The organism is Bradyrhizobium sp. USDA 336 (genome assembly GCF_044908355.1).
In the GTDB taxonomy this organism is placed as follows: Bacteria; Pseudomonadota; Alphaproteobacteria; order Rhizobiales; family Xanthobacteraceae; genus Bradyrhizobium; species Bradyrhizobium yuanmingense.
This window is the reverse complement of the sequence record NZ_JBIYDC010000002.1, coordinates 2700910-2928740: the sequence shown is the minus strand read 5'-3', so window position 1 is coordinate 2928740 and position 227831 is coordinate 2700910. Positions and strand designations below refer to the sequence as shown.

General features: G+C 64.8%; 207 protein-coding genes, 7 pseudogenes and 3 riboswitches (2 of these 217 only partly in view). Of the genes and pseudogenes, 127 read left to right on the top strand and 87 right to left on the bottom strand.

The window, feature by feature from the left end; genetic code table 11:
- From scpA to ABIA45_RS14635, 9 genes are all read right to left on the bottom strand, one after another.
- Positions 1-822, bottom strand: partial view of a methylmalonyl-CoA mutase gene (gene scpA, locus ABIA45_RS14675; RefSeq protein ID WP_157281465.1) — the beginning only. 1335 nt of this gene lie to the left of the window's left edge; the window shows 822 of its 2157 coding nt (coding positions 1-822); its start codon is at positions 820-822; the stop codon falls past the left edge of the window.
- Positions 819-1004, bottom strand: coding sequence for a hypothetical protein (locus tag ABIA45_RS14670; RefSeq protein WP_157281468.1), 186 nt, complete (start codon positions 1002-1004; stop codon positions 819-821). The genes scpA and ABIA45_RS14670 overlap by 4 nt, the downstream gene beginning before the upstream one ends.
- An 8-nt stretch (positions 1005-1012) precedes the next feature.
- Positions 1013-1477, bottom strand: coding sequence for a GFA family protein (locus tag ABIA45_RS14665; RefSeq protein ID WP_157281471.1), 465 nt, complete (start codon positions 1475-1477; stop codon positions 1013-1015).
- Positions 1474-3345 carry a methylmalonyl-CoA mutase family protein gene (locus ABIA45_RS14660; protein ID WP_404652543.1) on the bottom strand — a complete coding sequence of 624 codons (1872 nt, stop codon included), beginning with the start codon at positions 3343-3345 and terminating at the stop codon, positions 1474-1476. The genes ABIA45_RS14665 and ABIA45_RS14660 overlap by 4 nt, the downstream gene beginning before the upstream one ends.
- An 81-nt stretch (positions 3346-3426) precedes the next feature.
- Complete coding sequence (gene folK / locus ABIA45_RS14655) at positions 3427-3918, bottom strand: 2-amino-4-hydroxy-6-hydroxymethyldihydropteridine diphosphokinase (protein WP_271545243.1); 492 nt, start codon at positions 3916-3918, stop codon at positions 3427-3429.
- Position 3919: 1 nt separating this feature from the next.
- Positions 3920-4288 carry a dihydroneopterin aldolase gene (gene folB / locus ABIA45_RS14650; protein WP_271545242.1) on the bottom strand — a complete coding sequence of 123 codons (369 nt, stop codon included), beginning with the start codon at positions 4286-4288 and terminating at the stop codon, positions 3920-3922.
- Positions 4285-5145: a dihydropteroate synthase gene (folP, locus tag ABIA45_RS14645; protein ID WP_271545241.1), complete on the bottom strand. Its 861-nt coding sequence runs from the start codon at positions 5143-5145 to the stop codon at positions 4285-4287. Before folP ends, folB begins: the two co-directional genes overlap by 4 nt.
- A gap of 237 nt (positions 5146-5382) precedes the next feature.
- A complete protein-coding gene (locus tag ABIA45_RS14640) occupies positions 5383-5790 on the bottom strand; it encodes a DUF4332 domain-containing protein (RefSeq protein ID WP_036005985.1) in 408 nt (135 codons plus the stop codon).
- A gap of 24 nt (positions 5791-5814) precedes the next feature.
- Positions 5815-6180 (bottom strand): DUF2267 domain-containing protein, encoded by a 366-nt coding sequence (locus tag ABIA45_RS14635; protein WP_404652541.1) that lies wholly within the window; start codon positions 6178-6180, stop codon positions 5815-5817.
- 339 nt (positions 6181-6519) lie between these two features.
- Between ABIA45_RS14635 and ABIA45_RS14630 the strand changes: the two genes are divergently transcribed.
- Together ABIA45_RS14630 and ABIA45_RS14625 are read left to right on the top strand one after the other, a co-directional pair.
- Positions 6520-8148, top strand: a complete 1629-nt coding sequence (locus tag ABIA45_RS14630) for a helicase HerA-like domain-containing protein (RefSeq protein ID WP_271545240.1) — start codon at positions 6520-6522, stop codon at positions 8146-8148.
- 376 nt (positions 8149-8524) lie between these two features.
- Positions 8525-9919 (top strand): M20/M25/M40 family metallo-hydrolase, encoded by a 1395-nt coding sequence (locus ABIA45_RS14625; protein WP_157281489.1) that lies wholly within the window; start codon positions 8525-8527, stop codon positions 9917-9919.
- A 238-nt stretch (positions 9920-10157) separates the two neighbouring features.
- Here the strand turns inward: ABIA45_RS14625 and ABIA45_RS14620 are convergent, their stop codons facing one another.
- The gene (locus ABIA45_RS14620; protein ID WP_036005973.1) at positions 10158-10937 is read right to left on the bottom strand and encodes a class II aldolase/adducin family protein; all 780 of its coding nucleotides are present in this window, start codon (positions 10935-10937) and stop codon (positions 10158-10160) included.
- 208 nt (positions 10938-11145) lie between these two features.
- Entirely contained in the window at positions 11146-12795 is a 1650-nt protein-coding gene (locus tag ABIA45_RS14615; protein WP_271545237.1) for a glycosyltransferase family 39 protein, read from the bottom strand.
- 330 nt (positions 12796-13125) lie between these two features.
- Between ABIA45_RS14615 and ABIA45_RS14610 the strand changes: the two genes are divergently transcribed.
- Both ABIA45_RS14610 and ABIA45_RS14605 read left to right on the top strand, forming a co-directional pair.
- On the top strand, positions 13126-13986 hold the full coding sequence (locus ABIA45_RS14610) for a DUF308 domain-containing protein (protein ID WP_404652539.1): 861 nt from the start codon (positions 13126-13128) through the stop codon (positions 13984-13986).
- A gap of 144 nt (positions 13987-14130) precedes the next feature.
- Entirely contained in the window at positions 14131-14550 is a 420-nt protein-coding gene (locus ABIA45_RS14605) for a MucR family transcriptional regulator (RefSeq protein WP_157282430.1), read from the top strand.
- Between the two features lie 161 nt (positions 14551-14711).
- On the opposite strand, the gene ABIA45_RS14600 is transcribed toward ABIA45_RS14605, so the two are convergent.
- Both ABIA45_RS14600 and ABIA45_RS14595 read right to left on the bottom strand, forming a co-directional pair.
- Positions 14712-15140 (bottom strand): SufE family protein, encoded by a 429-nt coding sequence (locus ABIA45_RS14600; protein ID WP_157282431.1) that lies wholly within the window; start codon positions 15138-15140, stop codon positions 14712-14714.
- Positions 15141-15209: 69 nt separating this feature from the next.
- Positions 15210-15665, bottom strand: a complete 456-nt coding sequence (locus ABIA45_RS14595) for a DUF5330 domain-containing protein (RefSeq protein ID WP_271545235.1) — start codon at positions 15663-15665, stop codon at positions 15210-15212.
- A gap of 413 nt (positions 15666-16078) precedes the next feature.
- Here ABIA45_RS14595 and ABIA45_RS14590 point away from each other — a divergent pair, with 413 nt between their 5' ends.
- The 5 genes from ABIA45_RS14590 (at position 16079) to ABIA45_RS14570 (ending at position 19629) form a co-directional block, all read left to right on the top strand.
- Complete coding sequence (locus ABIA45_RS14590) at positions 16079-17929, top strand: sensor histidine kinase (RefSeq protein ID WP_404652536.1); 1851 nt, start codon at positions 16079-16081, stop codon at positions 17927-17929.
- Positions 17922-18638 carry a peptidoglycan-binding domain-containing protein gene (locus ABIA45_RS14585; RefSeq protein ID WP_338122598.1) on the top strand — a complete coding sequence of 239 codons (717 nt, stop codon included), beginning with the start codon at positions 17922-17924 and terminating at the stop codon, positions 18636-18638. The genes ABIA45_RS14590 and ABIA45_RS14585 overlap by 8 nt, the downstream gene beginning before the upstream one ends.
- Before the next feature lie 108 nt (positions 18639-18746).
- Complete coding sequence (locus ABIA45_RS14580; RefSeq protein WP_404652535.1) at positions 18747-19007, top strand: BrnT family toxin; 261 nt, start codon at positions 18747-18749, stop codon at positions 19005-19007.
- Complete coding sequence (locus tag ABIA45_RS14575) at positions 18988-19281, top strand: BrnA antitoxin family protein (RefSeq protein ID WP_271545231.1); 294 nt, start codon at positions 18988-18990, stop codon at positions 19279-19281. Before ABIA45_RS14580 ends, ABIA45_RS14575 begins: the two co-directional genes overlap by 20 nt.
- Before the next feature lie 3 nt (positions 19282-19284).
- The gene (locus ABIA45_RS14570; RefSeq protein WP_225149869.1) at positions 19285-19629 is read left to right on the top strand and encodes a DUF1491 family protein; all 345 of its coding nucleotides are present in this window, start codon (positions 19285-19287) and stop codon (positions 19627-19629) included.
- Between the two features lie 84 nt (positions 19630-19713).
- Here the strand turns inward: ABIA45_RS14570 and ABIA45_RS14565 are convergent, their stop codons facing one another.
- On the bottom strand, positions 19714-20688 hold the full coding sequence (locus ABIA45_RS14565; protein WP_275509084.1) for a DUF2336 domain-containing protein: 975 nt from the start codon (positions 20686-20688) through the stop codon (positions 19714-19716).
- A 253-nt stretch (positions 20689-20941) separates the two neighbouring features.
- Here ABIA45_RS14565 and ABIA45_RS14560 point away from each other — a divergent pair, with 253 nt between their 5' ends.
- The 6 genes from ABIA45_RS14560 (at position 20942) to ABIA45_RS14535 (ending at position 26977) form a co-directional block, all read left to right on the top strand.
- Positions 20942-21130, top strand: a complete 189-nt coding sequence (locus ABIA45_RS14560) for a hypothetical protein (protein WP_036005903.1) — start codon at positions 20942-20944, stop codon at positions 21128-21130.
- 16 nt (positions 21131-21146) lie between these two features.
- The gene (locus ABIA45_RS14555; protein ID WP_157282436.1) at positions 21147-21908 is read left to right on the top strand and encodes a hypothetical protein; all 762 of its coding nucleotides are present in this window, start codon (positions 21147-21149) and stop codon (positions 21906-21908) included.
- Positions 21909-22122: 214 nt separating this feature from the next.
- Positions 22123-25524, top strand: a complete 3402-nt coding sequence (locus ABIA45_RS14550) for a CHAT domain-containing protein (RefSeq protein ID WP_404652533.1) — start codon at positions 22123-22125, stop codon at positions 25522-25524.
- Positions 25525-25548: 24 nt separating this feature from the next.
- Positions 25549-25992, top strand: a complete 444-nt coding sequence (locus ABIA45_RS14545; protein ID WP_036042948.1) for a hypothetical protein — start codon at positions 25549-25551, stop codon at positions 25990-25992.
- On the top strand, positions 25989-26210 hold the full coding sequence (locus tag ABIA45_RS14540; protein ID WP_275496507.1) for a hypothetical protein: 222 nt from the start codon (positions 25989-25991) through the stop codon (positions 26208-26210). The genes ABIA45_RS14545 and ABIA45_RS14540 overlap by 4 nt, the downstream gene beginning before the upstream one ends.
- 2 nt (positions 26211-26212) lie before the next feature.
- The gene (locus ABIA45_RS14535; RefSeq protein WP_404652532.1) at positions 26213-26977 is read left to right on the top strand and encodes a hypothetical protein; all 765 of its coding nucleotides are present in this window, start codon (positions 26213-26215) and stop codon (positions 26975-26977) included.
- Between the two features lie 210 nt (positions 26978-27187).
- On the opposite strand, the gene arsC is transcribed toward ABIA45_RS14535, so the two are convergent.
- From arsC to ABIA45_RS14515, 4 genes are read right to left on the bottom strand one after another with little or no spacing between them, the layout of a single operon-like run.
- Positions 27188-27589 (bottom strand): arsenate reductase (glutaredoxin), encoded by a 402-nt coding sequence (gene arsC, locus ABIA45_RS14530; protein ID WP_157282441.1) that lies wholly within the window; start codon positions 27587-27589, stop codon positions 27188-27190.
- The gene (locus ABIA45_RS14525) at positions 27586-28287 is read right to left on the bottom strand and encodes an aquaporin (protein ID WP_404542389.1); all 702 of its coding nucleotides are present in this window, start codon (positions 28285-28287) and stop codon (positions 27586-27588) included. The genes arsC and ABIA45_RS14525 overlap by 4 nt, the downstream gene beginning before the upstream one ends.
- Positions 28287-28814 (bottom strand): arsenate reductase ArsC, encoded by a 528-nt coding sequence (locus ABIA45_RS14520; RefSeq protein ID WP_404652530.1) that lies wholly within the window; start codon positions 28812-28814, stop codon positions 28287-28289. Before ABIA45_RS14520 ends, ABIA45_RS14525 begins: the two co-directional genes overlap by 1 nt.
- A complete protein-coding gene (locus tag ABIA45_RS14515; RefSeq protein WP_404655677.1) occupies positions 28807-29169 on the bottom strand; it encodes an ArsR/SmtB family transcription factor in 363 nt (120 codons plus the stop codon). The genes ABIA45_RS14520 and ABIA45_RS14515 overlap by 8 nt, the downstream gene beginning before the upstream one ends.
- Before the next feature lie 129 nt (positions 29170-29298).
- Here ABIA45_RS14515 and ABIA45_RS14510 point away from each other — a divergent pair, with 129 nt between their 5' ends.
- The 9 genes from ABIA45_RS14510 (at position 29299) to ABIA45_RS14470 (ending at position 39680) form a co-directional block, all read left to right on the top strand.
- The gene (locus tag ABIA45_RS14510; protein ID WP_404652528.1) at positions 29299-29616 is read left to right on the top strand and encodes an ArsR/SmtB family transcription factor; all 318 of its coding nucleotides are present in this window, start codon (positions 29299-29301) and stop codon (positions 29614-29616) included.
- 48 nt (positions 29617-29664) lie between these two features.
- Entirely contained in the window at positions 29665-31026 is a 1362-nt protein-coding gene (locus ABIA45_RS14505) for an NAD(P)-binding domain-containing protein (protein WP_404652527.1), read from the top strand.
- The gene (locus ABIA45_RS14500; protein WP_404652525.1) at positions 31023-32198 is read left to right on the top strand and encodes an MFS transporter; all 1176 of its coding nucleotides are present in this window, start codon (positions 31023-31025) and stop codon (positions 32196-32198) included. Before ABIA45_RS14505 ends, ABIA45_RS14500 begins: the two co-directional genes overlap by 4 nt.
- Before the next feature lie 60 nt (positions 32199-32258).
- Positions 32259-33446 (top strand): MFS transporter, encoded by a 1188-nt coding sequence (locus ABIA45_RS14495; protein WP_275497288.1) that lies wholly within the window; start codon positions 32259-32261, stop codon positions 33444-33446.
- 152 nt (positions 33447-33598) lie between these two features.
- The gene (locus ABIA45_RS14490) at positions 33599-33961 is read left to right on the top strand and encodes a hypothetical protein (RefSeq protein WP_271545220.1); all 363 of its coding nucleotides are present in this window, start codon (positions 33599-33601) and stop codon (positions 33959-33961) included.
- A gap of 95 nt (positions 33962-34056) precedes the next feature.
- Positions 34057-34449, top strand: a complete 393-nt coding sequence (locus ABIA45_RS14485) for a FixH family protein (RefSeq protein WP_157282446.1) — start codon at positions 34057-34059, stop codon at positions 34447-34449.
- An 80-nt stretch (positions 34450-34529) separates the two neighbouring features.
- Positions 34530-35951 (top strand): efflux RND transporter periplasmic adaptor subunit, encoded by a 1422-nt coding sequence (locus ABIA45_RS14480; protein ID WP_404652524.1) that lies wholly within the window; start codon positions 34530-34532, stop codon positions 35949-35951.
- A complete protein-coding gene (locus ABIA45_RS14475; RefSeq protein ID WP_404652523.1) occupies positions 35948-39139 on the top strand; it encodes an efflux RND transporter permease subunit in 3192 nt (1063 codons plus the stop codon). The genes ABIA45_RS14480 and ABIA45_RS14475 overlap by 4 nt, the downstream gene beginning before the upstream one ends.
- Before the next feature lie 61 nt (positions 39140-39200).
- On the top strand, positions 39201-39680 hold the full coding sequence (locus ABIA45_RS14470) for a DUF411 domain-containing protein (protein WP_271545216.1): 480 nt from the start codon (positions 39201-39203) through the stop codon (positions 39678-39680).
- 247 nt (positions 39681-39927) lie between these two features.
- Here ABIA45_RS14470 and ABIA45_RS14465 read toward each other — a convergent pair whose 3' ends face one another.
- The 3 genes from ABIA45_RS14465 to ABIA45_RS14455 all read right to left on the bottom strand — a co-directional run bounded on the left by ABIA45_RS14465 (position 39928) and on the right by ABIA45_RS14455 (position 42559).
- Positions 39928-40335, bottom strand: coding sequence for a GFA family protein (locus tag ABIA45_RS14465; RefSeq protein WP_404652521.1), 408 nt, complete (start codon positions 40333-40335; stop codon positions 39928-39930).
- Positions 40336-40464: 129 nt separating this feature from the next.
- Positions 40465-41544, bottom strand: coding sequence for a Cj0069 family protein (locus tag ABIA45_RS14460; protein WP_404652520.1), 1080 nt, complete (start codon positions 41542-41544; stop codon positions 40465-40467).
- Between the two features lie 223 nt (positions 41545-41767).
- The gene (locus tag ABIA45_RS14455; RefSeq protein WP_404652519.1) at positions 41768-42559 is read right to left on the bottom strand and encodes an IclR family transcriptional regulator; all 792 of its coding nucleotides are present in this window, start codon (positions 42557-42559) and stop codon (positions 41768-41770) included.
- Between the two features lie 164 nt (positions 42560-42723).
- Here ABIA45_RS14455 and ABIA45_RS14450 point away from each other — a divergent pair, with 164 nt between their 5' ends.
- The 5 genes from ABIA45_RS14450 to ABIA45_RS14430 are packed head-to-tail and all read left to right on the top strand — an operon-like array spanning position 42724 to position 47140.
- Positions 42724-43884, top strand: coding sequence for an aminotransferase class V-fold PLP-dependent enzyme (locus tag ABIA45_RS14450; RefSeq protein WP_404542371.1), 1161 nt, complete (start codon positions 42724-42726; stop codon positions 43882-43884).
- A gap of 22 nt (positions 43885-43906) precedes the next feature.
- Complete coding sequence (locus ABIA45_RS14445) at positions 43907-44809, top strand: amino acid ABC transporter substrate-binding protein (RefSeq protein WP_404652518.1); 903 nt, start codon at positions 43907-43909, stop codon at positions 44807-44809.
- Between the two features lie 49 nt (positions 44810-44858).
- Complete coding sequence (locus ABIA45_RS14440) at positions 44859-45653, top strand: amino acid ABC transporter permease (RefSeq protein ID WP_404652517.1); 795 nt, start codon at positions 44859-44861, stop codon at positions 45651-45653.
- A complete protein-coding gene (locus ABIA45_RS14435; RefSeq protein WP_404652515.1) occupies positions 45650-46345 on the top strand; it encodes an amino acid ABC transporter permease in 696 nt (231 codons plus the stop codon). Before ABIA45_RS14440 ends, ABIA45_RS14435 begins: the two co-directional genes overlap by 4 nt.
- Before the next feature lie 36 nt (positions 46346-46381).
- On the top strand, positions 46382-47140 hold the full coding sequence (locus ABIA45_RS14430; RefSeq protein ID WP_404652514.1) for an amino acid ABC transporter ATP-binding protein: 759 nt from the start codon (positions 46382-46384) through the stop codon (positions 47138-47140).
- A gap of 50 nt (positions 47141-47190) precedes the next feature.
- Here ABIA45_RS14430 and ABIA45_RS14425 read toward each other — a convergent pair whose 3' ends face one another.
- From ABIA45_RS14425 to ABIA45_RS14410, 4 genes are all read right to left on the bottom strand, one after another.
- Positions 47191-47973, bottom strand: coding sequence for a sulfite exporter TauE/SafE family protein (locus ABIA45_RS14425; protein WP_404655676.1), 783 nt, complete (start codon positions 47971-47973; stop codon positions 47191-47193).
- A gap of 224 nt (positions 47974-48197) precedes the next feature.
- Positions 48198-48782, bottom strand: coding sequence for a DUF1254 domain-containing protein (locus ABIA45_RS14420; RefSeq protein WP_275496491.1), 585 nt, complete (start codon positions 48780-48782; stop codon positions 48198-48200).
- A complete protein-coding gene (locus ABIA45_RS14415; RefSeq protein ID WP_275509099.1) occupies positions 48779-49357 on the bottom strand; it encodes a DUF1214 domain-containing protein in 579 nt (192 codons plus the stop codon). The genes ABIA45_RS14420 and ABIA45_RS14415 overlap by 4 nt, the downstream gene beginning before the upstream one ends.
- A 10-nt stretch (positions 49358-49367) precedes the next feature.
- Positions 49368-51656, bottom strand: a complete 2289-nt coding sequence (locus tag ABIA45_RS14410) for a transglycosylase domain-containing protein (protein WP_404652512.1) — start codon at positions 51654-51656, stop codon at positions 49368-49370.
- Positions 51657-51948: 292 nt separating this feature from the next.
- On the opposite strand from ABIA45_RS14410, the gene ABIA45_RS14405 reads away from it, so the two are divergent.
- Together ABIA45_RS14405 and ABIA45_RS14400 are read left to right on the top strand one after the other, a co-directional pair.
- On the top strand, positions 51949-52464 hold the full coding sequence (locus tag ABIA45_RS14405) for a YcgN family cysteine cluster protein (RefSeq protein WP_157282462.1): 516 nt from the start codon (positions 51949-51951) through the stop codon (positions 52462-52464).
- A 156-nt stretch (positions 52465-52620) separates the two neighbouring features.
- Complete coding sequence (locus tag ABIA45_RS14400; protein WP_157282463.1) at positions 52621-54204, top strand: MDR family MFS transporter; 1584 nt, start codon at positions 52621-52623, stop codon at positions 54202-54204.
- Between the two features lies 1 nt (position 54205).
- On the opposite strand, the gene ABIA45_RS14395 is transcribed toward ABIA45_RS14400, so the two are convergent.
- The 7 genes from ABIA45_RS14395 to ABIA45_RS14365 all read right to left on the bottom strand — a co-directional run bounded on the left by ABIA45_RS14395 (position 54206) and on the right by ABIA45_RS14365 (position 63080).
- Positions 54206-55855: an alpha/beta hydrolase gene (locus ABIA45_RS14395; protein ID WP_404655675.1), complete on the bottom strand. Its 1650-nt coding sequence runs from the start codon at positions 55853-55855 to the stop codon at positions 54206-54208.
- Between the two features lie 83 nt (positions 55856-55938).
- The gene (locus ABIA45_RS14390; protein WP_404652509.1) at positions 55939-58431 is read right to left on the bottom strand and encodes a GAF domain-containing protein; all 2493 of its coding nucleotides are present in this window, start codon (positions 58429-58431) and stop codon (positions 55939-55941) included.
- Positions 58432-58535: 104 nt separating this feature from the next.
- Positions 58536-60224, bottom strand: a complete 1689-nt coding sequence (locus ABIA45_RS14385) for a thiamine pyrophosphate-requiring protein (protein WP_404655674.1) — start codon at positions 60222-60224, stop codon at positions 58536-58538.
- A 385-nt stretch (positions 60225-60609) separates the two neighbouring features.
- Entirely contained in the window at positions 60610-61011 is a 402-nt protein-coding gene (locus ABIA45_RS14380) for a hypothetical protein (RefSeq protein ID WP_157282466.1), read from the bottom strand.
- A gap of 350 nt (positions 61012-61361) precedes the next feature.
- Entirely contained in the window at positions 61362-61526 is a 165-nt protein-coding gene (locus tag ABIA45_RS14375) for a Flp family type IVb pilin (RefSeq protein WP_036005811.1), read from the bottom strand.
- 256 nt (positions 61527-61782) lie between these two features.
- A complete protein-coding gene (locus tag ABIA45_RS14370) occupies positions 61783-62019 on the bottom strand; it encodes a hypothetical protein (protein ID WP_404652507.1) in 237 nt (78 codons plus the stop codon).
- Between the two features lie 59 nt (positions 62020-62078).
- Complete coding sequence (locus ABIA45_RS14365; protein ID WP_404652505.1) at positions 62079-63080, bottom strand: Ku protein; 1002 nt, start codon at positions 63078-63080, stop codon at positions 62079-62081.
- Between the two features lie 229 nt (positions 63081-63309).
- On the opposite strand from ABIA45_RS14365, the gene ABIA45_RS14360 reads away from it, so the two are divergent.
- The 14 genes and pseudogenes from ABIA45_RS14360 to ABIA45_RS14295 all read left to right on the top strand — a co-directional run bounded on the left by ABIA45_RS14360 (position 63310) and on the right by ABIA45_RS14295 (position 80719).
- A complete protein-coding gene (locus ABIA45_RS14360; RefSeq protein WP_167361642.1) occupies positions 63310-63465 on the top strand; it encodes a hypothetical protein in 156 nt (51 codons plus the stop codon).
- A gap of 256 nt (positions 63466-63721) precedes the next feature.
- On the top strand, positions 63722-64396 hold the full coding sequence (locus ABIA45_RS14355) for a response regulator transcription factor (RefSeq protein ID WP_036005801.1): 675 nt from the start codon (positions 63722-63724) through the stop codon (positions 64394-64396).
- A gap of 109 nt (positions 64397-64505) precedes the next feature.
- A complete protein-coding gene (locus ABIA45_RS14350) occupies positions 64506-65882 on the top strand; it encodes an ATP-binding protein (RefSeq protein ID WP_404652503.1) in 1377 nt (458 codons plus the stop codon).
- A 161-nt stretch (positions 65883-66043) separates the two neighbouring features.
- Positions 66044-67445, top strand: a pseudogene (locus tag ABIA45_RS14345) (hypothetical protein).
- Positions 67446-67543: 98 nt separating this feature from the next.
- Positions 67544-67813 carry a hypothetical protein gene (locus ABIA45_RS14340; protein WP_157282472.1) on the top strand — a complete coding sequence of 90 codons (270 nt, stop codon included), beginning with the start codon at positions 67544-67546 and terminating at the stop codon, positions 67811-67813.
- A gap of 132 nt (positions 67814-67945) precedes the next feature.
- Complete coding sequence (gene ccmI, locus ABIA45_RS14335) at positions 67946-69052, top strand: c-type cytochrome biogenesis protein CcmI (protein WP_404652501.1); 1107 nt, start codon at positions 67946-67948, stop codon at positions 69050-69052.
- Between the two features lie 37 nt (positions 69053-69089).
- Positions 69090-69629: a cytochrome c maturation protein CcmE gene (ccmE, locus tag ABIA45_RS14330; RefSeq protein ID WP_404652499.1), complete on the top strand. Its 540-nt coding sequence runs from the start codon at positions 69090-69092 to the stop codon at positions 69627-69629.
- Positions 69626-71608 (top strand): heme lyase CcmF/NrfE family subunit, encoded by a 1983-nt coding sequence (locus tag ABIA45_RS14325; RefSeq protein WP_404652498.1) that lies wholly within the window; start codon positions 69626-69628, stop codon positions 71606-71608. The genes ccmE and ABIA45_RS14325 overlap by 4 nt, the downstream gene beginning before the upstream one ends.
- A gap of 4 nt (positions 71609-71612) precedes the next feature.
- Positions 71613-72095 carry a cytochrome c-type biogenesis protein gene (locus ABIA45_RS14320; RefSeq protein ID WP_271545196.1) on the top strand — a complete coding sequence of 161 codons (483 nt, stop codon included), beginning with the start codon at positions 71613-71615 and terminating at the stop codon, positions 72093-72095.
- A gap of 112 nt (positions 72096-72207) precedes the next feature.
- The gene (locus ABIA45_RS14315; RefSeq protein WP_404652497.1) at positions 72208-73551 is read left to right on the top strand and encodes a methyl-accepting chemotaxis protein; all 1344 of its coding nucleotides are present in this window, start codon (positions 72208-72210) and stop codon (positions 73549-73551) included.
- Positions 73552-73772: 221 nt separating this feature from the next.
- Positions 73773-75353, top strand: a complete 1581-nt coding sequence (locus ABIA45_RS14310) for a Do family serine endopeptidase (protein WP_271545194.1) — start codon at positions 73773-73775, stop codon at positions 75351-75353.
- Positions 75354-75628: 275 nt separating this feature from the next.
- The gene (locus ABIA45_RS14305; protein ID WP_036035209.1) at positions 75629-76309 is read left to right on the top strand and encodes a response regulator transcription factor; all 681 of its coding nucleotides are present in this window, start codon (positions 75629-75631) and stop codon (positions 76307-76309) included.
- Positions 76293-77753: an ATP-binding protein gene (locus ABIA45_RS14300; RefSeq protein ID WP_275509110.1), complete on the top strand. Its 1461-nt coding sequence runs from the start codon at positions 76293-76295 to the stop codon at positions 77751-77753. The genes ABIA45_RS14305 and ABIA45_RS14300 overlap by 17 nt, the downstream gene beginning before the upstream one ends.
- Entirely contained in the window at positions 77750-80719 is a 2970-nt protein-coding gene (locus tag ABIA45_RS14295) for a bifunctional [glutamine synthetase] adenylyltransferase/[glutamine synthetase]-adenylyl-L-tyrosine phosphorylase (RefSeq protein WP_404652495.1), read from the top strand. Before ABIA45_RS14300 ends, ABIA45_RS14295 begins: the two co-directional genes overlap by 4 nt.
- Here ABIA45_RS14295 and ABIA45_RS14290 read toward each other — a convergent pair.
- From ABIA45_RS14290 to ABIA45_RS14270, 5 genes and pseudogenes are all read right to left on the bottom strand, one after another.
- Positions 80694-80927, bottom strand: a complete 234-nt coding sequence (locus ABIA45_RS14290) for a formate dehydrogenase subunit delta (protein WP_271545188.1) — start codon at positions 80925-80927, stop codon at positions 80694-80696. The two genes, ABIA45_RS14295 and ABIA45_RS14290, sit on opposite strands and share 26 nt — an antisense overlap.
- The gene (gene fdhD / locus ABIA45_RS14285) at positions 80917-81744 is read right to left on the bottom strand and encodes a formate dehydrogenase accessory sulfurtransferase FdhD (RefSeq protein ID WP_157282480.1); all 828 of its coding nucleotides are present in this window, start codon (positions 81742-81744) and stop codon (positions 80917-80919) included. Before fdhD ends, ABIA45_RS14290 begins: the two co-directional genes overlap by 11 nt.
- A 3-nt stretch (positions 81745-81747) precedes the next feature.
- Complete coding sequence (fdhF, locus tag ABIA45_RS14280) at positions 81748-84621, bottom strand: formate dehydrogenase subunit alpha (RefSeq protein WP_404652493.1); 2874 nt, start codon at positions 84619-84621, stop codon at positions 81748-81750.
- A 10-nt stretch (positions 84622-84631) separates the two neighbouring features.
- Positions 84632-86190 (bottom strand): annotated as a pseudogene (locus ABIA45_RS14275) (formate dehydrogenase beta subunit).
- Entirely contained in the window at positions 86187-86663 is a 477-nt protein-coding gene (locus ABIA45_RS14270; protein WP_271545185.1) for a formate dehydrogenase subunit gamma, read from the bottom strand. Before ABIA45_RS14270 ends, ABIA45_RS14275 begins: the two are co-directional and overlap by 4 nt.
- A gap of 225 nt (positions 86664-86888) precedes the next feature.
- Between ABIA45_RS14270 and ABIA45_RS14265 the strand changes: the two genes are divergently transcribed.
- Positions 86889-87782: a LysR family transcriptional regulator gene (locus tag ABIA45_RS14265; RefSeq protein ID WP_404652492.1), complete on the top strand. Its 894-nt coding sequence runs from the start codon at positions 86889-86891 to the stop codon at positions 87780-87782.
- Positions 87783-87785: 3 nt separating this feature from the next.
- Here ABIA45_RS14265 and ABIA45_RS14260 read toward each other — a convergent pair whose 3' ends face one another.
- From ABIA45_RS14260 to ABIA45_RS14190, 15 genes and pseudogenes are all read right to left on the bottom strand, one after another.
- Positions 87786-90113, bottom strand: a complete 2328-nt coding sequence (locus tag ABIA45_RS14260; protein ID WP_404652490.1) for a PAS domain-containing sensor histidine kinase — start codon at positions 90111-90113, stop codon at positions 87786-87788.
- A gap of 226 nt (positions 90114-90339) precedes the next feature.
- The gene (locus ABIA45_RS14255) at positions 90340-91713 is read right to left on the bottom strand and encodes a cation-efflux pump (RefSeq protein WP_404652489.1); all 1374 of its coding nucleotides are present in this window, start codon (positions 91711-91713) and stop codon (positions 90340-90342) included.
- 220 nt (positions 91714-91933) lie between these two features.
- Positions 91934-92902, bottom strand: a complete 969-nt coding sequence (locus ABIA45_RS14250) for a zinc-binding dehydrogenase (RefSeq protein WP_404652487.1) — start codon at positions 92900-92902, stop codon at positions 91934-91936.
- Positions 92903-92927: 25 nt separating this feature from the next.
- The gene (locus ABIA45_RS14245) at positions 92928-93923 is read right to left on the bottom strand and encodes a nitronate monooxygenase family protein (protein ID WP_157282488.1); all 996 of its coding nucleotides are present in this window, start codon (positions 93921-93923) and stop codon (positions 92928-92930) included.
- A gap of 314 nt (positions 93924-94237) precedes the next feature.
- On the bottom strand, positions 94238-94900 hold the full coding sequence (locus ABIA45_RS14240; protein ID WP_225144020.1) for a hypothetical protein: 663 nt from the start codon (positions 94898-94900) through the stop codon (positions 94238-94240).
- A 52-nt stretch (positions 94901-94952) separates the two neighbouring features.
- Complete coding sequence (locus tag ABIA45_RS14235; RefSeq protein ID WP_198399686.1) at positions 94953-95150, bottom strand: hypothetical protein; 198 nt, start codon at positions 95148-95150, stop codon at positions 94953-94955.
- 564 nt (positions 95151-95714) lie between these two features.
- On the bottom strand, positions 95715-96497 hold the full coding sequence (locus ABIA45_RS14230; RefSeq protein ID WP_404652485.1) for a fumarylacetoacetate hydrolase family protein: 783 nt from the start codon (positions 96495-96497) through the stop codon (positions 95715-95717).
- Positions 96497-97516, bottom strand: coding sequence for a 2-dehydropantoate 2-reductase (locus tag ABIA45_RS14225; protein WP_275509121.1), 1020 nt, complete (start codon positions 97514-97516; stop codon positions 96497-96499). Before ABIA45_RS14225 ends, ABIA45_RS14230 begins: the two co-directional genes overlap by 1 nt.
- Positions 97517-97698: 182 nt before the next feature.
- Positions 97699-98127, bottom strand: a complete 429-nt coding sequence (locus ABIA45_RS14220; RefSeq protein ID WP_036005729.1) for a CBS domain-containing protein — start codon at positions 98125-98127, stop codon at positions 97699-97701.
- Between the two features lie 172 nt (positions 98128-98299).
- Positions 98300-99623: pseudogene (gene oxlT, locus ABIA45_RS14215) on the bottom strand (oxalate/formate MFS antiporter).
- Between the two features lie 245 nt (positions 99624-99868).
- A complete protein-coding gene (gene oxlT, locus ABIA45_RS14210; protein WP_271545177.1) occupies positions 99869-101161 on the bottom strand; it encodes an oxalate/formate MFS antiporter in 1293 nt (430 codons plus the stop codon).
- 409 nt (positions 101162-101570) lie between these two features.
- On the bottom strand, positions 101571-103070 hold the full coding sequence (locus tag ABIA45_RS14205) for a tripartite tricarboxylate transporter permease (protein ID WP_157282492.1): 1500 nt from the start codon (positions 103068-103070) through the stop codon (positions 101571-101573).
- A gap of 43 nt (positions 103071-103113) precedes the next feature.
- Positions 103114-103611 (bottom strand): tripartite tricarboxylate transporter TctB family protein, encoded by a 498-nt coding sequence (locus tag ABIA45_RS14200; protein ID WP_157282493.1) that lies wholly within the window; start codon positions 103609-103611, stop codon positions 103114-103116.
- Complete coding sequence (locus tag ABIA45_RS14195) at positions 103608-104666, bottom strand: Bug family tripartite tricarboxylate transporter substrate binding protein (RefSeq protein WP_404655672.1); 1059 nt, start codon at positions 104664-104666, stop codon at positions 103608-103610. The genes ABIA45_RS14200 and ABIA45_RS14195 overlap by 4 nt, the downstream gene beginning before the upstream one ends.
- A gap of 507 nt (positions 104667-105173) precedes the next feature.
- Entirely contained in the window at positions 105174-105311 is a 138-nt protein-coding gene (locus tag ABIA45_RS14190) for a hypothetical protein (RefSeq protein ID WP_167361641.1), read from the bottom strand.
- Positions 105312-105573: 262 nt separating this feature from the next.
- Here ABIA45_RS14190 and zigA point away from each other — a divergent pair, with 262 nt between their 5' ends.
- Positions 105574-106779: a zinc metallochaperone GTPase ZigA gene (gene zigA, locus ABIA45_RS14185; protein WP_271545174.1), complete on the top strand. Its 1206-nt coding sequence runs from the start codon at positions 105574-105576 to the stop codon at positions 106777-106779.
- 123 nt (positions 106780-106902) lie between these two features.
- Positions 106903-108261, top strand: coding sequence for an Hsp70 family protein (locus tag ABIA45_RS14180; protein ID WP_404652482.1), 1359 nt, complete (start codon positions 106903-106905; stop codon positions 108259-108261).
- A gap of 111 nt (positions 108262-108372) precedes the next feature.
- Here ABIA45_RS14180 and ABIA45_RS14175 read toward each other — a convergent pair whose 3' ends face one another.
- Positions 108373-108816: an SRPBCC family protein gene (locus ABIA45_RS14175; protein WP_157282497.1), complete on the bottom strand. Its 444-nt coding sequence runs from the start codon at positions 108814-108816 to the stop codon at positions 108373-108375.
- Between the two features lie 456 nt (positions 108817-109272).
- On the opposite strand from ABIA45_RS14175, the gene ABIA45_RS14170 reads away from it, so the two are divergent.
- Complete coding sequence (locus ABIA45_RS14170) at positions 109273-109518, top strand: hypothetical protein (protein ID WP_271545172.1); 246 nt, start codon at positions 109273-109275, stop codon at positions 109516-109518.
- A gap of 111 nt (positions 109519-109629) precedes the next feature.
- Here the strand turns inward: ABIA45_RS14170 and ABIA45_RS14165 are convergent, their stop codons facing one another.
- Positions 109630-110316 (bottom strand): hypothetical protein, encoded by a 687-nt coding sequence (locus ABIA45_RS14165; RefSeq protein ID WP_271545171.1) that lies wholly within the window; start codon positions 110314-110316, stop codon positions 109630-109632.
- Positions 110317-110599: 283 nt separating this feature from the next.
- Positions 110600-111577, bottom strand: a complete 978-nt coding sequence (locus tag ABIA45_RS14160; RefSeq protein WP_404652481.1) for an AraC family transcriptional regulator — start codon at positions 111575-111577, stop codon at positions 110600-110602.
- A 383-nt stretch (positions 111578-111960) separates the two neighbouring features.
- Between ABIA45_RS14160 and ABIA45_RS14155 the strand changes: the two genes are divergently transcribed.
- From ABIA45_RS14155 to ABIA45_RS14125, 7 genes are all read left to right on the top strand, one after another.
- The gene (locus tag ABIA45_RS14155; RefSeq protein ID WP_404652479.1) at positions 111961-115260 is read left to right on the top strand and encodes an outer membrane protein; all 3300 of its coding nucleotides are present in this window, start codon (positions 111961-111963) and stop codon (positions 115258-115260) included.
- A gap of 124 nt (positions 115261-115384) precedes the next feature.
- The gene (locus ABIA45_RS14150) at positions 115385-116215 is read left to right on the top strand and encodes an outer membrane protein (protein WP_404652477.1); all 831 of its coding nucleotides are present in this window, start codon (positions 115385-115387) and stop codon (positions 116213-116215) included.
- 223 nt (positions 116216-116438) lie between these two features.
- The gene (locus tag ABIA45_RS14145; protein WP_271545167.1) at positions 116439-117161 is read left to right on the top strand and encodes a GrlR family regulatory protein; all 723 of its coding nucleotides are present in this window, start codon (positions 116439-116441) and stop codon (positions 117159-117161) included.
- 395 nt (positions 117162-117556) lie between these two features.
- Entirely contained in the window at positions 117557-117721 is a 165-nt protein-coding gene (locus ABIA45_RS14140) for a hypothetical protein (RefSeq protein ID WP_271545166.1), read from the top strand.
- Positions 117722-118078: 357 nt separating this feature from the next.
- Positions 118079-118261, top strand: a complete 183-nt coding sequence (locus ABIA45_RS14135) for a hypothetical protein (protein WP_404652475.1) — start codon at positions 118079-118081, stop codon at positions 118259-118261.
- Positions 118262-118721: 460 nt separating this feature from the next.
- On the top strand, positions 118722-119741 hold the full coding sequence (trpS, locus tag ABIA45_RS14130; protein ID WP_275509131.1) for a tryptophan--tRNA ligase: 1020 nt from the start codon (positions 118722-118724) through the stop codon (positions 119739-119741).
- Between the two features lie 265 nt (positions 119742-120006).
- Positions 120007-120570 carry a group 1 truncated hemoglobin gene (locus ABIA45_RS14125; protein WP_246732181.1) on the top strand — a complete coding sequence of 188 codons (564 nt, stop codon included), beginning with the start codon at positions 120007-120009 and terminating at the stop codon, positions 120568-120570.
- Between the two features lie 409 nt (positions 120571-120979).
- Here the strand turns inward: ABIA45_RS14125 and frc are convergent, their stop codons facing one another.
- From frc to ABIA45_RS14110, 3 genes are all read right to left on the bottom strand, one after another.
- Positions 120980-122257 (bottom strand): formyl-CoA transferase, encoded by a 1278-nt coding sequence (gene frc, locus ABIA45_RS14120; RefSeq protein ID WP_271545162.1) that lies wholly within the window; start codon positions 122255-122257, stop codon positions 120980-120982.
- Between the two features lie 65 nt (positions 122258-122322).
- Positions 122323-124056, bottom strand: a complete 1734-nt coding sequence (gene oxc, locus ABIA45_RS14115) for an oxalyl-CoA decarboxylase (protein WP_404652473.1) — start codon at positions 124054-124056, stop codon at positions 122323-122325.
- Positions 124057-124132: 76 nt separating this feature from the next.
- A complete protein-coding gene (locus ABIA45_RS14110; protein ID WP_157282741.1) occupies positions 124133-124828 on the bottom strand; it encodes a GntR family transcriptional regulator in 696 nt (231 codons plus the stop codon).
- A gap of 351 nt (positions 124829-125179) precedes the next feature.
- Between ABIA45_RS14110 and ABIA45_RS14105 the strand changes: the two genes are divergently transcribed.
- The 11 genes from ABIA45_RS14105 to ABIA45_RS14055 all read left to right on the top strand — a co-directional run bounded on the left by ABIA45_RS14105 (position 125180) and on the right by ABIA45_RS14055 (position 138463).
- Entirely contained in the window at positions 125180-127309 is a 2130-nt protein-coding gene (locus ABIA45_RS14105) for an acetate--CoA ligase family protein (RefSeq protein ID WP_128262560.1), read from the top strand.
- A 160-nt stretch (positions 127310-127469) separates the two neighbouring features.
- Entirely contained in the window at positions 127470-128312 is an 843-nt protein-coding gene (locus tag ABIA45_RS14100) for an IclR family transcriptional regulator (protein ID WP_404652470.1), read from the top strand.
- Positions 128313-128414: 102 nt separating this feature from the next.
- Positions 128415-129383, top strand: a complete 969-nt coding sequence (locus ABIA45_RS14095) for a Bug family tripartite tricarboxylate transporter substrate binding protein (protein ID WP_404652469.1) — start codon at positions 128415-128417, stop codon at positions 129381-129383.
- Entirely contained in the window at positions 129380-129865 is a 486-nt protein-coding gene (locus ABIA45_RS14090; protein ID WP_271545158.1) for a tripartite tricarboxylate transporter TctB family protein, read from the top strand. The genes ABIA45_RS14095 and ABIA45_RS14090 overlap by 4 nt, the downstream gene beginning before the upstream one ends.
- Complete coding sequence (locus tag ABIA45_RS14085; RefSeq protein ID WP_271545157.1) at positions 129865-131364, top strand: tripartite tricarboxylate transporter permease; 1500 nt, start codon at positions 129865-129867, stop codon at positions 131362-131364. The genes ABIA45_RS14090 and ABIA45_RS14085 overlap by 1 nt, the downstream gene beginning before the upstream one ends.
- Before the next feature lie 51 nt (positions 131365-131415).
- Complete coding sequence (locus ABIA45_RS14080) at positions 131416-132210, top strand: NYN domain-containing protein (protein ID WP_271545156.1); 795 nt, start codon at positions 131416-131418, stop codon at positions 132208-132210.
- 84 nt (positions 132211-132294) lie between these two features.
- Positions 132295-134097, top strand: coding sequence for an adenine deaminase C-terminal domain-containing protein (locus tag ABIA45_RS14075; RefSeq protein WP_404652467.1), 1803 nt, complete (start codon positions 132295-132297; stop codon positions 134095-134097).
- A gap of 152 nt (positions 134098-134249) precedes the next feature.
- Positions 134250-136034 (top strand): glyoxylate carboligase, encoded by a 1785-nt coding sequence (gcl, locus tag ABIA45_RS14070; protein ID WP_275500919.1) that lies wholly within the window; start codon positions 134250-134252, stop codon positions 136032-136034.
- A 12-nt stretch (positions 136035-136046) separates the two neighbouring features.
- Positions 136047-136832 carry a hydroxypyruvate isomerase gene (gene hyi / locus ABIA45_RS14065; RefSeq protein WP_404652465.1) on the top strand — a complete coding sequence of 262 codons (786 nt, stop codon included), beginning with the start codon at positions 136047-136049 and terminating at the stop codon, positions 136830-136832.
- 247 nt (positions 136833-137079) lie between these two features.
- On the top strand, positions 137080-137967 hold the full coding sequence (locus ABIA45_RS14060; RefSeq protein ID WP_157282519.1) for a 2-hydroxy-3-oxopropionate reductase: 888 nt from the start codon (positions 137080-137082) through the stop codon (positions 137965-137967).
- Between the two features lie 112 nt (positions 137968-138079).
- Positions 138080-138463 carry a DUF1236 domain-containing protein gene (locus tag ABIA45_RS14055; protein WP_198399671.1) on the top strand — a complete coding sequence of 128 codons (384 nt, stop codon included), beginning with the start codon at positions 138080-138082 and terminating at the stop codon, positions 138461-138463.
- Between the two features lie 40 nt (positions 138464-138503).
- Here ABIA45_RS14055 and ABIA45_RS14050 read toward each other — a convergent pair whose 3' ends face one another.
- The 3 genes from ABIA45_RS14050 to ABIA45_RS14040 form a co-directional block, all read right to left on the bottom strand.
- Positions 138504-138875 (bottom strand): antibiotic resistance protein VanZ, encoded by a 372-nt coding sequence (locus ABIA45_RS14050; RefSeq protein WP_036005619.1) that lies wholly within the window; start codon positions 138873-138875, stop codon positions 138504-138506.
- A gap of 76 nt (positions 138876-138951) precedes the next feature.
- Positions 138952-139560: a thiamine pyrophosphate-dependent enzyme gene (locus tag ABIA45_RS14045; protein ID WP_404652463.1), complete on the bottom strand. Its 609-nt coding sequence runs from the start codon at positions 139558-139560 to the stop codon at positions 138952-138954.
- A 10-nt stretch (positions 139561-139570) separates the two neighbouring features.
- Complete coding sequence (locus ABIA45_RS14040) at positions 139571-140122, bottom strand: thiamine pyrophosphate-binding protein (RefSeq protein ID WP_404652462.1); 552 nt, start codon at positions 140120-140122, stop codon at positions 139571-139573.
- A gap of 241 nt (positions 140123-140363) precedes the next feature.
- Between ABIA45_RS14040 and ABIA45_RS14035 the strand changes: the two genes are divergently transcribed.
- Positions 140364-141413, top strand: coding sequence for a hydroxyacid dehydrogenase (locus ABIA45_RS14035; protein WP_275509144.1), 1050 nt, complete (start codon positions 140364-140366; stop codon positions 141411-141413).
- 116 nt (positions 141414-141529) lie between these two features.
- On the top strand, positions 141530-141970 hold the full coding sequence (locus tag ABIA45_RS14030) for a flagellar basal body rod protein FlgC (RefSeq protein WP_404542266.1): 441 nt from the start codon (positions 141530-141532) through the stop codon (positions 141968-141970).
- 37 nt (positions 141971-142007) lie between these two features.
- On the opposite strand, the gene ABIA45_RS14025 is transcribed toward ABIA45_RS14030, so the two are convergent.
- A complete protein-coding gene (locus ABIA45_RS14025) occupies positions 142008-142949 on the bottom strand; it encodes an ornithine cyclodeaminase family protein (RefSeq protein WP_404652460.1) in 942 nt (313 codons plus the stop codon).
- A gap of 164 nt (positions 142950-143113) precedes the next feature.
- Between ABIA45_RS14025 and ABIA45_RS14020 the strand changes: the two genes are divergently transcribed.
- Positions 143114-143326, top strand: a complete 213-nt coding sequence (locus ABIA45_RS14020) for a hypothetical protein (RefSeq protein WP_198399673.1) — start codon at positions 143114-143116, stop codon at positions 143324-143326.
- Positions 143327-143329: 3 nt separating this feature from the next.
- On the opposite strand, the gene ABIA45_RS14015 is transcribed toward ABIA45_RS14020, so the two are convergent.
- The 6 genes and pseudogenes from ABIA45_RS14015 to ABIA45_RS13990 form a co-directional block, all read right to left on the bottom strand.
- Positions 143330-143905, bottom strand: coding sequence for a GNAT family N-acetyltransferase (locus ABIA45_RS14015; RefSeq protein ID WP_271545147.1), 576 nt, complete (start codon positions 143903-143905; stop codon positions 143330-143332).
- Positions 143906-143911: 6 nt separating this feature from the next.
- On the bottom strand, positions 143912-146269 hold the full coding sequence (locus ABIA45_RS14010) for an Orn/Lys/Arg decarboxylase N-terminal domain-containing protein (RefSeq protein WP_271545146.1): 2358 nt from the start codon (positions 146267-146269) through the stop codon (positions 143912-143914).
- Between the two features lie 96 nt (positions 146270-146365).
- Positions 146366-148571 (bottom strand): annotated as a pseudogene (locus ABIA45_RS14005) (xanthine dehydrogenase family protein molybdopterin-binding subunit).
- A gap of 7 nt (positions 148572-148578) precedes the next feature.
- Positions 148579-149595: a xanthine dehydrogenase family protein subunit M gene (locus ABIA45_RS14000; RefSeq protein ID WP_271545144.1), complete on the bottom strand. Its 1017-nt coding sequence runs from the start codon at positions 149593-149595 to the stop codon at positions 148579-148581.
- Positions 149592-150077 (bottom strand): (2Fe-2S)-binding protein, encoded by a 486-nt coding sequence (locus tag ABIA45_RS13995; protein WP_157282531.1) that lies wholly within the window; start codon positions 150075-150077, stop codon positions 149592-149594. Before ABIA45_RS13995 ends, ABIA45_RS14000 begins: the two co-directional genes overlap by 4 nt.
- A gap of 140 nt (positions 150078-150217) precedes the next feature.
- Positions 150218-150697: an Lrp/AsnC family transcriptional regulator gene (locus ABIA45_RS13990; protein ID WP_198399674.1), complete on the bottom strand. Its 480-nt coding sequence runs from the start codon at positions 150695-150697 to the stop codon at positions 150218-150220.
- Positions 150698-150840: 143 nt separating this feature from the next.
- Here ABIA45_RS13990 and ald point away from each other — a divergent pair, with 143 nt between their 5' ends.
- The 3 genes from ald to ABIA45_RS13975 all read left to right on the top strand — a co-directional run bounded on the left by ald (position 150841) and on the right by ABIA45_RS13975 (position 153613).
- Complete coding sequence (ald, locus tag ABIA45_RS13985; RefSeq protein WP_157282532.1) at positions 150841-151956, top strand: alanine dehydrogenase; 1116 nt, start codon at positions 150841-150843, stop codon at positions 151954-151956.
- Between the two features lie 268 nt (positions 151957-152224).
- Positions 152225-152443: a hypothetical protein gene (locus ABIA45_RS13980; protein WP_157282533.1), complete on the top strand. Its 219-nt coding sequence runs from the start codon at positions 152225-152227 to the stop codon at positions 152441-152443.
- A gap of 111 nt (positions 152444-152554) precedes the next feature.
- Entirely contained in the window at positions 152555-153613 is a 1059-nt protein-coding gene (locus ABIA45_RS13975) for a YeiH family protein (RefSeq protein WP_404652459.1), read from the top strand.
- Between the two features lie 57 nt (positions 153614-153670).
- Here the strand turns inward: ABIA45_RS13975 and ABIA45_RS13970 are convergent, their stop codons facing one another.
- From ABIA45_RS13970 to ABIA45_RS13945, 6 genes are all read right to left on the bottom strand, one after another.
- Positions 153671-155659, bottom strand: coding sequence for a phospholipase D-like domain-containing protein (locus tag ABIA45_RS13970; protein WP_404652457.1), 1989 nt, complete (start codon positions 155657-155659; stop codon positions 153671-153673).
- Positions 155660-155893: 234 nt separating this feature from the next.
- On the bottom strand, positions 155894-156766 hold the full coding sequence (locus ABIA45_RS13965) for an ABC transporter ATP-binding protein (RefSeq protein ID WP_271545141.1): 873 nt from the start codon (positions 156764-156766) through the stop codon (positions 155894-155896).
- Positions 156763-157674 (bottom strand): ABC transporter permease, encoded by a 912-nt coding sequence (locus ABIA45_RS13960; protein WP_036005583.1) that lies wholly within the window; start codon positions 157672-157674, stop codon positions 156763-156765. The genes ABIA45_RS13965 and ABIA45_RS13960 overlap by 4 nt, the downstream gene beginning before the upstream one ends.
- Complete coding sequence (locus ABIA45_RS13955; protein ID WP_271545140.1) at positions 157671-159086, bottom strand: ABC transporter substrate-binding protein; 1416 nt, start codon at positions 159084-159086, stop codon at positions 157671-157673. Before ABIA45_RS13955 ends, ABIA45_RS13960 begins: the two co-directional genes overlap by 4 nt.
- Positions 159087-159268: 182 nt before the next feature.
- The gene (locus ABIA45_RS13950; RefSeq protein WP_271545139.1) at positions 159269-160042 is read right to left on the bottom strand and encodes a Crp/Fnr family transcriptional regulator; all 774 of its coding nucleotides are present in this window, start codon (positions 160040-160042) and stop codon (positions 159269-159271) included.
- A 100-nt stretch (positions 160043-160142) separates the two neighbouring features.
- Positions 160143-160439, bottom strand: a complete 297-nt coding sequence (locus ABIA45_RS13945) for a gamma-butyrobetaine hydroxylase-like domain-containing protein (protein ID WP_271545651.1) — start codon at positions 160437-160439, stop codon at positions 160143-160145.
- Between the two features lie 206 nt (positions 160440-160645).
- Between ABIA45_RS13945 and ABIA45_RS13940 the strand changes: the two genes are divergently transcribed.
- From ABIA45_RS13940 to ABIA45_RS13830, 23 genes and pseudogenes are all read left to right on the top strand, one after another.
- Positions 160646-161473 carry a ferredoxin--NADP reductase gene (locus tag ABIA45_RS13940; RefSeq protein ID WP_404652455.1) on the top strand — a complete coding sequence of 276 codons (828 nt, stop codon included), beginning with the start codon at positions 160646-160648 and terminating at the stop codon, positions 161471-161473.
- Between the two features lie 48 nt (positions 161474-161521).
- Positions 161522-163264 (top strand): fumarate reductase/succinate dehydrogenase flavoprotein subunit, encoded by a 1743-nt coding sequence (locus ABIA45_RS13935; protein WP_271545137.1) that lies wholly within the window; start codon positions 161522-161524, stop codon positions 163262-163264.
- A 32-nt stretch (positions 163265-163296) separates the two neighbouring features.
- The gene (locus ABIA45_RS13930; protein WP_007593252.1) at positions 163297-163530 is read left to right on the top strand and encodes a ferredoxin family protein; all 234 of its coding nucleotides are present in this window, start codon (positions 163297-163299) and stop codon (positions 163528-163530) included.
- A gap of 2 nt (positions 163531-163532) precedes the next feature.
- The gene (locus ABIA45_RS13925; protein ID WP_404652453.1) at positions 163533-164510 is read left to right on the top strand and encodes a HEAT repeat domain-containing protein; all 978 of its coding nucleotides are present in this window, start codon (positions 163533-163535) and stop codon (positions 164508-164510) included.
- Positions 164511-164622: 112 nt separating this feature from the next.
- Positions 164623-165795, top strand: a complete 1173-nt coding sequence (locus ABIA45_RS13920) for a fumarylacetoacetate hydrolase family protein (RefSeq protein ID WP_404652452.1) — start codon at positions 164623-164625, stop codon at positions 165793-165795.
- Between the two features lie 489 nt (positions 165796-166284).
- Positions 166285-166425 (top strand): annotated as a pseudogene (locus tag ABIA45_RS13915) (sugar ABC transporter substrate-binding protein); the annotation flags it as partial.
- Positions 166426-166427: 2 nt separating this feature from the next.
- Complete coding sequence (locus ABIA45_RS13910; protein ID WP_404652451.1) at positions 166428-166577, top strand: hypothetical protein; 150 nt, start codon at positions 166428-166430, stop codon at positions 166575-166577.
- Positions 166577-167353 (top strand): FadR/GntR family transcriptional regulator, encoded by a 777-nt coding sequence (locus ABIA45_RS13905; RefSeq protein WP_404652450.1) that lies wholly within the window; start codon positions 166577-166579, stop codon positions 167351-167353. Before ABIA45_RS13910 ends, ABIA45_RS13905 begins: the two co-directional genes overlap by 1 nt.
- Positions 167350-168276 (top strand): Gfo/Idh/MocA family protein, encoded by a 927-nt coding sequence (locus tag ABIA45_RS13900; protein WP_271545133.1) that lies wholly within the window; start codon positions 167350-167352, stop codon positions 168274-168276. Before ABIA45_RS13905 ends, ABIA45_RS13900 begins: the two co-directional genes overlap by 4 nt.
- A 2-nt stretch (positions 168277-168278) precedes the next feature.
- The gene (locus tag ABIA45_RS13895; protein ID WP_404652449.1) at positions 168279-169355 is read left to right on the top strand and encodes an aldose epimerase family protein; all 1077 of its coding nucleotides are present in this window, start codon (positions 168279-168281) and stop codon (positions 169353-169355) included.
- Entirely contained in the window at positions 169355-170233 is an 879-nt protein-coding gene (locus ABIA45_RS13890) for an SMP-30/gluconolactonase/LRE family protein (protein ID WP_404655671.1), read from the top strand. The genes ABIA45_RS13895 and ABIA45_RS13890 overlap by 1 nt, the downstream gene beginning before the upstream one ends.
- Before the next feature lie 72 nt (positions 170234-170305).
- Positions 170306-171376, top strand: coding sequence for a multiple monosaccharide ABC transporter substrate-binding protein (chvE, locus tag ABIA45_RS13885; protein ID WP_275500948.1), 1071 nt, complete (start codon positions 170306-170308; stop codon positions 171374-171376).
- Positions 171377-171621: 245 nt separating this feature from the next.
- Positions 171622-173199: a multiple monosaccharide ABC transporter ATP-binding protein gene (gene mmsA / locus ABIA45_RS13880; protein WP_157282545.1), complete on the top strand. Its 1578-nt coding sequence runs from the start codon at positions 171622-171624 to the stop codon at positions 173197-173199.
- On the top strand, positions 173196-174386 hold the full coding sequence (mmsB, locus tag ABIA45_RS13875; RefSeq protein ID WP_157282546.1) for a multiple monosaccharide ABC transporter permease: 1191 nt from the start codon (positions 173196-173198) through the stop codon (positions 174384-174386). Before mmsA ends, mmsB begins: the two co-directional genes overlap by 4 nt.
- A gap of 160 nt (positions 174387-174546) precedes the next feature.
- Positions 174547-175209, top strand: a complete 663-nt coding sequence (locus tag ABIA45_RS13870; RefSeq protein WP_404542225.1) for an HAD family hydrolase — start codon at positions 174547-174549, stop codon at positions 175207-175209.
- Between the two features lie 6 nt (positions 175210-175215).
- A complete protein-coding gene (locus ABIA45_RS13865) occupies positions 175216-176166 on the top strand; it encodes a sugar-binding transcriptional regulator (RefSeq protein ID WP_157282548.1) in 951 nt (316 codons plus the stop codon).
- 214 nt (positions 176167-176380) lie between these two features.
- Positions 176381-177694, top strand: coding sequence for an ABC transporter substrate-binding protein (locus tag ABIA45_RS13860; protein ID WP_404652446.1), 1314 nt, complete (start codon positions 176381-176383; stop codon positions 177692-177694).
- An 84-nt stretch (positions 177695-177778) separates the two neighbouring features.
- Complete coding sequence (locus ABIA45_RS13855; protein WP_157282549.1) at positions 177779-178651, top strand: carbohydrate ABC transporter permease; 873 nt, start codon at positions 177779-177781, stop codon at positions 178649-178651.
- Between the two features lies 1 nt (position 178652).
- The gene (locus ABIA45_RS13850; protein ID WP_404652444.1) at positions 178653-179483 is read left to right on the top strand and encodes a carbohydrate ABC transporter permease; all 831 of its coding nucleotides are present in this window, start codon (positions 178653-178655) and stop codon (positions 179481-179483) included.
- 14 nt (positions 179484-179497) lie between these two features.
- Complete coding sequence (locus ABIA45_RS13845) at positions 179498-180505, top strand: ABC transporter ATP-binding protein (RefSeq protein ID WP_404652442.1); 1008 nt, start codon at positions 179498-179500, stop codon at positions 180503-180505.
- A 31-nt stretch (positions 180506-180536) separates the two neighbouring features.
- Positions 180537-181310 (top strand): SDR family NAD(P)-dependent oxidoreductase, encoded by a 774-nt coding sequence (locus tag ABIA45_RS13840; protein ID WP_404652441.1) that lies wholly within the window; start codon positions 180537-180539, stop codon positions 181308-181310.
- 40 nt (positions 181311-181350) lie between these two features.
- Positions 181351-182997: an FGGY-family carbohydrate kinase gene (locus ABIA45_RS13835; RefSeq protein WP_404652439.1), complete on the top strand. Its 1647-nt coding sequence runs from the start codon at positions 181351-181353 to the stop codon at positions 182995-182997.
- Between the two features lie 5 nt (positions 182998-183002).
- Positions 183003-183938 (top strand): carbohydrate kinase, encoded by a 936-nt coding sequence (locus ABIA45_RS13830; RefSeq protein WP_404652438.1) that lies wholly within the window; start codon positions 183003-183005, stop codon positions 183936-183938.
- Between the two features lie 6 nt (positions 183939-183944).
- Here the strand turns inward: ABIA45_RS13830 and ABIA45_RS13825 are convergent, their stop codons facing one another.
- Positions 183945-184832 carry a LysR family transcriptional regulator gene (locus ABIA45_RS13825; protein ID WP_404652436.1) on the bottom strand — a complete coding sequence of 296 codons (888 nt, stop codon included), beginning with the start codon at positions 184830-184832 and terminating at the stop codon, positions 183945-183947.
- A 125-nt stretch (positions 184833-184957) separates the two neighbouring features.
- Between ABIA45_RS13825 and ABIA45_RS13820 the strand changes: the two genes are divergently transcribed.
- The 9 genes from ABIA45_RS13820 (at position 184958) to ABIA45_RS13780 (ending at position 194343) form a co-directional block, all read left to right on the top strand.
- A complete protein-coding gene (locus ABIA45_RS13820; RefSeq protein WP_404655669.1) occupies positions 184958-186379 on the top strand; it encodes an amidase in 1422 nt (473 codons plus the stop codon).
- Positions 186380-186463: 84 nt separating this feature from the next.
- On the top strand, positions 186464-187414 hold the full coding sequence (locus ABIA45_RS13815) for an ABC transporter permease (RefSeq protein ID WP_271545123.1): 951 nt from the start codon (positions 186464-186466) through the stop codon (positions 187412-187414).
- A complete protein-coding gene (locus ABIA45_RS13810; RefSeq protein ID WP_404652433.1) occupies positions 187411-188298 on the top strand; it encodes an ABC transporter permease in 888 nt (295 codons plus the stop codon). Before ABIA45_RS13815 ends, ABIA45_RS13810 begins: the two co-directional genes overlap by 4 nt.
- Positions 188299-188300: 2 nt before the next feature.
- Positions 188301-189314: an ABC transporter ATP-binding protein gene (locus ABIA45_RS13805; protein WP_404652431.1), complete on the top strand. Its 1014-nt coding sequence runs from the start codon at positions 188301-188303 to the stop codon at positions 189312-189314.
- Entirely contained in the window at positions 189311-190315 is a 1005-nt protein-coding gene (locus ABIA45_RS13800; protein WP_404652429.1) for an ABC transporter ATP-binding protein, read from the top strand. Before ABIA45_RS13805 ends, ABIA45_RS13800 begins: the two co-directional genes overlap by 4 nt.
- A gap of 56 nt (positions 190316-190371) precedes the next feature.
- Positions 190372-191865, top strand: a complete 1494-nt coding sequence (locus ABIA45_RS13795) for an ABC transporter substrate-binding protein (protein WP_271545119.1) — start codon at positions 190372-190374, stop codon at positions 191863-191865.
- Positions 191866-192090: 225 nt separating this feature from the next.
- Complete coding sequence (locus tag ABIA45_RS13790) at positions 192091-193317, top strand: amidase family protein (RefSeq protein WP_404652428.1); 1227 nt, start codon at positions 192091-192093, stop codon at positions 193315-193317.
- Entirely contained in the window at positions 193314-193745 is a 432-nt protein-coding gene (locus tag ABIA45_RS13785; protein WP_404652427.1) for a hypothetical protein, read from the top strand. Before ABIA45_RS13790 ends, ABIA45_RS13785 begins: the two co-directional genes overlap by 4 nt.
- 211 nt (positions 193746-193956) lie before the next feature.
- On the top strand, positions 193957-194343 hold the full coding sequence (locus ABIA45_RS13780) for a nuclear transport factor 2 family protein (RefSeq protein WP_404652426.1): 387 nt from the start codon (positions 193957-193959) through the stop codon (positions 194341-194343).
- Positions 194344-194858: 515 nt separating this feature from the next.
- Here the strand turns inward: ABIA45_RS13780 and ABIA45_RS13775 are convergent.
- Together ABIA45_RS13775 and ABIA45_RS13770 are read right to left on the bottom strand one after the other, a co-directional pair.
- On the bottom strand, positions 194859-195176 hold the full coding sequence (locus tag ABIA45_RS13775; RefSeq protein ID WP_404652424.1) for a hypothetical protein: 318 nt from the start codon (positions 195174-195176) through the stop codon (positions 194859-194861).
- A gap of 844 nt (positions 195177-196020) precedes the next feature.
- On the bottom strand, positions 196021-196977 hold the full coding sequence (locus ABIA45_RS13770; protein ID WP_404652423.1) for a LysR family transcriptional regulator: 957 nt from the start codon (positions 196975-196977) through the stop codon (positions 196021-196023).
- Positions 196978-197070: 93 nt separating this feature from the next.
- On the opposite strand from ABIA45_RS13770, the gene styA reads away from it, so the two are divergent.
- The 3 genes and pseudogenes from styA to ABIA45_RS13755 all read left to right on the top strand — a co-directional run.
- Positions 197071-198321, top strand: coding sequence for a styrene monooxygenase subunit StyA (gene styA, locus ABIA45_RS13765; RefSeq protein ID WP_404652422.1), 1251 nt, complete (start codon positions 197071-197073; stop codon positions 198319-198321).
- 70 nt (positions 198322-198391) lie between these two features.
- On the top strand, positions 198392-198694 hold the full coding sequence (locus ABIA45_RS13760; RefSeq protein WP_404652421.1) for an EthD family reductase: 303 nt from the start codon (positions 198392-198394) through the stop codon (positions 198692-198694).
- Positions 198694-199143, top strand: a pseudogene (locus ABIA45_RS13755) (flavin reductase family protein); the annotation flags it as partial. The gene ABIA45_RS13760 and the pseudogene ABIA45_RS13755, both read left to right, overlap by 1 nt.
- Before the next feature lie 107 nt (positions 199144-199250).
- On the opposite strand, the gene ABIA45_RS13750 reads toward ABIA45_RS13755, so the two are convergent.
- The 3 genes from ABIA45_RS13750 to ABIA45_RS13740 form a co-directional block, all read right to left on the bottom strand.
- A complete protein-coding gene (locus ABIA45_RS13750) occupies positions 199251-200162 on the bottom strand; it encodes an arginase family protein (RefSeq protein WP_404652419.1) in 912 nt (303 codons plus the stop codon).
- A gap of 180 nt (positions 200163-200342) precedes the next feature.
- A complete protein-coding gene (locus tag ABIA45_RS13745) occupies positions 200343-200981 on the bottom strand; it encodes an alpha/beta hydrolase (protein WP_404652417.1) in 639 nt (212 codons plus the stop codon).
- Entirely contained in the window at positions 200978-201916 is a 939-nt protein-coding gene (locus tag ABIA45_RS13740; protein ID WP_275509260.1) for a ring-cleaving dioxygenase, read from the bottom strand. The genes ABIA45_RS13745 and ABIA45_RS13740 overlap by 4 nt, the downstream gene beginning before the upstream one ends.
- 128 nt (positions 201917-202044) lie before the next feature.
- Between ABIA45_RS13740 and ABIA45_RS13735 the strand changes: the two genes are divergently transcribed.
- Positions 202045-202944 (top strand): LysR family transcriptional regulator, encoded by a 900-nt coding sequence (locus ABIA45_RS13735; RefSeq protein ID WP_404652416.1) that lies wholly within the window; start codon positions 202045-202047, stop codon positions 202942-202944.
- Here the strand turns inward: ABIA45_RS13735 and bluB are convergent.
- The 3 genes from bluB to cobU are packed head-to-tail and all read right to left on the bottom strand — an operon-like array spanning position 202941 to position 204860.
- Entirely contained in the window at positions 202941-203573 is a 633-nt protein-coding gene (gene bluB / locus ABIA45_RS13730) for a 5,6-dimethylbenzimidazole synthase (protein WP_404652414.1), read from the bottom strand. The genes ABIA45_RS13735 and bluB overlap by 4 nt on opposite strands.
- A gap of 4 nt (positions 203574-203577) precedes the next feature.
- Positions 203578-204360 carry an adenosylcobinamide-GDP ribazoletransferase gene (cobS, locus tag ABIA45_RS13725; protein ID WP_404652412.1) on the bottom strand — a complete coding sequence of 261 codons (783 nt, stop codon included), beginning with the start codon at positions 204358-204360 and terminating at the stop codon, positions 203578-203580.
- Positions 204357-204860, bottom strand: a complete 504-nt coding sequence (gene cobU, locus ABIA45_RS13720; protein ID WP_404652410.1) for a bifunctional adenosylcobinamide kinase/adenosylcobinamide-phosphate guanylyltransferase — start codon at positions 204858-204860, stop codon at positions 204357-204359. Before cobU ends, cobS begins: the two co-directional genes overlap by 4 nt.
- Before the next feature lie 120 nt (positions 204861-204980).
- Here cobU and cbiB point away from each other — a divergent pair, with 120 nt between their 5' ends.
- Both cbiB and cobD read left to right on the top strand, forming a co-directional pair.
- A complete protein-coding gene (gene cbiB, locus ABIA45_RS13715) occupies positions 204981-205922 on the top strand; it encodes an adenosylcobinamide-phosphate synthase CbiB (protein WP_404652408.1) in 942 nt (313 codons plus the stop codon).
- Between the two features lie 11 nt (positions 205923-205933).
- Positions 205934-206899 (top strand): threonine-phosphate decarboxylase CobD, encoded by a 966-nt coding sequence (gene cobD, locus ABIA45_RS13710; protein WP_404655667.1) that lies wholly within the window; start codon positions 205934-205936, stop codon positions 206897-206899.
- Here the strand turns inward: cobD and ABIA45_RS13705 are convergent.
- Both ABIA45_RS13705 and cobO read right to left on the bottom strand, forming a co-directional pair.
- The gene (locus ABIA45_RS13705; RefSeq protein WP_404652407.1) at positions 206888-208336 is read right to left on the bottom strand and encodes a cobyric acid synthase; all 1449 of its coding nucleotides are present in this window, start codon (positions 208334-208336) and stop codon (positions 206888-206890) included. The two genes, cobD and ABIA45_RS13705, sit on opposite strands and share 12 nt — an antisense overlap.
- 221 nt (positions 208337-208557) lie before the next feature.
- Complete coding sequence (gene cobO, locus ABIA45_RS13700; RefSeq protein ID WP_404652406.1) at positions 208558-209193, bottom strand: cob(I)yrinic acid a,c-diamide adenosyltransferase; 636 nt, start codon at positions 209191-209193, stop codon at positions 208558-208560.
- 40 nt (positions 209194-209233) lie between these two features.
- Positions 209234-209455, top strand: a riboswitch (cobalamin riboswitch).
- Positions 209456-209549: 94 nt separating this feature from the next.
- Between cobO and ABIA45_RS13695 the strand changes: the two genes are divergently transcribed.
- From ABIA45_RS13695 to cobJ, 7 genes are read left to right on the top strand one after another with little or no spacing between them, the layout of a single operon-like run.
- The gene (locus ABIA45_RS13695; RefSeq protein WP_275501001.1) at positions 209550-209924 is read left to right on the top strand and encodes a DUF1636 domain-containing protein; all 375 of its coding nucleotides are present in this window, start codon (positions 209550-209552) and stop codon (positions 209922-209924) included.
- Entirely contained in the window at positions 209921-210955 is a 1035-nt protein-coding gene (cobW, locus tag ABIA45_RS13690; RefSeq protein ID WP_404652404.1) for a cobalamin biosynthesis protein CobW, read from the top strand. The genes ABIA45_RS13695 and cobW overlap by 4 nt, the downstream gene beginning before the upstream one ends.
- Positions 210955-214203, top strand: coding sequence for a cobaltochelatase subunit CobN (gene cobN / locus ABIA45_RS13685; protein WP_404652403.1), 3249 nt, complete (start codon positions 210955-210957; stop codon positions 214201-214203). The genes cobW and cobN overlap by 1 nt, the downstream gene beginning before the upstream one ends.
- A complete protein-coding gene (cobG, locus tag ABIA45_RS13680; RefSeq protein WP_271541203.1) occupies positions 214200-215363 on the top strand; it encodes a precorrin-3B synthase in 1164 nt (387 codons plus the stop codon). Before cobN ends, cobG begins: the two co-directional genes overlap by 4 nt.
- Positions 215363-215992, top strand: a complete 630-nt coding sequence (locus ABIA45_RS13675) for a precorrin-8X methylmutase (RefSeq protein ID WP_271541201.1) — start codon at positions 215363-215365, stop codon at positions 215990-215992. Before cobG ends, ABIA45_RS13675 begins: the two co-directional genes overlap by 1 nt.
- A 2-nt stretch (positions 215993-215994) precedes the next feature.
- Positions 215995-216726 (top strand): precorrin-2 C(20)-methyltransferase, encoded by a 732-nt coding sequence (locus tag ABIA45_RS13670; RefSeq protein WP_271541199.1) that lies wholly within the window; start codon positions 215995-215997, stop codon positions 216724-216726.
- Positions 216723-217457 carry a precorrin-3B C(17)-methyltransferase gene (gene cobJ / locus ABIA45_RS13665; RefSeq protein WP_271541197.1) on the top strand — a complete coding sequence of 245 codons (735 nt, stop codon included), beginning with the start codon at positions 216723-216725 and terminating at the stop codon, positions 217455-217457. Before ABIA45_RS13670 ends, cobJ begins: the two co-directional genes overlap by 4 nt.
- On the opposite strand, the gene ABIA45_RS13660 is transcribed toward cobJ, so the two are convergent.
- On the bottom strand, positions 217433-218179 hold the full coding sequence (locus ABIA45_RS13660; protein ID WP_271541195.1) for a cobalt-precorrin-6A reductase: 747 nt from the start codon (positions 218177-218179) through the stop codon (positions 217433-217435). The two genes, cobJ and ABIA45_RS13660, sit on opposite strands and share 25 nt — an antisense overlap.
- On the opposite strand from ABIA45_RS13660, the gene cbiE reads away from it, so the two are divergent.
- From cbiE to cobT, 8 genes and pseudogenes are all read left to right on the top strand, one after another.
- Positions 218178-219359 (top strand): precorrin-6y C5,15-methyltransferase (decarboxylating) subunit CbiE, encoded by a 1182-nt coding sequence (gene cbiE, locus ABIA45_RS13655; protein ID WP_271541193.1) that lies wholly within the window; start codon positions 218178-218180, stop codon positions 219357-219359. The genes ABIA45_RS13660 and cbiE overlap by 2 nt on opposite strands.
- Positions 219356-219724 (top strand): cobalamin biosynthesis protein, encoded by a 369-nt coding sequence (locus tag ABIA45_RS13650; protein ID WP_157282585.1) that lies wholly within the window; start codon positions 219356-219358, stop codon positions 219722-219724. Before cbiE ends, ABIA45_RS13650 begins: the two co-directional genes overlap by 4 nt.
- A pseudogene (cobM, locus tag ABIA45_RS13645) lies at positions 219721-220504 on the top strand (precorrin-4 C(11)-methyltransferase). The gene ABIA45_RS13650 and the pseudogene cobM overlap by 4 nt, the downstream one beginning before the upstream one ends.
- Positions 220504-221814, top strand: a complete 1311-nt coding sequence (locus ABIA45_RS13640; protein ID WP_404652400.1) for a cobyrinate a,c-diamide synthase — start codon at positions 220504-220506, stop codon at positions 221812-221814. The pseudogene cobM and the gene ABIA45_RS13640 overlap by 1 nt, the downstream one beginning before the upstream one ends.
- A complete protein-coding gene (cobA, locus tag ABIA45_RS13635) occupies positions 221811-222542 on the top strand; it encodes a uroporphyrinogen-III C-methyltransferase (protein WP_404652398.1) in 732 nt (243 codons plus the stop codon). The genes ABIA45_RS13640 and cobA overlap by 4 nt, the downstream gene beginning before the upstream one ends.
- A gap of 45 nt (positions 222543-222587) precedes the next feature.
- Positions 222588-222808, top strand: a riboswitch (cobalamin riboswitch).
- A 36-nt stretch (positions 222809-222844) separates the two neighbouring features.
- Complete coding sequence (locus ABIA45_RS13630; RefSeq protein WP_404542144.1) at positions 222845-223522, top strand: energy-coupling factor ABC transporter permease; 678 nt, start codon at positions 222845-222847, stop codon at positions 223520-223522.
- Positions 223523-223568: 46 nt separating this feature from the next.
- A complete protein-coding gene (gene cobF / locus ABIA45_RS13625; protein WP_275509282.1) occupies positions 223569-224318 on the top strand; it encodes a precorrin-6A synthase (deacetylating) in 750 nt (249 codons plus the stop codon).
- Between the two features lie 5 nt (positions 224319-224323).
- Positions 224324-225376 carry a nicotinate-nucleotide--dimethylbenzimidazole phosphoribosyltransferase gene (gene cobT / locus ABIA45_RS13620; protein WP_404652396.1) on the top strand — a complete coding sequence of 351 codons (1053 nt, stop codon included), beginning with the start codon at positions 224324-224326 and terminating at the stop codon, positions 225374-225376.
- Here the strand turns inward: cobT and ABIA45_RS13615 are convergent.
- On the bottom strand, positions 225369-225941 hold the full coding sequence (locus ABIA45_RS13615; RefSeq protein WP_404652394.1) for a histidine phosphatase family protein: 573 nt from the start codon (positions 225939-225941) through the stop codon (positions 225369-225371). The genes cobT and ABIA45_RS13615 overlap by 8 nt on opposite strands.
- Before the next feature lie 72 nt (positions 225942-226013).
- A riboswitch (cobalamin riboswitch) is annotated at positions 226014-226217 on the top strand.
- Between the two features lie 114 nt (positions 226218-226331).
- On the opposite strand from ABIA45_RS13615, the gene ABIA45_RS13610 reads away from it, so the two are divergent.
- Positions 226332-227831, top strand: the 5' portion of a protein-coding gene (locus tag ABIA45_RS13610) for a TonB-dependent receptor (protein ID WP_404652392.1). The gene runs 858 nt beyond the window's last position; only the first 1500 of its 2358 coding nucleotides appear in the window; the start codon lies at positions 226332-226334; its stop codon lies beyond the right edge, outside the window.

Sequence of the window (227831 nt, the reverse complement as noted above, 5' to 3'; positions counted from 1 at the left end):
CGACAGGCGCGGCGCGAAGCGGTCGACGTCGAGGCCTGCGGCAAGGCCGGCGCGCAAATATTCCACGCCGTCGGCCAGCGTATAGGCGAGCTCGAGATCCTGCGTCGCGCCGGCCTCCTGCATGTGATAGCCGGAGATCGAGATCGAATTGTATTTCGGCATCCTCGTGGAGGTATAGGCGAAGATATCAGAGATGATCCGCATCGAGGGCGCGGGTGGATAGATGTAGGTGTTGCGCACCATGAACTCTTTTAGAATGTCATTCTGAATGGTGCCCGACAGCTTCTCCGGCGGCACGCCCTGTTCCTCGGCAGCGGCGACATAGAGCGCGAGGATCGGCAGCACCGCGCCGTTCATGGTCATGGACACGCTCATCTGGTCGAGCGGAATCCCTGCAAACAGCGTGCGCATGTCGTAGATGGAATCGATGGCAACGCCGGCCATGCCGACATCGCCGCCGACGCGCGGATGATCCGAGTCATAGCCGCGGTGAGTGGCAAGGTCGAAGGCGACAGAGAGGCCCTTTTGCCCCGCCGCGAGATTGCGGCGATAGAACGCGTTGGAATCCTCCGCCGTGGAGAAGCCGGCATATTGCCTGACCGTCCAGGGCTGGTTGACGTACATGGTCGGGTAGGGGCCGCGCAGGTACGGCGCGATGCCCGGATAGGTCTCGAGAAAATCGAGCCCGGCCAGATCAGCCTCGCCATAAGCGGGCTTCACCAGAATGCCCTCCGGCGTCAGCCACGGTTCGGCGCTGCCGGCAGGGGTGGCAGTTGCAGCTCGCTCGAAAGCGACCTCGGCGAAATTGGGAATGCGGGTCATTCCTTGGAATCCTCAAACCTGCGATTGCGCTCGATCAGCTTTTGCACATTCTTCTTGTAAACGGGATCGTCCAGGCGGCTCTGAGTCACTCGGCCGGTCCCGTCCCAGAGCAGCCATGCGAGCAGCTTTTCAGTCTTCCATTCTGCCAGACCGAGCAACGCTTGTCCGAGCAGTTGAAACATGGACCGCCTCAATCATGATCCGGATGCTGATGGCTGACGATGGTCGCCATCTTCTCCGGTCCGTAATTCTGCTGCGTGGTCTGGCTCGGTAGATTGGCGATGCCGACCACCCAGCCGAGGCGGGATTCGATGCCGAACTGCCGCGTCGGCACCACCCGGTCAGGGCGATCGAAGGTGCCGGTCATGATCTCGATCCGGTCGCCGTCGATGCGGCCGAAGCTCAGCGGCGTGCCGCAGGCCGCGCAATAGCCGCGATCGGCGATGGAGGAGGAGCGGAAGAACGACGGCGTGCCCTTGGTCCAGGCGAAATCGGTCTTGTTGATGTCGGCCAAAGAGGCGAACGGCGCGCCGCTCGCCTTCTGGCACATCCGGCAGTGGCAGATCGAAATCCTGGTCGGCGCCGTCATGACCGCAAATCGCACGGCGCCGCATTGGCAGCCGCCGGTGAGAACGGGTTTGCTGGTGTCGGTCATCGCTGTTCCATCCGTCGGTAGGCGTCCTGCAGTGCCGCAAGCGCATCGCCTCCGGCGAAGACAAAGCCCGTGACGCCGGCTGCTCGCAGCGCCGCCTCGGCCTCGGCCGGCCGGCCCGCCAGGTAGATATGTCGCCCGCCGGCCAATTGCAGGGCCTTTGCCGCGGCTTCGGCGTGTTCCGCATAGACCCTGTCGCTGGAACACAGACAGGCCAGCTCGGCGCCGGAGGCCTTGAAGGCCGCGGCCAGCTTGGCCGGATCGGCAAAGCCCTCGCTGCCTGTGGCCTCAATGCCGCCCGCCTCGAAGAAGCTCTTCGCGAACGTCGCGCGCGCGGTGAAATCGGCGGGCGTGCCGAGATTGGCCAGGAACACCTTTGGCCGTGCGCCCCGCGCCTTCAAACTCGCGTCGGATTTGTCGCGCAGCGCCTCGAACGGTTCCGCGAGACGGATCGGAGGCAGCGCCTCGAACTTGTAGGTCTGTTCGCCGTAGGGCGGAAGCGCGATCGGCGCTGCCTTCAGGACAGTGGCTTCGCTCTCGTGCAGGTTCGGAAACTCGCTGGCGCCGGTCAGTATGTCCCTGCGCTTCGCGATATTGGCCTCGCGCGCCTTGCGCGTGGCCGCGACCTTGCTTTGGAACACACCCTGCTGAAGCGCCGCGAACGCGCCACCGGCGCTCTCGCTCTCCTGGAACAGTGCCCACGCGGCATCGCACAGCTGCGCCGTCAGCGTCTCGATGCCGCCAGCCCCCGCCGCGGGATCGCTGACCTTGGCGAGGTTGCATTCTTCCAGCAGCAGAAGCTGCGTGTTACGCGCCACGCGCCGCGCGAACGGATCGGGCAGGCCGAGCGCCAGCGTATGCGGCAGCACGGTGATGGCATTGGCACCGGCCAGTCCCGCGGCGAACGCCGCCATGGTCGCGCGCAGCATGTTCACGTAGGGATCGCGTTGCGTCAGCATGCGCCAGGCGGTATCGGCCGCGATGAACAGCGGTTTCGGCGCCAGCCCGCAAGCGGTCTCGATGCGCGCCCATAGCAGCCGCACGGCGCGGAACTTGGCCATGGTCAGGAATTGGTCGGCATCGGCGGCGAGCCGCGCATAGACCATGTCCTGCGCGGCTTCCAGCGGAATGCCCGCGCCTTCGATCGCGCGCAGGTAAGCGAGGCCGCAGGCGAGCACGAATGCGAGCTCCTGCACCTCCGAGCCGCCGGCATCATGGATCACGCGGCCGTCGGCGGAGGCGAACGGCCCCTTGAAGCCGAGCCCGGCGAGGCCCTTGATGGCGCCCGTAATCGCAGGGGCAACTTCGTCCCAGGTATAGGGGCTGTGGCCCCACACCGCGCCCGCCGCGAGCGGGTCGAGCCCGAAGCGGATGTTGCAGGCGCCGGGATCGAGGCCGTTGCTCTTCACATATTCCGCGACATGGATCGCGGCCATCCGCGATTGCGGTCCCATCTCGAGCTCGATGCCGATGCCGGCGTCGAGGTGAATGTCTTTCAGGATCTTTGCCACCGCCTCGGCCGACGGTTCCAGGCCGAACCCGCGCGCGCCATTGGCGCCGGCAAACACCAGCGCAAGCCCGCTCGCACCGTTCTCCAGATCCTGCAGCGCCTGCGCGTTCGCGAGCGCCGCATCGGGATGGTCGATCCGCTGCACGATCTGCCACGGCGCAGCCGGCGGTCGGCCCATCACCGGCACAACGCCCTTCGCGCGCGGATAGAGCGGCTCGATCTTGATGCCGTCATAGGTCTTGCCGACCAGCTTCTCGAACGGCGCGCCCTTCAGCACGCCGTCGACCAGCTTGCGCCAGTCCTCAGGCGTGGCCTTGGGAAAATCCGCCGCCAGCGGCAGGTCGTCAGTCACGGAGGTCATGCGGCGCGGGGCTCCCGAACGTCTTGTTATTCGCAGGCGAAATTGCCATGGCGGACCGTTCCTGCAAACGGTTGTTTTTGGTTAACCGGTATCCGGAAGCCGCTCAATCCCTTGCGTCGAGACGCTGGCGAGCCCGTCACGCACACGAATGGCTGAGATCACGCGGTCAGGTGCGATTTCGGCCAGCGGCACCAGCACGAAGGCGCGTTCGAACAGGCGCGGATGCGGCAGCGTCAAATCGGGCTTCTGCAAGGAGACATCGTCGTAGGCGATCATGTCGAGATCGAGCGTGCGCGGGCCCCAGCGCCGGTCTTTCTCGCGCGTGCGGCCGAATTTCTGCTCGACTTTCTGCAGCACGAACAATAGCGCATGCGGATCGAGGCTGGTCTCGATCTCGATGCAGGCATTGATGAAGGGATCCTGGTCCTCGTCGCCCCAGGGCGGGGTGGCATAGTCGGACGAGCGCGCGATCAGCGCCGCCTGTGCCATGCCGCAGATATGCGCGATCGCCTTCTTGAACGTCGTGCGGACGTCGCCGACATTGCCGCCAAGTGCGATCAGCACGCTCGCCATGCTAGGGATGCCGCGAGCGCGTCAGCACGATGCCGACATCGTCGAAGATCGCGGCGATCGGCGCGTGCGGCTTGTGCACGGTGACCTTCACGGCGCGGATGCGCGGAAAGTGCGACAGGATGGCATCGGCCACCGCGCCGGCCGCGCGCTCCAGGAGCTTGTAATTGGTATTCTTGAACGCCGCCGTCGTCGTCGTCACGACATCGGCGTAGGACACCGTGTCCGCGAGCCGGTCGCTGCGCGCAGGCTCGGACAGGTCGGTATAGAGCTCGAGATCGATGACGAAACGCTGGCCGACCTCGGTTTCGTGATCCATCACGCCGTGGCGGGCATGGATCGACAGGCCGGTGACGAAGATCGTGTCGGTCATTGCTTGCTCTCGATGGCCTGCGCCACCCGCAGGGCCTGCAGGGTTTCGGCGACGTCATGGGTCCGGATGATCTTGGCGCCGCGCTGCGCGGCGACCAGATGCGCCGCGATCGAGCCGGCGAGCCGCTCCGATGGCTCGGACGGCGACACCGAGGCGATGAAGCGTTTGCGAGAGGCGCCGACCAGGATCGGCAGGCCGAACATGTCGAGCTCGCGCAAGCGCGCCAGCGCGGTCATGCTCTGCTCGGCGGTCTTGCCGAAGCCGATCCCGGGATCGAGCACGATTTTTTCGCGCGCGATGCCTGTCTTCGCGGCAATATCGAGCGAGCGCAGGAAGAATGTCTTGATATCAGCGACGATGTCGATGGCGGGATCGACGCTGTCGCGGTTGTGCATGACGATGACCGGAACGCCCCTGGCGGCGATCAGCGGTGCCATGCCGGCGTCGCGCTGCAGGCCCCAAACGTCGTTGGCGATCGCCGCGCCCTGGTCGAGCGCGAAGGCCACCACCTCCGCCTTCATGCTGTCGATCGAGACGGGCACACCGAGCGCCACGACGTCCGATAGCACCGGCTTCAGCCGCGCGAGCTCTTCCGCCGCCGTGACCGGCCGGGCGCCCTTGTAGGGCCGGGTGGATTCGGCGCCGATATCGATGATGTCGACGCCGGCGGCGATCATCGCCCGCGCCCGCTCCAGCGCCCGCGCCGGCGCGGTGAACTCGCCGCCGTCGGAGAAGGAATCCGGGGTGATGTTGAGCACGCCCATCACCGCAGGAAGCGGCCCGCCCACGAGCGTCCGCAGTGCGCCGATCCCGGCCGAGCCGGCCGGCGGGACGGAAGGGGAGGGCGAGGCATTCATGCGGCCCGCTTTGCGCGGTCGCGAAGGGGGTGTCAAGCCGGGATTGAGGGCGATTCGCGGCCATTCCGATGCGCACAGACGGCCGAAAGGATGCGATGTTTTTGCCCACACGCCGTCATTGCGAGCGCAGCGAAGCAACCCAGAGTGTCACCGCGGAAAGATTCTGGATTGCTTCGCTGCGCTCGCAATGACGATGCGGGAGCAGTGGTACCCCACCTCTCCGGCTTGATCCGCAGCTTAGTACGTAATCTTCGGCGGCAGCTTCTTGGCCTTGGCGATGATGTCGCCGACCGACTTCTCGGAAGGCAGGACGCGGACCAGCTTCTTCTTCTCGTTGGCCTCGCGCATGCTCTGCGCCAACCTCGCCGGATTTCGATAGGCGAGCTCGCGCACGGTGGTGACGCCGGCGGCGCGGACGAGCCCGACCTTGGCCCTGCCCATGCCGGGGATGCGCATGTAGTCGGAGACGTTGGCCCATTCCAGCAATTGCTGCTCGCTGATGCCGGTCTTGGCCGAAAGCGCCTTGCGGCCCTTCACGGTGGACGCCGCCTCGAGCAGCGCGTCGGTGGTGCGGATTCCTTGCGCCTTCAACTTGTTGGCGGCAAAGGCCGGCAGGCCCTCAATCTCGGAAATCGGATATGTCATGATACTCGATATGAAAAGCGTCGCTCAGGCGAACTGGCTGAGGCCCGGCGTCCCCGCGATGATCTTGCCCATCTGATCCGCTCCGATTTTGTCTCGCCCGTAGCGGAAAAGTTCACGGGTGACGTTTTGAATCTCGGACATGCCGAGCCCCAGGCCCATCAGGCGGGTGCCGACGGCCATCAAGCCGCCGCCCATCAGCCGCGACAGACCGCCACCGCTCTTGGAGGCTTCGATCGCAGCTTCCGCTCCGGGGATCTGGTCGATCAGGGCCTGCACACTGTCGGAAGGGCCCTCGTTGCGAAGGAAGGCCAGGATAATGCCGACGGTCTTTTCAGCGACAGCACCATCTATGCTGGCGTTTGTCGCCAGCCGTCCGATCAGCTCGTCCATAAGACCCCGCCCCTCAGCCGGTTTGCATGCCGGAATATTGCTTTCGAAAATGATCTTGAGCCGGTGTGACGTGAAATACAAGCGATGAACGCAGGCGCCGTCGCGAACGCGCGAAAAGTGTTGCCGCCGTGCAAGAGCCTAGAACGAATCGGCGAAAAATTGCCGCTATGCGAAACGCCTCGTTGCTACTTTGGGCTGACCGTGTCCGTCCGGTCGGACAATGTCGCATGCGCAGGAGCCGCTGAACCGATTTAATCGGCGCACGAGATGCGTTAAACTACGGAATTGGTGCATTCGGGTTTCGAGACGCGAAACTCGGCAGAGAGATCAGAGAGAATAATGACCGCACAGGACAGCAAGCTCGGCGATACCGACGACAAGATCTTCGTCGGCAAGGGAGACGAGCAGGCTTGGCTGACGCTTGCGCTGGCCAATCGCCACGGCCTCGTCACGGGTGCAACCGGAACCGGCAAGACGGTGTCGCTGCAAGTGATGGCGGAAGGATTTGCGCGCGCCGGTGTTCCGGTCTTCGCGGCCGACATCAAGGGCGACCTCTCCGGAATCTCGGAAGTCGGCGAGGCCAAAGACTTCATTCTCAAGCGCGCCGGCGAAATGGGTCTCAAGTTTCAGCCGGACCAGTTCTCGACCGTGTTCTGGGACGTGTTCGGCGAGCAGGGACATCCGGTCCGCGCCACCGTCACCGAAATGGGGCCGCTATTGCTGGCGCGGATGCTCGACCTGAACGAGGTGCAGGAAGGGGTTCTCAACGTCGCATTCCGCGTCGCGGACGAGAACGGCCTGCCATTGTTGGACATGAAGGATCTGCGATCGCTGTTGGATGCGATCGTGCCCGCCAGCGGCAAGAAGGGACCGGATGCTGAGGAAGATCCGTTAGCCGAGATCCGGAAGGCCGCGCAGAGCTTCGGCAATGTGAGCAAGGCGACGGTTGGAACCATTCAACGCCAGCTGCTGGTGCTGGAAAACCAGGGCGGAACGAAATTCTTCGGTGAGCCTGCACTGGAGCTGAAGGATTTCATGAAGACCGATAGCGACGGTCGCGGCATCGTCAACATCCTGGTTGCCGACAAGCTGATGGAGAGCCCCAGGCTCTACGCTACCTTTCTGTTGTGGTTGCTGTCGGAGTTGTTTGAGGAATTGCCGGAAGCCGGCGACCTGCCGAAGCCAAAACTGGTGTTCTTTTTCGACGAGGCGCATCTGCTGTTCAACGATGCGCCGAAGGCGTTGATGGACAAGATCGAGCAGGTGGTTCGTCTGATCCGTTCCAAGGGCGTCGGCGTCTATTTCGTCACCCAAAATCCGATCGACGTGCCGGACAAGGTGTTGGCCCAATTGGGCGGTCGCGTGCAGCATGCGCTGCGCGCCTTCACGCCGCGCGACCAGAAGGCGGTCGCCGCTGCGGCGCAGACCTTCCGGCCCAACCCGAAGCTCGACACCGCCAAGGTGATCACGGAGCTCGGCAAGGGCGAGGCGCTGGTGTCCTTCCTCGAGGGCAACGGCACGCCTTCGATGGTGGAGCGGGTGATGATCCGGCCGCCGACGGCGCGGATCGGGCCGATCATGCCCGAGGAGCGCAAGGCGATCATGAGCAGGAGCCCGGTGAGGGGCAAATACGATACCGCGGTGGATCGTGAGTCCGCCAATGAGATGCTGCAGAAGCGCGTAGCCGGCACGGCTGCGCCTGCCGACGCACAAAATGGTGGAGCCGGCGCAGGCGGCGGAATCCTTGGCCAGATCGGCTCGATCGTCGGCACCGTCTTCGGCACCAACGTCAAGCGAGGTCGTCTGTCGACCGGCCAGGTCATTGCCCGCGACGTGACGCGATCGGTCACCAACCAGGTGATCGGCGGGATGGCCGCCAATATCGGCAAGTCGCTCGGCGGCCAGCTCGGCGGCTCGATCGGCCGTACGCTGGTCCGCGGCGCGCTCGGCGGATTGCTACGGCGTTAGGCAGAGCGCCCGGCGGGCAAGCATGCATCGACCCCATTCGCGATCTGCAAGGGGCCGAACGTCACACATCCTAGTGAGGCGACTCCCTAAGCCCCTGCCGGTCTGCTAGGTCCTGGACGATCCCAACAAGCCGCCGCGTCCCATGCATGTGATCGACCTCGACTACAATACGGCGAACTGGCCATCCTCATGCTGCTGTCGCTGCCGTGGTTTCCGCTCGCCTTCCAGGCTTGGGGCAACAACCTCGCTGCGACCGCCATCCTCGCAGGGTGTCTCGCCTGGCACATCCGGCATCCGCCGCTTGCGGCTGGCCCCGAGGCCGCACCGGCGCTAAAACCCGGGACCTCTTGAGACTCAAACAACCAGGATAGCAATCATGGCCAACGCGCAGCTCCAATCCGTGCTCGACCACATCGACAAGGATTTCGACAACAGCCTGCAGCGCCTGTTCTCGTTGCTGCGGATCAAGTCGATCTCGGCCGATCCCGCCTTCGCCGATGATTGCAAGGCTGCCGCCGAGCATCTCGCCAGGGACATCGCCAGCCTCGGTGTCGCCACCGAGGTGAGGCCGACCGCGGGTCATCCCGCCGTCGTCGGCAAGACCGGCGCGGGCGGGCGGCCGCACGTGCTGTTCTACGGCCATTACGATGTGCAGCCGGTCGACCCGCTCGATCTCTGGCATCGTCCGCCGTTCGAGCCCGTCGTCACCGATCATGCCGACGGCCGCAAGATCATCGTCGCGCGCGGCGCCGAGGACGATAAAGGGCAGGTGATGACGTTCGTCGAGGCCTGCCGCGCCTGGAAGAAGGTGACGGGCTCGCTGCCGGTCGACGTCACCTTCCTGATCGAAGGCGAGGAGGAGGTCGGCTCGAAGAACTTCGTGCCCTTCATCGAGGCCAACAAGGACGAGTTCAAGGCCGATTACGTGCTGGTGTGCGACACCAGCATGTGGGACCGCAACACGCCGGCGATCACGACCTCGCTGCGCGGCCTGCTCTATGAAGAGCTCAAGATCACCGCCGCCAATCGCGATCTGCATTCCGGCGTGTTCGGCGGCACCGCGATGAACCCGATCCGCCTGCTCACGAAGATCCTGGGTGGCCTGTTCGACGACGACAACCGCATCACCATCCCCGGCTTCTATGACGGCGTGAAGGACACGCCGCCCGATATCCTGGAGCAGTGGAAGAAGCTCGATTTCACGCCCGAGACCTTTCTCAAGCCGGTCGGGCTGTCGCTCCCGGCTGGCGAGAAGGGCAGGCTGCTGGTCGAGCAGGCCTCGACGCGCCCGACCTGCGACGTCAACGGCATCTGGGGCGGCTATATCGGCGAGGGCTCCAAGACCGTGATCCCCTCGCATGCTTCGGCCAAGGTCTCGTTCCGCCTGGTTCAGGGCCAGGACCCGCAAAAGATCCGCAAGGCCTTCCGTGATTACGTGACGGCGCGCATTCCCGGCGATTGCAAGGTCGAGTTCGGCGACCATTCTGCCGCGCCCGCAGTCGCGCTCGACTGGACCATGAAGCCGCTCGCCGCCGCCAGCAAGGCGCTCGCGGAGGAATGGGGCAAGGAGACCGTGCTGATGGGCTCGGGCGCCTCGATCCCGATCGTCGCCGACTTCAAGCGCACGCTCGGCCTCGACTCGCTGCTGGTGGGGTTTGGCCTTGACGACGACAACATCCACTCGCCGAACGAGAAATACGACCTGCAGAGCTTCCAGAAGGGCATCCGCTCCTGGGCAAGGATCCTCGCCGCGCTGGCGGAGGTGAAATAACGCACGGTGCCGTAGGGCGGGCAAAGCGCAGCGTGCCCACTACTTCGCGCGCAAGCCGCAAGATGGTGGGCACGGCGCGATGCGCCTTTGCCCACCCTACGAGACCTCACCCCGTCATTGCTTCGCTGCGCTCGCAATGACGACTCAAATAAAAACGCCGCCCGGAATTGGGCGGCGTTTCATTCCGATACGTGCAGAGGTAGTTCGACGCAAACACTACCTCAATTTCGTGAAAATCTCAAGACCTGTAGCCGGGATTGACGCGGTCGAGCTTGCGCAGCAAGGGCGGCCACACGAGGTTGTTTGCGCGCAGCTCGGCGCGGTCGCGGTTGGCGAGCAGCTCCGTGTTCTTCTCGATCGCGATCTCCTCGACCGGATAGACCGGCGTGCCGAGCGCGCGCGTGCGCACCTGCATCGAGCAGGCGCGCTCGAGATGGTACATGCGCTCGAACGCGGAGGCGACCGAGCGGCCGACCGTCAGCGTGCCGTGATTGCGCAGGAGCATGTGGTTGTGGTCGCCGAGATCCTTCTGCAGCCGCGGCCGCTCCTCGTGGTCGAGCGCGATGCCTTCATAGTCGTGATAGGCGAGGTCGTGGGTGACGAGCTGGGCGGTCTGGTTCAGGGGCAAGAGGCCTTCCGCGCTGCTCGACACCGCGGTTCCGTCGAGAGTGTGGAGGTGCAGCACGCAGATCGCGTCCTCGCGCACCTCGTGGATCGCCGAATGGATGGTGAAGCCGGCAGGGTTGATGCTGTACTCGCTCTCGGAGAGCTGATTGCCGTGCAGGTCGACCTTGACGAGGCTGGAGGCCGTGATTTCCTCAAACATCAGCCCGTAGGGATTGATCAGGAAGTGATGGTCGGGACCGGGCACGCGCGCGGAGATGTGGGTGTCGACCAGATCGTCCCAGCCGTAGAGGGCGACCAGGCGATAGCAGGCGGCGAGATTGACCCGTTGCTGCCACTCCGCCTCCGTCATGTTGGAGGGGACTTCCCTCAGGCGAGCTTCTGCTGGCGACATGGCTGATCTCTCCGAACCTCGTTGTTGCGGAACGGGAGCGTAGTCGCGGGAGAGGCTTGCGGCAAGGCGCGAGGAGCGTGGCTGTCAAGCGTGGCCCGCATGGAGCGCGTAGCCCGCATGGAGCGAAGCGGAATGCGGGGCAGCTCGCACGATGCCACAGGTCCCGGATTACGCTTCGCTCCATCCGGGCTACGGATACGGAGAAATCCTACGGCGCCGGGATCGACAGCAGGCTGGAAATGCCGCGGCCGCGGATGTCGTAGACGCGCGCGAACACCACGTCGTCGCGCTTGATCTCGACCATGACCGGGGCGGTGAGGCCCTTGCAGTAGAACTCGCCGAGCGTCATGGCGAAATCGGCCGCGTTGGAATCCCAGCCGATGGTGAAGTCGGGCCCGAGCGCCACCTGGGCCGGGCGCTGCGGACCACACACCGCCACCTTCCATTTGCGGTTGCCGGGCGGCACTTCCTGGCGCTCGACGAGCTGCTCGCGCAATCCGTCGGAGGCCTGCTTCAGGGCGAGACCCCAATAGTCCAGCATGAAGCGGTCGTCGGCGCCGCGCACGGTGCCGGCGATGTGGTTGAAGTGCGTGTATTGATAGGGGTGCAGCCGGATCATCTCGGCGAGCGACAGCGCAAGGCCGAAGCAGAAGGTGGCGAGCACGACCGGCTGCCAAGTGCGGTGATTGGCCCGCAGGCGCTCCATGGTCCGGGCGAAGGCGACGCCGCCGAGCACCGCCATCGGCGGGATCACGAAGACGAAATGGCGGATGCCGTTGTAGAGCGCCGGGCGCTTCACCATCGCGATCGCGAGCGGCAGGGTCGCAGCCAGCGTCAGCATCAGGAGGATGGTCTTGCGGCGCGCCGGAACCTCACGCCGCGGCAGCATGGCGAAGGTGCTGACGATCGCACCGCCCATCAGAACCAGCATCACCTCGGGCAGCTGCAGGGCGAACAGCGTCGGCAGATACGACCAGGGCATGTCGGGCACCGACACGATCGCACCGTCGAACATCTCCTTCCACGGCTTCTCGAAGAAATGCGAGAAGTAGGTCAGCGCCGCCAAGGGATTGCCTGGCTCCATGATCGACCACGGCCAGATCAGACCCATCACGAGGTAGCCGAGCACGAGGCCTGGCAGCAGCACATAGACGACATGGACGAAGCGGCGAACGGATTCGCGCGGACCTTCGGTGCGCAATTCCTCCAGCAACAGCGGCACGAAGCCGACCACGGCGTAGACGAGCGCGAGTCCGCCGAGAACACGGCAGCCGAGCGAAAGGCCGGCCCCCAAGCCGACGATCAGGATCGTGCGCGGCGATGGCTGCGGATATTCCTCGGCGAGCCGGACGAGGCCGAGCATCAGGACGACCATGGCGACCGCGAAGGGTGCATCCTTCGGGTTCATGAACATGTGGCCGTAAAAGGTCGGGCAGAGCGCAAGCAGGAGGAGGGAGGCCAGACCGGCAAGGGGTCCGCCGATGCGGCGGCCGAGCCGCCATGTCACGGCAAGCCCGATTACGCCGACGATGGCGCCGACCAGACGGCGGGTCTCGAACAGCTCGAGCGGAATGACCTTGTGCAGCAGGGCCGCGACCATGTCGAAGCCGCCGCCATACATGTAGAGATTGGCGAAGGAGAGTGCTGCGGTGTCCTTGAAGCCGGAACCGAACATGCGCAGCAGCAGGTCGGCATATTCGGCGTGGGTGTAGTCATCCCAGCCGAGCCCGTAGTCGCGGAAGGTCAAGCCCGCAATGACGGCGACCGCGGCCAGCACCAGCATGGCGAGATCGTCGCAAGTCCGTTCGATCGAGCGCCGCTGAGGCGTGTCGATCGCCGAAGTCGTGATGGATGTCATGGCTATCGGTGCCCCGGAATCCCCTTTTGGCCCTGCTGGCGCGCGCGGGCCTCAACCCCGGACTCCCTATAGCGCAGTTCCATTACCAAGTAATTGGGCATTATGGCTAAATTCCTGATGCGACGCAGCAATTCCGGTTGGCACCCATTCAGATGACTTTGCGAGCAGCTTTAGCAGTAGCGAGCCTCGGCTGAAGGGAATGTGAATAAGTCCCTGATTTCCTTCCCTTTAGGAACACTGCCCAGAATTGGCCGTTGGCGTGGAACAGCGTATGACGGTATCGTGGCGTAGCGGTTCTCGCGCGTGGATGCGCGGCCGGGGGTGAGTTCGATGAATTTGGCATTGCTGATCGTGGGGATTTGCGCCGTGCTGGCGGGTCTCCTCGCGGTGATTTTCGGCATGACGATCAGGGAATTCAGCCTCGGCGGGACTCTCATAGTCTCCGGCACCATTGGCGTCTGCTCCGGAATGTTACTGGTCGGCCTGCATCTGGTGCTGCTCGAGCTCAGGGGCATCGCACGCCGGCTGGCCGGTGCGGTCGCGCCATCCGAGGTTCGGGTCAGGCCCGCGCTGCCGGGCCTCGCTGTGCCTGGCGTAGTCGCGCCCGAGCCGGTGCCCGCTGCGGCGGTGAGAGCCGAGCCGGCGCCGCCGCCACCGCCCGCAAGTCCGCCGCCATGGCAGAGCGAAGCTGCCGCGCGCGAGCGGCCGCATGCCGAGGCACCGCAGCAGGAGCCGGAAGCCCCGACACCGCCTCCGGCTCCGGAAGCGTCGCGCCGGCGCAACCTGCTGTTCGCCTCGACCTCACGCAAGGAGCGCGAGCGCGCGGAGGCGAAATCCGGTGAAGTTGCGCCGCCGCCTGCGGAGGCGGGCGAGGCCCCCAACCTTCCGCCGCCTGCGAGCTTTGACGTGGCCTGGCCGAAGCCGGACCGTACGCGCGCGTCGGAGCCGCAGGCCGCCCCGCGCCGTCCGCCGCCGCGCTCGCCGTCGCCCCCCGCAGAGACCGCCCCACCGTCGCCACCCGAGCCGCCGCCCGTGGAGCCCCCGCCGGTGACGGTGCTCAAGTCCGGCGTCGTCGATGGCATGGCCTATTCGCTCTATTCCGATGGCTCCATCGAGGCGCAGATGCCGGAGGGCATGATGCGCTTTGCCTCGATCGACGAGCTCCGCGCCCATCTCGACCAGCGCGGTTGAGGCGGTCCGCTGTAGTAAAGCGGCGCCTTTCACCAGTAATCAGCGCATCGTCGTCAGTTGTCGTGTTCCAGCCGAATGTATTCTTGACAGGGAATACTTCGGTGGCGTCAATCCCGTAACCACAAGCGGACAAGGGAGGGGCGCATGTCGGATGCGGGGGCGAAGAATTTCATCGAGCTGACCGCGAGCATCGTGTCGGCCTATCTCCGCAACAATCCGACGCCGGCGGCCGAGATTCCGAACCTGATCAGTCAGGTGCATGGCGCCTTGGTGCGGGTCTCGTCAGGCCGCACCGAGACCGCGCCGCTGGAGCCGGCCAAGCCCGCCGTCTCGCTCAAGAAGTCGATCGCGCCCGATTATCTCGTGTGCCTCGAAGACGGCAAGCGCTTCAAGTCGCTGAAGCGCCATCTGCGCACGCAGTACAACATGACGCCGGAGCAGTACCGCGAGAAGTGGGGCTTGCCGGCCGACTATCCCATGGTCGCCCCGAACTATGCGGTGGCGCGCTCGCAACTGGCCAAGCAGATGGGCCTCGGGCAGCAGCAGCGGAAGAAGGGGAAGTAGTTCAGGCCCGAGATCCCGTAGGGTGGGCAAAGGCGCTCTTGCGCCGTGCCGACGAATTCTCACCAATCACACGCAAATGGTGGGCACGCTCCGCTTTGCCCACCCTACGGCAGTTTGCTGTGTGGTTCGGTACGTGCGCTCCTCACTCGAGCGGGCGTTGCTCACGTCGCTTCCGCGAGCGCCTCTCTCGCATCGGTCTTGATGCGCTCGACCATCGAGCGCAGGCCGTTGGAGCGCTGCGGCGTCAGATGATCGCGAAAGCCGAACTCGTTGAACACGGCGATCGCGTCGGTATCGAGGATCTCCCGCGGCGTGCGGCCCGAATACAGCGCGAGCACGATCGCGACCAGCCCGCGCACGATATGGGCGTCACTGTCGCCGCGATATTTCAGGACCGGCTCGCCATTGCTGCGATCGACCGTCTTCTGCAGCCAGACCTGGCTGACGCAGCCCTGGACCTTGTTCTGGGCCGAGTGTTCCGCCTCCGGCATCGGTTCCAGAGTGCGGCCGAGCTCGATGACGTACCGGTAGCGGTCGTCCCACTCGTCCAGAAGCTCGAAATTGTCCCTGATGTCGTCGATCGTCGTCATATCGGCCCGCAGTTCCCGCTTACCGCCAATATAGAGACGCGAAGCCCTGAAATCGATAGGGCTTGGACGCTAATTCGCCGGCCCCGGTCCGCGCCATTCGAGCGCAAGGTCATCCTGGGTCAGGGTATCGCGCGGCGCCTCGCTCGCTGCAAGATCGCCTTCGCCGGCCTGCGCGATCGAGCCGGTATGGTCGGGCGCCTTCTTGCTGTCGGTCTTGCCGTCGTTCCTGCCGCCGTCGTTCTTGTCGTTGGTGATCTGCTCTTTCTTGTCGTTGATGATCTGATAGAGCTTCTTCGCGCCGTCCTGGGCGCGCTGGCCGATGATGGTCGCGGCCTGGCCGCCGACCTCGCAGGCCGCCGGCTGGCGCTTACAGAACTGGGTCACGTCGGAAACGGCCGCGGTCGCGGCCTGCACCGCATCGGCGGCGCCGATCTGCGGCAGCTTGTCCGATTCGGGCGTCTTGTCCCGCGGCAGGAGCACCAGCACCAGCCCGAGCCAGAATGTGATGCGGAGCAGAAAGCGCATCTTATCGACCTGTCCGTTAGACTCCGCCCGCGGCGATCTCCCGCGGATGTCGGACCTAGCGATCCTCGATAAATCGCAAGTGATTGCCTTGAGCTTAATTCGCAGAAAATTGACGCAAAATTCTTCCGCAACGACGTTCCGGTAAATTTTCGATTGACGCCACCGCCCGTGCTTCTGCCGGCCACCCCGCATCCACCAATTCGAAACCATGCGGAGCAGGGTGAAACCCTGCGTTCACCATTCGCAGCGAAGACGTCGCCAAATCGTCTAAAAAGCTCCGCGATAACGCGGTGTCCGGCCCCACGCTGTGCCGCCTTAGCACTCGTTTAAGGTCGCTCTGACACGGTAGCTCAACGACAAGGAGGCGTTCCGGCGCGTCTTCCAAGAGACGATTGAGCCGAAGCGCGAGACCCGTGACAGTTTTGAGTATCATCCGCGATTGTCTCGATGCACTGCTGCATCCCTCCGCGCGCTACGATGCGCTGATGCGCGCACGCCATCGCGCCTTCATGGCACCGCGGCTGCTCGGCAGCCTAGCCGCCTTCGCTGCATTTCCGGTCTATCTCGCCATGCGCGGCGCGCCGAGCGCGATCGAGGTCGCGGCCTTTGCCTGGCTGATCGCGCCGATCATGTTGTCCTGGTTCCTGTCGCGCACCGGCCGTTACGAGGGCGCGCACGTGCTGTCGTCGCTGGCGCTCGCCGGCCTGATCATGGCCGTCGCGATCACGACGGGCGGCATCGAATCGTTCGCCGCGGTCTGGCTGATCGTGGTTCCGCTCGAAGCTGCGCTGTCGGCCTCGCGCCGCGTCGCGGCGTTCGCCTCGCTGCTCGCGCTGTCCTGCGCCGGAATGCTGATCCTGGTGAGCCAGCTCGGCTGGTTGCCGGTGGTTGAGCCGAGTGCCGCCGAGCGCGGCGTGCTGATGGCTTTCGGCGTCACGTCTGCCACTCTTTATGCCGCCGGTCTCGCCTTCGGCGCGGAATCGCTCGCGCGCACCAGCGTTGCGCTGTTGTCGCGCGAGGAGGAGCGTTACCGCCTGCTGGCGCGCAACATGAGCGATGTCATCTCGCGGCATCAGCGCAACGGTGCGGTGCAATTCATCTCGCCGGCGGTGGAAGCCATGCTCGGCATGCAGGTGGCCCAACTGCTCGGTCACGGCCTGTTCGACCGCGTCCATGTCGCTGATCGGCCGGCCTATCTCACGGCACTGTCCGACGCGGCGCGCGGCGAGGTGCGCAGCGTCGAGTTCAGGCTGCGGCGCGAGCTCGCCGCCGAGCGCGGTCAGGTCGATTTCATCTGGGTCGAGATGCGCTGCCGCCCGCTCGATCAGGACAGCGCGCGTGACGTCACGTGCGAAGCCGAAGTCGTTGCCGTGATGCGCGACGTCACCGACCGCAAGCTTTTCGAGCAGGCGCTGGACCAGGCGCGCAGCGCCGCCGAGGCGGCCGATGCCGCCAAGACGCGCTTCCTCGCCACCATGAGCCACGAGCTGCGCACGCCGCTCAACGCCATCATCGGCTTCTCCGAGATGATCGCGCAGGAGCAGGCCTTGATGCTGGGTGCTGCGCAGCGCAAGGAATACGCCCAGCTGATCAACGATTCCGGCCAGCACCTGCTCTCGGTCGTCAACGGCATCCTGGACATGTCGAAGATGGAATCAGGCAATTTCGAGATTGCGTCCGAGCCGTTCGCGCCGCGCGCTTCGCTCTTGCATTGCTGCAATCTGCTGGCGCTGAAGGCGCGAGAGAACGGCATCGACCTGATCACCGACGCGCCGCAGGACCTGCCCGTCATGACCGGCGATCCCAGGGCCTTCAAGCAGATCGTGCTCAACCTCGTCGCCAACGCCATCAAGTTCACCGAGCGCGGCGGTCAGGTCTGCGTATCGGCCGCCGTGTCCGGTTCGCAGCTGACGCTGCGCATCAGCGACACCGGCGTCGGCATCGCGCCCGACGATCTCAAGCGCATTGGCGCACCGTTCTTCCAGGCCGGCACAACCTATCAGCGCCGTCACGAGGGCACCGGCCTTGGACTTTCGATCGTGAAGAGCCTCGTGGCGTTGCATCTCGGCGAATTGACGGTACAAAGCAGGTTGGGCGAGGGCACGGCGGTCACCGTCAAGCTGCCGCTCGTCTACATGCCGCCGCAAGCCAAGCCGGCCGAGCGCAAGATTGCGACGCTGACGCCGGCGCTGCGCCAGGATATTCAGGACCAAGCTCACGACCAGTCTCAGGACCAACCCGCTCTGGTGAAGAAAAGTGCCTAAGAAGTCTGCCAAGGACGAAGCCGCTCCGCGCCGCCGTGGCGCCAAGGCTGCGGTCATCGATGTCGAGACCGAGCGCAACCTCGTGATGCGCGTGCTGCTGCACAGCCCCAAGGACACGCTGGCCGGCCTCGTCGCCGTCGCCGCGATCGCTGCGATCGTTGCCAATGCGCTGTTCCTCCAGACCGGCCGGCACCCCGCGCCGATGTTCGGCACGGTGATCAATCTTCCCGCGCCGTCGTCCGTGCCGCTGTCGAATCCCATGCCGCGTCCGCGCCCCGTCGGCGCCGATACCTCGCCGCTCGAGCCGCGCGCGACCGAGTTCCGCGTCGAGCCCAAGCCTGTCGAGCCCAAACCCGCCGAGCGTGCCGCCGAGAAGCCGCCCGAGAAGCCGGTCGAGGCGACCGCCTCGACGCGCTCGAACGATCCGATGACCAATCTGGTCAAGGCGACCACCTCGACGCCGCCCGCGGCCCTGCGTCCGCCGGCGCCGATCCCGGCGCAAAGCCCGGCCGCACGCCGCATTGCCGGCGTGCAGCGCGCGCTGTCGGAATACGGCTACGGCAATCTGAAGATCACGGGCAGCATGACCGGCGAGACCCAGGCCGCGATCCAGAAGTTCGAGCGCGAGCACAAGATGCAGGTCACCGGTCAGGTCTCCGACCGTCTGCTGCGCGAGCTCGCCGCCGCGATCGGCCGTCCGGTCGAATAAGCACCAGGCCCGGCGCAGAGTCACAGTCCCATGTGCGCTCGGTGCCTCCGCGGGGAGGGATGTCGCCACAATTGACTTCAGATTATTTTGTAGTTACAAAATAATCTTGTGAAGATCGTTTGGGATGAGCCAAAGCGCCGAGCCAATCTCGACAAGCACGGGATGGATTTCGCAGATATCAACGAGACCTTCTTCGACAATGCTTTGGTTTTGGCCACTTATGGCAACCGCTGGCGCGCGATCGGTATCAACATTCGTGGCGTCATCTCGGTGATCTTCGCGTCCCTCGGAGCCGAGGGCGTCAGCATCGTCAGCATGCGTCCTGCCAGCAGGAAGGAAAGGAGGCTCTATGAAGAAAGCCGTCGCTAAGAAGGGCTACACCGCACGGGACATGCGAGCTGTGAGCGACAATCCGGAATGGACCAAGGATGACTTTGCTAAGGCCAAGACTTTCGACGAGGTTTTCCCCGGCATGCGGAAGGGCCGCGGTCCCAATAGAGCCCCGACGAAACAACAGGTGACCTTGCGCCTGAGTCCGGCCGTGCTCGATCACTTTAAGGCGGAAGGTCCGGGTTGGCAGAGCAGGATCGACGAAGAGCTGATCAAGGTGGTGAAGCGCAAGCGCACCTCCGCCGCGGGTTAGCTCATGCGTTTGAAATCCAACATTTGGGTGGCGGCTTACCTCCGTCGCTGCCAGACCGAGGGCGTATTCGGCGCCGTGCGGCGTCGCGGTGCCGAGGAGGCGGGCGCGGTGTTCGTGAAGGTGTCGCTGCTCGACGGCAATGCGATGCTGTATGCGCCGGCGCCGCAGACCGTCTATGACGACGGTCGGCCGGTCGATCGCTTCTTCGTCCCTGTCGCGCCGCAGCCTCTGCCGGATCACACGATCGAGGAGCGGCTGATCAAGGAAATCCGCTTCGATCCGGATGCCTGGATCGTCGAGACCGAGGATCGCGCGGGCCGGCATTTTCTGGAATTGGCGAAGGCGTAGCCTCAACCGTCATTGCTCGCAATGACAGGGTTGGAGTTCGTTGCGTGCCTCACCGCTGCCGCTCGCTGAGGCGGCGTAAGCAAATCAGCGATCCGACGAATTAGTCCCCGTCCGCACCGCCGGGCTCGAGCCGGGCTGCACGCCCGGCCGCGTCTGGCTCGCGCCGGCGCGTGCGCGCTGGCGCTCCCCGTCATGCAGCGAGGACTGATACTTCGCGCGGGTGACCGCGAGCGTCGAGCCGCGCCAGGCCGCCAGCATCACCAGCGCCGATCGCTCGGCGAGGCGGTCGTAGAGCCGCGACAGACGGTACACGGCGGTCACGGACGTGCCGATCTCCGGCTTGAAGAACAAGAGGATGCGCTGGAACACCGGGCTCGGCATGTCGAGCGCGCGCGCGGCGACGGCAAGCGCCTCGCCGCCGGCATCATCGACGATCTGGGCTGCAACGCGCGAGGGCAGGATCAGGCTGTCGCCGAGCTCGAAGGTGAAGCTTTCGATATCGCCCGCGATCGCCGCCATCTCCAGGATCTGGATCGCGCGCTTGGCGCGCACGGTCGGAATACGGGGGGCGGCTTTCAGCGGGGTCTGCGCCAGATTGTGCAGGATCAGCGCGCGCTCGGAGGCGCCGGCGCGGAAGAACATGTCGTGGATCTCGGCCGCCTCTTTCGGCTGCATCGCCAAGTTGGCGGCCATGCGTTGCTCGGCCTCGGTCGGCACGCGCGCCGAAGCAGACGCGCGCGGCGGGGCGGGGATCTCCCGGGCCAGTGGAACCCTGCGGCCTTCCTGGGTGGCGACCAGGCCTAGCTTCTGCAGGATCGGGACGGGCGTCTGCGGATAGACCGCGAGGCGGGCCTTGACGGCCGCGCGCGTCGCATCGTCGACCTGGTCGATCAGCCGCGTGGCGAGCTCGACGAATTGCCGCTGCTCGTCGTCGCTGTGGGTGCTCGTCTGGACATAGAGGTCGGTCAGCACGCGCAGCAGCGTCGGACGGACATCGACACCTTCGCGACGGGACAGGGTCATCAGCCCGTCGAATCCGGGAAACAGCGACTTGGTCATGGAGGCGTACGCAACTCGGGAAAGACTTGGTGGCGAGCCTAGCGCAGCTTCGTTTAAAGCCTCGTTAAGGAAAACGAGGCGTGAAGCCGGCCCTGCAATTTGAGGCGTTGTCGTGCCGCAACGGGACGGCGCGGCGCGGTCCGTGCGGCTACGGTTGAAGCGGCCCGTTTACACCCCGTTAACCATGAGCTGATCTTAATGAATGCATGTTGCAGGGGCGCGTTCGGTCGCGCGGCAATTGAAGAGAGCTGACATGGGGACCATCATCGAATTTCCGGCCGGTCGCCGGGTGGGCTCGTCGGGGGATGTCGCTCCGCGCGCGGACATGGGAACGGTTCTGATCCTTCCCGTGATTCGAATCGAGCGCGAGGCGGACGAAACCAGCGGCGATCGCGGGCCGGAGCAGGGCACAGCGCCGGGGCGCCGTCGTCGCCGCCGCTGACATCCGGCTTCATGCAATGCCGGACGTCATCCGCCAGATCCGGCCTGTCCTATCGGCCGTCCTGTTCACGCTGCTCGGCGCCTCGCTCGCAGCGTGTAGCGGCGGCGACTTCGGCCGTACCCGCGAGAGCATGCGCAGCGACGACATGCATCGCTGGCTCGGTGCGGAGGTTACCTCCAGCGTCGGCCTGAGGCCCTCGCAATTCCAGCTCACCGACGAAGAGCGCCAGCTTCGCGACCTCGCCTATCCCATGATCGAGCCGCCGCTGTCGCGCCCCGCATGGAAGAGCGTGTTCGGCGACTACAAGGCGCTGCCCTCGCCGTGGCGGCAGAAGGTCGTGTTCGACCGCACCATGTACGGGCGCACGCTGATCGACGAGCCGCACCGCTCGCATTCCTCGCGCTACGCGCAGCTGATCGAGGACGTGCGCAACGACATCACCCGCTTCGAGCCGTTCTTCGCATCCGCGATCCGCGTCATCGATCTCGACAGGAAGCGCGATGCCAGCATGGCGCGTGTCTCCGCGCTGTCGCCGAGGGAGAGGGACGACGCGGTCGCGCGCATGCAGGAGAACTCGCTGATCATCCAGTGGGTGCAGCAATGCCTTGAGCAGCGCATCTCGTCCTACCGCTGGGCGCTGGAGCGCCTGGTGATCCAGGCTCCCGACGGCATGGCCGCCGATGCCGACCGCCTGATCGGCGAGCTCGCCGCCCAAACCGCCAATCCGCCGGTCCAGGGGCAACCGCCCTATGGTCGCGCGGTGGTCTCGAAGGGCTAAGCACGCGTCCTCAGCCCTTTGAGCTCGGCCGCGCCCCGCGGCCGATCGGCCCGATTCCCCGGGTCGCCTGACCGGTTCCACGTGACCGTGCCGCCTGTAGCTGCCCGACCCGTCGAGGACTCCGGGAACCGCATTGATGGCCCTTGTCCTTCCGCGCAGGCCGGATAGGATCGCCTCGTTTCTTCGAATTCATTTTATCCAAAGGTCCTTCGAGATGAGCTTAAACGCCGCGCATCCGCGCAAGAGCCGTCTGGACATTTCCTCGCGCCACCTGTTGGCAGTTGCCATTCTGCTCGGATCGACCTGCTCCGCGACCGCGCTGACCAAGGAAGCAGCGCTCGAGAATTGCCGGATGAGCGTCGGCAAGCCGATCGTGCAGGCCTGCATGCGCGCCGGCGGCGCCAATCTCGAAGCTTGCCGCGCCAAGGCCTCGCCCCAGGTCAGGGCCTGCACAATGGCGGCGCTGAACGCCGCCAATGGCCGCGCCAATGTCGCCGTCGAGCTTCCCAAGGAAACGGCGCCCAAGCTTGAAGCCGGCACGGCACTGCCGAAGGATTTCGTCGCCCCGCCGCGCAGCATCTCCGACATCACGGCGATCCTCGACGGCGATAAGCCCAACGAGAAGATGATCGCGGAATTGAAGTCGGAGGCCGACTCCGTGCCCACGGGCAAGGAATCCCGCCAAGACCTCGCGCAGCTCTATTTCGATCGCGCCAATGCACGCGCGCAGCTCGGCCGGCTCGCCGAAGCGATGGCTGACGCCGACAAGGCCGTGGAGGTCGGGCGCGGCGCCGTCGGCCCGAATTTGCTGGGGCGCATGTTGCAGCTCCAGTCCCTGCAACACTCGCTCGCGGGCGATCCGAAGCGCGCGCTCGAGATCATGCAGAGACTTTTGCGCGAATCGGCCAGCATGCCGGGCGCCAAGGGATTTCAGTTCGTGACGAACCGCGGGATCGCGGTCGTTCTCATCCAGATGGGCGACCTCGCACAGGCCGAAGCCTATCTCCGCCGCAGCCAGACCGCGATCCAGGAGGCCCGCACCAGCGGCCATCCCAATTGGCGTGCGGCCTATGCGAAGTTCGGCCAGAGCTGGGAAGGCGAGCTGGAGCTCACTCGCGCCGCGATCTTCGAGGCGCGCGGACAGTTCGCAGACGCCGAGGCCGCCTATCGCACCGCCGAGCTGCGCAAGCGCGCAAGCACGAAGGCGATCATGGCGTCGGACAGTGCGCCGGCCGAGACCCTTCTGCTGCAGGCGATCGATGGCACCGTGTTGAGCCAGGCGCGCATGAAGGCGAAGCAGGGCAAGTTGGCCGAGGCCGAGGTGGACGCGCGCCGCGCGCTGCTGTCGCGCCTGAAGGATACCGGCAAGTACAATCCGGTTACGCCGCGCTTCGTCATGGGCATGGCGGGCATTTTGGTCGATCAGGGCCGCTACGAAGAGGCCGAGAAGCTCGGCCGTGTCGCCCTCGATATCAACAAGACCGTGGGTGTGCCCGAGGATTCGCAGGCGACGGTGCAATTGCTGTCGCAGCTCGCGGGCATCCTGACGCTTCGCCGCCAGAACGCCGAAGCGGGCGAAATGTTTGCGAGGATAGAAAAGGCCGTCGCCGGCTGGGACCCGCAGCGCCGCCAGGTGTTCGAGCTCAATCCCTCTCGCATCCTGTCCCTCTATGATTCCGGACAGCTGGACGCCGGCATTGCCGCCGCGGAGCAGCTCGTGAAGAGGCAGATCGCCCGGGTGGGGGAGAATCATTTCGACGCCGCCTCGGCACGCGGCACGCTGGCGGTCGGATTGATGCGCGCCCGCCGCGATGCCGACGCAATCCGCGAGTTTAGGGCCGCCATTCCGGTGATGATGGCGAGCGCCAACGATAACGCCGACGACGAGAACACGACGGTGGTGGCCGCGCGCAGCCAGCGGCTGCAGACCATCGTCGAGAGCTATCTGCTGCTGCTCGGCAGGGCCGAAGGAGGCAGCAGCAACGTCGGCGAAGAGACGTTCAGCCTGGCCGATGCCGTCCGCGGCCGCTCGGTGCAGCAGGCGCTGGCTGCCTCGAGTGCGCGTGCGGCGGCAAAGGATCCCGCGCTCGCCGAGCTCGTGCGCAAGGAGCAGGATCTGAGCAAGCAGGTCAACGCCCAGCTCGGTACGCTTAACAACGTGCTCGCGCTTCCCGCAGCGGAACGCGACGAGAAAGGCGTGCAGCAGATACAGGCCTCGATTGCAGCGTTGCGCGGCCAGCGCGACAAGGCGCGCCAGGAGATCAAGCAGAAATTCCCGATCTATGCCGATCTCGTCTCGCCCAGGCCGCCGAGCGTCGCCGAGATCCGCGCGACGCTGACCGACGGCGAGGCCATGCTGTCGTTCTATTTCGGCCAGAACGGCAGCTTCGTCTGGGCCGTGCCGAAGTCGGGGCCGGTGGCATTCGCCGCCGTCCAGGCCAGGATCGGCGACATCGAGAGCAAGATACGCAAGCTGCGTGAAGCGCTCGAGCCACAGGCTGCGATGATCTCGGACATTCCACCGTTCGATCTCAAGCTCGGCCATGAGTTGTACGAGCTGCTGCTCAAGCCGGTCGAGAGCGGCTGGAAGCCGGCCAAGAACCTGATCGTCGTCACCAACGGTGCGCTGGGCCTGCTGCCGCTCGCCTTGTTGCCGACGGCACCGGCGGAGGTGGCCGCCGACGAAGACCCGCTCTTCGTCGGTTATCGCAACGTGCCGTGGCTGGCGCGAACCCATGCCGTGTCCACGGTGCCGTCGGCGGCGGCGCTGCGCACGCTGCGGCAGTTGCCGCCCGGCAAGCCCGGCCGCGGCGACCTCGTCGCGTTCGGCGATCCCTATTTCAACAGCGATCAGCACGCCGAGGCGGAAGGCACGGGTGAGAGGATTCAGCTCGCCGATGCCGGCGGCAACATCACGCGCGGCGGGCCGCTGAAGCGGCGCAACAGTCCCAAGCTCGACGGCGTCGATAGCGCCGAACTCGGTCTGCTGCCTCGGCTTCCCGATACCGCCGATGAGTTGAAGTCGATCGCGCTGGCCTTGCAGGCGGATCCCTCGAAGGTGCTGTTTCTCGGCAAGAGCGCGACCGAGAGCGCGGTGAAGACCATGAATCTCTCCGGCTTCAGGATCCTGGCCTTTGCGACCCACGGTCTGGTCCCGGGCGAACTCAACGGACTGACGCAGCCGGCACTCGCTCTGTCGTCGCCGGTGGTGACGGGCGAGGGTGGCGACGGACTGCTGACGATGGAAGAGATTCTCGGTCTCAAGCTCGATGCGGACTGGGTCGTGCTGTCGGCCTGCAATACCGGCGCCGGCGCAGGCGCAGGGGCCGAGGCGGCCTCCGGGCTGGGCCGCGCGTTCTTCTACGCCGGCACGCGCGCCCTGCTGGTGACGAACTGGTCGGTGCACTCCCAGTCGGCGCGGCAATTGGTGACGGACCTGTTCAAGCGGCAAGCCGACGATCCCAAGCTGTCGCGCAGCGAAGCGCTGCGCCAGGCGACGATGGCTCTTGTCGATGGTCCCGGCTATCTCAACAGCGAGGGCAAGACAGAGTTTGCCTATGCGCATCCGCTGTTCTGGGCGCCTTACACGATTATCGGCGATGGCGGCTTGCGTTGACGAATGGGAAGGGGGGCAAGGAAAATGAAGCGGAATGCTCTACTGGCTCTGGTGGTTGCGGGTCTGTTGGCCGCGGGATCCTCGCGCGCCGCGCCATTGATCACGGAAGAGGAGGCCAAGCTGCCGCCTCCCAAGGGCGCGGTCGCCGTCGATCAGCGCGGCATCATGCGCGGCCCGAAAATCGAGTTCGTCTCGCCGGGCGCTCCCGCGAATTCTCCTCTGCGGCTGGTGCTGAAATTCCAGTCCTATGGCGGGGCCAAGATCGATCCGGAATCGGTCAAGGTGATCTTCCTCCGAACCCCGAACGTCGACCTGACGCCTCGGGTCAAGCCCTTCGTGCAGCCAGATGGCATCAACATGCAGGATGCGGAGTTGCCGCCGGGCGAGTACACGATGCGTGTCGACATCAAGGACAGCGATGGCCGGCCGGGCACGACCGTCTTCACCCTGAAGGTTGCGCCCAAGTGAGCTCGCAGGTGAACTCGCAAGTGACGTGCCCCTACTGTCGGTCCGAAGGTGCCGAGGGTGCGCTGGTCTGCGCCTCGTGCGGGCGCGACATCGCCGTTCCGGCCACGCTGCTTGCCGAGCGCGACGATCTCTTGCGCAAGCGGGAGGATCTGCGCGATGAACTGAAGCGGGCCAGAGGCGAGATCGAAGCCATTATGAGGCGAGGGAAGTCGCGCTAGCGATGGAATGTCCGTTCTGCGCCGAGACGATCAAGGACGAAGCCATCGCGTGCAAGCATTGTTCGCGCGACTTGCGTGTCGTGCGTCCGACGCTCCTCGAGATCGACGAGATCGTTGCCGAGCTGGACAAGCTCAGACGCGATCTCGACCGCGTCAACGTCCGTCTGGAGCGCTACAACAATCCGTTGCGCTATTACGGAACGCATGCGGTGCTTTATGTCGCGATCCCATCCCTGCTGCTGGTGATCGCGCATGTGCTCGTGACCATCACCTTCAACGTGTCCCCGATCCCGCTCCGGATTGCATCGATCGCCATACCGCTGCTGTTCGGCTTCGTGGCCTATCCGTTGCACCGGGTGTCCGCCCTGACGGCGTTCGTGCTGGCGTTTCTGGCAGCGGCCGTCAGCGTCCTGTCGATGCTGACGGTTACGGGGATCCATGACCATGTTCCGATCCTTCCGACGATCTGGATCGAATGGCGTGAAGTGTTCGAGTATGGCGCGAGCATCCTGCTCGCCTTCGTCTCGGGCAACATCCTCAGCGTCGTGATCTTCCAGATCGTGCCGCGCGTGCTGACGCAGGGCGGCAAGCCGAACGCTTTCGCATTCAGGGTGGCGCGGCTGCTCGGGCAGCATGTCGGCGAGGAACAGCTGCGCCGTCGTGCCCGCTTGATCCAGGACCTCATGCAGACCGCGGGGCCGCTCGCCGGCGTTGCCGCGACCGGCGTCGGCTCGATCTATGCGGGCTTGAAGGGCTTGCTGGGCTAGCTCGACTGCACGTCCTCAGGCGCGCAGGGCTATCGCATATGAGATGTCGGCTATGGGCGCCGACTCTCTCCACGGCGTCATGGCCGGGCTTGTCCGGCCATCCACGCCTCTCCACGCGGCGCAAAGAACGTGGATGCCCGGGACAAGCCCGGGCATGACGGCTCTGCAAAATCCAAATGCGATAGCCCTGCTCACGCCGCGCCTGCAGGCCTAGCGCGCTTCCACCACTTCACCGTCTTCCTTCACGAAGCGGCCGACCGGATTGTCCAGGAGATCAACCACGGCTTCCGACGGCCGGCACAAGCGCGTGCCCTTTGGCGTCACCACGATCGGCCGGTTGATGAGGATAGGGTGGGCGATCATGACCTCGAGGAGCTGCTCATCGCTCCATTTGGGATCGTCCAGGCCGAGCTCCTTGTAAGGTGTTCCCTTCTCGCGCAGCAGCGCGCGAACCGGAATGCCCATGCTCGCGATCAGTTCCTTGAGCTTGTCCCGCGAGGGCGGAGTCTTCAGATATTCGATGACATCAGGCTCGACGCCGCTCTGCCGGATCATCGCCAGCGTGTTGCGCGAGGTGCCGCAGGCCGGATTGTGATAGATCGTGACGGTCATCGAGCTGTCTCCGTGATTGCGACCGAGGCGGACGCGCGTGAGCGGCCGAGCAACCAGTTCATCAGCAGCATGCCGGCGAAGGCGCCGCAGAGTTCCGCGAGGATGAATCCGGGCAGGTCAAGGGGGCGGATGCCGGCGAACGTGTTCGTCAGCGACCTTGCGATGGCCACCGCAGGGTTGGCAAACGACGTGGAAGCCGTGAACCAATAGGCGGCCGTGATGTAAAGGCCCACCAGCCAGGGGATGGCCGTCCGCTGAAACCGGATGCCGGCCAGGATCGTCGCGACCAGCCCGAACGCAGCGATCGCTTCGGCGAACCATTGCGGCCCTCCGGTTCGGACCTTCGTCGAGAGGTCGAGCAGCGGCAGGCCGAACATCAGATGCGCCGCCAGCGTTCCCGCGATGCCGCCGGCGATCTGCGCGACTATGTACAACGCAGCCTCGTATCCCGGCAGCTCGCGCTGGCCTGTGAAGACGAGCGTCACTGCGGGATTGAAATGTGCGCCGGAGATCGGACCGAGCACCGTGATGAGAACGACCAGGATGGCGCCGGTCGGCAAGGTGTTGCAGAGCAGCGCAAGTGCGACGTCCTTGGTCAGCGTTTCCGCCATGATGCCGGAGCCGACCACGGTGGCGACGAGAATGCCCGTGCCGAGCGCTTCGGCCGCAAGGCGCCGCGGGAGATCGAAATTGTCCATCAGCCGGCCTTCGGCGCCAAATCGGTTGCACCTTCGGAGCGGCCGATTTCGCGCAGCTTGGTGCCGAGCGAAAGCTTGTCGATGCTCCTCAGCGGGAGGTTCACGAATGTAGCGATGCGGTTTCTCAGATAACGAAACGCGGTGACGAATGCCGCCTGTTTCTCCAGTTCTGACCCCTCTGTCGCGGCAGGATCCTCGATGCCCCAATGTGCCGTCATCGGCTGGCCCGGCCAGATCGGACAGGACTCGCCCGCCGCGTTGTCGCAGACCGTGAAGACGAAATTTATCACCGGTGCATCCGCAGCGGCAAATTCCAGCCAGCTTTTCGAGCGCATTCCGTCCGTGGGATAGCCCATCTGTTCCAGCGTGCGCAACGCCAGCGGATGGACTGCGCCTTTCGGGGCGCTGCCGGCGGAGAAGGACTGAAAACGGCCGCCGCCGTCCTTGCGCAGGATCGACTCAGCCAGGATCGATCGCGCCGAGTTGCCGGTGCATAGGAACAAGACGTTAAACCTGTGATCAGACACGGCTTCGCTCCTTTCGTTTTGGCGAGCAGCACGATCGCAAGGTCTCGACGACGGGGTCGCAAACTTCCGGCCGTCCGCCGCAGCAATCGCGCAGCAGGAAGACCGCGACGTCGCGAAATTCGTCGAGATTGGCGCGGTAGACGATCGAGCGGCTGTGCCGCTCGGAAGTCACGAGGCCGGCGCGGCTCAATATCGACAGATGCGCCGACAGCGTGTTTTGCGGGACTTCCAACAGGCGGGCGAGGTCGCCGGCCGCAAGACCCTCAGGCTCGTGCCTGACCAGCATCCGGAACGCCTCCAGACGGGTCGGTTGAGACAGCGCGGCGAGCGCCAGGACAGCTTTCTCTGTTTCCATATATCCAGATTTATGGAATTGGAGGGGCCAAGTCAATCTGGAAACCTCCGGCCACGGAGTGAGTGGTAATTTCCAATATTCTAGAAATATGGTTTGACGTTTGATGCGCACGGGCGCATCGTGTTGCGCATGAAGATCGACGACGCAGCAGCACGCCTGGAGGCCCTTGGGAATCGGACCCGGCTGCAGATTTATCGCGCGCTGGTCCGGGCCGGGCACGCGGGCATGCCGGTCGGCCGCTTGCAAGACAAGCTGAAGATTCCGGCGTCGACGTTGTCGCACCACATCAAGACACTGGTCTCGGTCGGCTTGGTCAGTCAGATCAGGGAATCGACGACCTTGATCTGCCGCGCCAATTTTGACGCCATGCGCGGGCTGGTCGATTTCCTGGCCGCGGAGTGCTGTGCGGAAGATGCGGGTTGCAAGGAGGCGCAGACCGCAGCCTGACTGATTTGGCCAGTTATTCCATAATTCTAGAAGGATGGAGAGTTCGGAATGGACAAGACGGTTGCCATCATCGGGGCGGGGCCGGTTGGCCTCGCGGCCGCCGCTCATGTGTGCGAACGCGGCATGTCCCCGGTCGTGCTCGAAGCCGGACCCGAGGCCGGGCATGCGGTGCGGCAATGGCAGCACGTCCAGCTCTTCTCGCCCTGGGAATACAACGTCGACAAGGCCGCATCGCGCCTGCTTGCGTCGACGGGATGGAATTCGCCGGACCCGAGCTCCTATCCGACCGGCGGCGAACTGATCGAGCGCTATCTCGCGCCGCTGGCAACGCGAACGCCGCTGCGCGAGACGATCCGCACCTCGAGCCGCGTCACGGCGATCAGCCGCCTCGGCTTCGACAAGGCGAAGACGAAGGGGCGGGGCCAAGCGCCGTTCGAAATCCGCTACCGGAACGGCAAAGGCGACGAAGTGCTGCGCGCCGATGCCGTCATCGACGTCTCCGGCACGTGGTTCTCGCCCAATCCCGCCGGCAGCAACGGTCTGCCGGCGTTCGGCGAACGCGAATGCGCCGGCCGCATCGCCTATGGAATGCCGGCCGTGCGCGGCTTCGCTCGCGAAAGATATGCGGGCAAAACGGTGGCCGTGCTCGGTGCCGGCCATTCCGCGCTGGGCACGCTGATTGATCTCGCACAGCTCGCCGAGGAGGCGCCCGGCACCAGGCCCGTTTGGCTGTTGCGCGGCGACGATCCGGCGACGGCCTTCGGCGGCGGCCGCAACGACAAGCTTGCCGCGCGCGGCGAGTTGGGGTCAGCCTTTGCCGCGCTCGTGACCGCCGGAAAGATCGCCGTCGAGACCGGCTTCGCTGTCACCCACATTTCGGAGCTCGAAGGCCGCCTCAGGATTTCGGCAGGCGCCGGCTCTGCTGCGCCGAGTGTGGTTGCCGATGAGCTGGTGGTGTCGACCGGCTTCCGACCCGATCTCTCGTTCCTGTCCGAGCTGCGGCTGCGGCTCGATCCGGCGATCGAGGCGCCCCTCGCGCTCGCGCCGCTCATCGACCCGAACGAGCATAGCTGCGGAACGGTGCGGCCTCACGGCGCGCGCGAGCTGGCGCATGATGAGCCCGGCTTTTATCTCGCCGGCATGAAATCCTACGGCCGTGCGCCGACCTTCCTGATGATGACCGGATACGAGCAGGTTCGCTCGATCGCCGCCGACATCGCCGGCGACAAGGAGGCCGCAGCACGGGTCGAGCTCGTGCTGCCTGAGACCGGCGTCTGCACACGCTCCAGCGTCGAGTCCGCCGCTGCGGCGGGATGCTGTGGCGGCCCGGCCAAGGCCGAACCTTCGGCCTGCTGTGCCGCCGATGAATCCGCGAAGAAGGCAGGCAGCGCGGGGTGCGGTTGCTCATGAGCCGAGGCACTGCGGGCCCGCTCACCGTCGTCATCGCGCTCGGCACCGCGCAGACCATCGCGTGGGCGTCGAGCTACTATCTTCCTGCGATCCTCGCCGCGCCGATCGCAAGCGATCTCGGTCTTGCGCCCACTTACGTATTCGGCGCGTTGTCGGGAGCGCTCGTCATCTCCGGCCTGCTTGGTCCGAGAGTGGGGCATGCCATCGATACGTTCGGTGGGCGCAGCATGCTTGCCGTCTCGAACCTCGTTTTTGCGGCGGGCTTGCTGCTGCTGTCCGCGGCCTATGGCGTAGCGGTGCTGATCGCAGCCTGGATCCTGCTCGGCATCGGCATGGGCATGGGCCTCTATGAAGCCGCGTTCGCGACGCTGGCGCGCATTTACGGCGCCAATGCGCGACGAACGATCACCGGCATCACCCTGATCGCCGGCTTCGCCAGCACACTCGGCTGGCCGCTCACGACGTGGCTCGCCACGGAGTACGGCTGGCGCGCGGCCTGCCAGCTATGGGCGGTGATCCACATCGGCCTTGCCTTGCCGCTCAACCTTGCGCTGCCCCGTGCCGCTCCCTTGCATCAGGAGGCCGGACCGAGCACGGGCGCGAGCCAGCAATCCGGCCGCCAGAGCGAAACTTTCGCAATGATACTGCTGGCGTACATGTTTGCGGCCGCGAGTTTTGTCAGCTCCGGAGTCTCGGCCATCCTGCCCACCATGCTGGTTGCGTTCGGCGCCACGCCAGCACAGGCCTTGCTGGCAGGAGCATTGGTCGGACCCGCGCAAGTCGGTGCCCGCCTTCTGGAAGCCGGATGGCTTGGCCGGTTTCATCCGCTGCTGTCGGCGAGGCTCGCCATGCTCATGAATCCGATCGGCGTGTTGGCGCTGGTCGCGGGCGGCCCCTTGCTCGCACCGGTCTTCACGGTGCTGTATGGCGCCGGTAACGGCATCATCACCATTGCCCGCGGTACGCTGCCATTGGCGCTGTTTGGGCCGGTCGGGTTCGGCAGGCGTGTCGGGATGATTTCGCTGCCTTCCAGGGCAACGGGCGCTTTCGCGCCCCTTGCGCTGGGACTGATGGTGGAGCATCTCGGCAGCAGCGCGCTCTGGATCGGCGCGCTGGCCTCGGTCTCTGCGTTCCTCGCGCTTCTGCTGCTTCGTGGGGGTCAGACGGAATGAGTCCCTGTCCGATGGGAGGAGAACATTCGTAGCTTGCGCGGCTGGCCGCTGATTGCGGTGATGTGTATCGGCCAGCTCGGCAATCTGCTGCCGCACGTGACGTTATCCGCTAATCTGGCCCAGCATCTGATGCCGGCATGGGGATTGTCGGCCGCCGAGGGCGGGATGATGGCGAGCGGCTACGCGTTTGGCTACATGCTGGCGGTGCCCGTGCTGACGACGCTGACCGATCGCATCGACGCACGGCTCGTGCTCCTCGGCGGCTCTGTCGTCAGCGGACTTGCGACCGTCGCCTTTGGCATCTTCGCGCAAGGCTTCTGGTCGGGGACCATCATCTGGTCGCTCGCCGGCCTTGGCTTTGCCGGTGCCTACATGCCCGGGCTCAAGGCACTGACGGACCGGCTGCCCGCCGGCGACACCTCGCGGGCGGTCACGCTCTACACGTCGAGCTTCTCGGTGGGCGTCGGCCTGTCGTTCCTGATCGCCCAAGTCCTCGCCGACGGCTGGGGATGGCGGACCGCGTTCTACGTGACCGGCATCGGTCCCATCGCGATGGTGGTCGCGTGTCTCTTGATCGATAGCCGCAGTCCCGCTCCAAGAGCGGGGCGCCTTTTGAACTTTGCGCCCGTCTTCGCCAACCGCGAGGCGCTCGGTTACATCTTCGGCTACGGCGCGCACTGCTTCGAGCTCTACGGCATTCGCACCTGGCTGGTCGGCTTCTGGACCTACGTCGTCGCGCATCAGGGCGCGCCCTCATGGCTAAGCCCGGTCCTGATGAGCTTCTGCTTTGCAGTGATCTCCATGCCGGCCAGCATCCTCGGCAACGAGGCCGCACTGAAATTCGGGCGACATCGGGCGATCACTGTGGTGATGATCGCCTCGGCTTGCGTTGCCCTCGTCATCGGCCTGAATGCGACGGCTCCGGCATGGCTGCTGGCGCTGCTGCTGATGATGTATGGCCTGACGGTACCGGCGGATTCCGGTGCATTGACAGCCGGGACGTCGGCCGCGGCTGTCTCGGAGCATCGCGGGGCGACTCTCGCCCTGCATTCGACCGTCGGGTTCGGCTTATCGGCAATCGGAGCCTGGGGAACCGGGGTTGCCCTTGATGCCGCTGGTGGTCCCCAGCGTGCAGAGGGCTGGCTGCTGGCCTTCATCGTGCTCGCGGCCGGGATCGCACTCGGCCCGCTCGCCTTGCTATGGTCGCGGACGGCTCGGTCCGACGAGCTGGTATCGAGGTCGCAATAGGCGAGGCAGGATGCGGGCGATCGGCCTGACGGGCCTCGGAGCCTTGGTCACGAATGCTTGACCTTGATCAAAGAATGCTTTCGGCCGCAGACTATGGTACTCAGGCCAGCGTTGCGGCTCCAAAGGTATCCAAAAGGTTAAAAGCACGTTTCATGCGGATCGTTCGGACCATCCTGGCACTCGCCATCGCCATATCCCTGGCGATGCTGCCGGCTGGCGCGTCCGCATCCGGCTTCGCGATGTCGTCGGGTGACATGCAGGCGGCCATGCAGGCCGGCGGCGACGGCGACATGTCGATGGACGATTGTTGTCCCGACATGAAGGGTACGGGTTCCGACACCGGCTACAAGTGCGGGATGGGCTTCTGCTGTGTCGGCGGCACCGTCGCACTGGCGGACATTCGTCCGCTGGCTTTCGAATTCCTTGCCGTCGCGGCAGCGGAAACGGCCATTCCTGCCGATCAGGTCGTCGACTCTCGCGGCGGCAGTCCTCCCTTCCGGCCTCCTCGAATCTGATCTCTCCAAAGACGCGCGCGGGCACGCCCCGCGCGGCGATGACTGATGTGCGCGTTCCTGCGTCGCGGTCGAGATCAATTCATGAGGACAGGACAATGCTTTCCAAGTTCAGCACTGCGGCTGTTGCCGCCACCCTTTCGCTCGCCGCTTCAGTCGCTCTGGCGGGTGCCGGCGATTACGCCTTCGAGCCGGTCAATGCCGAGATGAAGAAGGGCGACGACGTCACGCTCGCCGTTCGCTTGACCAACAAGCAGACCGGCAAGCCGGTGCTTGATGCCGTCATCTTCAAGACGCGCGTCGACATGGCTCCGGACGGCATGGCCGAGATGGAATCGGCGGTCGCGCCGCTGCCCTCCAAGGAGCCGGGCGTCTACGCCTTTAAGACGGACCTGCCGATGGCCGGCCGCTATCAGGTCACGCTCTCGGCGAAGGTGCAAGGCGAGCCTGAGACGGTCACCGGCAAGGTCATCGTCAAGGCGACCAAGTGAGCTTTCGGGCGCCGTTGGACGGCGCCCGAACTTCTCTTTCCCATTCAGATGGACGCGCGCTCCGAGCGCGCGAAACAACCATGAAGACGTTGCGTCTGTTGACGACTCTCGCTCTCGGCAGTGGCCTCGCCCTTGGCGCGTACTGGTTCTCGAACGAGGGGCGCTGGTCGGTCCATGCCGAGGTGACCCCGGCTGCGGCGCCAGCGGACCGGACTCCGCTCTACTATCGCGATCCGAGCGGCGCGCCGCTTTGGTCCGCCGGGCCAAAGAAGGACGACCGCGGGCGGGACTATCTGCCGGTCTACGATGACGACAAGGCCGCCCAGGCAGAGCCGAAGCCACCGCAGGCGGCTTCATCGCGAAAAATCCTCTACTACCGCAATCCCATGGGCCTGCCCGACACCTCGCCGGTGCCGAAGAAGGACCCGATGGGGATGAACTATATCCCCGTCTACGAAGGCGACGACGCCGATGACGGCACGGTGAAACTGTCGCCCGGCAAGATCCAGCGCAGCGGCGTGAAGTCCGAGCCGGTGGCGCGGCGACCGGTCCAGGTCCTGGTCAAGGCGCCCGGTACGATCCAATTGGACGAGCGCCGCGTCTCGGTGATCGCGATGCGCGCCGAGAGCTTCGTGCAGAAGATCGCGGACGTCACCACCGGCTCCCGCGTGAAGGCGGGCCAGCCGCTGATGGAGATCTACAGCTCGGCGGTCGCCTCCGCGGCGGCCGACTATCTCGCGACCATCACCTCCAAGACGGTCGGCGGGGTCGAGATCTACGGCCGCGGCTCGCGGCAACGGCTGATCAATCTCGACGTCCCCGAGCGGGTGATCGCCGAGATGGAGAAAACGCGCCTCGCGCCCGTCACCATCCACTGGTCGGCGCCGCGCGACGGGATCGTGCTCGAGCGCAATGCGATCGAAGGCATGCGCGCCAATCCCGGCGACGTGCTGTTCCGCATCGCCGACACCTCGCTGGTCTGGGCTCTGGTCGACGTCGCCGAGCGCGATCTCGGCAACATCGCGGTCGGGCAGGCCGTTACGGTGCGCGCGCGCAGCTTTCCCGACCGAAGCTTCACCGGCAAGATCGCGGTGATCTATCCGCAGGTGAACCGCGAAACCCGGACGGTTCGCGTCCGCATCGAGCTTGCCAATCTAGATGCGATGCTGCTGCCGGACATGTATGTCGATGCCGACGTCGATACGGGAGATGGCGCGCCCGTCCTTGCGATCCAGGACAGCGCGGTGCTCGACACCGGCACGCGGCAGGCCGTCCTCGTCGATAAGGGGGACGGGCGCTTCGAGCCGCGGGAGGTGAAGCTCGGCCGGCGCGGTGGTGGCTTTATCGAGGTGCGGGACGGCCTTGCCGAAGGCGAAGCGGTGGTCACATCCGCCAACTTCCTGATCGATGCCGAAAGCAATTTGAAGGCCGCGCTGAAAGGCTTTGCCGAGGCTGCGCCTCAGGCCGCCGACGCCGGCCATGCGACGGGAGAGCACAAATGATCGCCCGCATTATCGCCTGGTCGGCACGCAACCTGCTGCTGGTGCTGTTCGGCACCGGCTTTGCGGCGGCCGCCGGTGTCTACGCGCTGCTTCATCTGCCGCTGGATGCGATCCCCGACCTCTCGGACACCCAGGTCATCGTCTACACCGAATATCCCGGCCAGGCGCCGCAGGTGATCGAGGACCAGGTCACCTATCCCTTGACGACGGCGATGCTGACCGTGCCGAAATCGAAGGTGGTGCGCGGCTTCTCCTTCTTCGGCGTGTCGTTCGTCTACGTGATCTTCGAGGACGGCACCGACATCTATTGGGCGCGCTCGCGCGTGATGGAGTTCCTGAACGGCGCAACGTCGCGGCTTCCCGTCGGCGTCACCCCGACCATCGGGCCCGATGCGACCGGCGTCGGCTGGGTCTATCAATACGCCGTGATGTCGAAAGAATTGAACCTCGCCGACACGCGCACGATCCAGGACTGGAATCTGAAATTCGCTCTGGCCAAGGCCGAAGGCGTCGCCGAGGTCGCCAGCATCGGCGGCTTCGTCAAGCAGTACAACGTGGTGCTCGACCCGCAGCGCATGCGCGATCGCGGCATCAGCATGCAGAAGATCCGGGAGGCGATCCGTGCCAGCAATGCCGACGTCGGCGGCCGCACGGTCGAGCTGTCGGAGTTCGAATACGTCATCCGCGGCAAGGGCTACATCAAGAGCATCAACGATCTCGGCAAAATCGTCCTGAAGACCAGCAACGGCACGCCGGTGCTGCTGCGGGACGTCGCCAATGTCGAGCTTGGGCCCGACGAGCGGCGCGGCATTGCGGAGCTGAACGGCGAGGGCGAGGTCGCGAGCGGCATCGTGCTGCAGCGCTTCGGCGTCAACGCGCTCGACGTCATCGAAAACGTCAGGAAGCGCTTCAAGGAGATCGCGAGCAGCTTGCCGAAGTCGGTCGAGATCGTTCCGGTCTACGACCGCTCCGGCCTGATTTATTCGGCGATCGACACGCTCAAGCACACGCTGTTCGAGGAGAGCATCGTCGTCGCGCTCGTCTGCATCGTGTTCCTGCTCCATGTCCGCAGCGCGCTGGTCGCGATCCTGATGCTGCCGGTCGGCGTGCTGATGGCGTTCGGTGCCATGAAGCTGCTGGGCCTGGGATCCAACATCATGAGCCTCGGCGGCATCGCGATCGCGATCGGCGCCATGGTGGATGCGGCGATCGTCATGATCGAGAACGCGCACAAGCACCTCGAGCGCGCCGAGCCCGGTCAGTCGCGCGTTCAGATCCTGATCGACGCGGCATCCGAGGTCGGTCCGGCGCTGTTCTTCAGCCTGCTCATCATCACCGTCTCGTTCATGCCGATCTTCACGCTGGAATCGCAGGAGGGGCGGCTGTTCAGCCCACTGGCGTTCACGAAGACCTTCGCGATGGCAGCCGCGGCCCTGTTGTCCGTCACGCTGGTGCCGGCGCTGATGGTGATCTTCGTCCGCGGCAGGATCGTGCCGGAGAGGAAAAACGTCATCAACCGCTTCCTGATCTGGATCTACCGCCCGGTCATCAAGGGTGTGCTGCGCGCCAAGACGCCGGTGATCCTGGCTTCGCTGGTCGTGCTCGCCGTTACGATCTGGCCGGCACGGCAGCTCGGCACCGAGTTCATGCCGACGCTGAACGAGGGCACGCTGCTGTACATGCCGACGACGCTGCCCGGCATCTCCGTGACCAAGGCGGCCGAGCTGATGCAGACGCAGGACCGCATCATCAAGTCGTTCCCGGAGGTCGAATCGGTCTACGGCAAGGCGGGGCGGGCGGCGACCGCGACCGATCCGGCGCCGACCGAGATGTTCGAGACCTTGGTCAGCCTGAAGCCGAAGGAGCTTTGGCGTCCCGGCGTCACGGTCGACAGCCTGATCGCGGAGATGGACAAGGCGCTGCAGTTTCCGGGCGTCTCCAACGCCTGGACCATGCCGATCAAGGCGCGCATCGACATGCTGTCCACCGGCATCCGCACCCCCGTCGGCGTCAAGGTGATGGGCACCGACCTCGTCGAGATCGACCGGCTGGCGAAGCAGGTCGAACGGGTGATCAAGACGGTGCCGGGCACCTCATCGGCCTATGCCGAGCGCGGCATCGGCGGCTACTATCTCGAGATCGTCCCGGATCGCGAGGCGCTCGCCCGCTATGGCATCCTGATCCAGGATGTTCAGGACACCATCGCGGCGGCGCTCGGCGGCCAGACCGTCACGACGACGGTGGAGGGGCGGCAGCGGTTCACGGTGAACATGCGCTATCCGCGCGACCTGCGCGACAATCCCAAGGCGATCGCCAGCGATATCCTGGTGCCGATGCCCGCAGGCGGCGCGGTGCCGCTCGGCGAGGTCGCGAAGGTCGAGCCGGCGCGGGGGCCGACCTCGATCCGGACCGAGAACGGCCAGCTCGCGACCTACGTCTACGTCGACATCCGCGATCGCGACATCGGCAGCTACGTCGCCGATGCGCAACGCGCCGTGACTGACAGCATCCAGTTCCCGCCAGGATATTACGTGGTCTGGAGCGGTCAGTACGAATATCTCCAGCGTGCCGCGGCGCGCCTGAAGATCGTGGTGCCGGTGACGCTGACGATCATCTTCCTGCTGCTGTACCTGAATTTCAGGGCCATGACCGAAACCCTCATCGTCATGCTGTCGCTGCCCTTCGCGCTGGTCGGCGGCATCTGGATGATGTGGTGGCTCGGCTTCAACATGTCGGTCGCCGTCGCCGTCGGCTTCATCGCGCTCGCGGGCGTCGCCGCCGAGACCGGCGTCGTGATGCTGATCTATCTCGAGCATGCCCTGGCCGAGATGAAGGCGACCTGCAGCGCCCAGGGCAGGAGCTTCACCCGGCAGGATCTCCACGATGCCATCATGGTGGGTGCGGTCGAGCGCGTCCGTCCCAAGATGATGACGGTCGTCGCTATCATGGCGGGCCTGCTCCCGATCATGTGGAGCACCGGAACCGGGTCGGAGATCATGCAACGAATCGCGGTGCCGATGATCGGCGGCATGATATCGTCGACGCTGCTGACGCTGATCGTGATCCCGGCGATCTTCGGATTGGTGAAGGGCTTCCGCCTGCCGCCCAAGCGCGAGGACAGAGGACAACCGGCTGAGATGCCCAAGCCGATCGGCGCCAGATTGCGCGTCGTGGAGCCGGCCGGATGAGGCGAGCCGTGACGCACGATCATATGTCGAGGCGCCGGAGTGACAGAAGAGGAAGCCGAAGATGAAGCAACGCGCATATCTGATGACCCGCCGGTCCCTTGTCGGGCTGATGGCCGCGGCAGCTTTTGCAAGGCGTGCCGCGGCAGCGCCAGACGCAGCCACGCTCACGGTGCACCGGGATCCAAGCTGCGGCTGCTGCGCCGGCTGGGTGCAGCATCTGCGGGACGCAGGGTTTACCGTCCAGGTGGAGGAGACTCCCGACCTCGAGCCGATCCGGGCGCGTCTCGGCGTCCCCTCGAACCTGATCGCGTGTCACACGGCAGAGGTCGCGGGTTATGTCGTCGAGGGGCACGTGCCGGCTGCGGCCGTGCGGCGCCTCCTCGCGGAGCGTCCAAACGCGAAGGGACTAGCCGTCCCGGGCATGCCGGTCGGATCGCCCGGGATGGAAGGCGGCACGCCGCAGCGCTACGAGGTGGTGCTGTTCGGTGCCGACGGCCAGAAGCCGTTCATGCGCTTCATCGGCGCGGAGGCGATTGATTGATGAAGGAGCGGACGGTGCTGCGCGATGCCTAAAGCGGAATGGCTTTAGCTCGAATCTATAGCCGCGGGCTCGGTGCGACCTCTCCCGCTTGCGGGAGAGGTCGCGCCGAAGGCGCGGGTGAGGGCTTTCTCCTCTTGGGGGCTATCCCACTGTGGAAACACCCTCTCCCCAGCCCTCTCCCGCAAGCGGGAGAGGGAGCGCACTTACGTTGTAGCAATCAAACTGACTCATCCCGCTTTAGCCACCACTACGGCTGCGGCGGATAGCGCTCGAATCCCGGCAGTTCGTGCGCATGCTCCATCCAGCGCAGGCGCTCGGCGACCTGGATCTGTATCGTGGCAGGCACCGCCTCGGGATCGTCGTAGGTCGCGCTCTGGATGTCGATCATCCCCGGGAGTATGTCGGCATTGACGTAGAACAGTCCGGTTCCGCACGCGCCGCAAAACTGCCGCCGCCCGTGTTCCGAGGAGCGGTAAAGCTTCGGCTCGCCCTTGGTCACCTTCACCGCGCCCTCCGGGTACATCGTCCAGCCGACGACCGGAGCCCCGGCGTGAAGCCGGCAATCGCGGCAGTGGCAAAGCGCGTGCACGATCGCCTCGCCCTCGACTTCGTAGCGGATTGCGCCACAGTGACAGCCGCCGGTGATGGTGCTCATGCGTTTCCTCCGATCGAAGATGACGTTCCAGATCGATAGCTCTCGAGCCCGGTGGCTTCAACAACGCAGCCAAGTCGGGATTGCGTCGTACTGTCGCCTGACAGCTGCTGCCATTCCCGACGAGCGCCGCTAAGTTCGCGCCCGTGTGCTCTCGATCCGCAGCAGCCGTTGCTTCACCGTCCGCGCGATCGCAGCCGGCGCCTCCTCGGGGATCGCAAAGCACGAGCTCGCGTTGATCTCGCACAGCACGTAGGTGTCCGCGCCGGCCGCATCTTTCGGCCCGTACAGGAAGTCCGCGTCCCAGATCACCGGCAATGACGGCTCATCGATGCCGAGCGTTGCCATCATCTGCGGCGTCCATTCGTCCTCCATCGCTCCTCGCAGCGCCTGGAATGGCGCAGCATCAGGCCCGTGCATGATCCGCGGCCCGGGCTGCGCCTCAGGCGCCTCCGGTCCCTCCGGCGGCGGCGAGATCAGCGCCTTGATCTTCTGGTGTCCGAAGCCTGCGACTTTGGCGCCGCTCATGTAGCAGCGGATCATGCCGTCGGGCAGGCGCGGTTGAAACGCCTGGTCGATGATGCAGCCGCCCCAACCGAAATAGGGCTCGCACCGTGCGAGCAGCGCATCGATCGGCATGTCCTCAGGCGTGCTGCCGCGCTGTGCATGCAGCACGCGAACCATGCTTTCCGTGCCGGGCAGGGCCTCGACCTTCCAGACCCCCTGGCCGCCATTGCCGCGGTTCTGCTTCAGCACGCGCGGGCCGCCGGCACGAAGGCGCGCCGGAAACTGGCTGCGGAAGCTTGCCGCGGTGTCATAGCGATGCGTGTCGGCGCCCCAGCCCAGATGACGCGTCCGGTAGAGCACCTCCTTGACGCCCATCTTCAGGATGATGTCCGGATGCGCGCTCACCCATGGCCCTTGCGCCGCGACGTCGCGCAGCAGGGCGTCGAGCTCGGCGCGGGTCTTGCCCTGGTGGATCGGATCGACCCAGACCAGCACGCCGTCGGCTGCGAGCAATTGGTCGCGGACCGCGCCCGCAAAGCTCTCGTCGTAAATCGCTGGGAAGGCGTCGATGCCTGCGGCGGCGAGCGCCTCGAAGACGCGGACGAAGCGGCTGTTCTGCGCCGTCGCCTCGCGCCGCGCGGCAGCGTCGCCGCGGGAGAGGATGGCTATTGTCTGGCGGGAGGAGGGGTGACGTTCGGTGTCCATGCGCAAGCTCCACGTATGTGCGTGCTGCGCAGAGCTTGGACCTGGGTCTCACGGGGAGTCTGCATCGTCCCCACGCGGACAATGTATGTGAAACCGCCTCGTCGTTTCAAGATGGTTGGCGGGTTCCTGACGAAGGGAGCTCGCCTCCATCGATCTCGACGCCGGAAAGCTTGATCAAATCATTGATGTCGAGATCGAATTGGACTCGATCGAACGAGACCGATCAGGATGGGTCGCTTACGCCATCCTCGTTGTCCCCGAGGATTGTCTCCGATAGCAGTGCAGCGGCCTTCTGCAGGGGAGCTATGAACCGATCCAGCTCAGTGAAGCTCACCCGCGCCACGGGAACGGACACACCCAGGCACGCGATCAGCTCGCGATCCGGTGAGAGGATGGGAACGGCACAGCCGACCACGCCTCGCACATATTCTTCATTGGTCTTGGCCCAGCCGCGCTTGCGGGTCGCATCGAGCACCTCCATGAGGCGCTCGACATCGACGATCGTGGTTTCGGTGTATCGCGTCAGCGTGAGCGCGCGGCACAGCTTCTCGCGCATGCGCTCCGGCAGTCGGCTCATATAGATCTTGCCAGTCGACGTGCAGTGGAGCGGGGCCGCTTCGCCGGGATTGAACTGGAGGCCTTGCGGTTGCGAGACGCGGACACTGTCGACGTAGGCAACGACATTGTCCCGCACGACCCCGATCTCGCATTGCTCGCCGATTTCGGTGGCGACGGCGCGAAGCACCGCGTGCCGCCGCGCGGTGCGGAAGGCTGCGCCGATGACACCGGCCGACAGCAAGACCAGTTGATTGCCGACCACGTAGCGCTTCGTCCCCACGGCTTTCTGAAGAAGCCCGCGCTGCTCCAGATTTCCGATGAGCCGATGGGCCGTCGGCAGCGGTAGGGACAGCGCAGCGGCGATCTCCGCAACCGAGGCTGCTCTGGTCTGGCTGGCGACATAGCCAATGATCGCGAACGCGCGGTCCAGTGGGCCGTCGGTACTAAGCTGCTGCATTTCACCAGTCTCCACCCATCTCAGAAAATTATCATTTTTCGGAATAAAAACTACTGAAATATGAAAATCGTTCTAGCCGCTTTTGTGCTGTGCCCATATCGTTGGCGTTGTCCGGTGGTGAACAGGATTTGTGCAGTGCGAGCCACCGTGCTCAGGAGATCGGGATGTCAGGTCTTTACGACGTCGATGCCGTGAGGAAGGAGTTTCCGGCTGCCGAGCGGATCACCTATCTCGACTCCGGCTTCCAGACGCCGCTCGCGCGTCCCGTCAAGGCGGCGATCGATCGTTTTCTGAGCGAAGGTCTCGAGACTGCCGGCCCGAAGAGCCTCTGGCTCGATCGCGTCGAGCAGACGCGCGAAAAGCTGGCGCGGTTTCTCGGCGCATCGGCCGACGAGATCGCCTTCACCAAGAACACTTCGGAAAGCATGAACATCGCCGCGAATGCGCTGCCGCTGCGCGCCGGCGACAAGGTCCTGATGATCCACGGCGATCATCCGAACAACGCCTACGCATTCCTCAATCTGCGGCGCAAGGGCGTGACCGTCGCATTCGTGCCGATGACGGAGATCGTGAACGCCGACAGCCTTCGTCCCTACATCGATGCGAGCACGAGGGCGATCTCGATCTCGCAGGTGACATTCCATGCCGGTCATCGTTTCGACATCGAAAGCATCGGCGCCCTCTGCGCGGAGAAGGGGCTCTATTTCGTCGTCGACGTGATGCAGGCGATCGGCGTCGTGCCGATCGATGCGAAAGCGATGCGCGCGACCTTCATCGGTTCGGGCAGCCATAAGGGGCTGCTCGTGCCACAAGGGCTGGGCCTGCTTTATTGGGACAAGTCGAGGGCTGAGCTCGAGCCTGCCTATCTTGCGGCCGCGAGCCTCGCTGAAGTTCCGGCCGATCTGATCGCCCGGCCTGACAGGCTCGATCCGGCCCCGAGCGCGCGCCGCTTCGAGCTCGGCAATTTCAATCTTCCGGCCATCCATGCGCTCGATGCCTCGCTCGACATGATCGAAGCGCTGGGCGTCGAGAACATCCAGAACCATTGCTTCGATCTCGGCGATCACCTCATCGCCCGGCTCGATACGCTCAGCGTCCGCCTGGTCGGCCCTCGCGCGCGGCAACATCGCGCGCCGCACATCTACGTCATTGCGCTGCCCGCAGCCGAATGGCTCGGCCATTTCGAGGAGAATAACGTCCGCGTGTCGCCGGAGCGGGACGGCATTCGCGTGTCGTTCGGGATGTTCAACACGGTTGGTGACGTCGACCGCCTGATCGAGGTCATCCAGCGGCGCGGCGTGAAGCCATCATCGAGAGCCGCATAGGCTGTCCAGCAAGGAGACGTACATGACGAAGTTTGCACGTGTCTTGAGCATTCTGTCAGGTCTCGCGGTCATTGGCGGCCTCGGCAGCGCCGCGACTGCCGCCGACAGCCCCACGCTCGCCAGGATCAAGTCGAACGGCGCTATTACCATCGGCCACCGCGAGGCCTCGATCCCGTTCTCCTATCTCGGTCCGGACCAGAAGCCGATCGGGTTCTCGCTCGATCTCTGCGCGGCCATCGTCGAGCGCATCAAGGCGGAGACCGGCCTGCCAAATCTGAAGGTCAATTACGTTCCGGTGAACTCGTCCAACCGCATTCCGCTGATCCAGAGTGGCACCGTCGACATCGAGTGCGGCGGCACGGCGAATGACAGGAAGCGGCAGGAACAGGTCTCGTTTTCCGTCGCCACCTTCGTCAGCCAGCCGCGCTGGCTGGTCAAAGCGGACAGCGGCCTGAAGACGGCCGGTGATCTCAAGGGTAAGACCATCGTCGTGACCCAGGGCTCCAATGCTGTCGGCTTCGCGCAAGGCGTGAATGCGAAGGAGCAGCTCGGCTTCAACATCGTCCAGGCAAAGGACCATGCCGAATCCTTCCTGATGTTGAACACCGGCCGCGCGGCCGCCTTCATGGAGGACGATATTCTGCTCGCCGGCCTCAAGGCGACGGCTCCAAATCCGGATGCGCTGATATTTCTCCCCGAGGGGTACGCCAAGATCTACTATGGCCTGATGTTCACGAAGGGTGATAGCGGCTTCAAGGCGCTGGTTGACGACGTTCTGTCGAAGCAGATGGCGTCGGGCCAGTTCGAAAAGACCTACGCCAAATGGTTCACGAGGCCAATTCCGCCCAAGAACGAGAACCTGGCGTTTCCGCTGACAGTCGAGCTCACGGAACGGATCGCGCGTCCCAGCGACGCGGTGGACTAATCGCGACTTCGGCGGAGACTGTCCCGCAAACCGAGCCCCGAGGTTCGCCATGTTTGCAGTGCTTCTTGAACAGACCGCGGATGGCCAGCGCTATATCGACTGGCTCGTGTCGGGCCTCGGCTGGACCTTGGCGCTGGCGTTCTTCGGCTGGTGGATCGCCTTCGCGGTCGGGGTCGTCGTCGGCATCGGCCGCACCGTGCAGAATCGGCCCGTCGCGGCGCTTGCCCGCCTCTATGTGGAGATCTTCCGCAATATCCCTGTGCTGGTGCAGATGTTTCTCTGGTACTTCGTCCTGCCGGAGATTCTTCCCGTCTCGCTCGGGAACGCCATCAAGCAGATTCCGCCGCCCTGGGGATCGTTCTTTCCGGCGCTGGTGTGCCTCGGTCTCTACACCGCCGCCCGGATCGCCGAACAGGTGCGGGCCGGGATCGAGGCCCTGCCGAAAGGTCAGGTCGAAGCGGCAAGCGCGCTCGGGCTCGGCGGATATCCGACCTATCGCTATATCGTCGTGCCGCAGGCGCTGCGCTTGATCATCCCGAGCCTGACCAGCGAGGTGATGGGCATCTACAAGAACACCTCGGTCGCGCTCACCATCGGGCTGATGGAGCTAACGGCGCAGGCCCGCCAGATCAGCGAAGCGACATTCCAGACCTTCACCGCTTTCGGCGCCGCGACGCTTGTCTACCTCGCGCTGGCGCTCATCGCCTATCAGGGGATGGCGCTGATCGACAGGGCCGTGCGCATTCCGGGCACGGGCCCTGCGGACGATGCAGTCAGGCCGGGCGCGACGCACGCGATCGAACCGATTGATTCCTTGCCTGACGCGATGGAGGTCGTGAAGTGAACAACCTCGATTTCTCCGTTGTCATTCAGGCGTGGCCTTACCTCTGGTCGGGCCTGCTGTTTTCGCTGGCGCTGACCGCCGTTGCTTTCGTGGTCGGCCTGGTCCTCGGCACTTGTCTCGCCCTGGTGCAGCACTTCGAAGTGCCCGTGCTTGGCAAGCTCGTGCGCGGCTATGTCGCCCTGATGCGCTCGATTCCGCTGATCCTGGTTCTGTTCTGGTTCTTCTTCCTGGTGCCGATCGTGCTTGGCCATCTCGGCGGCAACGGGCGGCCGGTCCCGATCGGCGCCACCTGGACCGCGTTCATTACCTTCGGCCTGTTCGAAGCGGCCTACTATTCGGAAATCATCCGCGTCGGATTGCGGGCCGTGAACCGGGGACAGTTCGAGGCCTGTCAGGCGCTCGCACTCTCCACCTTCGATACCTATCGCTCCGTGATCCTGCCGCAGGTGCTCCGCGTGGCCAGCCCGATCATCCTGAGCCAGACCATCATCCTGTTCCAGGACACCTCGCTGGTCTACGTGCTCTCGCTCACCGATCTGCTTGGCGCAGCCTCGAAACTCGCGCAGCTGAACGGCCGTCTGGTCGAGATGTATCTGGTCATTGCGATGGTCTACCTCGCCATCAGCTCGGCGGCATCGCAATGCGTGGCCTCCTTACGCAAGCGATATGCGATCGTGGGACTACGCCGCTAGCGCTGCGCACGGTCATCCCAATCTTTGGAGAGGAAAATGCTTGAGCTCGCTGCGAGGAATCGGGCGTCCATCGTCACCGTGGAAAATCTGGTGAAGCGGTTCGGCCATTTCACGGCCCTGAACGACGTCAATCTCACTGTTGCCGTCGGCGAGAAAATCGTGCTGTGCGGCCCCTCCGGCTCGGGCAAGTCGACGCTGATCCGCTGCATCAACCACATCGAGAAGCACGATGCGGGGCGCATCGTCGTCGACGGGATCGAGCTGTCGGACCGCATGACCGACGTCAACGGCGTTCGTCGCGAGGTCGGCATGGTGTTCCAGAGCTTCAACCTGTTTCCGCACCTCTCGGTCGTCGAGAATTGCATGCTGGCGCCGATGAAGGTGCGGGGCCTGTCCCGCACTGATGCGCATGAGCGAGCGATCGGTCTGTTGCGCAAGGTGCGCATTCACGACCAGGCGAACAAATATCCGGGGCAGCTCTCCGGCGGCCAGCAGCAGCGCGTCGCCATCGCGCGGGCGCTGTGCATGCAGCCGAAGGTCATGCTGTTCGACGAGCCGACCTCCGCGCTCGACCCGGAGATGGTCAAGGAAGTGCTCGACACCATGGTGGAGCTCGCGAAGGACGGTATGACCATGGTCTGCGTCACGCACGAAATGGGCTTTGCCCGCGAGATCGCTGATAGGGTGGTGTTCATGGATCGCGGCTGCATCGTCGAGGAAGCCGACCCCGAAACCTTCTTCCGCGCACCGAGCACGGAGCGGGCGAGGGATTTCCTCTGCCAGATCATCCATTAGCGATCCGTCTCGATCTGCGAACCGATCGAGGGCACGTCGCGGGAACCAGCCTACTCATGCCGCCAGATTCTCACGGCCGAAATGACCAGGATCACAGCCAATCCCGGCAGAAGAATCGAATTCGGGACGACGCCGAGAAGCAGGCCGCCGATGAATGTGCCGGTGATGGACCCGATGGCCATCGCAAGCATGAACTGCCAATTTGCGCGGAGCACCGAAAAGCTCTGGTCGCGACTATAGCGTGCAAATCCCACCAGCATGGTCGGCAGGCTCACCGCGAGTGAGAGGCTGCCCGCCAGCTTCACGTCCGCGCCGAACAACAGGATCAGGGTGGGGATCAGGAATTCCCCTCCGGCGACGCCGAGCAACGATGCCACGATCCCGATCGCAAAGCCCGCTGCTATGCCCGCGACGATCAGGCTCACGCCTGTCAGCGCCGGTGGGGTTGCCGCCTCGTTGCCATGTGCGAACAAAAGCATGCCGGCGATCAGGAGCAGCAGGACGGCAATGATCTTGTAGAGCGCCCCGGACTTTAGGCGCGTCGCCCAGGATGCTCCGGCATAGGCGCCGAAAAGGCTGCCCGCCAGCAGGTTCAGGATGATCGGCCAATGGGCATGTATCTCCGCGAACGGAACGGCGTGTGCACGAAACGGCAGTGCGCTCGCCACCACGATCAGGCTCGTCGCCTTGTTCAGAATCACGGCCTCGAGGCCGCGAAATCCGAACAGGCCGATGAGCAGGGGCAGCCGGAATTCTGCACCACCGAGACCGATCAAGCCGCCCAGAGTGCCGATGATTGCGCCGGAGCCGAACGCGGCAGGATTGTTTCGCATGGACACGACGCAAAGATGCGCGAAAGATAACACCCGCGACGGACGGCTCCGTGCGGGTGTGACGAACTCTCGATGATGCCAGTATGCCCCTGTTTTGCCCGACGAGTCAAAGGTAAGCACGGGTCCCCGGCGGTATCGTTGCGGTCGGCGGAAGAGCGTAACGATTTCAACGCCCCGCTACTGTGCATGGGGTTGTTTTCGCACTTTTTGTTTGGCGGCCGCGCTCACCGCCGGCCGCGCGGCGCCTCGGCCTTGGCCGGCGGCTCGGTTTGCGGGGCGCAGGTCGCGGCCTGAAGCGAGGCTTGCGCCTGCTGCATCAGGCCGGGCTCGGGGGCGAGCGCCTTCATCAGGATCAGACCGGTCGTGGTCGGGGAATCGATGATCAGGCGGTCAGCCGCGGTGACCTCCTCGTCCTCCGGCAGCTCGCTATGCTGCGCTTCCGTCATCAGATCGAGCTCGATCACCTTGCGGCCCGCGGAGCGGTCGTTGATGGCGTAATAGGCGATCTCGTTGCGGGTGTAGAACGACACCGAGGTGTAGGCTTGGCTCACCGGCACGGTGAGCTTGATCGGCCCGCCAGAGAGATCATAACGACAGATCGCCAGCGCGAAGGCCGGATCCATGAACGGCATCGGCGAATTGTTGGGATCGGCGAGGGGAAGCTGGGTGACGGCGTTCACCCTGGTCATCGGCGTCAGCCGCGAATAGGCATCCTGCGTGGCAATCCGCGGCAGCGCCAGCACGCTGACGAGATGGACCACGAGGCCCAGCACCACGCCGGCGACGACGGTGAAAACGAGCCGGATCATGAGCAGCCCACCGTGGTAATGCTCGGCATCGGCGCATCGCGCTGGGTGCGCGTCCCAACGCCGACCGGCGTGTCGTAGAGACGCAGCATCAAGGCGTAGCGCTCGATGCCGCCGGTCGGCAGCCAATTGCCGGCGCGCGAGCGCGAGGCGATCCGGATCTCGAACGAGCCGTCGGATGCGCGCACGATCTCCTGGCTGGTGAAGCCGTAGCGCTGCAGCGAATTGGCGACGAGATGGCCCTTGCGGTCGTAGAGCGTCAGCGTCCAGAACCGCGCCGGCGGCGTCACGCCGGAGATGACCACGTCGCAGCGGCCGTCGAGCGCCTTCTTCCTGTCGTCGGTGGTTGCGGTGAAGGCGACCCCGTCGCCGGTGCCGATCGGCAGCTCGCCGTTGCGGACGATGGTGGCGCGCGAATAGGGATCGACGTCGGCGGTGCCGGTGCGCGGCCGTGCCGTCCAGGGGCCGATGGTCAGCGCGCCGATCTCGGTGCCGCGCGTCGTGGTCATCCACGTCGCGCCGACGCCGACGACCGTCGCGAGAAGAAGCGCCGTCAATGTGGTCAGGATCAGCCGCACTTGCTTTCGATCAGTACTTGCGCGGGGCGGAGGCGTTGGCGTTGTCTTCCGCATAATTCTGCGGGAAGGCGAGCGCGCTCGCCGACGAGGACGGCCTCGCCGGATTGCTGTCATTCGCCGTCGATTTGTTCGCGGCCTTGGCCGCATCATCCAGCAGCTTCTCGACCCGCACCAGGATGTCGGCGCCGCGCTTGGTCAGCACCGGCGGCGGACCGGGCTTGGTCTCGAGCACTTTCGGCGCCGCGTTGGCCTGCGCGTTGCTCACATGCTGCGGCGGCAGCTTCTGGGCCATGCCGATGCCGGGGATCTCCCGGACCTCGACGCCCTGATGCGCCACGAGCATGATGTCGTGCCAGGTCTGCGCCGGCAGCGAGCCGCCGGTCATGCGGTTAGTCGGCGAGTAATCGTCGTTGCCGTACCACACCGCGCAGGTGAAATTGCCGGTGAAGCCGACGAACCAGGCGTCGCGATAGGCATTGGTCGTGCCGGTCTTGCCCGCGGTCGGAATGCCGTCCAGCGCGGCGCGGCGCGCGGTGCCTTCGCTGACGACGTGGCTCATCATGCCGGACATGTCGGCGGCGACGGAGGCGGGGATCGCCTGCCGCGGCTTCGGTCCGTCGCGGTCCCAGCGCCAGACCAGGTCGCCGGCGCCGGTGCGCACCTCCAGCACCGCATGCGGCGTCACCGCCTTGCCGCGGTTCGGGAAAGTCGCGTAGGCGACCGCGTGCTCGAGCACTGTGACTTCGTCCGAGCCGATCGGCATCGACGGCGTGTCGGGCAGCGGCGCCTTGAGACCGAAGCGGCGCGCGACCTCGACGATCTTCGCGCGGCCGACCTTGGCGGGGTTCTGCGTCTTGGGCTCGTTCTTCCGGCCGATCTCGATCGACAGCTTCACCGGCACGACGTTGATCGAGCGGGTGATCGCCTGCGTCAGCGTCACCGAGCCGGAATAGGAATGGCCATAGTTCTGCGGGCACCAATTGCCGATGCAGACCGGACCGTCGACCACGACCGAGTTCGGCGTGTAGCCGTTCAAGAGGGCCGTGGCGTAGACGTAGGGTTTGAACGAGGAACCCGGCTGGCGATAGGCGTCGGTAGCGCGGTTGAACTGGCTGGCGCCGTAGTCGCGCCCGCCGACCATGGCGCGGACGCCGCCGTCGAGGTCGGCAACGACGGTCGCCGCCTGCGTTGCGTGGTAGTCGCGGCCGAACTGGCGAAGCTGGTTCTCGACAGCGGCCTCCGCCGCCTTCTGCAAGTTGGCGTCCATCGCGGTGCGGACCACGAAGACGCGCTCGGTGTAGGACTTCGGGAAGGTGTCGACCAGCTTGCGCATCTCGTCGAAGGCGTAGTCGAGATAATAGTTCGGCGAGGCCTCGTCGCGGCGGTCGACCGCGAAGGCGGGGTTGCGGCGGGCACCGAACACCTGGCCTTCGGTCATGAAGCCGGCATCGACGAGGTTGTCCAGCACGACGTTGGCGCGGGCGCGGGCGGCGGGCAGGTTGATGTGCGGGGCGTACTTGGTCGGCGCCTTGAACAGGCCGGCGAGCATCGCCGCTTCCGCCAGCGTCACGTCGCGCGCCGACTTGTTGAAGTAGAAATGCGCCGCGCCGTCGACGCCGAAGGTGCCGCCGCCCATATAGGCGCGGTCGAGATAGAGCTTGAGGATCTCGTTCTTGGTCAGGCGCCATTCCAGCCAGATCGCGAGGAAGGCCTCGTTGACCTTGCGCTCGATGGTGCGCTCGTTGCTCAGGAACAGGTTCTTGGCGAGCTGCTGGGTGATCGAGGAGCCGCCCTGGCGGACGCCGCCGGCTTGCGCGTTGGTGACGAGCGCGCGCGCGGTGCCGGCGATGTCGATGCCGAAATGCTCGTAGAAGCGGCGGTCCTCGGTCGCCAGCGTCGCCTTGATCAGCACGTCTGGAAAGTCTTCCAGCGGAATGGAATCGTTGTGCTTGATGCCGCGGCTGCCGATCGGGTTGCCGTAGCGGTCGAGGAAGCTCACCGCGAGGTCGGACTTCTTCAGCCAGTCCTCGTCCGCGGTCTCGCGGAAGGCGGGAATGGCGAGGGCGAGCATCACGACGAGGCCGCCGAGCCCGAGGGTTGCGGCCTCCGAGAACGGCTCGATGAACACCCAGCGCTTCCACCGCCCGACATAGAAGCGGTCCATGAAGGTCGAGTAGCGCTCGTAGAGCTCGCGGATGCCCTTGGCCGACGAGAACAGCGAGGAGTCGATGCGCGCATCGAGATCCAGGAAGAAATTCCGGATCCTCTGCTTCCAATGCGGTGGTATGATCTGGCGCACCTAGAACCCTTGCGGCTTGCTTCGAAAGCGTTCAAGCACCCGGCCGGGGCGGCATCGAGACGTCTTGCGGGTATGTTGCGGCAAACCCAAGGCGCCCGGCCAGCATCCGAGGGACTTGCTGTTCCTTCTAGCCGAGCGGGGCTCATAAACCAATGGCCACGCTCGCTATTTTGAACAACAGGCCTAATTGACCCCGGATCATTACGGGCCTCAAAGGGGCCTCGCTTGCACCATTGCCGCCGCGCGCCCTAGATGGCGTTGCCGTAGCTCTTTCGAACTGTTGTTGAGGCGCATGACCGCAGCTCCCAAACGATCTCAAGGCCAGGAAGGATTCTTCTGGAAAACCAAGACGTTGGAACAGATGTCGGAGCGCGAGTGGGAAAGCCTGTGCGACGGCTGCGGCCGCTGCTGCCTGAACAAGCTCGAGGACGAGGACACCGGGCAGATCTACTTCACCCATATCGGCTGCAAGCTGCTCGACGGGACGAGCTGTGCCTGCAAGGACTATCCGAATCGTTCCGACAAGGTTCCGGACTGCGTCCGCCTGACCCCGGCCAATGTCCGCACCCTGAACTGGCTGCCGCCGAGCTGCGGCTACAAGCTCGTCGCCGAAGGGCGTGACCTCTATTGGTGGCATCCGCTGGTTTCGGGTGACCCCAACACCGTGCACGAAGCCGGCGTCTCCGTGCGCGGCCGCGTGGAGGGCAGCGAGGAGGAGGTCCCGGACGAGGAGCTCGAGGACCACATCGTGCAATGGCCGGCGACCTTGCCGAAGCGAGCGCGCTTGAAACGACGTCCGAAGGACTGATCCGCCGCCGCGCCGAGGTCACGTCTTTGCGATGACCTCAAGGCGGGATGCACCCATGCGTCGCGGTGCCTGCCTGGGAAGAAATTTCCCCTCTACATTGGGCTGCATAGTACGAATCCTTCGCGGTGTTGCACCGCGTCACGACGCCCGATCGAGATGAACAAGTTCGACCGGCAGAGCGATTCTGCCGACATCCAGGCCTTGCCCGACGACATTGCCGAAGAGCTGTCCCGCCTGCCGAGCGAGGTCATCAGCGTCGACGACGCGCCCTCGATCGCCCCGCCGGTACCGCTGAGCTCCGACGAGGTCCGCACCATCGTCATCAGCCTGATGGTGACGATGTTCCTGGCCGCGCTCGACCAGACCATCGTGGCGACGGCGCTGCCGACCATCGGACGCCAGTTCCAGGACGTCTCCAATCTGTCCTGGGTGATCACCGCCTATCTGCTCGCCTCGACTGCGGTCGCGCCGGTGTTCGGCACGCTCAGCGACATCTACGGCCGCCGCGTCATGATCATCATCTCGCTCAGCCTGTTCGTCGCGGGCTCGGTGCTGTGCGCGATCGCGCCGAACATGCCGATGCTGATCCTGGCACGCGGGCTTCAGGGCCTCGGCGGCGGCGGCATCATGCCGGTGGTGCAGACCGTGATCTCCGACGTGGTGAGCCCGCGCGAGCGCGGGCAGTACCAGGCCTATTTCTCCAGCGTCTGGATGGTCGGCGGCATCCTCGGCCCGGTCATCGGCGGCGTGTTCGCCGAGCATCTGCACTGGTCGATGATCTTCTGGATCAACCTGCCGCTTGCGGCCGCAGCGCTCGCATTGCTGCTGCCGAAGATGAAGAAGATCCCGGTGTTCCACCGCAAGCGCAAGGTCGACTGGCTCGGCGGCGTCTTGCTGATGGCGTCCGCCGTGGTCTTCATGCTGGTGCTGACCTGGGGCGGCACGCGCTATCCCTGGCTGTCGCCGACCGTGCTGGCGATGGTGGGCGGTGCCGTTGCGCTCGCGGTGACCTTCGTATGGCATGCCCGGCGGGCCGACGAGCCGTTCTTGCCGCTGCCCTTGCTGACGGGATCGGTGGCGCCGTTCGCACTGACCGCGGGCGGCTGCGGCCTCGGGGCGATCACCGGCCTCACCGTGCAGCTGCCGCTCTATTACGAGCAGGTCTATCATCTCACCGCCAGCGAGGCGGGGCTTGCGCTGATCCCGCTCGCGGCGGTCTCGACCGTCGGCGCGGCCGTCGCCGGCCGCACCATGGCTCGCGCAAAACACTACAAGCGCGTCGCCATCATCGGCACGTCATGGGCCGCGTTGTGCGGTCTCGCCCTCACGGTCACCACCTTGCCGCTCTGGGGTCTGCTGCTGCTGATGGCCGCGTTCGCGCTGGGACTCGGCACGACTTTTCCGGTATGCGTGGTCTCGCTGCAGAATTCGGTGGCGCGTCCGCAAGTCGGCACCATCACCGGCGCGATGAACTTCTTCCGCTCGCTGATGTCCTCGTTCACGGTCGCAGCCTTCGCCGCGATCCTGCTCATCGCGCTCGGCACCGACATCCCGCTCGCCGGCGAGCATCACGCCGCGGGCGCCGTCGCGATCCCGGCCGACGACATGCGGCACGCCTTCCGCTACGTGTTCGGCGCCGCCACCGCGCTGATGACGATCGCTGCGCTGTGCCTGATCGCGATGGAGGAGCGGCCGCTGGCCGGACCCTCGGCCAAGCAGCCCGTGGAGATGGCCGAGTAGGCTAGCCGCCTCGATCGGCGTAAGGCTCGTTTGCGACATTGCCCTCGGCGGCCTTTCGCGCCGCCGCTGCAAGATGGGTCTTGAGCTGCGCCAGCGCGTCGGCGGACCAATCATGGACATCGGTGACGGCGACCCAGGCATCGACGTAATGTTCGGGCGCGTAGACATGGCCAAAGCCCATCGGGGTATTGGTCGCGACTGCCATGTCGAGGGCGAGCTGCAGCATCGTCACGACTGGATACCATCGCAGCTCCGGTGACACATCCGGCCCGCGCGGCGCCGTCATCCAGTCAGGGGCCCGATAGGCGTCGCGATAGGCGAAGAAGGTGATCGCGTCGCTCGCATATTGCAGATAGACGATGCGCATCGGACCCCAGGGCGCATCTGCCGGCACCGTCGGTCCATTCTGGTTCATGAAGCGCACGAAGCGGCCGTCGCGGAATTCCGGCAGCCAGGCCGGCGTGCCCGGATTGCGGTTTGCCGTGATCGAGCGCCAGATGCGACTTTCGAACGGCGCGCCGCTCAAAAGTGCGCCCGCAATCGGATCGCCGATCATCTCAAACAGCTCTGCGGATTTTTCCGAGTTCATCGCGCCGAGGCTCAGTCCGTGCAGGTACAGCTTCGGCCGCCGGTTCTTCGGCAGCGTCGTCCAGTAGCCGTAAATTTCCGAAAACAGGGCGCGCGCCGCTTCTGCACCGGATTCGGGCTGAAACAGCAGCGTCAGCGGACTGTTGAGATAGGAATACTGCATCGCGACACTGGCGACGTCGCCATGGTGGAGATATTCGACGGTGTCCATCGCGGCAGGGTCGATCCAGCCGGTTCCGGTCGGCGTAACGACGATGAGTGTGTCGCGATCAAACCCGTGCTGCCGCTTGAGCTCGTCGAGCGCAAGCCTGGCGCGCGCTTGCGCCGTCTCGGCGCCGCCAAGGCCGACATAGACCCGCACGGGCTCCCGCGCGGGTCTTCCTGTAACGGCGCTGATCTCAGTTGCGGTCGGCCCCGAGGCGATAAATCTGCGCCCCATGCGTCCAAGCTGCGTCCACTTCACCAGCGAGGCGGCACTTCCCGTTCGTTCGGGCGCGGTCGGCTGCGGCCGCTCGGGCTCAAGCAAGGCGTCGACTTCGCGAAAGGACAAATCGAGCGCGTTGAACGCCGTGCGGATCAGGACATTGCTGGCGATCGACCAGAACAACAGGCCCGCGGCGAGCACGCCGATGACGTTCGCGATCCTCCGCGGAACGACGCGCCTCGCACGCGCGGCGATGAGGCGCACGGCAAGCGCGAACAGCCGCGCCAGCACCAGCAGCACGACGAACGTCATCACGGCGATGGCGCAGACCTTGAGCGGATGGGCGGTCTCGACTGGCGCCATCTTCATCACGGTGCGGATCGAGTTCTGCCATCCGGCTGCCCGCCACAGAAAAACAATGACGACGAGCAGGCAGGCGGCCGCCACCAGCGCGTTTGCGGTCGATCTCAGGCGCGCCGGCGGCTCGGGCAATTCCAGATAGTGCCACAGCCAGCGCCAGACGTTGCCGGCGAGATAGCCGATCCCGAAGCAGGCGCCGGCGATGGCGCCCTGCGTGAGATAGCTCCGCGGGATCAGCGTCGGCGTCAGCGCGGCTGCGAAGAACAGGGCACCGAGCATGAGGCCGACGCCGGAGAACGACAGCAATTGCCGCCGAATGAGCCACGTCAGTTTGCCGAAAGCACCCACCGCGCCATTCAACCTCAGCTATTGTCTGACAGACCACTCTTGCGCGGCAGCACGATCGTGAATTCAGTAAACTTGCCCGGCTCGGTCGCGACGTCGATCCTGCCGCCGTGCTGCTTCACGACGATGTCGTGGGTCATCGACAGCCCGAGGCCGGTGCCTTCGCCGGCTGGCTTGGTGGTGAAGAACGGATTGAACATCTTCTCCTTCACGTCGTCGGCAATGCCGGTGCCGTTGTCGCGGATCGCAATCTCGACGTTATCGCCGCGATCGCGCGTCGCCGCGATCACCGTCGGCTCGTAACCGGCGGCACCGTCGGCCTTGCGCCTGATGACCGCGTGGAAGCCGTTCGAGATCAGGTTCAGGAGCACGCGGGTGATTTCCTGCGGAAACACTTCGGCCTGTCCGGCCGCTGGATCGAGCGCGCGCTTCAGCGTCACGTGGAATCCGGGCTTCTCGGCGCGTGCGCCGTGATAGGCGAGATTCAGGCTCTCCTCGACCAATGCATTGATGTCGCTCAGCCCATGCTCGCCGCCGCCTTCGCGCGAATGCAGCAGCATGTTCTTGACGATGGAATCGGCGCGGCGGCCATGCTGCACGATCTTGCCGAGGTTGTCCTGCAGAAGCCCGGTCAGCTCGTCGACCTCGCTGCGGACGTTCTCGGGGAGGGGGACCGGCACGAGCACCTCGTTCAGCTCCTCGGTCAGTTCGGCAGACAACGAGGCGAAATTGTTGACGAAGTTGAGCGGGTTCTTGATCTCGTGCGCGATGCCGGCCGTGAGCTGGCCGAGTGACGCCAGCTTCTCGGTCTGGATCAGGCGGTCCTGCGCGGCGCGGAGATCATCGAGCGATTTGGCGAGCTCGCTGGTGCGGGTCGCAACTTCGTTGAACAGGCGCGTGTTCTCGACCGCGATCACGGCCTGGTCGGCAAAGGTCTTGAGCAGGTTGATCGCCTTGTCCGGGAAATGACCGGGCTCCCGCCGCGTGACGGCGATGGTGCCAATCGCAAGGCCATCGCGCAGCATCGGCACCACGAGGATGCTGCGGTAACCGCGCGTTCGCGCCAGCTCCTTCATGGCTTCGGTAAGATCAGGCTCATTCTGCATGTCGCTGCGGAAGGCATACTCGCCGCTGCTCGCCACTCGGCTGTGAATGCCCGACGAGGACAGCGGCGTCGGAAACGAGCTCAGCAGATCCGCATTGCCGGCCTCATGGTCGGTCGTAAAGGCGGCCAGATGCAGCATGCCGTCGACGACGCGGGTGACAGTGGAGGAATGCGCTCCGATCAGCGCCTTGGCGCTGTCGGAAATGGCCTGGAACACCGGCGTGACATCGGACGGTGAAGCCGCGATCACCTTGAGAATGTCGGCAGTCGCAGTCTGACGTTCCAGCGCTTCCTTGGTCGCGTTGAACAGGCTGACATTCTTGATCGCGATCACGGCCTGGTCGGCGAAGGTCTGCAGCAGGCGCACATGATGCTCGGCGAAGTTGCCGGTCACGCGGCGCGTCGCGATGATGATGCCGATGGCTTCGCCCTCGCTCATCAGCGGCGCGAACAGCATGCTGCGATAGCCGCGGGCCCGCGCGATGTCGCGCGCGGCCGGTTCGACCTCGGTGTCCGGCAATTGCGCCGCGGTACCATTGGCCACCAGCTGGTAGGGCGGAAACTGCGCGAACGGCACCGGGAACGAGGCCTGGAGCACGCGATCGCCCGCGGGATCCGTCGGCGTGAATGCCGCAAGGTGCGCGGCGCCGTCGACATAACGCAGCACCGCGGTGGAGAAGCCGCCGATCAGCCGGTTGGCGTTGGTGGCGATGGCCTCGAATACCGGCTGCACGTCGGACGGAGAGGCCGCCATCACCTTCAGGATATCGGCCGTCGCGGTCTGGCGTTCCAGCGCCTCTTTGGTCTCGTTGAACAGGCGTGCATTCTCGATGGCGATCACGGCCTGGTCGGCGAAGGTCTGCAGCAGCTCTACGAGGTCGGGCGCGAATGCACCCGTTACCGTGCGTGTGACGCTGATCATGCCGACCGGCACGCCCCGGTTCATCAGCGGCATGAACAGCACGCTGCGGAAGCCGCGCAGCCGGGCCAGCTCCCGGTTCAGTTCAGGGACGTCGGCCGCCTCGCTGTCGGGAAACTGGATCGTCTGGCCGTCGCGCACGAGGCTAAAAGTCGGGAAGTCCGCGATCTTGCGCGGGAACGACGCCTTGAGCCCTGCGTCCGCCTCCGGGTTGGTCGGCGTGAACGCCACGAGGTGAAGCTCGTCGCCGATGAACTGGAGCACGGTGGCGGAGAAGCCGGCGAGCAGGCGCTTTGCGCTGGCGGCGACCGCCGTAAAGACCGGCCGCGCATCGGACGGCGAGGCCGCGATGGTACGCAAGATCTCGGCGCTGGCGCTCTGGCGATCCCGAGCCGTCGCAAGCTCGGCCCGCAGCTGCGCAATCTCGGCGGCGGCCGACCGCAATCGGCGCTCGAGTTCCTCGATTTCCTGCAAAACGGTCGTCATTCCCGGTCCAGCTTGATGCCGCGGCCTGCGCGGCACAGGGCCGGATTATCACAACTTCTGCGGCCGGAGCCAGCGGCTCGCAGCCGTGCCCGCACCGGCTCCGCTCACGTGCCGGGCCGCGACACCTCGGTCTCCTTGGCTGTGATGAACTCCAGCAGCACCGGCACGCCTTCCCTCGTCTTCGCGATGCCGCGCTTGATCGCGGGGACGATGTCTTCCGGCCGCGTCACCCGCTCGCCGTAGCCGCCGAAGGCGCGGGCCATCGCGGCGTAGTCGCCGGAAATGTCGGTCGAGCGATATTTTTCGGTCGAGATCGGCATCACCTTCAGCTCGATCGCCATCGAGAAATTGTTGAGCAGGATCGACATGATCGGGATGCGCTCGCGCACCGCGGTCTCGAAATCCATGCCGGTGAAGCCGATCGCAGCATCGCCCCAGACGTTGATGCAGAGCTTGTCGGGCTTTGCCAGCTTGGCGCCCATCGCAAGACCGAGGCCGTAGCCAAGCTGCGTGGTTTTGCCCCAGCCGAGATAGGTGAGGGGCTCGACCGATCGCCAGAACGGCGAGAGCTGGTCGCGCGGGCTGCCCGCATCGTGGGTGATGATCGTATTCTCGATGTCCACGGTGTGCTGGAGATCCCACAGCACGCGGTAGGGGCTGAGCGGCGCGTCGTTGCTGGTCAGCTTCGGCATCCATTTCGCCAGCCATTCCTTGTGTGAGGCTGCGATCTCGGCCGCGACGGCGGATGCATCGCGATCCGCGGTGACGGTCTTGCCGATCTCTTCCAGCAGCGCGTCGAGCACGAGGCCGGCATCGCCGACCAGCCCGATGTTCGCTTCCACATCCTTGTTAAGATGATTGGGATCGAGCGTCGAATGAATGATGGTCTTGCCCTTCGGCATTGCAATGCCGAAATTGGTCTCGGTGAAGGAGCAGCCGATGCCGAAGATGACGTCGGCCTCGGCCAGAAACTTCGGCACCGCGCGCGGCACTGCGAGGCCGCCGGAGCCGAGCGACAGCGGATGCGTCTCCGGAAACGATGATTTGCCGCCCAAGCTTGTGGTGACGGGGATCGCCAATCGCTCGGCGAGCCGTTTCAGCTGCGGCCAGGCCTGCGCATAGTGTACGCCCTGGCCGGCATAGATCACCGGCCGTTTTGCGTTCACCAGCAGGCTGGCGGCTTCCTTGACGTGAACGGGGTCGGCGCCGTAGCGGGTGCGCAGGACCGGCGTGTAGTTCAGCGGCTCCGGCACTTCCTCGTTCCACATGTCCGAGGGGATCTCGACGATGACGGGCCCGCCGCGGCCGTTCTTCAGCCTGGTGAAGGCGCGGCGGAAGATGTTGACGACTTCGGTCGCGAGGATGATCGGCTCGGACGATTTCGCGAACGGCTTCATCGCCTCGGTGGAATTGAAGTTCGGCTCGATATGCGCCAGCCTGCGCTGATAGCCCATCGGCAGCACCAGCACGGGAACGGATTCGCCGAAGCACTGCGCCACGCCGCCCATCGCATTCTCCGCGCCCGGCCCGTGCTGCATGCAGAAGGCGCCGATGCTGCGCCCCGACGTCACCCGCGAGATCGCATCCGCCATGTGGATGCCGACGCGCTCCTGCCGCACCATCACCGGGCGGATCTCGGCCTTGGCCGCGTGCTCGATCAGATGGTTGACCGGATAGCCGCAGAGGATCTCGATCCCCTCGCGCCTCATGATTTCCGCAATGGCGGTGCCGAGCTTCATGGCGTCTCTCTCCCTGGCAAGGCCGGTTGATCCGGCTTGTTGGGAGGAGAGGATCAGGAATTTCCGGAAGCGTAAAGCGCGGCTCCTTGGCTACGCAGGTAGGTCTGCCATGCAGGACCGCTTCGGCTCATCTCGTCGAGGCAGTCCATTCCTCGCCGATGGCAGCTCGAAAGACGCCCGGAGGAATCTTTCCAACGTCTGCCGGCGCGAGCTTGCTGAGAGGAGGACCGCATCTGTCGACGAAAAAGTCGAAAGTGTCGCTGCGCGTCCCAACGCCCGCCGTTTGCGCTATGGATGAATACGCACGCACGCAAGTCTTGAAATCGGAAATCACCTGCTGCAGTTTCTCGTTCTGTTCGGCGGGCGCGGACGTCGGCCAAGCTGCGGTCGCAAGCAGAAGAATGGTCGGGGTTGTTAACTTGATAGGCGTTCAGATGTCCTATTTGCAGTTCTGACAGATCGTCAGCTTTCGCTTCAAAGCCTCGTCTTCCTGATCGAAAGAAGAGCCAGCATCCTGGTTGGATCTGACTTCCTTTGCCGCGCGCGACCTCGCAGGCGGTGTCACCTCGCCGGGTGCGGCATTGTCCTCGGTGACGCTGAAGCCGTCATAATCGCCACCCGGGTTGGGCGCCTGCGGAAGCCCGCCGACCACAGGTGGCGAAACTTCTCTGGCGGAGGTGGCGGGTGGAACTCTGGAACGTGTGGCGCTCGTGCGCGGCGGCGATGCCTCGGGCGCGGCAAGCGACACCGGCGGCGCCATCGAGCTCTGCCCGTTCGCGCCGTCGTGCGGCCAGATGCCGGCCAGCGTGAGGCTGAGCGCCAGGAGCGTCGAGCGTCTCATTGTCATCCCTTCAAATAGATCTGCTTCAATGATTGAAGGTACGGCACTTCGCGCCGCGCCGAGAAAATATTAACCCTCACATGGCGTGCAAAATTGACGGAAATGCGGTGCGAGTGGCCGAGTGCCACGACCCCTTGATTTGCCCGCCGGGCGAAACACGCCAGCGCTGGGTCAGTCGCGCGCGGCCAAAATATTCGTATTTACAGAATTTCTGTTTTACCGTACAGCGCTGGCGGCGCCACCGCATCCCGGTCCGCGTCTCGTGACGGTCGCGAAACGCCCCTTGTGGCGAGCCGGGATGTTTCGTCGGCGGGCCAGGTTGGCTGCAGGGCGAGGCCGTCGGCCGGCGGTTACTTCATCGCGGTGCTGACCGAGTTGAACTTGTTGTTGAGCAGCGCAGCGCCCGTGCTGTTGACGATGGTCACGATTGCCAGAGCGATCCCAGCAGCGATCAGGCCGTACTCGATTGCGGTTGCGCCATTCTCATCGGCAAGGAAGGACCTAAGCAGACGCATTGCCAACTCCTGTTCATCCGATCCGATGGATGGTCGCGTCGTTATCGGACTTGCAAATCGATCGAACAAATCTTCGAGCGCCAAAACGCGGCGATCGCACCTTAGCTCGTACGACGGCATTCATTAAATTAGGGTTCCGTCGATCCGTTCAAATGAAGTCAAACCGACAGCCCGGTGCACTGCCCCATTGGCTTGGCCGCTTAACCGATTGTTGAGCCTGTTCGTCAACGAATAGGCAAGGATGTCTCGATCGCGCTCATCCGCGCCCGCCGTCCGCATTCAGCGCCCGCAACATCGCGATGCGGGCGAACATCACCCAGCCGCCGCCGGTCTCGGCCGCATTGATCAAGGTCTCGATCGCCGTCTGCCAATGCGCTTCGTGCTGGGCGTCCTCGGGCAGCTCCATGATGTAGTCGGCGGCTTCTTGAAGCGTGAGCAGCTTGCGCTTGTTGCTCACGCGGACGGGATCGTCGAAGGTCGTCGACCAGGGCATGTCAGGCCGGCCGGTCGGCGAGGGAAGACATCACGGCGTGATCGCGGGGTGTGGTGCTGTTAGCCGGCCTTCTTTGCCCGCGCCGGCGCGCGCACCGGCTTGTCGGCGGCCTTCTTCGGCGTGGTCGCAGCCCTCGCCGCAGCTTCCTTGCCGCCCTTGCCCGATATCGGCAGCAGCATCTCGCGCTGGCCCTCGACGCGCTTCTTCGGCTTCTTGGCCTTGGTGTCCTTGGCGGCCTCCTTGGCCGTATCCCTGGCGACCTTCGCCGCGGGCGCCGCGTCCTTCTCGTTCGCGATGCTCTTCTTCAGCGCGTCCATCAAGCTGATGACGTTGCCGCCGGTCTTCGGTGCGGCCTTGGCGGTGATCGGCATGCCGCTGCGCTTCTTGTTGATGAGATCGATCAGAGCGGTCTCGTAATGATCCTCGAACAGCTCGGGCTCGAACGCGCCGGACTTCTTCTCGACGATGTGCTTGGCGAGGTCGAGCATGTCCCTCGTCAGCTTCACGTCCTGGATGTCGTCGAAATATTCCTTCTCGCTGCGGACCTCGTAGGGGTAGCGCAGCAGCGTGCCCATCAGCCCGTTCTCGAGCGGCTCCAGCGCGATGATGTGCTCGCGGTTGGTCAGCACCACGCGGCCGATCGCGACCTTGTCCATGCTGCGGATGGTCTCGCGGATCACCGCATAGGCGTCGTGGCCGACCTTGCCGTCCGGCACGAGGTAGTACGGGCGGATCAGATAGCGGTTGTCGATGTCGGCCTTGGGCACGAACTCGTCGATCTCGATCGTGTGGGTGGAATCGAGCGCGATGTCGTCCAGCTCGTCCTTGGTGACCTCGATATAAGTGTCGGTGTCGACCTTGTAGCCCTTGACGATGTCCTCGGAGGTCACCTCGTCGCCGGTCTCGGCATCGACCTTGAGATACTTGATGCGGTGGCCGGTCTTGCGGTTGATCTGGTTGAACGAAACCTTCTCCGTATCCGAAGTGGCCGGATAGAGCGCGACCGGGCAGGTCACGAGCGACAGACGCAGAAAACCCTTCCAATTGGCGCGGGGGGCCATGGGCTACTCCAGACGCAACAGCGGACAAGCTTTGAGGATACCATCGCCCAGTTGCGAATCATAGCAACCGCCGGCGCGGAATCTTGCAACGGCGTTAATCGCCGCCTGCGCCGTGTTTGCCGGGCGGGCCCATGGACCGGAACATCGCCCGAGATGACGCGTTGCCCCGGCAATTCATCGCCGAGGAGGTCGCGGCCATCCGACGCGACAGCCACAGATCGAGGTCACCATGGCAACCAGGCGAGAGCAGAACCGGATCGTTGAAACTCCGACCGAGGCGCGCCAGGGCGAGCCCGGACCTTCGGTGGCGGCGCTGCTCGCCATCTCGACCGGGCTTGCGATCCTGATCCTCGCCGTCGTCTGGTTCGTGTTCTTCCGGACCTGACGGCCGGATCAGCACGCCGGCACCTTCCGGCTCGCCGCGCGATGCGGCACGTTGCGCCCACCATGCCGCCGGCTCCTCCGGCGGCATGGTGGGCGCAGTCGCATTTGCGCGCGCCAAGTCGTATATGACCAAGCCGTATATGACCAAAAAGTAACGTAGCCCGGTTCCCTGCGTTCATATTCAGTTCACGCCGGAATTGCTCATCTGTGGCGGTGTTCATGTCGCCTGTTCTTGCAGCCTATCCTTGGAGAGAAGCGTGCGCCTGCTCGTTGTTGAGGACGACCCCGATCTCAATCGCCAGCTCACCAAGGCGCTGACCGACGCCGGCTATGTCGTCGATCGGGCTTTCGACGGGGAGGAGGGGCACTATCTCGGCGACAACGAGCCGTATGACGCCGTGGTGCTCGATATCGGCCTGCCGAAGAAGGACGGCATCTCGGTGCTGGAAGCCTGGCGCCGCAACGGCCGCACCATGCCGGTCCTGATCCTCACCGCACGCGACCGCTGGAGCGACAAGGTGCAGGGCTTCGATGCCGGCGCCGACGACTACGTCGCAAAGCCGTTCCACCTCGAGGAGGTGCTGGCGCGCATCCGCGCCCTGCTGCGCCGCTCCACCGGCCATGCCCAGAGCGAATTGACCTGCGGCCCGGTGACGCTCGACACCCGAACCGGCCGGGTCAGCGTGTCGGGCAATCCCATCAAGATGACCTCGCACGAATATCGGCTTCTGGCCTACTTGATGCACCATTCCGGGCGGGTGGTCTCGCGCACCGAGCTGGTCGAGCATCTTTACGACCAGGATTTCGACCGCGACTCCAACACCATCGAGGTCTTCGTCGGCCGCATCCGCAAGAAGCTCGACGTCGACATCATCCAGACCGTCCGCGGTCTGGGCTATCTCCTGACCCCGCCGCCGGCCCCGGGCGCCTGAGGCGTTCCGGCCTTTGAAGTATCTTGGCTTGACGGGAGGCCGAACAGGGCCCTTGGTCCGGTCATGACGTCCGACCACCTGCCATCCAGCGCCGCCCGGGATCATTCCGATGGCCGCTAGCTCGCTTGCGAACCGACTGTTCCTGTCGGCGACCGCCTGGCTCGTGGTGATCCTGGCCATCACAGGCGTGGTGCTGTCGTCGGTCTACAAGAACGCCACCGAGCGAGCCTTCGACCGCCGGCTCAATCTCTATTTGCGCACCCTCATCGCCGAGGTCGCAACGCCCGACGAGCCGCCGGACCGCCAGTTCCAGTCGCTTGGCGAGCCCCTGTTCGACCTGCCGCTGTCCGGCTGGTACTGGCAGATCACGCGGACCGACACCGAAAAGCCGGAAGTGCGCTCCTCGCGCTCGCTTTGGGACAAGAAGCTACCGAAGCTCGAAGAGCAGGGTGCCGAGCTCACCGCCGCCGGCATCCGCCTCGCCTATGTCGACGGGCCGGAAGGGCAGAATCTGCGCATGGTGGAACGGCCGGTCGATCTCGGTGCCGACGGCAAATTTCTGGTCAGCGTCGCCGGGGATGATACCGAGATTTTCGACGAGACACGCAGCTTCGACTACTATCTCGGCGGCACCTTCACGGCGCTCGGCATCGTGCTGCTGCTGACGACCGTGTTCCAGGTCCGTTTCGGCCTTGCACCGCTCAAGCGCATCTCGGACGCGATCGCCGACATCCGCTCCGGGCGGGCGGAACGGCTCGAGGGTGAATTCCCGGTCGAGATCGCGCCGCTGGCGCGCGAGACCAACGCGCTGATCGACGCCAATCGCGAGATCGTCGAGCGAGCGCGCACCCATGTCGGCAATCTCGCTCATGCGATCAAGACGCCGCTTTCGGTCATCGTCAACGAAGCCAGCGCGCATGCCGCCGATCCGTTCGCGGAGAAGGTGATGGAGCAGGCGGATGTGATGCGCGACCAGGTCGCCCATCATCTGGAGCGCGCCCGCATCGCGGCACGGGTCTCGGTGGTCGCGACCGTGACGGAGGTGGCGCCTGCCATCGAGGGACTGCGGCGGACCATGGAGAAGATCCATCGCGACCGCGGCATCGCGGTCGAGGCCAAGGCCGATCCATCCGCCAAGTTCCGGGGCGAGCGGCAGGATCTTGAGGAGATGGTCGGCAATCTCGTCGACAATGCCTGCAAATGGGCGGCCTCGCGCGTCCTCATTGATATCCTCGTCGAGCCGCCACAGCGGGCCGGCGCCGGCCCGCGTTTGCGGGTCATCGTCGACGACGACGGCCGCGGCCTGTCGGAAGCCGAGCGCGCCCAGGTCGCCCGGCGCGGCCAGCGCCTCGACGAGTCCAAGCCCGGGTCGGGACTGGGGCTGTCGATCGTGACCGACCTCGCGGCCCTCTATGGCGGCAGCCTTTCGCTCGGCAGCGCCCCGACTGGGGGTCTGCGCGCCGAGCTGGTTCTTCCCGGAATATAATCCCTTGTTTCGACGACAATTTCCGGCGCGGCTGAGGCTCCTCGAGCGAAGCATGGGAGGCATTCGAGGCAGCTTCCTAAACGGCTTCTTAAGTGGGGACCCCCTATGATCGCGCCGGACCCATCCCATGTCCGCCATTTTACCGTGCATTACCCGGGCGCATGAGCCAGACATCGATCGAGCGGCTGAGGGAATATCTCGCGCAGCTCCCGCCGCAGTCGCAGGCACTGCTGATGCGGGAGTTCGAGCGTGCGCTGGAGCGCGGCCAGGACACGGCCGTGGCCACCCTCGTGCTCGAGCAGCTGCGCAAGATCGTCCGCAAGAGCGAGGCGCGACGAGGCTTTGCCGCCGCGCACGGACGATCTGTCGCGGCTCCTATTCCAGGTGTTGGAACCGTTCCTCGTCGAAGCGGGCACTCCTGTCAGGTCCGGCCAGATTCGCCGCTCCTCGCTGCAGCCGATCTGGCAGTGGCTTGGCCGTGACGGCGCACCGGACAAGGTGAACGAATTCGAGGCGGCGCTGGCGCGCATGCCGGCGGACAGTGCTGGTCAGGTCGAAGCCCTGGCGCAGAAGCTTCAGGCCGTGGCCGCGGATGCGATCTTCGAGCTGACGGGGCCGGGCGGCGGCGACAAGTCCCGGGCGCTGGCCCGGGTCGGACCGCCCAACGTGATCGAGGATCTCTATTCGATCGGTGCGGTGCTCCAGGTCCGGGACGCCATTGCGACATTGAACGAGAAACTGCCGCGCACCTTGCGGGCCTTCGGGGATTCCCAGATCGCCTCGGTGACGTCGGCGCTCAACATTCCGGCGCTTCAGACGCCGCAAATGCTGCCTTTCGCCTTGTCGATCGTCGTGCAGCGGATGACCGCGCCCTGGCAGATCATCCGCCTTGCGGTCAAGATAGCGGCGTCCGATGACGAGATCCGCGTCGCGGCGACGCCCTACGGTGTGGCCGTCACGATGGCCCTGCATGATCTGTCCTGCGTCGCCGCGGTCCTGCGCATGGACATCAAGCGCGGCCATTTCGACAATGTCGCCGGCAACCTCAAGACACTGCACGACGGCGTGCGCGGACTGCGCACCGAGCTCGACCTGCGCAACGATTCGGCCTGGGGCAAGCAACTGACCTCGATCCGGGCCGACATCTCCAATGCGCTGCAGTCCGAGATCGACAGCGTTCCCGGCCGCGTCCGCCGCATCCTGCGCCAGCGCCCCGAAAAGGACATTCCGCCGGGCGCGCGGATCGACAGCACCGAAGTCGAGGAAACGGTGGCACTGATCGACTTCGTCGCGACGTGCCGCAACTATGCGAGCGAGCTTGCGATCAACGAGGTGACGCTGCGTACCTTTTCCGATCTCCAGCAATATGTGGAACGGTCGACCGAGCAGCTGGTGCAGTCGCTGCGCGCCGCCGATCACAAGGTCCGCACCTATCGGCAGCAGCAGGTGCAGGCCGCGATCCGCTTCTGCCAGGTGCTGTTCGGCGACGATTACGCCTCATTGATGAGCCGGGCCGCCGAAAATGCACTCACGGGCGAGCGCAAATCGTCGCGCGCAGGCTGATCGGCGCGCATTTTTCTTGATCACAATTTTAAGTTGACGATGCCGATGGCGCACCGTACTTTCGCGGTGCAAGTCTGGAAATTTCCATCTGTAGGCGCATGAAACCGGTCATCAGCTCGATTGAAATTGAGAACCGCGTCCTCGTTGCCAAGTATCAACGGCTGATGGTTGGAGCCAAGGTGGTGCTGGTCGAGAAGGCCAGCGATCGGCAGCTGCCTGAGACCGCCACCAGGGTTGCATCTCGGGTTCCGGTCGGAGCGCTGCGCATCAGATTGCCGGATGCAATCAAGCCCGGAACATACTTCCTGAAGGCCTTCGACGGGCACGGCGAGCAGGCCGCGCAAAGTATCGACTTCGAGATCGGCTAAGCCGTTGGATTTTCACCTTTTCGGGACGACCCGCGGGTAGCGCCGCCTTGACAATTGTCAATTGCCGCATCCTCCGGCCGTGGTGTAAAGGCACCTACAGGCGCGGTACGGGCGCCGCCGGAAGCTTGCCAGATGACGCTATGGTTCGTGTTCGCGCTGATGACGGTCGCGGCGATTTTCGCCGTGCTCTGGCCGCTTGGTCGCACCAGCCGCGCGCAGGATCAGGGCAGCGAGGTCGCGGTCTATAAGGACCAACTGGCCGAGATCGAGCGTGATCTCGCCGCAGGATTGATCTTGGCGCCGGAGGCCGAGGCTGCGCGCGTCGAGGTCAGCCGCAGGCTGCTCGCGGCGGCGGCCAGCGAGCCGGCAACGGCGCCGAAGTCGAACCTCAAATGGCGCCGTGCGGCGGCCGTGCTGGCGCTTGCCGGACTGCCGCTCATCGCGGCCGGCGTCTACATGCCGCTCGGCTCGCCCCGGCTGCAGGACTTTCCGCTTGCGCAGCGGGAGCGCGGGGGTGGCATGGCGCAGTCGCTCGAGAACCTCGTCGTGCAGGTCGAGCAGCATCTGGAGAAGAATCCGACGGACGGGCGCGGCTGGCACGTGCTCGCGCCGGTTCTGGAGCGGCTCGGCCGCTTCGACGACGCGGTGCGCGCCTATCGCAACTCGCTCACCTACAATGGCGAAAGCGCGGAGCGCAGGTCCGATCTCGGCGAAGCGATCTCGGCTGCCGCCGGCGGCGTGGTGACCGCCGAGGCCAAGGCCGAATTCGAGCGCGCGCACGCCTTGAACGCCGACGATCCCAAGGCGAATTACTTTCTGGGCCTTGCCGCCGAGCAGGACGGCCGCAAGGACGACGCGACCAACATCTGGCGTGCGCTGCTTGCGAAAGCGCCGGCGGATGCTCCGTGGCGTGCCCTGGTGCAGTCCTCGCTGGCGCGGGTCGGTGGGGGCGGCACGCTGCCGGCGCTGTCCGACGAGACGATTGCTGCCTCCAAGGACATGGCCGAAACCGATCGCAACGCGATGGTGCGCGGCATGGTCGACCGTCTGGCGACGCGGCTGAAGCAGAACGGCGACGATGTCGAGGGCTGGCTGCGTCTGGTGCGCGCCTATCTGGTGATGGGCGAGCGGGACAAGGCAATGGGCGCTTCGGCCGATGCCCGGCAGGCGGTTGCCAGCAACGCCGAGCGGCTGCGCCAGCTCAACGAAGGCCTGAAGACTCTCGGGATCGGCGGATGATGATTTCGGGACGAGAGATGCGGAGAACGGATACGCCATGACGCGCAAGCAGCGACGTATGACCATCATCGGCGGATCGCTCGCCGTGCTCGCGCTCGCGGCCGCGCTGGTGCTCAACGCGCTGCGCGACTCCATCGTGTTCTTCTCGACCCCGACCATGGTCGCCGAGAAGCAGGTCGAGCCCGGCAAGCGGTTTCGCCTCGGCGGCCTGGTGCAGCCCGGCTCGCTCCAGCGCGGCGACAATCTCGCGGTGACGTTCGAGGTCGCCGACGGCAACGCCAAGCTGCCGGTCGCCTTCAAAGGCATTCTGCCCGACCTATTTCGCGAAGGGCAGGGCGTCGTCGCGGAAGGCGCACTCGATGCCAACGGCGTGTTCAAGGCCGATACCGTCCTTGCCAAGCACGACGAGACCTACATGCCCAAGGACGTCGCCGATGCCCTGAAGAAGCAGGGGCACTGGAAGGACGATTACGGTGCCCAAGGCTCCGGCGCCCAAGGCTCCGGTACCCAAGCCTCCGGTGCCGCCAAACCCGCGGCGACGACCGCGCAAGGCAATCCGCAGGGAGCGGTGCGGTGATCGCGGAATCAGGACATTACGCGCTGGTGCTGGCGCTCGCCCTCGCACTGATCCAGTCCGCGGTGCCGCTGATCGGCGCGCGCCTTGGCGACGCCGCCCTGATGAACGTGGCGCGCTCGACCGCACTGGCTCAGTTGCTGTTCGTCGGCGCCTCATTCACGGCGCTGGTGATGCTGCACGTGAACTCGGATTTCTCCGTCGCTAACGTCTACGAGAATTCCCACTCGATGAAGCCGCTGCTCTACAAGATCACGGGCGTCTGGGGAAACCATGAAGGCTCGATGCTGCTGTGGGTGTTGATCCTCGCGCTGTTCGGCGGCTTGGTCGCAAGCTTCGGCAACAATCTGCCGCTCTCGCTGCGCGCGCATGTGCTGGCTGTGCAGGCCTGGGTCGCCAGCGCGTTCTACCTCTTCATCCTGATGACATCGAACCCGTTCCTGCGCATCGCGAGCCCCCCGATCGAGGGACGCGATCTCAATCCCGTGCTTCAGGACATCGGTCTCGCCGTGCATCCGCCGATGCTCTATCTCGGCTATGTCGGCTTTTCGATCTCGTTCTCATTCGCGATCGCGGCCCTGATGGAGGGACGGATCGATGCGGCCTGGGCGCGCTGGGTGCGGCCCTGGACGCTAGTAGCCTGGATCTTCCTGACCCTCGGCATCGCCATGGGCTCGTATTGGGCCTATTACGAGCTCGGCTGGGGCGGCTGGTGGTTCTGGGATCCGGTGGAGAACGCTTCGCTGATGCCCTGGCTCGCCGGCACCGCGCTCCTGCATTCGGCGCTGGTGATGGAGAAGCGCAACGCGCTGAAGGTCTGGACTATCCTGCTCTCGATCCTGACCTTCTCGCTGTCGCTGCTCGGTACCTTCCTGGTTCGCTCGGGCGTCATCACCTCGGTGCACGCCTTCGCCACCGATCCGACCCGCGGCGTGTTCATTTTGCTGATCCTCTGCCTGTTCATCGGCGGCAGCCTGGCGCTGTTCGCGGGCCGCGCCACCTCGCTGAAGCAGGGCGGCCTGTTCGCACCGATCTCGCGCGAGGGCGCGCTGGTGCTTAACAATCTGCTGCTCACGGTGGCCTGCGCCGTGGTGCTGTTCGGCACGCTCTATCCGCTCGCGATGGAGATGCTCGCCGATTTCAAGATGTCGGTCGGCGCCCCCTTCTACAATCTGAGCTTCGCGCCGCTGTTCGCGCTGTTGCTGCTCGCGGTGCCGTTCGGGCCGATGCTGGCGTGGAAGCGCGGCGACCTGCTCGGCGTGATGCAGCGTCTGCTCGCCGCCGGCGTCGCCGGGCTGGTCGTGGTCGCCATCGTCTGGGCCTGGGTGCGGGGCGGCAGCGCGCTGGCGCCGCTCGCGATCGGGCTCGGCGTCTTCGTCATCGCCGGCGCGGTCACCGATCTGGTCGAACGGACGGGCCTGGTGCGCCTGCCGTTCGCAACGGTGCTGCACCGGGCGCGCGGCCTGCCGCGCTCGGCGTGGGGCACCGCGTTCGCGCATGCCGGCCTCGGCGTTGCGCTGATCGGGATCGTCTGCGAGACCACCTGGAACAGCGAATACATCGCGACTATGAAACCGAACGAGACTGCCCATGTCGCCGGCTACGATCTGAAGCTCGACGGGCTGTTTCAACGCCAGGGCCCGAACTACCGCGAGATGATTGCCGAGTTCAAGATCAGCCGCGATGGCGAGGCGGTCACGGTGATGACGCCGTCCAAGCGCAGCTTCACCACGCGCGGCTCGTCGACCACCGAAGCGGCGCTGCTGACGCGCGGGGCGAGCCAGCTCTACGTCTCGCTCGGCGACGCCACCGCCGAAGGCGCCATCGCCGTGCGCATCTATCACAAGCCGCTGGTTCTCCTGATCTGGTGGGGGCCGGTGCTGATGGCGCTCGGCGGCGTGCTCTCGCTCTCCGACCGCCGCCTGCGGGTCGGCGCGCCGAAGCCGGCGCGGGCCAAGCAGCGCCTCCAGCCCGCGGAATGATCCGATGCGCCGGATGATGGCCGCCTTCGTCGCCTTGCTGCTGCTGGCATTGCCGGCGGCCCACGCTGTCCAGCCCGACGAGATCATGCCGGATCCGGTGAAGGAATCGCGCGCGCGCGAATTGTCGCGCGAGCTTCGCTGCATGGTTTGCCAGAATCAGTCGATCGACGATTCCGATGCGCCGCTGGCACGCGATCTCAGGCTGCTGGTGCGCGAGCGCATCGCGGCCGGCGACAGCAATTCGCAGGTGCTCGATTTCCTGGTGGCGCGCTACGGCGAGTTCGTGTTGCTCAAGCCGCGCTTCGAGCTGCAGACCCTGCTGCTGTGGCTGCTCGGGCCGGTGCTGCTGATCGGCGGCGGCCTGGCGCTGTGGCTACAGATCCGCCGCCGCTCGGGAAGGGGTGCCGACGTACCGCCTCCGCCGCTCACGGCGGAGGAGAAGGCGCGGCTTGCGGCCTTGATGTCGGACGAACCCAAATCGCCCTGAAGCCGTCTACGTCGCGCCACGCAGTGCGCGGCAACGGCTGCGTGGTTCATGCTAAATTGACCTTTGTCTGGAAGCTTGTCGCGAGATTTGATTCCAGCTCCTGAGTCCCCCGATGTTCGCGAACAGCAATCTGACGATCCGCTTCCTGGTCGGCGCCGTCGTCGCTGCGTTATTGTTCCTGCTTGGCATCGGCGGCAGCACCGGCTTCATCGCGGTGCTCTATCTCAACAACGAGATCACCAGCCTGTCCTCGAACTTCGCCGCGCTGAGCGGCCCGGCGCGCGACCATGCCATGCAGATCTACCAGCAGGCGCAGACCGCGTTTTCTTATTTCCTGCTCGCCTGCGGCGTGATCGCCGTCGTCGCTTTCGCGATCTGCTTCACGACCTGGTTCGCCGTGCGCAACGGCATCCTCAATCCCCTCGCGGCCATCGTGCATGCCATGCGCGAGGTCGCCGACCAGAAGTTCGAGACATCAGTTCCGGGGCTCGGTCGCACCAACGAGATCGGCCTGCTCGCCGGTGCGCTGGAGGTGTTCAAGACCAACGGCATCGAGCGGCGCCGCCTCTCCGAGCAGCAGCTGCATGAAGCGCAGCATCAGGCCGAGCGTTCGAAATTCCTCGATAACAGGATCAAGCGCTTCAACGATCTCGTCGCCAGTGTCGTCGCCAGCGTGGCGTCATCGGCCGTGCATCTGAAGACCAACGCGGAGACGTTGTCGCGGACCGCCAACGACACCAGCACCAAGGCCAATGCGGTCGCGAGCGCGGCGAGCCAGGCCAGCGCCAGCGTGCAGACGGTTGCAGGGTCCGCCGAGGCGATGACGAACTCGATCGGCACGATCAGCCGCCGCGTCACGGACGCGACCCAGCGCGCCGAAGGCGCTGCAAGCCAGGCGGAGAAGAGCCGCGATACCATTCACACGCTGTCGGATGCCGCCGAAAAGATCGGCGAGGTCGTCCAGCTCGTCCAGGCGATCGCATCGCAGACCAATCTCCTGGCGCTCAACGCCACCATCGAGGCGGCACGGGCCGGCGAAGCGGGCAAGGGGTTTGCGGTGGTCGCCTCGGAAGTGAAGAACCTGGCGCATCAGACCAGCAAGGCGACGGAGGAGATCACCTCGCACGTCGCCAGCATTCAAGGCATCACCGCGGAGACCCGCGGCGCGATCGACGGCATTTCCAGGACGCTGTCGGAGATCTCGTCGATCATGTCGGGCATCGAGGTCGACACCGCCCAGCAGCGCAACGCCACACAGGAGATCACGCGCAGCGCCCAGGATGCCGCGCGCGGAACCCTCGACGTCTCCAACCATATCGTCCAGATTACCTCCACCTCGGCCGAGACCGGCCGCATGGCGGCCGAAGCCAGGGATTCGGCCGTCGATCTGTCGCGGCAGGCCGAGACCTTGAAGCGCGAAGTCGACGAGTTCATCGTCAGTGTCAGGGCGAGCTGAGGGGCCAGAATTCGCGCTTGCAGCCTTGTCGGGGGAACTCGATTAAGTTCCTGTAAGGTCACGATTTTTGGCCTGTGCTGAACTGCCGCATCCGCCTCGACGCATCATTACAAAAGTTTAACCCCGCCGCCAGCGCGCGGTAAGGCGGGAGTCCCCATCTTCAGGTTCGCAAGGTGCTGCATCCGGCACCAACAGGAATTCAGGGCTCTGGAGATTTCCGCATGAACGATCGTATCGACCTTTCGAACCTCCCGTCCTACCGGCAGCCGCGCCGGTCGGTGTTTTCCGCGCGCAAGCTCGCGCTGATGGCTTCGGTCGTCGCCGGTCTCGGCGCGGCCGTCTATGGCTTCAGCCCGTCGACCTCGCCGGCCGACCTGTTCTCCAGCCCGGCGCATGCGCAGGTCAACAACGAGGTTCGCAAGGTCGAGCGTCCGGTCGGATTCGCCGACGTCGTCGAGCGCGTGAAGCCTTCGGTGATCTCGGTCAAGGTCAACATGAAGGAGAAGACCGCGAGCAATGACGACGGCGACGATTCCTCCTCGCCGTTCCAGCCGGGCTCGCCGATGGAGCGCTTCTTCCGCCGCTTCGGTGGTCCGGATGGTTTGCCCCCCGGCCTGAAGGGCGGCCGTGGCCGCGTCGTGCAGGGGCAGGGCTCCGGCTTCTTCATCTCGGCTGACGGCTATGCCGTGACCAACAACCACGTGGTCGATGGTGCCGACAAGGTCGAGGTCACCACCGACGACGGCAAGACCTACACCGCCAAGGTGATCGGCACCGACCAGCGCACCGACCTCGCGCTGATCAAGGTCGAAGGCAGCACAAACTTCCCGTTCGCCAAGCTCGCCGACAGCAAACCGCGGATCGGCGACTGGGTGCTCGCGGTCGGCAATCCCTTCGGTCTCGGCGGCACCGTGACCGCGGGCATCGTCTCGGCGAGCGGCCGCGACATCGGCAACGGCCCATATGACGATTTCATCCAGATCGACGCGCCCGTGAACAAGGGTAATTCCGGCGGTCCGGCCTTCGACACAAACGGCGAGGTGATGGGCGTCAACACCGCGATCTACTCGCCCTCCGGCGGTAGCGTCGGCATCGCGTTCTCGATCCCGGCCAACACCGTCAAGAGCGTGGTTGCGCAGCTCAAGGACAAGGGCTCGGTCAGCCGCGGCTGGATCGGCGTACAGATCCAGCCCGTAACCTCCGACATCGCCGACAGCCTCGGCATGAAGAAGGCCGAAGGCGCGCTGGTGGCGGAGCCGCAGGCGAACGGTCCGGCGGCGAAGGCCGGCATCGAGTCCGGTGACGTGATCACCGCGGTGAACGGTGAACCCGTCAAGGATGCCCGCGAGCTCGCCCGCACCATCGGCGGTATGGCACCCGGCGCGTCCGTGAAGCTCAACGTGCTGCACAAGGGCCAGGACAAGGTCGTCAACCTCACCCTCGGCCAGTTGCCGAATACGGTCGAGGCCAAGGCCGACTTGGACAAGGACAGCGGCAAGGGCGCCAGCAAGGGGACGGACGTACCGAAGCTCGGCATGACCGTTGCGCCCGCCAATTCCGTGGCCGGTGCCGGCAAGGAAGGCGTCGTGGTCACCGAGGTCGATCCGAAGAGCGCGGCGGCCGAACGCGGCTTCAAGGAAGGCGACGTGATCCTCGAGGTCGGCGGCAAGAGCGTGGCGACCGCCGGCGAAGTCCGCGACGCGATCAACGCGGCGCGGACCGACAACAAGAACAGCGTCCTGATGCGCGTGAAGAGCGGCGGCCAGTCGCGCTTCGTCGCGGTGCCCATCGCCAAGGGCTGAGGCCTTCAGGAGGCCTACGAGATGAAGGGTACCGCCGGCATCAGTCGCCCCCGCCGCCGGTGCCCTTCGGGGAAGCAGCGCAACGCTGGCTTCCCTCATCTACCTTCCGGTGGAATTACGCCCCCCTCCGTCGGAAGGCCTAGGGCGGTGAGGTCCCCCCAGCTTCACCGCCCGCCTTTTTCCCGCGTCGAGCCTCTCCTGCTCGGCTTGCATGCGGTTGCCGCTCGCGCCATGTTTAGAGAAGGTTGACCTCCTTGACCGCCGCCGAACGCACGATGCGCCTCCTCATCATCGAAGACGACCGCGAATCCGCCGACTACCTGGCCAAGGCGTTTCGCGAAGTCGGACACATCGCCGACCACGCCGCCGACGGCGAGGAAGGCCTCGCCATGGCCGAGAACGGCGAATACGACGTGCTGGTGGTCGACCGCATGCTGCCCAAGCGCGACGGCCTGTCGCTGATCGGCGCATTGCGCGACAAGGGCAATACGACGCCGGTGCTGATTCTCTCCGCGCTCGGGCAGGTCGATGACCGCATCAAGGGTCTGCGCGCGGGCGGCGACGACTATCTGCCGAAGCCCTATTCCTTCGCCGAGCTGCTGGCCCGCGTCGAAGTGCTGTCGCGCCGCCGCGGCGGTCCCGCCGAGGAGACGCTTTATCGCGTCGGCGATCTCGAGCTCGACCGGCTCTCGCATCGCGTCGCCCGCGGCAAGGACGAGCTGACGCTGCAGCCGCGCGAATTCCGCTTGCTCGAATACCTCATGAAGCACGCCGGCCAGGTGGTGACGCGAACCATGCTGCTGGAGAATGTCTGGGACTATCATTTCGATCCGCAGACCAACGTCATCGACGTGCACATCTCGCGGCTGCGCTCCAAGATCGACAAGGGCTTCGAGCGCCCGCTGCTGCACACGATCCGCGGCGCCGGATACATGATCCGTGACGGCATTCGGTAAACTCATCCGCACCACGGCGTTCCGGCTGACGCTGGTCTATCTCTTGCTGTTCGCGATGTTCGCGGCCTCGCTGCTGGCCTATTTCGCCTGGAATACGCGGCGGCTGATCACCGAGGAGATTACGCAGACCGTCAATGCCGAGACCTCGGAGATCAACGAGATCTACGACCGCGGCGGCATGGTTCGCCTGGTGCGCACGATCGAGTATCGGGCGCTGCGGCCAGGCGCCAATCTCTATCTCGTGACCACGCCGACGGGCCAGGCGATCGCCGGCAATGTCGGCTCGCTGGCGCCGGGCGTGATGGCGACGCGCGGCTGGTCGGAGACGGCCTACCGGCGGATCGAGGACAGCGATGACCGCGATCATCGCGCGCTCGTTCGCGTCACCGAATTGGAGAACGGCTTCCGGCTTCTGATCGGCCGCGACTTGGCCGAGCGGCGGCGCCTGTTCGGCATCGTCGCGAAGGCGGCGCAATTTTCGGTCCTGATCGTCGTCGTGCTGGGCCTCGGCGGCGGCATCTTCGTCGCGCGACGGGTGCTGAGGCGCATCGACGCGATGACCGGCACGGCGCAGCGGATCATGACCGGTGATCTCAGCGAGCGCCTGCCCGTAGGGCGCAGCGGCGACGAGATCGATCGTCTCGCCGAGAACCTTAACGCCATGCTGGAGCGGATCGAGGCGCTGATGGCGGGGCTGAAGGAGGTTTCCGACAACATCGCCCACGACCTCAAGACGCCGCTGACACGGCTGCGCAATCGCGCCGAGGAGGCGCTGGCGAGATCGGGCTGCGAGGCGGATTATCGCGCCGCGCTGGAGCGGACCATCGAGGAGTCCGACGGGCTGATCCGGACCTTCAACGCGCTTCTGATGATCGCGCGCGCGGAATCCGGACAGGCGCGCGGTAACATGGACGACTTCGATGCCGCGGAGGTCGCGGAGGGCATCCACGAGCTCTACGAGCCGCTCGCCGAGGACGACGGCATGACCCTGAAGGTCAAGTGCGAGCCGACGCCGGTTCATGCCAATCGCGAGCTGATCAGCCAGGCGCTCGCCAATCTTGTCGAGAACGCGATCAAATACGGCCAGCCCGCGGCACAGCCGGCGGGAACCGTGGTCAGCATGGACGCGCGGCAAATCACGATCGAGGCGAGGCGCGACGGCGACCTGGTGCTGCTCAGCGTCACCGATCGCGGCCCCGGCATCCCCGAAGCCGACCGCAAGCACGTCATCGAGCGATTCGTGCGGCTGGAGGCCAGCCGCACGCTGCCGGGCTCGGGCCTCGGCCTCAGCCTCGCCTCGGCGGTGGCGACGTTGCACGGCGGCGAATTGCGCTTGGGCGATGCCCATCCCGGCCTCGTCGCCACGCTGGTGCTGCCGGCGCGCGCGGGTGCCGGCGACAGGGTTGCTCCGCCAATACCGGATGTGCCACAGAAGGTGGCATGAACCACTCCGCGCCGGGAAACGCGGACAAGCATGGTGAGAGGCTGGCCGCACGCTTCGCGGAGGCTCCCCATATTGCCGCTTCCGCAACCGACGAACCCCGTTTCGAAACCTGGCTGGCCGAGCTCGAGCCGGCACAATCGGCCCGTCTCGAAACGCATCTCGGCCATCCCTTCGCCCGCGAGATCCTGACCGGGATTGCGGAATTCTCGCCCTATCTGTTCGACCTGGTGCGCGCCGATGCCTTGCGCCTGATCCGGCTGCTCGAATGCGATCCGGATGCGCATCTGACGGCGCTGATCGCGGAGGCGCGCAGCGCGGTGCTCGCGGCTTCGGAGGAGGCCGAGGTGATGCGGCTGCTCCGCCGCATGAAGGCTGAGGCTGCGCTCCTGATCGCGCTGTGCGATATCGGCGGTGTCTGGCCGGTGATGCGGGTGACGGCGGCGCTGACCGATGTCGCGGTGTCCTCGGTGCAGGCGGCACTGCAATATCTGCTGCGGCAGGAAGCCGCACGCGGCAAGCTCTCACCGCCCAATCCCGAGGCACCCGAAGAGGGCTGCGGGCTGATCGTGCTCGCGATGGGCAAGATGGGTGCGGGCGAGCTGAACTATTCCAGCGATATCGATCTCATCGTGTTCTTCGATCCCGATGCGACGACCCTCGCGCCCGATATCGAGCCGCAGCCGTTCTTCGTCCGCGTGACGCAAGGCATGGCGCGCATCCTGCAGCAGCGCACCTATGATGGTTACGTCTTCCGCGTCGATTTGCGGCTGCGGCCCGATCCGTCCTCGACGCAGGTGGCGATCTCGCGGGACGCCGCGCTGAACTATTACGAGCGGGAAGGGCGCACGTGGGAGCGCGCCGCGATGATCAAGGCGCGGACCTGTGGCGGCGATTCAAAAGCGGGCGAGGCATTGCTCGCCGAAATCGCGCCGTTCGTCTGGCGCAAGCATCTCGACTTTGCCGCACTTGCCGACGTGCACGACATGAAGCGGCAGATGCAGACCTATCGCGGCCAGAGCGAGGTTGCGGTCGAGGGCCACAACGTCAAGGTCGGGCGCGGCGGCATTCGCGAGATCGAATTCTTCGCGCAGACCCAGCAATTGATCGCCGGCGGCCGCCATCCGGAATTGCGGGTGCGGCCGACGCTGAAGGCACTCGACATCCTCGCCGCCAGCAACTGGATCACCGTTGCGGCGCGTGACGAGCTGACGACGGCTTACGAATTCCTGCGCCGTGTCGAGCATCGCCTTCAGATGATCGCCGACGAGCAAACCCACACGCTGCCCGAGGACAAGCAGGCGGTCGAGCGCTTCGCGTGGTTCTTCGGCTATCGGAATCGCGAGGCGTTTGCGCGCGACCTCTTGCACCAGCTCCAGATCGTGCAGGGCCATTACGAAAAACTGTTCGAGGGCGACGACCCGACCGGCACGGCCAAGCTGCCGGCGCTCGACTACGGTGCGGGCCCCGACGATCCGCGCCTGCTGCAGCACCTCGCGGCGCTCGGCTTCAAGAAGCCCGCCGCTGTCGCGCAGACGGTGCGCGACTGGATCACCGGCGACTACCGGGTCTTCCGCGTTGAGGCGACGCGAAGCGCCTTCGTCGAGTTCGTGCCGGCCTTGATCGACGGTCTTGCCCACGCCGAAGAGCCGGATCGCGCTGTCGTCTCGTTCGATCATTTCCTCGCCGCGCTTCAGCGCGGCGGCCGGCTGATCACGCTGCTCGGCCAGAACCGCGATCTCGTCGCGCTGGTGGCGCTGGTGCTCGGAGCAGCGCCCCGGCTCGGCGACATGCTGGCGCGGCAGCCCCAGCTGATGGATGGCCTGATCGATCCACGCTTCTTCGGGGCCATGCCCGACAGACAGGAATTGTCGGGGCGGTTAGCTGCCACCGTGCAGGACGCCGGTTCATACGAGGAGTTCCTCGATCGCTTGCGCCTGTTCGGGCAGGAGAGCCTGTTCCTGATTGGCACGCGCATCCTCTCCGGCACCGTCTCCGCGCAGCAGGCGAGCACGGCCTTCGCCGACGTCGCCGAGGGTATCGTCCACACCGTGCACGGCCTGGTTGCCGATCGCTTCGCCGCCCAGCACGGCCGCATCAAGGGGCAGCAGACCGCCATCATCGCGATGGGCCGGCTCGGCAGCCGCGAGATGACGGCCTCGTCCGATCTCGACCTGATCCTGCTCTACGATTTCGACGGCGAGCATCCGGACTCCGATGGAGTGAAATCGCTTCACGGCGCGCACTATTTCGCCCGCTTCACCCAGCGCCTGATCAGCGCCTTCACGACGCGCACCAATTACGGCGTGCTCTATGAGATCGACATGCGGCTGCGTCCCTCGGGACGCGCGGGTCCGGTGGCGTCGAGTCTCGTCTCGTTCGCGGACTACCAGGCCACCGAGGCTTGGACCTGGGAGCACATGGCGCTGACGCGTGCGCGCGTGGTCTCGGCTTCGCCCGAATTCCGGGAGCGGATCGAGCGCGTCATCCGCGATGTCCTGACCCGCCGCCGCGATCCTGCCATCACCGCCAACGACGTCGCCGACATGCGGCGCGCGATCGCGCAGGAGAAGGGCGAGGCGGATTGCTGGGATCTCAAGCATGCCGCCGGCGGCATGGTCGATATCGACTTCATCGCGCAATATCTCCAGCTCGTGCACGCGCATGACAAGCCCGAGATTCTCGACGTCAGCACCATGCAGGTGCTGGAGAATGCCTGCAGGATCGGCGTGCTCGCGCAATCGGAGACGGAGATCCTGCGCGCCGCGGCGCGGCTCTATCACGACTTGACGCAGATTCTGCGGCTCTGCGTCAGCGAGCGCTTCAAGCCTGATACCGCCGGCACCGACCTGCAGCGCGTCATGGCGCGCGCCGGCGACGCGCCGGATTTCTCCTCACTGGAGGCGCGGGTGAAGGAGACGCAGAGCGAGGTGCGGCGCGTGTTCAGGGCGCTGCTGGAAGGGTCATAGCCTGCTTCAGCGCGGTGATGGCCTCGCGCACGTCGGGCTCCAGGCCCGCACCGCCCGCATCGAGATGGGCGAAGATCGCGCGCTTCATGCGGGGATCCCAGAACTTCTTGATGTGCTCGGCAATACCAGGCACGGCCTTGTCACGGCCCTGACTACCAAAGAACTTGCCGATCTGGTTGGCCATGTAAATCAGGCGGTCAGGCGACATCGGCGACCTCCGTGGCATGGCGCGCGACGATCCGGCTACCATGTGAAAATATCTCGAACCCGTCCTGCCGCGCGATGGCGATCAGCGTGATGCCGGCGGCTTCCGCCGTGCGGACCGCGAGGGCGGTGGGCGCGGACACCGCGACCATCACCGGCGCGCCCATCGCGGCGGTCTTCTGTACCATCTCGACCGAGACGCGGCTCGTCAGCAGCACCATGCCGTTGCGCGGCTCGTTGCGGCTGCGCGCCAGGGCGCCAGCGAGCTTGTCGAGCGCATTGTGGCGGCCGACATCCTCGCGCAGCGCGACGATGTTGCCTGTGGGGGACCAGAACGCAGCGGCATGAACGGCGCGGGTCTGCAGATTGATCGATTGCAGCGGCGCGATGGCCTGCATCGCCGCCATGACCTGCTCGGGGGTGAAGGTCTGCCCGTCCGGGACGATCGCCGCGGGCCGCACCGCTTCGGCGATGGACTCGACGCCGCAGATGCCGCAGCCTGTGGGACCTGCGATGTGGCGACGGCGCTGGTTGATGCGCGCGGCATCTTCCGATGCCAGCCACATGCGCAGCTCGATGCCGTCGTCGAGGCGGACCATTTCGAGCGACTTGATGTCGTCGACCGATTTGACGATGCCTTCGCTCACGCTGAAGCCGACCGCAAAATCTTCCAGGTTCTGCGGCGTCCCCATCATGACGGCATAGGTGCCGCCATTATAGGTCAGCGCCAGCGGCGTCTCCTCGGGGACGAACCGCGTTCCTTCGGACGCCGCATTGTTGCGCCAGACGTCTCGATCGATGGCCTGGACCGATACGTGCATGCGCTACTCCGCGGCTTCGGCCGGCACGATGCGGCGGGATTGGCGCGCCTGCGCATCATAGGCCTTCTGCCACTCGGACGGGCCGTTCGAGGGCGAGACCTGCACCGCCGTGACCTTGTATTCGGGGCAGTTGGTCGCCCAGTCCGAATAATCGGTCGTGATGACGTTGGCCTGCGTGTCCGGATGGTGGAAGGTGGTGTAGACGACGCCGGGCGCAACGCGATCGGTGATCTCCGCACGCAGCGTGGTCTCGCCGGCGCGGCTCTTCAGCCGCACCCAGTCGCCGTCGCGCACGCCGCGCTGCTCGGCATCATGCGGGTGGATCTCGAGCCGGTCCTCGGCATGCCAGACCACGTTTTCTGTGCGCCGCGTCTGCGCGCCGACATTGTACTGGCTGAGGATGCGGCCCGTGGTCAGCAACAGGGGATAGCGCGGGCCGGTGCGCTCGTCGGTCGCGACATATTCGGTCACGACGAACTTGCCCTTGCCGCGAACGAAGCCATCGATATGCATCACCGGCGTGCCCTCCGGCGCCTTGTCGTTGCAGGGCCACTGCACCGAGCCGAGCTCATCGAGCTTGGCATAGGAGACGCCGGCGAAGGACGGCGTCAGTGCCGCGATCTCGTCCATGATCTCGGAAGGGTGGCCGTACTTCATGTCGAAGCCCATCGCCTTGGCAAGGCCGATGGTAACCTCCCAGTCGGCCAGGCCGTTCTTCGGCGTCATCACCTTGCGGACGCGCTGGATGCGGCGCTCGGCGTTGGTGAAGGTGCCGTCCTTCTCGAGGAAGCTCGAGCCGGGCAGGAAGACGTGGGCGTAGTTCGCGGTCTCGTTCAGGAACAGGTCGTGGACGATGACGCATTCCATCGCCGACAGCGCCGCGACCACGTGGCTGGTATTGGGGTCGGACTGCAGGATGTCCTCGCCCTGCACGTAGATGCCCATGAAGGTGCCTTCGACCGCGGCGTCGAACATGTTGGGGATGCGAAGGCCCGGCTCGGGGTTGAGCTTGACATTCCAGAGCGCCTCGAACTGGTCGCGCACGGCATCGCCGGAGATGTGGCGGTAGCCGGGCAGCTCGTGCGGGAACGAGCCCATGTCGCAGGAGCCTTGAACGTTATTTTGGCCGCGCAGCGGGTTCACGCCGACGCCGGGACGGCCGATATTGCCTGTGACCATCGCAAGGTTGGCGATCGCGATCACGGTGGTCGAGCCCTGGCTGTGCTCGGTGACGCCGAGGCCGTAATAGATCGCGCCGTTGCCGCCCGTGGCATAGATGCGGGCCGCTTCGCGCAGCACCTTGGGATCGACGCCGGTGAGAATGGCGGTTGCTTCCGGGCTGTTGTTCGGCCGGGCGACGAAGGCGGCCCATTCCTCGAACTCGCTCCAGTCGCAGCGCTCGCGCACGAAGGCTTCGTTGACGAGGCCCTCGGTGACGATGACATGCGCGATCGCCGTCATGACCGCGACGTTGGTGCCGGGCATCAGCGGCAAGTGCAGCGCCTTCACATGCGGCGATTCCACCATCTCGGTGCGGCGCGGGTCGATCACGATCAGCTTGGCGCCCTGGCGCAGCCGCTTCTTCAGCCGCGATGCGAACACCGGGTGGGCGGAGGCCGGATTGGCGCCGATGATCACGACGACGTCGGTGTCCTCGACCGAGTCGAAATCCTGCGTGCCGGCGGAGGTGCCGAAGGTGGTGGCAAGGCCATAGCCGGTGGGGGAGTGGCAGACGCGGGCGCAGGTATCGACATTGTTGTTGCCGAAGCCGGCGCGGATCAGCTTCTGCACCAGATAGGTCTCCTCATTGGTGCAGCGCGACGAGGTGATGCCGCCGATGGCATCGCGGCCGTATTTTTTCTGGATGCCGCGCAACCTGGCGGCGGCAAACGTGAACGCTTCGTCCCACGACACCTCGCGCCAGGGATCCTCGATCCGCTCGCGGATCATGGGCTTGAGGATGCGCTCCTTGTGGTTGGTGTAGCCCCAGGCGAAGCGGCCCTTGACGCAGGAATGGCCGCGATTGGCCTTGCCGTCCTTGTAGGGCACCATGCGCACCACTTCCTCGCCGCGCATCTCCGCCTTGAAGGCACAGCCGACGCCGCAATAGGCGCAGGTGGTGACCACCGAGTGCTCGGGCTGGCCGATCTCGATCACAGACTTTTCCGTCAGCGTTGCAGTCGGGCAGGCCTGCACGCAGGCGCCGCAGGAGACGCATTCGGAGCCCAGAAAACTCTCGCTCATGCCCGGCGAGACGCGGCTGTCGAAGCCGCGTCCGGAGATGGTCAGCGCGAAGGTGCCTTGCACCTCCTCGCAGGCGCGGACGCAACGCGAGCAGACGATGCACTTGGAGGGATCATAGGTGAAGTACGGATTGGACTCGTCTTTGGGCATCCAATGGTCGTTGTCGCAGCCGTGGCTCTTGGCGAAGACGTGGTTCTCGCCTTCATAACCATAGCGCACGTCGCGCAAGCCCACCGCGCCCGCCATGTCCTGCAGCTCGCAGTCGCCATTGGCGCCGCACGTGAGGCAGTCGAGCGGATGATCGGAGATGTAGAGCTCCATCACGCCCTTGCGCAGCTTTTTCAGCCGCTCGGTCTGGGTGTACACGACGAGGCCGTTCATCACTGGCGTGGTGCAGGAGGCCGGCGTGCCGGCGCGGCCCTCGATCTCGACGAGGCAGAGACGGCAGGAGCCGAACGCGTCGACCATGTCGGTTGCGCAGAGCTTCGGGATCTGGTGGCCCGCGTCCATCGCGGCGCGCATGATCGAGGTGCCCTCGGGCACCTTGACCTCTCTGCCGTCGATTGTGAGCGTCACCATCGTCGTGGATTTGGAGCGCGGCGTGCCGTAGTCGACTTCTTCGATCAGAGACATCGTCCTTCTCCTATTCCGCGGCCTGCAGCGTGGTCGGGATGGGTGCGAAATCCTCCCGGAAGTGCTTCAACGCGCTGAGCACGGGGTAGGGCGTGAAGCCGCCGAGCGCGCAGAGCGAGCCGAATTTCATGGTGTTGCAGAGGTCCTCGACCAGCGCGATGTGTTCATTGACGCGCTCGCCGCGCATGATCTTCTCGATGGTCTCGACGCCGCGGGTCGAGCCGATGCGGCACGGCGTGCACTTGCCGCAGGATTCGACGGCGCAGAACTCGATGGCGAAGCGCGCCTGCCTGCGCATGTCGACGCTGTCGTCGAACACGACGATGCCGCCATGGCCGATCAGGCCGTCGCGCGCGGCAAAGGCCTCGTAGTCGAACGGCGTGTCGAACAGGGCACGGGGGAAATAGGCCCCTAACGGCCCGCCGACCTGCACGGCGCGGACCGGGCGGCCGGTGAACGTGCCGCCGCCGATGTCGTCGACGAGCTCGCCGAGCGTCACACCGAAGGCGGTCTCGAACAGGCCACCGTAGCGGATGTTGCCCGCGAGCTGGATCGGCATCGTGCCGCGCGAGCGGCCCATGCCGAAATCCGCATAGGCCTTGGCCCCCTCGGCAAGGATGAAGGGGATGGCCGCGAACGACAGCACGTTGTTGATGATGGTGGGCTTGCCGAACAGGCCGTGATGGGCCGGCAGCGGCGGCTTGGCGCGCACGATGCCGCGGCGGCCTTCGAGGCTCTCCAGCAGCGAGGTATCTCCTCGCCGCAGACATAGGCGCCAGCGCCGACGCGGACTTCGAGATCGAAGGTTTGCTTGGAGCCGCCGATCTTGTCGCCGAGATAGCCGCCGCGCTTCGCGGCCTGGATCGCGACATTCATGGCTTCCACAGCGTGCGGATATTCGCTGCGGATGTAGATGTAACCCTTGGTCGCGCCGACGGTGAGGCCGGCGATGGTCATGCCTTCGATCACCAGGAAGGGATCGCCTTCCATGATCATGCGGTCGGCAAAGGTGCCGCTGTCGCCCTCGTCGGCGTTGCAGACGATGAACTTGCGGTCGGCCTTCGCCTGCGCGACGGTCTTCCACTTGATCCCGGTCGGGAAGCCGGCACCGCCGCGGCCGCGCAGGCCCGATGCGGTGACTTCGGTGAGGATCGCATCCGAGCCAAGCGACAGAGCCCGTGCGAGGCCCTGGTAGCCGCCATGGCCGCGGTAGTCGTCGAGTGAGCGCGGATCGATCACGCCGCAACGGGCGAAGGTGAGGCGGGTCTGGCGCTTCAGCCAGGGGATCTCGTCGGTGGCCCCTAACCGCAAGAGATGCGGCGTGTTGTTTGCGAGTGCGTCGAGCAGGGAGGGCACATCTGCTTCCGCCACCGGGCCGAAGGCGATGCGTCCCTGCGGCGTTGCGACCTCGACCAGCGGCTCCAGCCAGTACATTCCGCGCGAGCCGGTCCTGACGATCTCGATGGCAACGCCGCGCCTGGCGGCGGCCTGCTCCAGCGCCAGGGCGACCTCGTCGGCACCGACGGCGACCGCGCCGGCGTCACGTGAGACGTAAAAACGCATGCTCATCGCTGCGCCTCCGCAACCAGCGCATCGAGGCGTTTCTGGTCGAGCCGGCCGATCAGGCGGCCGTCGAGCATGGCGGATGGCGCGGTCGCGCACAGGCCGAGGCAGTAGATCGGCTCCAGCGTGACGCGCTCGTCGGGCGTCGTGTTGCCGAACGACACGCCGAGCTTCGCCTCGGCCCGCGCAGCCAGCGTATCGCCGCCGGCAGCCTGGCAGGCCTCGGCGCGGCACAGCTTCAGCACATGGCGGCCGGCGGGCTTGTGGCGGAAATCATGGTAGAAGGTGAAAACGCCGTGCACTTCGGCGCGCGACAAATTGAGCGCCTGCGCCACCATGGGAATCGCCGCCTCCGGCACGTAGCCGAACGCCTCTTGAAGCGCATGCAGGATGACGAGCGTCGCGCCTTCCTGCCCGGCATGTTCGGCGATGATCTCGGCGCCGCGCGTCTCGTTCCAAGGCTCATAAACCGCTGTCATTCTTCGTTCTCAACCAGAGCGTTTCCTTCGCCGCAAACTAGTTGGAATCATTCGCAGATCAATAAAGCTGTCCCGTGCTGCGATTGCGGATTCTGATCGATTTGCAACCGCGATTGATCGATATGGATTGGTAATGAAAGTTGGACCGGCTGCGGGTTTTTACGTGTTGGTGCAGGTCCGGCGTGCTAACTTGCATGCCAAGATGGAATCCGAGGGGACGACCGGTTGATCGACAAGCTTGAACTATTGCTGGCGCTGGCGAAGGAGCGGCATTTCGGCCGCGCGGCCGAGGCCTGCGGCGTGACGCAACCGACGATGTCGACCGGGCTCAAGCAGCTCGAGGAAATTCTCGGCGTGATGCTGGTCCAACGCGGCTCGCGCTTTCAGGGTTTTACGCCGGAAGGCGAGCGGGCGCTCGACTGGGCGCGGCGGATCGTGGGCGATGCCCGCGCGATGCGCGACGAGATCAACGGGCTGAAGCATCAGCTCTCCGGCGAGATCCGCATCGCGGCGGTCCCGACCGTGCTCGGCATGGTCGCCGCGCTGACCACGCCGTTCCGTGCGAAGCATCCGGAGGTGCGCTTCCGCATCCAGTCCACCACCTCGTCCGAGGTGCTGGGGCTGCTCGAAAATCTCGAGGTCGATGCGGGGCTGACCTATATCGAGAACGAGCCGATCGGCAAGGTGCGCACCATCCCGCTCTACAACGAGAGCTATCGCCTGCTCACCGCGCCGGACGCGATGTTCGGCGACCGCGAGACGGTGACCTGGACCGAGGTCGGGCAGGTGCCGCTGTGCCTCTTGACCCCCGACATGCAGAACCGCCGCATCATCGACCGCGCATTGCGATCGGTCGGCGCGGAGGCGACGCCGACGTTGACGTCGAACTCGCTGCTGGTGCTGTTCACGCACGTCAAGACCGGGCGCTGGGCCAGCGTGATGCCGGCCAAGCTCGCCGAGACGCTCGGCCTGTCCGACACCGTCCGCTCGATCCCGATCGTCGCCCCCGAAGTCAATTACAGCATCGGCCTGGTGATCCCGCAGCGCGATCCCATGACGCCGCTGATCGCAGCTTTGGTCAACGTCGCGCGCGAAGTCGCGCCCTCGCTGCAATTGTAGGATTCAAGCTGCAGCCGATATCCCCGACGCCTTCACCGCGTCGCGCGGCAGGGTCACGCGCACCACGGTGCCGACGTCGATCTTCGAGCGCAGGCGCATCGAGCCGCCGTGGAGCTGCGCGAGCGAGCGGGCGATGGCAAGGCCGAGGCCCGAGCCGTGATAGGTCTTGGTGAGCTGGCTCTCGACCTGCTCGAAGGGACGCCCGAGCCGCGCCAGCGAATGCGGTGCGATGCCGATGCCGGTGTCGGCGATCATCAGCACGATCCTGTCGTCGAGCTGGCGGCTGCGCACCACGACGCGTCCGCCGTCCGGCGTGAACTTCACCGCGTTGGAGAGCAGGTTGACGATGATCTGCTTGGTGGCGCGGCGGTCGGCGACGACCGAGATGGATTTTGCGATGTCGGCATCGAGCGTCAGGTGCTTGTCCTGCGCACGGCCGGTGACGACCCGCAAGGATTCGGCGAGCGTCTGCGAGAGGTCGAGCTGTTCCATGTCGAGCTTCATGCGGCCGGCCTCGATCTTGGACATGTCGAGGATGTCGTTGATGACCTCGAGCAGATAATGGCCGCTGGTCAGGATGTCCTGGCAGTATTCCTGGTACTTCTCGCTGCCGAGCTCGCCGAACATGCCCGAGCCCATGATCTCGGAGAAGCCGATGATGGCATTGAGCGGCGTGCGCAGCTCGTGGCTCATATTGGCGAGGAATTTCGACTTGGTCTGGTTGGCTTCCTCGGCGCGGGTCTTCTCGCGCTGGTACTTCTCGGCGAGGTCGGCGAGCTCGACCGCCTGGCGCTCCAGCGCGGCCTGCGAGCGCTTGAGGTCGATGACGGTGGCGCGCAGGCGCAGATCGTTGTCGACCAGCTTCTGCTCGTGCTCCTTGATACGGGTGATGTCGGTGCCGACCGAGACGTAGCCGCCGTCCTTGGTGCGGCGCTCGCTGATGTGCAGCCAGCTGCCGTCGTCGAGCTGCGCCTCGAAGGTGCGCGCGCCCGGGCCCTGGGCCGCGGTCTCGTTGTGGCGGGTGCGCACCTCCGGCATGCGGCCGACTTCGAGCACGGTCTCGTAGGAGGTGCCGGGGATGACGGCGCTGTCGGGCAGCTTGTGCAGGCGCTGGAAGTGCGAGTTGCAGAGCACCAGACGGTCGCTCGCATCCCACAGCACGAAGGCCTCCGGAATGGTCTCGATCGCGTCGCGCAGGCGGAGGTCGGCTTCCACGGTCTTTTCGGCGAGGCTCTTCTGCTCGGTGATGTCGACGGCGATCCCGATCAGGTGGACGCTGGAATCGGTCGCCCCGCGGGTCTTCTCGCAGCGGACGCGGAGCCAGATCCAGTGGCCATCGACATGCTGCATGCGGAAGGTCTGGTCGATGTGGTCGATCTTCTCGGAGATGAGCTGGTCGGCGATCGCGAACAGGTCGATGTCGTCGGACTTCACGAGCGCGTTGACCTCGCCGAAGGTGAGGAGTTCGTGACGGCCGTCGAGGCCGAGCATCGAGAACATCGACTGCGACCAGAAGATCCGGCCGCGCGACAGGTCCCAGTCCCACAGCCCGCAGCGGCCGCGGTTGAGCGCGGTGTCGATGCGGCCGCGCACCGCGTCGTTGATGAGATCGCCTTCGCGGGCGCGGGTCGACTGCCAGTGGAAGGCGAAGCCGAGGATCAGGACGACGAAGCCTGTCGTCGCCGACAGCGTCACCGAAAGCGCGGCGTCCGAGCCCCAGATCGGCTCGTTGCGCTCCTGGATCACGGTGACGAAGCCGGGCAACGACTTGATCTGCCGCGAGGTCGCCATCGCCGCGTTGCCGCTCGGCAGCGTCATGTCGGCGACGTTGGCGTCGCGCGGCGGTGCCGCGACCAGCTGCGCGGTCGTGATCGCATCGAGCAGGCGGTCGTTGCCGATCGGGTCGCTGTCGACCGGAATGCGAGCGAGGATGCGGCGGTCGATGCCGGCGGAGGTGACGATGACGTGGCGGCCCGAGGCCGTGGCCCAGGACGGAATGAGATCGGGCAGCAGCGTCGGCAGGCTCTCGATGTTCTTGAGCCGCTCCTGCCGAACCGAGGTGAGGCGATCGATGCGCTCGGCGAGCAGGTCGGCGAGGGCCGATATGTCGTGGCGGATCACCAGCCGCTTCTGGCGCGTCTGATCGACCACCTGCACGAAGGCACCAAGGCAGATCGTGATCAGGAAGGCGATGATGAGCGTCGGCACGGCGCGACGAAGCGCTGGCTCCGCGATCAGGAGCCGGTGATAGGCAGGTTTCGCGATCGATTGCGCCAATCCCTTGATCGAATCGGATTGGACGCACGCGCTCGCGGCGTCTGCACGCGACATGCCTTCGGCCCCCTGAAAACCAGCTTGCAACTGAAGTCCGGAAGCAGCCCCACGTCACTTCCGAATCACACCGATTTGAATCCAGTTTTCGCGGGCTGTCGAGAGTCAACGAATCGTTAACGCGAAATTATTCTTATCCAACACGCAGTGTGTGCATCGCGCGTCCGCAAACGCACGGGTGCAACGAGTCCGAAACGAGAACGTGTGACTCGCCGCGCATTCTTCGTCACGCCCGCGGCGGCTCGGCGTGGCTGATGACGCGCTTCACGCTCGGGAACGCGCGCCGCAACGCACGCTCGATCGCGTCGACATGCTCGTGCACCTTGATTACGCTCATCGACGGTGTTGCGCGGCAGTGGAAGTTGACGATCTCGCCGGCGTCGGTGTTGCGGACCCGCACATTGTGGATGTCGTGGATCTCGCTGCCGGCGGCATATTCCGTCAGCGCGGCGGCGATGGTCCGCACCCGGTCCGGCGTGGCATCGACCCCGAACGGAAGTTCCGGTTCCAGCGGCTCGATGTGAACGTCGACCTCGACGTCCTCGCCGAACTCCTCCTGGATGTTGCGCTCCAGCGTGTTGGCGATGTCGTGCGCGGCCTCGAGCTGCATGTTGGCATCGACCTCGAGGTCGATGCTGACGATCAGCTTGACGCCGAGATCGTGCACCGTGACGTGGTGGACGGCGAGGGCGGAATTGCGCGCGATCACCATGATGCGGTCGCGCACGGTCTCGTTGTCGCGCGCGACGGGCACTGCGGCGAAGGTAAGGTCGGCATCACCGAAAGCCTTGGCGACGGCGGCCTGCGCGTTGCGCTTGATGTCCTCGACCCGGTCGATCGGATAGGTCCGCGGCACCTTCGCGATGGTGTCGATGAACGTGGTCGCACCGACCATGCGCACGCGCAAGCGTTCGACGTCGATTACGCCCGGGACGCTGCGGATCGCCGCTTTGGCCTTCTCCTGCGCGCCTTCGGGAGCGCGATCGACCAGCGTCTGCACGGTCGAGCCGGCCATGCGCAGGCCGAGCGCTGCGATCATCACGGCAACCGCTGCGGCCGCCGCGGTGTCACCCCACCAGAAGCCGAGCCCAGCCAGGATCAGGCCCACGATCACGGCGCAGGAGCCCATCACGTCCGAGGCGAAATGCAGCGCGTCGGCCGCCAAGGCCTGGCTTCTGGTCTCCCGCGCGGCACGGTGCAGGGCGCGGGCGCGCCAGAGATTGACGGCGATATCGATCACCAGCACCACGAACGGCACGGCCGAGATGGTCGGCGGCGGGGTTCCTTCGCGCAGCCGGCTATAGGCCTCGACCAGGATGCCGCCGGCCAGCACGTAGAGCAGGGCGGTGACGCCGAGCGCGGAGATGCTTTCCAGCTTGCCGTGGCCGTAATGGTGCTCCTCGTCCGCGGGCCTGTCGGACACCCGCACCACCGCCCAGGTGATGATGGTCGCAACCAGGTCGATCAGGGAATGCAGGGCTTCCGAGATCAGCGCCAGCGAGCCGATCGCGATCCCGACCGCGAACTTGGCCGCCGCCATGCCGCCGCTGGCGAAAATCGAGATGGCCGCGACCGAGGTTTTGTCATGCTGGGTGGTCATGGGCGGGGATTTAGCAGCCCCGTGTGGGACATCAAGCGATGATCCACAGAACTAGTCGCGAGTGAGTTGCAGGAGCGGGACCATCAGCGCCGTCATGCCCGGGCTTGTCCCGGGCATCCACGTTCTTCGTTGCGAGCGGAAAAGACGTGGATGGCCGGGACAAGCCCGGCCATGACGGGTGGAGCAGGAGCTCCGTCACTCTTCGCGGGGTCGCCGTCCCCTACACCGTCACCACGATCTTCCCCAGATGCTTGTTCGCTTCCATGTGCTCGAACGCCTGGTCGATGTCGTCGAACGCGAACACCTTGTCGATCGGCAGTTGCAGCTTGCGCGATTCCACCGCGCCCCAGATGTCCCTGCGGACCTCGGCAAAGATCTCGCGGACCTCCTCGATGGTACGGGTACGGAAGGTGACGCCGACATAGTCGATGCGGCGGGCCGCGTGCAGGTCGAAATTGAAGTCGGCATGGGTGCCGCCGAGGCGGCCGACATTGACGATGCGGCCCTTGATCTTCGTCGCGGCTAGGTTCTGATTGGCGACCTTGCCCGAGACCTGGTCGACGACGAGGTCGACGCCTTCGCCGTTGGTCGCCTTCAGCACCTCGTCCACCCATGTCGGATCGGAGCTGTCGACGGCGAGGTCGGCGCCATACTCCTTCAGCCGGCCGCGGCGATACGCGTCGGTGGACGAGCCGATCACCAGCTTCGCGCCCTTGAGCCGGGCGATCTGCATCGCCATCAGCCCGACGCCGGAGCTCGCGCCCTGCACCAGCACGCTCTGGCCAGCCTGCACCCCGCCGATCGTGACGACGGCGTTGTGCATGGTCGCGAGCGCGACGGGGAGGGTGGCAGCCTCCTCGAAATTCATGTTCGAGGGCGTGTGGAGCAGCCGGCCGTGATCGGCCAGCGTATACTCGGCGAACGCCGCGCCGCCCGATCCCATGATGCGGTCGCCGATCTTCACGCCCTTCGCATCGGGCCCGAGCTCGGCGATCTCGCCGGCCCATTCCATGCCCAGCACGGTGCCGACGCCGCCGGCCGCGCCATGGGCGTGGCCCTTGCGCATGCCGGTGTCGGCCCGGTTGAGGCCGCAGGCGCGAACGCGAACGAGCACCTGCGTGCCTTTGGGCTTTGGTTGAGCGACGTCGGAAATCCTCGCGCCTTCAGGGCCGTAGACGTAGGCTTTCATGCAATACTCTCACGTCTTGCAGTGATTATTCCGCCGCTTCGCGTTGTGGCTGAACGATCATCCCCTCGAGCCGGCTGCGAATGATCGCCTCCGCCTCGCGCACGATGCGGGAGACGAGCTCGGCACAGCTCGGGATGTCCTGGATCAGGCCCTGCACCTGGCCGGCCGACCAGATGCCTTCGTCGGAATTGCCGGTGGCATAGACCATCTTGCCGCGGGCACCGGCGACGAGCTCGCGGATGTCCTCGAACTTGGCGCCTTCCTTCTCCATCGCGACGACCTTGGTCGAGACGGCATTCTTGGCCACGCGCGAGGTGTTGCGCATGGTGCGGAAGATCAGCTCGGTCTCGCGCTCGTCATTGGCGACGATCTTCTCCTTGATGAGCTGATGGATCGGGCTCTCCTTGGTGGCCATGAAACGGGTGCCCATGTTGATGCCCTCGGCTCCCAGCGCCAGCGCTGCGACGAGGCCGCGGCCATCGGCAAAGCCGCCCGAGGCGATCATCGGGATCTTGATCTTGTTGGCGGCGGCGGGAATCAGGATCAGGCCGGGCGTGTCGTCCTCGCCGGGGTGGCCGGCGCATTCGAAGCCGTCGATCGAGATGGCGTCGACGCCCATGCGTTCGGCCGAGAGCGCGTGACGGACGCTGGTGCATTTGTGCACGACCTTGACGCCGTGCTTCCTGAACTCGTCGACATGCTCCTGCGGCTTGTTGCCGGCGGTCTCGACCACCTTGATGCCGCTCTCGATGATCGCGGCGCGGTACTCGGCATAGGGCGGCGGCTTGATCGCCGGCAGGATGGTGAGGTTGACGCCGAACGGCTTGTCCGTGAGGTCGCGGCAGCGCGCGATCTCCTTGGTCAGGTCCTCCGGCGTCGGCTGGGTCAGCGCGGTGATGAAGCCGAGCGCGCCGGCATTGGCGACGGCTGCGACCAGCTCGGCGCGTCCGACCCATTGCATGCCGCCCTGAACGATCGGGTGCTGGACGCCGACGAGCTTGGTGAACCGTGTCTGCAACATGATCTGTTTCCCCCGCGCCCCGCGTGGCGCTCTGTTATCCATTGGCTGGCGGGAGGATGCCGCTGGGGGTGGGAAAAGTCTATTGCGCGGCGGGGCGGGGCGACCATGCAGGAGGCGAGGAGATTCCGCGGGGCGGACAATTGGGGTGCGCTGCTGCCTGACGAGGGCAAGCTCTTTCCTCAAACTCCGCCCGTCATACCCCGCGAAGGCGGGGTATCCAGTACGCCGCGACCTCTCGGCTCTACCCTCGCAGTCTCTGGAATACTGGATTGCCCGCCTCCGCGGGCAATAGACACCGAGTATGGGGCGAAGAGCTACTTCGCCGACAACCGCACCATCTGGCGCCCGCCGTTCATTTCCTTGAGGCTGTTGACGAAGTTTTCCGGGCGCTGCCAGCGATGGGGGACCTTCAATCCCATGAACTCCGCGATGTCGCCGATGAAGCCGGTACAGTTTATGGTCTCGGCATTCCAGACCGGAGAGCTGGCCTGCAACTCCTTGATGTAGGCGAACACGCGCTTGGCGTCGGCTTCGTTGAGGTAGACCCGATAGCTCGCGGTCAGATATTCCGGATCGAGATCGCCATAGCTGGCACCGGTCTCGGATGGCACAAAGGTGATGTGACCGAGCACGTAAGCGAGCGTGTCGCCGGCCGGTGTCAGGCCCGCAACCTCGACGGCCTTCTCGCTGGTCTTGCCGTACCAGACGAAGGCATGGCCCCAGCTCGCGGCCGTGCGGGCGCGGAAGTCGACGTAATAGGGGCCTTTCTCCGCACGCGCGACCGAGCGCCGCGTCGATTGCGGCTGAGGCCGCGAGGCGGTATCGGTCGTAGCAAGCGCGTTCGCATCGGCAACGCGCCTGTCGGTCTGCTTGTCGGTCTCATGGGCCGAGGCCGAGGGCGTCGTGCATGAGAGCATAGCCGCAAGAGCGAAGCCCGCGAGGATGCAGGATCCCGATCGACCAGCTTTGTTCGTCACGCTATTCCCCCTCGACCATAGGCCACGAATGTGGCGCGTCCTTTGCCGCGCGTCAGTAGCGCGCGGCGACCGGGCCCGGCGCCTTGCCGATCGGGGCCTTTCCAATCGGGCTCTTGCCGATCGGCATCTTGCCGATCGGCGCCTGCTCGCCCGGATAGGCTGGCACGGGCTGCCGGCGCGGCAGATCCGCAGCGTTTGCAGCCGTCGCAAAAGCAAGCGTGGCACCCAGAGCAAATACAATCTTCTTCACAGCGATACCCCTAGAAGGTTTGGTCCAAACACGGTCATGCCGTGCCCCCAGACACGCCTTCCAAAAGGGCGGCCGAATACGTCCAAGTTGCGGCGCGCACGGGACATGTTGGCGGCATTGCTCGGGCGCGCGAAGATGTGATGTGACTGGATGTTTCGGAGCGCGACCAACCTTGGTGCTGACAGGGGTCCGCTGGGCTTGCCGGGAGCGCGCAGCACCGGGATTCCGTCAACGCCAGGCGCTGCGGAAAGATGCGAGGTGGCGCGCACGTCCTGTGCCGGCCCTTGCATCCGGGCCGGCCAGCCAGTGCCAGGACGAACCAACCTGCCCGGGGTTATTTCTTCCCGAGCAAGTTCGACCGGATCCTGTCGGCGAACCAGACCACGAAGATCGCGGCGAACGAGAGAGCGAAGTACAGCACGGTCCACAGCAGTGCGTTGCCGGCATTCGTCATTGCGTCCTCCCTTGCATCAGAAATCAATCTTTTGCCGGGGAGGGTAGCCTTGGCCGCGACGGCGCGATTTGCGCCAGATCAATTTTGCTGCTCTGCGGCGGCGAAAAAGTCTACAGCCGAAACTCGTTGGTGAGTTCGCCGATGCCGTCGATCGCGACGGTCACCGTGTTGACGGGCTCCTTCATCACGCCGACGCCGACCGAGGTGCCGACCGCGATGAGGTCGCCGGGCAAGAGGGTCATGTCGTGGGAGATCCTGCTCACCAGCTCCTGTGCACTGAAGATCATGTCCGAGATCGGGTAGCTCTGCCGCTCAGCGCCGTTGAGGATGGTGCGCACGGTGAGTTTTGCCGGATCGAGACCGGTCCCGATCACAGGGCCGAACGGACCGTAATCGTCAATGCCCTTGGCGCGGGCCCATTGGGCGAAGGTGGGGTCGCGCGTCAGGATGTCGTTGGCGGTAATGTCGTTGACGCAGGTGTAGCCGAAGATGCAGCCGTCGGCCTCATCTGGCGAGACACGGGCGCAGGTCCTGCCGATGACAATGCCGAGCTCGCCCTCATAGGTGGTCTTGCCGTCGTAATAGGACGGGCGGCGGATCACGGCGCCGGGTGTGGCGATGCTGGTGGTGGCCTTGAGCAGGTACAGCGGCTCCGGCGGTTCGGGCTGGTTCAGCTTGGCCGCGAGCGCGTGGAAATTATTCCAGAGCGCGACGATCTTGCTGGGCACGCAGGGCGCAAGCAGCTCGACCTCCGAGAGCGCCAAAATCTTGCCCGTTGCGGCGTTGCGACCGAACATGTCGCCCTCGTGCACGGTGATGCCGGAGGACGTCAGCGTGCCGAAGCCCGTCGTTCCGGCATGGCGGAAGCGCAGCCATTTGGTCACGCTCGTCATCACGCCACCGCCAGTGCGCGCGGATCAGCCGGTGTCGAGACGCCGTCATAGAGGCCGGCGATGCGGGCGCGCTGCGTCACCATGGCCAGCACCGAATCGAGCGCGGGCGTGGCAATGCCGGTGAGCCGGCCCATCTCCTGCACCACGGTGACGAGCGGATCGATCTCCATCGGGCGACCGCGCTCGAGATCCTGCAGCATCGAGGTCTTGTGCGCGCCGACCTTGCGCGCCCCCTCGATGCGGCGCTCGACGTCGACGCGGAACTTGACGCCGAAGCTCTCGGCGATGGCTTGCGTCTCCACCATGATCGCGCGCGACAGCGCGCGCGTGGCGGGATCGGTGCAGATCACGTCGAGCGTGGCGTGGGTCAGCGCGCTGATCGGGTTGAAGCAGACATTGCCCCAGAGCTTCAGCCAGATCTCGTCGCGGATGCGGTCGAGCACGGGAGCTTTCAGGCCGGCGGCGACGAAGAGATCGGCGAGGCGCTGCACGTCGGAGGTGATCTCGCCCGAGGGCTCGCCGAGCGGAAAGTTGTTGCCGTAGACGTGACGGATCACGCCGGGCGCCTCGATCTCGGTGGCGGGATAGACGATGCAGCCGATGGCGCGCTCGGCCCCCAGCTCACCCCACTGCCGGCCGCCGGGATCGATGCTCTCCAGCGTCGAGTTCTCATATTGGCCGCCGTGCTTGTAGAAGTACCAGTAGGGAATGCCGTTGACGGCGGTGACGATGCGGGTGTGAGGCCCGAGCAGCGGCTGCATCTTTTCGATTACGCCGGTGATCGAATGGGCCTTCAGCGTGATGATGATGAAGTCCTGCACGCCGAGTTCAGTGGGGTCATCGGTGCAGCGCGGATGAACGGTGTGCTTTTCCTCGCCCGCGAGCAGTGTCAGGCCGCGCTCGCGCATGGCGGCAAGGTGCGCGCCGCGTGCGATCAGGCTGACGTCAGCGCCCGCGCGCGCGAGCTGAACCCCGAGGTATCCGCCGATCGCGCCGGCGCCGTAGATGCAGATCTTCATGAAATCCTCGCGAGCAGAGACGGATTTTGGGACGAAAGATCCGGTCCGGCTCGGAAGGATCCGAGCCGGGGCCGGCAGTCGCAGGGGGAAGTTTTGCCGCTCTAAAGCGCGCTGCGCTTTAGTCTATTGTTTGAGCATTGATCTTGTCGGAAAACCGCTGCGCACTTTTCCGGATCATGCTTTTAAGCCGCCGCTTGCGGCGTGCCGTTGAGCGCCTCGTCCATCGCCGCGGCGATGTCGCGCATGCTGATGACGGAGACGAGGCTGTAATCGTCGATCACGGGCAGATGGCGGATATGATGACGGTTCATCAGATGCCGGACGTGCTCGATCGTGTCGGTGGAGGTGCAGGACACCAGCTGCTGCACCGAGACCAGCTGGGAGACCTTGACGTTGACGGCGCCCGCACCGTGCTCGGCGACGGCGCGCACCACGTCGCGCTCGGTGAACATGCCAACCGCGGTGTTGCCCTCGGAGCGGACCACATCCTTGACCACCAGCGCGCTGATATTGTTGGCGCGCATCAGCTTGGCCGCGATCCCCACCGTTTCGTTCATACGCACCGTGACGACGCGCGGCGTCTTCTTGCGCAGAATGTCTCCGACCAGCATTGCAACCTCCTGGGTGAGTGGTGAGGAAGTGTGGTATACATAATGCCAATCGTCAAGCGCTGGATTTGGCGGATCCGAAAAATCTTGCGACAGGCGTACTGACATTATCGCCGTGCCAAAAAGAAAGGGCCGCATCGCTGCGCCCCTTCGCAAGCCGGCAAGGTTCAGCCGCTCACGCCGTCTTGGTCTTGGCAGTGCCGGTCGCCTTGTCCGTGCGCTCGGCTTCCTGGCCGTGGATGAAGGCGCGGCGCATCGGCTTGATCACGAGCAGCGCCATCAGCGCCGCCATGGCGTTCAGTCCCACCGCCAGCACGAACACGGCCTTCCAGCCATAGGCGGTCGAGATCACGCTCGCGAGCGGGACGAGCAGGGAAGCCGTGCCCTTCGCAGTGTAGAGCATGCCGTTGTTGGTGGTTGCGAACTTCGCACCGAAGGTGTCGCCGCAGGTTGCGGGGAACAGCGAATAGATCTCGCCGAACACGCCGAAATACACCGCGGTCGCCAGCACGAAAACGACAGGCACCCGGCCATAGGCCGAGAGCGTCAGCAGCATCAAGGCGGCGGTGCCGAAGGCGATGAACATGGTGGGCTCGCGGCCGATCGTGTCGGAGACCCAGCCGAAGAAGGGTCGCCCGAATCCGTCGAAGATGCGGTCGAGCGAGATCGCGAAGGTCAGCGCCGCCATCTGAAAGCCGGCGAGCGTCACCGGTGTGTCGGCAATCCCGTAGTCGTGCGCGATCGGGGCGATCTGCGCCGCCGTCATCAGCCCGCCGGAAGCGACCATGACGAAGACGAGATACATCGCCCAGAAAACTGGGCTGCGCAGCACTTGCGGCGGGGTGAAATCGATCCTGGTCTGCGGCAGGTTGAGCTGCTTCTTCTTCGGCGGAATGGAGAGGCGCGGCGGCTGGATGAAGAAGGCGAGCACGAACACGACGAGGCCCTGGGCGATGCCGAAGGTGAGGAAGGCGTGCTGATAGCCGCTCGAGGCGATCATGCTCGCGATCGGCACGATGGTGATCGCGGCCCCTGCGCCGAAGCCGGCGGCGGTCGCGCCCGCCGCGAGGCCGCGGCGGTCGGGAAACCAGTTTCAGCGCGTTGCCGACGCAGGTGCCGTACACGGCACCCGCGCCCATGCCGCCGACGATCGCCGCCGCATAGAGCACGGTGAGGCTGTCGGCGGAGGCGTTGAGGATCCAGGACAGTGCGATCATCACGCCGCCGAACATGATGACGATGCGCGGGCCGTATTTGTCGACGAACCAGGCCTCGACCGGCACCAGCCAGGTCTCGGTGACGACGAAATTGGTGAAGGCGAGCTGGATCGCGGTGCGCCCCCAGTGGTGGGCGGCATCGATCGGATCGACGAACAGCGTCCAGCCATATTGCAGATTGGCGATCATCGCCATGCAGACGATGCCCATGCCGAGCTGGAGCCAGCGGAAACCGGAGCGAAGCGGCGCGGCGGTGGCGGCGCCGCCCGGGCTGGAAATCATCGAGAACCTCCCAAACCGCCTGATTGTCTGTGACACAGGATCGCAAGACGACCTGATGTCGCGAGTATTGTGGCTTATCGTCGCAGGCGTGGCGCGAAGATTGGTATACGATATTCCAGATTGCAAGCCCTAACTTGTCACTTCTTGGTGGCTCGCCCGCGCCCCGGCGAGACGATGCGGCGATCGCCAAAGAAAAACGCCCGGCCGTGAGGCCGGGCGTCGTGCTTGCTGAATTGTGCCGCCGGTCAGATCGTCGATTTCGCGACCACGATCTTGCGCCAGGGCTTGAGCACCGCGATCGCCAGCACCGAAGCCAGGATGTTGGCGCCGGCCGCGATGATGAACACGCTGTCCCAGGTCCCCGATGTCTGCTGCATGTAGTTGGCGATCGGCACCAACAGCGCGGCGGTGCCCTTCGCGGTGTAGAGCAGGCCGGCATTGGTGGTCGCGAACTTGGTGCCGAACGTGTCGGTGCAGGTCGAGGGGAATAGCGAGTAGATCTCACCCCAGGCGAAGAACACGAAGCCCGAGAGCAGCACGAACCAGACCGGATCGTGGCCCCAGAGGTAGAGCATCCAGATGCCGAACCCTTCCATGCCGAAGGCGATGAACATCGTGTTCTCGCGGCCGATCATGTCGGAGATCCAGCCGAAGAACGGACGCGTCAGGCCGTTGAGCACGCGGTCGATCGTGGCCGCGAAGGTCACCGCCGTCATCGTCACCGCCATCAGCGTCACCGGGACGCTGTCGACCTTCCAGTCAACCGCGATCGGCTTCAGGTTCGCGGTGACCATCAGTCCACCCGCGCCAACGATCACGAACATGAAGTACATCAGCCAGAAGATCGGCTGGCGCAGCACTTCGGTCGGCTGATAGTTGCGCCGGGTCTGGATGATATTGGCATTCGCCACCACGTTCGGCACCTGGCCCGCTTTCGGCGCGAGCAGGAAGAAGGCGAGGAGGCAGATGATGATGCCTTGTCCGAGGCCGAAATAGAGGAAGGTGGTCTGGAATCCGCTGTCCTTGATCATGGCCTGGATCGGCGCCACGGTCAGCGCGGAGCCTGCCCCGAAGCCGGCCGCCGTGATGCCGGCCGCAAGACCGCGCTTGTCCGGAAACCATTTCAGCGCGTTGCCGACGCAGGTGCCGTAGACGCCCCCGGCGCCGATGCCTGCGATGATCATGCCGAGATAGTAGCCGTTCAGCGAGGTCGCCTGCGCGTTGATCGCCCAGCCGATGGCGCAGAGCACGCCGCCGACCAGCACTACGATGCGCGGGCCGTATTTGTCGACGAACCATCCTTCAACCGGCACCAGCCAGGTCTCGAACAACACGAAGAGCGTGAAGGCCCATTGGATCGAGGCGCGATCCCAGCCGAACGTCTTCTGGATGTCGGGGACGAAGAACGTCCAGCCATATTGGTAGTTGGCGATCATCACCATCGCCGCCACACCGATCGCCAATTGCGCCCAGCGATAGGCATCGCTTACGCGCGCGGCACTCGGGGCCGCTGCTGCCGACTGCACCATGTCCGTCATCAAAAACCCTCCCAAACGCGCCCATCATTGTTATGCATGCGCTGGCGCGCACTCTGGTATGCAATATGCCAAGATTCAAGCGATCGAGGGGAGAGTGCGGCGAAATAGCGCAGGCTTGTTCACATGCGCCATGGTCGCGGGCTTGTAAAGCCCGAATTGTTGCCAGTGCCGGCGCCAGCTCGAGCTTTGCCCATGCAATGTATTGATTTTACGATATTTATTCTGTCAGGGCGTGTGGCCGAGATCTCTGCTGGCAGTTGCGCTCTCGGAGGTTTCTCTACCTGCGCGCTGGCTCGCGGGCAAAGGCGCGGGGCGTCTACCGACGCGCCACTCCCTGGAATTCTATATTCCAGAAGTCTGAGTGCGGCAATTTGGCGTCGGTAGCGATGCGGATTGCGCAGATCCCGCCTCACGCCATCGACGTGCGCAGCCGGCTGTAGCCTTCCTGGATCGCGGACCAGAACAGGGCGACCAAGCCGAGCGCCATGATGGTGCTGACGAGGCCGTTGGAGAAGAACACCCCGAGCGAGCCTTGCGAGCCCAGCAGCGATTGCCGGAAGGCTTCCTCGGCCTTGTCGCCGAGCACGATGGCGAGCACCAGGGGCGCGAGCGGGTAATTGCACTTCTTCAAGAGATAGCCGAGCACCCCGAACACCAGCATCAGCATCACGTCGAAGGTGCTGTTGTGCACCGAGTAGGCGCCGATTGCGCAGAGCACCAGGATCAGCGGCGCGATGATGCCGAACGGCACGCGCAGGATCGCGGCGAAGATCGGCACGCAGGTGAGCACGACGATGAGGCCGGCGAGATTGCCGAGATACATCGAGGCGATCAGGCCCCAGACGAATTCCTTCTGCTCGACGAACAACATGGGCCCGGGCTGCAGGCCCCAGATCAGCAATCCGCCGAGCAGCACGGCGGCGGTCGGCGAGCCGGGCACGCCGAGCGACAGCATCGGCAGCAGCGCCGAGGTGCCGGCGGCGTGTGCGGCCGTCTCCGGCGCGATCACGCCCTCGATCTCGCCCTTGCCGAAATTGTTGCCGCGCCGCGCTAGGCGCTTGGCGATGCCGTAGCTCATGAAGGAGGCCGGCGTCGCGCCGGCCGGCGTGACGCCCATCCAGCAGCCGATCAGGCAGGATCGCAGCGAGGTCATCCAATAGGCGGGCAGCTCGCGCCAGGTCTGGAGCACGACACGAAGGTTGATGCTGGCCTTGCCGCCGCGGAAGGCGAGCCCTTCCTCCATGGTCAGCAGGATCTCGCCGATGCCGAACAGGCCGATCACGGCAATCAGGAAGTCGAATCCGTTGAGCAATTCGGTGACACCGAAGGTCAGCCGCAATTGCCCGGTGATCGAGTCGAGGCCGACCGCCGCGAGCGCAAAGCCTATCATCATCGCGGCGATGGTCTTGAACGGCGGCTCCTTGCTGAGGCCGACGAAGGAGCAGAAGGCGAGGAAATACACCGCGAACTTCTCCGCCGGACCAAATCGCAGCGCAAAGCCCGCGACGAGCGGCGCGACCAGCGTGATCATGATGACGGCAAACAGCGCGCCGATGAAGGAGGAGGTGAAGGCCGCCGTCAGGGCTTCGCCGGGCTTGCCCTGTTGCGCCATCGGATAGCCGTCGAAGGTGGTCGCTACCGACCATGGCTCGCCGGGAATGTTGAACAGGATCGAGGTGATGGCGCCGCCGAACAATGCGCCCCAATAGATGCAGGACAGCATGATGATCGCCGATGTCGGCGGCATGCTGAAGGTCAGCGGAAGCAGGATCGCGACGCCGTTGGCCCCCCCTAACCCCGGCAGCACGCCGATGATGACGCCGAGCGTGATGCCGATCACCATCAGCATGATGTTGTAGGGCTGCAGGGCGACCGCGAAGCCGTGAAACAGATTGGCTAACTCTTCCATGTCGATATGTCCTGCAGCAATAACGGGGATGACGGCGCAGCTCTCACAGACCGAGCCATTCCTCGATCGGTCCCTTGGGAAGCGGCACCAGGAACCAGCGCTCGAAAACCAGATAGGTCACGACCGGCATGCCGATAGCAATCGCGGCAATCGTCAGCCAGCGATAGCCGCCGAGCCAGCGCATGAACCAGGCAATGAACACCATGGAGCCGACATAGAGGCCGACGAACGGCATCGAGCCGACGTAGATTGCCGTGGGAATGACGACGCTCATGACCTGACGAAGCTGACCCCATTCCGCGAAAAGCCGGCCGTCATCGTCGCGTTGCGCGTTCCACAGATTGATGGCGCTCGAGGCGACGATGGCGGCGCCGATATAGAAGGGGAAGAAGCCCGCACGCGGGCCTTCTGCACCCCAGTTGATGCCAGCCTTCAGGCTGCCGAAGATCACGATGAGGCCGAACACGCCGATCAGCAGCGCCATGCCGATTTCCAGCGTCTTGTGTGCGGGGCCGGATTCGGATCGGGATCGTTCAGTCATGAAGCCTCCAGGCGGAAATGCAGTCTTTCGCAGTCGCTGCCGGCGCGAGGACGCGCAGCATCCTCGGCCGTCATCGATGCCAGGCTCAATTCGATGCGAGGAAGGCCGGCTTCCTTCATCAGGCTTTCGTGCCGCTTCTCCTCCGCCTCGATCCACTTGGCGTAATCGGCGCCGGTCAGGAAGGTCGTGTTGAAGGCGCCGCTCTTCATGAACTCCTGCCATTCCGGCGTGGCGCGCACCTTCTTGAACAGCTCGATGTAATATTCGACCTGGTCCTTCGTGGCCTTGGGCGACATGAAGATGCCGCGCAGCATGAGATATTCCATCGCAAGGCCCTGCGACTTGCAGGTCGGAATGTCCTTCCAGGCCTTGCCGTCGGCGATCGGCTCGTCATAGGCCATCGGCTGGGCGTCGAACACGCAGAGCGGACGGAGCTTGCCGCCGCGCCATTGCGCGACCGCCTCGATCGGGTTGTTGACGGTCGAATCGACGTGGTTGCCGACGAGCTGCACCGCGACTTCGCCGCCGCCCTTGTAGGGAATGTAGGTGAACTTGGCGTCGATCGCCTTCTCGATGCCGACCGTGATGATCTGGTCTTCCTGCTTGGATCCAGTGCCGCCCATCTTGAACGTGCCGCTCGGCGCCTTCTTCGCGGCCTCGACATAGTCCTTGACGGAATTGTACGGCTTCTCGGCATTGACCCAGAGCACGAACTCGTCGAGCGCCAGCATCGCGACCGGAGTCAAATCCTTCCAGTTGAAGGGGATGCCCGTCGCCAGCGGCGTCGTGAACAGGTTCGACAGCGTGATGATGATCTTGTGCGGATTGTTCGCCGACGTCTTCACATCGAGGAAGCCTTCACCGCCTGCGCCGCCGGCCTTGTTGATGACGACCAGCGGCTGCTTCATCAGATTGTGCTTGGTGACGATGCCCTGGATGGTGCGCGCCATCTGGTCGGCGCCGCCGCCGGTGCCCGCGGGCACGATGAACTCGACCGGACGGACCGGCTCCCAGGCGGCACGGCTTGCGGTGCTGCTCGCGCACGACATCACCATTGCCGCCAACGCGACATTCAGAACGAATGGCTTCATCTTGTTCACTCCCTGTCGAACCCTCAACGCAGCCGCTCTTTGTCGGCTTGCGTCAGCCCATCCCGAGTCACATGCCCCGGGATTACCCTTGCGGTCTAGCACCCATGGCCGTCCCGATAGAAACTGTATGAGCAGGGATAACGCGCGGCATCCGCATCTTTCGGCTTAGGCTTCGCCAAGGGCGCGGCAAACTTGCCACTCGGCCTTCCGTCCTGCGTTACGCTTCCCCGTCCTTACACTTTTGAATCGTGCAACCATTCTTGTTTGAATGGATGGTATGCGAAATGCCAGTAGACAAACAACCGGAATCGTCGGTTGGCCTCGGCGGACTAATCGTCGCAGTTGCGCTCGCGCGTGAGGGGACGGCGCTGCAAAATAGAATGGCCCCGACAGGCGGGGCCATTTGGTCAAACAATGCGTCTTTGGCTGTCTGCCATCACCCCCCTTGGGGTGAAGGCAGCGACGATCTGCTTACAGGCCGAAACGCGGCAAGTCCCCGTTGCGATTGGAGATTTCGGCACTCGCCAGCAGCAGGCCGTCGATCGCGGCCATCAGGCGGGCGAACAGCGAGGAGGAGGGCGCGAGAGCGACGGAAGCGGTCTTGGACATCGGAAATCCCTTTCTTGAGAACAGTCAGTCTTGCTGCCTCATTTCTGGGAACACACTATGTATGCCAGATGCCAGCGTCCATGGTCTTGTTTGCATAGCAGCATTCTTTCTTCCGCATTGCGGCATAGGCGGTGAACCCTGGGCGGGCCGAGCGCCTTGACACGGTCAGTCGAATAAAGAATGTAATGTTATAACATTACATAGTGAGATGCCGTGTCTCGTCGTCCTCGACCCATTCCCCTCAAGAGGCTGTTCGATCTCCATGCCCAAACTCCCCGTCACCGTCTTGTCCGGCTTCCTCGGGGCTGGAAAGACCACTTTGCTGAATCACGTCCTGAACAATCGGCACGGCTTGAAAGTGGCGGTAATCGTGAACGACATGAGCGAGGTGAACATCGATGCGGATCTGGTCCGCGATGGTGGTGCCAACCTCTCGCGGACTGATGAGAAACTGGTGGAGATGACCAACGGTTGCATCTGCTGCACCCTGCGCGACGATCTCCTGAGGGAAGTACGTGCGCTCGCCGAAAGCGGGCGCTTCGATTATCTGCTGATCGAATCGACGGGCATTTCGGAGCCGCTCCCGGTCGCAGCGACGTTCGATTTCCGCTCGGAAGAGGGCGAAAGCCTCTCCGACATCGCCCACCTGGACACGATGGTGACGGTGGTCGACGCCGCCAACCTGCTGAAGGACTATTCCTCGACCGAGTTCCTCGGCGAGCGCGGCGAGGCGCTGGACGGCGACAAGCGGACGCTAGTCGATCTCCTCGTGGAGCAGATCGAGTTCGCCGACGTGATCGTCCTCAACAAGGTGGACGATGCCTCGCCGCAACAGCGCGAGGCGGCACGGCAGATCATCCGCTCGTTGAATCCCGAAGCCGACATCATCGAGGCCAATCACAGCCGCGTGCCGTTCGACCGCGTGCTCAACACCGGCCGGTTCGACTTCGAGAAGGCCCAGCAGCATCCGCTCTGGTACAAGGAGCTCTATGGTTTCGCCGACCACGTGCCTGAAACGCAGGAATATGGCGTGAAGAACTTCGTCTACCGCGCCCGCCGGCCGTTCGATCCGGCGAAGTTCGACAAGTTCGTCAAGGCATCCTGGCCAGGCGTGATCCGGGCGAAGGGTCACTTCTGGCTGGCGACGAGGCCGCAATGGCTCGGCGAGATCAGCCAGGCGGGAGCGATCGTGAGGACCGAAGCGCTGGGGTTCTGGTGGGCGAGCGTTCCAAAGGAGCGGTGGCCGAACGATGAGGCCTGGCGCAAGCGGCTCCGCCAGTATTGGGACAAGCTGTACGGCGATCGTCGCCAGGAGATCGTGTTCATCGGCACCGGCATGGACGAAGCCGAGATCCGTGGCAGGCTGGACGCATGCCTTGTCCCTGATACGTCCACCATGGACATCGCCGCATGGTCCGCTCTCGCCGATCCGTTTCCGGCCTGGCGTCGAGGCGATCAGTCCAACTGATCGACGTGCCTGCCAGCCACCCGGCGTGAGGTCCGGGCTCGACCATCTCGGACCAGGTCTTGCAAGGGGACGGCAAAGCCGTTAGTGCTCTGCCCCCTTTCCAAGCATCATTCAGAGTGGTTCATGTCGAGCGCCTCGCCCGCCGTCTCGATCGGCATCGATTTTGGCACCAGCAACACGGTCGTTGCGCTGGCGGCGGACGACCGTCGGGTCGAAGCCATTCGCTTCGACCATAGCGGGCAGCGCCACAGCGTCTACGTGTCGGCCCTGTGCTTCTGGGAGGACCGGCCGGGCGCCGGTGCCCAGGCCGAGGGCGGGCCATGGGCGATCGAGCAGTTTCTCGAAGGACGCCACGTCTACCGCTTCCTGCAATCGTTCAAGACCTTCGCAGCGAGCTCCAGCTTCAGCACCACGCAAGTCTTCCGGCAGCGCTACAAATTCGAGGACATCCTGGCGGCATTCCTGCGCACGCTGGCGCGCCACGGCGGGGACAAGTTCGGCTTCGAGGCGGCGAACATCACGGTCGGCCGCCCGGTCCGCTTTGCCGGCGGCAATCCCGACGAGGCGTTGGCGATGCAGCGCTACCGCGCCGCGTTCGAGCGCTTGGGCGCCGGCCACGCGCGCTATGTCTACGAGCCGGTGGGCGCGGCATTCTCGTTTGCCCGCAGGCTGGAGCGCGATGCCACCGTGCTGGTGGCCGACTTCGGCGGCGGCACCAGCGACTTTTCCGTGATGCGTTTCTCGCGTGCGGGCGGCGTTCTTCGCGCCGAGCCGCTCGGCCACGCTGGTATCGGCGTTGCCGGCGACACCTTCGACTATCGCATCGTCGACCACATCGTCTCGCCGCGGCTCGGCAAGGGCTCCAGCTTCCGCTCGTTCGACAAGGTGCTGCCGGTCCCGACCGGGCACTACACGAACCTGGCGCGCTGGCATCAGCTCGCGATGATGAAGAGCAACGGCGATCTGCGCGAGCTCCGCGAGCTCCAGCGCACCGCGCTGAAGCCCGAGCTGCTCGAGGACTTCATCACTATCGTCGATCTCGACCTCGGCTTTGCGCTTTACCGCGCGGTGTCCGACGCCAAGGTGGCGCTCTCGGCGCAGGACGAGGTGGACTTCCGCTTTAGGGGCGGCGGCGTCGAGATCGGCGCGGCCATCACGCGGAAGAAATTCGAAGCCTGGATTGCCGACGACATCGCCCGGTTAGGTGCTACCGTCGACAAGGTGTTGGCCGAGGCCCGCATCGCCTCGCGCGAGGTGGAGAAGGTGTTTCTGACCGGCGGCACCTCGTTTGTGCCTGCGGTCCGAAAATTGTTCGCCGACCGCTTCGGCAACGAGCGGCTGATGTCCGGCGACCAGTTCGAGTCGATCGCCTATGGCCTGGCGCTGATCGGGCACAGTCCGGATCCCGACCGCTGGACGGCAGGCGGGGGGCCTGCTCCTCGCAATGGCGACGTGGGGAGATCTGTCAATCGAATCGAATAGTGCCGTAGGGTGGGCAAAGGCGCGGAGCGCCGTGCCCCACCATCCTGCAAGCTCGAGAGAGCATCGGTGGGCACGCTGCGCTTTGCCCACCCTACGATAGTGATGTTGTCGCTACTGGTTGATCTCCGGCTCGACGAGCTTGGCCAGATTGCGCAGCGATTCCTGCCAGCCGAGATAGCACGCCTCCGGTGGAATGACGTCGGGGATACCGGCCTGCGTGATGTCGATCTCGGTACCAACAGAGACCTTCTTCAGGTTCACCGTCACCTCGATCAGGCCCGGCAGGTTGGGGTCGTCGAACCTGTCGGTGTAGCGGAGACGTTCGCCCGGCACGAGCTCGAGATATTCGCCGCCGAACGAATGGCTGTTGCCCGTGGTGAAGTTCCGGAACGACATCTTGAACGTGCCGCCGACCTTGGGCTCGAAATGATGAACGGTGCAGGTAAAGCCGTTCGGCGGAAGCCATTTCGCCATCGCGTCGGCTTCCAGGAAGGCGCGATAGACCTTCTCCGGGCTGGTGGCGAGAACGCGGTGCAGGCGGACAGTATTGGGCATGGTTGTTATCCTTCGATGATTGATGGGCCCGAGCTGGCCTCTATGGCCCATTCATGTCACGAGGACGACGGGCAAGCCGCCGATCCGACAGGGGTCTTGCAGATTATTTGTCGCAGGGGCGGTCAACCTCGCGAGCCCGCCGCCAATCGGGCCGGATGCACATCCCTCCGCGCAAAGGGCTATCGCATTTGCAGATTCACTAGAGGTCGTCATGCCCGGGCTTGTCCCGGGCATCCACGTTCTTTGTGCTGCGTGGCAAGGCGTGGATGGCCGGGACAAGCCCGGCCATGACGATGTGGAGACTATCGTGCCCAAAGCTGTACTGCTCATACGCGAGAACCCTGCCCCTGCGCAGAGGCCGCCGAGCGCAGAAGCTCCGTCCAGGTTTAACCACTGCAGGTGAGGAACACGGAGCGTTGCGACGTGTTGTTCGCGATCAGAACAGGAGACAGTCAGATGATCAAGAAGCTCATGCTGGGCGCAGTGATCGCCTCGATCATGGGATCCACCGCAATGGCGCAACCCAGTCAGCAACAGGGAGGCGCGCAATCCGGGGTGGGCGGAACAAGCGACACCACGAAGAACAATGACAAAACCAAAGGCGGCATGACGACCGGGACCTCGTCGACCGGCACCACGGACGGCTCAGGCAGCAGCACCCCTGGCGGACAATCTACCAAGAAGAGCTCGACGCCCAAATGAATTCAGGAGGCGCTCATTGTTCGGTCTACGACCAAACGATGGGCGCAAACTTCAAGCCGCGGCAAAGAAGTTCTTCGCGAAGCAGCGGCGCGCTCCTTGATCGGCTCCGGCCTATGCCGCAACGTCATTCGGTGTCATTGAGAACGCCAACTTGTAACGACCGAGCGTCGGACCATCCTGCGCGCCCGCTCTTTGAAGCGATGGCGGCGAGAGCTGTCCGGCGATGACAGCGTCAACCGCATCGCTATCGTAACCTGACACCAGAATGATCCAGTCGGCGGCACCATCATTGCCGCGGATCTGCTGTTCAGTCGTGGGCGAACTCGTCTTGGGCGTATCGGTCAGCAGGAGGTGGGCTCCCGTCAGCCCCGGCTTCGAGGCAAGGGTGCCGAGCGTATCGAGAAGGTGGGCCTGCAGCTCGGCGGCGCGTCCGACGTGGGGCGACAGCCTGATGGTGGCGAGCGCGCCTGCGATGCCGCCGCCAAAGCTCGCGGCAATCCGGCACTGGCTGCGCACCATGCCGAGATGATGTGGCATCATCTTCGTCGACCACGGCGTCGGCGCATTGAGCCGGTCGAGATAGCCCTTCGACGTGAGGACGTCGTAGTGCTCGAGTTCGTAGAGCACGAAGAAGCCCTCGGCGTCCGTCGTGCTGGTCCAGCGTGACCCCCGCCGAAAGCCGGGAATGCTCATCCGCTCGGGAAAGTGCTCGTGCGAATGCCAGTCGCCGAACTCGCTGCGCTGCTCCGGGCGGACGCTCCACCACATCGCAACGGCGGCCTTGCCGAGCAGTGACATGTTGACCTCCCTGCCTTGCGCGGGGCTATCGCATTTGAAAGCTTCTCCTTGCGGCCATCCTTCGAGACGCCCCGCTTTAGGCGGGCTCTCAGGATGAGGGCGGAGTGCGCGCAGGCCGCCACTAGTCATATGCGATAGCCCTGACTTTCTTGCGGACACTTTGCCTCAACACCAACAGCGGCGGCAAGGTGTCTCCGCCTGGCAAGCCGCAGCCACGACGCGATCGAAGGCTATCATGGTGCAGGTAAACGCGAGCCAGCGGATCGCCTGACTGCGCGTCCGATCACATCGGCTCGCCGACATCGCTGCGATAATGCCTCGGCGAAGTTCCGAAGCGGCGGCGGAAACAGCGGTTGAAGTACGACACCTCGTTGAATCCGCAGGCATAGGCGATATCGGTGATCTTCGATCGGTTGTAGCGCGAGTCGAGCAGCATCTTCCGTGCCTTCTGCAGCCGCAGCTCAGTGACACGTTCGGTAAAGCTCGATCCGGTCTCCTGGAGCAGTTCCTGAACGTAACGCGGCGAAAGCCCTAAATGGCGCGCAAGCTCGCTCGGCGAAAACGACGGATCAGCGAAACGCCCCCTGATATCTGCGATCACGTCCTGCAGCCGCGCGGCACGCAACCCGCGGCGCGTCGCAAGTTCGGCTGAATCGCCGCGGGCGCCGAGGACCAGCGCGACCAGATCGATGAGATGCGTACTGATGTTCTCCTTCAGCACAAGGTCGGCATCGATATCGGAGTCGATGACGATGGCGAGATAGCGCTCCAGGTGACGCAAGGCCGGCGATGCAGCCAACGGCTTCACGGCAAGGTCCTCGAAATTCGGCAGCCGCTCGGCCAGCAGCGCGCGCGGCACCGTGACGCAGCGAATAGCGACCGGCCCGTCGTGCTGCGCCGCGATCGGCGCTGCGTTGGTATAGAGCATCGCCTGCCCGACGCCGCGAATGGCTTCGCGGCCCTCCTGCCTGATCAGCGAACTCGTACCGTTGAGCATGGTGCCGATGATGTAGTCGCCGCGGCTGTCAGCTTCGACGTGACGCTGGGTACGCACTGCCGTCTGAATATTGGAGTCGAGCTGGCTGACCGCGATATCGCCGAATTTCAGGAATTCGGACCGCGAATAAAACGGCGCATCGGGAAAGAACGAAATGTCCGCCGCGCACAAATGATCGGTGAACAGGTCGAGCCACAGCCGTTGGCGCGAACGTTCGTCAAGATGCGCGGGAAGCTGATCCGAAGCGAATACGACCTTGGACATCGTTGCACGGCAAAGCTGTGGATGTAGCGCGATACCGCGGCAGAGTTGGTCGCGGCGCAAGCGTTACAGATGCGGTAAAGCGCCGCACGCTCTGCCGGAACTGATTGGCTGTTCGCCCCAGTCCTAGTCAGGCGCCGTTGTCCAACTTCGTCATGCGCTGAGCCCCGCAAATGTGTCCGCCGAGCAACATGGGCGTCCGAAAAGACGAGACGATGCGGGATCGTCCAACTCGGGTGCAGGCCAGGACAAGAAGCCTATGCTATTTCGTGTCAGTAACTTAGCCGTGAAACGAAGGCGGCAAAGGCGTGGTGCACTACGCCTTGCGACCGGAGGCGCTCCTGTAGTTTGGAGCAGCTTCCTTGGAATTGGAATTGGGGGTTGGAGTGAAAAAGCTGACACTGACGGGCGCTTCATTGGCTGGCGCCTCGATCATGGTTTCTGCAGGAGCTCTGGCCGCCGACCTGCCGATCAAGGCGCCGCCCCGACCGGCTTGGATCGATAGCTGGGCAGGGCCGTATATCGGCGCTTATTTCGGCGCGGGTGCCGGACGTGTGACGGAATCCTCGACCGGCAGTTTCGGTAGCAGTTCTGTCTCGACCAACGCCGGCGTGGTGACGTCGAGCTCGACCTTGGTCGGAACGACTGCGAGCAATCTTTCGGGCGACGTGACCGGTTCGATGGTCGACCTGTTCGCGGGATATAATTGGCAGGCCGGGAATATCGTGGCGGGCGGGCAGGTCGAAGGCACGGTCTTTTCCGATGTCGCGATGAAGCCGTTCGGCAACCAGACGCTCAACAGCGTCAGCACCAACGTGCTGCTCGGGGCGGTGACCTCGACGACTGCCGGCACGGCAATCGTGCAGAGCAACCAGCAGCTGCGCTCGCGGGTCGGGCTGATCGGCCGGGTCGGTTTTCTCGCTCGTCCGGATCTGCTGCTGTATGGCCTCGGCGGCCTCGAGTTCGGTCACTTTACCTTTGCCGACGGCGCCGATCCTTTCGGCGGTGACAACAACAAATGGGTGGCCGGCTACACGGTCGGCGCCGGCGGCGAGTTGAAGCTGACCGGCAATTGGTCGCTGCGCGGCGAGTATCGGTATCTGAACTTTGGCTTCAACCGGAGCGCAGCCAGCAGCGCAACATCCAGCTCGGCGACGGGCGCAACCACTTTTGTGTCGACCAGCAGCGAAGCCTCTTCGTCACGTACAGATGCCGATTTCCACCTGGCCAAGATCGGTCTGGTCTACCAATTCGGTGATCCCGGACCGCTGTCCGCAATGGCGGCGATACCGCCGGCAGCACGCGGGTCTTCATTCGCAAGCGCCTGGGGTGACAGCTGGGCCGGCCCCTATATCGGTGCTTACTTCGGCGCCGGCGTCGGGCGCGCAAGGCAGACCTCCACGAGAATCGACGACGAAGGCAGTGTCAGCACTCTCGGGGGGACGTCTGCGTTCACGCAATCAGGATTCGGCAATCTCGCCGGCGACATGACCGGTTCGATGGTCGATCTGTTCGCGGGCTACAATTGGCGAACCGGCAATGTCGTGGTCGGCGGGCAGATCGAAGGCACCCTGTTCAGCGACGTCACCACGAAGACGGTCGGTAACGAGGCATACAGCTCGGTTTCGAGCGACAACGGCGTCGTCACCTCGACAAGATCGGGGACGAACAGCATCGAGGACCGGCAGCAATTGCGCTCGAACGTCGGCGTGATCGGCCGGGCCGGTTATCTGGTGACACCGAATGTGCTGCTGTATGGCCTCGGCGGCCTGGCGCTGGGGCACCTGACCTATCCCGACAGTTTTCCCGATTCGGAAGCGCAGGTCGGCGGCAAGAACGGCAAATGGGTGGCCGGTTATGTCGCGGGCGCCGGCGGCGAGGTCAAGCTGACGGACAGCTGGTCGCTGCGCGGCGAATACCGCTACATGCATTTCGGATATGACCGCAACGAACCGTGGGGCAACTCGCAGACGTCCGTATCGGGTGGCGGCACCACCACGTCCACCAACAGCACTGTCAACCGGCGGCATATCGATGCCGATTTCCACGTCGGCAAGGTTGGACTGGTTTACCAATTCGGCGCGTCAGGAGCGCGGTCGGCGGTGGCGGCACTGCCGGGCCCGGCCTGGAGCGACGGCTGGGCGGGACCCTATATCGGTGCCTATTTCGGTGCCGGTGCCGGACGTGCCGCGGAAACCATCGCGGGCACCAGCAGCAGCACGAGCACTTCCACCTTCGTCGGGACCACGACGTCCACCGGCACCCAATCGACGGCCGGCCGTCCCGTCGGCGACGTGACCGGCTCGATGGTCGATCTTTTCGCGGGCTACAATTGGCGCGCCGGCAATGTCGTGGCCGGAGGTCAGATCGAAGGCTCGGTCTTTTCCGACGTTACGTTCAAGACCATCGGCCCTCACTCATTCTCCTCCGTCGATACCACGAATGGCGTCGTCACCACGACAACCACAGGTTCGCAAACCGCCGGCAACCAAATCCAGCAGCAGTTGCGTTCGAACGTCGGCCTGATCGGCCGGGCCGGTTATCTGGTGACGCCGGACGTGCTGCTCTACGGCCTCGGTGGCCTGGCGCTGGGCCATTTCACCTACCCTGATGGCGACTTCAGCCGCAGCGACGCCAACGGCAAGTGGGTGGCCGGCTATACGTTAGGCGCCGGCGGTGAGGTGAAGCTCGCAGGCAACTGGTCGCTGCGCGGCGAATATCGCTATACGCATTACGGCTTCAGCCGTAACGAGACCAGCAGCTTCTCATCGAGCTCGCAATCGACGGGATCCTCCAGCGCCTCTTCGTCCGTCGACAGCACCAACCGTCAGATCAATGCCGACTTCCACACCGGAAGGATCGGTATGGTCTACCGGTTCGGTGAAGGAGGACCTCGCTCGGCCATGGCGGCGCTGCCCGGCGCCCCCAGCGATCACTGGGCTGGCCCTTATCTCGGCGCCTATTTTGCCGCCGGCGCAGGCCGCGCGCGGCAAATTCTCGCTTCGACTGCTGACTCTGCCCAGCAGAACTTCAACGGCGCGGTGCTGACGACGGATTTTGTCAGCAACACGACGAGCCGTGGCAGTGCCGTCGGTGACACGACGGGCTCGATGGTCGATCTGTTCGCAGGCTACAATTGGCGGGCCGGCAATATCGTGGCCGGCGGTCAGATCGAAGGCACGCTGTTCTCGGATGTTGCCTTCAAGATGACCGGCGAGCAAACGAGCAACACCCGTCAAGTTCTCAACGGTGTCGTGACCACAAGGGTCAATCCGAGCACGATGCAAGCCAGTGAGCAGCTGCGTTCGAACGTCGGGGTGATCGGCCGGGCCGGCTATCTCGTGACCCCGAAGCTGATGCTCTACGGTCTCGGCGGCCTGGCGCTGGGTCATTTCACCTTTCCCGACCCCGGCGGCGTCAACGGGCCGAACGGCAAGTGGGTGGCGGGCTATACAGCTGGCGCGGGCGGCGAATTCAAGCTCACTCAACGATGGTCACTGCGCGGCGAATATCGCTACATGCATTTCGACATCGACCGCAACGAGACACGGACCAGCTCGAGCACGCAGATCCAGGGCGCCACGACCATTCTCAGGTCGAACGCAGACACCACGTCGCGAAAGACCAGTGCAGATATTCACATTGCGAAGATCGGCGCGGTTTATGGCTTCTGCTATTGCGACTAGGTGCACGGTGGCAAACGCGCATGCAGACGGTGGTTGCGATCACCTCTATGAAATAGGCCGGCGAAAAGCCGCTACTGAGTCGTTCCATGGGTGCGCCGCCTCTCGGCGCGATTTGAGGGAAGTCATGAAATCCATCGTCTCCGGTACTCTCCTGGTCTCGGCTCTCTGTCTCTCCCACGCCGCCTTCGCGGCCGATCTCGGCAGGGCCTACACCAAGGCGCCGCCCGCGCCGGTCGCATTCAGCTGGACCGGTTTTTATGCCGGCGTGCATGGTGGTTATGGCTGGAGCGATCCGACCGCGACCTTCGATCCCGGCGCGCTCGCAACCGGGACGGTGCCCGGCTATGTCGTCACGGGCGGGACTGGGCCGTTCACCCTGGATGTGAGCCCCAAGGGCGGATTCGGCGGCGGCCAAATCGGCTATAACTGGCAGTCCGGCGCGTTCGTGTACGGTCTGGAAGCGGATGTCAGCGGCGCTGCCATCAGGGAAACGGCGAGCCGCCCCTTCAGCGTCACCGGAACGATCGGCGGCGACAATGGCGCCTTCACCGGCGTATTCAATCTCAAGCAGGAAATCGATGTGTTCGGCACGGTCCGCGGACGTCTCGGATACGCGGCGAACAATGTGCTGATCTACGGTACCGGTGGCTTCGCCTGGGGCCACGTCAAGAACAGCATCTTCACCTCCAATCTCGCCACGCCGAACATCGCCAATTTCAACGGCTTCTTCCCGGCCCTGACGCGAAGTGCATCCTCGTCGGAGGTCCAGGTGGGCTTCTCCGCGGGTGGCGGCCTTGAATGGGCTTTCGATCCGCGCTGGACGTTCAAGGCCGAGTACATCTACATCAATCTCGGAAAGTCGAACGGCAATGCTCTTGCATTCCCCGGCGCGTCGTTCACGGACACCGAGGTTCAGCTTCATACGGCCAAGGGCGGCATCAACTATCGGTTTTGACTGAATGGATTTGGTGGTGCTAGTGGTGGTAACGCAGGCGCGCCTAGTAGCGAACCACGGGCAGGGCAGAGCAAGTCTGCTCTGCCCTGAACTCAGACGTCAACTTGTTCGGCTATCGCGAGAGCGTCATCGAATCCGATGTCGAAATAATCGAACGGTACTCTCGGTCTTCCGAGTCTAGCCGCTGAGCAAAAGAGGAGTCCGAGTCAATCGGTGGTGCCGGATGAACGAGTTATCAAGCACTTTCGACGGCCTCTTCAAAAGCGAATTTTCGATCAATCAAGCGGTTGGACGGAGCGTCACGTATGTGCGCCGGGGCAAGTTGCTGGGCGGTAATTCCGGGTTTGCTCATATTGGGAATTACCATGTCGAAGGGGACTCAATCCGTGTCGAAGTGACCAGCCGACGACACAATTTTGGTGCCGATCATCAGTCTCTACTCGGTTCCGACGTCTCGTCAATTTCAGTCGTTGGAAGAGCCGTTGGTAAGGCGTTTCACTTCGAGGGCAGTTCCCCGCAGGTGCCCGGCGCCGTCTTTCGATCCATCATGACACCCCTGGATGAAAGCGATCTTCCGGCGCCCGGGATGATTGGTGAAGGTGGCATTTCCAACGGATTGTACTCCATCCATTTGAAAATCTTGGACGGCGTCCCCGGCGGCCTGACTGGGGTGATGCTATTGAACAACGGCCGCATCTTGGGTGGCGATGCTTTCTTCTACTATCTGGGGTCATATTCCTCCTCCAGCGGTCGATGGAGAGGGCAGATGGTCAATCAAGAGCATACGCCAGCGCGAGGGGAAGACCCGGTATTCGGCGGACACGAGATTGGAATTGGTTTTTCCGGGACGTGCGATGCCAAGGGCGGTTTCCTCGAGGGCACGGCGCTTGCGGGCAAGCGCAGCATCAGGTTCGAAGCTGATCTGAAATTGATCTGCGCTGCTTAAGGGGCGCGAAAGCTGATGCGCGCAGCTGCCGGGCGACGCTAGAAGATCGATTTCGCTCGGAGTTGGTCCGTCGGCGTCAATATGCTTAGCACTGAGCGTTGCAAGGGAGGCGAGAAGTGCTCTCGAAGGAAAAAACGAGCACTACTCTATTGAAGGTGATCTTAGGGCTCATCTCAGTCTGGGGGGGGCGGCTGGATTGAGGAGAAGCTGTTCGGCCACTGGACCAACCTAGGCATCTTTATCGGGTGGATTGTCGGAGTGATGATCGCCTATGGCATAGATCACTTCCGAAATTCGAAACGGGACGCCATTGAGGGGGAGCGCCGCGGAGCCGGAGAGCAGTGAACGTCAGCCTGAAGGCAATGCATCAGCTCCCTCGAGAGGAGTGACGGCGAGTGAAAGTTGCGTATTGGCTCGTCGCTGACGTCCTTGCGCCTCGCGAGCCTGCGATGCCGCCGCCAAAGCTCGCGGCGATCCGGCACTGGCTGCGCACCATGCCGAGACGATGCGGCATCATCTTTGTCGACCACGGTGTCGGCGCATTGAGCTGGTCGAGATAGCCAACGAGCACTGACGCCGATGAGCCTCATCCTGAGGAGGCGCGTGAGCGCCGTCTCGAAGGACGAGGCGTGCGCGCGGGCCGGCACCAGTCAATGCGATAGCGCTTATCTTCGTGCGGACACTTTGCTTCAACACCGACAGTGGCGGCAAGGTGTCCCTGCTCGACAAGGCCGATACGGGATGTGCGCATTCGCGCCGCTGTCATCGTTGATCCTGCACCGGCGACCCTGACGCGGGAGAATCTCGCTCTCGTCAAAGTGCCTTTCCAGTTCTGACGCTCGCAGTTCGGCGGGCCTGGAGTTGGCGATGGCTCGGGCAACGCACGCGTCGCCGAGGGCTTGCCGGGCAAGCCTGACATGCACGTCGTGCCGGCCGGCCACTATGCGTTCCTCGCTCCATGCTCGGCCGCTCTCGCCGCAGCCGTCCCGCGCATCTGCACCGACGTGCCCGCAGGGTTCGACCGGGCAGGGTTTCATCGCGAGCTCAACGCGGCGGTGGTGAAGTATTTTCGCGAACAATTGGCGGTGGGAGATCGCTGAGGGTCTTCGAAGTACGGTGTGACAGTGTTGGACTGCACCCCTGAAGTGAGACACGATATTTTATAGTGACAGTGCGGTTGCCATGATGCGTTATCGTGCCCTGTTTTGCGAACGCGGTTTCGAACTCAAGAGGCGATTGGTAGCCGAGCGCCGAATGCAAGCGCTCCTTGTTGTAGACCTCGATAGCAGCCCTTAGCGGAGTCCAGCGGCTGTCGAGCGGGCCACCCTAAAGGTCCACTTCTGGCCCATGAGACATCAGGACGACTTGCTTTCCTTGGTAGTTTCGTCAATATCGTACTCATGACTGTCGTCGTGATCACTTTCGCGAACTTGTGGTGGCGCTCCACTTAGGAGCGGCACGGCTTTGTCATTACCCAACCGTCGCCGCCGTTCATCGGCTTGCGAGGTTACTTTCATCAAAAGTCCGATTGACCGGCGGCTCCTAATTTGGAGAACCGCGATGCAAGATTCGTCAGCTACCCTCCCTGTTATCTTGACTGGCGACAGAACAACCGGACCGTTGCACCTAGGGCACTATGTCGGTTCGTTGAAGAACCGCGTCGCCTTACAGACAACGCACCGGCAGTACCTGCTGCTGGCGGATACCCAGGCACTCACCGACAACGCGCGCAATCCCAGTCGGGTGCGTGACAATGTCCTTGAGATCGCGACAGACTACCTCGCTGTCGGCATCGACCCGGACCAGAGCACGATCTGTCTTCAATCACATCTTCCGGCATTGGCCGATTTGACCCTGCTGTACATGAACTTTGTCACGGTGGCGCGGCTTGAGCGCAACCCAACCATCAAGGACGAAATTCAGGCGCGAGGTTTCGGCAGAGATATTCCTGCAGGCTTTCTCTGCTATCCCGTCGCCCAGGCCGCAGACATCACCGGTTTCAAAGCGACGATTGTCCCGGTTGGACAAGATCAAGCGCCATTGGTTGAGCTAACGAATGAGGTTGTTCGCCGCATCAATCGCCAAGCTGGTGTTGACGTGTTGCCAGAAGCTCACGCCCTTATTCCTCGCGTCGCACGTCTTCCTGGCATCGACGGCAAAGCCAAGATGAGCAAGTCGCAGGGAAATACGGTTCAGCTATCAGCAACGGCTGATGAGATACGTGAGGCCGTACGGCGTATGTTCACTGATCCAAACCATCTAAAGGCGTCCGATCCCGGTTGCGTCCAAGGCAACGTGGTGTTTACGTACTTGGATGCGTTCGACGAAGATCACCTCACGGTTGAGGATTTGAAGGCACGCTATATCCGCGGCGGTTTGGGCGACAGCGTTGTCAAGAGACGTCTGGAGGACGTGCTGCAGGCTCTTCTCGCGCCAATCCGAGACCGTCGCTGCGCACTGGCTCGTGATCCTGGCTATGTGCTGCAAGTCGTCAAGCGCGGCACCGCGCGAGCGCGTGAGATAACAGAAACCACTTTGCGCGATGTTCGCGCTGCGCTTGGTCTATTCGCCCTGAATTAATCGGATTGGAGGACAAGCCAAGCCATGTCCGGATTCAGCCCTTGCAGACCAAGCTGCCGGGGCTCTCGACGGTCAGTTCATGACCCACCGCAGGACGTCCCGAGCGGCCACACACGCCATTGCGGTGGATCATTCTTAGCGTGTAACCCCGACGTTTCCATCTTAATCCATCGACCTAACAATTAATGCCGGGACAAAGTGACGAATTCTGACCGGCGGCGTGCTCCCCACGGATTATCCTGTTGCCTCACCAGAGGAGGTGACCATGGTACGATTTATTCCGACTTCCATCACACGACGAAGCATGGTCGCAGGAATGGCGCTGACCGCCGCCCCGACGACTGTATTGCAGGGAGCGAGTAAGGCATACGCGCAGGCCCAGCAAACCTCGCCTGAGAAGAGTCTGTATGAGCGGCTGGGCGGCGTTTTTGCTATTGCGGCCGTCGTGGATCACTTCAGCGACGCTGTCGTGAAGAATCCCGTCGTGGGCCAGAAGTCCAAGAATCCGCAACTACGAGAATGGCACACCAAGAACCTGACAAGGTTGCCGGGCCTCAAGTTCATGCGGACGCTGTGGGTCTGCGACGTTTCGGGCGGGCCCCTTAAGTTCGCGGCCACCAAGCCTGGCGCGACGCCGCTCGGACTTGAGGAAGCGCACCGCAATCTCAGAATATCTCCGGCAGAGTTCGATGAGGTCGCGGCGGAACTCGGGCGGAGCCTCGACTTTGCCAAGGTCCCTAAGCGCGAGAAAGCCGAGGTGCTGGCTGCGTTTGCCGCGCATAAGGACGAGGTTACCGCCGGGTCTGCGACCGTCGGCAAGCGCGGCTGAAGGGTGATCTCCCGGTCTTCGCTAGCACCGACTGGCTCCGGCTGGGCGGGCACGTTGGATCGCGCCGCCAATCCGTCCGGTTGTGGGCCCATTGCTGACGTTCCTCGCGCTGACGTCCGATAAGCGCCCTTGGACTCCAGATCTCTGCGGCCGGAGATCCGTCCGATGTGCAGCAGCGAGCGCCCGATGTGCGCTCCCGGCATGATATCCACGATGGCATAATACCCCTGTTTTGCCCGACGGGTCAGAATTTTTTCGTCGAATCAGAAATATCGTTGCGGACCAATGGGATGGCTACTGTGCATGGGGTTGTTTTCCAGTTTTGATCTTGAGCCTGCGATTGCAGCCTTCACAAGCAAAAGGGGCCGCCCCTTCGGACAGCCCCTTGGTCTCGTGAAATGTGGCCCGCTTACTCCGCGGCCTGCTTCTGCGGCGGGTCGAGCGCGCCGGACTTGTGGATCTCGGCGACCTGGTGATCGCTGAAGCCGAGCACCGAGCGCAGGATCTCGTCGGTGTGCTCGCCAAGCAGCGGGGAGCGCTGCACGTCGCTCGGGCTATCCGACAGCTTGATCGGGTTGCCGACCGAGACGTACTTGCCGCGGGTGGGGTGGTCGACCTCGACGACGGTGCCGGTCGCGCGCAGCGATTGGTCTTCCGCGATCTCCTTCATCGACAGGATCGGGCCGCACGGGATGTCGTCCTTGTTGAGGATCTCCATCGCCTCGAACTTGGTCTTCGTCATCGTCCACTGCTCGATGCGGGCGAATATCTCGTTCAGGCGCGGCAGGCGCGCGGCCGGCTTGGCGTAGTTCGGATCGGTCTTCCAGGTGGGCTCGCCGATGACGTCGCATATCTTCTCCCAGACGGGAGCCTGGGTGATGAAGTAGATGTAGGCGTTGGGATCGGTCTCCCATCCCTTGCACTTGAGGATGCGGCCGGGCTGGCCGCCGCCGGAATCGTTGCCGGCGCGCGGCACGGCATCGCCGAACGGCACGCCTTCGCCGAACTGGCTGTATTCCTTGAGCGGGCCGTGCGCGAGGCGCTGCTGGTCGCGCAACTTGACGCGGCAGAGGTTGAGCACGCCGTCCTGCATCGCCGCGGTGACGCGCTGGCCCTTGCCGGTGTGGGTGCGCTGGTAGAGCGCGGTGACGATACCGAGCGCGAGATGCAGGCCGGTGCCGCTGTCGCCGATCTGCGCGCCGGTGACGAGCGGCACGCCGTCGCGGAAGCCGGTGGTGGAGGCGGCGCCGCCGGTGCACTGGGCGACGTTCTCATAGACCTTGCAGTCTTCGTACGGTCCAGGGCCAAAACCCTTGATCGAGGCGACGATCATCTTCGGGTTGATCGACTGGATCTTCTCCCAGGGAAAGCCCATGCGGTCGAGCACGCCGGGGCCGAAATTCTCCACCAGCACGTCGCACTTCTTGATCAGCTCGGTGAGGACTTCCTTGCCCTTGGGGTTCTTGGTGTCGAGCGTGATCGAGCGCTTGTTGTGGTTGAGCATGGTGAAATACAGGCTGTCCACGTTCGGGATGTCCTGCAGCTGGCCGCGGGTGATGTCACCCACGCCCGGGCGTTCCACCTTGATCACGTCGGCGCCGAACCATGCCAGCAACTGCGTGCAGGTCGGTCCTGACTGGACGTGGGTGAAGTCGAGAATGCGAACGCCCTCGAGCGCTTTGGTCATCGTGTTTGCTCCGTACTCTGTCTGCCCCTGCACCCGGCAGGGCGTAATGGGTTTAAGGGGTGGACTTACTTCTTCTTCTGCAGAACGCTCTGCGGATTGAGGTTGCCGATGCGGCCGCTCTCCGAGCCCGCGGCCGGATCGATCACCGCGTTGATGAGCGTCGGCTTGCCGGACTTCATGGCGTCGTTGACGGCGCGCTTCAGCTCGTCCGGCGAGGTCGCGTTGACGCCGACGCCGCCGAAGGCTTCCATCATCTTGTCGTAGCGCGCGCCCTTGACGAACACGGTGGTCGCCGGATCGGAGTTGGCGCCGTTGACGTCGGTGCCGCGATAGATGCCGTCATTGTTGAAGATGACGACGCAGATCGGAAGGTTGTAGCGGCAGATGGTCTCGACCTCCATGCCGGAGAAGCCGAACGCCGAGTCGCCTTCAACAGCGAGCACGGGATGGCCGGTCTCGAGCGCAGCCGCGATCGCCTGGCCCATCCCGATGCCCATCACGCCCCAGGTGCCGACGTCGAGACGCTTGCGCGGGCGGTACATGTCGATGACGCCGCGGGCGAGGTCGAGCGTGTTGGCGCCTTCGTTGACGAGGATCGCCTCGGGATAATCCTTGATGACGTTCTTCAGCACGCCGAGCGCGCCGTGATAGTCCATCGGCGATTTGTTGTTCATGAGCTTCGGCGCCATCTTGGCGACGTTCTCTTCGCGCTTGGTCGAAACGGCCTTGGTCCATTCGGCGGGCGGCGCGGTCCAGCCTGAGCCCATCGCCTGGTTGAAGGCGGAGACCACCGAGCCGATGTCGCCGACGACGGGCGCGACGATCTCGACGTTGGAATCCATCTCCTTCGGCTCGATGTCGACCTGGATGAACTTCTTCGGCGCTTCGCCCCAGCTCTTGCCCTTGCCGTGCGACAGCAGCCAGTTCAGCCGCGCGCCGATCAGCATGACGACGTCGGACTCCTTCAGCACCGTCGAGCGGGCGGCGCCGGCGCACTGCGGATGGGTGTCGGGCAGCAGGCCCTTGGCCATGCTCATGGGCAGGAACGGAACGCCGCTCTTCTCGACGAAGCTCTTGATCTCCTCATCGGCCTGCGCGTAGGCCGCGCCCTTGCCGAGGATGATGAGGGGGCGCTTGGCGCTCTTGAGCACGTCGAGCGCGCGCTTCACGGATGCGGGCGAGGGGATCTGCGCGGGCGCAGCATCGATCACCTTGACCAGCGACTTCTGGCCGGCCTCGGCGTTCATGACCTGGCCGAACAGCTTGGCCGGCAGGTCGAGATAGACGCCGCCCGGACGGCCTGAGACCGCAGCGCGGATGGCGCGGGCGAAGCCGATGCCGATGTCCTGGGCGTGCAGCACGCGATAGGCCGCCTTGCACAGCGGCTTTGCGATCGCGAGCTGGTCCATCTCCTCGTAGTCGCCCTGCTGGAGGTCGACGATCTCGCGCTCGGAAGAGCCCGAGACCAGGATCATCGGATAGCAATTGGTGGTGGCATGGGCGAGGGCGGTGAGACCATTGAGGAAGCCGGGCGCCGACACCGTGAGACAGACGCCGGGCTTCTTGGTGAGATAGCCGGCGATGCCGGCGGCGTAGCCGGCGTTCTGCTCGTGGCGGAACGAGATCACGCGAATACCCGCGGCCTGCGCCATACGGCCCAAATCCGTGATCGGGATGCCCGGCACATTATAGATGGTGTTGATGCCGTTCAGCTTGAGCGCGTCGATGACGAGATGGAAGCCATCCGTCAGTTCCTGCTCGGTGCCCGGTGCTTCGGACTTGGTCGCGGTATTCAGCATGGGCCTTGTCTCCCTGGTCTCAAGGTCGTTGGGGCGAATTGTTCGCCCTTCTGGTGAACGTTGCTTAAGTGAACAGTTACGTAAACAGTTCTTGGCCGTGCGCTTCGACGTAAGCGGCAAGGCCGAGGGTGTGATCGCGGGCGCGCTTCTCGGCAAGCTCGGTGTCGCGCGCTTCCAGCGCTTCGATGATGCCGAGATGCTCGGGCAGTGACGTCGCGGTGCGGTCCTTGCGTCCGATGGTCAGCTGGCGATAGCCGCGCACGTGCAAGAGGAGGTCGTTGGTGAGATCGACCAGCACGGGGGATTCCGACAGCGAGATCAGCGCCTGGTGGAAGGCGATGTTGGCGCGCGAATATTCCTCGACGTGATCCTCGGGCAGGCGGTCCTTGCCGAAATCCTTGAAATAGTCGCGCAGCGCCGTGATGTCCTTCTTGCGCGCGGTGGTGGTGATGAGGCGGGCGGCCATGCTCTCCAGCGCCGCCCAGGCGCGGATCATGTCGACGATCTCGCTCTTGGTCCTGCGCACCACCATGATGCCGCGGCGGGGAACGGTCTTCACGAAACCGTCCTGCTCCAGCATCGCGATCGCTTCGCGGATCGGCGTGCGGCTGACGCCGAGCCGTTCGGACAGCGCGCGCTCGTCGAGCATCACCGGCTCGGGCGTCGAGTAGATGTCCATCTTGAGGATGGCTTCCTTCAAGGCGTCATACGCCTTGTTCTTGAAGCTGCTCTCCGGGGCAATACGAACGATTGCGATGTCTGCCTCGGCCATGTTCGGCAACGCCTTGGTTGGTTTCCGTAGTGACACGACGAATCTCCTCCAGTGGGGAGTCGTCTTTTACAGGAATATTAACTGGAAAGTTTTTGGCATACCACATGCCAGAATGTCAAGCTGCCTATTTTTTGCGGCCTTCTAGGCCATGCACCAGCTTGACAAGTTGGCTTCTGGCATACCAAATGCCATCGCCAGCCATTTTTGATCCATGCCGGCGGAGTAGTCTTGAGGCTTATGCCACTCCGTACCGCCGCATGGAACAGAGCGCGGCGAATGGCAAGCATCATGGGCAGCCGCAAACACGCGCGCGCTTTGAAAAGAACGAACTGAGGTCAAGGGAGAAGCCACATGTCCAATTCCAAAGATGCCGTCCGCAAGGTGCTTGACCAGGTCAAGGCGGACAATCGCACCAGCCTGACGGCCCCGGAAGGCAAGCTGGTCTGCGACGCCTACGGCATTCCGGTGCCGAAGGAGGGCGTGGCCAAGTCGGCGGGCGAGGCCGGCAAGATGGCTTCGTCCATGGGCTTCCCCGTCGTGATGAAGATCGTCTCGCCGGACATTCTCCACAAAACCGAAGCCGGCGGCGTCATCGTCGGCCTCAAGACGGCCGAGGAGGCCGAGAAGGCCTACGAGACCATCCTCGGCAACGCAAAGAAATATAAGTCCGATGCCAAGATCGAAGGTGTGCAGGTGCAGCAGATGCTGGCCGGCGGAACCGAGGTCATCGTCGGCTCGATCACCGACGGCTCGTTCGGCAAGCTGGTCGCCTTCGGCCTCGGCGGCGTGCTCGTCGAGGTGCTCAAGGACATCACCTTCCGCCTCGCGCCGGCGACCAAGGAAGACGCGCTCTCGATGCTCGACGGCATCCAGGCGCACGAGATCCTGAAAGGCGTGCGCGGCGGCGAGCCGGTGAACCGCAACGCGCTCGCCGACGTCATCGTCAAGGTCTCGCAGCTCGTCACCGATTTCCCTGAGATCGTCGAGCTCGACCTCAACCCGGTGTTCGCGACGCCGAAGGATGCCACGGCCGCAGACGTCCGCATCGTGGTCGACTTCGCCTACAAGCCCAAGCCGAAGCCGCGTCCGACCGATGAGATCGTCGCGGCGATGAACCGCATCATGCAGCCGAAGGCGGTCGCCGTGGTCGGCGCCTCCGCGGAGGACGGCAAGATCGGCAATTCCGTGATGAAGAACCTCATCAACGGCGGCTACAAGGGCGAGATCTATCCGATCCATCCCAAGGCCGCCGAGATCCTCGGCTACAAGGCCTACAAGAGCGTCAAGGACGTGCCGGGTGTGATCGACGTCGCCGTGTTCGCAATCCCCGCAAAATTCGTCGCGGCCGCGCTGACCGAATGCGGCGAGAAGAAGATCCCGGGCGCGGTGCTGATTCCGTCGGGCTTCGCTGAAGCTGGCGCGCCGGAGCTGCAGGCCGAGATCGTCGAGGTCGGCAAGAAGTACGACATCCGTCTGATGGGGCCGAACATCTACGGCTTCTATTATACGCCCGCCAACCTCTGCGCGACCTTCTGCACCGCCTATGACGTCAAGGGCCATGCGGCGCTGTCGTCGCAATCGGGCGGCATCGGCATGGCCATCATCGGCTTCTCGCGCTCGGCCAAGATGGGCGTCTCGGCGATCGTCGGCCTCGGCAACAAGTCCGATATCGACGAGGACGATCTGCTCGCCTTCTTCGAGCAGGACCCGAACACCAATCTGATCGCCCAGCACTGCGAAGACCTCAAGGACGGCCGCGCCTTCGCGGAAGCCGCAAAGCGCGTGTCCAAGAAGAAGCCGGTGGTGGTGCTCAAGGCCGGCCGGACCTCGGCCGGCGCGAAGGCGGCGTCGTCCCACACCGGCGCGCTCGCCGGCAACGATCGCATCTATGAGGACGTGTTCAAGCAGTCCGGCGTGATCCGTGCCCGCTCACTTCGCCAGTTGCTCGAATTCGCCCGCGGCGTACCGGTGCTGCCGACGCCGAAGGGCGAGAACGTTCTCATCATCACCGGTGCCGGCGGCTCGGGCGTGCTGCTGTCGGACTCCTGCGTCGATAACGGCCTGTCGCTGATGTCGATGCCGCCGGATCTCGATGCGGCCTTCCGCAAGTTCATCCCGCCGTTTGGAGCGGCCGGCAATCCCGTGGATATCACCGGCGGCGAGCCGCCGATCACCTACGTCAACACCGTGAAGCTCGGCCTGTCGGATGAGCGCATCCACGCGCTGATCCTCGGCTATTGGCACACCATCGTCACGCCGCCGATGGTGTTCGCCCGCAACATGGTCGAGGTGAAGAAGGAGATGGAGGCCAAGGGCTTCGTGAAGCCGATGGTCGCCTCGCTCGCTGGCGACGTCGAGGTTGAGGAGGCCGCCGAATATCTCTATCAGAACGGCATCCCGGCTTACGCCTATTCGACCGAGCTGCCGGTCGAGGTGCTTGGCGCCAAGTACAAGTGGGCGCGCGGGGCAGGGCTGCTCTGAGCTTGCGTTCACCTCTCCCCGCTTGCGGGGAGAGGCCGAATTGCGAAGCAATTCGGGTGAGGGGACTCTCCACGAATCCGTCTCTCACCGTCTTTGCGGAGACTCCCCTCACCCCGACCCTCTCCCCGCAAGCGGGGCGAGGGAGAACGGTCAGGTCGCGATGAGCAAGAACGTGATCAGGCGCAAATCGCTCGAGCCCAAATCGGCCTCGGAGGCCGATCACGAGAGCCGCGACGGTGGCGTGCAATCGGTCGACCGCGCACTGTCGATCATCGAGACGTTGGCCGACGACGACGAAGGCTATCGTCTGAGCGATCTCGCGATCCGCACCGGCCTGTCGGCGTCCACCGTGCACCGGCTGCTCGCAACGCTCGAAAGCCGCCGTTTCGTGCAGTTCGACCGTGGCGAATCCAAATGGCACGTCGGCGTGCGCAGCTTCACGGTCGGCGCCAGCTTTGCGCGGCGACGCAATTTCTCCGCACAGGCAATTCCATATTTGCGTAAGCTGCGCGATCTTACTCGCGAGACGGCCAATCTCGCCGTGGTCGACGATGAATTCATCATCGTGCTGACTCGTATGGAAAGCCGCGAGATCATGCGCTCGCTGACCAAGGTCGGTGGCCGCGTCCCCATGGTGACCTCCGGCGTCGGCAAAGCGGTGCTCGCAACCTATTCAGACGAGGACGTCGGCGCCGTCATCCGCCATCACGGCATGCCCCGCCTGACCGAGAAGTCGATCGTGCGGCCGAGCGATCTGTTCAGGGAGCTCGAGAAAATCCGCAAGCAGGGCTTTGCTGTTGACGATGAGGAGGCGCAGATCGGACTACGCTGCGTCGCCGCGGTGGTATACAACGCACTGGCTGAACCGCTTGCCGCGATCTCCGTATCCGGCATGACCAGCCGCGTTACCGACGAACGGTTGCCGGAGATCGGGCAGATCGTCCGGGAAGTTGCGGCCGAATTGACGGCCGCGCTTGGCGGGGTGATCCCAGCGCCCCGCTAAAAGGACTCTTGGGATCTCACTGGACAGCATCGGCCGTTTTGGTTGATATGCGACCAAACGACACAATGCGGCAAACGTCCGCATGAGCCTGGAGATGCCCTCATGTTCCGATTTCCCGCGCGCCTTGTCGGCGCAGCCGTCGCGTTGACGCTGGCGGCAGCCAATCCGGGTTTTGCCCAGCAGCTCGAGCTCAAGCTGATGGCGCCGGCGGCTCCGGGCGGAGGCTGGGACCAGACCGCGCGCTCGATGCAGCAGGCGCTGGTGGCTGCGGGCGTCGCCCGCAGCGTGCAGGTCACCAATGTTCCCGGTGCCGGCGGCAGCGTCGGCATCGCGCAGTTCGTCAACGGCGCCAAGGGCGACGGCAACCAAATGATGGTCAACGGCTTCGTCATGGTCGGCGCGCTCGCCATGAACAAGTCGCCGGTGACGCTGGAGCAGGTGACGCCGATCGCGCGGCTCACCGAGGAAATTCAGGTGATCGTGGTTCCCGCGAATTCGCCGATCAAGACCGCGCAGGACCTGGCCGCCGCGGTGAAGGCCGATATCGCGAAGGTCACCTTTGCCGGCGGTTCGGCCGGCGGCGTCGACCATGTGATGGCGGCCTTGTTCGCCGGCGCCGTCGGTGCTGACGCCAAGAAGATCAACTACATCCCGTTCTCCGGCGGCGGCGACTCGCTGGCGGCGATCCTCGGTGGCAAGGTCACCGCGGGCATTTCGGGGCTGAGCGAATATGAAGGGCAGATCAAGTCCGGCAAGCTGCGCGCGATCGGCGTGACCTCGGAGAAGCGCATCGCAGGAAGCGACATCCCCACCTTCAAGGAGCAGGGCATCGACCTCGTGATCGCCAATTGGCGTTCGGTGGTCGCGCCTCCCGGCATCACACCGGAGCAGCGCAAGACCTTGAACGATGCGGTCGAGAAGATGGCGAAGTCTGACGCCTGGAAGGAGATCCTCAAGCAAAAAGGCTGGGAGGACGCCTATCTCGGCGGCGACGCTTTTGCCGACTTCCTGAAGAAAGAAACGGCCCGGGTCACCGACGTGCTGAAATCGGTCGGCTTGGTCAAGTCATGACCTCGGGCGATCCCGTCCAGCCGCCGCGGCGTGTCGACCGCGCCGGCCTCGTCATCGCGGCATCGCTTGCGGTGCTCGCCGCCGTGCTGGTCTGGGACGCGCGCGGCCTGCAATCCGCCGCGATGTACGGGATGGGACCGGAGGCGATGCCGGTCGTGGTCGCCTGCGGCCTTGCGCTGCTTGCGATCGGCAATTTCATCGACGCGCTGCGCGGCAATTTGCCGGCACGCGAGAGCGCCGATCCCGTTCCTGTGGTTCTGATTCTCGTCGGTCTGGCGCTGCTGATCGCCATCATCGGCTCTGGCGGCGGCTTCATCCTGGCGACCTCGGCCCTGTTCGTGACGACCTCGGCGGCCTTCGGACGCCGTGCCATCCTCATTGACGCCGTCATCGCTCTCGTGATGTCGACCCTCATCTATCTCGCGTTCGACCGGTTGTTGACGCTGAGCCTGCCTGCCGGCCCGCTGGAGCGACTGCTGTGATGGATACCTTTGCCGCGCTGGCTCACGGCATGGCGGTCGCCGTCCAGCCGATGAACCTGCTTTACGCGCTGATCGGCGTGTTCCTCGGCACGGCCGTGGGCGTTCTGCCCGGCATCGGCCCGGCATTGACGGTCGCGCTGCTGCTGCCGGTGACCTACAAGCTCGACCCCGGCGGCTCGCTGATCATGTTCGCCGGCATCTATTATGGCGGCATGTACGGCGGATCGACCACAGCGATCCTCATCAACACGCCCGGCGAGAGCGCCTCGATGGCGACTGCGCTCGAAGGCAACAAGATGGCCAAGGCCGGCCGCGGCGGGCCGGCGCTCGCGACCTCCGCAATCGGTTCCTTCGTCGCCGGCACCATCGCCACCATTGGCTTGGCTTTCCTTGCGCCATGGCTGGTCGATGTCGCCGTGCGCTTCGGCCCCGAGGATTACTTTGCGCTGATGTGCGTCGCCTTCGTCACGGTGTCGGCGACCTTCGGCGATTCCCCAGTCCGCGGCCTGACCAGCCTGTTCATCGGTCTGACACTCGGTCTCGTCGGCATCGACAAGTTGACCGGTCAGGCGCGGCTTGCGTTCGGCGTTCCTGAATTGCTCGACGGCGTTGAAGTCACAACGCTCGCGGTCGGCCTGTTCGCGGTGGGCGAGGCACTCTACGTCGCATCGCGCCGCCACCACACCGAGGAGAAGCTGGAGCCGGTGCGCGGCTCGCTGTGGATGACCAAGGAGGACTGGAAGCGGTCTTGGAAGCCCTGGCTGCGCGGGACCATGTTCGGCTTCCCGATCGGTGCGCTGCCGGCCGGCGGCGCCGAGATCCCGACCTTCCTGTCTTATTCGACCGAGAAGCGGCTGACGAAGCATCCCGAAGAATTCGGCAAGGGCGCGATCGAAGGGGTCGCCGGCCCCGAAGCTGCCAACAACGCCTCTGCCGCCGGCACGCTGGTGCCGCTCTTGACGCTGGGCCTGCCGACCTCGGCGACGGCCGCGATGATGCTGGCGGGCTTCCAGCAATATGGTCTCAATCCGGGCCCGCTGCTGTTCGCCGAGCGGCCCGACCTCGTGTGGGGCCTGATCGCCAGCCTGTTCATCGCCAACATGATGCTGCTGGTGCTCAACCTGCCGCTGGTCGGCCTGTGGGTACGGCTGCTCGCGATCCCGCAGCCCTGGCTCTATGCCGGCATCCTCGTGTTCGCGACCATGGGCACCATCGCGGCAAAGCCGTCGGTCGTGGAATTGTCGATGCTGGCCGGTTTCGGCGTGCTCGGCTTCCTGATGCGTCGGTTCGATTTCCCGATCGCGCCCGTCGTCGTCGGCCTCATCCTCGGTCCTATCGCCGAAAGCCAGCTCCGCCGCGCGCTTGCGATCAGCCTCGGCGATCCCATGACGCTGCTGCAGAGCCCGATCTCGGCGACGCTGCTCGGCGTCGCGCTGATCGCACTGGTGGCGCCGTTCGTCTTGAGGGGGCTCGGCCGGTTCAAGGCGAACGAGGATTAGCCGTTCTGACGCACACATGTTCTAATGCTGCGTCTGCCCTGGGGAATTGTCATGCCATCGGAAGTTCGCTCGCCTCGTCTGGCCGTCCTGATCGATGCCGACAATGCCTCCGCCAAAATCGCGGATGGGCTATTCGAGGAGATTGCCAAGATCGGCGAGGCCAGCGTTCGCCGCATTTATGGCGACTTCTCCAATGCCCGTTCCAGGGGCTGGGCCGACATTCTGTCGAAACACGCCATCATTCCGCAGCAGCAGTTCGCCTACACGACCGGCAAGAATGCATCCGACATCACCCTTGTCATCGATGCGATGGACCTGCTTCACAGCGGACGCTTCGATGGCTTTTGCCTGGTGTCGTCCGACAGCGACTTTACGCGCCTTGCCGCACGCATCCGAGAGCAGGGCATCGATGTGTTTGGTTTCGGCGAGCAGAAGACGCCGGAGAGTTTCCGGCAGGCCTGCCGAAGATTCGTCTATACGGAGAATCTGCTTGCCGCGCCGGTGAACAATCAGGATGCCGTCGTAAGGCCGACGTCGCTTCAACCGCCTGATGCCGCCGTGCCCGTGATCAAGAAGGTCATCACCCAGATGGAGAGCGAGGACGGCTGGGTGACGCTCGGAGAGGTCGGCCGGCAACTCGCCAATCTCGCCTCCGATTTCGATCCGAGAACGTATGGTTTCCGCAAGCTGAGCGACCTGGTGCGCAAAACCAATTCGTTCGAGATCGACGAGCCGAAGGGCCGGTCGATGCGGATTCGGGTTAAACCCGCCACTGCGGCGGCGCCGAGAGCGCGGAACCCGCGTCGACGTGCAAGGCCAGCCAGCGCTGCTGCGCCTAAGACGTAAGCAGGACGCGCCGCCATATTTGAGCTTGCCCGGTGTGGCGCGGGGCGTAACCATGGCTTGCCCGTAACGCCATGCGAGGTTCCCATGACCAAGCTCACCCGCTTCACCGTCGCGCCGCTGCACAGCATGACGCGGCGCCTCGCCGACGTCGCTTCAGTTCGTGTCGCGCCGGATCTCGTCGTCACGGGGGCGCGCGTGCTCTCGACCTATTCCGAGCGTATCCATCCGGGGCGCGAGGTCTGGATCACCGGCGGCCGCATCGCGGCGGTGAAGCCGGCCGGTACAGCGAAGAAGGCCTGGAGCGATATTCCGCTTTATGACGCGGCCGGCGGCATCATCGCGCCGGGCCTCGTCGATCCGCACATTCACATCGAATCCTCGATGGTGACGGCCTGCGCCTATGCAGAGGCCGCGCTCCTCAACGGCACCACGACGATCTTCTGCGACAGCCACGAGATCGGCAACGTCATGGATGTCGCCGGTGTCGAGGCGATGCTGGAGGACGCGCGCGAGGCGCCGCTTTCTATCTTCTTGACCGTGCCGAGCACCGTCCCCGCGACTTCGGCGGAACTGGAGACGGCAGGCGGCGACCTCACGCCGGACAAGATAGCCGGCCTGTTCGACCGCTGGCCCGAAGCGGTGGCGCTTGGCGAGAAGATGGATTTCGTGCCTGTCACGATGGGCGACGAGCGCAGCCATGCCATCCTCGCCGCAGCCTTGAAGCGGGGGCGTCCCGTGTCCGGGCATGTCTATGGCCGCGAATTCGTCGCGGCCTATGCGGCATCCGGCGTCACCGACACCCATGAGGCGATCGACCGCGACATCGCCGATGATCTGCTCGATGCCGGCGTCTGGGTGTTTTTGCGCGGCGGGCCGCCGACCACGCCCTGGCATTCGCTGCCGCAAGCAATCCGAACGATCACCGAGCTCGGGGCCTCGCACAAGCGCACCGCCGTGTGCACGGACGATCGTGACGCCGACGATCTCCTGCTGTTCGGTCTCGGCTGGGTGGTGCGGGAAGCCGTGAAGGCGGGGATGTCGCCGGAGCAGGCCTGGTCGATGGGCTCGCTGCATGGCGCGACGCGCTTCGGAATGGAAGGCGATATCGGCGGGCTCGGCGGCGGCCGCCGCGCCGATCTCGTGCTGATGGACGATCAGCTCAAGCCGCAATGCACCTGGTACGGCGGCGAGCTCGTGGTCGAGCACGGCAAGATCACGCCGCGTCTCGATCAGGCGCTGTCGCAGCGCTATCAATATCCCACGGTAGCCTATGCGACCGTCAAGCTGCCGAAGACGATGAAGCTCACGCCCGAATTGCCGGCCAAGGCCTGCACCGTGAACGCGATCAAGACCGCGCTGCCTGGCATCACGCTGATCCACGACAAGGTCGCGATCGAACCGGCCAAGGACTGGCCCTCGCTGTTCGCGCGCTATGGCCTCTGCTTCGTCGCGGTGGTCGAGCGTCATGGCAAATCCGCGGGCAACGTCGCCCATGGCCTCTTGAAGGATTTCGGCCTGAAGCGCGGCGCGGTCGCGTCCAGCGTCGGGCACGACAGCCATAATCTCATCGTCGCCGGCACCAACGAGGGCGACATGCAGGTCGCCATCGCCGCCATCAAGGAGCGGCAGGGTGGCGTTTGCGTCGTCGTCGACGGCGAGGTGAGGGCGCTGGTTCCGCTGCCAATCGCCGGCCTCCTCTCCGACAAGCGCGTCACGGTGGTGGCCGAAGAGGTCAAGGCGCTGAAGAAGGAATGGGCCGAGGCCGGCTGCACCATCCCGTACATGGGCTTCAATTTGATTCCGCTATCGGTCATTCCGGAAATTCGCATCACCGATAAGGGCCTCGTGCTGGTGCCGCAGATGCAGTTGGCGCCACTGTTCGAGTGAGGCGCTTTCACGCATTCCTCGATTTATCCGATTGAAACCGCCGCGGTTTTTCCGGAGCTGCCGCATCGTGGAAAATAAAATCGATCTCGTTGAGATCGGCTTCTGCACACCTGATGATCTCGCGCGCTGATGCAATTTGAGCGAGGTCTGATATGGCGAAGATGCGAGCTGTCGATGCGGCCGTGCGTATCCTGGAGAAGGAAGGTATCTCGACGGCCTTCGGTGTTCCCGGCGCTGCGATCAATCCGCTTTACTCGGCGCTGAAGAAGCGCGGCTCGATCCGCCACATCCTGGCGCGCCATGTCGAGGGCGCTTCGCACATGGCCGAGGGCTATACGCGCGCCAGGGCCGGCAATATCGGGGTCTGTATCGGCACCTCCGGGCCGGCTGGCACCGACATGATCACCGGTCTTTACTCCGCGATCGCCGATTCCATCCCGATCCTCTGCATCACCGGGCAGGCGCCGCGCGCGCGGCTCTACAAGGAGGATTTCCAGGCCGTCGACATCGAGTCGATCGCAAAGCCCGTCACGAAGTGGGCGGTGACCGTGCGTGAGCCGGCGCTGGTGCCGCGGGTGTTCAGCCAGGCCTTTCATGTGATGCGCTCAGGCAGGCCGGGGCCAGTGCTGATCGACATGCCCCTCGACGTGCAGCTCGCCGAAATCGAGTTCGATGACGAGACTTACGAGCCGCTGCCGGTCTACAAGCCCGCCGCGACGCGCAAGCAGGTCGAGAAGGCGCTGGAGATGCTCAACGCCGCCGAGCGGCCGCTGATCGTCGCGGGCGGCGGCATCATCAACGCCGACGCCTCGGACCTGCTGGTCGAATTCGCCGAAATCGCCAACGTACCCGTCGTGCCGACGCTGATGGGATGGGGCGCGATTCCCGATGATCACGTGCTGATGGCCGGCATGGTGGGTCTCCAGACCAGCCACCGCTATGGTAATGCCACGCTGCTGGAATCCGACTTCGTGCTCGGCATCGGCAATCGTTGGGCCAACCGCCATACGGGATCGGTCGAGACTTACACCAAGGGCCGCAAATTCGTTCACGTCGACATCGAGCCGACCCAGATCGGGCGCGTGTTCAATCCCGATCTCGGCATCGTCTCGGACGCGAAGGCCGCGCTCGAACTGTTCGTCGCCGTCGCCAGGGAGTGGCGGCGGTCAGGCAGGCTCCGCGAGCGCCAGGCGTGGCCTGCGGCCTGCCGCGACCGCAAGAAGACGATGCTGCGCAAGAGCCATTTCGACAACGTCCCGATCAAGCCGCAACGCGTCTACGAGGAAATGAACAAGGCGTTCGGCCGCGACACCACCTATGTCACCGTGATCGGCCTGTCGCAGATCGCCGGCGCGCAGTTCCTCGGCGTCTACAAGCCCCGCAACTGGATCAATGCCGGGCAGGCGGGGCCGCTCGGCTGGACGCTGCCGGCCGCGCTCGGCGTGCGCGCGGCGTGCCCGGAACGTGAGATCGTCGCGCTCTCCGGCGACTACGACTTCCAGTTCCTGATCGAGGAGCTCGCGGTCGGCGCGCAGTTCAACCTGCCCTACATCCACGTCGTCGTGAACAATTCCTATCTCGGCCTGATCCGCCAGGCCCAGCGCGGTTTCGACATGGACTATCACGTCCAGCTTTCCTTCGAGAACATCAACGCGCCCGAGATCGGCGTCTACGGCGTCGACCACGTCGCGGTCGCTGAAGGCCTCGGCTGCAAGGCCATCCGCGTCACCGACCCGAAGGACACGCAGGCAGCGTTTGCGACCGCCCGCGAATTGATGGCCAAGCACCGCGTGCCTGTGGTGGTCGAGTTCATCCTCGAACGGGTCACCAACATCGCGATGGGCACGGAGATCGACAACATCGTCGAGTTCGAGGAGGTGCTGGACCTTCCGCTCGACGAAGTCGAGACCACGCGCGTGCTGCAGCCGGCGGAATAGGGGAAGAAGCACATGCCGAAATTTGCCGCCAACCTCACCATGCTCTTCAACGAGATGCCGTTCCTCGACCGCTTTGCGGCGGCGAAGGCGGCAGGCTTTACCGGGGTCGAATATCTCTTCCCCTATGATTTCGACAAGGCGCAGCTGCGCGAGCAGCTCGAGGCGCATGGCCTGACGCAGGTGCTGCACAATCTCCCCGCCGGCAACTGGGCGGGGGGCGAGCGCGGCATTGCGATCATGCCCGACCGCATCGCCGAATTCCGCGACGGCGTGTTCCGCGCGATCGATTATGCCAGGGCGCTCGATTGCGAGCAGATCAACTGCCTCGTCGGCATCGCCCCTGTCGACGCCGATCCGCACGAGCTTCGGGAGACGCTGGTCGGGAATCTGCGTTTTGCAGCTTCGACGCTGGCACGAGAGAACATCAAGCTATTAGTCGAGCCCATCAACACGCTCGATATTCCCGGTTTCTTCCTCAACGGCACCGAGCAGGCGGTGCAGCTGATCTCCGAGGTGAGGTCGAACAACCTCTTCATCCAATACGACATCTACCACATGCAGATCATGGAGGGCGATCTCGCCCGCACCATGCAGGAATATCTGCCTCAGATCGCCCACATCCAGCTTGCCGACAATCCCGGCCGCCATGAGCCCGGCACCGGCGAGATCAACTATCCCTTCCTGTTCCGCCATCTCGACGCGATCGGCTATCGCGGCTGGATCGGCTGCGAATACAAGCCGCGCACCACGACGCTGGAAGGCTTGTCGTGGCACGCGGCGCAGACGTTTGAGACCTGAGATCTAGGGCCAGATGCGGCCGCGCTGACGGTGCGCTCCCTCTCCCGCTTGCGGGAGAGGGTTGGGGAGAGGGTGTCTCCGCGATGGGATCCTTGCGGAACAAATCCCAACGTGGAGAGAACCCTCACCCGGCACGCGGGACGATGCTTCGCATCGCCCGGACGTGCCGACCTCTCCCGCAAGCGGGAGAGGTGCACCGAGCACGTGGATAGACTTACCAACATGTCTTGCAGAGGAAACGACGACAATGACCAACATCGGCTTCATCGGACTCGGCACCATGGGACGGCCGATGGCCGGCCATCTCCTGGCCGCGGGTCATCGCGTTCTCCTGCATGACGTTGCTCCGATCGCGCCGGAGCTGATGTCCGCGGGCGGCATCGCCTGCACATCGGCCAGGGAGGTCGCGGAGCAGGCGGACGCGGTCATCATCATGGTGCCGGATACGCCGCATGTGGAGGCCGTGCTGTTCGGCAAGGAGGGTGTCGCCAGCGGCATCTCCAAGGGCAAGATCGTCGTCGACATGAGCTCGATCTCGCCGCTGGCGACGAAGGAGTTTGCGAAGAAGATCGAGGCGCTCGGCGCTGATTATCTCGATGCGCCGGTGTCGGGCGGGGAGGTCGGCGCAAAGGCGGCGAGCCTCACCATCATGGTCGGCGGGCCGGAGCGGGCTTTTGGCACCATGAAGCCGATCTTCGACAAGATGGGCAAGAACGTCACCCATGTCGGCGGCAACGGCGACGGGCAGACGACAAAGGTTGCCAATCAGATCATCGTCGCACTCACCATCGAAGCCGTGAGCGAGGCCCTGTTGTTCGCATCCAAGGCGGGTGCGAATCCCGCGCTGGTGCGCAAGGCGCTGATGGGCGGCTTCGCCTCCTCGCGCATTCTGGAGGTGCATGGCGAGCGCATGGTGAAGCGCAATTTCGATCCTGGCTTCCGCATCGAGCTGCACCAGAAGGATCTCAACCTCGCGCTCGAAGGCGCGCGTGCACTTGGCCTGTCGCTGCCCAGCACGGCCGTGGCGCAGCAATTGTTCTCGTCCTGCACCGCACATGGCGGCAAGGCCTGGGATCACTCCGCCATGGTGCGGGCGTTGGAACTGATGGCGGGGCATGAGATCGCCAGGGCCTGAACTGTTACGCGGTAACACTGTCCAGTGATGCATCTTTCGTCGCAGGGGAACCGGAACAATGCTCCGGCTCCGCGGGTTGAAGGCGCAGGACAATCACTGGAGACATCAGGACATGAAAACCCGTCTTGCGATTACGTTGGCTGCAGCGTCGCTGCTGGCGTCGAGCGCAGCCTTTGCTCAGTCGACGACCGAACAGGGCGCCAGGGACGGCGCGCGTGCAGGTGGCGACATCGGCGGCCCGATCGGTGCAATGGTTGGCGGCACGGTGGGTGCAGCCGTCGGCGCCGGTCTCGAAATTCCGAATGCGGTCCTCGGCGGAATTCCTCGCAGCGACTCCGTCGTGGTCCAGGAGCGCGTCGTGGTGGGCGAGCCGCTGCCTCCGACCGTGGTGCTGCGGCCCGTGCCGAACTACACCGAATATCGCTATGCGGTCGTGAACGATCGCCGTGTGATCGTGGAGCCGCGCACACGCCGCGTCATCAAGATCATCGACTGATCGACGCAATTCTTTGTGCTGAGCAGGGCCCTGCGGAGCATCACTCCGCGGGGCCTTCGCTTGTCATGGCGGAGCTGGTGCGAAAGCGCGAGAGTAGCCGGTCTGCCGCGGCGGCGAGTGCAAAGCCGAGGCACGCGGTGGCAGCATCGACCAGAAAATCCACCAGCCGCGCGTGACGGCCGGGTGCCCAAAATTGCATCAGCTCGAGAACGCCGATCAGGACGACCGCGGCCGCTGCGCTCAGTAGGCGCCGGCGTGGATAGGCGAGACCGAAGGCCAATCCCACCATGACGAAGGCAAGCGCATGTTCGCCGTCCTGACCGAGGTCGGAATGGGGGCGAAGGCCGGGAGGACCGAGCGTGGCGAACGTAACGGCAGCGGCGAGCAGCCAGGCAAAGGTACGAATGAACATCCGGGTCGCTTAGCACGAATTTGGTCGGGTTGTCGCGAGGCTCGCATCAGATCGCCGTGTAGTTAATGACAAAATGTTAAAGGGGATCGCGCACGCCGAGGCCATGCATGAAGCGTTCCCGGATCTGCACGGGGTCGCGCCGGGTGGTGCCCACGCCGGGCTTGTCGTCGATCCTGACCGCGATCAGGCTCGGTTCGGAAGCAGCCATGGCGTCGTCGACCAGCCGCTCGAAATCCTCCTCGTCGGCGGCCCACGCACTGCTCGCGAGACCAGAGCCGATGGCGATGGCGACGATGTCGGCGACACCAGCTGCCGGCGTCGGCTGCGCGCCGGTGATTTGGTAGATGCCGTTGTCCATCACGATCATCGTGAGGTTCTTCGGCTTCAAGGCTGCAATCGTCGAGAGCGCACCGAGCTGCATCAGGAGCGAGCCGTCGCCTTCGAGCGCGAAGACGCGGCGGTCGGGCTGCGCCAGCGCCACGCCGAGCGCGATCGGGAAGGCGAGGCCCATGCTGCCCAGCATGTAGAAGTTCTGCGGGCGGTGGCCGGCGGCCCACAGATCGAAGTTGGTGTTGCCGATGCCGCCGATCACGGCTTCCTCGTGCTTCAGCTTCGCGATCAACCGCGAGGTGACGTCGAAGCGGTTCATCACCTTGGTATTGCCAGCGTTCAATTCTTGATTCATTTGGCCGGCCTCACTTGTCGAAGACCTTGCCGCCCGTAAGCAGCGGGTTGAGGATCAAGGCGACGGGCGCCTGCGTGGTGACGGCCTGCTTGATCGAGCGGTCGGTGATGAATTCGAGCTCGTCGAGCCGGGTGATGGTGTGATGCTCCAGCGCCAGCGAATCCAGCACCGGTCGCATGGTGCGGCAAACCAGGGACTGGCCGTAGTTGAATTCGCCGAGCGTGCCGCGCTCGGACACGAACATGATGAGCGGAATCTGGTAGGGCACTGCGAGCGAGGCCAGCACGTTTGCGAGCGTCGCAAAGCCGGAGGTCTGCATCAGCACCGCGCCGCGCCGGCCGCCCATCCAGGCGCCGGCGACGATGCCGACGGCCTCTTCCTCGCGGGCGGTCGCGAAAGTGGTGAAGAAGGGATCGGCGTGCAGGTTCTTGATCAGCGGCGTCAGCACGCGGTCCGGCACGTAAGGGATCAGGCTGATCTCGTTCCGCTTCAAGGTTTGCAGGACGATGCCGTGCCAGCTTCCGTCGCGGCTCCCCTGCGGCTGCTGTTCCGCAATCGCCATCGCGCTCTCCCTCGGGCCGCGCATGCTTCTTGGTTCTGGCCGTCGCGGCGGTCTGCCGAACTTGACGCGGGCAGCGGGATTGTCAACATGTCCGTGCCGGCACCATGATCTGCGCCAGCAGGCCTGCCGTGGCCGGCACCGCCATGGCATAAGCGGCGACAACCAGAACACGGGAGGGGCATAGGAGGGCGCGCGTCGCGCTGACCTTGCGGCTCTCCCGCGAGCGAGCCGGAAGGTCCTGATGTCCGTCAACAACAAGCGCGTCGTCTACTCCAATTATTTGGCCAATCCGATCTATATCGACATCCTGAAGGCGCGGCCCGACGTGCGGGTCGATCGCATCGAAAACCGAAGCCCCGAGGATGTCTATGGCCCGCTCCTCGGCGCGGCCCACGTCTACCAGGTCGGCGCCGCCCGCGACGAGCTCGCCCCGCATTTCCATGTCGATGCCGCCTTCCTGAAGCGGACGCCGAATTTGCTGCTGGTCTCCAGCAACGGTGCCGGCTTCGATCCCGTCGACGTCGAGGCCTGCACGGAGGCAGGCGTCGTAGTCGTCAACCAGTCCGGCGGCAACGCCCATTCGGTCGCCGAGCACGCGCTGGCGATGATGCTGACGCTGTCCAAGCGCATCATCCAGTCGGATCGCCGGCTGCGCCGCGAGCGCGACGTGAACCGCAACGATCTCGTTGGCAACGAGGTCGAGGGCAAGACCGTCGGCATCATCGGCCTCGGCAATGTCGGCCGGCGCATCGCCGCCTTGTGCAAGGGCCTGCTCGGCATGACAGTGCTTGCCTACGATCCGTATTTGTCGGCCGAGGTGATGGCCGAGCGGGGCGGGGAGAAGGTCGAGCTGGACGAGCTGTTGCGCCGCGCCGATTTCGTCTCGATCTCATGCCCGCTCAACAAGGGCAGCCGCAACTTGATCAGCACACGCGAATTCGCGCTGATGCAGCCGCATGCCTATTTTATCACCACCGCACGCGGCTTCATCCACGACGAGGACGCGCTGCTGCAGGCGCTGCGCGACAAGCGCATCGCCGGTGCCGGCCTCGACGTCTGGTCCAAGGAGCCGCCGCCGCCGGAGCATCCGCTGCTCCAGTTCGACAACGTGCTGGCGAGCCCGCACACGGCAGGCGTCACCATCGAGGCGCGTCAGAACATGGGCCGGATCGCCGCCGAGCAGGTGCTGGATGTGCTCGACGGCAAGCGCCCGCCGCGCATCATCAATCCCGAAGCCTGGCCGCGCTATGCCGAGCGCTTCAAGCAGGCTTTTGGCGTGACGCCGGGGTAGGACGCGCGAAGCCCAGTTGCGCGCCGATCCTTGGTTATCAGGATGAAAACAGAGAGCGGTGGATTTTACTGATGGCGTGAATGAACGCGTATGACCTCTCCTGTAGATCAGGGAGCATGAGCATACCTTCGATTGCGACATCCGGACTTTCTGCGGCGAGTTTGCGCGTGAACGTGGCCGCGAGTAATATCGCCAACATCAGCACGACCGGCCCACTACCCGCGTCAGGCGGGTCGAGCGCATCGGCCGGTGCGGGCATTGCTCCAACGTTTCCTGCAGCTTACGTGCCCTTGCGAGTCGATCAGGTCTCCCAGTCGAGCGGTTCGACACCAGGCGGTACGGTCGCGACCGTATCGACGGTGTCGCCGAGCTATACCGCGCGTTTCGACCCAAGCGCTCCCTTCGCAAACCAGGACGGCCTGGTCGCAGCGCCGAATGTCGATCTTGCTAGCGAATTCGCTCAGCTGGTGACCGCAAGGTACAGCTTCGTTGCCAATGCGAAGGTCATTCAGGCCTACGCCGAGACGCAAGACACGCTCCTCGACATCAAGGCGTGAGGGCTGACGGTCGGCCGTGTCTCGCCAGCCTGGGCCACTACCCCAGCTTTGCGCCGAGCTGCTGGAACACGGCCTCGCAGGTCATGAGGTCGAGATGGCCGCCGCCCGCGTTCTTGAAGAACGTGATGTCGGACGGTGACGTTCGCCCCTGCACAAGGCCGCCGACGAGGTCGTAGAGGTCGCCGAGGACGTCCGCCTCGCTGATCGCGCCGCTCGCGATCGGCTGCAGGATGTCGCCGACGCCGTGGAAGGCGGATTCCCGCCGGTCCACGAAGACGCGGGAGCGCTTGGCCGCCTCGTCATCAGCCTCCCGGGTTTGCGGTGTGTAGCCGCCGACGAGGTCCAGATGCGTGCCCGGCCGCAGATTGCGGCCCTTGATCAGCGGCTGATGCGCGCGGGTGCAGGTGGTAATGACGTCGGCCTCGCGCGTCGCGGCGTCGAGATCCGTGATTGCTTCCGCCTTGATGCCGGCCTTCGCCAAGCGCTGAGCGAGATCCACGCCCCGGTCCGGACTGCGATTCCAAATCAGCACGCGCTCCAGTGACGGCCGCACGGCTCGATGACCCCGGATCAGCCATTCAGACATCTCGCCGGCCCCGACGCAGAGCAGTGTCTCGGGATTGGGCGGGGCGAGCAGCTTCGTGGCCAACGCGGAGTCGGCTGCGGTGCGCCAATGCGTGATCTCGGTCCCGTCCATCGCCGCCAGCGGCCGCCCATTGGTGCCGTCGAACAGCACGCACACGGCCTGCACCGCCGGTATCCTGCCTTCGGCCAGATTGGCCGGAAAGCTGGTGAACATCTTGCTGGCCATGTATCGGCCGGGATCGACGGCGCTGCGGATGACGTATTGCCCCCTCTCGTCTCCAAGGAAGGCGTCCAGCACCTCCATCTTCGGCCGGCGATGCGCTTCTTCGAGGGCCGTAATCAGGATCGGAAAGGTCAGAGCTTTCGTGACTTCGGTATCGGAGACAAAGTGCAAGGCAAGTTCCTTATTGGCGACCGGCATTTGCCCATAAACCCGCGCGGCAGGTTCCGCAACGAATCTTCCGCCGGGACCGGACAAGCCTTGATCCGCGTCAAAATCTCCTTTCCCCGTCCGGCCTAAATGGGACTAGAGTGCCGGCGGGCAGGCAGGGAGGTCCCATGTCAACTTATGTCGTCAGGTTCATGAAGGACGTGCTCGGCGAATACGGCCGGCAACGCGAGGTCTGCCAGGGCACGCTCGAGATCGACGCCGCCGACGAGGACGAGGCCAGGGAACGGGCGAAAGCGAGGTTCTGCAAGGACCAGGCGTTGCATCACTGGTCACTGCATGCCGACCGCATCCACGTCAGACCGGCCGACTACCCATCCTAGGGCTTAACGCCCGGGTGCCGTGACGGGCGGGGGCGTCGTCGTCCCCGCGCCGAGCGAGCGTTGCACCATGACGGTGTCGGACCAGCGGCCGTGGCGGAAGGCAACGCCGCTGAGCAGGCCGGCGCGCGCGAAGCCGAACCGCTCGTGCAGCTTCAGCGAGGGCGCGTTATCGGCATCGATATAGCCGATCATCTGGCGAAAGCCGGCCGCCGCGCAGGCATCGATCAATTCCTGCAGTAACAGCCGTCCGACCCCGCGGCCGAGATGGGCGTGATGGACGTAGATCGAGTGCTTGGCGGTGTATCGATAGGCGGGCCTTTTGCGGAACAGCACGGCATAGGCATAGCCGACGACCTCGCCGCGCCAAGTCGCCACCAGATGCGGCAGGCGGGTCTGCTTCAGGTTCTTGCGCCGGTCGCGCAGATCGTCCGGGTCCGGCGCACCGGTTCCTTCGACATCGCGCGGCACGCCGTTGCGGACGTGATGGCGGTAGATCGACAGCATCGCCTCGACGTCGCTTTCGCGTGATGGCCGAACCAGGACGGGTTCATCGCTCGCGCGCGCAGCTGCTTCGTTCATCGGCACCTACTCGGTCACGACATAAGTGTAGAGCCCGATGCGCCCATTCGCATCGACCTCCTTGTAGACGCCCTGGATCTCGACGTCGAAGCCCGGAAATGTGTTGAAGCAGGTCTCGAACATCTTGAGATAATCAATCATGGGCTTGGCTCGTTCCGTCAGCCGCTCGCCGGGCACGATGGTGGCGATGCCGGGCGGGTAGACCACGAATGGCGTGGTCGCGATGCGGCCGGCGATCGCCTCGATCGGGAGGTAGTCGACGTCGTTCTTGAACAGATAGCGCGCGGCATCGCGCGGCGACATCGCGATCTCGGGCATGTGCTCGGGCATGAACTGCCTGGCCTGGAGCGCGCTGACGTCGGCGGTGCGGAAGAAACGGTGCATCTCGCCGCAGAGGTCGCGCAGCCGCGCACCGGCGTAGCGCGCCTGCCGCTTTTGATAGAATTCGGGGATGACATCGGCCAGCAGCGCATTGTCGTCGTGCAGCCTCTTGAATGCGACGAGGCCGGAGATCAGCGTGCCCGCCTTGCTCGCCTCGACGCCGGGCGTGAGCAGGAAGAGCAGGGAGTTGAGGTCGTTCTTCTCGGGGACGATGCGGTTCTCGCGCAGATATTGCGCGACGACCGGCGCGGGAATGCCGTGCTCGGCATAGGCGCCGGTCGCACGATCGAACCCGGGCGTGAGCAGCGTTAGCTTGTTCGGATCGGTCATGGCAAAGCCTTCCGCGAGATCGGGAAAGCCGTGCCAGTTGGTATCCGGGGAGAGCTGCCACAGCGCGGGATTGGTGGCGAGTTCGTCGGTGGAAAGGGTCTCCCAGGCGACATTGTGCGCCGCGCCGGGGCGGCTGACGTCGGCAATGGCGATGCGATCGGGAACGAACGGCTCGAAGAACCAGCGGCGGTCCGAATTTTGCTCCTTCTCCTCGAACTCCCGGCGCATCGCGCGGATCTTCTTGCGCAGCTCGATGCCGAGCCGGATCGTGTCGTCCCACAGCACTTCGCCGGAGCGGCCCTTCATCATCTGTGCGCCGACGTCGAGCGAGGCGAACAGCGGATAGAACGGCGAGGTCGAGGCGTGCTGCATGAAGCTCTCGTTGAAGCGGCGGTGCTCGACGCGGCGCTTCTGGCCGCGGATATGTCGGTCCTTGATGTGGATCTGCGAGGCCTGCGAGAAGCTTGCCAGCTGCTTGTGGGTCGACTGCGTCGCGATGATGCCGGGGGCGTCGGGCGGAAGATTTGCCAGCCCCATGGCGAAGCGGCCGGCATAAAGGGGGTGGAATTTCATGAAGCCGGCCCAAGCTTCGTCGAACAGGATGTAGTCGCAGAGATGGCCAACGCGCTTCAGGATCATCTCGGCGCTGTGAATCGTGCCGTCATAAGTGCATTGTTCGACGACGGCGACGCGGAATGGCCGTTCCTTGCGCCAGGCGTCCCTGTCCGTGACAAGCGGATGATTGCGGATCCCCTCGCGCAGGGCCTTCTCGTCGAGCCTGTCCCAGCGCATCGGGCCGATCAGCCCCCAGGCGTTGCGAACGGTCGGCACATAGACCGGGATGCCGCCATTGATCATCAGCGCGCCGTGATGGGCGGCCTTGTGGTTGTTGCGGTCGAACAGCACGAGATCGCCGTCGGTGACGAGGGCGCCCAGCGCGACCTTGTTCGAGGTCGAGGTGCCGTTGAGCACGAAATAGGTCTTTTCCGCACCGAAGATTTGCGCGGCCTCCTTCTGCGCCCTCAGCGCGGGGCCCTCATGGGTGAGGAGGTCGCCGAGGTCGAGCACGGAATTGTCGAGGTCGTCGCGGAACACGGATTCGCCGAGATGCTCGACGAACACGCGCCCGATCGGGCTGCGATTGTAGAACACGCCGCCATTGTGGCCCGGGCAGGTCCAGAGCTGGTTGCCTTCCTCGGCATAGTCGACCAGCGCGCCGAAGAATGGCGTTTTCAGCGTCTCCGCATATTGCTTCAGACGGCTGATCAGGTTCTTGGCGATGAAGGTTGGCGTCTCCTCGGACAGGAAGACATAGCCGTCGATGAAATCGAGCACCTCGACCGGCAAATCCTCGAACCGCTTGCGGCGGATCAGGAGAATGATCGGGAAGTCGAGGCCACGGCGGCGCATCAGGTTGATCAGCGCCGAGGTCTTGCCCTCCAGCCCTTTCTTGCCCCAGTCCACCACCATGCAGCCGATCGCGGCGTCGGTCTGCACCGCCATCTCGGCATCCTCCAGCTTGCGGGCCCGGACCACCTCGAAGCCGGAGCGCTGGATCTCCTCGATGATCTGGTTGAAGCGGACGCCCTCGAGGTCGTCGGCGTCGAACACAGGTGCGGCGAACAGGAAGTTGAAGCGCTTGAAATAATCCATGGCGGGTCCCGAATGTGCAGGAAGATACAGCTCTCTGCACATTCGATGACATCTGGATGACATGCCCGAGTGCTGTGGCAAGGTTGGCCTGCCGCTTCACTCCAGTAGCTTATCCAGCGTGATCGGGAAGCGCCGGATGCGCTTGCCGGTGGCGTGATAGACGGCGTTCGCAATTGCGGCCGGGACGCCGACGATGCCGATTTCGCCGAGACCCTTGATGCCCAACAGGTTGATGCGGTCGTCGGGCTCGTCGACGAAAATCACGTTGATGTCGTGGACGTCGGCGTTCACGGGAATGTGGTATTCGGCGATGTTCGCGTTCATGATGCGGCCGAAGCGGTGATCCATCACCGTCTCCTCGTGCAGCGCCATCCCGATCCCCCAGACCACGCCGCCCATGATCTGGCTGCGGCCGGTCTTGGTGTTCAGGATGCGCCCGGCTGCGACCGCGCTCACGACCCGCGTGACGCGAATGACGCCGAGCTCTTCATCCACCTTGACCTCGGCAAAGACCGCAGAATGCGTGTTGCGCGCGTGGGACTTATCCTCGGCGAACTCGTTCAGCTTCTCCTTCTCGATCCGTTCAAGCTTGCTGTGGCGCATGACATCCGCAATCGAGACGGCGCGATTGCGGTCGGCGGCCTTGGCAACCGTGCCGTCGAGGAGAACGATGTCCGGCGCATCGACGGCGGCGAGTGGCGAGGCAGGCATCGCCTTGGCATATCGCGCGAGCTCGCGGCGAATCTCCTCGGCTGCTCCAAGCACGGCGTGCGCGCTCGAGGCGGCCATCCATGAGCCACCTTCCACAGGTGCCTGCGGCAGGCTCGAATCCGCAAGCTTGACGCTGACGTTCTCGATCGGCAGCCCGAGGGCATCGGCCGCGACCTGCGCCACGATGGTGTACGTGCCGGTGCCGATATCGGACGCGGCGCAGGAGACCTCGGCATGGCCGTTGGCCGTCAGCACGATGCGGACGGCGACGGGCATCTGCAGCGCTTCCCACACCCCAGTCGCCATGCCCCAGCCGACCAGTTCCTTGCCGTCGCGCATGGAGCGCGGTGTCGGGTTGCGCCGGCTCCAGCCGAACGCTTCGGCGCCGCGGGCGTAGCACTCGCGCAGCTGCTTGCTGGTGTAAGGCAGGCCTTCGCTCTGGTCGCGATCCGAGTAGCACCTCAGGCGCAGCTCGACCGGATCGAGCTGCAGCGCGACGGCCAATTCGTCCATGGCGCATTCGAGCGCGCAGACGCCCGTTGCCGCACCCGGCGCGCGCATGTCGCAGGGCGTCGAGACGTCGAGGTCGACCAGCTTATGCGAAAAGTTGCTGTGGGGGCTCTTGTAAAGCTGCTCGGCCCAGCCCGTATCGTTGCGCGAAAAATCCTCATAACGTGAGGTCACGGCAACGGCTTCGTGGGTGATCGCATCGAGCGTGCCGTCCGGCTTTTGCACCGAGCGCAACGCGCTCGATGGTCATGGGACGATAGCCGAGGCCGTACATCTGCTGCCGCGTCAGCACGACGCGGACGGAGCGCTTCAGTGCGAGCGCGGCAAGGGTTGCCAGCACCACCTGGTGCTGCGGTCGCAGGCCCGAGCCGAAGGCGCCACCGACATAGGGCGAGATCACGCGGATGTCGTCCGGTTTCTTGCCGAAAACACTGCAGAGAAACTTCTGGACGTTCTGGACGCCCTGCGTCTTGTCGTAGACCGTGAGCCCGCCACTGCCGTTCCAGACGGCCGTCGTCGCGAAGAGCTCCATCGGGTTGTGGTGCTCGGTCGGGATGACGTAATCCGCCTCGTGGCGCACGGCCGCGCGCGCCAGGGCTGCTGCGGCATCACCACGCGGCTTGTGCGGTTGATCCACTTTTTCGGCCTTGCCGCGTTCGGATTCGAGATCGGTCGCAAACGCCTCCTGCTCATATTCGACGCGAACGCGGGTTGCGGCGAACTTGGCGGTCTCCCAATCCTCCGCGACGACCAGTGCGATCGGCTGGCCGTTGAACTTGATCCTCTCGTCATAGAGCGGACGGAACGGCGAGCCCTTCTCCGGCGCCACCTCATCCTTCCAGGCTTCGTCCTTGTCGGCGAGGGGCGGTCGATGTTCATGCGTGAGCACGTCGACCACGCCCTTCACCTTCAGCGCCTCGCTGGTGTCGAGACGAACGATGCGCCCACGCGTGATGCTGGCCTCGACGACGAAGCCGTGAAGAAGACCGTCTGCTGCGAACTCGCCAGCATATTTGGCGGCCCCGGTGACCTTGGCCCGGCCGTCGACGCGCGACGTTGGTGTTCCGACATAGGCGTTCATCGGGCCCTCATGCGATTTTCTTGTGAGCTTGTGATTGCGGTGTGGCGCTTGCGGCCTGGATCAGCGCCCGCACGACGGCTCGGCGCGCCAAGTCGATCTTGAACCCGTTGTGGGAGCGTGCCGTCGCTCCCTGCAGCAGCAGGTCGGCGGCGCGCCCGAAATGATCCGGTGTTGCCGCCTGACCGCGCAATGCGGCTTCGGCCTCGAGGCTTCGCCAGGGCTTGTGGGCCACGCCACCGAGAGCAAGGCGCGCTTCGCCGATCGCGTTGCCCTCCAGGTCGAGCGTGGCCGCGACGGAGACCAGAGCAAAGGCGTAGGACAGCCGGTCGCGGATCTTCAGATAGCTGTAGTTCCGGGCAAAGCCGTGCGGCGGCAGCTCGATGGCGATAATGATCTCGCCGCTGCCGAGATTGGTATCGAGGTGAGGCTTGTCCTCGGGAAGCCGATGGAAATCCGTCAGCGCGATGGTGCGCTGACCAGAGGGGCGTGCGATATGCACGAGCGCGCCGAGCGCGGCCAGCGCCACGCTCATGTCGGACGGATTGGTCGCAATGCAGGATGTGCTGGTGCCGAGGATGGCATGGTTGCGGTTGAGGCCATCGAGGGCCGAGCAGCCCGCGCCGGGGCTTCGCTTGTTGCAGGGTGTCGTGGTGTCATAGAAATAGGGGCAACGTGTTCGTTGCATCAGATTACCGCCGACCGAGGCCATATTGCGCAATTGCGCGGAGGCGCCGGCCAGGATGGCGCTGGCAAGCAGGGGATAGCGCTGCTCGATCAACGGATGGTAGGCGAGGTCTGAGTTCGGCACCAAGGCGCCGATGCGCAGACCGCCGTCCGCTGTCTCCTCGACGTCGTGGAGCGGCAGGCGAGAGATGTCGATCAGCCGGGAGGGGCGTTCGACGTTCTCCTTCATCAGATCGATGAGGTTGGTGCCGCCGGCGATCAACTTCGCACCGGGATCGGCGGCGAGCAGGCGGATGGCGTCGGCAACATCGCTTGCGCGGGAATATTGGAAGTTGTTCATGACCGGCTCATTGCCTGCTCGATCGCAGCCACGATGTTGGGGTAGGCACCGCAGCGACAGAGGTTTCCGCTCATCAACTCCCGGATCTCATCCGCATCGCGCGCACGGCCTTCGGCCAACAGGCCCGCGGCAGAGCAAATCTGTCCCGGCGTGCAATAACCGCACTGAAAGGCATCGTGGTCGATGAAGGCCTGTTGCAGGGGATGCAGCGCGCCGTCCCTGGCCAAGCCTTCGATAGTCGTGATCTCGGCGCCATCCCTCATGACGGCCAGGGTCAGACAGGAATTGACCCGTCTTCCGTCTATCAGCACGGTACAGGCACCGCATTGGCCGTGATCGCAGCCTTTCTTGGTGCCGGTCAGCTCCAGACGGTCGCGCAGCGCATCCAGTAGCGTGGTCCATGGCACGACCTCGAGCGCGCGCCTTTCGCCATTGACGACGAGGTTGATCGGAATGCGTTCGGGGATCGTAAGGTCGGCCATGGTGTATTTCCCTGCGGAAAGGCCGAGCCGGGCAAATTGTGCAAATAACGCGAGACTGCGTTGCCGCCGCTGGCCGATAGCGCCCAACGGATGACGGGTTGCTTGGTTCCCGACCGGTTCTCCCGATTGAATTTACGAGATCAGCGCTTCGTCTCGCTGAACACCACAGTCGGTACCGCGCGGTTGACGATCTCGCGCAGCGCGAAGCTCGATTGCACCCGCGCGACGCGCGGCAGGCGGGACAGCTCGGTGCGGTGGATGCGCTCGAAATCCTGGATGTCGCGGGCGAGCACGATCAGGATGTAGTCGTCCGTCCCCGACATCAGGAAGCAGCGCACGACGGAGGGACATTTCGTCACCTCTGCCTCGAACGCCTTCAGTGCCTCGTCGCTCTGGCTCTCCAGCGCGATGCGAACCAGCACCGTGGTGGTGAGGCCGAACTGGCCGAGGTCGAGCGCGGCCTGGTAGGCCTGGATGTAGCCGTCATCCTCCAGCGCCTTCTGCCGCCGCGCCAGCGCCGTGCTCGACAAGCCGATCTTGTTGGCAAGCTCGGTGTGGCTGGCTCGCGCATTGGTCGTGAGTTCCGCGAGGATGGCGAGGTCTTTCCGGTCGAGGGCCAAGGTTTCGTTTCCAGCGTCAAAGGACGATTTCGCGCCGGAAACCGGCGCGGGCGCCGCCAAGGTAGCGGATATTTGCACGAAACCAAACCGACCCTCTCGCTACGATCAACAATGGAATCAAAGCATTGGCGAGGGAGATCAAGATGCGCGTCGGAGTGCCCAAGGAGATCAAGCTGCAGGAATATCGCGTCGGGCTCACCCCAGGTGCGGTCCGCGAATACGTTGCCGCCGGGCACCAGGTGACGGTCGAGAGCGGCGCCGGCAGCGGCATCGGTGCGTCCGACGAGGTGTACCGGCGGGCAGGGGCGTCCATCGCCGAGACCGCTCGCGAGATCTTTGCAAAGTCCGACATGATCGTGAAGGTGAAGGAGCCGCAGAAGAGCGAATGGGCTCAGCTTCGCGAAGGCCAGATCCTCTTTACTTACCTTCATCTTGCACCGGATCCCGAGCAGGCCAAGGGCCTTCTTGCTTCGGGCTGCACCGCAATCGCCTATGAAACTGTCACGGACGCGAGCGGTCACCTCCCGCTGCTCGCCCCGATGAGCGAAGTCGCCGGCCGCCTTGCCGTCGAGGCCGCCGGCGCCGCGCTCAAGCGTTCCAGCGGCGGCCGCGGCCTGCTGCTCGGCGGCGTGCCCGGCGTGCAGCCGGCACGCGTCGTCGTGCTCGGCGGCGGCGTGGTCGGAACGCAGGCGGCGCGCATGGCCGCCGGCTTAGGTGCCGAAGTCACCGTGATCGACCGCTCGATCCCGCGCCTGCGCGAACTGGACGATCTGTTTGTTGGACGCGTGCGCACCCGTTTCTCCACCATCGAGGCGGTCGAGGACGAGGTGTTCGCCGCCGACGTCGTGATCGGTGCCGTGCTGGTGCCCGGCGCCAGCGCGCCGAAGCTCGTCACGCGCGCGATGCTGAAATCGATGCGGCCGGGAGCCGTGCTGGTCGACGTCGCGATCGACCAGGGCGGCTGCTTTGAGACCTCGCACCCGACCACCCACGCGGAGCCGACCTACGAGGTCGATGGCGTCGTTCACTATTGCGTCGCCAACATGCCGGGAGCGGTGCCGGTGACCTCGAGCCAGGCCCTGAACAACGCGACGCTGCCGTTCGGCCTGATGCTGGCGAACAAGGGCTTTGCGGCGGTCTTGGAGAATCCGCATCTGCGCAATGGGCTCAACGTGCATCGCGGCCGGGTGACGAACAAGGCGGTGGCGGAGAGTCTGGGGCTGGAGTTTGCGCCGGTAGGGAGCGGACTGGCGGCGTAGCGAGATGGGCCATCGTCGGTGCGGCGCCATCAACCGACTGGAAGATGGCGCTGCCGCCGTGCTCCCGAGCCCCCGGGGAATCCCGACGCGGTGAAGGCGTTGTGACCGGAGCGGCGGTGTCCAAATAGGCGGAAAGAAGAAAACTATTGCCGCGGTCCTGTCAGGAGGAAGGAGTTTCCCCTTCCGAGGGCAAAAACGCCAATCGCTTCCATTGCTGTTTGGAGCCGAAACGACGACATTTCCGCCAGAAACTGGTGGATCGGCAGCCATGGAACGCACTGGATTTGAGCCCTTCGGCGAGCAACTGGCGTCCGCAACGGACACCCAGCCGAAGTCGCGTGCCTCCAAGCTCCTGCTGCGCGCCGGCACCACCCTGTTCTGGTCGCTGGTCGCGGGCATCGTGCTGGCCCGCGCGGCCTTCTTCGAGCCGGGCATCTATGACGGCTTCAGCCGCGTCGCCTCGCTGGCCAAGAACCTCATCTTCTGAGGCCGTTTATTCCGGGCTGAGGACAGAACTTCTCTCGGTCCTGATATGTCGAAAACATATTCCCCAATTGAATTGCGCTGCGTATAAATCTTTCTCCTCCGGGAGAGATTTGTGTCGCAGAATCAAGCATCCAGCCCGGCCGATTCCAAGCCGGCCACCGCCGCGGGCCGTATTGCGGCGCTGATTCCGGGCATCCTCCTCTGCGTTCTCGTGGCCGGTGTGTCGGCCCTGCTCGAGCGGGCCGAACTGGGCATGTTCGAGCACCCCTATGTCGAGGCGCTGGTCATGGCGATCCTGCTCGGCATGGCGGTGCGCAGCTTCTGGAAGCCGGCCCCACGGTGGCAGGCCGGCATCGCCTTCAGCGCCAAGCAACTGCTGGAAGTCGCGGTGATGCTGCTCGGGGCCTCCATCAGCTTTGCCGCGATCGCGGCTTCCGGCATTGCGCTGCTCGCCTCCATCGCCGCGGTCGTCGTGGTCGCGCTCTGCGTCTCCTTCGGCCTCAGCCGGCTACTCGGCCTGTCGACGCGGCTGTCGATCCTGATCGCCTGCGGCAACTCGATCTGCGGCAATTCCGCGATCGCTGCGGTGGCGCCCATCATCGGCGCCAGCAACGACGAGATTGCATCCTCGATCTCCTTTACGGCGATCCTTGGCGTGATGATGGTGCTGGGCCTGCCGCTGCTGATCCCGCTGCTGCAATTGTCCGCAACGCAGTACGGCATTCTCGCCGGGCTCACCGTCTACGCGGTGCCGCAGGTGCTCGCCGCGACGGTGCCGGCAGGTCTCGTCTCAACCCAGATCGGCACGCTGGTGAAGCTGACGCGTGTCCTGATGCTCGGCCCGGTCGTCGTCGGCCTGTCGCTGGTCGCTTCGCGCTGGCAGAGCGATGCCAAGAAAACCAGCGTCGGCTTCTTCCGCCTGGTCCCTTGGTTCATCCTCGGCTTCCTTGCGCTTGCGACCCTGCGCTCGCTGGAGATCGTGCCGGCGACAGTGGTTGGCCCCGTGACGACGATCACGGGTTTTCTGACGGTGGTCTCGATGGCCGCCCTCGGCCTTGGCGTCGACGTGCGCGTGCTCGCCAATGTCGGCGGCCGGGTGACGGCGGCCGTGACGCTGTCGCTGATCCTGCTGCTGGGGATCAGCATCGCGCTGGTGCACTGGTTCAAGTGATAACGGTTGTTGCCGCGAGGGCGAAGCCGCGACGCCTCTGAGAGCCGTCCACAGGTCCTAGCGCGCAAAATACCTCATCAGTTGTCCCTTCTTGTGCTCGACGTATCCGTCCTGCCAGTCGGCGTCCGTTTCCAGGAAGCCCGACCAGCCCTTCTTACCCTTACGTTTGCGCTCGCTCTCGATGGCCCGGAAGCGGTAGTGGTCGTAAACATCGAGGATATGGACTGCATAAGCCTCAGCCAGAGCGCGGTTGCCGCTGACGATCAGCATGTTCTCGTCGTTTGAATAGGAGGCCTTGTAGCCCAGATTGTGGCTGCCGAGGATGACATGACAGTCATCCCGACGGGGATCAATGACGGCCAGCTTGTCATGGATGATTGCTCCAATGGCTCCCTTGGCCGTCAACTGTTCTGCCCCGAAGTCGCCGAGCAGATTGTGGTCGTCAATGCGTGAGGCGCGAACTATCGATATGTTCTTGTCATCAAATGTCGCCGGCGATTCGCCTTCTTCCACGACTTCACCATCCTCGTCCTTCTTCTTGCCGACATAGTTCGGCATCGCCATCGGGCTCGAAACGGCACCACAGATCAGCAGCGAACGATCGTGTAACCCGATGTTGATGACTTCACCGATGATGCAGTCTTTGCCTTTCTGCCCGGGGTAAAAAGCAAGGAATAGAATCGCCTCCTTGGCGCTCCGCATTAACTTGTAGGCATCGGTTAGGTCGGGTGGTGTAGGGGCCGGTTTCGTCTTGGACGTCGGTTTCTTGCGTTGTGGCATATTGGGAGAGAACCAAGCGCGGAGTGTCGTGCCGTTCCCTGCGTCGATCTCTTCGGGTGTAGCATTGTCCTCCCGGAACTTGTCGCCCTGTTGGTTGTCTTTCATCGCCTTTCCGAACGGCCTTGGAAGCTTCAGTTGATCCTTCTTCATACGCTTCCAGTAGTTTAGGTATGACCCGGCGATGGCGTCGTCCTCGATCAGCAGCGCGTTATTCGTCTGTCCGGCGATGCCGGTGGAGGTCCAGTTGGTACTGCCGGTCAGCACGGAACGGTTTCCGCCTCCCGGCGGGACGTGGACGACGAACTTGTTGTGGCCGATGTGAATGGAATTGTTGAACATCCGGTGCTGTACATCGACACCTTCATCAATGAGACGCTTCCGCGCCGGCCTGTTGCGCTCATCCCATTTCTTGTCCTTTCCCGCCGACGTGTTCGATAGGATGACGTGTATACGAGACTTGTTGGCGACGAGAATGTCTTCGAGTTCACGATCTTCCAGTTCATACAGCCCGAGATAGAACCTTCCCTCGCGGTCGAAGAGTTCGCGGATCAGCGGGATGACGTCGCCCGCGAGATATTTGCGATGCGGATCATTGGGGTTTTCCAGCTTGTCTATTAGCTCGTTTGGCTTGATGACGCCGTCATCGAGCAGCACGTTGCGCAACCACTGCGCAGCCAGGATGCCGTTGGTGAAGGTCGAGCGGAATGGACCACGCCTGCTGGTGACATGGATATCATTCGATTCTACCGCGTCCGCGAGATAGCCGAGCGGACGCTTCGGTCCTTCATATGCTTTGACGCGGATCTTGACGGGCTTGCCGTCGGGACCTTTCACCGGGCGGCCCTTCTTGTCCCGCTTGACGATGTCGGCAAAGTCGATCCCGTTCGGCGGAACGGGTTGGAGGCCGGGGCGCAGGTCACCGACAGGCCGAATTTCGTAACGCACCCGAACCTCGTCAGGCCTGCGTGTCGCACCGTCGCGCTTCTTGCGGAGGGTAAGGTCCCTCCAGGCGAACTTCTGTACCGGCCAGACGCCGGTGTCCTGCGGGATCCAATGGGGATTGCGTTGCCCCTTGAAAGAAACCCAAGCCGCGCATTTGACCCGATCTTCCTTGCCATCGGCGCGTCGCTTCACAACACCGCTTTCGTCCACATAAACACGAGTGACTTCGAAGCCGAGACAATCCTTAATCTTGCCGTCGATATTCCACGCAACGTAAGCGACCTCGTTGTTCGCGTAGCCGCGAACGGAAATGATTTTGCCCATGGCGCAATTCCCTCAACCCGCAAGATACGAAAAGCGTATCTATGGACAAGAATAACCAAAGGTTGTGTGGCTTGGGGAGGTTACCTGTCCTCGTGCGGCAAATTGCCACTTGGTCCTTGCGAAGAGGGCGCCGGCCCGTGAAACGAAGCGGTCGGCGAGTTCAAGTCCGCGTCACATTCCGCCCGAGGCGGTCGCTTCCTCCGGGCAGCGTGGGGGGAAGCAGGAGCGAACCTGCTAAATCACGTCCGCGAGCGAGTGGCCGTGCAGCTCGATGTTCAGCCCCTGCATGCCCAAGTCGTTGATCTCGCCGCCCATCGCCTTCAGGCTCTCTTCGCGGATCAGCGACATCAGCCCGCGGCGGAGCGCCAAGAATTCCGACGACATCATCATCGATTGCTGCCGCGGCCGCTCCAGCGGGATCGGGATCTCCGCCTTGATCGAGCCCGGCCGCGCAGTCATGCAATAGACGCGGTCGGACAGGAAGATGGCTTCGTCAATGTCGTGGGTGACGAACAGCACCGAGATCTTCAGCCGCTGCCACATATTGGTGAGGATCTGCTGCATGATGACGCGCGTCTGCGCGTCGAGCGCGCCGAAGGGCTCGTCCAGCAACAGCACTTTCGGTCCCGTCGCGAGCGCGCGGACGATGCCGACACGCTGCTTCATGCCGCCGGAGAGCTTTTCCGGATAATGCTTTTCGAACGCTTCGAGTCCCGCAAGCCCCAACAGCGTGCGCGCGGCGCGTTCGCGCTGCGAGCGCGGCATGCCGCGCATCTTCAGGCCGAACTCGACGTTCTCGCGCACGGTCTTCCACGGAAAAAGAGAATATTGCTGAAACACCATGCCGCGTTCGGCGCTCGGACCGTTTACCCGCTCGCCGTCGACGGTAACTACACCGGTCGTCGGCCTGAGGAAGCCTGCGACCGCATTGAGCAGCGTCGACTTTCCGCAGCCGGACGGGCCGACGATCGACACGAACTCGCCGGGCCGCACATGTATCTGCGTGTCGGTGACGGCCTGCACCGCGCCCTCGATGGTCTCGTAGGCGAGGGAGAAGTTCCTGACTTCGATGTGGCCTTTTGGGCTGTTCGCTAGCACCTCGCTCATGTCGATCTCCACGGCATCACCAATTGCCCCGCGCCCCGGATCAGCAGGCTCGACCCGAGGCCGAGCACCCCGATTGCGATCATGCCGAGCGCGATGTCGGCATATTGGACCAGCGAATAAGCTTCCCAGGTGAAGTAACCGATGCCGTACTGACCGGAGATCATCTCGGCCGCGATCAGCGACACCCAGGCGACGCCCATGCCGACGGTGAGGCCGGTGAAGATGTGCGGCAGCGAGGCTGGGAAATAGACCTCCCGGAAGATCGAGCGTTCGCGCGCGCCGAGACATTGCGCGGCGCGTACCAGCACGGGGTCGACCAGCGACATGCCGTGCAGGGTGTTGACGAGAATCGGGAAGAACGAACCGAGGAAGGTGATATAGACGATGCTCTGCTCGTTGGTCGGCCACAGCATGATCGCCATCGGCACCCAGGCGATTGCCGGGATCGGCCGCAGCACTTCGGCGACCGGGAAAATCACCTCATGCACCAGCTTGAAGCGCCCCATGATCAGGCCGAGCGGCACGCCGACGATCGCCGCGAGCGAGAATCCGATGAAGATGCGCCGGCAGCTGAGCAGGATGTGCATCAGGAATTTAGGATCGTGAATCGCCTTTATGAAGCTGTCATAGACCGCGAGCGGCGAGGGCACGTTGGTGAAGCGCACGAAGAACACGACCCGATAGGTCGTGAGCAGATGCCAGACCAGCAGAAAGGCGAGCAGCGAAATCACGCCGATTGCCGCCGCGCGCAGACCTGCCCGATTGAGCCGGTACCAACGCAACCCCAGTGTGGCGAAGGAAGGCGGCGTCGAAGGCCGGATGATGGCGGCGGGCGCTGAGCCCGCCTCAGCAAGTGCTGTTGCCGGCATGCTGTCCTCAGGCTGTCTGACGAGGGCGGGGCTGCTCACGTCTTGCCTCCGCCGACGGCGGCCTTCATCGCTTCATCGAAGCCGAGCACCTTGCCGCTGATCTTGGCGGCGTAGGCTTCGGCATCCTTCTTCAGCAGGAACGGGGCGACCTCGCTATTGCCGACCGCGAAGAAGGCCTGATCGGCGAACAGCTTGATGCCCCGAGTGGTATCGAAGACATAGGCGACGTTGATCTTCTGGCCCTTGGCCTTGTAGTCGGCATAGGCGCTGAGCGTGCAGCTGGCGGACGAGAAGGGCATGATGCCGGCACCGTCGACCCAGACTTCGCCCGCCTTGCGCGGATCGGTGATGGGCTTCTTGCAGAAGCTGTCCTCGCCCGAGATCTCATAGTTGTTGGTGCTCGCGAGCTGGGCGTCGTAGTCGAGCTTCATTTCAGCATAGGCCTTGCGGATGTATTTGTCGTCGACCCATTTCTTCGGATCGAACTCCTTCATGCGGCCGAGATTCTGCAGCACCTTGACGTCGGTCGTGGCCGCATCGATCAGCGCCGGCTTGATCGTCGGATCGGTCGTCATATTGCCGCTGGGCCCTAAGAAGATGTAGACGACCTCCTTGTTGATGCCGGTCCATTCCTGGATCTTCTCGGCGGCCAGCTTGGGATCCGCGCGTAGCCACTGATTGGCGGCGATTAGCGCCTTGAAATAGGCGACGACGACCTCGGGATATTTTTCGGCGAAGTCGGTGCGGACCACGATGCCATGGAAGGTCGGCAGGTTCGTTTCGACGCCGTCGAAGATCTTTCGCGCGAAGCCGCGGAACGGCAACAGCTCGGCGAAGGGGACGAAATCGGCGTGCCCGTCGATCTTCTTCTCCTGCAGATTGGTCGAGCCGACCTCCGGGCTCTGGCTGACGAGCTGGAAGAAATCGGACGAATAGCCGCGATCCTGCATCGCTTTCAGCACCATGCCATGCGCGGCGGAGCCGAAAGGCACGCTGACGAGCTTACCCTTGAGATCGGCGAGGTCGAAATAGGGTGAGTCCTTGTGGACGACGAGGCCGTTGCCCGAGCCGGACAGGCTGTAGGCGGCGATGCCGACGAGGCGGCTCTTGCTCTCCGGATTGCTCTCGAAGGTGAATCCGTTCACGATGAGCGGATAGTCGCCCATCATGCCGATCTGCAGCTTGTTCGCCATCATCGCGTTGGTGACGGGCGGACCGGAGGTGAAGTTCTGCCATTCGAGCTCGAACTTGATGTTGGCGTATTTGCCGTCCTTCGGCAGGTACTTCTCGAGCAGTTGCAATTGGCGGATGACGACGCCTGCGGTGACCGTGTTGGTCGTGGTATCCTGCGTTCCGATCCCGAGCTTGACGGTTTCCGCAGAAGCCGGCTGCGAGACGAGCAGCGCCAGAGACGACATCGCGATCGAGAGCGTGGGAAGATGGCGGACCATTCTCATCCTCATTCGGTTGGATGTGCTGTGGGTGCCATGATTGGGGGAGGGCGCAGGCAGGGCAAATCCGGAGTGGCCGCCGCAGTCGATTAGTTGCCGGGAAAAGCTGATTGCATACTCCTTGGGCAGTCCTGCATTATAAAGCCGCTTGGCTGTGCACCGGCCATGGTCGCGGGCCCCCTTCAATCCCCCGCCTGGCCGCGCATCTCCTCCAGAATGTCGGTCCGGCAGACCACGATCTGCGAGCGTTTGGTCAGCACGATTCCCTTCTCCTGCATCCGCTTCAGGCTGATCGTGACCCATTGCCTGGTGGCGCCGACCATGTGGGCGATGTCGGCGTGGGTGAAGGCCGCGGCGATCACGGTGCCGTCGGGATCCGCGACGCCGTAGAGCTCGACGAGATGCAGCAAGAGATGGGCGAGGCGCTGCGTGATCGAGCGCGTCCCCAGCATCTGGGCCAGCGCCGAATAGCATTTGCCCTTGAACGTCAGGCCTTCGATCAGGCCAATCGCGAGGTTCGGGATCTCTGTAGCAAGGGACCGCAGTTCCTTTCCCGGCAGGTGCACGACGCTGCAATTACTGGAGGCAACGCCGGACCATTGATGCACGGTGCCTTCGAACACTTCGGGACCGCCGACGAAGTTGCCAACATGCCAATAGGCCAGCGTGATCTCGCGTCCGAGTGGCGAGGTGTAGAACACACGGATGCGGCCGCTCTCGATCAGCCAGATGCCGTCATGCTTGCCGCCCTGGCTAAAGAGCGTCTGGCCGCGGTTGAGCACCTTGCGGCGGCCCTGCTTCAGCACCAACTCCCGCTCGCGCGGTGAGAGCTTGTCCATCAACGGTGGTGGACCGCCGATCCATTGCTGGTTCTCGGTGAGCAGGAGCGAGGAGCTGCCGGCAGGCCGTATCGCTGCGGGAACAGCCCCGCGCACCGCATTCGCCGCCTGCAACATCGCCTGCCTCCCGAACGTTCAAATCGTTCTAAAGAGGAGCAATGTCTGTGCCAGATGGGGGCAGTCGCCTCGCGCGGGGAAAATGACAGCGAAGACCGGGTCAACGCCCCGCCAGGTTCAACAGATACGACTTGGGATATATTCCCCGGTTGTGCCCATCCGAAAACGAGATGTTCAGCCCATAGCCGAGATCGCCGATGTCGGTGATCGCAATCCCCGGAAACGCTTTGGGGAAGCGGCCGTCGAAGCGGGCGCGGGTGCAATGGGCGCATTTGCAGGAGAGGCGGAGTGTTTCGGCGGAAACGTTGAGCGCGTCGTCCTGCGTGGTGCGGACCAGGAGCGAAGCGAGATCGGCGCTGGCTTCGTAGCCGGCCACGGTCGGTGCCACCAATGTCATCGTCATGAGGAACCTCTGACTTCATTCTACGTCGAGGCAGGAACGCACGAATAGCAACTAATTGCCGGTGCGGGCGGGATCGCGAGCCTGCTCTTCGAGCAACCCACGCGAAAATGTGAAACTAATCCACCGGGAATTTCACTTCCGAATTGCCGGACTCTCCTCTCTCCGAAACCTTGCGCGTCATCGATGACCAAGGAGAGACGATGAGTGCATTTCAAAAGGAAACGGTTCTGTCGGTCAGGCACTGGACCGATTCCCTGTTCAGCTTCACCGCGACGCGCGATCCCGGCTTCCGCTTCCAGAACGGCCAGTTCGCAATGATTGGTCTGGAGGTCGGGGGTAAGCCGTTGATGCGGGCCTACAGCATGGCCAGTGCCAATCACGAGGAGGCGCTCGAATTCTTCTCGATCAAGGTGCACGACGGCCCGCTGACCTCGCGCCTTCAGAAGATCAGGGAAGGCGATATCATTCTGGTCGGGCGCAAGGCGACTGGCACGCTGATCACCGGCAACCTCATTCCGGGAAAACGCCTGCTGCTGCTCTCAACCGGAACGGGCCTGGCGCCCTTCGCCAGCCTGATCAAGGACCCCGACGTCTATGAGAATTATGAGACCATCGTGCTCGCCCATGGCTGCCGCCAGGTCTCGGAACTCGCCTATGGCGAGCACCTCGTCGAGGGCCTCCGCAATCACGAATTCTTCGGCCCCTTGATCGGCGACAAGCTCGTCTACTACCCGACCGTCACCCGCGAGCCGTTCCGGAATCGCGGCCGCATCACCGACCTGATCGTCTCGAACCAGGTCTTCGAGGATATCGGACAAGCGAGCCTCGACATCGAAACGGACCGCATCATGCTGTGCGGCAGCCCGGCGATGCTCGAGGAACTCCACGCGATGTTCGCGGCGCGCGGCTTCGTCGAGGGCAATCATAGCCAGCCCGGTCATTTCGTCATCGAAAAAGCCTTCGTCGAGCGCTGCGCTACAAATCGCGTCCTAGCGACAACTAATTGCTATCGCGGCGACGCCCCCTGAACAAATCTGACGCAAAGGCGCCGGCTACCGGCGAACCAGGAGCAAGCGATGGCACTAGATCAGATCGTCGACGGACTTTCGGAGGTTTCCTGCGATGTGCTGGTGATCGGCGGCGGCACGGCCGGCCCGATGGCGGCACTGAAGGCGAAGTTGAAGAACCCGAAGGCCAATGTCGTCCTGCTCGAGAAGGCGAACGTCAAGCGCTCCGGCGCGATCTCGATGGGCATGGACGGGCTCAACAACGCCGTCATCCCCGGTTACGCGACGCCGGAGCAGTACACCAAGGAAATCACCATCGCCAATGACGGCATCGTCGACCAGAAGGCGGTCTACAAGTACGCCCAGAACTGCTACAACATCATCGAGGAACTGGACAGCTTCGGCATCCGCTTTCTGAAGAACGAGAACGGTGACTACGCCGTCAAGAAGGTGCACCACATCGGCACCTATGTGCTGCCAATGCCGAACGGCGAGACCGTGAAGAAGGCGCTGTATCGTCAACTCCGCCGCGCCCGCATCCTGATCTCCAACCGCTACATGGCGACGCGGCTGCTCAAGTCGACCGACGGCCGCATCGCCGGTGCAATCTCCGTCAACACCCGCACGGCCGAGATGCTGGTGATCAAGGCCAAGGCCGTGATCCTCTGCATGGGCGCCGCCGGTCGCCTCGGCCTGCCGACCTCCGGCTATATGTTCGGCACCTACGAGAATGCCGCCAATTCCGGCGACGGCTACGCCATGGCCTATCACGCCGGCGCAGCGCTCGCGAACCTCGAATGCTTCCAGATCAACCCGCTGATCAAGGACTATAACGGCCCGGCCTGCGCCTATGTCGCCGGCCCGTTCGGCGCATATACGGCAAACAACGAAGGCTCGCGCTTCATCGAATGCGACTACTGGTCCGGCCAGATGATGCTGGAGTTCTACAACGAGCTCCTCTCCGGCAAGGGTCCGGTGTTCCTCCAGCTCAAGCATCTCCACCCCGACACGATTTCCGAGATCGAATCCACGCTGCACAAGGTTGAGCGCCCGACGCGCGGCCTGTTCCAGCAGGGGCGCGGGGTCGACTACCGCAGCGAGTCCATCGAGATGCATATCTCCGAGATCGGCTTCTGCTCCGGCCACAGCGCGTCAGGCGTGTTCGTCGACGACAATGCCCGCACCACCGTACCCGGCCTCTATGCCGCCGGCGACATGGCGAGCGTCCCGCACAATTACATGCTCGGCGCCTTCACTAACGGCTCGGTCGCCGGCATCGACGCGATGGAGTTCGCCGACAACCATGATTTCGCGGAATTCGACGCGGCCGACGTCGCCATGGAACGCCACCGCGTGATGGCGCCGACCAAGCGCGAGGACGGCATTCCGCCGAACCAGATCGAGTACAAGACCCGCCGCCTGGTCAACGACTACCTCCAGCCGCCGAAGGTCACGCGCAAATATGAGCTCGGCATGCGGCGGCTCGCCGAAACGCGTGAGGATATGCAGGAGCGCATGATCGCGCGCAACGCGCACGAATTGCTGCGCGCGCTCGAAGTGCAGTCGATCATGGACTGTGCCGACATGGCCGCACACGCTTCGCTCTACCGCGAAGAGAGCCGCTGGGGTCTCTATCACTGGCGGACGGACTTCCCGGAGAAGGACAACGAGAACTGGTTCTGCCACACGCTGCTGTCCAAGCAGGACGGCAGGATGACCAGCGAGAAGCGCGCAGTCGAGCCCTATGTCGTGCCGATCGCGGACGACGAGAAGGATCTCTACGACAAGCAGCGCATTCGCGCCTCGGCATGACCCACCAAAACATAACCAACAGGAGACATCACATGCCTCTCGCGTCCTATCAGACATCGGTTCCGGTGGTGGTCGACGACGCCAAATGCATCGCGGACAAGGGCTGCACGGTGTGCGTCGATGTCTGCCCGCTCGACGTGCTGCGGATCAGCGACATGACCAACAAGGCCTACATGGCTTATGACGAGTGCTGGTATTGCATGCCCTGCGAAGCGGATTGTCCGACCGGCGCCGTCACCGTCAACATTCCCTATCTGTTGAGGTGATCATGTCGAGCCCGTTCGAATCATATGACGATCTCGAGGACGCCGACGAGCGGCTGCAGGCGGCCGATCCCGCCGAACGCCGCGTCGCCATCATTGCACTCGGCCATTCCGGCGATCCCGCCGCGGTCGCACATCTCGCCAACATGGTCGCCGATCCCGATGCCGGTGTGCGCCAGCAGGTCGCGATGGCGCTCGGCGAGTTCGACGGACCGGAGGCAGCAAGCGCGCTGGTGAAGCTGTTGGTCGATCCCGAGAGGATTGTCGCGGCGGCTGCGGCCGACAGCATGGCTGAATTCAAGGATCCCGCCTGCGCCGACGCGATCCTGCCGCTGGTCAGGCATACCCACGCTTTCGTCCGCATGGGTGCTCTGCGCGCGCTCAAGGAACTGCGCCGCAGGGATACACTCAAACCCGCGCTGGAAGCGCTCCAGGACCCTGACGCCGCCGTGCGTGTGCAGGCGATCGGCGTGATCGGCTTCCTCAAGCTGGAGGAATCCATTCCGGCGCTGACCGCGCTGATCAACGATCCCGATGCCCATGTGCGCCGTGCCGCCGTAAGCGCATTGGCCTTTTCGCAGATGAAGCCGGCGGCGGAGACCATCACCCGCGCGCTGAAGGATGCCGACTGGATGGTCCGCGAGATGGCCGCGGAGACGCTGGGTCTCAACGTGAATGGTGCAATCGCGGCTGATCAGCTCGTCGCTTGCCTCGCGGACGAGTTCTGGCAGGTGCGGCTGAAGGCGATCCGCAGCCTTGGCAAGATGAACATCGAACGCGCGGTGCGGCCGATCGGCAATTGCGTCAATCACGACCAGGCGAATTTGCGCAAAGAGGCCGCCGCCGCGCTAGGCGAGATCGGCCATCCAGACGGCGAGGCATTCCTGGCCGTGATCGCCGACGATCCTGATCCTGATGTCCGCAAGAATGCGCGCTGGGCGCTGCATCAGATTGCGGCGCGAAAGGCGCGTGCAGGGGCATAATTGCACGGCGCACCGCCGCTCTGGACTTCCAGCGCCAGACGTTTATTGGTCTTCGCTAACGGGAACGGGCGCTGCGAATGCGGCCGTTCCTTAGAACAGCGAGGACGCGGCCATGACGACATTGACGGTAAAGGACCTTCTCCCCGAGGACGGCACGAAGGGGACGCTGGTCGGCCGCGTCTGGCTGCCGCAGGTCAACGGTCCGGCCGTCGCCGCGGTGCGCGGTGACGGTGTGTATGACGTCACAGCAGAATTTCCGACCATCAGCGCGCTCTGCGAGACGGACGATCCCGCCAAGGCGCTTGCCGCCACCAAGGGCGAGCGCATCGGTGATCTCGAGGCGATCGTGGCCAACACCCCGCCGGACGTGCGCGATGTCCAAAAGCCCTGGCTGCTCGCGCCCGTCGATCTCCAGACTCTGAAAGCCGCTGGCGTCACCTTCGCGATCTCGATGCTGGAACGTGTCATCGAAGAGCGCGCCAAGGGCAACCCTGCCTCGGCCGAAGCGATCCGGAAAGAGGTGACGCGCCTGATCGGCGATGATCTGTCAAAGCTCAAGCCAGGCTCGGATCAGGCGATGCACCTGAAGCAGGTGCTGATTGATCAGAACGCCTGGAGCCAATATCTCGAGGTCGGCATCGGTCCGGATGCCGAGGTCTTCACCAAGGCGCCCACCTTGTCGTCGGTCGGCACCGGCATGGACGCCGGCCTGCATCCGAAATCGACCTGGAACAATCCCGAGCCCGAGCTCGTGCTGTTCGTCTCGAGCCGCGGCAAGATCGTCGGCGGCGCGCTCGGCAATGACGTGAACCTGCGCGACTTCGAGGGCCGCTCGGCGCTGCTATTGTCGAAGGCCAAGGACAACAACGCGTCCTGTTCGATCGGCCCGCTGCTGCGCCTGTTCGACGACACCTTCACGCTCGACGACGCGCGCAGGCTCGACATCAGCCTGAATGTCACGGGCACGGACGGCTTCGTTCTCGACGGCCATTCCTCGATCAGCAAGATCAGCCGCGATCCGACCGATCTCGTCGCGCAGACCATCGGCAAGGTGCATCAATATCCTGACGGCTTCGTGCTGTTCCTCGGCACCATGTTCGCACCCGTGAAGGATCGCGATGCGCCGGGGCAGGGGTTTACGCACAAGCGCGACGACATCGTCACCATCGCGGCGCCCCAGCTGGGCAAGCTCGTCAACCGCATGCGCACCAGCGACGAGTGCGAGCCGTGGACGTTTGGCATCGGCGCGCTGATGAAGAACCTGGCGCAACGGAAGCTGATCTAGCTCGGGCCTCCTTCGCCTCTCCCCGCGCGCGCGGAGAGGCCTGATTGCATCGGAATGCAATCAGGGTGAGGGGGCTCTCCACGAGTCAATCTGCTCGAGACACGCGCAGCTCCATCCATATCGTCATTGCGAGCGTAGCGAACCAATCCAATCTTTACGCGGAGGGATCCTGGATTGCTTCGCTACGCTCGCAATGACAGGAGGGGTGAGGCTGCGAGTGCGTCTGTCACCGTCCTCGCTGAAACGCCCTCATCTTAGCCTTCCCATATTTTTTCATCTTTTCGTTGCATTTCTGGAACAAAATCGCGCTGAGCGTGTCAAAGGGTCGGCTCGCCGCCGCCCGACCTTTCATCCTCCAAATAGTCAAATAATATGACTAGTCGGAACCTTGCTTCCGTGGAATAGTGCCCGCCGCTGGCGCGAAGGCCGGCCTGTGGGTGCCGTGCTACCAATGGGCGCCCCAGACAAACATCTTGGGAGACGCGCCTGATGACCCCCAAAACCCCCTTTGCGGCCAGAGCCATGGCGGCCTTGTTGCACGCGGCGCCGGCCAGTGCAGGCCAGCTCACAATCGGCTTCTCGCAGATCGGATCGGAATTCGGCTGGCGCGCGGCCGAGCCGTCGGTCTCAACGTGAAGTCGACCTCCTGCGACGCGCGCACCGCGCCGAAGCTCTTGCTGATCCCCTGCACTTCAGGCGTGCTTCTGTTCGCCTTCATCGCCCTGCAGCAGGGACTGGTCGCGCTTCGCCGGCCGGTGGCGACACATGTGGGAGCGGCGTGATGACCTCGCGGATCGTCGTCATCCCGACGCGGCGGGCCCATTCCAACCATGCGGAGGTGGCGCGTTCGATCGGCGTCGACATCATCGCCGGCCGCTATGCGGAAGGCACGCGCCTGCCGGGGGATGCCGAGATGATCGCGATGTTCGGCGTGTCGCGGCCGGTGCTGCGCGAGAGCGTCAAGACGCTGGTCGCCAAGGGCCTGCTCTCCACCAAGGCGCGGGTCGGCACCGTCGTGCGCGAGCGTGGCGCCTGGAACATGTTCGACGCGGACGTGCTGGCGTGGCACCTCGACGCCGGCATCGACAAGCGCTTCCTCAACGACCTCGCCGAGATCCGTCTCGCCGTCGAGCCGCGCGCGGCGATGCTGGCGGCAACGCAGCGATCCGAGCAGGACATCAGCGAGCTGCGCCGCTGCATGGATCGCATGCGGCAGGAAGCGTCCGACTCGGTCGGATTTGCCGATGCCGATCTCGCGCTTCATGTGGCCGTGGCGCGTGCCTCGGGCAATCTGTTCATGCGCTCGATCGGGCATGTCATTGAAGCAGCGCTGCGCGCCTCTTTCCTGCTCAGCGCTCCGGTCGAGTCGGAGGACCGCGAAACCGTGCTGCTCTGGCATCAGAAGATCGTCGATGCCATCGTCGCGCGCGATGCCCACGCCGCATCCGAGGCCATGGTCTATGTCATTCACAACGGCATGCGCCGCCATGACAGTACGGTGATCGAGACCGCCCCGGCCGAGCCGCTGCGGTCGGCCGACACTGGAGAACAAGCGTGACAGACCTCCGCATCGCCATCGTCGGCTTCGGCAAGATCGCGCGGGACCAGCATGTGGGGGCGATCGCCGCCACACCGGGTGGAACGCTCGCCGCCGTGGCGAGCCGCAACGCCTCGCTGCCGGGGCTACCGCATTTTGCGACCGTCGAGGAATTGCTTCAGAAGGGGCCGCCGATCGACGCGGTCTCGCTCTGCACGCCGCCGCAGGTGCGGCGGGCCCAGGCCGCGGCGGCGCTCGCCGCCGGCAAGCATGTCATGCTGGAGAAGCCGCCGGGCACCGGCGTTGCTGAGCTTGATCCGTTGATCACGATGGCGGCGGGTGCGAAGCGGACATTGTTTGCGACCTGGCATTCGCGCTATGCGCCGGCGGTGGAGCCGGCCCGGCAATGGCTCACTGATCGGCACATCAAATCCGTTCACATCAGCTGGAAGGAAGACGTGCGTGTCTGGCATCCCGGACAGGGCTGGATCTGGGAGCCCGGCGGCCTCGGCGTGTTCGATCCGGGCATCAATGCGCTGTCGATCCTGACCAGGATTCTGCCGAAGCCCGTGTTCGTCACCGCGGCCGAGCTGGCCTTTCCAGCCAATTGCCAGGCGCCGATCGCGGCGAACCTGAACCTGACGGATATCAGCGGCCTGCCCGTGACCGCCGAGTTCGACTTCCGCCAGACCGGGCCGCAGAGCTGGGATATCCTCGTCGATACCGATCAGGGCCGGCTGACACTGTCCAGCGGTGGCGCGCGCATGGCCGTCGACGGCAAGGTGCTTGCCGAAGGGCCCGATGAGGAATATCGCGGACTCTACCGACGCTTCGTCGCGCTCACAGCGACCGGCGCAAGTGACGTCGATCTGACGCCGCTCCGTCTCGTCGCCGACGCCTTCCTGCTCGGCAAGCGCACGATCGTCGAACCGTTTGTGGATTGAGCATGGCCGCATCAACAATCACAAGAGACGTGTTCGGGACGCTGCCCGACGGCCGCAAGGTCGAGCGCGTCGTGCTGCGCGGGCAGGGCGGCTTCGAGGCGCGCATCATCAGCCACGGCGCGGTGCTGCAGGCGCTGATCGCGCCGGATGCCAACGGCGGATACGACGACGTCGTGCTTGGCCATGATGCCTTCGCCGGCTATCTCGCCGAACGAAAGTTTCTGGGCGCCACCGTCGGCCGCTATGCCAACCGCATTGCCAAGGGACAGTTTTCGCTTCAAGGCGAGACGGTGCGGCTTGCCGTCAACAACGGTCCGAATGCGCTGCACGGCGGGCTCGAGGGTTTTGATCGCAAGCTCTGGGAGATCGCTGATATCGACGAGGGCGCCGAGCCCGCCGTGACGCTCACCTATGTCAGCCCGCACGGCGAGGAGAATTATCCGGGCAGGCTCGAGGTCCGCGTGACCTATCGCATCACAGGCCCGACCGAGCTGTCGCTGCTGATGGAAGCGCGGACCGACCGGCCGACCATCGTCAATTTGACCAACCACAGCTTCTTCAACCTCGAGGGCGCGACGTCAGAGACGTCCATTCTCGATCACCGCTTGATGGTCGCCGCCGAGCAGTTCCTCGCCATCGATCCCACCGCCATTCCGCTGCCGGAGCCGCCGCGCAGCGTGGCCGGCACGCCGTTCGATTTCCGCAAACCGCGGCCGGTGGGCGAGTGCATCCGCGAAGGCGATCCGCAATTGCGAAATGGCAGGGGCTACGACCACACCTACTGCCTCGGCCGCGACGGCAAGCTTGCGCTCGCGGCCCGGCTGGAGGCGCCGCGCTCCGGGCGCATCATGGAGCTGCTCACCGATCAGCCCGGACTTCAGGTCTATTCCGGCAATTATCTCGACGGTACGATGTCCGGCAAGGGCGGCAAGCTGATCCGGCAATCGGACGCCATGTGCCTGGAGCCGCACATCTGGCCCGACGCGCCGAACCGGCCGGATTTCCCGAGCCCGCGCCTCGATCCCGGCGGGGTCTATCGCCATCACACGGTCTATCGCTTTTCGGTGAGGTCGCCATGATGGAGCAGGTGCCGACGACTGTCCTCTCGGACCATCCTTGCCATCTCGGCGAAGGTCCGACCTATGACGTGACCACGGATACGGCCTGGTGGTTCGACATTCGCGAAGGCAAGCTGATCGAGGCGCAACTCGGCACCGGCTCTGTCCGCAGCCACGCGCTCGGTCGGATGGCGAGCGCGCTGGGGCGCATCGACGCCGAGCGGCAGCTGATTGTCGCCGAAGATGGTCTCTACATCCGCAAGCTCGCTGATGGTGCGATGACGCTGTTCTGTCCGCTCGAAGCGGACAATCCGATGACGCGCTCAAACGATTGCCGCGTGCATCAATCGGGTACGTTCTGGATCGGTACTATGGGCAAGAAAGCCGAGCCGAAGGCGGGCGCGATCTACGCGCTTCATCGCGGCAAGATCTCGACGCTGTTTCCCGGCATCAGCATTCCCAATTCGATCTGCTTCTCGCCCGACGGCGCAACCGGCTACTTCACCGACACGCCGCGCGCGGTGCTCTATGCCGTGCCGCTCAACCCCGCGACCGGCCTGCCGCGTGGCGAGCCCGAGGTGCTGTTGCGCCACAGCGGCATCGGCGGTCTCGACGGTTCGGTATGCGACGCCGACGGGCAGATCTGGAATGCGTGCTGGGGCGCGAGCCGGATCGACGTCTACTCGCCCCAAGGCGAGCGTCTGCGTTCGCTCAGTGTGCCGGCGAAGCAGGCGAGCTGCCCCGCCTTCGTCGGCCCCGACCTGTCGCGCCTGCTCGTCACGTCGGCCTGGCAGGATATGGACCCGGCGGCACGCGCTGCCGATCCGCAAGCCGGCTGCACCTTTCTGCTCGAAGCAACCGCGCGCGGCCGCGCGGAACCCGACGTCAAGCTCGCATAGGAGGCCGAAGCCGTATACGACCCGTCGTTCTCGACACTACGAAGAAAGTCCGACACCCAAAGGGAGTGAAACATGCTGAAACTGAAGACAACATTTCTCGCGCTGGCGTTGGCCAGTGCCGCCACGATGGCTACAGGCGTCGCTGCCTTCGCCCAGAAGGCGACGGTCGGCATCGCCATGCCGACGAAATCCTCGGCGCGCTGGATCGACGACGGCAACAACATGGTCAAGGTGCTGAAGGAGCGCGGCTACAACACCGACCTGCAATATGCCGAGGACGACATCCCGAACCAGCTCTCCCAGGTCGAGAACATGGTGACCAAGGGCGCCAAGGCGCTGGTGATCGCCGCGATCGACGGTACCACCTTGTCCGACGTGCTCAAGCAGGCGAAAGCAAAAGGCATCACCGTGATCGCCTATGACCGCCTGATCCGCGGAACGCCGAACGTCGACTATTACGCGACCTTCGACAACTTCCAGGTCGGCGTGCTCCAGGCGGAATCGATCGTGCAAGGTCTCGGTTTGAAGGACGGCAAGGGCCCCTTCAACATCGAGCTGTTCGGCGGCTCGCCCGACGACAACAATGCCTACTTCTTCTATAACGGCGCCATGAGCGTGCTGAAGCCGTATATCGACAGCGGCAAGCTCGTCGTCGTGTCCGGCCAGATGGGCATGGATAAGGTCGCGACCCTGCGCTGGGACGGCGCCACTGCGCAGGCCCGCATGGACAACCTGCTCAGCGCCTACTACGGCAACAAGAAGATCAACGCCGTGCTGTCGCCCTATGACGGCCTCTCGATCGGCATCATCTCCTCGCTGAAGGGCGTCGGCTACGGCAGTGCCGGCCAGCCGATGCCCATCATCTCGGGCCAGGATGCCGAAGTGCCTTCGATCAAGGCCATGCTGCGCGGCGACCAGTACTCGACCATCTTCAAGGACACCCGCGACCTCGCCAAGGTGACCGCCGACATGGTCGACGCCGCGCTCGCCGGCAAGCAGGTCACCGTCAACGACACCAAGACCTACGAGAACGGCGTCAAGACCGTGCCGTCCTATCTGCTCAAGCCGGTTGTGGTCTACAAGGACAATTGGGAGAAGGTGCTGGTCGACAGCGGCTACTACAAGAAGTCGCAGTTCCAGTAAGACCCTCTCTTTTTCCCCTCTCCCCGCTTGCGGGGAGAGGGTTAGGGTGAGGGGCCTCTTTCCATACGGGCAGTGGTTGGTATGCACTCCGTCATTGCGAGCGCAGTGAAGCAATCCAGTCTGCCACCACGGAAATAGTCTGGATTGCTTCGCTGCGCTCGCAATGACGATGTGGATGCAGCGATATCATTCAACCTCTCCCCGCACGCGGGTAGAGGCGAAGTAACGCAAGGGACACCAAAGCCATGACCGCCATGCTGGAGATGCGCAACGTCAGCAAGAGCTTTGCCGGCGTGCAGGCGCTTCGCGACGTCAACTTCTCGGTTCGCGCCGGGCAGATCCATGCGCTCGTCGGCGAGAACGGCGCCGGCAAGTCGACGCTGATGAAGGTGCTGAGCGGCGTCTATCCGCACGGCAGCTACGAGGGCACCATCATCTTCGAGGGCGAGGAGCGCCGCTTTCGCGACATCAATGATTCCGAGGCGCTGGGCATCATCATCATCCATCAGGAGCTGGCGCTGATCCCGCTGATGTCGATCGCGGAGAACATCTTCCTGTCGCATCCGCCGTCGACGTTGGGGGTGATCGACCGCGACGAGGTCTACCGGCGCACGCGCGAGCTGCTGGCGCAGGTCGGCCTGAAGGAATCGCCGGATACGCTGATCACCGATCTCGGCGTCGGCAAGCAGCAGCTTGTCGAGATCGCGAAGGCGCTGTCTAAGCGGGTGCGGATGCTGATCCTGGACGAGCCGACCGCGAGCCTCAACGAGGCCGACAGCGCCGCGCTGCTCGAGCGGCTGATGACGTTCCGCGAGCAGGGCATCGGCTCGATCCTGATCTCGCACAAGCTGAACGAGGTCGCCAAGGTTGCCGACCACATCACCGTGCTGCGCGATGGCCGCACGGTGGACAGCATCGACTGCCACGCCGAGCAGATCCAGGAAGACCGCATCATCCGCAGCATGGTCAACCGCGACATGGCGCACCGCTTCCCGGAGCGCAACGTGAAGATCGGCGAGCCGGTGCTCGACGTCGAGAATTGGTCGGTCTATCACCCCATCCATCCCGAGCGGCAGGTGATCAAGAACGTCAGTTTCGGTGTCAAGCGCGGCGAGGTCGTGGGCATTGCCGGACTGATGGGGGCTGGGCGCACCGAGTTCGCCATGAGCCTGTTCGGCCGCTCCTGGGGCACCAATATCAGCGGCACTATCCGGCTCGAAGGCCGTGAAATCGCGCTGCCGAGCGTCGCCGCCGCGATCGATGCCGGCCTTGCCTACGTCACCGAGGACCGTAAGCAGCTCGGCCTGATCCTTGCCGACGACGTCCGCAAGAACATCACGCTCGCGAGCCTCGACCAGGTCGCACCCGGCAGGGTGATCGACGATATCGCCGAGCTCAAGGTCGCCAGCGACTACCGCAACCGGATGCGCATTCGCTGCTCCGACGTCTACCAGGAGACCGGCCAGCTCTCCGGCGGCAACCAGCAAAAGGTCGTGCTGTCGAAATGGCTGATGACCGACCCGAAGGTCCTGATCCTGGACGAGCCGACCAGGGGTATCGACGTCGGTGCCAAATATGAGATTTACTGTATCATCAACGAGCTTGCGGAAGCCGGCCGCGGCGTCGTGGTGATCTCCTCCGAGATGCCCGAGCTGCTCGGCATCTGCGACCGCATTTGCGTCATGAACGACGGCGCCTTCGTCGGCGAGTTCAAAGGCTCAGAGGCGACACAGGAAAAGATCATGCGCGCCATCATGCGCAACGAACGAAGCATTGGGAACGCCGCGCCCGCGGCCGCGGAGATGGGAGGATTGCAGCCATGACCGACAAGACGGTTTCGCTGCCCGAGGAGCGCCGGCACGGCAGCTTCATCAAGAACAATTTGCGCAATTACGGCATGTTGATGTCGCTGGTTGCGATCATGCTGTTCTTCCAGGTCGTGACCGGCGGCACGTTGCTGCAGCCGCTCAACCTCACCAACCTGGTGCTGCAGAACAGCTACATCGTCATCATGGCGCTGGGCATGCTGCTGGTCATCGTCACCGGCCATATCGACCTTTCGGTCGGCTCGGTCGCAGGCTTCATCGGCGCCGTGGCGGCCTTGCTGATGGTGACCTACAAGGTCGACTACACGCTCGCCTTCCTCGCCTGCCTCGCGCTCGGCGGCGCGATCGGTGCGGCGCAGGGCTATTGGGTAGCCTATTTCAAGATTCCGTCCTTCATCGTGACATTGGCGGGGATGCTGGTGTTCAAGGGCCTGGCACTCGCGGTGCTGCAGGGCCAGTCGCTCGGGCCGTTCCCGGCGACCTTCCAGAAGCTGTCCTCGGGCTTCATTCCGGAACTGCTGCCCGAGGCCGGCACGCTGCATCCGACCTCGATGCTGATCGGCGCCGTTCTCGCGCTCGGGCTCGTCTATGCCAGTGCCAAGGGAAGGTCGCGCGAGCAGTCGCACGGCATCGAGGTCGAGCCCTATGCGTTCTTCCTCGGCAAAAGCATCCTGCTCGCCTGCGCCGTGCTCTATTTCACCTATCTGATCGCCTCGCATCGCGGCCTGCCCAACGTGCTGGTGATCATGACCGCGCTGATCGCGCTCTATGGCTTCGTCACCCGCCGCACCGTGATCGGCCGGCAGATCTACGCCGTCGGCGGCAACGCCAAGGCGGCGAGCCTGTCGGGCATCAAGACCGAGCGGCTGACCTTCCTCACCTTCGTCAACATGGGCGTGCTCGCCGCACTTGCCGGCCTCGTCTTCGCCGCGCGGCTCAACACCGCAACGCCCAAGGCCGGCCTCGGCTTCGAGCTCGACGTCATCGCCGCCTGCTTCATCGGCGGCGCCTCGGCCTATGGCGGCGTCGGACGGGTCGGCGGTGCCGTGGTCGGCGCCATGATCATGGGCGTGATGAACAACGGCATGTCCATCCTCGGCATCGGCATCGACTATCAGCAGGTCATCAAAGGCCTGGTGCTGCTGGGCGCGGTGTGTATCGACGTGTACAATCAGCGGCGATAGGTCGGGTAGGGTGGGTTAGCCGAAGGCGTAACCCACCAGCGGCTGTACCCCGGATGCAGAAGTGGTGGATTACGCCTCCGGCTAATCCATCCTACGCGCGCATTCGACGCTCGCGAGCTGAGCTATTGCTCACAACGTGGGTATATGATCGAATGTCTGGATGGAGCAAGGCCGGCCAAATCCCGATCTGATCATCTTCGACTGCGACGGTGTGCTCGTCGACAGCGAGCTCTTGAGCTGCCGCTGCCTCTCTGAGGCCCTGGCGGAATTCGGCCTCGTGCTCAGCGAGGAGCAGGCGCTCGAGCTGTTTCTCGGACGCAGCACCAAGGCCGTCGAGCAGCATTATCGTGATCTCGGCCACTCGCTGACGGACGCCTTCATGTCCCGACTGAAGTCGCGTGTGCTGGAGAATTTTGCCGCCTCGCTCGCGCCGATCCCCGGGGTGGAGGCGGCGATCTCCGGACTGACCGTGCCGTTCTGCGTGGCTTCATCCAGCGACCTCGACCGCGTTTCGCTTTCGCTCGACGTCACCGGTCTTCGGGCATATTTCGGCGATCGGATCTACACTGCGCAGATGGTCAGGCACGGCAAGCCGGCGCCCGATCTCTTTCTCCATGCCGCCGAGAGCATGCGCGCGTCGCCATCGCGCACGCTGGTGATCGAGGATAGCGTCAGCGGCGTGCAGGCGGGCAAGGCGGCCGGCATGACCGTCTGGGGATTTGTCGGCGGCGGCCATTATCGCAACCGCGACGGCGGGGCTATATTATCCGCCGCCGGGGCCGATCGGGTCTTCGCGCATATGAGCGATCTCTGGGAGGTGTGAGCCCGCATGGCCGCCGAGAACGACAAGTCGAGACTCGACGACGCCGCGCGCGCCGGCTGGCTCTATTTCATTGCCGGCCACACCCAGGACGAGATCGCGAAGATGCTCCAGGTGTCGCGGGCCTCGGCGCAGCGGCTGGTCTCGCTGTGCCTCGCCGAGCGGCTCATCACCTTCCGGCTCGAACATCCCATCGCGGCCTGCATGGAGCTGGCGGCGCGCCTGAAGCAACGGTTCGACCTCGTCCATTGCGAGGTGGTGCCGGCCGATCCGGCCGCGCCGCAGGCGGTGGCTGGAATCGCCGAGCGCTGCGCCAATTTGCTCGATTCCACGCTGCGTTCGGAGACGCCCGTGATCGTCGCGCTCGGCACGGGGCGGGCGGTGCGCGCCGCGGTCGAGCGCGTCACGCCGATCGAGCGGCCCAATCACCAGATCGTCTCGCTGGTCGGCAACATTTCCGCCGACGGCTCGGCGAGCTTCTACGACACCGTCGGCCGGCTCGCCGACCGCACCGGCGCGCGGCACTATCCGATGCCGCTGCCGTTCCTGATGTCGTCGGAGGACGAGCGCAACAAGATGGTGCGCATCGAGCCGATCGCGAAGGTGAAAGCGGTCGCAGCCAAAGCGGATTTGCGCCTTGTCGGCATCGGTCAGATGGACCAGAAGGCGCAGGTGCACATCGACGGCTTCGTCACCCGCGACGAATTGTTCGAGATGATGCGGCTGGGCGCCATCGGGGAGATTACCGGCTGGGCCTATGACGCCAAGGGCCGCCTGCTCAAGGCCGGCACCAACAAGCGCCTCACCAGCATTCCGCCGGAAGTGCCGGCGAAGACAACGACCATCGGTGCGGCGGTAGGCGCGGCCAAGGTGGCTGCAATTGCAGCCGCGTTGAGCGGCGGGCTGATCAACGGATTGATCACGGACGAGGCGACGGCAAGAGCGATTCTGGAGCGGTAAAAGCGCTTACGCTTCGCGTGCCTACCACTGGATGCTCCGCGTTCGCGGAGCACGACAGCCGTGGGTGAAGCAAAACCTTCCCGTCCTTCCCGCACCGCAGCACTCATAAGTTGCGCAAACACCCGCGCGCGTGCTTGACAACTGCCGTTCGCCCGTCGAACATACGCCCAACGCGTGGGCATATGCCCAAAACGCGAATTGAGGGGAGGTCACCGTGAAACATGTCCTGGGCGCCGTCTGCGGCGCGTCTTGCCTGCTGCTGGCCGTCCCAGCGATGGCCGAAACGACCCTGACGATCGCCACCGTCAATAATGGCGACATGATCCGCATGCAGGGGCTGACGGGTGAGTTCACCAAGAAGAACCCTGATATTTCGGTCAAATGGGTGACGCTGGAGGAGAACGTGCTGCGCCAGCGCGTCACCACCGATATCGCCACCAAGGGCGGCCAGTTCGACGTTCTCACCATCGGCACGTACGAGGTGCCGATCTGGGCCAAGAAGGGCTGGCTGGTACCGCTCGCCAACCTCGGCGCCGACTATGACGTCGCCGACCTCTTGCCCAAGATCAAGGACGCGGTCTCCGCCGACGGCAAGCTCTACGCCGCGCCGTTCTACGGCGAGAGCTCGATGGTAATGTATCGCACCGATCTCTTCGAGAAGGCCGGCTTGAAGATGCCGGAAAAGCCGAGCTGGGATTTCGTGATCGACGCCGCCAAGAAGCTGACCGACAAGAGCGCCGGCACCTACGGCATCTGCCTGCGCGGCAAGGCAGGCTGGGGCGAGAACATGGCGTTCCTCTCGGCCATGGCCAATTCCTATGGCGCGCGCTGGTTCGACGAAAAGTGGCAGCCGCAGTTCAACACGCCGGAATGGAAGACGACACTCACCACCTACGTCAACCTGATGAAGGAAGCCGGCCCTCCCGGCGCCAGCTCCAACGGCTTCAACGAGAATCTGGCGCTATTCAACGCCGGCAAATGCGCAATGTGGATCGACGCCACGGTCGCGGCGTCCTTCGTCACCAACCCCAAGGAGTCCAAGGTCGCCGACAAGGTCGGCTTCGCGCTCGCGCCCAACACCGGGCTCGGCAAGAATGCCAACTGGCTGTGGGCCTGGAATCTCGCAATCCCTGCCGGCTCCAAGAAGACGGAAGCCGCCGAGAAGTTCATCGCCTGGGCAACCAGCAAGGACTACACCAAGCTGGTGGCGTCGAAGGAGGGCTGGGCCAACGTGCCGCCGGGCACACGCACCTCGCTCTACCAGAACGATGAGTACCTGAAGGTCGCGCCGTTCGCCAAACTGACGCTGGCCTCGATCGACGCCGCCGATCCCAACAAGCCGACGGTGAAGCCCGTTCCCTACGTCGGCGTGCAATACGCCGCTATCCCCGAATTCCAGGGCATCGGCACGCAGGTGGGCCAGCAGTTCTCGGCGGCGCTTGCGGGATCGATGACAATCGATGCGGCGCTCACGGCTGCGCAGTCCGCTACCGAGCGCGAGATGAAGCGCGCCGGCTACATCAAGTGAACCCGGGCTCTCCCTGAGCTCAAACTTGCGGCCATCCATCCTTGCTGGATGGCCGCCCTTCTTTCCCCGAGCGGAGCGCCAAGAATGGCAACCCGGCAGACGCAGCTTCTTGCGCGGTCGCTCCTGACCCCGGCCGTCGGGCTGCTGTTCATCTGGATGATCGTCCCGCTGGCGCTGACGATCTACTTCTCGACGCTGCATTACAGCCTGCTCGATCCCGGTTCGGAATCGTTCGTCGGCCTGGAAAACTTCCGCTACTTCCTCACCGACCCTGCCTTCCTCGCCTCGCTCCAGAACACGCTGGTGCTGGTCGGCTCGGTGCTGGCGCTGACCATCCTGCTCGGCATTCCCCTGGCGCTGCTGATGGACCAACCCGTGATCGGCCGCAATTTCGTGCGGTTGATGGTGATCGCCCCGTTCTTCGTGATGCCGACGGTGAGCGCGCTGGTCTGGAAGAACCTGTTGATGCATCCGGTGTCGGGATTGTTCGCCTGGCTCGCCTCGCTGTTTGGCCTGACGCCGATCGATTGGTTCAACGACGTACCGCTGTTTGCGGTGATTCTGATCGTGACCTGGCAATGGCTGCCGTTCGCGACCCTGATCCTGCTCACCGCGCTGCAATCGCTCGACGAGGAGCAGAAGGAAGCCGCCGAGATGGACGGCGCGAGCGCCGTCTCGACCTTCATCTACATCACGCTGCCACACCTCGCGCGTCCCATCACCGTGGTGATCCTGATCGAGACCATCTTCCTGCTCACCGTCTTTGCAGAGATCTACGTCACCACCGGCGGTGGCCCGGGGCTGTCGACCACCAACATCGCCTTCTTGATCTATGCGCAGGCGCTGATCCAGTTCGACGTCGGCAGCGCTTCGGCCGGCGGTCTCGTTGCGGTGGTCATTGCCAACATCGTCGCCTTCTTCCTCGTCCGCATCGTCGGCCGCAACCTGGAGGCCTGACATGGCACGGATGGCGACGACGCGGCGGGTGATGATATCGACGGCGGCGGCCTGGCTGTTCGGCTTCCTGATCTTCTTCCCGATCCTGTGGATGGTGCTGGCGAGCTTCAAGACCGAGCTGGAGGCCTTCGCGATCCCGCCATCCTTCCTGTTCTTCCACTGGACCACGGAAAATTACGCGACCGTGCAGGAGCGCAGCGACTACCTGCACCACGCGATGAACTCGATCATCATCGCCGGCGGCTCGACGCTCATTGCGCTGTTGATCGCCATTCCGGCGGCGTGGTCGATGGCGTTCTCGCCGACCAAGCGCACCAAGGACATCCTGCTCTGGATGCTCTCGACTAAGATGATGCCGCCGGTCGGCGTGCTGGTGCCGATCTACCTGATCTACAAGAGCTTCGGCCTGCTCGATTCCCGCGCCGGTCTCGTCTTCATCCTGTGCCTCGGCAATCTGCCGATCGTGATCTGGATGCTCTTCACCTATTTCAAGGAGATCCCACGCGACATCCTTGAAGCCGCGCGCATGGACGGGGCCACCATCGGCCGCGAGCTGGTCTACGTGCTGACGCCGATGGCGATCCCGGGACTGGCCTCGACGATGCTGCTCAATTTGATCCTCGCCTGGAACGAGGCGTTCTGGACGCTCAACCTGTCGACTTCGAACGCTGCGCCGCTCACCACATTCATCGCCTCGTATTCGAGCCCGGAAGGGCTGTTCTGGGCAAAGCTGTCGGCGGCCTCGACGCTGGCGATCGCGCCCATTCTCGTCCTCGGTTGGTTCAGCCAGAAGCAGCTCGTACGCGGGCTCACCTTTGGCGCGGTGAAGTAAAGGGCTGCCGGATCATGGGTCAGATCACACTTCAGGGCGTGCAGAAATCCTTCGGCCCCGTGCACATCATCAAGGGCGCCGACCTCGACATCGCCGACGGCTCCTTCGTCGTGTTCGTCGGTCCGTCCGGCTGCGGCAAGACCACGCTGCTGCGGCTGATCGCGGGGCTCGAGGACGTCAGCGGCGGCAAGATCCTGATCGACGGCAAGAACGTCGTCGATACGCCGCCTGCCAAGCGCGGACTGTCGATGGTGTTCCAGTCCTACGCGCTCTATCCGCATATGAGCGTGCGCGGCAATATCGGCTTCGGCCTCAAGATGGCGGGCTTGCCGAAGGACGAGATCAACCGCAAGGTCGAGGCGGCCGCCGCGACGCTGAACCTCACGCCCTACCTCGACCGCAAGCCGCGCGAGCTCTCCGGCGGCCAGCGCCAGCGCGTCGCGATCGGCCGCGCCATCGTCCGCGAGCCCAAGGCATTCCTGTTCGACGAGCCGCTCTCCAACCTCGACGCCGCGCTGCGCGTGCAGATGCGTATCGAGGTGACGCGACTTCAGAAGCAGCTCGGCACCACCGCGATCTACGTCACTCACGACCAGGTCGAGGCCATGACCATGGCCGACAAGATCGTCGTGCTCAACGGCGGCAAGATCGAGCAATATGGCTCGCCGCTGGACCTTTACGAGCGACCCGCCAATCTCTTCGTCGCCGGCTTCATCGGCTCGCCCAAGATGAACTTCGTCACCGGCGAGCCCGCTCTGCAGAAGGGAGCAGCGACGATCGGCGTCCGGCCGGAGCATCTGAAGATCGAGCGCGACGGCGGTGGCGGCTGGCAGGGCACCATTGCGGTGGCCGAGCATCTCGGCAGTGACACCTTCCTCTACGTCGATGCCGGCGCGCTCGGCATGCTGACGGCGCGCTACATCGGCGAATTGAGCCTGCATGCCGGCGACCGGGTGTCGCTGATGCCCGACCCTGCGCGCATTCACCGCTTCGACGAGAGCGGCAACGCTCTTCGGGGCTGACAAGAAACGGCAAGAAGACGGAAAGACGACCATGTATCTGGAAAAATTCAGGCTGAGCGGCAAGACCGCGTTCATCACCGGCGGCGGCCAGGGCATCGGCCTCGCCTGCGCGGAGGCGCTGGCCGAGGCCGGTGCGAAGGTCATCATCGGCGACCGCGACGGCAAGGTCGCCGACGGCGCCAAAGCCAGCCTGAGGGCGAAGGGCTATGACATCGAGACCGCGATTATGGACGTCACCAACACTGCACGCGTGGCGGAGGTGGCAAATGATCTCGTCGCCCGCCATGGCAAGGTCGACATCCTCGTCAACAATGCCGGCATCGCGCGGAGCGAGACGCCGGCCGAGACCGTTACCGACGAGCACTGGCTCAACGTCATCGACGTCAATCTCAACGGCACCTTCTGGTGCTGCCGCGAGTTCGGCAAGCACATGTTGAAGGCTGGAAGCGGTGCCATCGTCAATGTCGGCTCGATGAGCGGCTTCATCGTCAACAAGCCGCAGGAGCAGTGCTTCTACAACGCCTCCAAGGCCGCCGTGCACCATCTGACCAAGTCGCTGGCCGCCGAATGGGGCGCGCGCGGCATCCGCGTCAATGCGGTGGCGCCGACCTATATTGAGACGCCGCTCAACGCCTTCGTGAAGAGCAATCCGAAAATGTATGACGCCTGGATCGGGGGAACCCCGATGGCGCGCATGGGGCAGGTCGAGGAGATCGCCTCCGTCGTGCTGTTCCTTTCGTCCGAGGCCGCGAGCCTGATGACCGGCAGCGTCGTGCTGGTGGATGGCGGCTACACTTGCTGGTAGGCTCACCGTCAAAACGGACGGAAAGCGACCGGGAGAGACCATGCCGCGAGCTTATATCGGCGTCGACGTGGGGACCACGAGCACGCGGGCAGGGGTGTTTGACGAGGCCGGCACGCTGCTCGCGACGGCCCGGCATCCGATCAGGATCTGGCACGAGGCCGGCGACATCGTCGAGCAGTCGTCGGAGGACATCTGGCAGGCCTGCGCCAAATCGGTGCGCGCGGCGATGGCGGAAGCAGCGATTGCGCCCGGCAGCATCGGCGGCATCGGTTTCGACGCGACCTGTTCCCTCGTGGTGCTCGATCCGCAAGGCGAGCCGCTCACCGTCAGCACCTCCGGCGAGGCGCAGCGCAACGTCATCGTCTGGATGGACCATCGCGCCACGGCCGAAGCGCGGCTGATCAACGAGACCGAGGACGCCGTGCTGCGCTACGTCGGCGGCTCGATCTCGCCGGAGATGGAGATGCCGAAGCTGCTCTGGTTGAAGCGGCATCTGCGTGCGAGTTTCGATGCCGCCGGTCACTTCTTCGATCTGGCCGATTATCTGACCTGGCGCGCGACCGGCGCGCTGCAGCGCTCGACCTGCACCGTCACATGCAAGTGGAACTATCTCGCCCATGACGGCGGCGGCTGGAGCGCGCCGTTCTTCAAGCGCATCGGCCTGTCCGACTTCGTCGCCGAAAAATACGCGCGCATCGGCACCGAAATCGTTGCGCCCGGGACACGCCTCGGCGAAGGTCTCACGCCGGCAGCAGCAGTCGAGCTCGGCCTTCCCCAGGGCACCCGGGTCGGCGCCTCCCTGATCGACGCCCATGCCGGCGGCATCGGTGCGATCGGCGGCCGTGACGGGGCAGGCGGCCCGAGCGATGTCGGCGATCGTCTCGCCTACATCATGGGAACGTCGGCCTGCATCATGGCGACGACGAAGGAGCCGTGCTTTGTGCCGGGCGTATGGGGGCCCTATTATTCCGGCATGGTGCCGGAGTTCTGGCTCAATGAAGGCGGGCAGTCCGCCGCGGGCGCTGCGATCGATCATCTCCTCAAGTCGCATCCCGGCCATGGCGAGGCGAGCGCGGCGGCACGCAGCGAAGGCCTCGATCTCATCGATTTCCTCGAGCGCCGCATCATCGCGCGCTCCGGTGATGCCAGCCGTGCCGCGCTGCTGGCGCGCGACATCCACGTGCTGCCGGAATTCATTGGCAACCGCTCGCCCTATGCCGATCCCGACACGCGCGCGGTGATCGCGGGCCTTGATCTCGACACCGACATCGCCGCGATGGAACGGCTGTTCGTCGCCGGCCTCTGCGGTCTTGCCTACGGGCTTGCGGAGGTCATCGAGGCTTTTGCGGCGCACGGGGTCCGCTCCAGCATCATGATCATGGGCGGCGGTGCCAGCCGCAGTCCTTTGGTGCGGCAGATCATGGCCGACACCACCGGTCTCACGGTCGCGCTGCCGCAGACCAAGGAGCCGGTGCTCCTGGGGGCCGCGATGCTCGGGGCGGTCGCCGGTGGCGCTTACGCCTCGATCGGCGAGACCATGGCCAAGATGTCGGCGCTAGGACGCAAGAGCGAGCCGACCGCGCCTGATATGGCCGCGTTTCACGCCCGCAAGCGCGAGGTCTACAAGCTGCTGCGCGATCTCGATCGCGGCAGCCGTGCCGCGATGCGCAGCGTCGCGAGAGGTTGAAGGACATGCTGATTGCCTGCGGCGACGCGCTGATCGATTTCGTGCCGACGCGAAACATCGAAGGGCGCGAAGCGGTGATGCCCGCGGTGGGCGGCTCCTGCCTCAACGTCGCGATCGGCATGGCGCGGCTGGGCGTGCCAACTGGTTTCGTCGGCGGCATCTCGACCGACCTGTTCGGGCGCATGATCGCCGATCATGCCTCCGCATCGAAGGTTGCACTCGATCTCGCCATCCGCAGCGACCACCAGACCACGCTCGCCTTTGTCCGCATTGTCGAAGGCGAGTCGCACTACGCCTTCTACGATGCCGAGACCGCGACGCGGAGCTGGACGTACCGGCGCGGGTCCATTCCATTCGATACGATCGAGGCCGTCCATGTCGGCTCGACCACGCTGGTCAACGACCAGGGTGCGGCCGAGACCAAGACGCTGATCGCAGACGCGCGGGCGTCGTCCACGATCTCCTTCGATCCGAACTGCCGACCGAATCTCGTCAAGGACAAGCCGGGCTATCTCGCCCGCATGGCCGAGTTCGCCGGAAGTGCCGATCTCATCAAGATGTCGGACGTCGATTTCGCCTATCTCTTCGGCGAGGAGCCGTATCAGCAGCGCGCGAGCACATTGCTGGGGCAGGGGACGAGCCTCGTCGTCATCACCCGAGGCAACAACGGCGCCATCGCCTGGCATGCGCAGGCAGGGCAGATCGAAGTGCAAGCACCAAAGGTCGAGGTGGCCGACACCATTGGCGCCGGCGATAGCTTTCAGGCGGCGCTGCTGTTCGCCCTGTACAATCAGGGTCGCATCGCCCGGCCGAGATTGCAGGACATCGGCGCGGACGAGCTCCGCCGTGCGCTGTCCTTCGCCGCCAATTGTGCCGGCCTGACCTGCACCCGTCCGGGCGCCGATCCGCCCTGGAGCCACGAGATCAGTTGGAGCTGGTAGTCCACGTCACATCCGCGCGACGGCCTTCTCGGCACATTTGAGGAAGGTTCCGATCAGCGGACTGTGGGAGTCCCGCCGCCAACAGACTGCGATATCGAGGGAGTCAGCGACGTCACGCAGGGGTCTGAACACGACTCCGCGTGGCGCGCCGAGTTGCGCGCAGGCCGGCAGGATGGCGAGACCTTCGCCGGCCAAAACCAGGCTCATCGCAGAATGCACCGTCTCCACCCGGCTGGCGATCGGCATCACCACCTGGTGCCGACGCAATAAAGGGACGACCGCGGAGGAGGCGGGCCCATGGTCCGGATGCGGGAGTGCGATCAGCGGACGGCCCTGCAGCCGGGCCATCGGCACGGAGCTCAAGCGGGCGAGCGGCGAGCGGATCGGCATGGCCAGCATGAAGGGCTGTGCACCGATCTTTGCCATCTGGATCTCGGGATGATTGATCGCGGGCATACACAGCGCGACCGTGACGCTGCGGTCGAGCACGCGGGCCTCGCGGGTCGATGCGCTGAGCTCAACGAAGCTGAGGTCGACGCCGGGAACCGCACGACGCAGTTCGGGGATGAGCCGCGGCAGCATCGCATTCGCCAGCACGAACATGTAACCCACCGCCAGCCGGCCGCGCCGTCCCGAAGCAACCGCGCGCGCGGCTTCGGCGCCGTCGGCCGCCAGCGCCAGCGCTTCGCGGGCGCGCGCCAGCAACGCCTGGCCCGCCTCGGTCAGATCCATGCCGCGGGTGCCGCGGCGGAACAGTGGCGCGCCGATCTCGGCCTCGAGCTTGCGGATCTGGACGGAGAGCGGCGGCTGCGCCATCCGGAGCCGCTCGGCGGCCTTGCCGATGCTGCGCGCCTCGGCGACGGCGACGAAATAGCGGAGCCGACGAAGATCCATTGGCATACCGAGAACGTATGGGTTGGCGATAAAAATCGTATTGGACGGCGAGTTAACAAAACTGTCATTCTCGCTGTCAATGTCTTCGGGCCAATGGCGGCCCCGCTTCGGAGCGTGATGTGACGATGAACGGCGATCCCTGTCTGTTGTCCGCGACCGAGCTGCGCGGCCTTATTGCGGGCAAGCGAATCTCGCCAGTCGAGCTCACTCGCGCCGTGCTTGCCCGCGCCGAGGCGCTCCAGCCCGAATTGAACTGCTTCATCACGTTGTGCGGCGACGAGGCGATCACAGCGGCGCGCGAAGCCGAGCGCAAGGTGATGACGGGCGAACCGCTCGGCCTGCTGCACGGCATCCCCGTAACCGTCAAGGACATCGTCAATACCAAGGGGGTCAAGACCACCTTCGGCGCCGTACCCTACAAGGATAATGTGCCGGCCGAAGATGCCGTCGCCGTCGCGCGGTTGCGCAGCGAAGGCGCGATCCTGATCGGCAAGACCACGACGCCGGAGTTCGGCAGCAAGTGCCTCACCGATTCACCCTTGTTCGGCCGGACCCGCAATGCGTGGGACGCCTGCCGATCCTCCGGCGGCTCGAGCGGCGGCGCGGCGGTCGCTGTGGCGAGCGGCATCGCGCCGCTCGCGATTGCGACCGACGGCGGCGGCTCGACACGAATTCCGGCCGCTTGCAACGGCGTGGTGGGCCTGAAGCAGAGCAACGGCGTGATCCCGCACAGCCAGGCCCTCGACGTGTTCGGCAACCAGACCTATGTCACGCCGACCACCCGCACCGTCGCCGATACTGCGCTGATGATGCAGGCGATGGCGGGCGAAGATCCTATCGATCCCTGGTCGATCGGCGTGCCCGTGCCCGACTTCATCGGCACCGCCGCCCCGCATGGTGATTTGCGCGGTCTGAGGATCCTGTACTGCCTGACGCCGCCGGGCCGTCCGGTGTCGGCCGAAGTCGCCGCCAATTTCAAGGTGAGCCTCGACCGGCTGGCCGGGTTAGGGGCCGAGCTCGAGGAATTCTCCGGCGAGGGTTTCGACATCGAGCCGATCTGGCGCGCCATCAACCACACCGTCTGGCGCACGCGCTTTGCCAAGCTTGCGGCCGAGCATCGGGACGAGCTGAGCGAAGCCTTCCTCAAGCAGCTCGCGCTCGCCAGCGAAGTCAGCGGCATCGACTATCAGGAGGCGATGTTCGCGCGCACCGCGTTGTTCCGCCGCGTGCAATCGCTGCTTGCGCGCGGTCACCTGCTGGCGATGCCGACCCTGACGCGTACCGCGCTGCCGATCAAGCAGGATCTGTTCGGCAGCATCGAGATCGACGGCAGGCATTTCGACAGCGTCCGGCCGCATTGGTTCCCCTGGACCATGCCGTTCAACATGACCGGCCATCCCGCCGTCAGCCTTCCCTCGGGCTTTGCCCGCGACGGGCTGCCGATCGGGCTCCAACTGGTCGGCCGTTTCCGGGCCGACGCGGAATTGCTGCGCGTGAGCGCTCTGTTCGAGGCGTCAAGCGACCTTCTGTCCCGCTGGCCGTCTTGAGGAGATGGCGATGCAGCAAAGAGCTTGCTTAAGGCGTCCGGACATGTTGATCGTGGCCTGGGTGAGCCCTGAAGCCGAGCGCGCATGAGCGTCTTTGTCCTCCGACGTCTGTTGACTCTGCTGGCGACGCTGGTCGGCGCATCGCTGATCATCTTCCTGGTGCTGGACGCGCTGCCTGGCAACGCAGCGCAGATGCTGATGGGCGCCGACGCTTCGCCGGACGCGGTGCGCGCGCTCACCGTCAAGCTCGGGCTCGACCAGCCGCTGGCCGTTCGCTACGTGCAATGGATCAAGGGCCTCCTCGTCGGCGATCTCGGCAATTCCTACGTCTACGGCACCCCGGTCGGCAGCCTGATCGCCGAGCGGCTCGTGCTGACCATTCCGCTCGCGATCATGGCCATGACGATCACGGTGACGCTGGCGCTCTCGGCCGGCATCTACACCGCCGCCAACCACAACAAGCTCGGCGATGTCGGCGTGATGTCGTTGACGCAAGTGGGCATCGCGCTGCCGAATTTCTGGTTCGCGATCCTCCTGGTGCTGCTGTTCTCGGTGCGGCTGCAATGGCTCTCGGCCGGTGGCTTTGCCGGCTGGGAGGACGGCATCTGGCCGGGGATCAAGTCGCTGCTGTTGCCCGCGATCTCGCTCGCGGTGGTGCAAGCCGCGATCCTTGCCCGCGTCACGCGCTCGGCCGTGCTCGAAGTGCTGCGCGAGGACTTCGTCCGCACCGCCCGTGCAAAAGGCCTCGGCAAGCGCGAGGTGCTGTGGAGCCACGTGCTGCGCAATGCCATGATCCCGGTCATGACGGTGATGGGGCTGCAATTCGCCAATCTGCTCGCCGGCACCATCGTGATCGAGAACGTGTTCTACCTGCCGGGCCTCGGCCGCCTGATCTTCCAGTCGATCGCCAACCGCGACCTGATCGTGGTGCGCAATTGCGTGATGCTGCTCGCCGCGATGGTGGTGATCGTCAACTTCGTGGTCGATGTGCTCTATGCCTTCATCGATCCTCGCATCAAGGTGCACGACCTGTGAGCGCGCCCATCGCCATCGACGCGCCCGTCGCAACGCGTCCGCTGCCGGCGCGCACGTTCTGGCGCCGCGCGCTGCGCCACCGCAGCTTCGTCCTCGGTGGCACGCTGAGCCTTCTGGTGCTGGCTTCGGCGCTATTGTCGCTGGTATGGACGCCGTGGTCGCCTCACGAGATCGACATCGCCGCAAAGCTCCGGCCGCCCTCGGCATCGCATTGGCTCGGCACCGATTCCTTCGGCCGCGACATCGTCTCGCTGCTGCTTGCGGGCGCCCGGTCCACCATCATGGTCGGTGTGATCGCTGTCAGCATCGGTCTTACCTTCGGCGTCACGCTGGGCCTGATCGCCTCGGCCCGGCGCGGCTGGACGGAGGAGATCATCATGCGCTTTTCCGATTTCACCTTCGCCTTTCCGGCCGTGCTGTCCGCGATCATGCTCGCCGCCGTGGCGGGGCCGGGCATGGTGACCTCGATCGTCGCGATCGGCATCTTCCAGATCCCGACCTTGACCCGGTTGACGCGCGGCTCCGCCAATGCGATCTGGGCGCGTGAATTCGTGCTCGCGGCACGCGCGGCGGGCAAGGGGCGCTTCCGCATCACCATCGAGCATGTGCTGCCGAACATCCTGTCGATCCTGATCGTGCAGGTCACCATCCAGTTCGCGCTCGCCATTCTCGCCGAGGCCGCGCTGTCCTATCTCGGCCTCGGCACCCAGCCGCCGCAGCCGTCCTGGGGGCGGATGCTCAACGACGCGCAGACGCTGCTGTTTCAGTCGCCGATGCTCGCGGTCTATCCGGGCGTTGCGATCGCAATCTCGGTGCTCGGCCTCAACCTGCTCGGTGACGGATTGCGCGACTTGCTCGATCCCCGGCTGGCGCGGGAGCGATGACGATGGCCGAGCGCTCCGACACGCCGCTGATCGAGGTCGAAAATCTCGGCGTCCGCCTCAACACCAGCCGTGGGCCGGCGCACGCCGTGCGCGGTGTCAGCTTTGCGCTGAGGCGCGGCGAGACGCTCGGGCTCGTCGGCGAGTCAGGCTGCGGCAAGTCGGTCACGGCGTTGTCGTTGATGGGGCTGCTGCCGGACAGTGCCGTCGTCACCGGCAGCATCAAGCTGGACGACGACGAGATCGTCGGACTTGCGGATGCGGATTATTGCCGCCTGCGCGGCAACCGCATCAGCATGATCTTCCAGGAGCCGATGACTGCGCTCAATCCGATGCACAGGATCGGCAATCAGGTCGCCGAGCCGCTGCGGCGTCATAAGAATTATTCGGCGGCGCAGGCGCGTCGGGAAGCAATTGCCTTACTCGACCGCGTCGGGCTGCCCGACCCCGCACGTCGTGTCGATGCCTATCCGCATCAGTTCTCCGGCGGCCAGCGCCAGCGCGTCACCATCGCGATGGCGCTAGCCTGCGAGCCGGACCTGTTGGTCGCGGACGAGCCGACCACTGCGCTCGACGTCACCATCCAGGGCCAGATCCTCGACCTCATCGCCGATCTCGTCGAGGAGCGCGGCATGTCGATGATCCTGATCTCGCACGATCTCGGCGTCATCGCCGAGAACGTGCAGCGCATGATGGTGATGTATGGCGGCACCGTCGTCGAAAGCGGGCCGACCGACGAGGTGTTCCGTCGCATGGGCCATCCCTACACGCAGGGCCTGTTCCGTGCCCGGCCCAAGCTCGGCGCACGCAAGGGGACGCGGCTGAAGACGATCTCGGGCACGGTGCCGGAGCTCGCCGATCTTCCGTCCGGCTGCACCTTCTCCGATCGCTGTCCACTCGTGATCGATCAGTGCCGTGCCGCGCTGCCGCCGATGGTGGATGTCGGCCCCGGCCATTTTGCGCGCTGCATCAGAACGGACGTGTCGATGGCCGAGCGCGTCGGAGCGCTGACCGCATGAGCATCGCCCCGCTTCTCGACGTCAGGGATCTCGAGCAGCGCTACACGCTGCCGCGCGAGAGTCTGTTCCGTCCGCCGGGGCAGGTGCGCGCGCTTAACGGCGTCAGCGTGCAGGTCCGGGCCGGCAAGAGCCTCGGCATCGTCGGCGAGTCCGGCTCCGGCAAGTCCACCTTCGCGCGCGTCGTGATGGCGCTGGAGCGGCCGACCGCAGGACAGGTCGCGCTGCTCGGACGCGATCTCAATCGCCTGCCGGCCGACGAACTGCGCCGGGCCCGGCGCGATTTCCAGATGGTGTTCCAGGACCCCTATGGCTCGCTCGATCCGCGGCAGACCATCGCGCGGATCGTCGCCGAGCCGCTGACCGTGCTGGAAGGCGCCGACCGCACCACGTTCCGCGACCGCGTCGCCGCGGTGCTGCGCCAGGTCGGCTTGCGCGATGCGGATATGGAAAAATATCCGCACGAATTCTCCGGCGGCCAGCGCCAGCGCATCGCGATCGCGCGTGCGCTGATCACGCAGCCGAAGCTGATCGTTGCCGACGAGCCGGTCTCGGCGCTCGACGTCTCCGTGCAGGCCCAGGTGCTGAACCTGATGCAGGACCTCCAGGAGCAGTTCGGCCTGAGCTACATCCTGATTAGCCACGACCTCGCCGTCGTCGACTATCTCTGCGATGAGGTCGCGGTGATGTATCTCGGCCGCATCGTCGAGCAGGGCCGGCCGGAGGATCTGTTCGAGCGCTGCGCCCATCCCTATACGCGGGCGCTGCTGGATGCGGTACCGCGGGCACGCGCCGGAGGTGGCCGGCGCCGCCGCGGAGCCCAGGCGATCGCCTCGCAATCGGCGGCGACGGCCGGATGCCCCTATGCATCGCGCTGCGCTCTTGCCGACCAGCATTGTCGCGAGGTTCCGCCTGAGTTACGCAAGGTGGGCGAGGGGCACCTTGCCGCCTGCCACAAGGCCGAGGCTGTGATGGCGTTGCCGCAGGCGGCCATGGAAGGTTAGTGTTCGGGGCAGGATTGGCGTTAAGCTGGAAACAGGATCGGTTGGGGAGTTCGCGCATGTTCAGGAAACTATCGATCGTCGCATTTGCAGCTGCGCTCGTCGCGGCGCCTTTGCCGGTGCTGGCGCAGAGCAAGAAGGACAGCGTCGTCATGGGGATGACGCTGGAGCCGCCGGGGCTCGACCCCACCAATGCCGCCGCTGCCGCGATCGCAGAGGTCACGCTCTACAACATCTATGAGACGCTGACCAAGATCAACGAGGACGGCTCCACCTCGCCGCTGCTCGCCGAGAGCTGGACCGCTTCGCCCGATCTGAAGACCTATACGTTCAAGCTGCGCAAGGGCGTCAAATTCCACAATGGCGAAACGTTCGATTCCGCTGCGGTGAAGTTCTCGTTCGAGCGCAACGCGGCGCCGACCAGCACCAACAAGGACAAGAGCCTGTACCAGGCCTTCGAGAAGGTCGAGACGCCCGACGCCGACACCGTCGTGATCACCGTGAAATATTCCGAGCCGAACCTGCCGTTCCTGCTCGGGCAGGCGGGCGGCTCGATCGTCGAGCCGAAGAGCGCTGGCACCAATGTCACGCAGCCGGTCGGCACCGGACCGTACCAGCTTGGCGCCTGGGCCAAGGGCTCTTCGATCACGCTGAACAAATGGGCCGGCTACCGCAACGCCTCCGCGATCAAGCTGTCGAAGGTGACGATCCGCTTCATCTCCGATCCGGCGGCGCAGGCCGCGGCGCTGCTCTCGAACGACGTCGACGCGTTCCCGCGCATCGCAACCCGCGTGGTTGCTCAGTTCAAGTCTGATCCGCGCTTCACGGTGCTGATCGGCGGCTCCAGGGCCAAGACCATCGTGGCCATCAACCATCGCAAGAAGCCGCTCGACGACGTCCGCGTTCGCCGCGCCATCCTCGCCGCGATCGACCGCAAGGCCTTGATCGACGGCGCGGTCGAGGGTTACGGCACGCCGATCGGCAGCTTCTACACGCCGGGATCGCTCGGCTATGTCGACACCACCGGCATCAACCCGTACGATCCCGAGAAGGCCAAGAAGCTGCTGACTGAAGCCGGCGTCACCACGCCGCTCGAACTGTCATTGAAGCTGCCGCCGCCGCCCTATGCGCGGCAAGGCGGCGAGATCGTCGCGGCCCAGCTCGCCAAGGTCGGCATCACCGCCAAGATCGAAAACGTCGAATGGGCGCAATGGCTGTCGCAGGTTTTCGCCGGCAATGGCCCGCACAATTTCGATCTCACCATCGTCAGCCATGTCGAACCGTTCGACCTCGTCAAGATCACGGAGCCGGACTACTACCTCGGCTACAACAACGAGAAGTTCAACGCGCTCTACAAGCAGATCGTCTCGACGCCGGACGAAGCCGGCCGCGCCAAGCTGCTCGGTGACGCCCAGCGCATGCTGGCGACCGATGCAGTCTCGGCTTACCTGTTCCAGCCGCAATGGCCCACCGTCATCAACAAGAAGCTGAAGGGCGTCTGGAAAGAAGTCCCGCAGTTCGAGAACGACTTCTCCGCCTGGTATTGGGAATAGGCGGCGTCTGCTGTGTCCTCTCCACGCGTTGGAGAGGGCAGCTCCAAGCAAAACCTGAAAAACAACCCCATGCACAGTAGCCAGGGTCAGTCATTTCAATGGCTTGCACGTTGCGCCTGTGTGATCGACGCGATGCGCCCGAAAGTTGACCCGTCGGGCAAAACACTGGCATGATGGCATGCTCGAGTCTCGTGGTGGAGACGCGCGCCGTCGGTCGAGGCAGAAGTGCAGAAATCATCCCGCCGCAATGCCGGCATTGCCGCGGCGGCAGCCAGCGCCGAGGCGCCGATCTCCCCAAAGCTTGATCATGCGAGGCTCGATCATGCGTCGATGAGCGATATCGCTCATGCTTTGGCCGATGGGCATGTCACTGCGACGGCGCTGGTCAAAGCCTATCTCGCGCGCATCGCAGCCTACGACCGCGACGGGCCCAAGCTCAACGCGGTCCGCGCGCTCAATCCCGATGCACTCGCGATCGCGGGCAGGCTCGACGGCGTCAAGCCATCGGCCGAGCGGCCGCTGGCCGGCATCCCGATCCTGGTGAAGGACAACATCGCGACCGGCGACGCGCAGCCGACCACGGCGGGCTCGCTGGCGCTGGAAGGCGCGCGCGCACGGGACGATGCGACGCTCGTCAAGCTGCTGCGCGAGGCCGGCGCGGTGATCCTCGGCAAGGCGAACCTGACCGAGCTTTCCAACATGCTCGCGGTCGACATGCCCTCTGGCTATTCGTCGCTGGGCGGTCAGGTGAAGAATCCCTATGCGCCGGCGCTGGCCGACGATCACGGCATCCCCCTCGTGTCCCCGGGCGGCTCGAGCGCGGGTTCGGCGGTCGCGGTGGCGGCCGGTCTATGCGCGGCCTCGATCGGCACGGAGACTTCGGGCTCGCTGCTATTCCCGGCGAGTCAGAACGGCCTTGTCACCGTGAAGCCGACCGTCGGGCTGATCAGCCGTGCCGGCATCGTGCCGATCTCGCGTAGCCAGGACAGCGCGGGACCGATGACGCGGACCGTGCGCGACGCGGCGCTGCTGCTCAACGTGCTCGCTGCGAAGGACCCGCTCGATCCAGCGACGCAAAAGCAGCGGCGGCCGGCCGACTACACCGCCGGGCTTGCGGCCGACGCGATGAAGGGCGCGCGCATCGGCGTGCCCAGCGATCCCGCCGACCCGCTGAACGACTGCTATTACGGCAAGCTGCCACCGAAGTCGGCCAAGCTGATGGCCGAAGCGATTCAAATGCTGGAGGATCTCGGAGCCGTCATTGTGCGTGCTAGCATGCCGACGCTTGGGTGGATCGGCGGGCCGGGTACGACGATGGCCGTGCTCAACCGCAATCCGCTGAGCGCCCACAAAGGCACGATTGCCCGACCGCCGGTCGTCTTCCTCTACGAAATGAAGCACGACCTCAATCTGTATCTGAAGGATTGGGCAACACAGACATCAAGGCCATGACCGACATCGTTGCCTTCAACGAGGCGAATGCGGACAGGGCGCTGCGTTTCGGCCAGGACCACTTTCTCGCGGCGGAGATGACCAGGGGCGATCTCAGCGAGCGCGAGTACAAATCGGCGCGCGCCATGGACCTGCTCTCGGCCAAGACGCGTGGCATGGATGCCTATATGAGCCGGCACAAGCTCGACGCCGTGCTTTTCCCCGGCGCATACGGCGCGGCAATCGCTGCCAAGGCGGGCTATCCCAGCGTCATGGTGCCGGGCGGGTTCGTTTCGGGGACAGACGACGGCAAGGACACGCCCGACTATCCGTTCGGCGTCACCTTCGCAGGCCGCGCCTGGAGCGAGCACAAGCTGCTGCGCCTGGCCTACGCGTATGAGCAGGCCTCCGCCAAGCGCAAGGCGCCGCCCGGTTTGCCGGCGCTTTAGAGTGCGCTGTGCGTGCGCCGGTTGGTGGCGGTGGCATGTGCTGACAAATCCGCTGTCTGTTCTCACCGATACAGCGGACGCGCCGTCCCTGCCCCGGAGAGGGCGCTTTGTGACTCGAAGGCGACATCGACCAGACGTCTAATCGGCCCTTCAACTCACCTGCGTGCCCTTGTGTTATTGTATGCCTTCCGGGAACTCGATGGAGGGAAGGATGGACATTCGATCGAAATTGACGGCGCTGTGTGAAGCGTTCAACGCGCACGACTTGGATTCCATCATGGAGTTCTTTGCTGACGATTGTGTCTTGGAGATGCCGAGGGGAAGCAAGCCTTGGGGCTCCCGCTTCGAGGGCAAACGCAACGTACGAGACGGGCTCGCGGCGCGCTTTGAAGGCTTACCGGATGTTCACTACGGCGACGCCGAGCATTTTGTGGATACGATGGCAAACACGGGCATTTCAAAATGGACGCTGACGGGCACTACAGGCGAAGGAAAAAAGATCGAGGTCCGAGGATGTGACTTTTACACTTTTCGCGCGGACGAGGTGATCCGCAAAGACTCATATTGGAAGATTATTGAAGGACCTTCGTCAGCTTAACGACGCACATGTCCGAATGTGGCCCAGAGGTGCAGGTCCGCGCAGCGTCTCTGTTGTCGGCTCATCGGGGAAATCGGAAGTAACCCGCCGTGCCGACAATTGGCGCTCATGACCCGGAGCAGACGTGTCACTTGAGAGCGCCGTCTCGCTTCATTGCTGACTTCATCTCGGCCATGGTCGCGCTCGCGGGAATGCGCCTCTCCTTGAGAACCCAAACGCCACAGAGCCAACCCAATCCCCCTCCAATGATGGGAGCGACGATCAACTGCCATAATCCAAAATTGAGAACGAGATTTCCCAAGAAGAACCCGAGGGCTCCGAGGGTTGCGATAAGCCCGGCATAGGAAAACTTGTCCAGTAGATTATCCGGTGATCTCACGAGGCCACCAATTGGTTGTTGCCATCTAGCTGAATAGGCTGAGCCGATTTTGGTGTTTGCTGTTTGCAGTGGACCGGATGCGGGATCGCACTTGCCCTGACCACCGCTTTTGACCCACAGCCGGCTCTCGCGAGCTTCAGGAAGTCGCTCTCGCCTTCATCAAAACGAACAGGTGAGAACCGGCGGCTATGAGCGAGAAGATCACTATCCCCAATTCAGCACCGTGCACATGCTGCGGCGCATATGTCGAAGCGAGTAAGATGAAGAGCCGGACTGCCGCCATAAAAGCAATCATCCCCCACATAGCGAGCCACTTTGGGGCATACCAAGTTGGCTCGCCGCTCGAACTCCATTGCATAGCAACGCGCTTACTTACGATACGTGGGCCAAGATAAAGGTTTAGCCCGACGACCGCCGCGATAGCGAAGCCAAAGACATAGTCTGCTGGGAGCATGGTTGCCGTCTTCCAATCACCGGGCGAGACTATCAAGAGACGTAGGGACAATCCATTCATGTTTAGATGGAACTGCCCGCGCCTGTTTCCTTATGGTTGCCGGTAGATTGACCGGGCGCGACGACCGCTTCTGGCCCGAAGGCGAAGTTGCGGCTCCGCTCGCGGAGGTCCGCTCATCGTAGTGAACCTGACTAGATTTGCTCAACCTGAGTTCTTCGCATTTTGACCCCAAGCGGACCACGCCGCATTCGCGAGCGTTGATCAATCAATACGACCCGCTATACAGCAGCAGCCCGTCGGCGGATGAAGAGGTGTCATGAACAGCCAGGAATTCGTTGAAGCCATCAAGCGCTATGTGGGGGATGCCGCAATCGAAGATACAGTAGCCCTCCTGAAGAACCCGCCGGGCAGAAACGTGCCACGCGAACAGCGTGTGCGCTCAGAATGGTACCAAAGCCTGCGAGCGGGAGACGCCGATAACGTCAATGCCGTAATTGCGACAGCACCATCAAACGCTGTTTGGGCTTCTGGCGGTGCTCGATGGCGTGCGATCCGTCGACAACGAAGGGGGGCGCTTCGAGCTAACCTATGTTGGTTCGACGCGGGTTGTGCTCAATGATCAGCAGGCCACAAGTCTACACGATCTCTTAAACGCCTCGAATTGATGTCTGCTCGCCGGTGCCACGAGCACGTATACTTCCTCGTATCGGTTAGAGGCAAAGTCCGCTTTTGCCCCTGAGCCGAACAATGGTGAGGCCATCGCAATGTTGGCTCGAAGGCGTAGACCGGACGAGCCGTGCTTACCTCGGCTGCCGCTTTGTAACCCTTCGCAGACGTCGAACGCTCAACGGAACGAGCCAACTTCCGTGGTTGCCGAAGCGGCGAGATCGGCGTTTCGAAGGCGGTCAACGAGCGTGAAGACGTCCGCACGTTCGATGATCAGATCGCGGAACAGCCGCGCCCGGTGTGACATCCATTGCGGGTCGGGATAGACGACATGCATGGGCAGCGGCGGCACGACGAAGTCGGGCAGCACATGGACGAGGCGGCCGGCCGCGATGTGCTCCTGGGTACACCAGTTCGGCAGCACGGCGACGCCTATCCCCTCCAATGCAGCCAGCGTCATCACGTCCGCATCGTCGCAGGTCATCGCCGGCGCGATGTCCACGACGTAACGGCCGGTTTCGGATTCGAACGTCCATTGATTCTTCTGCGACAGACGCGAGTAGGTGATGCACGGCATGCGGCGCAGATGATCCGGCAGCGAGGGCAGCTGATGACGCGCGAGCAGCCCGGGCGCCGCCACCAGCAGGCGTTTAATAGTGCCCACCCGCCGCGCCACCAATGAACTCGAATTGAGGCTGCCGATCCGTATCGCGAGCTCGGTTCCGGTTTCGATCAGGTCGACAAACTGTTCGGTAAAACTGACGTCGAGCCGGACATCAGGATAGCGGCGGGTGTATTCGGCGAAGATCTCACGGAAGAAGAAGCGGCCGAACGAGGTCGGCACCGTCATGCGCAACGTCCCTGACGGATTGCCGATCCGGCTCTGCGTCGGCGCGCCCGCGCTCTCGAGCAGCGCGACAATGTCCTTGGCGTACTTCAACACGCGGTCGGCTTCCGGGGTCGGCCGCAGCTTGCGCGTGGTGCGCACGAACAGCCGGCAGCGAAACTCGGCTTCCAGCAGCGCAATCCGCTTGCTGATCGCCGGCTGCCCCAAACCGAGGTCGTCGGCGGCCTGGGTGAAACTCCCTGCCTCCATCACCCGGATGAAGGTCTGCAGCGCCTCGATCCGGTCCATTCATTCCTCGCCGGAATTTATAATATTCTCACCATTCCATATACGGCATGGCTGGTCCGGTCTAGCCTCCCTGCGTTCAGGGGAGGAACGCGAATGAGCAAATCGATCGGCATTCTCGGGGCCGGTATCGGCGGCCTGCATCTGGCGCTCTACCTGCAGAACGAGGGCATTGCGGCAACCGTGCTGACGGATCGCGCCCCGGAGCAGTATGCGGCGACACGGCTGATGAACACCGTCGCGCATCACGGCGTCACCATCGCGCGCGAGAACGAGCTCGGCGTGAACCACTGGGATGATCCCCAAGTGGTCTATCACCACCACGATCATTACTTCAATTTCCCCGACGGCGGGCTGCTGTTCCGCGGTGCATTTCAGCGGCCGAGTCGCGCGGTGGATTATCGGATCTACCTGCCGGCCCTGATGAAGGACTTCGAGGATCGTGGCGGCCTGATCGAATATGCCAGCATTCAGGATGACGACATCCCCGCGCTGGTCTCTCGCTTCGACCTTCTCGTCGTCTCCACCGGCAAGGGTGCCCTTGGGCGCATGTTCGCCCACCGGCCCGAACTCTCGCCGTTCACTCGGCCGCAGCGCCTGCTTTGCGTCGGCCTGTATGACGGCGTCGATCACGGCAGCCCCGATGGCGACGATCCGCGCGGCGTCACCCTGTCCGTCTCGCCCGGCCATGGCGAGATGATCGTCATTCCCACGCTGAGCTTCGGCGGCATGAAAACGGCGCTGTTGATGGAAAACATTCCCGGCGGCGACATGGCCGACCTGGTGTCGCTCAGCTACGATGACAACCCGGCAGCATTCCGCCAGACCATTCTGGATAAGCTGGAAAAGCATCATCCGCACACCTACGACCGCATCGACACGCACCGCTTCGGACTGGCCCAGCCGCTCGACCTGCTGCAAGGCGCGGTGGTGCCGACGGTGCGGCAGTCCTGGGTGGCTTTCGACGGCGACAAGCTCGCCATTGCCTTGGGCGACGTTCACTCCGTCGTCGATCCCTTGATGGGCCAGGGCGCCAACATGGCCTCATATGCGGCCTTCGAGCTCGGCAAGGCGATCACCGACGCGGTGGCATTCGATGCGCGCTTCGTCGAGGAGGTCGACCGCGCGCGCGAGAACCGCGTGCTTGCCGCTGCCCGCTGGACCAACATGATGTTGCAGCCGCCATCGGAGGCCATGGGCCGGCTGATCTTCGCCATGTCGCAGGACCGGGCGCTTTGCGACGAGTTCACCGAGAACTTCAATTATCCGGAGCGCCAGTGGGATCGTCTGGCGAGCGACAAACGCATCCACGCCTGGATCGATAGTCGCGCAAAGATCGCCGCCTGACGCCGAACCGCCGTGCGGAATCAGCTCCGCTCCTGGGCGGTTGGCTGAACCATGTCTGAGAGGAACACCAATGCACTGCCTGACCGTTCTTTACCCGACGCCCGACGATCCATCGGCCTTCAGGGCCTATTACGTGGACAAGCACGTATCCCTGGCAGCGACGCTGCCCGGTCTGCTGCGTCATCATTACGCTTTCCCCGAACGATTCGGACCGGGGGAAGCGCCTTTCTGCATCTTCCAGGCCTTCTTCCCCGACGCTGCTGCGATGGACGCGGCGCTCGGTTCGGAGATCGGCCGGAAGGTCGCAGCCGACGTGCCAAACTATTCGCCCAAGGGGGCGACACTCTGCCATTTCACGGTCGAAGGCGCGTGATGGGTCACGTTGCCGAACCGGCCGGTTTTCGGGCAGCTGCATCGCGGTTCGCGACGGGCATTGCGGTCGTCGCGACCGTCGACCGGGATGGCGCGCCGCTCGGCATGACCGCCAACAGCTTCACGACGGTTTCGGCAAACCCGCCAACCGTGCTTGTCTCACTCATGCACGGGCGGACGTGGCAGGCTGTGGCCAAGTCCGGCATCTATTCGGTCAATGTCCTGCATGCGGAAGACGCTCCGCTCTGCGCGCACTTTGCCGGAAGGCCTTTGTTGCGCGACGCTCCGCCACTCGTCGCTCGCCAAGGATTTTTCGTGCTCCCGCAGGCACTCGCGCAGTTCGCCTGCGAGGTGGTCCAATCGATCGATATCGCCGACCACACGCTCTTCATCGGCGAGGTGCGCTGGTGCCGGCACAACGAGGGAGCGCCTCTCGCATTCTACGCCAGCCGTCTTCGAAGGGGCGTTGGGATGGAAATCTGTTCCGCGGATCGTGTTGCCTATTCCGGTGACGGATGGTGTGGACTTGAGACGACTGTGCTCGGAAGGGTGAACCACTATACCTTCCGCCGCCCAATGCAGCCCAGCGCATTGCAGATGATCCGCGCGATCGCAATCGCTCCAAGATTTTGCACGTCGCGCTCGGGAACGAATTCGACGATGTCGAGGCCGACTATTCTGGACCTTGCCGCGACGCCTCGTATGAGATCGACCACGTCGAAATAGGACAGGCCGCCGGGCTGTGGGACGAGCACGCCCGGGATGACCGATGGATCGAGACCGTCGCAATCGATGGTGATCAGGCACTCGCCGTCAGCCTCGATCGCGCCGAGCGCGCTTGCGATTCCGTGACGGTGGACGTGTCTTGCGGTGAAGATCTTCGCGCCCCACGCCTTTGCATCGTCGAATTCGGCACGACCGGAGCCGCCGATGCCGCGCAAGCCGACCTGAACGATGCGCTTGACCCATGGGAGTTCGCTGGCGCGCCGCATCGTGCTGGAGAACGTATAGCCCGATCCGTTGCGCTGATCGCGCCAATCAAGATGGGCGTCGATCTGCAGGATGGTCAGTCCCTTGCTGTCCTGGAACGCTTCGAAGAAAGGGATCGGGACCGAGTCGTCTCCGCCCACGAGGATCGGAACGGCGCCAGCCGAAAGGACGGCTTGCGCGGCTGCTCTGATGGCATCACGGTTGATCTCCGGCGTCATTGGGTCGGTCGGGACGTTTCCACCGTCCAAGACTCTCGTCTTGCTCGGATCGAGCAACTCGGCGTCCTGGTCAAAATCCCAACGGGTGAGATCGCTCTCATAGTGACGCAGCGCGCGACGGATGACGTCGGGCGCTTTTGCGGCATGGCTGGTCTGACCTGCAAGGTACGGGGTGGCATCCGACGCGCCGAACAGGATCGCATCGGCCGCCGGCAGTGCGGCGGTCAAGTCGCAGGCCTCAACACCCAGAAAAGTCGTCATGTCGTGATGCACTACGCGTATCCATGGATCACATATGCATCGGCTCAACGTGCATCGCTTGACCGTGTTCCGATCGGTCGCCCTCTGCGCAGTGACCGAAGCGGCGGGTTAAGCCATGCCGACCGCGCTTTGCGCGGCCGCCAAGGCTAACGCACCCTACACATGCCGCTGCTCGTCAGATCATGCCGCTTCGGCCTCGACCGTGCTGATCCAGTCGCGGGACAGCGCCACATCGGCCTGCGACAATTGGTGGCCTGTTGGCAGCACCTTGTGATCGACGCGCGCGCCGGTGTCCGACAACAACGCCGCGAGGCGTGCCGAATTGCTCGCCGGAACGATCGGGTCGGCGTGACCGGAGAGCAGCAGCACCGGCTTGCCGCCGAGCGCAGGCTTAGGCGGATCCTCGGGCGGATCCGACAACGGCACCATCGCGCGCAGCAGGACCGCGCCGGCAAGCACGTCAGGCTGCAGCAGCAACAGCGCGGCGGCGATGTTGGCGCCGTTGGAGAACCCGACCGCGATCGGCGCGGCGAGGCCGTAGCGTTGCCGCGCCTCCGCGACGAAGTCGCCGAGCTCGTGCGCACGGCGGGCTACGTCCTCCTCGTCGAACACGCCTTCGGCGAGACGGCGGAAGAAGCGCGGCATGCCGTGCTCGAGCACGCGGCCGCGCGGCGAGAGCAGGGCGGAGCCCGGCGAGATCATCTTGCCGAGGCCGAGCAGGTCGTTCTCGTCGCCGCCGGTGCCGTGCAGCAGCAGCAGCGGGGGCGAGCCCGCGCTGGTCGCGGGCTCGAAGCGATGGATGAATGAAGTCTCGGTCATGACGCGGTCTCTTCCAGATTCGGCAGAACGCCCTCGATCTGCTTGCGGTGCGGTTCGAGGAAAGCAGGCAGCTTCAGCTCGCGGCCGAGGCTCGCGACGGGCTCGTCGACGGCAAAGCCGGGGATGTCGGTCGCGATCTCGAACAGCACGCCGCCGGGCTCGCGGAAGTAGATCGAGCGGAAGTAGTTGCGGTCGCGCTGCTCGGTCGGGTGCAGGCCGTGATTGCTGACGAGCTTTTGCGCCATCTCGCCCTGCTCGGCATCGTCGGCCGCGCGGAAGGCGATGTGATGGACGGAGCCGCCGCCCTGATGGCCCCGCAGGAAGCCCTTGGCTTCGTAGATGTCGACGACGCTGCCTTCGACATCGCCGGGCGCCTTGAAACGGATCACCGAGCCCTCGCGCCCGGTCTCCTTGAAGCCGAACACGTCGGTGAGGATGGCCGCCGTCTTCGCCGCGCTGTCGAGCAGCAGGGTCACGCCGTGGAAGCCGCGGATCGCGTGCTCGGCCGGCACGTCGCCATTGCTCCAGCCCGGCTCGTTCTCGGCACCTGATATGCCGACCAGCGCGAGCGCCATGCCATCGGGATCGGTGAACGGCAGCACGGACTCGCCAAAACGCTTCTCCAGCGCCTCATACGCGATGCCCTTCTCGGTGAAGCGCTGCGTCCAATAGCCGAGCGAGCGCTGCGGCACGCGGAAGGCGGTCTGATGGGTCTCGCCGACGCCGCGGCGCCCGGCCGAGACGCCGGCCCAAGGAAAGAAGGTCAGGATGGTGCCGGGGCGGCCGGTCTCGTCGCCATAATAGAAGTGGTACGTGCCGGGATCGTCGAAATTGACCGTCTTCTTGACGAAGCGCAGGCCAAGATCCCGCGTGTAGAAGCCGAAATTGCGGATGGGATCGCCAGCAATCGCGGTGACATGGTGCAGTCCAGACATTGTCGTCCTCCAGATTCGGGGAGCGGTCTTGCTCTGGCCGGAAATATCGTTCCGCTTTAGATTGGAGACAATCCATGCAAATATGACGGCTATGTCTACGATTTGGAAACAATCGACGGGGCGGGCGCTTGGATAAGCTCGGCAGCCTCCGGGCCTTCGTGAAGGTGGTGGAAAGCGGCAGCTTTGCCGAGGCCGGTCGGCAGCTGCGGCTGTCGCGCTCGGCGATCAGCAAGTACATCGCCGACCTCGAGGAGAGCCTCGGCGTCCAGCTTCTGAACCGCACCACAAGGCACGCCAGCCCGACCGAGAACGGCCAGCGCTATTTCGAGCGCGCGGTCGTGACCCTCTCGGAGATCGAGGCTGCCGACCAGGCGGTGACGCAGGCGCAATCGGCACCGCGGGGGCTGCTGCGTGTCAACGCGCCGATGTCGTTCGGCACGATGCGGCTCGGGCCGGTGCTCGCCGATTTCATGGCGCGTTACCCGGAGCTTCAGCTCCAGATCGTGCTCAGCGACGATCTGCTCGATCCCGTGCAGGACGGCTTTGACGTGACCTTGCGGATCGCGGAGCTGGAATCGTCCAGCCTGATCGCGCGCAAGATCATGCCGGTGGCGCGCATGATCTGTGCGTCGCCGGATTATCTCGCCCGGCACGGCACGCCAAAACATCCGCAGGATTTGCGCGAGCATGTTTCGCTGACCTACGGCTTCCTGCTCACGGGCAATCAGTGGAAGCTCACAGGCGGCGACGGCGACCACTGGATCCAGCCCGCCTGGTCGCTCTGCGTCAACAATGCCGAGGTGCTGCGCGATGTCGCCATCAAGGGCAGGGGACTGGCGCTGCTGCCGGAGTTCATTGCGGCCGATGCGTTGCGGAAAGGCGAGTTGCGGACAGTGCTGGATGAGTATTCCGCGCCGCCGCTAGCGCTCTATGCGGTCTATCCGCCGACCCGGCACCTGTCGGTGAAGGTGCGGCTGTTCATCGATTTCCTGGTGGAGCGGTTTGGGCGCGAGGATATTCTCGCCTAGCGCCGCAGCGTGAACGCGTCCGCACTCCGCCGGTGCTCCCATTTCGCCTGCTCCAGCTCGGGCCGGTCGCACTCGATCTCGGGATAGCCGATGCAGAGATAGGCGATGAATTTCCACGAGGGCGGCACGTCGAGGATGGCCTGAATGCGATCCGGATTGAGGATCGACACCCAGCCGATGCCGATGCCCTCGGCGCGCGCGGCGAGCCACATCGCGGTGATCGCGGCGACCACGGAATATTCCGTCGTTTCAGGCATGGTCGCACGGCCGAGGCCGTGACCGATGTCGCTGGCCTTGTCGGCGAACACGGCGAGGTGGCCGGGGGCCTGTTCGAGGCCCGACAGTTTCAGCGTGGCATAGCGCGCGGCCCGGTCGCCGGAGTAGCAGCTCAGCGCGTCGGCATTGCACGCCTTGAAATCGTTCGTGATCGCCCGGCGACGCGCGGCATCGTCGACGACGACGAAGCGCCAGGGCTGGCTGAGGCCGACCGAAGGCGAGAGGCAGGCGGTCTCGATCAGGCGATCGATCGCTCCCTCCGGCAGCGGATCGCTGCGGAAGCGGCGCACGTCGCGACGCCACACGAACAGCTCGCGCAAGTGCTGGCGGAAGTTGTCGTCGAACTCGACCATGAGGTCATCGCCCCATCTGGAAGGACGCGGCCACCAGCAGGATCAGGATCTCGCCTGTCTGCTCGAACGCGCCGAGGATGTCGCCGGTCTGCCCGCCGATCTGGCGGATGGCAAGCCGCGCCAGCAATAGGCCAGCAAGAGACAGCAAGATCAGGCCGACCAGCGCCTTGCCCGGCCCCAACGTCAGGGCAAGCGCAAGCGTTCCAAGCGCGAAGGCGATGGCCACGCTGCGCCCGGGCGGCGCCCCGGCGCCGGCAGACAGGCCATCAGGCCGCGCCGCCGGTACCAGCGACATGAAGGCCGGCAGGCCGGCACGGGCAGCAACGTGCGCCGCGCACAGCGCGAGCATGACGGCCCATGGATTTGCGATCGTCGCAAGCGCGCTCCAGCGCAGGCCGAACGTTAGGATCAGGGCGCAGACGCCATAGGTCCCGATCCGGCTGTCGCGCATGATCTCGAGCTTGCGCTCGCGCGTGCGGCCGCCGCCGAGGCCGTCCGCGGTGTCGGCAAGTCCGTCCTCGTGCAGCGCGCCGGTGATGAGGGCGGTCGTGGCCAGCGCGAGCAAAGCGGCAAGGCTCGGCGTCAGTCCGAAGCGAATGGCGATCTTGTAAGTGAGGGCGCCGGCGAGGCCGACCAGCAGTCCCGCGACCGGCAGCGCCCACATTGCCCGCGCAACGGCGCCGTCGCCCGCAGGCTTCGAGGATGCCACCGGCAGGATCGTCACGAACGATGTCGCCATCCTGAGATCGGCGAGGATGTCCTTGAGAAGCTCGGCGCGCGGGATCATTTCAGCTTCAACGGCAGGCCGGCGACGACGAACTCGACCTCGTCGGCGACACCGGCAATGATCTGGTTCATGATTCCGGCGGCATCACGGAAGCTGCGCGCCAGCGCATTGTCGGGCACGATGCCGAGGCCGACCTCGTTTGTGACGAGGACGACGGGGCTGTTGAGACGGGGCAGGGCATCGGCGAGCTCTCTCACCTCTCGCTCCCAATCGCGCGCCGCATGCATCAGATTGGAGAGCCATAGCGTCAGGCAGTCGACGAGCCTTGCGCCGCTGCCATCGGTTGCGCGCAGCGCAGGCACGAGATCGAGCGGCACCTCGCGCTCGATCCAATCGGTTCCGCGCCGCGCGCGATGCTTCGCGATGCGTTCCTGCATTTCGCCATCGAGCGCCTCGGCGGTCGCGATGTAGACGGGCTGGCCGGCAAAGCTGCGCGCGCGCGCTTCCGCCCGGGTGCTCTTGCCCGATCGCGCCCCACCGGTGATCAAGATGACGGCCATGAAGGTCTCCTGCCGCAGCACTAATCATCAAACGCGGCCAAAGACAAAGCCGAAAACAGGCGGCGAGGGGCTTGCACTCGGCCGCCGTCTTGCGCAACAGGGGCGGGACAGGAGCTAGATGTGGACTTTGCGGGCGCGATGGTGGTGGCGATGGCGGTGGACGCCCTTCTGGGCTGGCCGGCGTGGCTGTTCGCGCGGATCGGGCATCCTGTCACCTGGCTGGGCGGGCTCATTGCGGCCATCGACACCGCCTGGAATCGCGCGTCCGATCCGCCGGCATTGCGTCGAGCGGCCGGCGTCGCCGGCGCGCTTGCGGTGATCGCGCTCTCCGCGGCGCTCGGCTGGGCGCTGCAATCACTGCTTCCTTCGGGCTGGATCCAGATCGTGCTGATTGGCATCCTGGCCTGGCCGCTGGTCGCGCTGCGCTCGCTGCATGATCATGTGGCGGCCGTCGCCATGCCCTTGCTTGCCGGCGACGTCGCCGCCGCGCGCGATGCGGTCTCGCGCATCGTCGGCCGCGATCCCGCAAGCCTCGATGAGGCCGGCATCGCGCGCGCGGCGATCGAGAGCCTTGCCGAGAACGCCTCAGACGGCATCGTCGCGCCGGTGTTCTGGGGCGCGCTGTTCGGCCTGCCCGGTATCCTCGGCTACAAGGCGATCAACACGCTGGACTCCATGATCGGCCATCGCAGCGAACGGCACGAAGCCTTTGGCTGGGCGGCAGCGCGCATCGACGATGTCGCCAATTTCATCCCGGCGCGGCTGACCGGATTCCTGTTCGTGCTGCTGGCACCGCAACGGTCGGAAGCATTGGCCTGCATGACGCGCGATGCACGCCATCATCGCTCGCCCAATGCCGGCTGGCCGGAAGCGGCGATGGCGGGCGGACTCGGTGTGCGGCTCAGCGGTCCCCGCATCTATCACGGCAGCGCGACCGACGAGCCCTGGCTGAACAAAGGCGCGCGCGATCCGCGCGCCGCCGACATCGCGGAGGCGCTGACCGTCTACCGTCGCGCCATGCTGCTGGTCGCAGGCCTGCTTGCGATCCTGGCCTTCGCATGAAACAACGGGGCATGCGCGAGCACGGTGGAAATCTGGACCTGGCCCAGCAGCGTTTTGGCGGACGCGCGGAGGATTGGATCGATCTGTCGACCGGCATCAACCGGCTGCCCTATCCCGTGAGCGAGGTGAGCGCGCGCGCGTGGAGCGCGCTGCCGTCACGTGCCGAGATCGAGGCGCTGCATCAGGCCGCAGGGCACGCGTACCGCACCGGCGCGCCAATCGTTGCGCTTGGCGGTGCGCAGGCTGCGATCCAATTGCTGCCGCAACTCGTGCCGCCCGGTCGCGCGCGTATTTTCGCGCCGACCTACAATGAATATGCCGGCGTGCTGTCTGCCGCAGGCTGGGAGGTGCAGGAAGTCGGAGAGCTTGGCGCGCTGCCGGGCGCGGACCTCGCCATCGTCGTCAATCCCAACAATCCGGATGGCCGGCGTTCTGCGCCACAGGATCTATTGGCGCTGCTGCCGCGCGTCGGCCGTCTCGTCATTGACGAGAGCTTTGCCGACGCCGTTCCGCAGCTGTCGCTTGCGCCGCAGGCGAATCAGGCGGGACTGCTGGTGCTGCGCTCGTTCGGCAAGTTTTACGGGCTTGCCGGCCTGCGGCTCGGATTCGCCATCGGTCATGCCGCCGACATCGGCAGGCTTGCCGCGATGTCCGGTCCATGGCCCGTTTCGGGCGCAGCGATCGAAATCGGCTGCCGTGCCTTGCGCGATGAGGCCTGGGCCGAGGCGGCGTCGGCGCGGCTCGCGCGCGATTGTGCTCGCCTCGACGAGATGGCGTCTTCGCAAGGCTGGCGGCTCATCGGCGGCACACCGCTGTTTCGTCTTTACCAGACGCGTGACGCGCTGGCCGCGCAGGAGAAGCTCGCGCGTGGGCAAATCTGGCCCCGCGTCTTCGCGCAACAGCCGACATGGTTGCGGCTCGGGCTTCCCGGCGGTGAAGCCGAATGGACGCGCCTTGCCGAGGGCCTAGCGCGCTAGCGCGAGCAGGCCTTCGACGTCGAGATGCTCCTCGATGTGATCGGCCAGTGCATTGAGCGCGCTCTCGATCCTGGCGTGATAGGGCTCGTCGCCTGCGGGAATGTCGAGCTCGGCGAGATACGCCTTGCGGAAATCATCCGACGTGAACAGGCCGTGCAGATAGCTGCCCTGCACTCGGCTGTCCCTGGAGATCGCGCCTTCCGCCTCGCCGCTCACCTTCGCAAATGGCCGCGCACGATCGGGGCCTTCGGTGCGGCCGATATGGATCTCATAGGCTTCGATCGGCTGCTCGGTGGTTGCGTGCACGGCCGCAACACGCGTGAGGGTTTTTTGCGGGCTCATCACCGTCTCGACATCGAGAAGCCCGAGGCCCGGCGTGTCGCCGGCGGGGCCCTCGATGCCTTCGGGGTCGGCGACGCTGCGTCCCAGCATCTGATAGCCGCCGCAGAGGCCGAGCACATGGCCGCCCCGGCGGTGGTGCGCGAGCAGGTCGATGTCCCAGCCCTGCGTGCGCAGGAAGGCGAGGTCGCCGCGCGTGGATTTGGAGCCGGGAATGATGACGAGGCGCACGTCGCCCGGGATCGCTTCGCCCGGGCGCACCATCACGAGATCGACGCCTGGCTCGAGCTTGAGCGGATCGAGATCGTCGAAGTTGGCAATCCGCGACAGCGCGAGACAGGCGATCTTGCATCGGCCCGGCTTGCGCGCATCGCGCAGGCCGAGCGCGTCTTCGGCCGGCAGCTCGCCAGCACGCGGAAACCAGGGCAGCACGCCAAACCCGCGCCATGCGGTCTTTTGCTCGATCAGATTGTAGCCGTCGTCGAACAGGGTGGGGTCGCCGCGGAACTTGTTGATGACGAAGCCGGAGATCATCGCGGCATCGTCGGGGTCGATCACCGTCTTGATGCCGACGAGCTGGGCAATGACACCGCCGCGGTCGATGTCGCCGACCAGCACGACCGGCACATTCGCCTTGCGGGCAAAGCCCATATTGGCGATGTCGGACCTGCGCAAATTCACCTCGGCCGGGCTGCCGGCACCTTCGACCAGCACGAGATCGGCGCGCGCCTTCAGGCGCTCGAAACTCTCGAGCACCGCGCCCATCAGCGACGGCTTCATCGCCGCGTAGTCGCGCGCGCGTGCGGTCGCGATGCGCTTGCCGTGAACCACGACTTGCGCGCCGACATCGGTCTCGGGCTTGAGCAGCACCGGGTTCATGTCGGTGTGCGGCTCGACACCGGCGGCGAGCGCCTGCAGCGCTTGGGCGCGGCCGATCTCGCCGCCGTCGACGGTGACCGCGGCGTTGTTCGACATGTTCTGCGGCTTGAACGGCAGCACCCGCAGACCACGGCGCGCAAAGGCGCGCGCAAGGCCGGCGACGATGAGCGACTTGCCCACGTCCGAGCCGGCCCCCTGGATCATCAATGCGCGTGCCATCGATATCTTTTAAAGCGGAATGGGATTGAGTTGAATCAAGCAGCTGCGGGCTCGGTGCACCTCTCCCGCTTGCGGGAGAGGTCGTGCCGAAGGCACGGGTGAGGGTTTTCTCCTCTTGGGGGCTCTCGATTGCGTAGATGCCCTCTCCCCAACCCTCCCCCGCAAGCGGGGGAGGGAGCATACCTCCCTTGGCGCAGCATTAGAATCCAATCTCATCAGCATCAAAACTCGACGCCGGCCTGCGCCTTGATGCCGGAACGGAACGGATGCTTGACCAGCGTCATCTCGGTGACGAGGTCGGCGATCTCGATCAGCTCGTCCTTGGCGTTGCGCCCGGTGAGCACGACATGCGTCATCGCAGGCTTTTGGGTCGTCAGGAACTCGACGACTTCGGCGATATCGAGATAGTCGTAGCGCAGCGCGATGTTGATCTCGTCGAGCACGACCATGCGCAGCCGCTCGTCGAGGATCAGCTCTTTGGCCTTCTCCCAGCCGGCGCGTGCGGCGGCGATGTCGCGGGCGCGGTCCTGCGTCTCCCAGGTGAAGCCTTCGCCCATCGCGTGGAACTGACAGAGGTCGCCGAAATGGCCGGTGAGCAGTCGCCGCTCGCCCGTGTCCCAGGCGCCCTTGATGAATTGCACCACCGCGCAAGGGAAGCCATGCGCGACGCAGCGGACGATCATGCCGAAGGCCGAGGAGGATTTTCCCTTGCCGGCGCCGGTATGGACGATGATCAGGCCCTTTTCGCCGCTCTTGGTCGCCATGATCTTGTCGCGGGCGGCCTTCTTCTTCGCCATTTTCTGGGCATGCCTGATGTCGGTTTCCTCGGCTGTTTGGGTATCCGGTTCAGATGTCATGGGACCCGGTCCTTCGGCTTGACAAGTGGCGGCCACCGGCAAATGGTGGCCCGGCGTTGGTTCCTGTCCTATGACAGGCGAAGAGGGAATGCGATAGGGTCCGAATCGGCAAGATCTGGATCCAAACTGCAGCCGCCCCCGCGACCGTGACCGGAGAGATGCCCGAAGCCACTGATTCCTTTTGGAATCGGGAAGGCGGGGATCGAAGGGCCAAAACCCTGCTCCGCAAGCCGGGAGACCTGCCAGCGCGGACGAGTTTTGGACCGGCGGACGGGGTGTTCCGCGACGGGGAAGCGGGCCTTTCTGGAGAATGGTCCGTGCGCCTCATCGCCTCCCGCTGTTATCTGGAAGAGGCGATGACCGTCACACTTCATGTCTGCATTACCTGCCGCGCCGGCCAGACGCTTGGAGAGGGCGAGACGACGCCCGGCAAGCGCCTGCATGGCGCGATTCTCGAGGCCGGCGTGCCCGAGGGCGTCAGCGTGGTTCCCGTCGAATGCCTGTCGGCCTGCAGCCAGGGCTGCTCGGTCGCGCTCAGCGCGCCCGGCCGCTGGTCCTATGTCTATGGCCGCCTGTCGGAGACGAATGCGCGCGACGTGGTCGCGGGCGCTGCGGCTTATGCCGCCGCGCCTGATGGGATCGTGCCATGGCGCAGCCGTCCCGAGATCTTCCGCAAGCAGTCGCTTGCCCGCATTCCCCCCATTGCCGTCGTGCCGGAGGCCGCCGAATGAACTCGCTCGCAAAAGTCCCCGTCACGGTGGTCACGGGTTTCCTGGGCTCCGGCAAGACGACGCTGATCCAGCATCTGCTCAGCAACGCCGGCGGCAAGAAGCTCGCGGTGCTCGTCAACGAGTTCGGCAGCGAAGGCGTCGACGGCGAGATCCTGAAGTCCTGCGCCGATGCGAACTGCCCGGAGGAGAACATCGTCGAGCTCGCCAATGGCTGCATCTGCTGCACCGTCGCCGACGATTTCATTCCGACCATGGAGCAATTGCTGGCGCGGCCGGTGCGGCCCGATCACATCCTGATCGAGACCTCGGGCCTGGCGCTGCCAAAGCCGCTGCTGAAGGCGTTCGACTGGCCGGAGATCCGCTCGCGCATCACGGTCGACGGCGTGATCGCGCTGGCCGACGCCGAGGCCGTCGCGGCCGGCCGCTTCGCGCCGGATCCGGCTGCGGTGGAAGCGCAGCGCGCGGCGGACGACAATCTCGATCACGAGACGCCGCTGTCGGAAGTGTTCGAGGACCAGATCGCCTGCGCCGACATCGTGCTGCTGACCAAGGCCGACCTTGCGGGCGCCGCAGGCATCGAAGCCGCAAAGGCGGCGATCACCGCCGAGATGCCGCGCCGCGTGCCGATGCTGCCGGTCACCGACGGCGCGATCGATGCGCGCGTCATCCTCGGCCTCGGCGCTGCGGCCGAGAATGATCTCGCCGCGCGGCCCTCGCATCACGACGGCGAGGAAGAGCATGAGCATGATGATTTCGCCTCCGTCGTGATCGACCTTCCGGAGGTGGCGGATATCGAGGAACTGGTTGCCTCCGTCCAGAAGCTGGCGCGCGAGCAGAACGTCCTGCGGGCCAAGGGCTACATCGCGGTCGCGGGCAAGCCGATGCGCCTGTTGCTGCAGGCGGTCGGCGAGCGGGTGCGCCATCAGTTCGACAAGCCATGGGGCGCGGGTCACAGGCAGTCCAAGCTCGTCGTGATCGGCGAGCATGGCGATATCGACGAGGCCGCCATCAAGGCAGGACTTGGTATCTGATGCACGTCGTCTTCCGCGAGAGCCGCGGTCTCGAGGAGACCGCGACGCCAAGAGACATCGGCCAGGACCCGGCCGATCTCGTGGTGCTCTCGTATTCGGATTCCGATTTGGCCGCGTTCGCGGCCGGCTGGCGGCGCGGTCGGGGCAGCCTGCCGTCGCTGCGGCTGGCCAATCTCGCGGAGCTGCGGCATCCGCTGTCGGTCGACACCTACATCGAGCGCACGCTGTCGCAGGCGCGCGGCATATTGGTGCGCCTGATCGGCGGGGAGTCCTATTGGGCGTACGGGCTTGCGGCGCTCCAGCAACTCGCGAAGGATCGCGGCATCGTGCTGGCGGTGCTGCCGGCCGACGGCCGCGACGACACGCGGCTGGACGGGTACTCGACCCTGCCGGTCTCGACGCTGCGTCGGCTCAAGGTGCTCTGCGACACCGGTGGCCCGGTCGCCGCGCAAGCGGCGATCGCGCAGCTCGCGCTGGCCTCAGGCCTCTATGCTGGCCCGGTCATCGGCGAGATGACCGTGCCCGAGATGGGATTCTACGATCCCGCGCGCGGCGTCATTGCCGCGCCGGCGGGCGGCGAGGGCAAGCCGCGCGCACTCGTGACGTTCTATCGCTCCTATCTCACCGCCGCCGATACGGGGCCGGTTGACGCCTTGATTGTCGCGCTGCGCGAGAAGGGATTTGACGCCTACGGCGCGTTCGTCACCTCGCTGAAGGCGCCGGGCGTTGCCGACTGGCTGCGCGCGCATCTGGCGCAACATCCTGCGGCGGCGATCGTCAATGCGACGGCGTTCTCGGCCCTTGGCGACGACGGCACGACGCCATTCGATGCCGCGTCCTGTCCGGTGTTCCAGGTCGCGCTCTCGACGGCGCGGCGCGAGGATTGGGCGGAATCACTGCGTGGCCTGTCGCCCGGCGATCTCGCGATGCATGTGGTGCTGCCGGAGGTCGACGGCCGCCTGTTCGCAGGCGTGGTGAGCTTCAAATCGGCCGGTCAGCGCGATCCGGATTTGCAGTTTGCGCATCTGGCGCACAGGCCGGATGAGGAATGCGTGAAGGCGGTCGCCGCGCGCGTTACGGCCTGGCATCGCCTTGCGCAGAAGCCCGCCGGCGAGAAGCGGCTGACCGTCGTGCTCTCGAACTATCCCGGTCGTCCGCACCAGATCGCGCATGCGGTTGGGCTCGACGCGCTGGCGTCAGTCGAAGCGTTACTGTCCGATCTGGCGGAGGCCGGCTTCGATGTCGCGCCGATCGATGCGCTCGGCGAGACGCTGCTAAGGCAGAGTTTGACCTGGAGTGTTGCCGATTATCGCGCGGGGCTGTCGCGCCTGCCGCAATCCTTGCAGGACGATCTCGCGCGCGCCTGGGGCGCGGTGGAAAACGACCCGAGCTGCCGCGATGGCGCGTTCCACTTCGCCGCGATTCAGTGCGGCCGGTCGGTCATCGCAGTCCAGCCCGAGCGCGGCGATGCGGCCTCGCGCGATGCCGATTATCACGATCTCACCCGCACGCCGCGCCATGCCTATGTCGCATTCTATCTCTGGCTCAGGCAGCAAGGCTGCGATGCTGTCGTGCATATGGGCGCGCACGGCACGCTGGAATGGCTGCCCGGAAAATCCGTGGCGCTGTCCTCGAGCTGCTGGCCGGAAGCGCTGATCGGCGATCTTCCCGTCATCTATCCCTTCATCGTCAACGATCCCGGCGAGGCCGCGCAGGCCAAGCGGCGCATCGGCGCGGTCACCATCGGCCATTTGCCACCGCCGCTTGAGACATCAGCGGTGCCGGAAGGTCTACGTCGGCTGGAACGGTTGCTCGATGAGTATTCGACCGCTGACGGCCTCGATCCCGCCCGTCGCCAACGCCTGATCGCGGCGATCCGTGACGAGGCGCGGGCAGCGGGTCTCGAAGACGATCTCGGCCTCGATGCCTCGGCCGCACCGGCCGAAGCGATCCCGCGGATCGACCGCTTCGTGTGCGATCTCAAGGAGAGCCAGTTCGGCGACGGCCTGCACGTGTTCGGCCGCGGCGCTTGTGCCGATGCGGAACGCGATGCATTGCGTTCCGCGCTCGCTGGCAAACGCGTCGCGCCGGGGCCGTCGGGCTCCCCGTATCGCGGGCGTCAGGACGTGCTGCCGACAGGGCGCAATCTCTTCGCCGTCGACCCGCGCGCGGTGCCGACGCCATCGGCGCATGCCCAAGGCATCAAGCTCGCCGAAGAGCTGCTGCGGCGCCATCTGCAGGATCATGGCGACTGGCCGAGGGGTCTCGTCGTCGATCTCTGGGGGTCGGCGACCATGCGCACCGCAGGCGAAGAGTTTGCGATGGCACTGCATCTGGCCGGCCTTGCGCCGCGCTGGGATCATGCGTCCGGCCGCGTCACCGGTTATGACATCATCGCGCCGGCCGAGCTCGGCCGCCCGCGCATCGACGTCACGCTGCGCGTATCCGGCCTGTTCCGCGACGTCTTCGCAGGTCTGGCGCAATTGTTCGAAGCCGCCGCCGAGGCGCTCGCCGCGCGCGAGGACGAGGGCGATGAGAACCCCTATCGGCATCGTGCGCGCCGCGTGTTCGCGCCGCGGCCCGGACAATACGGCGTCGGCCTGTCGGCGATCCCGGATGCCTTCACGCCGGAGACGCGCGAGGCCGCTGGCGAAGCGTGGCTGTCGGCATCGTCCTGGGCGTTCTCTGCAGATGGCGCGATGCAGCGGGATCGCGCAGGTATCGAACAGCGTCTCGCGTCCGCCGATGCTTTTGTCCACGTCCAGGACTTGCCCGAAACCGATCTGCTGCTCGCCGCCGACTATGCCGCGCATGAGGCAGGCATCGCCGCAGCAGCCGCGCACCTCGGGGCAGGCGCGCCGTCGCTCTATCATCTCGATGCGACACGGCCGGGCGAACCGCATGCGCGCACGCTGACGGAAGAGATATCGCGCGTCGTTCGCGCACGCGCGGCCAATCCGGACTGGATCGCCGGCATGATGCGCCACGGTTTCCGCGGCGCCGCCGAGATCACCGCGACGCTGGAGCACATGGCCGCCTTCGCACATCTCGCCGGCGCCGTGCCGCCGCATCTGTTCGACCTCTATTACGACGCGACACTCGGCAACGACGACGTCCGCGCCTTCATGGCGCGCGAAAATCCGTCCGCACTCGCCGCAATGGAAACCTGCTTCACGCGCCTGCACGAAGCCTCGCTCTGGCGAACCCGCCGCAATTCGATTGCAGCGGCGCTGCGGGAGGCGTCATGAGCACGGCCACGGTTAAGGGATGGTGTCCCGGCGCACTGCGCCCGATGCGATCGGGCGACGGGCTCGTGGTGCGCGTGCGTCCGTTCGGCGGGCGCCTTGAAGCGCCGCAAATCTCCGGGCTTGCGGAACTCGCCGAGCGCTTCGGCAATGGTCTGATCGACGTCACGAGCCGGGCTAACTTGCAGATCAGGGGCGTTCAGGAGGACGGCCATCGGCCGTTGCTCGACGGCCTTGCGCGATTGGCACTGCTCGATCCCGACGCCGACATCGAAGCCAGGCGCAACATCCTGGTGACGCCGTTCTGGAGCAACGGCGACGAAACGCAGTCGCTCACGGCGGAGCTCGAAGAGGCGCTCGCCGATTCCGGCCTTGCCCTTCCCACCAAGTTCGGCTTCGCCATCGATGACGGGCGGTCGCGCGTTCTCGCCGGCGATTCCGCCGACATCCGCATCGAGCGCGACCGCTCGGGCGGTCTCCTGGTGCGGGCGGACGGCGCCAAGCTCGGCCGCTCCGTCGATCGCGGCCAGGCTGTGAGCGCGGCGCTGGCGCTCGCAAGCTGGTTCCTCATCTCCGGCGGTGCGAAAGGCGGGCGTGGGCGCATGGCAGCTCACATCGCATCCGGCGCCGTGTTGCCTCAATCCTTGCGCGGCGAGACCGAGCCTGCGCCGGTGATGGCCGCGGTGCGGCCCGGGCACTATCCGCAAGGCGCAATGGTCGGGGTGGCGTTCGGGCAGATGCTGCACGCGACGCTGCATCAATTCTCTGCTTGCGGCCATGCGCTGCGCATGACGCCCTGGCGGATGGTGCTGAGCGAGGGCAAGCGCGAGATGCCGAGCGGGGCGGGGCTCATCACGAGGCCCCATGATCCGGCGCTGCGCGTCATCGCCTGCAGCGGCGCGCCGCGCTGCCGCGAGGCCCATGCCGATACGCGCGCGCTAGCCGCGGCGCTGGCGCCGCGCATCGCCGCCGACGCGCGGCTCCACGTCTCCGGCTGCGGCAAGGGCTGCGCCCATTCCGGCGCGGCTGCGGTCACGCTGATTGCAACGCGCGCCGGGTTCGATCTCGTCCGCGACGGCTCAACCCGCGACGCGCCGGCCCTGCGTGGGCTGAACGGCGCCGACATCGTCAGCGATCCCTCCATCCTGGTCGGAGGGAACTGATGCCGCACACCTACGAGACCGACGGCGCTGTGATCTACCGGCAATCCTTTGCCACCATCCGGGCCGAGGCCGATCTCGCGCGCTTCACGCCGGACGAGGAGCCGGTGGTGGTGCGGATGATCCATGCCGCCGGCATGGTCGGCCTCGAGGCGCATATCCGCTTCACGCCTGGTATGGCGAAAGCCGCGCGGGCGGCCTTGCAGAAGGGCGCGCCGATCCTGTGCGACGCGCGCATGGTCTCCGAAGGCATTACGCGCGCAAGACTTCCCGCCGCCAATGCCGTGATCTGCACGCTCGGCGATCCCGCCGTGCCCGCGTTGGCGCAGTCCATGCGCAACACGCGCTCGGCCGCTGCGCTGGAGCTGTGGCGGCCGCATCTTGATGGCGCGATCGTCGCGATCGGCAATGCACCGACCGCGCTGTTTCATCTGCTCAACATGCTGGAGGATCGCGACTGTCCGCGGCCGGCTGCGATCATCGGCTGTCCCGTCGGCTTCGTCGGCGCGGCCGAATCCAAGGCCGCGCTGATGGCCGATCCGCCGGCACCGGCGCTCACCGTTGAAGGCCGCCTCGGCGGCTCCGCCATCACGGTTGCTGCCGTGAACGCGCTGGCAAGCCGGAGCGAATAGAAATGGGACGCATCATCTGCTGCGGTCTCGGCCCCGGCGATCCTGATCTGATGAGCGTGCGTGCCGATCGTACGGTGCGGGGCGCTAGCCACGTCGCCTATTTTCGCAAGAAGGGCAGGCCCGGCCAGGCGCGCCGCATCGTCGAGGGCATGCTGGCTGCGGGCGTTACCGAATATCCAATGGAATATCCGGTTACGACCGAGATTGCTTTCGACAGCCCCGAATACGTGCAACTGCTCGCAGATTTCTATGACGAATGGGCCGAGCGCCTGGCGCGGCTTTCGCGCGTCGTCGACGTCGTCGTGCTCTGCGAGGGCGATCCCTATTTCTACGGCTCCTTCATGCATCTGCACACGCGCCTGCAAGGCCGCGTCGAGATCGAGGTGATCGCCGGCATTCCCGGCATGGTCGGCTGCTGGAACGGCGTCGGGCAGCCGATCGCGCTCGGCGACGACGTGACGACGGTGCTGATGGGGACGCTCCCCGAGGCCGAGCTCGAACGCCGCATGCGCGATTCCGATGCGCTGGTCGTCATGAAGACCGGCCGCAATCTGGCAAAGGTGCGCCGCGCGCTTCGCTGCGCCGGGCGGCTCGACGATGCCTGGCTGGTCGAGCGCGGCACCATGCCGGGCGAGCGCGTGGTGCGGCTCGCCGAGATCGACGCGGCCGACTGCCCCTACTTCGCGATCGTGCTCGTGCACGGCAAGGGCCGGCATCTGGACGCCGCCGAATGACGGGCACCCTGACCATCGCGGGCCTCGGGCCGGGCAGCGACGCGCTGGTGACGCCGGAGGTCACGGCGGCGCTTGCGACGGCGACCGATATTCTGGGCTATGCGCCTTATGTCGCACGCGTGCCGCCGCGGCCTGGGCTCACCCTGCATCCCTCCGACAATCGCGAAGAGCTGCAACGTGCGAGCGAGGCCCTGCGGCTTGCCGCCGACGGCGGCCAGGTCGTCGTCATCTCTTCCGGCGATCCCGGCGTGTTCGCGATGGCGTCCGCCGTGTTCGAGGCCCTCGAACAGGCGCCGCAATGGCGGGAGCTGCCGATCCGCGTGCTGCCCGGCGTCACCGCGATGCTGGCGGCCGCCGCGCGTGCCGGCGCGCCGCTCGGACATGATTTCTGCGCGATCAACCTCTCCGACAATCTCAAGCCGTGGACCGTGATCGAGAAACGCCTGCGCCTCGCGGCGGAAGCCGATTTTGCCATCGCGATGTACAACCCGCGCTCGGCCAGCCGCCCGGAAGGATTCGGCCGTGCGCTGGCGCTGCTTCGCGAGGCCGGCTGCGGCGAGCGTCTCATGATCTTCGCGCGCGCGATCAGCGCGGCTGATGAAAAGATCGAGATCGTGACTCTGAGCCAGGCGACGCCCGAGATGGCCGACATGCGCACGCTTGTCATCCTCGGCAATTCGCAGACACGCCGCGTCGGCCGCTGGGTCTATGCGCCGAGGCGGGTAGAATGACCGAGCCATTGCATCACGTCAGTGACGCGCTCGACCCGCCGGCGCTCCGGCAGCTCTGGTCGCGAGATCATGATTACGGGAAGGCCGAGCCTGCGGGCCGCGTCGATCTTGGCGCGTGCGCCGTCGCCGCCGGAATTGCGGGCAACGATCCAGGAGATGCCGCGCGTGCGCAGCATCTCGAGCTCACTGTCGAAGGTGAAGGGGCCGCGCGACACGATCACATCGGCCGCGAAGGGCAGCGGCGCCTCGGGCGGATCGACGAAGCGCAGCGTGTAGGCGTGCTGCGGCTTCGTCGCGAACGGCGCGATGTGCTGGCGGCCGATGGCGAGGAACACGTTTGCCGGAGCGTCCGGCAGTGCGGCGACCGCAGCGTTGACATCCACCACCTCCAGCCAGGTGTCGGCGGCCGCCTTGATCCAGGGCGCGCGTTCCAGCGCAAGCAACGGCGTGCCCGTCTGCGCGCACGCCTCGACGGCGTTGCGGCTCATTTCCGCGGCGAAGGGATGTGTCGCATCGATCACATGAGTTATGCCTTCGCGGCGGATGTAGTCGGTCAGCCCGCTCACGCCGCCAAACCCGCCGATGCGGGTCGGCAGCGGCTGATCGGCCGGCGCGCGGGTGCGGCCGCCATAGGAATAGACGGCGTCGATGCCGGCGCGCGCGATCTCCGCGGCGAGCAGGCTCGCATCGGCCGTTCCGCCCAGAATGAGGGCGCGAATCATGTCTGATCCCTGGCTGACCATCATCGGTATCGGCGAAGATGGCCTTGCTGGGCTGTCGGAGGCAAGCCGAAAGGCGCTTGCCAGGGCCGAAACCGTGTTCGGCGGCGAGCGTCATCTTGCGCTTGCCGAAATTGGCAGCCGCGGCCGTCCGTGGCCGGTGCCGTTCGATGCGAATGTCGTGCTGAGCTGCCGCGGTCGGCCGACGGTGGTGCTCGCCTCCGGCGATCCGTTCTGGCATGGCGCCGGCGCAAGCCTCGCCGAGAAGCTCGGCAGCGACGAGTGGATCGCGCATCCGTCACCGTCGACGTTCTCGCTTGCGGCCGCGCGGCTGGGCTGGCGACTGGAGTCGACCATTTGCCTCGGCCTGCACGCTGTATCATTCGAACGTCTCGCTCCGCACCTGGTGCGCGCCGCGCGCATCATTTGCCTCGTGCGCGATGGCAAAGCCGCCGGCGATCTTGCGAAATGGCTGACGGAACGCGGCTGGGGCGCTTCCGCATTTTGGACTCTCGCCGCGCTCGGCGGGCCGCGCGAAGCTGTCCAGCAGTATTGCGCAATGGACTTTGCTGATGATCGCGCTGCCAATCTGGTTGCGGTAGCGGTGGAGGCGAGGGGCGCACAGGGCATTCCGCGCAGCTCGGGCCTGCCAGACGACCTCTTCGTCCATGACGGCCAGATCACCAAGCGGCCGGTCCGCGCACTGGCGCTCTCCGCGCTGGCGCCGCGTCCGGGGGAGCGGCTGTGGGACATCGGCGCCGGATCGGGATCGATCTCTGTGGAGTGGGCGCTGTGCGGCGGGACGGCTACCGCAATCGAGGCGCGCGAGGATCGCGTCGCGAACATTCGCAAGAATGCGGCCGCCTTCGGTCTGACGCATCGGATCACAGTCGTCACGGGCAGGGCACCGGAAGCTCTTGCCGGGTTGGAAGCGCCGGATGCCGTCTTCATTGGCGGTGGTCTCGACGAAGTGTTATTTGATGCGATCTGGACGCGGCTCTCGCCGGGTACGCGGCTCGTGGCGCATGCTGTGACGCTGGAGACGGAAGCTCTGCTCGGCGAGCTGCATCAGCGTCACGGCGGCGAACTGATGCGGGCCGAAATTTCGCATGCCGTCCCGCTCGGCCGCTATCGGTCGTGGGAGGCGGCACGCCCCGTGGTGCAGTGGAGTGTGGTGCGATGAAGGTCGCCGGTTTAGGCTTCAAGCGCGACGTGACGCTGACTTCGCTGCGCGAAGCGCTGCTGGCTGCGGGCGGTGCGGAAGGGCTTGCGGCGATGGCAACTGTCAGCGACAAGGCCGACACCGAGGCGCTGAAGCAACTCGCTCGTGAATGCGGCGTGCCGATCAGGGCTGTTCCGGTCGCGACACTGGCCGGCATCGACACGCCCACGCAATCGAAGCTCGTCGCGGAGAAATTCGGCACCGGATCTGTGGCCGAGGCTGCAGCGCTCGTGGTCGCCGGTCCGCACGCGCGGTTGATTGCAACACGGGTCGTCTCGCAGGATCGCAGTGCGACCGCGGCGATCGCCGAAGGAGACGGCGTATGACGGTGCATTTCATCGGCGCCGGGCCGGGCGCGCCCGATCTGCTGACGTTGCGGGGCCGCGACCTGATCGCGGCCTGTCCAGTCTGTCTCTATGCCGGCTCGCTGGTGCTGGAGGGCGTGCTGGCGCATTGCCCGCCCGGCGCGCGCATCGTCAATACCGCGCCCATGTCGCTCGACGAGATCATCGCCGAGATCGCAGCCGCGCATGCGGCAGGCCTGGATGTCGCGCGGCTGCATTCCGGCGATCTCTCAATCTGGTCGGCGATGGGCGAGCAGCTCCGCCGTTTGCGGGCGCTGGGGATTCCCTACTCGGTGACACCCGGCGTTCCCTCGTTCTCGGCTGCCGCGGCCGCGCTCGAGGCTGAGCTGACGCTGCCCGGTCTTGCTCAGACGGTCGTGCTGACGCGCACGCCGGGCCGGGCCAGCGCGATGCCCGGGGGCGAGAAGCTCGCTGCGTTCGCTGCGACCGGCGCGGTGCTCGCGATCCACCCTGTCGATCCATCTGCTCGACCAGGTCGTCGCCGAGCTGACGCCGTATTACGGCGCGAATTGCCCGGTCGCGATCGTCTGGCGCGCGAGCTGGCCGGAGCAGCGCATCGTGCGCGCGACGCTGGCAACGCTCGATGCGGCCGTGGGTGGCGAGATGGAGCGCACCGCGTTGATCCTGGTCGGCAAGACGCTTGGCGCTGCCGATTTCGACGAGAGCCGCCTCTACGCCGCCGATTACGACCGCCGCTACCGGCCCGTCGGTGCCGAGCCGCGCTTTCCGGAGGCGTCGTGATGGCGGCGAGCCTCGTCATCTCCGCGCCGGCCTCCGGTGTCGGCAAGACCACGCTGACGCTGGCGCTGGCCCGCGCCTGGCGCAATCGCGGCCTGAACGTGCAGTGCTTCAAGAGTGGGCCCGACTATATCGATCCCGCCTTCCACGCCGCCGCCACGGGACGCGCCTCGGTCAACGTTGACAGCTGGGCGATGGATCGCAGCGCCGTCGCGCATCTCGTCAGCCGTGGCGGCAATGCAGATGTCGTGCTCGCCGAGGGATCGATGGGCCTGTTCGACGGTGTCGCTGCGCGCGGCGTCTCCGGCACCGGAGCGACAGCTGATATCGCGGAGATGCTGGGCTGGCCGGTGGTTTTGGTGATCGATCCCTCCGGCCAGGCGCAGACTGCGGCAGCGATCGCCGCCGGCCTTCGCGATTACCGCGCCGGCGTGCGCCTTGGCGGCGTCGTGCTCAATCGCGTCGCCAGCCCGCGCCATGAGGATCTGGTGCGGCGCGCGCTGAACGAGGCCGGCATCAAAGTGTTCGGCGCGCTGCCGCGCCATGCCGAGATCAGCCTGCCGAAGCGGCATCTCGGCCTCGTGCAGGCCGAGGAGCAGGCCGAGATCGGCAAGCTGATCGACGAAGCCGCGCGCTTTGTCGCCGAGCACGTCGATCTCGATGCGGTGCTCCACTCGGCAGGCAAATGGTCGCCGCAAGCTGTGGCGAACGGCTTGAACGTGAGGCCGCCCGGCCAGCGCATCGCGCTGGCGCGCGATGCGGCGTTCTCGTTCGTCTATCCGCATATGCTGGAAGCCTGGCGCGCGGCGGGCGCCGAGATCGTGCCGTTCTCGCCGCTGGCCGATGAAGTGCCCGACGCGAGCGCCGACGTGTGCTGGCTGCCCGGCGGCTATCCCGAGCTTCATGCAGGAAAGATCGCGGGCAATGCGCGCTTTCGCAGCGGACTGCGCGCTTTCGCCGAGACGCGGCCGGTGCATGGCGAATGCGGAGGCTATATGGTGCTGGGTGCAGGCCTGACCGACGCCGACGGTATCCGCCATGAGATGACAGGGCTGCTCGGCCTGGAGACCAGCTTTGCCAAGCGCCGCATGCATCTCGGCTATCGTCTTGCCGAACTGGCCGCGCCGATGCCGGGGCAACAACCTGGGGCGCGCCTGCGCGGCCACGAGTTCCACTATTCGACCATCCTCGCCCAGCCCGATACGCCGCTTGCGGTCGTGCACGACGCCACCGGCGCGGTCATTGCCGAAACCGGCTCGCGCCGTGGCCATGCCACCGGCACGTTCTTCCATCTGATTGCGGAGGACCGGTGAGCGGTTTTGTCTCTTTCGTTTCCGCCGGTCCCGGCGATCCCGAGCTCCTCACCGTGAAAGGCGCCAAGCGGCTGCGCGAGGCTGACGTCGTGCTTTATGACGATCTTGCCTCCGGCGCGATCCTCGATCTTGCGCGGCCAGGTGCCAATCTCGTCGCGGTGGGAAAGCGGGCCGGGCGTCCTTCGACCAAGCAGCACCACGTCAACCGTCTCCTGGTCGACTATGCCGCAACAGGCGCGCGCGTGGTGCGGCTTAAATCCGGCGATGCCGGCATTTTCGGCCGGCTCGAGGAGGAGATCGAGACGCTGCGCGAAGCCGGCATCGGCTACGAGATCGTTCCCGGCGTCACCTCCGCCTGTGTCGCCGCCGCCCAGGCCGGCATTCCCCTGACCCGCCGGCATACCTCCCGCCGGGTGCAGTTCATCACCGGCGCTGACGTCACGGGCGAGCTGCCGCCCAATCTGAATTGGGCGGCACTGGCCGACCCCGAGGCCACGACCGTGGTCTATATGGGCCGGCGCACCTTTCCGGCGCTTGCCGCAAAATTGATCGCGCACGGCCTCGCTCCGAGCACTCCGGCGCTGTTCGCCGAATCTCTGGGGCGTCCCGACGAACGGCTGGTCCGCACCACGATTGCCGAGCTCGCCGAGCAGCTTGGGCGCGGCGGCGCCGCTTCCACCGCCGCCGTCATCCTGTTTGGTGCGCTGGCGGGAGAATATCCGGCATGAGCGCTCCGGCAGCGGTTCGCCCCTTGACGCCCGCGATGCGAAAGGGGCACACAAGAGAGGCATGGTGCTCGACGCGGCGCAAAGCGCCGGAGCATAATCGGGAATGGGGATGGGCGGACCCAGTTGCGGCGCCCCAAACCCCAGCCGCCCCCGCGACTGTAAGCGGTGAGGGGGCTCCGAACCGCCACTGGACCGCAAGGTCCGGGAAGGCCGGAGAACCCAGTGAACCGCGAGCCAGGAGACCGGCCGTGCACGTATTGAGGCCAAGGCCGTCGGGTGTGACGGCAGGAAGGAATTGAGCCATGCATATCGAACCCGGGATCGTGACGGGCGCCAAGCTCGTGTTGAGTTACGCGACCGGCATCGCCGCAGGCGGCGTTGCCTTGAAGCTCGCGGTCGAGACCGTGCGCGAGCAGGGCGCCGGCTCGTTCGCCGCGCGGACACTGGCCACCACCGCTCTCGTCTTCGTCTTCTTCGAGATCCTGCCGCACTTTCCGGTTGGGGTATCAGAGGTGCACTTCATCCTTGGCTCGACCTTGTTCCTGCTCTTTGGTGCTGCGCCTGCCGCCTTCGGCCTCGCAATTGGCCTGCTGCTTCAGGGCATGCTGCTGGAGCCAGTCGATCTGCCGCAATACGGCATGAACGTCACCACGCTGCTGGTGCCGCTGTTCGCGATCCAGGCGATCGCCACGCGGATCATTGCCCGCAACACCGCCTATGTCGATTTGAAATACGGTCAGGCGCTGGCGCTTTCGACGACCTACCAGGCCGGCGTGATCGCATGGGTGGCGTTCTGGGCGCTCTATGGCTCCGGCTTTGCGATCAGCAACCTCGCCAGCATTGCGACGTTCGCTGCCGCTTATGCGCTGGTCATCGTGATCGAGCCGCTGGCCGATCTCGCCGTGCTGGCGCTGGCGAAGTCGCTGCGTGGCGTCACCGCGCCCGGCCTCGTCACGCCGCGCCTTCACAACGCGGCCTGAGAGACAAGCGAAAGGGCGGCCGCCGTGGCCGCCCGTCGCGCTCGCGATGCTCACGCTCTCCCTGATAGGCATCGGTTGCGGCGATCCCGAGCAGCTCACGCGCGCCGCGACCCGCGCCATCAACGCGGCCGATCTCATCCTGATCCCGCGCAAGGGGACTGCGAAATCCGATCTCGCCGATCTCAGGCGAACGATCTGCGCCGGTGTGCTCACCAACAAAACGACACGCATCGCCGAATTCGACCTTCCCGTGCGCGATGCGACCGAGTCGGACTACCGCAAGGGCGTAGACGATTGGCACGATGCGGTGGCCGCGACCTGGTCGCAGACGATCGCTGGGCATCTCGAAGATGAGGGCAAGGTCGCGCTGCTGATCTGGGGCGATCCTTCGCTCTATGATTCTTCGCTGCGCATTGCGCGGCGGTTGAATCCGTTGCCGACAATCGAAGTCGTGCCTGGGATCACCTCGATCCAGGCGCTGTGCGCGGCGCATGCGCTGCCGCTCAACGACATCGGCGAGCCGTTCCTGGTCACGACGGGGCGGCGCTTGCGCGAAGGCGGCTGGCCGCAGGGCGTCGATACCGTCGTCGTGATGCTCGATGGCGGCACGGCGTTCCAGTCGCTCGATCCGGCCGGACTTCACATCTGGTGGGGAGCCTATCTTGGCATGCCCGATCAGATCGTCATGTCCGGCGCGCTGGCTGAACTGGGCGCGCGCATTGCCGCCGTGCGGCAGGAGGCACGCGAGCGGCACGGCTGGATCATGGACAGCTACATCATCAAACGCAGGCGTTGAGCAGCATGCTTCCCGAATGGGTTACCCAGAACTGCCCCGAGGTCTCCGCTGTTCATCGCGAGGCGGCCATTGCGCGGCAGGCGCAGCTGACGAAGCCGACCGGCGCGCTCGGGCGGCTCGAGCAGCTCGCAATCGAGCTTGCGGGCCTGCAGGCGACCGGGCAGCCGCGCGCCGCGCGGGTGCCGATCATCATCTTCGCCGGCGACCACGGTATCGTCGCGCAGGGCGTGTCGGCCTATCCGCAAGCCGTCACCATCGCGATGATGGCGAATTTTGCCGCCGGTGGCGCCGCGATCTCGGTGCTGGCGCGCGAGCTGGGTTCGAGCCTCGAGGTCGTCGACGCCGGCACGCTGTCCCAGGAGCAGATGGCGGGAATCGTCACCGACAAGCCGCGCAGCGGCACCCGCGATTTCAGTGTCGAGGCCGCGCTCACGCCGGCGGAATTGGCCTTCGCCTTCGAGGCCGGCCAGCGCGCGGTGGTGCGCGCCGAGGCCGGCCGGCCTGATCTCTTGATCTTCGGCGAGATGGGGATCGGCAACACCACGACATCGGCGGCGATCGCGGCGAGCCTACTTGGTGTGAGCGCCGGGGAGATCGCGGGCAGCGGCACGGGCATCGATGCGGCCGGCCGCGCGCACAAGGCGCGGGTGATCGATGCGGCGATCGCGCGCCACGGCGTCGCCGGAGCCGCGGTCGAGAAGATCCTGTGCGCGGTCGGTGGCCTCGAGATCGCGGCGATCTCGGGCGCGATCATCGCGGCCGCGCAACGCCGCATTCCCGTGTTGATCGACGGCTTCATCGTCTCGGTGGCGGCGCTGGCGGCGGCGCGCCTCAACCCGTCCTGCCAGCCGTTCCTGTTGCCCTCGCATCAATCGGCGGAGCAGGGACATCGGCTGGTGTTGCGCACGCTGAACGTGCAGCCGCTGATCAGCCTCGATCTCAGGCTCGGCGAGGGATCGGGTGCGGCGATCGCGCTGCCGCTGGTGCGCTCGGCCTGCGCACTTCACAACGGCATGGCGACCTTCGCGCAGGCCAATGTGCCGGATCGGCCTAGCTAATGCGTTGATTGACCGAGACGACACGCCAGCCGCCCGCGAGCCGGTCGATCCGGGTCAGCGACAGTGGATCGATCACGAAGCGCAGTGCGGCTTCCGGTGTGAGATCGAGCGCGATGCAGAGCGTGGCACGAATGGTGCCGGAATGAACGACCAGCGCCGCGGAGCCTGCGCCAATCTGCGCCAGGCCGAGGCGGACGCGGGCGACCTGATCCGCAAAGCTTTCGCCGTTCGGCGGCCGTCCGTGCGCGGGATCGCGCCAGACCTGCGCGTAGGCCTCGCCGCCGGTCGCGGCGAGCTCGTCATGCCGATGGCCGGTCCAATCGCCGAAATCCTGCTCGCGAAATTCGCTGACCAGTTCCGGTTCGAGCCCCAGCGCGCGCGCCGTCTCGACCGTGCGCCGCGACGGGCTGGCATAGCCGGCGACATCCGCGGGCAAGAGGCGCCTGAGAGCCGTCAATGCGGCGTGATCGCCGAGGTCGGCCCGCGCATCGGCCGCATGGATCGTCCCGGGCACGCCCACGACGGCCGCATGCCTGATCAACCAGAGGAAGGTCTCGCCTTCCATGCTCATCTCCAGGGAAGTTGGCTGCTGTGGCCACAACGCCGCAACTGGCACATTGACTCTGTCTTGGCGGTAATCCTAGATGCTCGCGACGGTTTTCCCGAGAGGGAATGAAAAGGGAATGCGGTGCGGGGAAAATTGTCCCCAATGCCGCGGCTGCCCCCGCAACTGTAAGCGGTGAATCCTTCGTCACGAGCCACTGGGTCCTCGGTCCCGGGAAGGCGACGAAGCGGTCACGACCCGCGAGCCAGGAGACCTGCCGTCAGCCGTGGTCACACGCGAAGATGTCGGTCGGGGAGTACAGACATTCGGCTTCATCGGACGGCTGCAAGGCCAAAGGTGAGACCTCGTTCGCTGTGACGTGCCACTGACGTCATACCGAGGTTTTGACCTGTGTCTTCCATCCGTATCGCACGACCGCGCCGCGTCCTGCTGGTTTCCGCCGCGTTCACGTCCTTCGCCGCTCTTGGTCCGCCTGCCGCTCTGGCGCAGCAGGCCCGGGAGTCCCTGCCACCCATCGAGGTATCGCCCGCCCAGGCGCGCAAGCCGGCCAAACAGGCAGCAGGAGCGGCGCAGAGCGCGCGTCGCGCGGCAGCGCGCAGGCCGGCGGCTGTATCCGCCGCGCCAAAACCCGTCGTGCCGGATTCGACGGTGCAGACGCCCCTCAACACCAATGCCGTGGCCGAAAGCGCATCGCGGCTCGGCCTGACGGTGCGGCAGACGCCCGCGACCGTCGAAGTTGTCTCCGCCGAAACGATGCGCGAGCAGGGCTATCGCACCGTGTCCGAGGTGGCGCAGGGCGCCGTCGGCGTCACCTCGGGCGACAACCCGGCCGAACCTTCCGCCTTCTCCATGCGCGGCTTCACCAACAGCCAGATCAACACGCTCTACAACGGCATCAAGATCGGTCCGCAGAACATGACCTCGCGGATCGTGGACACCGCCAACCTTGAGGCCGCGGAATTCCTCAAGGGCCCGGCCTCGCTGATTTCGGGCGAGGGCGCGGCGGGCGGCGCGATCAACTTCGTCACCAAGCAGCCGCACACCGGAGCTGTCAGCAACGAGGCCGATTTCTCCTGGGACTCGCTGAATTCGTTCCGTGCCCATTACGGCTCCGGCGGCAGCACCAATGTGCAGGGGCTGGATTATCGCTTCGACATCAGCCGTTCCGCGCTCAACGGCTTTGCCGACGACACCAATGTCAAGACCTTCGGCACGTCCGGCCAGCTCAATTACCGCGCCTCGGATAGTCTCAGGTTCTGGGGCGCGGTCGAATATCGTGAAGACCGCTCGAAGGCCTATTGGGGCGCGCCGCTGGTGCCGGTCGCCTTCAGCGGTTCGCACGCGACGACGGGGATCGTCTCCGGCAATTACGTCTCGAATTACAACGGAACGAATCTCGGTGCCGTCACCATCGACGATCGCACCTTCAACACCAATTACAACGTTCTCGATAACCGCAACGTGGCGCAGGAAGTGTGGCTGCGTGGCGGATTCGAGCTGAAGCTCGCGCCTGACCTCACGCTGAAAAGTCAGGCCTATGGCTATGGCGCGGAACGAATCTGGTTCAATAACGAGATCGAGGCGTTCAATTCCACCACGAACCTGGTCGATCGCGAGCGTTTCTATGTCGCCCACAGCCAGCGGCTGGTCGGCAACATCACCGACCTGATCTGGGATACAAATATTGCGGGCTTCGATAACCGGCTGGTCACGACGCTGTCGTCGAGCTATCTCGATTTCGTCAGGCCCGGCGCGGCAAACTTTCCCGGCGATTCCGTTTCGCTGGTCGACCCCAACCGCGGTTTCTACGGCCTGCTCACGACGCAGCAGCAGACCGCACGCATCGACAACGAGGCGCTGTCATTCGAGGACAGGCTCAAGCTGACGCGC

What these genes read in the sequence shown, in the direction of transcription:
- ABIA45_RS14295 (WP_404652495.1), top strand. Translation starts at nt 77,750, where the DNA reads ATGAACCACTCCGCGCCGGGAAACGCGGACAAGCATGGTGAGAGGCTG.
- ABIA45_RS14455 (WP_404652519.1), bottom strand. Translation starts at nt 42,559, where the DNA reads ATGCAGCAGCTTAGTACCGACGGCCCACTGGACCGCGCGTTCGCGATC.
- ABIA45_RS14370 (WP_404652507.1), bottom strand. Translation starts at nt 62,019, where the DNA reads ATGCCCTGGTCGACGACCTTCGACGATCCCGTCCGCGTGAGCAACAAG.
- ABIA45_RS13835 (WP_404652439.1), top strand. Translation starts at nt 181,351, where the DNA reads ATGCCGCGAGCTTATATCGGCGTCGACGTGGGGACCACGAGCACGCGG.
- ABIA45_RS13675 (WP_271541201.1), top strand. Translation starts at nt 215,363, where the DNA reads ATGCCGCACACCTACGAGACCGACGGCGCTGTGATCTACCGGCAATCC.
- ABIA45_RS14050 (WP_036005619.1), bottom strand. Translation starts at nt 138,875, where the DNA reads ATGTTCATTCGTACCTTTGCCTGGCTGCTCGCCGCTGCCGTTACGTTC.
- oxlT (WP_271545177.1), bottom strand. Translation starts at nt 101,161, where the DNA reads ATGACGGACATGGTGCAGTCGGCAGCAGCGGCCCCGAGTGCCGCGCGC.
- ABIA45_RS13945 (WP_271545651.1), bottom strand. Translation starts at nt 160,439, where the DNA reads ATGACATTGGTGGCACCGACCGTGGCCGGCTACGAAGCCAGCGCCGAT.
- ABIA45_RS14030 (WP_404542266.1), top strand. Translation starts at nt 141,530, where the DNA reads ATGAGCATACCTTCGATTGCGACATCCGGACTTTCTGCGGCGAGTTTG.
- ABIA45_RS14245 (WP_157282488.1), bottom strand. Translation starts at nt 93,923, where the DNA reads ATGTTGCAGACACGGTTCACCAAGCTCGTCGGCGTCCAGCACCCGATC.
- ABIA45_RS14255 (WP_404652489.1), bottom strand. Translation starts at nt 91,713, where the DNA reads ATGACCACCCAGCATGACAAAACCTCGGTCGCGGCCATCTCGATTTTC.
- ABIA45_RS13800 (WP_404652429.1), top strand. Translation starts at nt 189,311, where the DNA reads ATGAGCATCGCCCCGCTTCTCGACGTCAGGGATCTCGAGCAGCGCTAC.
- ABIA45_RS14605 (WP_157282430.1), top strand. Translation starts at nt 14,131, where the DNA reads ATGTCGGATGCGGGGGCGAAGAATTTCATCGAGCTGACCGCGAGCATC.
- ABIA45_RS14395 (WP_404655675.1), bottom strand. Translation starts at nt 55,855, where the DNA reads ATGCTCGGTGCCCTGTTCTTCGCAGCCGCGCTGACGCCGACGCTGATC.
- ABIA45_RS13855 (WP_157282549.1), top strand. Translation starts at nt 177,779, where the DNA reads ATGGCAACCCGGCAGACGCAGCTTCTTGCGCGGTCGCTCCTGACCCCG.
- bluB (WP_404652414.1), bottom strand. Translation starts at nt 203,573, where the DNA reads ATGGTCGAGTTCGACGACAACTTCCGCCAGCACTTGCGCGAGCTGTTC.
- ABIA45_RS13850 (WP_404652444.1), top strand. Translation starts at nt 178,653, where the DNA reads ATGGCACGGATGGCGACGACGCGGCGGGTGATGATATCGACGGCGGCG.
- ABIA45_RS14480 (WP_404652524.1), top strand. Translation starts at nt 34,530, where the DNA reads ATGAAGACGTTGCGTCTGTTGACGACTCTCGCTCTCGGCAGTGGCCTC.
- cobO (WP_404652406.1), bottom strand. Translation starts at nt 209,193, where the DNA reads ATGACATCTGAACCGGATACCCAAACAGCCGAGGAAACCGACATCAGG.
- ABIA45_RS14400 (WP_157282463.1), top strand. Translation starts at nt 52,621, where the DNA reads ATGAACAAGTTCGACCGGCAGAGCGATTCTGCCGACATCCAGGCCTTG.
- ABIA45_RS14090 (WP_271545158.1), top strand. Translation starts at nt 129,380, where the DNA reads ATGACCTCGGGCGATCCCGTCCAGCCGCCGCGGCGTGTCGACCGCGCC.
- ABIA45_RS14220 (WP_036005729.1), bottom strand. Translation starts at nt 98,127, where the DNA reads ATGCTGGTCGGAGACATTCTGCGCAAGAAGACGCCGCGCGTCGTCACG.
- frc (WP_271545162.1), bottom strand. Translation starts at nt 122,257, where the DNA reads ATGACCAAAGCGCTCGAGGGCGTTCGCATTCTCGACTTCACCCACGTC.
- ABIA45_RS14035 (WP_275509144.1), top strand. Translation starts at nt 140,364, where the DNA reads ATGTCCGTCAACAACAAGCGCGTCGTCTACTCCAATTATTTGGCCAAT.
- ABIA45_RS14095 (WP_404652469.1), top strand. Translation starts at nt 128,415, where the DNA reads ATGTTCCGATTTCCCGCGCGCCTTGTCGGCGCAGCCGTCGCGTTGACG.
- ABIA45_RS13955 (WP_271545140.1), bottom strand. Translation starts at nt 159,086, where the DNA reads ATGGTCCGCCATCTTCCCACGCTCTCGATCGCGATGTCGTCTCTGGCG.
- ABIA45_RS13920 (WP_404652452.1), top strand. Translation starts at nt 164,623, where the DNA reads ATGACGACATTGACGGTAAAGGACCTTCTCCCCGAGGACGGCACGAAG.
- oxc (WP_404652473.1), bottom strand. Translation starts at nt 124,056, where the DNA reads ATGCTGAATACCGCGACCAAGTCCGAAGCACCGGGCACCGAGCAGGAA.
- ABIA45_RS14575 (WP_271545231.1), top strand. Translation starts at nt 18,988, where the DNA reads ATGAAGAAAGCCGTCGCTAAGAAGGGCTACACCGCACGGGACATGCGA.
- fdhF (WP_404652493.1), bottom strand. Translation starts at nt 84,621, where the DNA reads ATGTCTCTGATCGAAGAAGTCGACTACGGCACGCCGCGCTCCAAATCC.
- cobS (WP_404652412.1), bottom strand. Translation starts at nt 204,360, where the DNA reads ATGATCCCGCGCGCCGAGCTTCTCAAGGACATCCTCGCCGATCTCAGG.
- cobN (WP_404652403.1), top strand. Translation starts at nt 210,955, where the DNA reads ATGCACGTCGTCTTCCGCGAGAGCCGCGGTCTCGAGGAGACCGCGACG.
- ABIA45_RS13995 (WP_157282531.1), bottom strand. Translation starts at nt 150,077, where the DNA reads ATGGCCGACCTTACGATCCCCGAACGCATTCCGATCAACCTCGTCGTC.
- ABIA45_RS13950 (WP_271545139.1), bottom strand. Translation starts at nt 160,042, where the DNA reads ATGTTGCAGGCGGCGAATGCGGTGCGCGGGGCTGTTCCCGCAGCGATA.
- cbiE (WP_271541193.1), top strand. Translation starts at nt 218,178, where the DNA reads ATGTCTGATCCCTGGCTGACCATCATCGGTATCGGCGAAGATGGCCTT.
- ABIA45_RS14470 (WP_271545216.1), top strand. Translation starts at nt 39,201, where the DNA reads ATGAAGCAACGCGCATATCTGATGACCCGCCGGTCCCTTGTCGGGCTG.
- ABIA45_RS14490 (WP_271545220.1), top strand. Translation starts at nt 33,599, where the DNA reads ATGCGGATCGTTCGGACCATCCTGGCACTCGCCATCGCCATATCCCTG.
- ABIA45_RS13820 (WP_404655669.1), top strand. Translation starts at nt 184,958, where the DNA reads ATGAACGGCGATCCCTGTCTGTTGTCCGCGACCGAGCTGCGCGGCCTT.
- ABIA45_RS14340 (WP_157282472.1), top strand. Translation starts at nt 67,544, where the DNA reads ATGAAACCGGTCATCAGCTCGATTGAAATTGAGAACCGCGTCCTCGTT.
- ABIA45_RS14175 (WP_157282497.1), bottom strand. Translation starts at nt 108,816, where the DNA reads ATGCCCAATACTGTCCGCCTGCACCGCGTTCTCGCCACCAGCCCGGAG.
- ABIA45_RS14250 (WP_404652487.1), bottom strand. Translation starts at nt 92,902, where the DNA reads ATGAAAGCCTACGTCTACGGCCCTGAAGGCGCGAGGATTTCCGACGTC.
- ABIA45_RS14405 (WP_157282462.1), top strand. Translation starts at nt 51,949, where the DNA reads ATGACCGCAGCTCCCAAACGATCTCAAGGCCAGGAAGGATTCTTCTGG.
- ABIA45_RS14135 (WP_404652475.1), top strand. Translation starts at nt 118,079, where the DNA reads ATGCACGTCGTGCCGGCCGGCCACTATGCGTTCCTCGCTCCATGCTCG.
- ald (WP_157282532.1), top strand. Translation starts at nt 150,841, where the DNA reads ATGCGCGTCGGAGTGCCCAAGGAGATCAAGCTGCAGGAATATCGCGTC.
- ABIA45_RS13705 (WP_404652407.1), bottom strand. Translation starts at nt 208,336, where the DNA reads ATGGCACGCGCATTGATGATCCAGGGGGCCGGCTCGGACGTGGGCAAG.
- ccmI (WP_404652501.1), top strand. Translation starts at nt 67,946, where the DNA reads ATGACGCTATGGTTCGTGTTCGCGCTGATGACGGTCGCGGCGATTTTC.
- ABIA45_RS14125 (WP_246732181.1), top strand. Translation starts at nt 120,007, where the DNA reads ATGGTACGATTTATTCCGACTTCCATCACACGACGAAGCATGGTCGCA.
- ABIA45_RS13935 (WP_271545137.1), top strand. Translation starts at nt 161,522, where the DNA reads ATGGCACTAGATCAGATCGTCGACGGACTTTCGGAGGTTTCCTGCGAT.
- ABIA45_RS13660 (WP_271541195.1), bottom strand. Translation starts at nt 218,179, where the DNA reads ATGATTCGCGCCCTCATTCTGGGCGGAACGGCCGATGCGAGCCTGCTC.
- ABIA45_RS14500 (WP_404652525.1), top strand. Translation starts at nt 31,023, where the DNA reads ATGAGCCGAGGCACTGCGGGCCCGCTCACCGTCGTCATCGCGCTCGGC.
- ABIA45_RS13795 (WP_271545119.1), top strand. Translation starts at nt 190,372, where the DNA reads ATGTTCAGGAAACTATCGATCGTCGCATTTGCAGCTGCGCTCGTCGCG.
- ABIA45_RS14015 (WP_271545147.1), bottom strand. Translation starts at nt 143,905, where the DNA reads ATGAACGAAGCAGCTGCGCGCGCGAGCGATGAACCCGTCCTGGTTCGG.
- ABIA45_RS13940 (WP_404652455.1), top strand. Translation starts at nt 160,646, where the DNA reads ATGAGTGCATTTCAAAAGGAAACGGTTCTGTCGGTCAGGCACTGGACC.
- ABIA45_RS14225 (WP_275509121.1), bottom strand. Translation starts at nt 97,516, where the DNA reads ATGAAGATCTGCATCTACGGCGCCGGCGCGATCGGCGGATACCTCGGG.
- ABIA45_RS14205 (WP_157282492.1), bottom strand. Translation starts at nt 103,070, where the DNA reads ATGGAAGAGTTAGCCAATCTGTTTCACGGCTTCGCGGTCGCCCTGCAG.
- ABIA45_RS13805 (WP_404652431.1), top strand. Translation starts at nt 188,301, where the DNA reads ATGGCCGAGCGCTCCGACACGCCGCTGATCGAGGTCGAAAATCTCGGC.
- ABIA45_RS14000 (WP_271545144.1), bottom strand. Translation starts at nt 149,595, where the DNA reads ATGAACAACTTCCAATATTCCCGCGCAAGCGATGTTGCCGACGCCATC.
- ABIA45_RS14260 (WP_404652490.1), bottom strand. Translation starts at nt 90,113, where the DNA reads ATGTCGCGTGCAGACGCCGCGAGCGCGTGCGTCCAATCCGATTCGATC.
- ABIA45_RS14445 (WP_404652518.1), top strand. Translation starts at nt 43,907, where the DNA reads ATGACGAAGTTTGCACGTGTCTTGAGCATTCTGTCAGGTCTCGCGGTC.
- folB (WP_271545242.1), bottom strand. Translation starts at nt 4,288, where the DNA reads ATGACCGACACGATCTTCGTCACCGGCCTGTCGATCCATGCCCGCCAC.
- chvE (WP_275500948.1), top strand. Translation starts at nt 170,306, where the DNA reads ATGCTGAAACTGAAGACAACATTTCTCGCGCTGGCGTTGGCCAGTGCC.
- ABIA45_RS14045 (WP_404652463.1), bottom strand. Translation starts at nt 139,560, where the DNA reads ATGAATCAAGAATTGAACGCTGGCAATACCAAGGTGATGAACCGCTTC.
- ABIA45_RS14145 (WP_271545167.1), top strand. Translation starts at nt 116,439, where the DNA reads ATGAACGAGTTATCAAGCACTTTCGACGGCCTCTTCAAAAGCGAATTT.
- ABIA45_RS14555 (WP_157282436.1), top strand. Translation starts at nt 21,147, where the DNA reads ATGCCGGACGTCATCCGCCAGATCCGGCCTGTCCTATCGGCCGTCCTG.
- ABIA45_RS14270 (WP_271545185.1), bottom strand. Translation starts at nt 86,663, where the DNA reads ATGACAGCGGTTTATGAGCCTTGGAACGAGACGCGCGGCGCCGAGATC.
- ABIA45_RS14570 (WP_225149869.1), top strand. Translation starts at nt 19,285, where the DNA reads ATGCGTTTGAAATCCAACATTTGGGTGGCGGCTTACCTCCGTCGCTGC.
- ABIA45_RS13895 (WP_404652449.1), top strand. Translation starts at nt 168,279, where the DNA reads ATGGCCGCATCAACAATCACAAGAGACGTGTTCGGGACGCTGCCCGAC.
- ABIA45_RS13980 (WP_157282533.1), top strand. Translation starts at nt 152,225, where the DNA reads ATGGAACGCACTGGATTTGAGCCCTTCGGCGAGCAACTGGCGTCCGCA.
- ABIA45_RS13760 (WP_404652421.1), top strand. Translation starts at nt 198,392, where the DNA reads ATGCACTGCCTGACCGTTCTTTACCCGACGCCCGACGATCCATCGGCC.
- zigA (WP_271545174.1), top strand. Translation starts at nt 105,574, where the DNA reads ATGCCCAAACTCCCCGTCACCGTCTTGTCCGGCTTCCTCGGGGCTGGA.
- ABIA45_RS13745 (WP_404652417.1), bottom strand. Translation starts at nt 200,981, where the DNA reads ATGACCGAGACTTCATTCATCCATCGCTTCGAGCCCGCGACCAGCGCG.
- ABIA45_RS14010 (WP_271545146.1), bottom strand. Translation starts at nt 146,269, where the DNA reads ATGGATTATTTCAAGCGCTTCAACTTCCTGTTCGCCGCACCTGTGTTC.
- ABIA45_RS14545 (WP_036042948.1), top strand. Translation starts at nt 25,549, where the DNA reads ATGAAGCGGAATGCTCTACTGGCTCTGGTGGTTGCGGGTCTGTTGGCC.
- ABIA45_RS13815 (WP_271545123.1), top strand. Translation starts at nt 186,464, where the DNA reads ATGAGCGTCTTTGTCCTCCGACGTCTGTTGACTCTGCTGGCGACGCTG.
- ABIA45_RS14620 (WP_036005973.1), bottom strand. Translation starts at nt 10,937, where the DNA reads ATGTCGCCAGCAGAAGCTCGCCTGAGGGAAGTCCCCTCCAACATGACG.
- ABIA45_RS14525 (WP_404542389.1), bottom strand. Translation starts at nt 28,287, where the DNA reads ATGGACAATTTCGATCTCCCGCGGCGCCTTGCGGCCGAAGCGCTCGGC.
- ABIA45_RS13845 (WP_404652442.1), top strand. Translation starts at nt 179,498, where the DNA reads ATGGGTCAGATCACACTTCAGGGCGTGCAGAAATCCTTCGGCCCCGTG.
- ABIA45_RS14055 (WP_198399671.1), top strand. Translation starts at nt 138,080, where the DNA reads ATGAAAACCCGTCTTGCGATTACGTTGGCTGCAGCGTCGCTGCTGGCG.
- ABIA45_RS13650 (WP_157282585.1), top strand. Translation starts at nt 219,356, where the DNA reads ATGAAGGTCGCCGGTTTAGGCTTCAAGCGCGACGTGACGCTGACTTCG.
- cobG (WP_271541203.1), top strand. Translation starts at nt 214,200, where the DNA reads ATGAGCACGGCCACGGTTAAGGGATGGTGTCCCGGCGCACTGCGCCCG.
- ABIA45_RS13780 (WP_404652426.1), top strand. Translation starts at nt 193,957, where the DNA reads ATGGACATTCGATCGAAATTGACGGCGCTGTGTGAAGCGTTCAACGCG.
- hyi (WP_404652465.1), top strand. Translation starts at nt 136,047, where the DNA reads ATGCCGAAATTTGCCGCCAACCTCACCATGCTCTTCAACGAGATGCCG.
- ABIA45_RS13965 (WP_271545141.1), bottom strand. Translation starts at nt 156,766, where the DNA reads ATGAGCGAGGTGCTAGCGAACAGCCCAAAAGGCCACATCGAAGTCAGG.
- ABIA45_RS14595 (WP_271545235.1), bottom strand. Translation starts at nt 15,665, where the DNA reads ATGCGCTTTCTGCTCCGCATCACATTCTGGCTCGGGCTGGTGCTGGTG.
- ABIA45_RS13750 (WP_404652419.1), bottom strand. Translation starts at nt 200,162, where the DNA reads ATGACGACTTTTCTGGGTGTTGAGGCCTGCGACTTGACCGCCGCACTG.
- ABIA45_RS14100 (WP_404652470.1), top strand. Translation starts at nt 127,470, where the DNA reads ATGAGCAAGAACGTGATCAGGCGCAAATCGCTCGAGCCCAAATCGGCC.
- ABIA45_RS14360 (WP_167361642.1), top strand. Translation starts at nt 63,310, where the DNA reads ATGGCAACCAGGCGAGAGCAGAACCGGATCGTTGAAACTCCGACCGAG.
- ABIA45_RS14080 (WP_271545156.1), top strand. Translation starts at nt 131,416, where the DNA reads ATGCCATCGGAAGTTCGCTCGCCTCGTCTGGCCGTCCTGATCGATGCC.
- ABIA45_RS14535 (WP_404652532.1), top strand. Translation starts at nt 26,213, where the DNA reads ATGGAATGTCCGTTCTGCGCCGAGACGATCAAGGACGAAGCCATCGCG.
- ABIA45_RS14495 (WP_275497288.1), top strand. Translation starts at nt 32,259, where the DNA reads ATGTGTATCGGCCAGCTCGGCAATCTGCTGCCGCACGTGACGTTATCC.
- ABIA45_RS14600 (WP_157282431.1), bottom strand. Translation starts at nt 15,140, where the DNA reads ATGACGACGATCGACGACATCAGGGACAATTTCGAGCTTCTGGACGAG.
- ABIA45_RS13615 (WP_404652394.1), bottom strand. Translation starts at nt 225,941, where the DNA reads ATGGAAGGCGAGACCTTCCTCTGGTTGATCAGGCATGCGGCCGTCGTG.
- ABIA45_RS14020 (WP_198399673.1), top strand. Translation starts at nt 143,114, where the DNA reads ATGTCAACTTATGTCGTCAGGTTCATGAAGGACGTGCTCGGCGAATAC.
- ABIA45_RS13830 (WP_404652438.1), top strand. Translation starts at nt 183,003, where the DNA reads ATGCTGATTGCCTGCGGCGACGCGCTGATCGATTTCGTGCCGACGCGA.
- ABIA45_RS14305 (WP_036035209.1), top strand. Translation starts at nt 75,629, where the DNA reads ATGCGCCTCCTCATCATCGAAGACGACCGCGAATCCGCCGACTACCTG.
- ABIA45_RS14310 (WP_271545194.1), top strand. Translation starts at nt 73,773, where the DNA reads ATGAACGATCGTATCGACCTTTCGAACCTCCCGTCCTACCGGCAGCCG.
- ABIA45_RS14105 (WP_128262560.1), top strand. Translation starts at nt 125,180, where the DNA reads ATGTCCAATTCCAAAGATGCCGTCCGCAAGGTGCTTGACCAGGTCAAG.
- mmsA (WP_157282545.1), top strand. Translation starts at nt 171,622, where the DNA reads ATGACCGCCATGCTGGAGATGCGCAACGTCAGCAAGAGCTTTGCCGGC.
- styA (WP_404652422.1), top strand. Translation starts at nt 197,071, where the DNA reads ATGAGCAAATCGATCGGCATTCTCGGGGCCGGTATCGGCGGCCTGCAT.
- ABIA45_RS13870 (WP_404542225.1), top strand. Translation starts at nt 174,547, where the DNA reads ATGGAGCAAGGCCGGCCAAATCCCGATCTGATCATCTTCGACTGCGAC.
- ABIA45_RS14485 (WP_157282446.1), top strand. Translation starts at nt 34,057, where the DNA reads ATGCTTTCCAAGTTCAGCACTGCGGCTGTTGCCGCCACCCTTTCGCTC.
- fdhD (WP_157282480.1), bottom strand. Translation starts at nt 81,744, where the DNA reads ATGCACGTATCGGTCCAGGCCATCGATCGAGACGTCTGGCGCAACAAT.
- folK (WP_271545243.1), bottom strand. Translation starts at nt 3,918, where the DNA reads ATGGCGAGCGTGCTGATCGCACTTGGCGGCAATGTCGGCGACGTCCGC.
- ABIA45_RS14060 (WP_157282519.1), top strand. Translation starts at nt 137,080, where the DNA reads ATGACCAACATCGGCTTCATCGGACTCGGCACCATGGGACGGCCGATG.
- ABIA45_RS13670 (WP_271541199.1), top strand. Translation starts at nt 215,995, where the DNA reads ATGGGACGCATCATCTGCTGCGGTCTCGGCCCCGGCGATCCTGATCTG.
- ABIA45_RS14420 (WP_275496491.1), bottom strand. Translation starts at nt 48,782, where the DNA reads ATGATCCGGCTCGTTTTCACCGTCGTCGCCGGCGTGGTGCTGGGCCTC.
- ABIA45_RS13970 (WP_404652457.1), bottom strand. Translation starts at nt 155,659, where the DNA reads ATGGGCAAAATCATTTCCGTTCGCGGCTACGCGAACAACGAGGTCGCT.
- ABIA45_RS14515 (WP_404655677.1), bottom strand. Translation starts at nt 29,169, where the DNA reads ATGGAAACAGAGAAAGCTGTCCTGGCGCTCGCCGCGCTGTCTCAACCG.
- gcl (WP_275500919.1), top strand. Translation starts at nt 134,250, where the DNA reads ATGGCGAAGATGCGAGCTGTCGATGCGGCCGTGCGTATCCTGGAGAAG.
- ABIA45_RS14350 (WP_404652503.1), top strand. Translation starts at nt 64,506, where the DNA reads ATGGCCGCTAGCTCGCTTGCGAACCGACTGTTCCTGTCGGCGACCGCC.
- ABIA45_RS14320 (WP_271545196.1), top strand. Translation starts at nt 71,613, where the DNA reads ATGCGCCGGATGATGGCCGCCTTCGTCGCCTTGCTGCTGCTGGCATTG.
- ABIA45_RS13695 (WP_275501001.1), top strand. Translation starts at nt 209,550, where the DNA reads ATGACCGTCACACTTCATGTCTGCATTACCTGCCGCGCCGGCCAGACG.
- ABIA45_RS14550 (WP_404652533.1), top strand. Translation starts at nt 22,123, where the DNA reads ATGAGCTTAAACGCCGCGCATCCGCGCAAGAGCCGTCTGGACATTTCC.
- ABIA45_RS14505 (WP_404652527.1), top strand. Translation starts at nt 29,665, where the DNA reads ATGGACAAGACGGTTGCCATCATCGGGGCGGGGCCGGTTGGCCTCGCG.
- ABIA45_RS14040 (WP_404652462.1), bottom strand. Translation starts at nt 140,122, where the DNA reads ATGGCGATTGCGGAACAGCAGCCGCAGGGGAGCCGCGACGGAAGCTGG.
- cobJ (WP_271541197.1), top strand. Translation starts at nt 216,723, where the DNA reads ATGACGGGCACCCTGACCATCGCGGGCCTCGGGCCGGGCAGCGACGCG.
- mmsB (WP_157282546.1), top strand. Translation starts at nt 173,196, where the DNA reads ATGACCGACAAGACGGTTTCGCTGCCCGAGGAGCGCCGGCACGGCAGC.
- ABIA45_RS13925 (WP_404652453.1), top strand. Translation starts at nt 163,533, where the DNA reads ATGTCGAGCCCGTTCGAATCATATGACGATCTCGAGGACGCCGACGAG.
- ABIA45_RS13640 (WP_404652400.1), top strand. Translation starts at nt 220,504, where the DNA reads ATGGCGGCGAGCCTCGTCATCTCCGCGCCGGCCTCCGGTGTCGGCAAG.
- ABIA45_RS14465 (WP_404652521.1), bottom strand. Translation starts at nt 40,335, where the DNA reads ATGAGCACCATCACCGGCGGCTGTCACTGTGGCGCAATCCGCTACGAA.
- ABIA45_RS14110 (WP_157282741.1), bottom strand. Translation starts at nt 124,828, where the DNA reads ATGGCCGAGGCAGACATCGCAATCGTTCGTATTGCCCCGGAGAGCAGC.
- ABIA45_RS14460 (WP_404652520.1), bottom strand. Translation starts at nt 41,544, where the DNA reads ATGGACACCGAACGTCACCCCTCCTCCCGCCAGACAATAGCCATCCTC.
- folP (WP_271545241.1), bottom strand. Translation starts at nt 5,145, where the DNA reads ATGAATGCCTCGCCCTCCCCTTCCGTCCCGCCGGCCGGCTCGGCCGGG.
- ABIA45_RS13825 (WP_404652436.1), bottom strand. Translation starts at nt 184,832, where the DNA reads ATGGATCTTCGTCGGCTCCGCTATTTCGTCGCCGTCGCCGAGGCGCGC.
- ABIA45_RS14660 (WP_404652543.1), bottom strand. Translation starts at nt 3,345, where the DNA reads ATGACCTCCGTGACTGACGACCTGCCGCTGGCGGCGGATTTTCCCAAG.
- ABIA45_RS14200 (WP_157282493.1), bottom strand. Translation starts at nt 103,611, where the DNA reads ATGACTGAACGATCCCGATCCGAATCCGGCCCCGCACACAAGACGCTG.
- ABIA45_RS14640 (WP_036005985.1), bottom strand. Translation starts at nt 5,790, where the DNA reads ATGACATATCCGATTTCCGAGATTGAGGGCCTGCCGGCCTTTGCCGCC.
- ABIA45_RS14230 (WP_404652485.1), bottom strand. Translation starts at nt 96,497, where the DNA reads ATGACGAGCGTGACCAAATGGCTGCGCTTCCGCCATGCCGGAACGACG.
- ABIA45_RS14425 (WP_404655676.1), bottom strand. Translation starts at nt 47,973, where the DNA reads ATGCGAAACAATCCTGCCGCGTTCGGCTCCGGCGCAATCATCGGCACT.
- ABIA45_RS14160 (WP_404652481.1), bottom strand. Translation starts at nt 111,577, where the DNA reads ATGTCCAAGGTCGTATTCGCTTCGGATCAGCTTCCCGCGCATCTTGAC.
- ABIA45_RS14610 (WP_404652539.1), top strand. Translation starts at nt 13,126, where the DNA reads ATGAATTTGGCATTGCTGATCGTGGGGATTTGCGCCGTGCTGGCGGGT.
- ABIA45_RS14565 (WP_275509084.1), bottom strand. Translation starts at nt 20,688, where the DNA reads ATGACCAAGTCGCTGTTTCCCGGATTCGACGGGCTGATGACCCTGTCC.
- ABIA45_RS14390 (WP_404652509.1), bottom strand. Translation starts at nt 58,431, where the DNA reads ATGACGACCGTTTTGCAGGAAATCGAGGAACTCGAGCGCCGATTGCGG.
- ABIA45_RS13840 (WP_404652441.1), top strand. Translation starts at nt 180,537, where the DNA reads ATGTATCTGGAAAAATTCAGGCTGAGCGGCAAGACCGCGTTCATCACC.
- ABIA45_RS14665 (WP_157281471.1), bottom strand. Translation starts at nt 1,477, where the DNA reads ATGACCGACACCAGCAAACCCGTTCTCACCGGCGGCTGCCAATGCGGC.
- ABIA45_RS14625 (WP_157281489.1), top strand. Translation starts at nt 8,525, where the DNA reads ATGGCCAACGCGCAGCTCCAATCCGTGCTCGACCACATCGACAAGGAT.
- trpS (WP_275509131.1), top strand. Translation starts at nt 118,722, where the DNA reads ATGCAAGATTCGTCAGCTACCCTCCCTGTTATCTTGACTGGCGACAGA.
- cobF (WP_275509282.1), top strand. Translation starts at nt 223,569, where the DNA reads ATGCTCACGCTCTCCCTGATAGGCATCGGTTGCGGCGATCCCGAGCAG.
- ABIA45_RS14630 (WP_271545240.1), top strand. Translation starts at nt 6,520, where the DNA reads ATGACCGCACAGGACAGCAAGCTCGGCGATACCGACGACAAGATCTTC.
- ABIA45_RS14170 (WP_271545172.1), top strand. Translation starts at nt 109,273, where the DNA reads ATGATCAAGAAGCTCATGCTGGGCGCAGTGATCGCCTCGATCATGGGA.
- ABIA45_RS14075 (WP_404652467.1), top strand. Translation starts at nt 132,295, where the DNA reads ATGACCAAGCTCACCCGCTTCACCGTCGCGCCGCTGCACAGCATGACG.
- ccmE (WP_404652499.1), top strand. Translation starts at nt 69,090, where the DNA reads ATGACGCGCAAGCAGCGACGTATGACCATCATCGGCGGATCGCTCGCC.
- ABIA45_RS13630 (WP_404542144.1), top strand. Translation starts at nt 222,845, where the DNA reads ATGCATATCGAACCCGGGATCGTGACGGGCGCCAAGCTCGTGTTGAGT.
- ABIA45_RS14375 (WP_036005811.1), bottom strand. Translation starts at nt 61,526, where the DNA reads ATGCGTCTGCTTAGGTCCTTCCTTGCCGATGAGAATGGCGCAACCGCA.
- ABIA45_RS14440 (WP_404652517.1), top strand. Translation starts at nt 44,859, where the DNA reads ATGTTTGCAGTGCTTCTTGAACAGACCGCGGATGGCCAGCGCTATATC.
- cobT (WP_404652396.1), top strand. Translation starts at nt 224,324, where the DNA reads ATGCTTCCCGAATGGGTTACCCAGAACTGCCCCGAGGTCTCCGCTGTT.
- ABIA45_RS13890 (WP_404655671.1), top strand. Translation starts at nt 169,355, where the DNA reads ATGGAGCAGGTGCCGACGACTGTCCTCTCGGACCATCCTTGCCATCTC.
- cobU (WP_404652410.1), bottom strand. Translation starts at nt 204,860, where the DNA reads ATGGCCGTCATCTTGATCACCGGTGGGGCGCGATCGGGCAAGAGCACC.
- ABIA45_RS14190 (WP_167361641.1), bottom strand. Translation starts at nt 105,311, where the DNA reads ATGTCCAAGACCGCTTCCGTCGCTCTCGCGCCCTCCTCCTCGCTGTTC.
- ABIA45_RS14180 (WP_404652482.1), top strand. Translation starts at nt 106,903, where the DNA reads ATGTCGAGCGCCTCGCCCGCCGTCTCGATCGGCATCGATTTTGGCACC.
- ABIA45_RS14315 (WP_404652497.1), top strand. Translation starts at nt 72,208, where the DNA reads ATGTTCGCGAACAGCAATCTGACGATCCGCTTCCTGGTCGGCGCCGTC.
- ABIA45_RS14560 (WP_036005903.1), top strand. Translation starts at nt 20,942, where the DNA reads ATGGGGACCATCATCGAATTTCCGGCCGGTCGCCGGGTGGGCTCGTCG.
- ABIA45_RS14165 (WP_271545171.1), bottom strand. Translation starts at nt 110,316, where the DNA reads ATGTCACTGCTCGGCAAGGCCGCCGTTGCGATGTGGTGGAGCGTCCGC.
- ABIA45_RS14085 (WP_271545157.1), top strand. Translation starts at nt 129,865, where the DNA reads ATGGATACCTTTGCCGCGCTGGCTCACGGCATGGCGGTCGCCGTCCAG.
- ABIA45_RS14195 (WP_404655672.1), bottom strand. Translation starts at nt 104,666, where the DNA reads ATGGTGATGTCGTGCGCGAGCAGCACCGCAAGCCGTGCCGCCTGGGAG.
- ABIA45_RS14365 (WP_404652505.1), bottom strand. Translation starts at nt 63,080, where the DNA reads ATGGCCCCCCGCGCCAATTGGAAGGGTTTTCTGCGTCTGTCGCTCGTG.
- ABIA45_RS13770 (WP_404652423.1), bottom strand. Translation starts at nt 196,977, where the DNA reads ATGGACCGGATCGAGGCGCTGCAGACCTTCATCCGGGTGATGGAGGCA.
- cobD (WP_404655667.1), top strand. Translation starts at nt 205,934, where the DNA reads ATGCGCGAGCACGGTGGAAATCTGGACCTGGCCCAGCAGCGTTTTGGC.
- ABIA45_RS14430 (WP_404652514.1), top strand. Translation starts at nt 46,382, where the DNA reads ATGCTTGAGCTCGCTGCGAGGAATCGGGCGTCCATCGTCACCGTGGAA.
- ABIA45_RS14290 (WP_271545188.1), bottom strand. Translation starts at nt 80,927, where the DNA reads ATGTCGCCTGACCGCCTGATTTACATGGCCAACCAGATCGGCAAGTTC.
- ABIA45_RS14670 (WP_157281468.1), bottom strand. Translation starts at nt 1,004, where the DNA reads ATGTTTCAACTGCTCGGACAAGCGTTGCTCGGTCTGGCAGAATGGAAG.
- ABIA45_RS13740 (WP_275509260.1), bottom strand. Translation starts at nt 201,916, where the DNA reads ATGTCTGGACTGCACCATGTCACCGCGATTGCTGGCGATCCCATCCGC.
- arsC (WP_157282441.1), bottom strand. Translation starts at nt 27,589, where the DNA reads ATGACCGTCACGATCTATCACAATCCGGCCTGCGGCACCTCGCGCAAC.
- ABIA45_RS14615 (WP_271545237.1), bottom strand. Translation starts at nt 12,795, where the DNA reads ATGACATCCATCACGACTTCGGCGATCGACACGCCTCAGCGGCGCTCG.
- ABIA45_RS13865 (WP_157282548.1), top strand. Translation starts at nt 175,216, where the DNA reads ATGGCCGCCGAGAACGACAAGTCGAGACTCGACGACGCCGCGCGCGCC.
- ABIA45_RS14635 (WP_404652541.1), bottom strand. Translation starts at nt 6,180, where the DNA reads ATGGACGAGCTGATCGGACGGCTGGCGACAAACGCCAGCATAGATGGT.
- ABIA45_RS13785 (WP_404652427.1), top strand. Translation starts at nt 193,314, where the DNA reads ATGACCGACATCGTTGCCTTCAACGAGGCGAATGCGGACAGGGCGCTG.
- ABIA45_RS13930 (WP_007593252.1), top strand. Translation starts at nt 163,297, where the DNA reads ATGCCTCTCGCGTCCTATCAGACATCGGTTCCGGTGGTGGTCGACGAC.
- ABIA45_RS14150 (WP_404652477.1), top strand. Translation starts at nt 115,385, where the DNA reads ATGAAATCCATCGTCTCCGGTACTCTCCTGGTCTCGGCTCTCTGTCTC.
- ABIA45_RS13775 (WP_404652424.1), bottom strand. Translation starts at nt 195,176, where the DNA reads ATGCTCCCAGCAGACTATGTCTTTGGCTTCGCTATCGCGGCGGTCGTC.
- cobW (WP_404652404.1), top strand. Translation starts at nt 209,921, where the DNA reads ATGAACTCGCTCGCAAAAGTCCCCGTCACGGTGGTCACGGGTTTCCTG.
- ABIA45_RS13905 (WP_404652450.1), top strand. Translation starts at nt 166,577, where the DNA reads ATGACCTCGCGGATCGTCGTCATCCCGACGCGGCGGGCCCATTCCAAC.
- ABIA45_RS14510 (WP_404652528.1), top strand. Translation starts at nt 29,299, where the DNA reads ATGAAGATCGACGACGCAGCAGCACGCCTGGAGGCCCTTGGGAATCGG.
- ABIA45_RS14475 (WP_404652523.1), top strand. Translation starts at nt 35,948, where the DNA reads ATGATCGCCCGCATTATCGCCTGGTCGGCACGCAACCTGCTGCTGGTG.
- ABIA45_RS14450 (WP_404542371.1), top strand. Translation starts at nt 42,724, where the DNA reads ATGTCAGGTCTTTACGACGTCGATGCCGTGAGGAAGGAGTTTCCGGCT.
- ABIA45_RS14380 (WP_157282466.1), bottom strand. Translation starts at nt 61,011, where the DNA reads ATGAGACGCTCGACGCTCCTGGCGCTCAGCCTCACGCTGGCCGGCATC.